214 protein-coding genes, 1 tRNA gene, 1 other RNA gene and 9 pseudogenes (2 of these 225 only partly in view) are annotated in these 226,969 nt (G+C 67.8%); 130 read left to right on the forward strand and 95 right to left on the reverse strand.

Annotation, left to right across the window (positions count from 1 at the left end):
- Positions 1-205: the 5' end (the start) of a class I SAM-dependent methyltransferase gene (locus BN2156_RS02630; protein WP_090509926.1), read on the reverse strand. Its footprint begins 794 nt before the window's first position; only the first 205 of its 999 coding nucleotides appear in the window; its start codon is at positions 203-205; the stop codon falls past the left edge of the window.
- A 47-nt stretch (positions 206-252) separates the two neighbouring features.
- Entirely contained in the window at positions 253-492 is a 240-nt protein-coding gene (locus BN2156_RS02635; protein WP_090509929.1) for a LapA family protein, read from the reverse strand.
- A gap of 46 nt (positions 493-538) precedes the next feature.
- Between BN2156_RS02635 and BN2156_RS02640 the strand changes: the two genes are divergently transcribed.
- Positions 539-1,279, forward strand: coding sequence for an SHOCT domain-containing protein (locus tag BN2156_RS02640; RefSeq protein WP_090509931.1), 741 nt, complete (start codon positions 539-541; stop codon positions 1,277-1,279).
- A gap of 16 nt (positions 1,280-1,295) precedes the next feature.
- On the opposite strand, the gene BN2156_RS02645 is transcribed toward BN2156_RS02640, so the two are convergent.
- From BN2156_RS02645 to BN2156_RS02660, 4 genes are all read right to left on the reverse strand, one after another.
- Positions 1,296-2,669, reverse strand: coding sequence for a styrene monooxygenase/indole monooxygenase family protein (locus BN2156_RS02645; RefSeq protein ID WP_162490718.1), 1,374 nt, complete (start codon positions 2,667-2,669; stop codon positions 1,296-1,298).
- Between the two features lie 65 nt (positions 2,670-2,734).
- Positions 2,735-3,877, reverse strand: a complete 1,143-nt coding sequence (locus BN2156_RS02650; RefSeq protein ID WP_090509937.1) for a hypothetical protein — start codon at positions 3,875-3,877, stop codon at positions 2,735-2,737.
- Between the two features lie 36 nt (positions 3,878-3,913).
- A complete protein-coding gene (locus tag BN2156_RS02655) occupies positions 3,914-4,546 on the reverse strand; it encodes an MBL fold metallo-hydrolase (protein ID WP_090509939.1) in 633 nt (210 codons plus the stop codon).
- A complete protein-coding gene (locus BN2156_RS02660; RefSeq protein WP_090509942.1) occupies positions 4,543-5,634 on the reverse strand; it encodes an S-(hydroxymethyl)mycothiol dehydrogenase in 1,092 nt (363 codons plus the stop codon). The genes BN2156_RS02655 and BN2156_RS02660 overlap by 4 nt, the downstream gene beginning before the upstream one ends.
- Positions 5,635-5,737: 103 nt before the next feature.
- Between BN2156_RS02660 and BN2156_RS02665 the strand changes: the two genes are divergently transcribed.
- The 3 genes from BN2156_RS02665 (at position 5,738) to BN2156_RS02675 (ending at position 8,093) form a co-directional block, all read left to right on the forward strand.
- The gene (locus BN2156_RS02665; protein ID WP_210436564.1) at positions 5,738-6,622 is read left to right on the forward strand and encodes a chemotaxis protein CheY; all 885 of its coding nucleotides are present in this window, start codon (positions 5,738-5,740) and stop codon (positions 6,620-6,622) included.
- A gap of 10 nt (positions 6,623-6,632) precedes the next feature.
- Positions 6,633-7,466: a serine hydrolase domain-containing protein gene (locus BN2156_RS02670; protein WP_162490719.1), complete on the forward strand. Its 834-nt coding sequence runs from the start codon at positions 6,633-6,635 to the stop codon at positions 7,464-7,466.
- A 114-nt stretch (positions 7,467-7,580) separates the two neighbouring features.
- Positions 7,581-8,093, forward strand: coding sequence for a DUF3145 domain-containing protein (locus tag BN2156_RS02675; RefSeq protein ID WP_090509946.1), 513 nt, complete (start codon positions 7,581-7,583; stop codon positions 8,091-8,093).
- A 4-nt stretch (positions 8,094-8,097) separates the two neighbouring features.
- Here the strand turns inward: BN2156_RS02675 and BN2156_RS02680 are convergent, their stop codons facing one another.
- The 5 genes from BN2156_RS02680 to BN2156_RS02700 all read right to left on the reverse strand — a co-directional run bounded on the left by BN2156_RS02680 (position 8,098) and on the right by BN2156_RS02700 (position 14,167).
- On the reverse strand, positions 8,098-8,622 hold the full coding sequence (locus BN2156_RS02680) for a hypothetical protein (RefSeq protein ID WP_090509947.1): 525 nt from the start codon (positions 8,620-8,622) through the stop codon (positions 8,098-8,100).
- 3 nt (positions 8,623-8,625) lie between these two features.
- Entirely contained in the window at positions 8,626-10,812 is a 2,187-nt protein-coding gene (locus BN2156_RS02685) for a glycoside hydrolase family 183 protein (RefSeq protein ID WP_090509950.1), read from the reverse strand.
- Between the two features lie 120 nt (positions 10,813-10,932).
- Positions 10,933-12,387, reverse strand: coding sequence for a flavin-containing monooxygenase (locus BN2156_RS02690; RefSeq protein ID WP_090509952.1), 1,455 nt, complete (start codon positions 12,385-12,387; stop codon positions 10,933-10,935).
- A complete protein-coding gene (locus tag BN2156_RS02695) occupies positions 12,384-13,313 on the reverse strand; it encodes a patatin-like phospholipase family protein (RefSeq protein ID WP_090509957.1) in 930 nt (309 codons plus the stop codon). The genes BN2156_RS02690 and BN2156_RS02695 overlap by 4 nt, the downstream gene beginning before the upstream one ends.
- Positions 13,310-14,167: an SDR family oxidoreductase gene (locus tag BN2156_RS02700; protein WP_090515380.1), complete on the reverse strand. Its 858-nt coding sequence runs from the start codon at positions 14,165-14,167 to the stop codon at positions 13,310-13,312. Before BN2156_RS02700 ends, BN2156_RS02695 begins: the two co-directional genes overlap by 4 nt.
- Positions 14,168-14,299: 132 nt before the next feature.
- On the opposite strand from BN2156_RS02700, the gene BN2156_RS02705 reads away from it, so the two are divergent.
- Together BN2156_RS02705 and BN2156_RS02710 are read left to right on the forward strand one after the other, a co-directional pair.
- A complete protein-coding gene (locus BN2156_RS02705; protein ID WP_090509958.1) occupies positions 14,300-14,935 on the forward strand; it encodes a TetR/AcrR family transcriptional regulator in 636 nt (211 codons plus the stop codon).
- A 15-nt stretch (positions 14,936-14,950) separates the two neighbouring features.
- On the forward strand, positions 14,951-16,000 hold the full coding sequence (locus BN2156_RS02710; protein WP_090509961.1) for an alpha/beta hydrolase: 1,050 nt from the start codon (positions 14,951-14,953) through the stop codon (positions 15,998-16,000).
- Here the strand turns inward: BN2156_RS02710 and BN2156_RS02715 are convergent.
- A complete protein-coding gene (locus BN2156_RS02715; RefSeq protein ID WP_090509964.1) occupies positions 15,910-16,809 on the reverse strand; it encodes a diacylglycerol kinase in 900 nt (299 codons plus the stop codon). The genes BN2156_RS02710 and BN2156_RS02715 overlap by 91 nt on opposite strands.
- Entirely contained in the window at positions 16,806-18,386 is a 1,581-nt protein-coding gene (locus tag BN2156_RS02720; protein WP_090515382.1) for an FAD-binding oxidoreductase, read from the reverse strand. Before BN2156_RS02720 ends, BN2156_RS02715 begins: the two co-directional genes overlap by 4 nt.
- A 50-nt stretch (positions 18,387-18,436) precedes the next feature.
- On the opposite strand from BN2156_RS02720, the gene BN2156_RS02725 reads away from it, so the two are divergent.
- On the forward strand, positions 18,437-19,024 hold the full coding sequence (locus BN2156_RS02725) for a TetR/AcrR family transcriptional regulator (RefSeq protein WP_090509966.1): 588 nt from the start codon (positions 18,437-18,439) through the stop codon (positions 19,022-19,024).
- Complete coding sequence (locus tag BN2156_RS02730) at positions 19,021-20,568, forward strand: glycerol-3-phosphate dehydrogenase/oxidase (protein WP_090509969.1); 1,548 nt, start codon at positions 19,021-19,023, stop codon at positions 20,566-20,568. The genes BN2156_RS02725 and BN2156_RS02730 overlap by 4 nt, the downstream gene beginning before the upstream one ends.
- Positions 20,569-20,580: 12 nt before the next feature.
- Here BN2156_RS02730 and BN2156_RS02735 read toward each other — a convergent pair whose 3' ends face one another.
- Positions 20,581-21,468, reverse strand: coding sequence for a LysR family transcriptional regulator (locus BN2156_RS02735; protein ID WP_090509971.1), 888 nt, complete (start codon positions 21,466-21,468; stop codon positions 20,581-20,583).
- An 87-nt stretch (positions 21,469-21,555) separates the two neighbouring features.
- Between BN2156_RS02735 and BN2156_RS02740 the strand changes: the two genes are divergently transcribed.
- Positions 21,556-22,305, forward strand: coding sequence for an SDR family oxidoreductase (locus BN2156_RS02740; RefSeq protein WP_090515384.1), 750 nt, complete (start codon positions 21,556-21,558; stop codon positions 22,303-22,305).
- A 12-nt stretch (positions 22,306-22,317) separates the two neighbouring features.
- Here the strand turns inward: BN2156_RS02740 and BN2156_RS02745 are convergent, their stop codons facing one another.
- From BN2156_RS02745 to aceE, 7 genes are all read right to left on the reverse strand, one after another.
- Positions 22,318-23,739 (reverse strand): acyl-CoA carboxylase subunit beta, encoded by a 1,422-nt coding sequence (locus tag BN2156_RS02745; protein ID WP_090509974.1) that lies wholly within the window; start codon positions 23,737-23,739, stop codon positions 22,318-22,320.
- 48 nt (positions 23,740-23,787) lie between these two features.
- Positions 23,788-25,041, reverse strand: a complete 1,254-nt coding sequence (gene kasB, locus BN2156_RS02750) for a 3-oxoacyl-ACP synthase KasB (RefSeq protein ID WP_090509977.1) — start codon at positions 25,039-25,041, stop codon at positions 23,788-23,790.
- A gap of 78 nt (positions 25,042-25,119) precedes the next feature.
- Positions 25,120-26,370 (reverse strand): 3-oxoacyl-ACP synthase KasA, encoded by a 1,251-nt coding sequence (gene kasA / locus BN2156_RS02755; RefSeq protein ID WP_090509979.1) that lies wholly within the window; start codon positions 26,368-26,370, stop codon positions 25,120-25,122.
- Positions 26,367-26,663, reverse strand: a complete 297-nt coding sequence (acpM, locus tag BN2156_RS02760; protein ID WP_003884427.1) for a meromycolate extension acyl carrier protein AcpM — start codon at positions 26,661-26,663, stop codon at positions 26,367-26,369. Before acpM ends, kasA begins: the two co-directional genes overlap by 4 nt.
- A gap of 89 nt (positions 26,664-26,752) precedes the next feature.
- Positions 26,753-27,673 (reverse strand): ACP S-malonyltransferase, encoded by a 921-nt coding sequence (locus tag BN2156_RS02765; protein ID WP_090509981.1) that lies wholly within the window; start codon positions 27,671-27,673, stop codon positions 26,753-26,755.
- Between the two features lie 172 nt (positions 27,674-27,845).
- Positions 27,846-29,129 (reverse strand): PucR family transcriptional regulator, encoded by a 1,284-nt coding sequence (locus BN2156_RS02770; RefSeq protein ID WP_090509984.1) that lies wholly within the window; start codon positions 29,127-29,129, stop codon positions 27,846-27,848.
- Between the two features lie 99 nt (positions 29,130-29,228).
- Entirely contained in the window at positions 29,229-32,018 is a 2,790-nt protein-coding gene (gene aceE / locus BN2156_RS02775; RefSeq protein ID WP_090509985.1) for a pyruvate dehydrogenase (acetyl-transferring), homodimeric type, read from the reverse strand.
- Positions 32,019-32,163: 145 nt separating this feature from the next.
- On the opposite strand from aceE, the gene BN2156_RS02780 reads away from it, so the two are divergent.
- From BN2156_RS02780 to BN2156_RS02810, 7 genes and pseudogenes are all read left to right on the forward strand, one after another.
- On the forward strand, positions 32,164-32,736 hold the full coding sequence (locus tag BN2156_RS02780; RefSeq protein WP_210436565.1) for an Rv2240c family protein: 573 nt from the start codon (positions 32,164-32,166) through the stop codon (positions 32,734-32,736).
- 113 nt (positions 32,737-32,849) lie between these two features.
- Positions 32,850-33,287 (forward strand): DUF3052 domain-containing protein, encoded by a 438-nt coding sequence (locus BN2156_RS02785; protein ID WP_090509988.1) that lies wholly within the window; start codon positions 32,850-32,852, stop codon positions 33,285-33,287.
- Positions 33,287-33,571: pseudogene (locus BN2156_RS02790) on the forward strand (redoxin domain-containing protein); the annotation flags it as partial. The gene BN2156_RS02785 and the pseudogene BN2156_RS02790, both read left to right, overlap by 1 nt.
- Before the next feature lie 20 nt (positions 33,572-33,591).
- Positions 33,592-33,858, forward strand: a pseudogene (locus BN2156_RS02795) (aminotransferase class I/II-fold pyridoxal phosphate-dependent enzyme); the annotation flags it as partial.
- Positions 33,855-34,988, forward strand: coding sequence for a Nif3-like dinuclear metal center hexameric protein (locus BN2156_RS02800; protein ID WP_090509990.1), 1,134 nt, complete (start codon positions 33,855-33,857; stop codon positions 34,986-34,988). The pseudogene BN2156_RS02795 and the gene BN2156_RS02800, both read left to right, overlap by 4 nt.
- Positions 34,989-35,016: 28 nt before the next feature.
- Positions 35,017-35,745 carry a zinc ribbon domain-containing protein gene (locus tag BN2156_RS02805; protein ID WP_090509993.1) on the forward strand — a complete coding sequence of 243 codons (729 nt, stop codon included), beginning with the start codon at positions 35,017-35,019 and terminating at the stop codon, positions 35,743-35,745.
- Complete coding sequence (locus tag BN2156_RS02810; protein ID WP_090509996.1) at positions 35,742-36,839, forward strand: bifunctional RNase H/acid phosphatase; 1,098 nt, start codon at positions 35,742-35,744, stop codon at positions 36,837-36,839. Before BN2156_RS02805 ends, BN2156_RS02810 begins: the two co-directional genes overlap by 4 nt.
- Before the next feature lies 1 nt (position 36,840).
- Here BN2156_RS02810 and BN2156_RS02815 read toward each other — a convergent pair whose 3' ends face one another.
- Positions 36,841-37,422: a type II toxin-antitoxin system RelB family anti-toxin gene (locus BN2156_RS02815; RefSeq protein ID WP_090509998.1), complete on the reverse strand. Its 582-nt coding sequence runs from the start codon at positions 37,420-37,422 to the stop codon at positions 36,841-36,843.
- Between the two features lie 48 nt (positions 37,423-37,470).
- Here BN2156_RS02815 and BN2156_RS02820 point away from each other — a divergent pair.
- Both BN2156_RS02820 and BN2156_RS31080 read left to right on the forward strand, forming a co-directional pair.
- A pseudogene (locus BN2156_RS02820) lies at positions 37,471-38,112 on the forward strand (NAD(P)/FAD-dependent oxidoreductase); the annotation flags it as partial.
- The gene (locus BN2156_RS31080; protein ID WP_407661716.1) at positions 38,085-39,317 is read left to right on the forward strand and encodes a DUF222 domain-containing protein; all 1,233 of its coding nucleotides are present in this window, start codon (positions 38,085-38,087) and stop codon (positions 39,315-39,317) included. The pseudogene BN2156_RS02820 and the gene BN2156_RS31080, both read left to right, overlap by 28 nt.
- A gap of 8 nt (positions 39,318-39,325) precedes the next feature.
- On the opposite strand, the gene BN2156_RS02830 is transcribed toward BN2156_RS31080, so the two are convergent.
- Positions 39,326-39,745 (reverse strand): VOC family protein, encoded by a 420-nt coding sequence (locus tag BN2156_RS02830; RefSeq protein WP_090510003.1) that lies wholly within the window; start codon positions 39,743-39,745, stop codon positions 39,326-39,328.
- Between the two features lie 9 nt (positions 39,746-39,754).
- Entirely contained in the window at positions 39,755-40,207 is a 453-nt protein-coding gene (locus tag BN2156_RS02835) for a helix-turn-helix transcriptional regulator (protein WP_090510005.1), read from the reverse strand.
- A gap of 29 nt (positions 40,208-40,236) precedes the next feature.
- Between BN2156_RS02835 and rnpB the strand changes: the two genes are divergently transcribed.
- Positions 40,237-40,628: RNase P RNA component class A (gene rnpB, locus BN2156_RS02840), an RNA gene on the forward strand.
- Positions 40,629-40,639: 11 nt separating this feature from the next.
- Here rnpB and BN2156_RS02845 read toward each other — a convergent pair.
- Positions 40,640-42,136: a CYTH and CHAD domain-containing protein gene (locus BN2156_RS02845; RefSeq protein WP_090510008.1), complete on the reverse strand. Its 1,497-nt coding sequence runs from the start codon at positions 42,134-42,136 to the stop codon at positions 40,640-40,642.
- Positions 42,137-42,296: 160 nt separating this feature from the next.
- On the opposite strand from BN2156_RS02845, the gene BN2156_RS02850 reads away from it, so the two are divergent.
- Positions 42,297-42,995: a TetR/AcrR family transcriptional regulator gene (locus BN2156_RS02850; RefSeq protein WP_090510010.1), complete on the forward strand. Its 699-nt coding sequence runs from the start codon at positions 42,297-42,299 to the stop codon at positions 42,993-42,995.
- A gap of 10 nt (positions 42,996-43,005) precedes the next feature.
- Entirely contained in the window at positions 43,006-43,791 is a 786-nt protein-coding gene (locus tag BN2156_RS02855) for an enoyl-CoA hydratase/isomerase family protein (RefSeq protein ID WP_090510013.1), read from the forward strand.
- Positions 43,792-43,882: 91 nt separating this feature from the next.
- Here the strand turns inward: BN2156_RS02855 and panB are convergent, their stop codons facing one another.
- Positions 43,883-44,740, reverse strand: coding sequence for a 3-methyl-2-oxobutanoate hydroxymethyltransferase (panB, locus tag BN2156_RS02860; RefSeq protein ID WP_090510016.1), 858 nt, complete (start codon positions 44,738-44,740; stop codon positions 43,883-43,885).
- A gap of 157 nt (positions 44,741-44,897) precedes the next feature.
- On the opposite strand from panB, the gene BN2156_RS02865 reads away from it, so the two are divergent.
- The 7 genes from BN2156_RS02865 (at position 44,898) to BN2156_RS02895 (ending at position 55,473) form a co-directional block, all read left to right on the forward strand.
- On the forward strand, positions 44,898-46,289 hold the full coding sequence (locus BN2156_RS02865; protein WP_090510019.1) for a WS/DGAT/MGAT family O-acyltransferase: 1,392 nt from the start codon (positions 44,898-44,900) through the stop codon (positions 46,287-46,289).
- 65 nt (positions 46,290-46,354) lie between these two features.
- Entirely contained in the window at positions 46,355-47,869 is a 1,515-nt protein-coding gene (locus tag BN2156_RS02870) for an alpha/beta hydrolase (protein ID WP_235625191.1), read from the forward strand.
- A gap of 89 nt (positions 47,870-47,958) precedes the next feature.
- A complete protein-coding gene (locus BN2156_RS02875) occupies positions 47,959-49,485 on the forward strand; it encodes an alpha/beta fold hydrolase (RefSeq protein WP_162839204.1) in 1,527 nt (508 codons plus the stop codon).
- Positions 49,486-49,536: 51 nt separating this feature from the next.
- Complete coding sequence (gene glnA / locus BN2156_RS02880; RefSeq protein WP_090510024.1) at positions 49,537-50,877, forward strand: type I glutamate--ammonia ligase; 1,341 nt, start codon at positions 49,537-49,539, stop codon at positions 50,875-50,877.
- 37 nt (positions 50,878-50,914) lie between these two features.
- On the forward strand, positions 50,915-53,917 hold the full coding sequence (locus tag BN2156_RS02885; RefSeq protein ID WP_090510027.1) for a bifunctional [glutamine synthetase] adenylyltransferase/[glutamine synthetase]-adenylyl-L-tyrosine phosphorylase: 3,003 nt from the start codon (positions 50,915-50,917) through the stop codon (positions 53,915-53,917).
- Between the two features lie 72 nt (positions 53,918-53,989).
- Complete coding sequence (locus BN2156_RS02890; protein WP_090510029.1) at positions 53,990-54,619, forward strand: PaaI family thioesterase; 630 nt, start codon at positions 53,990-53,992, stop codon at positions 54,617-54,619.
- On the forward strand, positions 54,616-55,473 hold the full coding sequence (locus tag BN2156_RS02895) for a TIGR03619 family F420-dependent LLM class oxidoreductase (RefSeq protein ID WP_090515389.1): 858 nt from the start codon (positions 54,616-54,618) through the stop codon (positions 55,471-55,473). The genes BN2156_RS02890 and BN2156_RS02895 overlap by 4 nt, the downstream gene beginning before the upstream one ends.
- Here BN2156_RS02895 and BN2156_RS02900 read toward each other — a convergent pair.
- The 4 genes from BN2156_RS02900 to glnA (BN2156_RS02915) form a co-directional block, all read right to left on the reverse strand.
- Entirely contained in the window at positions 55,470-55,886 is a 417-nt protein-coding gene (locus tag BN2156_RS02900; protein ID WP_090510032.1) for a DoxX family protein, read from the reverse strand. The genes BN2156_RS02895 and BN2156_RS02900 overlap by 4 nt on opposite strands.
- Positions 55,887-55,917: 31 nt before the next feature.
- On the reverse strand, positions 55,918-56,349 hold the full coding sequence (gene dtd / locus BN2156_RS02905; protein WP_090510034.1) for a D-aminoacyl-tRNA deacylase: 432 nt from the start codon (positions 56,347-56,349) through the stop codon (positions 55,918-55,920).
- A gap of 45 nt (positions 56,350-56,394) precedes the next feature.
- Positions 56,395-56,721, reverse strand: a complete 327-nt coding sequence (locus tag BN2156_RS02910) for a darcynin family protein (protein WP_090510037.1) — start codon at positions 56,719-56,721, stop codon at positions 56,395-56,397.
- Positions 56,722-56,909: 188 nt separating this feature from the next.
- Positions 56,910-58,346, reverse strand: coding sequence for a type I glutamate--ammonia ligase (gene glnA, locus BN2156_RS02915; protein ID WP_090510040.1), 1,437 nt, complete (start codon positions 58,344-58,346; stop codon positions 56,910-56,912).
- Between the two features lie 155 nt (positions 58,347-58,501).
- Here glnA (BN2156_RS02915) and BN2156_RS02920 point away from each other — a divergent pair, with 155 nt between their 5' ends.
- Complete coding sequence (locus BN2156_RS02920; protein ID WP_162839205.1) at positions 58,502-58,987, forward strand: RDD family protein; 486 nt, start codon at positions 58,502-58,504, stop codon at positions 58,985-58,987.
- A gap of 92 nt (positions 58,988-59,079) precedes the next feature.
- Here the strand turns inward: BN2156_RS02920 and BN2156_RS02925 are convergent, their stop codons facing one another.
- The 5 genes and pseudogenes from BN2156_RS02925 to sucB form a co-directional block, all read right to left on the reverse strand.
- Positions 59,080-59,832, reverse strand: a complete 753-nt coding sequence (locus tag BN2156_RS02925) for a DUF4191 domain-containing protein (protein WP_090510042.1) — start codon at positions 59,830-59,832, stop codon at positions 59,080-59,082.
- 4 nt (positions 59,833-59,836) lie between these two features.
- Positions 59,837-60,781: a lipoyl synthase gene (gene lipA, locus BN2156_RS02930; protein WP_090510045.1), complete on the reverse strand. Its 945-nt coding sequence runs from the start codon at positions 60,779-60,781 to the stop codon at positions 59,837-59,839.
- A gap of 4 nt (positions 60,782-60,785) precedes the next feature.
- Positions 60,786-61,460 carry a lipoyl(octanoyl) transferase LipB gene (lipB, locus tag BN2156_RS02935; protein ID WP_090510048.1) on the reverse strand — a complete coding sequence of 225 codons (675 nt, stop codon included), beginning with the start codon at positions 61,458-61,460 and terminating at the stop codon, positions 60,786-60,788.
- 38 nt (positions 61,461-61,498) lie between these two features.
- Positions 61,499-62,407 carry a TIGR01777 family oxidoreductase gene (locus tag BN2156_RS02940; RefSeq protein WP_090510050.1) on the reverse strand — a complete coding sequence of 303 codons (909 nt, stop codon included), beginning with the start codon at positions 62,405-62,407 and terminating at the stop codon, positions 61,499-61,501.
- A gap of 25 nt (positions 62,408-62,432) precedes the next feature.
- Positions 62,433-63,672, reverse strand: a pseudogene (gene sucB / locus BN2156_RS02945) (2-oxoglutarate dehydrogenase, E2 component, dihydrolipoamide succinyltransferase); the annotation flags it as partial.
- Positions 63,673-63,900: 228 nt separating this feature from the next.
- On the opposite strand from sucB, the gene BN2156_RS02950 reads away from it, so the two are divergent.
- Both BN2156_RS02950 and BN2156_RS02955 read left to right on the forward strand, forming a co-directional pair.
- On the forward strand, positions 63,901-64,254 hold the full coding sequence (locus BN2156_RS02950; protein ID WP_090510053.1) for an oxidoreductase: 354 nt from the start codon (positions 63,901-63,903) through the stop codon (positions 64,252-64,254).
- Between the two features lie 69 nt (positions 64,255-64,323).
- Entirely contained in the window at positions 64,324-66,060 is a 1,737-nt protein-coding gene (locus tag BN2156_RS02955) for an SDR family oxidoreductase (protein WP_090510055.1), read from the forward strand.
- Between the two features lie 3 nt (positions 66,061-66,063).
- Here BN2156_RS02955 and BN2156_RS02960 read toward each other — a convergent pair whose 3' ends face one another.
- The 3 genes from BN2156_RS02960 to BN2156_RS02970 are packed head-to-tail and all read right to left on the reverse strand — an operon-like array spanning position 66,064 to position 69,693.
- Positions 66,064-67,008 carry a lytic transglycosylase domain-containing protein gene (locus BN2156_RS02960; RefSeq protein WP_090510058.1) on the reverse strand — a complete coding sequence of 315 codons (945 nt, stop codon included), beginning with the start codon at positions 67,006-67,008 and terminating at the stop codon, positions 66,064-66,066.
- A 2-nt stretch (positions 67,009-67,010) separates the two neighbouring features.
- Entirely contained in the window at positions 67,011-68,540 is a 1,530-nt protein-coding gene (locus tag BN2156_RS02965) for a leucyl aminopeptidase (protein WP_090510060.1), read from the reverse strand.
- A gap of 1 nt (position 68,541) precedes the next feature.
- Positions 68,542-69,693 carry an adenylate/guanylate cyclase domain-containing protein gene (locus BN2156_RS02970; RefSeq protein WP_235625192.1) on the reverse strand — a complete coding sequence of 384 codons (1,152 nt, stop codon included), beginning with the start codon at positions 69,691-69,693 and terminating at the stop codon, positions 68,542-68,544.
- Between the two features lie 54 nt (positions 69,694-69,747).
- Here BN2156_RS02970 and gcvT point away from each other — a divergent pair, with 54 nt between their 5' ends.
- Both gcvT and BN2156_RS02980 read left to right on the forward strand, forming a co-directional pair.
- On the forward strand, positions 69,748-70,845 hold the full coding sequence (gene gcvT / locus BN2156_RS02975) for a glycine cleavage system aminomethyltransferase GcvT (RefSeq protein ID WP_090510066.1): 1,098 nt from the start codon (positions 69,748-69,750) through the stop codon (positions 70,843-70,845).
- Between the two features lie 22 nt (positions 70,846-70,867).
- Positions 70,868-71,974: a branched-chain amino acid aminotransferase gene (locus BN2156_RS02980; RefSeq protein ID WP_090510069.1), complete on the forward strand. Its 1,107-nt coding sequence runs from the start codon at positions 70,868-70,870 to the stop codon at positions 71,972-71,974.
- Here BN2156_RS02980 and BN2156_RS02985 read toward each other — a convergent pair.
- The 4 genes and pseudogenes from BN2156_RS02985 to BN2156_RS03000 all read right to left on the reverse strand — a co-directional run bounded on the left by BN2156_RS02985 (position 71,971) and on the right by BN2156_RS03000 (position 75,007).
- Entirely contained in the window at positions 71,971-72,696 is a 726-nt protein-coding gene (locus BN2156_RS02985; RefSeq protein WP_090510071.1) for an adenosylcobinamide-GDP ribazoletransferase, read from the reverse strand. The genes BN2156_RS02980 and BN2156_RS02985 overlap by 4 nt on opposite strands.
- Entirely contained in the window at positions 72,693-73,754 is a 1,062-nt protein-coding gene (cobT, locus tag BN2156_RS02990) for a nicotinate-nucleotide--dimethylbenzimidazole phosphoribosyltransferase (protein WP_090510073.1), read from the reverse strand. Before cobT ends, BN2156_RS02985 begins: the two co-directional genes overlap by 4 nt.
- Positions 73,751-74,293: a bifunctional adenosylcobinamide kinase/adenosylcobinamide-phosphate guanylyltransferase gene (gene cobU, locus BN2156_RS02995; protein ID WP_090510076.1), complete on the reverse strand. Its 543-nt coding sequence runs from the start codon at positions 74,291-74,293 to the stop codon at positions 73,751-73,753. Before cobU ends, cobT begins: the two co-directional genes overlap by 4 nt.
- A gap of 22 nt (positions 74,294-74,315) precedes the next feature.
- Positions 74,316-75,007: pseudogene (locus BN2156_RS03000) on the reverse strand (DUF3043 domain-containing protein).
- Between the two features lie 152 nt (positions 75,008-75,159).
- Between BN2156_RS03000 and BN2156_RS03005 the strand changes: the two are divergent.
- Positions 75,160-75,516: a HesB/IscA family protein gene (locus tag BN2156_RS03005; RefSeq protein WP_003885524.1), complete on the forward strand. Its 357-nt coding sequence runs from the start codon at positions 75,160-75,162 to the stop codon at positions 75,514-75,516.
- Positions 75,517-75,546: 30 nt separating this feature from the next.
- On the opposite strand, the gene BN2156_RS03010 is transcribed toward BN2156_RS03005, so the two are convergent.
- The gene (locus tag BN2156_RS03010) at positions 75,547-76,173 is read right to left on the reverse strand and encodes an Rv0361 family membrane protein (protein WP_090510078.1); all 627 of its coding nucleotides are present in this window, start codon (positions 76,171-76,173) and stop codon (positions 75,547-75,549) included.
- Positions 76,174-76,345: 172 nt separating this feature from the next.
- Between BN2156_RS03010 and BN2156_RS03015 the strand changes: the two genes are divergently transcribed.
- Positions 76,346-77,320: a carbohydrate kinase family protein gene (locus BN2156_RS03015; RefSeq protein ID WP_090510081.1), complete on the forward strand. Its 975-nt coding sequence runs from the start codon at positions 76,346-76,348 to the stop codon at positions 77,318-77,320.
- Between the two features lie 43 nt (positions 77,321-77,363).
- Here BN2156_RS03015 and asnB read toward each other — a convergent pair whose 3' ends face one another.
- Positions 77,364-79,352 carry an asparagine synthase (glutamine-hydrolyzing) gene (gene asnB, locus BN2156_RS03020; RefSeq protein WP_090510083.1) on the reverse strand — a complete coding sequence of 663 codons (1,989 nt, stop codon included), beginning with the start codon at positions 79,350-79,352 and terminating at the stop codon, positions 77,364-77,366.
- Between the two features lie 190 nt (positions 79,353-79,542).
- Between asnB and ctaC the strand changes: the two genes are divergently transcribed.
- The 4 genes and pseudogenes from ctaC (at position 79,543) to BN2156_RS03040 (ending at position 82,655) form a co-directional block, all read left to right on the forward strand.
- Entirely contained in the window at positions 79,543-80,580 is a 1,038-nt protein-coding gene (gene ctaC / locus BN2156_RS03025; RefSeq protein ID WP_090510085.1) for an aa3-type cytochrome oxidase subunit II, read from the forward strand.
- A 12-nt stretch (positions 80,581-80,592) separates the two neighbouring features.
- On the forward strand, positions 80,593-81,012 hold the full coding sequence (locus BN2156_RS03030; protein ID WP_090510087.1) for a cytochrome c oxidase subunit 4: 420 nt from the start codon (positions 80,593-80,595) through the stop codon (positions 81,010-81,012).
- A gap of 182 nt (positions 81,013-81,194) precedes the next feature.
- Positions 81,195-82,077, forward strand: a pseudogene (locus tag BN2156_RS03035) (MmpS family transport accessory protein).
- Positions 82,077-82,655: a DUF2561 family protein gene (locus BN2156_RS03040; protein WP_090510090.1), complete on the forward strand. Its 579-nt coding sequence runs from the start codon at positions 82,077-82,079 to the stop codon at positions 82,653-82,655. Before BN2156_RS03035 ends, BN2156_RS03040 begins: the two are co-directional and overlap by 1 nt.
- Positions 82,656-82,863: 208 nt before the next feature.
- On the opposite strand, the gene qcrB is transcribed toward BN2156_RS03040, so the two are convergent.
- From qcrB to ctaE, 4 genes are read right to left on the reverse strand one after another with little or no spacing between them, the layout of a single operon-like run.
- A complete protein-coding gene (gene qcrB / locus BN2156_RS03045) occupies positions 82,864-84,501 on the reverse strand; it encodes a cytochrome bc1 complex cytochrome b subunit (protein WP_090510093.1) in 1,638 nt (545 codons plus the stop codon).
- On the reverse strand, positions 84,498-85,664 hold the full coding sequence (qcrA, locus tag BN2156_RS03050) for a cytochrome bc1 complex Rieske iron-sulfur subunit (protein ID WP_162490722.1): 1,167 nt from the start codon (positions 85,662-85,664) through the stop codon (positions 84,498-84,500). The genes qcrB and qcrA overlap by 4 nt, the downstream gene beginning before the upstream one ends.
- Entirely contained in the window at positions 85,661-86,467 is an 807-nt protein-coding gene (qcrC, locus tag BN2156_RS03055) for a cytochrome bc1 complex diheme cytochrome c subunit (RefSeq protein WP_090515393.1), read from the reverse strand. Before qcrC ends, qcrA begins: the two co-directional genes overlap by 4 nt.
- 38 nt (positions 86,468-86,505) lie before the next feature.
- The gene (gene ctaE / locus BN2156_RS03060; RefSeq protein ID WP_003885537.1) at positions 86,506-87,117 is read right to left on the reverse strand and encodes an aa3-type cytochrome oxidase subunit III; all 612 of its coding nucleotides are present in this window, start codon (positions 87,115-87,117) and stop codon (positions 86,506-86,508) included.
- Positions 87,118-87,252: 135 nt separating this feature from the next.
- On the opposite strand from ctaE, the gene trpD reads away from it, so the two are divergent.
- Positions 87,253-88,347 (forward strand): anthranilate phosphoribosyltransferase, encoded by a 1,095-nt coding sequence (trpD, locus tag BN2156_RS03065; protein ID WP_235625193.1) that lies wholly within the window; start codon positions 87,253-87,255, stop codon positions 88,345-88,347.
- Here trpD and BN2156_RS03070 read toward each other — a convergent pair.
- On the reverse strand, positions 88,331-90,052 hold the full coding sequence (locus BN2156_RS03070) for a DEDD exonuclease domain-containing protein (protein ID WP_235625194.1): 1,722 nt from the start codon (positions 90,050-90,052) through the stop codon (positions 88,331-88,333). The two genes, trpD and BN2156_RS03070, sit on opposite strands and share 17 nt — an antisense overlap.
- A 113-nt stretch (positions 90,053-90,165) precedes the next feature.
- Between BN2156_RS03070 and BN2156_RS03075 the strand changes: the two genes are divergently transcribed.
- The 4 genes from BN2156_RS03075 (at position 90,166) to pimB (ending at position 93,780) form a co-directional block, all read left to right on the forward strand.
- Entirely contained in the window at positions 90,166-90,432 is a 267-nt protein-coding gene (locus tag BN2156_RS03075; RefSeq protein WP_235625195.1) for a hypothetical protein, read from the forward strand.
- 152 nt (positions 90,433-90,584) lie between these two features.
- Positions 90,585-91,721 carry a peptidoglycan hydrolase RipC gene (ripC, locus tag BN2156_RS03080; RefSeq protein WP_090510102.1) on the forward strand — a complete coding sequence of 379 codons (1,137 nt, stop codon included), beginning with the start codon at positions 90,585-90,587 and terminating at the stop codon, positions 91,719-91,721.
- Positions 91,690-92,586 carry a peptidase gene (locus BN2156_RS03085; RefSeq protein ID WP_210436566.1) on the forward strand — a complete coding sequence of 299 codons (897 nt, stop codon included), beginning with the start codon at positions 91,690-91,692 and terminating at the stop codon, positions 92,584-92,586. Before ripC ends, BN2156_RS03085 begins: the two co-directional genes overlap by 32 nt.
- A gap of 60 nt (positions 92,587-92,646) precedes the next feature.
- Positions 92,647-93,780, forward strand: coding sequence for a GDP-mannose-dependent alpha-(1-6)-phosphatidylinositol monomannoside mannosyltransferase (pimB, locus tag BN2156_RS03090; protein WP_090510105.1), 1,134 nt, complete (start codon positions 92,647-92,649; stop codon positions 93,778-93,780).
- A 10-nt stretch (positions 93,781-93,790) separates the two neighbouring features.
- Here pimB and BN2156_RS03095 read toward each other — a convergent pair whose 3' ends face one another.
- The gene (locus BN2156_RS03095; protein ID WP_090510107.1) at positions 93,791-95,587 is read right to left on the reverse strand and encodes an AMP-dependent synthetase/ligase; all 1,797 of its coding nucleotides are present in this window, start codon (positions 95,585-95,587) and stop codon (positions 93,791-93,793) included.
- Between the two features lie 106 nt (positions 95,588-95,693).
- On the opposite strand from BN2156_RS03095, the gene BN2156_RS03100 reads away from it, so the two are divergent.
- The 5 genes from BN2156_RS03100 (at position 95,694) to BN2156_RS03120 (ending at position 99,170) form a co-directional block, all read left to right on the forward strand.
- Complete coding sequence (locus BN2156_RS03100) at positions 95,694-96,083, forward strand: polyketide cyclase / dehydrase and lipid transport (protein ID WP_090510108.1); 390 nt, start codon at positions 95,694-95,696, stop codon at positions 96,081-96,083.
- Between the two features lie 103 nt (positions 96,084-96,186).
- On the forward strand, positions 96,187-96,621 hold the full coding sequence (locus BN2156_RS03105) for an SRPBCC family protein (protein ID WP_090510110.1): 435 nt from the start codon (positions 96,187-96,189) through the stop codon (positions 96,619-96,621).
- Entirely contained in the window at positions 96,622-97,896 is a 1,275-nt protein-coding gene (locus BN2156_RS03110; protein ID WP_090510112.1) for an ArsA family ATPase, read from the forward strand.
- Entirely contained in the window at positions 97,893-98,309 is a 417-nt protein-coding gene (locus tag BN2156_RS03115) for a hypothetical protein (RefSeq protein ID WP_090515399.1), read from the forward strand. Before BN2156_RS03110 ends, BN2156_RS03115 begins: the two co-directional genes overlap by 4 nt.
- Positions 98,310-98,426: 117 nt before the next feature.
- Positions 98,427-99,170 (forward strand): lysophospholipid acyltransferase family protein, encoded by a 744-nt coding sequence (locus BN2156_RS03120; RefSeq protein ID WP_090510113.1) that lies wholly within the window; start codon positions 98,427-98,429, stop codon positions 99,168-99,170.
- Here the strand turns inward: BN2156_RS03120 and BN2156_RS03125 are convergent.
- Complete coding sequence (locus tag BN2156_RS03125; protein ID WP_090510116.1) at positions 99,167-100,480, reverse strand: glycosyltransferase 87 family protein; 1,314 nt, start codon at positions 100,478-100,480, stop codon at positions 99,167-99,169. The genes BN2156_RS03120 and BN2156_RS03125 overlap by 4 nt on opposite strands.
- A gap of 81 nt (positions 100,481-100,561) precedes the next feature.
- On the opposite strand from BN2156_RS03125, the gene BN2156_RS03130 reads away from it, so the two are divergent.
- The 3 genes from BN2156_RS03130 to BN2156_RS03140 are packed head-to-tail and all read left to right on the forward strand — an operon-like array spanning position 100,562 to position 103,362.
- Positions 100,562-101,413, forward strand: coding sequence for a hypothetical protein (locus BN2156_RS03130; RefSeq protein WP_090510119.1), 852 nt, complete (start codon positions 100,562-100,564; stop codon positions 101,411-101,413).
- A complete protein-coding gene (locus BN2156_RS03135) occupies positions 101,413-101,931 on the forward strand; it encodes a polyadenylate-specific 3'-exoribonuclease AS (protein WP_090510121.1) in 519 nt (172 codons plus the stop codon). The genes BN2156_RS03130 and BN2156_RS03135 overlap by 1 nt, the downstream gene beginning before the upstream one ends.
- Before the next feature lie 33 nt (positions 101,932-101,964).
- Positions 101,965-103,362: a class II 3-deoxy-7-phosphoheptulonate synthase gene (locus BN2156_RS03140; protein ID WP_090510124.1), complete on the forward strand. Its 1,398-nt coding sequence runs from the start codon at positions 101,965-101,967 to the stop codon at positions 103,360-103,362.
- On the opposite strand, the gene BN2156_RS03145 is transcribed toward BN2156_RS03140, so the two are convergent.
- Positions 103,359-104,621 carry a protein kinase domain-containing protein gene (locus BN2156_RS03145; RefSeq protein WP_162490723.1) on the reverse strand — a complete coding sequence of 421 codons (1,263 nt, stop codon included), beginning with the start codon at positions 104,619-104,621 and terminating at the stop codon, positions 103,359-103,361. The two genes, BN2156_RS03140 and BN2156_RS03145, sit on opposite strands and share 4 nt — an antisense overlap.
- Before the next feature lie 36 nt (positions 104,622-104,657).
- Between BN2156_RS03145 and BN2156_RS03150 the strand changes: the two genes are divergently transcribed.
- Positions 104,658-105,062, forward strand: coding sequence for an Rv2175c family DNA-binding protein (locus BN2156_RS03150; protein WP_090510125.1), 405 nt, complete (start codon positions 104,658-104,660; stop codon positions 105,060-105,062).
- Here the strand turns inward: BN2156_RS03150 and BN2156_RS03155 are convergent.
- The 4 genes from BN2156_RS03155 to BN2156_RS03170 all read right to left on the reverse strand — a co-directional run bounded on the left by BN2156_RS03155 (position 105,051) and on the right by BN2156_RS03170 (position 109,146).
- Complete coding sequence (locus BN2156_RS03155) at positions 105,051-106,577, reverse strand: alpha-(1->6)-mannopyranosyltransferase A (protein WP_090510128.1); 1,527 nt, start codon at positions 106,575-106,577, stop codon at positions 105,051-105,053. The two genes, BN2156_RS03150 and BN2156_RS03155, sit on opposite strands and share 12 nt — an antisense overlap.
- An 18-nt stretch (positions 106,578-106,595) precedes the next feature.
- Positions 106,596-107,684 carry a bifunctional (2E,6E)-farnesyl/geranyl diphosphate synthase gene (gene idsA2 / locus BN2156_RS03160; RefSeq protein WP_090510131.1) on the reverse strand — a complete coding sequence of 363 codons (1,089 nt, stop codon included), beginning with the start codon at positions 107,682-107,684 and terminating at the stop codon, positions 106,596-106,598.
- A gap of 131 nt (positions 107,685-107,815) precedes the next feature.
- Positions 107,816-108,520: an LppM family (lipo)protein gene (locus BN2156_RS03165; RefSeq protein ID WP_162490724.1), complete on the reverse strand. Its 705-nt coding sequence runs from the start codon at positions 108,518-108,520 to the stop codon at positions 107,816-107,818.
- An 11-nt stretch (positions 108,521-108,531) separates the two neighbouring features.
- The gene (locus BN2156_RS03170; protein WP_162490725.1) at positions 108,532-109,146 is read right to left on the reverse strand and encodes a GNAT family N-acetyltransferase; all 615 of its coding nucleotides are present in this window, start codon (positions 109,144-109,146) and stop codon (positions 108,532-108,534) included.
- 228 nt (positions 109,147-109,374) lie between these two features.
- On the opposite strand from BN2156_RS03170, the gene BN2156_RS03175 reads away from it, so the two are divergent.
- The 20 genes and pseudogenes from BN2156_RS03175 to BN2156_RS03275 all read left to right on the forward strand — a co-directional run bounded on the left by BN2156_RS03175 (position 109,375) and on the right by BN2156_RS03275 (position 131,117).
- Positions 109,375-109,773 carry an SCO2097 family morphological protein gene (locus BN2156_RS03175; protein ID WP_090510133.1) on the forward strand — a complete coding sequence of 133 codons (399 nt, stop codon included), beginning with the start codon at positions 109,375-109,377 and terminating at the stop codon, positions 109,771-109,773.
- A 396-nt stretch (positions 109,774-110,169) separates the two neighbouring features.
- Complete coding sequence (gene mraZ / locus BN2156_RS03180) at positions 110,170-110,601, forward strand: division/cell wall cluster transcriptional repressor MraZ (RefSeq protein WP_090510136.1); 432 nt, start codon at positions 110,170-110,172, stop codon at positions 110,599-110,601.
- On the forward strand, positions 110,576-111,748 hold the full coding sequence (rsmH, locus tag BN2156_RS03185) for a 16S rRNA (cytosine(1402)-N(4))-methyltransferase RsmH (protein ID WP_235625196.1): 1,173 nt from the start codon (positions 110,576-110,578) through the stop codon (positions 111,746-111,748). The genes mraZ and rsmH overlap by 26 nt, the downstream gene beginning before the upstream one ends.
- Positions 111,745-112,839 carry a cell division protein FtsL gene (locus tag BN2156_RS03190; protein ID WP_235625197.1) on the forward strand — a complete coding sequence of 365 codons (1,095 nt, stop codon included), beginning with the start codon at positions 111,745-111,747 and terminating at the stop codon, positions 112,837-112,839. Before rsmH ends, BN2156_RS03190 begins: the two co-directional genes overlap by 4 nt.
- Positions 112,836-114,761, forward strand: a complete 1,926-nt coding sequence (locus BN2156_RS03195; protein ID WP_159402814.1) for a peptidoglycan D,D-transpeptidase FtsI family protein — start codon at positions 112,836-112,838, stop codon at positions 114,759-114,761. The genes BN2156_RS03190 and BN2156_RS03195 overlap by 4 nt, the downstream gene beginning before the upstream one ends.
- Before the next feature lie 52 nt (positions 114,762-114,813).
- Positions 114,814-116,355, forward strand: a complete 1,542-nt coding sequence (locus BN2156_RS03200; RefSeq protein WP_090510143.1) for a UDP-N-acetylmuramoyl-L-alanyl-D-glutamate--2,6-diaminopimelate ligase — start codon at positions 114,814-114,816, stop codon at positions 116,353-116,355.
- Positions 116,352-117,830: a UDP-N-acetylmuramoyl-tripeptide--D-alanyl-D-alanine ligase gene (locus BN2156_RS03205; protein ID WP_090510146.1), complete on the forward strand. Its 1,479-nt coding sequence runs from the start codon at positions 116,352-116,354 to the stop codon at positions 117,828-117,830. Before BN2156_RS03200 ends, BN2156_RS03205 begins: the two co-directional genes overlap by 4 nt.
- Complete coding sequence (gene mraY, locus BN2156_RS03210; protein WP_090510149.1) at positions 117,827-118,906, forward strand: phospho-N-acetylmuramoyl-pentapeptide-transferase; 1,080 nt, start codon at positions 117,827-117,829, stop codon at positions 118,904-118,906. The genes BN2156_RS03205 and mraY overlap by 4 nt, the downstream gene beginning before the upstream one ends.
- Positions 118,906-120,399, forward strand: coding sequence for a UDP-N-acetylmuramoyl-L-alanine--D-glutamate ligase (gene murD, locus BN2156_RS03215; RefSeq protein WP_090515406.1), 1,494 nt, complete (start codon positions 118,906-118,908; stop codon positions 120,397-120,399). The genes mraY and murD overlap by 1 nt, the downstream gene beginning before the upstream one ends.
- 5 nt (positions 120,400-120,404) lie before the next feature.
- The gene (gene ftsW, locus BN2156_RS03220) at positions 120,405-122,033 is read left to right on the forward strand and encodes a putative lipid II flippase FtsW (RefSeq protein WP_090510152.1); all 1,629 of its coding nucleotides are present in this window, start codon (positions 120,405-120,407) and stop codon (positions 122,031-122,033) included.
- Positions 122,030-123,220 carry an undecaprenyldiphospho-muramoylpentapeptide beta-N-acetylglucosaminyltransferase gene (gene murG, locus BN2156_RS03225; RefSeq protein WP_090510154.1) on the forward strand — a complete coding sequence of 397 codons (1,191 nt, stop codon included), beginning with the start codon at positions 122,030-122,032 and terminating at the stop codon, positions 123,218-123,220. Before ftsW ends, murG begins: the two co-directional genes overlap by 4 nt.
- Entirely contained in the window at positions 123,217-124,677 is a 1,461-nt protein-coding gene (gene murC, locus BN2156_RS03230) for a UDP-N-acetylmuramate--L-alanine ligase (protein ID WP_090510156.1), read from the forward strand. Before murG ends, murC begins: the two co-directional genes overlap by 4 nt.
- Entirely contained in the window at positions 124,674-125,627 is a 954-nt protein-coding gene (locus BN2156_RS03235; RefSeq protein ID WP_090510158.1) for a cell division protein FtsQ/DivIB, read from the forward strand. Before murC ends, BN2156_RS03235 begins: the two co-directional genes overlap by 4 nt.
- Positions 125,628-125,808: 181 nt before the next feature.
- Entirely contained in the window at positions 125,809-126,969 is a 1,161-nt protein-coding gene (gene ftsZ, locus BN2156_RS03245) for a cell division protein FtsZ (RefSeq protein WP_090510160.1), read from the forward strand.
- Positions 126,970-127,003: 34 nt separating this feature from the next.
- On the forward strand, positions 127,004-127,714 hold the full coding sequence (gene pgeF, locus BN2156_RS03250) for a peptidoglycan editing factor PgeF (protein WP_090510162.1): 711 nt from the start codon (positions 127,004-127,006) through the stop codon (positions 127,712-127,714).
- Positions 127,715-127,748: 34 nt separating this feature from the next.
- Positions 127,749-128,582, forward strand: a complete 834-nt coding sequence (locus BN2156_RS03255; protein ID WP_090510165.1) for a YggS family pyridoxal phosphate-dependent enzyme — start codon at positions 127,749-127,751, stop codon at positions 128,580-128,582.
- Positions 128,579-129,217: a cell division protein SepF gene (locus BN2156_RS03260; RefSeq protein ID WP_090510166.1), complete on the forward strand. Its 639-nt coding sequence runs from the start codon at positions 128,579-128,581 to the stop codon at positions 129,215-129,217. Before BN2156_RS03255 ends, BN2156_RS03260 begins: the two co-directional genes overlap by 4 nt.
- A 180-nt stretch (positions 129,218-129,397) precedes the next feature.
- A complete protein-coding gene (locus BN2156_RS03265; protein ID WP_036449468.1) occupies positions 129,398-129,688 on the forward strand; it encodes a YggT family protein in 291 nt (96 codons plus the stop codon).
- Between the two features lie 206 nt (positions 129,689-129,894).
- Positions 129,895-130,681: pseudogene (gene wag31, locus BN2156_RS03270) on the forward strand (DivIVA-like cell division protein Wag31).
- Positions 130,682-130,754: 73 nt separating this feature from the next.
- On the forward strand, positions 130,755-131,117 hold the full coding sequence (locus tag BN2156_RS03275; protein ID WP_090510169.1) for a hypothetical protein: 363 nt from the start codon (positions 130,755-130,757) through the stop codon (positions 131,115-131,117).
- Here the strand turns inward: BN2156_RS03275 and BN2156_RS03280 are convergent.
- The 4 genes from BN2156_RS03280 to BN2156_RS03295 form a co-directional block, all read right to left on the reverse strand.
- Positions 131,114-131,794 carry a phosphoribosyltransferase gene (locus BN2156_RS03280; RefSeq protein WP_090510171.1) on the reverse strand — a complete coding sequence of 227 codons (681 nt, stop codon included), beginning with the start codon at positions 131,792-131,794 and terminating at the stop codon, positions 131,114-131,116. The genes BN2156_RS03275 and BN2156_RS03280 overlap by 4 nt on opposite strands.
- Before the next feature lie 43 nt (positions 131,795-131,837).
- Positions 131,838-132,560: a type 1 glutamine amidotransferase gene (locus BN2156_RS03285; protein ID WP_090510173.1), complete on the reverse strand. Its 723-nt coding sequence runs from the start codon at positions 132,558-132,560 to the stop codon at positions 131,838-131,840.
- Between the two features lie 117 nt (positions 132,561-132,677).
- Complete coding sequence (locus BN2156_RS03290) at positions 132,678-133,328, reverse strand: response regulator (RefSeq protein WP_090510175.1); 651 nt, start codon at positions 133,326-133,328, stop codon at positions 132,678-132,680.
- A complete protein-coding gene (locus tag BN2156_RS03295; RefSeq protein ID WP_210436628.1) occupies positions 133,321-134,898 on the reverse strand; it encodes a sensor histidine kinase in 1,578 nt (525 codons plus the stop codon). Before BN2156_RS03295 ends, BN2156_RS03290 begins: the two co-directional genes overlap by 8 nt.
- Before the next feature lie 127 nt (positions 134,899-135,025).
- Here BN2156_RS03295 and BN2156_RS03300 point away from each other — a divergent pair, with 127 nt between their 5' ends.
- From BN2156_RS03300 to BN2156_RS03320, 5 genes are all read left to right on the forward strand, one after another.
- Positions 135,026-136,009: a Bug family tripartite tricarboxylate transporter substrate binding protein gene (locus BN2156_RS03300; RefSeq protein ID WP_090510178.1), complete on the forward strand. Its 984-nt coding sequence runs from the start codon at positions 135,026-135,028 to the stop codon at positions 136,007-136,009.
- Positions 136,006-136,491: a tripartite tricarboxylate transporter TctB family protein gene (locus BN2156_RS03305; RefSeq protein ID WP_210436567.1), complete on the forward strand. Its 486-nt coding sequence runs from the start codon at positions 136,006-136,008 to the stop codon at positions 136,489-136,491. The genes BN2156_RS03300 and BN2156_RS03305 overlap by 4 nt, the downstream gene beginning before the upstream one ends.
- Positions 136,492-138,033, forward strand: coding sequence for a tripartite tricarboxylate transporter permease (locus BN2156_RS03310; protein ID WP_090510183.1), 1,542 nt, complete (start codon positions 136,492-136,494; stop codon positions 138,031-138,033).
- Positions 138,030-138,422 carry a universal stress protein gene (locus tag BN2156_RS03315; protein WP_090510186.1) on the forward strand — a complete coding sequence of 131 codons (393 nt, stop codon included), beginning with the start codon at positions 138,030-138,032 and terminating at the stop codon, positions 138,420-138,422. Before BN2156_RS03310 ends, BN2156_RS03315 begins: the two co-directional genes overlap by 4 nt.
- Positions 138,423-138,541: 119 nt before the next feature.
- Complete coding sequence (locus tag BN2156_RS03320; protein ID WP_090510188.1) at positions 138,542-142,603, forward strand: bifunctional nitrate reductase/sulfite reductase flavoprotein subunit alpha; 4,062 nt, start codon at positions 138,542-138,544, stop codon at positions 142,601-142,603.
- Here the strand turns inward: BN2156_RS03320 and BN2156_RS03325 are convergent.
- The 3 genes from BN2156_RS03325 to BN2156_RS03335 all read right to left on the reverse strand — a co-directional run bounded on the left by BN2156_RS03325 (position 142,597) and on the right by BN2156_RS03335 (position 148,319).
- Positions 142,597-145,197 carry a LuxR C-terminal-related transcriptional regulator gene (locus tag BN2156_RS03325; protein ID WP_090515410.1) on the reverse strand — a complete coding sequence of 867 codons (2,601 nt, stop codon included), beginning with the start codon at positions 145,195-145,197 and terminating at the stop codon, positions 142,597-142,599. The genes BN2156_RS03320 and BN2156_RS03325 overlap by 7 nt on opposite strands.
- Positions 145,198-145,317: 120 nt before the next feature.
- Positions 145,318-146,445, reverse strand: a complete 1,128-nt coding sequence (locus BN2156_RS03330) for a catalase family protein (protein WP_235625198.1) — start codon at positions 146,443-146,445, stop codon at positions 145,318-145,320.
- Complete coding sequence (locus tag BN2156_RS03335) at positions 146,442-148,319, reverse strand: peroxidase family protein (RefSeq protein ID WP_090510191.1); 1,878 nt, start codon at positions 148,317-148,319, stop codon at positions 146,442-146,444. Before BN2156_RS03335 ends, BN2156_RS03330 begins: the two co-directional genes overlap by 4 nt.
- Before the next feature lie 220 nt (positions 148,320-148,539).
- Between BN2156_RS03335 and BN2156_RS03340 the strand changes: the two genes are divergently transcribed.
- Entirely contained in the window at positions 148,540-150,348 is a 1,809-nt protein-coding gene (locus BN2156_RS03340) for a S8 family peptidase (protein ID WP_235625199.1), read from the forward strand.
- Positions 150,349-150,363: 15 nt separating this feature from the next.
- On the forward strand, positions 150,364-151,707 hold the full coding sequence (locus BN2156_RS03345; protein ID WP_090510195.1) for an alpha/beta fold hydrolase: 1,344 nt from the start codon (positions 150,364-150,366) through the stop codon (positions 151,705-151,707).
- A 4-nt stretch (positions 151,708-151,711) separates the two neighbouring features.
- On the opposite strand, the gene BN2156_RS03350 is transcribed toward BN2156_RS03345, so the two are convergent.
- Positions 151,712-151,797: transfer RNA gene (locus tag BN2156_RS03350), tRNA-Leu, on the reverse strand.
- 88 nt (positions 151,798-151,885) lie between these two features.
- Here BN2156_RS03350 and BN2156_RS03355 point away from each other — a divergent pair.
- Together BN2156_RS03355 and BN2156_RS03360 are read left to right on the forward strand one after the other, a co-directional pair.
- On the forward strand, positions 151,886-153,229 hold the full coding sequence (locus tag BN2156_RS03355; protein WP_162490726.1) for a M20/M25/M40 family metallo-hydrolase: 1,344 nt from the start codon (positions 151,886-151,888) through the stop codon (positions 153,227-153,229).
- 27 nt (positions 153,230-153,256) lie between these two features.
- Positions 153,257-153,781, forward strand: a complete 525-nt coding sequence (locus BN2156_RS03360; RefSeq protein ID WP_090510197.1) for a YbhB/YbcL family Raf kinase inhibitor-like protein — start codon at positions 153,257-153,259, stop codon at positions 153,779-153,781.
- A gap of 87 nt (positions 153,782-153,868) precedes the next feature.
- On the opposite strand, the gene BN2156_RS03365 is transcribed toward BN2156_RS03360, so the two are convergent.
- From BN2156_RS03365 to BN2156_RS03375, 3 genes are read right to left on the reverse strand one after another with little or no spacing between them, the layout of a single operon-like run.
- Positions 153,869-154,930: a quinone-dependent dihydroorotate dehydrogenase gene (locus tag BN2156_RS03365; protein WP_162490812.1), complete on the reverse strand. Its 1,062-nt coding sequence runs from the start codon at positions 154,928-154,930 to the stop codon at positions 153,869-153,871.
- Positions 154,930-155,199 carry a DUF5703 family protein gene (locus tag BN2156_RS03370; protein WP_090510203.1) on the reverse strand — a complete coding sequence of 90 codons (270 nt, stop codon included), beginning with the start codon at positions 155,197-155,199 and terminating at the stop codon, positions 154,930-154,932. The genes BN2156_RS03365 and BN2156_RS03370 overlap by 1 nt, the downstream gene beginning before the upstream one ends.
- On the reverse strand, positions 155,196-156,224 hold the full coding sequence (locus BN2156_RS03375; protein WP_090510205.1) for a YncE family protein: 1,029 nt from the start codon (positions 156,222-156,224) through the stop codon (positions 155,196-155,198). The genes BN2156_RS03370 and BN2156_RS03375 overlap by 4 nt, the downstream gene beginning before the upstream one ends.
- Positions 156,225-156,346: 122 nt before the next feature.
- Here BN2156_RS03375 and BN2156_RS03380 point away from each other — a divergent pair, with 122 nt between their 5' ends.
- Genes BN2156_RS03380 through BN2156_RS03400 form a run of 5 tightly spaced genes read left to right on the forward strand, consistent with a single transcriptional unit; the run spans position 156,347 to position 159,669 of the window.
- Complete coding sequence (locus tag BN2156_RS03380) at positions 156,347-156,658, forward strand: hypothetical protein (RefSeq protein WP_090510208.1); 312 nt, start codon at positions 156,347-156,349, stop codon at positions 156,656-156,658.
- Between the two features lie 55 nt (positions 156,659-156,713).
- Complete coding sequence (locus BN2156_RS03385; RefSeq protein ID WP_090515415.1) at positions 156,714-157,544, forward strand: undecaprenyl-diphosphate phosphatase; 831 nt, start codon at positions 156,714-156,716, stop codon at positions 157,542-157,544.
- Positions 157,545-157,566: 22 nt separating this feature from the next.
- Positions 157,567-158,238 carry a histidine phosphatase family protein gene (locus BN2156_RS03390; RefSeq protein ID WP_090510211.1) on the forward strand — a complete coding sequence of 224 codons (672 nt, stop codon included), beginning with the start codon at positions 157,567-157,569 and terminating at the stop codon, positions 158,236-158,238.
- Between the two features lie 35 nt (positions 158,239-158,273).
- On the forward strand, positions 158,274-158,861 hold the full coding sequence (locus tag BN2156_RS03395) for an Rv2134c family protein (protein ID WP_090510214.1): 588 nt from the start codon (positions 158,274-158,276) through the stop codon (positions 158,859-158,861).
- Entirely contained in the window at positions 158,845-159,669 is an 825-nt protein-coding gene (locus BN2156_RS03400; RefSeq protein WP_090510216.1) for an Rv2133c family protein, read from the forward strand. The genes BN2156_RS03395 and BN2156_RS03400 overlap by 17 nt, the downstream gene beginning before the upstream one ends.
- Here BN2156_RS03400 and BN2156_RS03405 read toward each other — a convergent pair.
- Both BN2156_RS03405 and BN2156_RS03410 read right to left on the reverse strand, forming a co-directional pair.
- Positions 159,666-160,073: a DUF2628 domain-containing protein gene (locus BN2156_RS03405; RefSeq protein ID WP_090510219.1), complete on the reverse strand. Its 408-nt coding sequence runs from the start codon at positions 160,071-160,073 to the stop codon at positions 159,666-159,668. The genes BN2156_RS03400 and BN2156_RS03405 overlap by 4 nt on opposite strands.
- Positions 160,074-160,163: 90 nt before the next feature.
- Positions 160,164-161,066, reverse strand: a complete 903-nt coding sequence (locus BN2156_RS03410) for an alpha/beta fold hydrolase (RefSeq protein ID WP_131725123.1) — start codon at positions 161,064-161,066, stop codon at positions 160,164-160,166.
- Between the two features lie 205 nt (positions 161,067-161,271).
- On the opposite strand from BN2156_RS03410, the gene BN2156_RS03415 reads away from it, so the two are divergent.
- From BN2156_RS03415 to BN2156_RS03425, 3 genes are all read left to right on the forward strand, one after another.
- Positions 161,272-162,033 (forward strand): 3'(2'),5'-bisphosphate nucleotidase CysQ, encoded by a 762-nt coding sequence (locus BN2156_RS03415; RefSeq protein ID WP_090510224.1) that lies wholly within the window; start codon positions 161,272-161,274, stop codon positions 162,031-162,033.
- Between the two features lie 125 nt (positions 162,034-162,158).
- Positions 162,159-163,397, forward strand: coding sequence for a cysteine--1-D-myo-inosityl 2-amino-2-deoxy-alpha-D-glucopyranoside ligase (mshC, locus tag BN2156_RS03420; RefSeq protein ID WP_090515417.1), 1,239 nt, complete (start codon positions 162,159-162,161; stop codon positions 163,395-163,397).
- 38 nt (positions 163,398-163,435) lie between these two features.
- Positions 163,436-164,314 (forward strand): SDR family oxidoreductase, encoded by an 879-nt coding sequence (locus BN2156_RS03425; protein WP_090510225.1) that lies wholly within the window; start codon positions 163,436-163,438, stop codon positions 164,312-164,314.
- 48 nt (positions 164,315-164,362) lie between these two features.
- Here the strand turns inward: BN2156_RS03425 and BN2156_RS03430 are convergent, their stop codons facing one another.
- Positions 164,363-165,208 carry a PAC2 family protein gene (locus BN2156_RS03430; RefSeq protein ID WP_276020899.1) on the reverse strand — a complete coding sequence of 282 codons (846 nt, stop codon included), beginning with the start codon at positions 165,206-165,208 and terminating at the stop codon, positions 164,363-164,365.
- A gap of 483 nt (positions 165,209-165,691) precedes the next feature.
- Here BN2156_RS03430 and metH point away from each other — a divergent pair, with 483 nt between their 5' ends.
- On the forward strand, positions 165,692-169,441 hold the full coding sequence (metH, locus tag BN2156_RS03435; RefSeq protein WP_090510230.1) for a methionine synthase: 3,750 nt from the start codon (positions 165,692-165,694) through the stop codon (positions 169,439-169,441).
- A 3-nt stretch (positions 169,442-169,444) separates the two neighbouring features.
- Here the strand turns inward: metH and BN2156_RS03440 are convergent, their stop codons facing one another.
- Positions 169,445-170,254 (reverse strand): NAD(P)H-binding protein, encoded by an 810-nt coding sequence (locus tag BN2156_RS03440; protein WP_090510233.1) that lies wholly within the window; start codon positions 170,252-170,254, stop codon positions 169,445-169,447.
- Positions 170,255-170,299: 45 nt separating this feature from the next.
- Between BN2156_RS03440 and BN2156_RS03445 the strand changes: the two genes are divergently transcribed.
- Positions 170,300-170,983 (forward strand): HAD family hydrolase, encoded by a 684-nt coding sequence (locus tag BN2156_RS03445; RefSeq protein WP_090510236.1) that lies wholly within the window; start codon positions 170,300-170,302, stop codon positions 170,981-170,983.
- A 57-nt stretch (positions 170,984-171,040) separates the two neighbouring features.
- Positions 171,041-172,633 carry a sugar porter family MFS transporter gene (locus BN2156_RS03450; protein WP_090510238.1) on the forward strand — a complete coding sequence of 531 codons (1,593 nt, stop codon included), beginning with the start codon at positions 171,041-171,043 and terminating at the stop codon, positions 172,631-172,633.
- Here the strand turns inward: BN2156_RS03450 and BN2156_RS03455 are convergent.
- Positions 172,630-173,106: a DUF7956 family protein gene (locus BN2156_RS03455; protein ID WP_090510241.1), complete on the reverse strand. Its 477-nt coding sequence runs from the start codon at positions 173,104-173,106 to the stop codon at positions 172,630-172,632. The genes BN2156_RS03450 and BN2156_RS03455 overlap by 4 nt on opposite strands.
- 37 nt (positions 173,107-173,143) lie before the next feature.
- On the opposite strand from BN2156_RS03455, the gene BN2156_RS03460 reads away from it, so the two are divergent.
- The 4 genes from BN2156_RS03460 (at position 173,144) to BN2156_RS03475 (ending at position 176,225) form a co-directional block, all read left to right on the forward strand.
- Positions 173,144-173,425, forward strand: a complete 282-nt coding sequence (locus BN2156_RS03460) for a phosphoribosyl-ATP diphosphatase (protein WP_090510244.1) — start codon at positions 173,144-173,146, stop codon at positions 173,423-173,425.
- 15 nt (positions 173,426-173,440) lie between these two features.
- Positions 173,441-174,295, forward strand: coding sequence for an ATP phosphoribosyltransferase (hisG, locus tag BN2156_RS03465; RefSeq protein WP_090515419.1), 855 nt, complete (start codon positions 173,441-173,443; stop codon positions 174,293-174,295).
- 67 nt (positions 174,296-174,362) lie between these two features.
- The gene (locus BN2156_RS03470) at positions 174,363-174,845 is read left to right on the forward strand and encodes a DUF4126 family protein (protein ID WP_090510246.1); all 483 of its coding nucleotides are present in this window, start codon (positions 174,363-174,365) and stop codon (positions 174,843-174,845) included.
- A gap of 3 nt (positions 174,846-174,848) precedes the next feature.
- Complete coding sequence (locus tag BN2156_RS03475) at positions 174,849-176,225, forward strand: FAD-containing oxidoreductase (RefSeq protein WP_090510249.1); 1,377 nt, start codon at positions 174,849-174,851, stop codon at positions 176,223-176,225.
- On the opposite strand, the gene BN2156_RS03480 is transcribed toward BN2156_RS03475, so the two are convergent.
- The 6 genes from BN2156_RS03480 to BN2156_RS03505 all read right to left on the reverse strand — a co-directional run bounded on the left by BN2156_RS03480 (position 176,191) and on the right by BN2156_RS03505 (position 179,876).
- Complete coding sequence (locus tag BN2156_RS03480) at positions 176,191-176,823, reverse strand: flavodoxin family protein (RefSeq protein WP_210436568.1); 633 nt, start codon at positions 176,821-176,823, stop codon at positions 176,191-176,193. The genes BN2156_RS03475 and BN2156_RS03480 overlap by 35 nt on opposite strands.
- A gap of 9 nt (positions 176,824-176,832) precedes the next feature.
- On the reverse strand, positions 176,833-177,348 hold the full coding sequence (locus BN2156_RS03485) for an SRPBCC family protein (RefSeq protein ID WP_090510252.1): 516 nt from the start codon (positions 177,346-177,348) through the stop codon (positions 176,833-176,835).
- Positions 177,345-177,662 (reverse strand): ArsR/SmtB family transcription factor, encoded by a 318-nt coding sequence (locus BN2156_RS03490; protein ID WP_090510255.1) that lies wholly within the window; start codon positions 177,660-177,662, stop codon positions 177,345-177,347. The genes BN2156_RS03485 and BN2156_RS03490 overlap by 4 nt, the downstream gene beginning before the upstream one ends.
- Before the next feature lie 89 nt (positions 177,663-177,751).
- Positions 177,752-178,258 (reverse strand): DinB family protein, encoded by a 507-nt coding sequence (locus BN2156_RS03495; RefSeq protein WP_090510257.1) that lies wholly within the window; start codon positions 178,256-178,258, stop codon positions 177,752-177,754.
- The gene (locus BN2156_RS03500) at positions 178,255-179,052 is read right to left on the reverse strand and encodes a thioesterase family protein (protein ID WP_090510260.1); all 798 of its coding nucleotides are present in this window, start codon (positions 179,050-179,052) and stop codon (positions 178,255-178,257) included. The genes BN2156_RS03495 and BN2156_RS03500 overlap by 4 nt, the downstream gene beginning before the upstream one ends.
- Positions 179,049-179,876, reverse strand: coding sequence for a RecB family exonuclease (locus BN2156_RS03505; protein WP_090510262.1), 828 nt, complete (start codon positions 179,874-179,876; stop codon positions 179,049-179,051). Before BN2156_RS03505 ends, BN2156_RS03500 begins: the two co-directional genes overlap by 4 nt.
- A gap of 86 nt (positions 179,877-179,962) precedes the next feature.
- On the opposite strand from BN2156_RS03505, the gene BN2156_RS03510 reads away from it, so the two are divergent.
- Positions 179,963-180,841 carry a tRNA (adenine-N1)-methyltransferase gene (locus BN2156_RS03510; protein WP_090510266.1) on the forward strand — a complete coding sequence of 293 codons (879 nt, stop codon included), beginning with the start codon at positions 179,963-179,965 and terminating at the stop codon, positions 180,839-180,841.
- A gap of 4 nt (positions 180,842-180,845) precedes the next feature.
- Here the strand turns inward: BN2156_RS03510 and BN2156_RS03515 are convergent, their stop codons facing one another.
- From BN2156_RS03515 to BN2156_RS03525, 3 genes are read right to left on the reverse strand one after another with little or no spacing between them, the layout of a single operon-like run.
- Complete coding sequence (locus BN2156_RS03515; protein WP_090510268.1) at positions 180,846-181,139, reverse strand: DUF503 domain-containing protein; 294 nt, start codon at positions 181,137-181,139, stop codon at positions 180,846-180,848.
- 6 nt (positions 181,140-181,145) lie between these two features.
- Positions 181,146-181,685, reverse strand: coding sequence for a lipoprotein LppK (locus BN2156_RS03520; RefSeq protein ID WP_090510271.1), 540 nt, complete (start codon positions 181,683-181,685; stop codon positions 181,146-181,148).
- 8 nt (positions 181,686-181,693) lie between these two features.
- Positions 181,694-182,197 carry an MTB12 family secreted protein gene (locus tag BN2156_RS03525; RefSeq protein ID WP_090510273.1) on the reverse strand — a complete coding sequence of 168 codons (504 nt, stop codon included), beginning with the start codon at positions 182,195-182,197 and terminating at the stop codon, positions 181,694-181,696.
- A gap of 145 nt (positions 182,198-182,342) precedes the next feature.
- On the opposite strand from BN2156_RS03525, the gene arc reads away from it, so the two are divergent.
- Both arc and BN2156_RS03535 read left to right on the forward strand, forming a co-directional pair.
- Complete coding sequence (gene arc, locus BN2156_RS03530; RefSeq protein WP_090510275.1) at positions 182,343-184,184, forward strand: proteasome ATPase; 1,842 nt, start codon at positions 182,343-182,345, stop codon at positions 184,182-184,184.
- Between the two features lie 53 nt (positions 184,185-184,237).
- A complete protein-coding gene (locus BN2156_RS03535) occupies positions 184,238-184,735 on the forward strand; it encodes an adenosine-specific kinase (protein WP_090510278.1) in 498 nt (165 codons plus the stop codon).
- On the opposite strand, the gene BN2156_RS03540 is transcribed toward BN2156_RS03535, so the two are convergent.
- Positions 184,723-185,907, reverse strand: coding sequence for a DUF418 domain-containing protein (locus BN2156_RS03540; RefSeq protein WP_090510280.1), 1,185 nt, complete (start codon positions 185,905-185,907; stop codon positions 184,723-184,725). The genes BN2156_RS03535 and BN2156_RS03540 overlap by 13 nt on opposite strands.
- A gap of 48 nt (positions 185,908-185,955) precedes the next feature.
- Here BN2156_RS03540 and BN2156_RS03545 point away from each other — a divergent pair, with 48 nt between their 5' ends.
- On the forward strand, positions 185,956-186,513 hold the full coding sequence (locus BN2156_RS03545; RefSeq protein WP_235625200.1) for a TetR/AcrR family transcriptional regulator: 558 nt from the start codon (positions 185,956-185,958) through the stop codon (positions 186,511-186,513).
- Here BN2156_RS03545 and BN2156_RS03550 read toward each other — a convergent pair.
- The gene (locus BN2156_RS03550) at positions 186,494-187,396 is read right to left on the reverse strand and encodes a LysR family transcriptional regulator (RefSeq protein WP_090510282.1); all 903 of its coding nucleotides are present in this window, start codon (positions 187,394-187,396) and stop codon (positions 186,494-186,496) included. The genes BN2156_RS03545 and BN2156_RS03550 overlap by 20 nt on opposite strands.
- Before the next feature lie 117 nt (positions 187,397-187,513).
- Between BN2156_RS03550 and BN2156_RS31085 the strand changes: the two are divergent.
- Positions 187,514-187,795 (forward strand): annotated as a pseudogene (locus BN2156_RS31085) (DMT family transporter); the annotation flags it as partial.
- A gap of 20 nt (positions 187,796-187,815) precedes the next feature.
- Here BN2156_RS31085 and BN2156_RS31350 read toward each other — a convergent pair.
- Positions 187,816-187,947, reverse strand: coding sequence for a hypothetical protein (locus BN2156_RS31350; RefSeq protein ID WP_264035348.1), 132 nt, complete (start codon positions 187,945-187,947; stop codon positions 187,816-187,818).
- A gap of 1 nt (position 187,948) precedes the next feature.
- Here BN2156_RS31350 and BN2156_RS31090 point away from each other — a divergent pair.
- Positions 187,949-188,239, forward strand: a pseudogene (locus tag BN2156_RS31090) (EamA family transporter); the annotation flags it as partial.
- A gap of 93 nt (positions 188,240-188,332) precedes the next feature.
- On the opposite strand, the gene BN2156_RS03560 reads toward BN2156_RS31090, so the two are convergent.
- Complete coding sequence (locus BN2156_RS03560) at positions 188,333-189,490, reverse strand: hypothetical protein (RefSeq protein ID WP_090515424.1); 1,158 nt, start codon at positions 189,488-189,490, stop codon at positions 188,333-188,335.
- 513 nt (positions 189,491-190,003) lie between these two features.
- On the opposite strand from BN2156_RS03560, the gene ectA reads away from it, so the two are divergent.
- From ectA to BN2156_RS03605, 9 genes are all read left to right on the forward strand, one after another.
- Entirely contained in the window at positions 190,004-190,549 is a 546-nt protein-coding gene (ectA, locus tag BN2156_RS03565) for a diaminobutyrate acetyltransferase (protein ID WP_090510284.1), read from the forward strand.
- 47 nt (positions 190,550-190,596) lie between these two features.
- Positions 190,597-191,883 (forward strand): diaminobutyrate--2-oxoglutarate transaminase, encoded by a 1,287-nt coding sequence (gene ectB / locus BN2156_RS03570; protein ID WP_090510286.1) that lies wholly within the window; start codon positions 190,597-190,599, stop codon positions 191,881-191,883.
- A gap of 13 nt (positions 191,884-191,896) precedes the next feature.
- The gene (locus BN2156_RS03575; RefSeq protein ID WP_090510288.1) at positions 191,897-192,289 is read left to right on the forward strand and encodes an ectoine synthase; all 393 of its coding nucleotides are present in this window, start codon (positions 191,897-191,899) and stop codon (positions 192,287-192,289) included.
- Entirely contained in the window at positions 192,286-193,215 is a 930-nt protein-coding gene (gene thpD, locus BN2156_RS03580) for an ectoine hydroxylase (RefSeq protein ID WP_235625201.1), read from the forward strand. Before BN2156_RS03575 ends, thpD begins: the two co-directional genes overlap by 4 nt.
- 9 nt (positions 193,216-193,224) lie before the next feature.
- The gene (gene dop / locus BN2156_RS03585) at positions 193,225-194,733 is read left to right on the forward strand and encodes a depupylase/deamidase Dop (protein ID WP_090510290.1); all 1,509 of its coding nucleotides are present in this window, start codon (positions 193,225-193,227) and stop codon (positions 194,731-194,733) included.
- 104 nt (positions 194,734-194,837) lie between these two features.
- On the forward strand, positions 194,838-195,032 hold the full coding sequence (locus BN2156_RS03590) for a ubiquitin-like protein Pup (RefSeq protein ID WP_003880265.1): 195 nt from the start codon (positions 194,838-194,840) through the stop codon (positions 195,030-195,032).
- 56 nt (positions 195,033-195,088) lie between these two features.
- On the forward strand, positions 195,089-195,886 hold the full coding sequence (gene prcB / locus BN2156_RS03595) for a proteasome subunit beta (RefSeq protein WP_090510292.1): 798 nt from the start codon (positions 195,089-195,091) through the stop codon (positions 195,884-195,886).
- On the forward strand, positions 195,887-196,612 hold the full coding sequence (prcA, locus tag BN2156_RS03600) for a proteasome subunit alpha (RefSeq protein WP_090510294.1): 726 nt from the start codon (positions 195,887-195,889) through the stop codon (positions 196,610-196,612).
- Between the two features lie 5 nt (positions 196,613-196,617).
- Positions 196,618-197,355 carry a YqjF family protein gene (locus BN2156_RS03605; protein ID WP_210436570.1) on the forward strand — a complete coding sequence of 246 codons (738 nt, stop codon included), beginning with the start codon at positions 196,618-196,620 and terminating at the stop codon, positions 197,353-197,355.
- On the opposite strand, the gene BN2156_RS03610 is transcribed toward BN2156_RS03605, so the two are convergent.
- Positions 197,345-198,064, reverse strand: a complete 720-nt coding sequence (locus tag BN2156_RS03610) for an SDR family NAD(P)-dependent oxidoreductase (protein ID WP_090510299.1) — start codon at positions 198,062-198,064, stop codon at positions 197,345-197,347. The genes BN2156_RS03605 and BN2156_RS03610 overlap by 11 nt on opposite strands.
- Positions 198,065-198,127: 63 nt before the next feature.
- Here BN2156_RS03610 and BN2156_RS03615 point away from each other — a divergent pair, with 63 nt between their 5' ends.
- The gene (locus BN2156_RS03615; protein WP_090510301.1) at positions 198,128-198,718 is read left to right on the forward strand and encodes a TetR/AcrR family transcriptional regulator; all 591 of its coding nucleotides are present in this window, start codon (positions 198,128-198,130) and stop codon (positions 198,716-198,718) included.
- On the opposite strand, the gene BN2156_RS03620 is transcribed toward BN2156_RS03615, so the two are convergent.
- Together BN2156_RS03620 and BN2156_RS31095 are read right to left on the reverse strand one after the other, a co-directional pair.
- A complete protein-coding gene (locus BN2156_RS03620; protein ID WP_090510304.1) occupies positions 198,698-199,822 on the reverse strand; it encodes a baeRF11 domain-containing protein in 1,125 nt (374 codons plus the stop codon). The two genes, BN2156_RS03615 and BN2156_RS03620, sit on opposite strands and share 21 nt — an antisense overlap.
- A gap of 110 nt (positions 199,823-199,932) precedes the next feature.
- On the reverse strand, positions 199,933-200,079 hold the full coding sequence (locus tag BN2156_RS31095; RefSeq protein ID WP_308208086.1) for a hypothetical protein: 147 nt from the start codon (positions 200,077-200,079) through the stop codon (positions 199,933-199,935).
- A 144-nt stretch (positions 200,080-200,223) separates the two neighbouring features.
- On the opposite strand from BN2156_RS31095, the gene BN2156_RS03630 reads away from it, so the two are divergent.
- Positions 200,224-201,216, forward strand: coding sequence for a nitrilase-related carbon-nitrogen hydrolase (locus tag BN2156_RS03630; RefSeq protein WP_090510307.1), 993 nt, complete (start codon positions 200,224-200,226; stop codon positions 201,214-201,216).
- Positions 201,213-202,244: an agmatine deiminase family protein gene (locus tag BN2156_RS03635; protein WP_090510309.1), complete on the forward strand. Its 1,032-nt coding sequence runs from the start codon at positions 201,213-201,215 to the stop codon at positions 202,242-202,244. Before BN2156_RS03630 ends, BN2156_RS03635 begins: the two co-directional genes overlap by 4 nt.
- Before the next feature lie 26 nt (positions 202,245-202,270).
- On the opposite strand, the gene BN2156_RS03640 is transcribed toward BN2156_RS03635, so the two are convergent.
- The 3 genes from BN2156_RS03640 to BN2156_RS03650 form a co-directional block, all read right to left on the reverse strand.
- Positions 202,271-204,847, reverse strand: coding sequence for an NAD-glutamate dehydrogenase domain-containing protein (locus tag BN2156_RS03640; RefSeq protein ID WP_090515428.1), 2,577 nt, complete (start codon positions 204,845-204,847; stop codon positions 202,271-202,273).
- A gap of 186 nt (positions 204,848-205,033) precedes the next feature.
- Positions 205,034-206,575 (reverse strand): APC family permease, encoded by a 1,542-nt coding sequence (locus BN2156_RS03645; protein ID WP_090515430.1) that lies wholly within the window; start codon positions 206,573-206,575, stop codon positions 205,034-205,036.
- Complete coding sequence (locus tag BN2156_RS03650) at positions 206,568-207,419, reverse strand: universal stress protein (RefSeq protein WP_090515432.1); 852 nt, start codon at positions 207,417-207,419, stop codon at positions 206,568-206,570. Before BN2156_RS03650 ends, BN2156_RS03645 begins: the two co-directional genes overlap by 8 nt.
- Before the next feature lie 153 nt (positions 207,420-207,572).
- On the opposite strand from BN2156_RS03650, the gene BN2156_RS03655 reads away from it, so the two are divergent.
- Positions 207,573-209,087 carry a PucR family transcriptional regulator gene (locus BN2156_RS03655; RefSeq protein ID WP_090515434.1) on the forward strand — a complete coding sequence of 505 codons (1,515 nt, stop codon included), beginning with the start codon at positions 207,573-207,575 and terminating at the stop codon, positions 209,085-209,087.
- A gap of 11 nt (positions 209,088-209,098) precedes the next feature.
- Here BN2156_RS03655 and BN2156_RS03660 read toward each other — a convergent pair whose 3' ends face one another.
- Positions 209,099-209,551 (reverse strand): hypothetical protein, encoded by a 453-nt coding sequence (locus BN2156_RS03660; protein ID WP_090510312.1) that lies wholly within the window; start codon positions 209,549-209,551, stop codon positions 209,099-209,101.
- An 83-nt stretch (positions 209,552-209,634) separates the two neighbouring features.
- Between BN2156_RS03660 and BN2156_RS03665 the strand changes: the two genes are divergently transcribed.
- The 8 genes from BN2156_RS03665 to BN2156_RS03700 all read left to right on the forward strand — a co-directional run bounded on the left by BN2156_RS03665 (position 209,635) and on the right by BN2156_RS03700 (position 218,626).
- Positions 209,635-210,357: a TetR/AcrR family transcriptional regulator gene (locus BN2156_RS03665; protein ID WP_090510315.1), complete on the forward strand. Its 723-nt coding sequence runs from the start codon at positions 209,635-209,637 to the stop codon at positions 210,355-210,357.
- Positions 210,358-210,379: 22 nt separating this feature from the next.
- A complete protein-coding gene (pafA, locus tag BN2156_RS03670; RefSeq protein ID WP_090510317.1) occupies positions 210,380-211,738 on the forward strand; it encodes a Pup--protein ligase in 1,359 nt (452 codons plus the stop codon).
- Between the two features lie 18 nt (positions 211,739-211,756).
- A complete protein-coding gene (locus tag BN2156_RS03675) occupies positions 211,757-212,752 on the forward strand; it encodes a helix-turn-helix transcriptional regulator (RefSeq protein ID WP_090510320.1) in 996 nt (331 codons plus the stop codon).
- Positions 212,745-213,728, forward strand: a complete 984-nt coding sequence (locus BN2156_RS03680; protein WP_090510323.1) for a helix-turn-helix transcriptional regulator — start codon at positions 212,745-212,747, stop codon at positions 213,726-213,728. Before BN2156_RS03675 ends, BN2156_RS03680 begins: the two co-directional genes overlap by 8 nt.
- Positions 213,729-213,758: 30 nt before the next feature.
- The gene (gene tatA, locus BN2156_RS03685; protein WP_090510326.1) at positions 213,759-214,007 is read left to right on the forward strand and encodes a Sec-independent protein translocase subunit TatA; all 249 of its coding nucleotides are present in this window, start codon (positions 213,759-213,761) and stop codon (positions 214,005-214,007) included.
- Positions 214,008-214,083: 76 nt separating this feature from the next.
- A complete protein-coding gene (tatC, locus tag BN2156_RS03690) occupies positions 214,084-215,040 on the forward strand; it encodes a twin-arginine translocase subunit TatC (RefSeq protein ID WP_090510328.1) in 957 nt (318 codons plus the stop codon).
- A complete protein-coding gene (locus tag BN2156_RS03695) occupies positions 215,024-217,780 on the forward strand; it encodes a DEAD/DEAH box helicase (RefSeq protein ID WP_407661598.1) in 2,757 nt (918 codons plus the stop codon). The genes tatC and BN2156_RS03695 overlap by 17 nt, the downstream gene beginning before the upstream one ends.
- A 36-nt stretch (positions 217,781-217,816) precedes the next feature.
- Entirely contained in the window at positions 217,817-218,626 is an 810-nt protein-coding gene (locus BN2156_RS03700; protein ID WP_090510331.1) for a DUF4333 domain-containing protein, read from the forward strand.
- Positions 218,627-218,636: 10 nt separating this feature from the next.
- Here the strand turns inward: BN2156_RS03700 and BN2156_RS03705 are convergent, their stop codons facing one another.
- Both BN2156_RS03705 and BN2156_RS03710 read right to left on the reverse strand, forming a co-directional pair.
- Positions 218,637-219,596, reverse strand: coding sequence for a 5'-3' exonuclease (locus BN2156_RS03705; protein WP_090510333.1), 960 nt, complete (start codon positions 219,594-219,596; stop codon positions 218,637-218,639).
- Complete coding sequence (locus BN2156_RS03710) at positions 219,593-220,444, reverse strand: hypothetical protein (RefSeq protein WP_090510335.1); 852 nt, start codon at positions 220,442-220,444, stop codon at positions 219,593-219,595. The genes BN2156_RS03705 and BN2156_RS03710 overlap by 4 nt, the downstream gene beginning before the upstream one ends.
- 73 nt (positions 220,445-220,517) lie before the next feature.
- On the opposite strand from BN2156_RS03710, the gene BN2156_RS03715 reads away from it, so the two are divergent.
- A complete protein-coding gene (locus BN2156_RS03715) occupies positions 220,518-221,645 on the forward strand; it encodes a M24 family metallopeptidase (RefSeq protein ID WP_090510338.1) in 1,128 nt (375 codons plus the stop codon).
- Between the two features lie 7 nt (positions 221,646-221,652).
- On the opposite strand, the gene BN2156_RS03720 is transcribed toward BN2156_RS03715, so the two are convergent.
- The gene (locus tag BN2156_RS03720; RefSeq protein WP_090510339.1) at positions 221,653-222,078 is read right to left on the reverse strand and encodes a F420-dependent biliverdin reductase; all 426 of its coding nucleotides are present in this window, start codon (positions 222,076-222,078) and stop codon (positions 221,653-221,655) included.
- A 35-nt stretch (positions 222,079-222,113) separates the two neighbouring features.
- Here BN2156_RS03720 and BN2156_RS03725 point away from each other — a divergent pair, with 35 nt between their 5' ends.
- The 5 genes in view from BN2156_RS03725 to BN2156_RS03745 are tightly spaced (at most 28 nt apart) and all read left to right on the forward strand, a layout consistent with a single transcriptional unit that may run on beyond the window.
- Positions 222,114-222,863 carry a decaprenylphospho-beta-D-erythro-pentofuranosid-2-ulose 2-reductase gene (locus tag BN2156_RS03725; protein WP_090510342.1) on the forward strand — a complete coding sequence of 250 codons (750 nt, stop codon included), beginning with the start codon at positions 222,114-222,116 and terminating at the stop codon, positions 222,861-222,863.
- A 28-nt stretch (positions 222,864-222,891) separates the two neighbouring features.
- Complete coding sequence (cbiE, locus tag BN2156_RS03730) at positions 222,892-224,064, forward strand: precorrin-6y C5,15-methyltransferase (decarboxylating) subunit CbiE (protein ID WP_090510344.1); 1,173 nt, start codon at positions 222,892-222,894, stop codon at positions 224,062-224,064.
- Entirely contained in the window at positions 224,061-224,816 is a 756-nt protein-coding gene (gene cobM, locus BN2156_RS03735; RefSeq protein WP_090510347.1) for a precorrin-4 C(11)-methyltransferase, read from the forward strand. The genes cbiE and cobM overlap by 4 nt, the downstream gene beginning before the upstream one ends.
- Positions 224,816-225,547 carry a cobalt-precorrin-6A reductase gene (locus tag BN2156_RS03740; protein WP_090510350.1) on the forward strand — a complete coding sequence of 244 codons (732 nt, stop codon included), beginning with the start codon at positions 224,816-224,818 and terminating at the stop codon, positions 225,545-225,547. The genes cobM and BN2156_RS03740 overlap by 1 nt, the downstream gene beginning before the upstream one ends.
- 28 nt (positions 225,548-225,575) lie before the next feature.
- Positions 225,576-226,969 carry the 5' portion of an adenylate/guanylate cyclase domain-containing protein gene (locus tag BN2156_RS03745; RefSeq protein ID WP_090510352.1) on the forward strand. The gene runs 151 nt beyond the window's last position, so only the first 1,394 of its 1,545 coding nucleotides appear in the window; the start codon lies at positions 225,576-225,578; its stop codon lies beyond the right edge, outside the window.

The raw sequence follows: 226,969 nt of genomic DNA on the forward strand, positions 1-226,969 counted from the left end.
CATTGTCGGCGGTATCGGTGTGCGTCACCAGGATCGAATGTTCGGGCCGCGTACGGCCGCGCACGGCGGCGATCGCGGCATTGATCGGCTGCATCGAATTCTGGGCGGTGCCTGCCCCGTAATCGGCGATGACGACGGGCTGTGGCGCGGCGGGGATCGGCACGGTGCGCGCAGCCAGCTCGAGGAGCTTGATCGCCGAACTCATTCCGGCGGTGTGTGGGCGGGGTGTGGTTCGGCGCGGCGCGGGCATGGCTAGCTTCGCCGCCGGCGCAGCAGCAATCCGATCAGAAGGCCCATGACGAAAATGATGACCAAGATGAACCACATCGGCGACTCGACGGTCACCCAGAGCACGTGCACATTCACCCGATCACGGTTCTGCGCGACGAAGATCGCAGCGAGGGCGACCAGGATCAGGGCCACCCAGTAGCGCAGCGCAACCCGCCGAGCCGGTCCGGTGGTCGCGGGTGCGTCGGTCTCGTCGCCAGCCATATCCCGACCGTAGCTCTCGAGTCGTCGGCCGTGACAAACTTCGGCCATGAACAGCCGTCGGTCTGCCCCGCGCGCCGCGATCGTGACATCGATCTGCACCCTCGCCATCGGCGCTGTCGGCCTGTTCGTGATGATCTTCCTGAACGCGTTCGTCCTGGACGAGTACGACGCCTACGGAGAGGTGCCGATCCCTGGAACTGCCATCCTGAACCTGCCGCAGGGCGAGGTGACCGTCAGCCTTCACACCATGGTCACCGGCTCCGGAAGCGGCCTGCCGGTTCCGCCGCTGCGGTTGAACGTGTCCGCACCCGATGGGGCGGCGGATCCGGTGGTGACCGAAAGCATCGGCGGGACAACCACGGTCAACAGTGACGCCCGGGTCAGGGTATGGGTCATGCAGGTGCCCACTGCCCGCGCCTACGAGATCAGCGTCGACGGCCAGGTCCACGGCTACATCAACCCACGGCTGGCTTTCGGGCACGGCAGTCGATACGGCTGGTTGGCCTGGCTGTTCGGTGGACTGACCGCAGTGGGTGCGCTGGGGTTGATCGCCGGCGTGTTGTGGTCGGCGCGGCAGAGCAAGCGGGCGCGCCCCATCTCAGGTGTGGGACTGGGAATGATCCCGCCGCAATCCCAGGTGACCACCGGCTACCTGCCCGGCAGCTATCAGCCGACGGACCAGGCGATCAGGCTCGAGCAACTCAAAACGATTGCCGCGTTGCGTGATACCGGAGCACTGACCGAGGCGGAGTTCGAGGCGGAGAAGCGCCGGATCCTGGACAGCTGAAGCCGTCGGGAGTCGGCTAGGCAGCCTGGGTCGCCCAGCCCGACCGTCGGAAGGACCCGGCCGGAATGAATCGCTCCAAGAGCGCGTCGGCGGGCTCACCGGCGAACTCGGTGATCAGCTGCTTGGCGGCGGACGCCGAGGTGAGAGACTCGACCGGCCGGGGATCGTCCAGCAGGCCAAACAGTTTCGAGGCGAATCGGGAGCTGCCCTGCGCAGCGGCGAAGAAAAGGTTGCCGTATTCGGCCAGCTCCGGATCGGCCAGGAACAACCGGGTCACCAATTGTGCGGACCGCACCCGATGCGCATAGAACTCCTCGAAGGTGGCGCGCAGCCAGGCCTCGTCGAACCGGCCGTCGTGTGCGGCGGCCTTGCGGACCAGACTGGCGGCATGGACCAACCCGCCCTGAGCGCCCTGGCCGGCGATCGGGTCGAACGACACCGCGGTATCGCCGAGCGCGGCCACGGGATGACCGCTCGCGGTACGGCCCACCCCGGACCGGACCACCTGGGTGACCGCACCTTTCAGCCAGGAGTGCGGATCGCCCTCGACAGGCCTGAGCGCACTTACCTCGGGTAGATCCCAGTCGATGTAGTCGCGATGCAATGCGGTGACGACGTCGAGTGCTGCCTGTGCGCTGTCGGCGGCGGCGAAGCGGCGTTCCCAATCACTGCCCGGCCGTGCCCAGCCCAGGAACGTCCACGTGGGGCCGGCGTCCTTGTGCAGGTATCCGCCCCACCATGACTCACCCTGATCGGTCACCACCGTGAACGCGTTGTGGCGCCCTCCGGCATCGCCGCGGTGAGCGAAAACATCTGGACCGTAAGGCAATCCGGAAAGGGTCACGGTCAGCAGGCTGCGCTGGGGACGGTCGTAGGCGGAGCGCTCGACATCGACCGGGAACAAGGACGACAGCCCGCCGCGGCCGGTGGCCACCAGCGTCAAGTCGGCGCCGGCGGCGATGGTGTCGAGTCGCGCCGGGTCAACCGCCTCGACCACGAACCGTCCCCCGCGCTGCCTGAACAGGTTCAGCCGGTCGTCGGCCTTGAGGCGGGTGTCCACCGCCACCCCGACAAAACCGTCGAAGTCGGCGTCGAAAGCGATCTCCTCCGCACGGTCCGGACCAGATCCGGCGACCACCCGCACGCTCTGCCCGGTCGAGGTCGGGGCGGTGGCCAGGTAGGTGTTGAGCCCGAGGGACTCCTCGGCCCGCTGGGCCTCGCCGAAGATCAGGGCGGTGCCCGTGGCCGGAACGTCGTCGCGCAAGCTGCGCTGATCGCGGTCACTGTAAAGGGTGACGTCGAATCCGTTGTCCAACAACCCGAGTGCTGCCGTCACGCCGGTCTGCCCAGCACCGATCACCGCCGCAGTACGTCCATCCGAACTCGTCATGGCTGTCACTATGGGCGCGCCGCGCGTGTGCGTTAAGGAACTGACTCAGCGTGATCGCAATGTCGCTAGACGGGTGTGGCGCCGATCATCGACATCAACGGGTCGGCGGGGCCGATGTCGAGGGTGCACTCGGTGGGGCGTGGATCCGGCACGAAGGCCCAGAACATCGCACCCGCGGCGCCCATTGTGCGCATCCTGGCGATGGCATCGCCGAGGACCTGCTTTCGGTCACCCAGCGATACGCAGAAACCGGCCTGCATGCCGATCTCGGCGGCGAACAACGGCTTGCCCACCGCACGTGTTTGGGCGACGCGCCGCTGCAGCCCGTCGTACGGGTCTCCGGGCAGATAATCCGTGTGTTCGTAGTAGTGGTACTCGAGCACGTCCACGCCGGGGGATGCGGCCACCATCTCGAACTCGTGTCCCGCCGACCCGCACTGCCCGCCGCCGGCGTGACCGCTGAAAATAACGGTGCCAGGGTCCAACTCGCGGATCCGGGCGCCGGAGACGTCCAGGAACGCGCGCAGTGTCTCCGGCGCGGCGGCGTGGCAGCTGCGCTTGGTCCAGTGGCAGGTGTGGTCCAAGCAGTAGGACGGCTCGGGTTCGCCCACCGCAGTCCACCCGGCAAGCGAAGGGGAGCCGCCCCATCGTTTGACGGCGGTGTCCAGCCACGCGGCGAAGGTCATCGGAAGACCGTGCGACACCTCGGTGCGCCAGCCGCCCGCATACCAGTCGTAGTCCTTGAAATAGTCGTTCTCGCAACCGCCGTCGTCACTGGTGAGCACCGCGATCAGGAGCTGCCCGTGGCGTTCGGCGGCCCCGAACACCGCATCGAGCGAGGTGAAATCGAGCTGACCGGTGAACTTGTTCACCGCGAAGCTGGAATAGGCGTTGAAACGCGTCACCGAATGTGGTGGCAGGCTGCCGAAATACGAGTCGAGATCGACTTGCGCGCCACATCCCGCATTGATGGACCAGTTGGTGGCCAGCTGGTAAGCGTTGATGCCGATCGGCCACACCGGTTTGCCGTCGAGCGTGAGCGAGGTTCCAGAGACTCCCAGCCGGGGGATCGGCGCCTGGCCGCCTGTCGGCGGAGCGGTCAGGCTGGGCAGCGGAGGCATCGGCTCGGGCGCCGAAGGCGAGCAGGCCATCGCGACCAGCAGTGCCACGCAGAGCAACACCGCGGTACGAAATGGCCTGTCGACCATTGACTCAGGCTATCGACTCACGTGCCGTTGCACGCGTCAATGCCCCCGCGCAACCCATTCGTCGTAGTGGACGATCTCGTCACCGATGGTGGTGGTGTCACCATGGCCGGTGTAGACGACGGTCTCCCCGGGCAGCATCCCCAGCCGCTTGGAGATGGAGTCCAGGATGGTTGGGAAGTCCGAGAACGACCGTCCGGTGGCACCCGGGCCGCCCTGGAACAGGGTGTCGCCCGAGATCACCGCGCCCAGTTCGGGGATCGACCAGCAGACCGAGCCGGGGGAGTGACCCGGGGTGTGCAGGGCGTGCAGTTCGATGCCGCCGGCGCGCAGCACCTGGCCCTCCTCGACCGTGCGGAAGTCGTTGTCGGGGTGCACGACTCGCCACAGCATCTCGTCGGCGGGGTGCAGCAGCACCGGTGCGTCCAGTGCCTTGCCCAGTTCGGGGGCGACGGTGATGTGGTCGTTGTGGCCGTGGGTGCAGACCACTGCGACGACGTTGCGGCCGCCTACGGCCTCGATGATGGGAGCGGCGGTGTGGGCGGCGTCGAACACGATGACGTCACTGTCATCCCCGACGAGCCAGATGTTGTTGTCGACGTCCCAACTGCCGCCGTCGAGTTCGAACTTGCCGCTGGTGACTACCCGCTGGATCTGCGAAGGTCCGCTCATTTCTTCAACACCACCACCGAGCGCAGTACCTCGCCGGAGTGCATCTTGTGGAACGCATCCTCGATCGCATCCAGCCCGATGCGCTCGGAGACGAACTTCTCCAACGGCAGCCGGCCCTGCAGGTACAGGGAGATCAGGGTGGGGAAGTCGCGTTCGGGCAGGCAGTCGCCATACCAGGAGGACTTCAAAGATCCACCGCGGGAGAAGAAGTCGACCAGCGGCATCTCCAGCGTCATGTCCGGGGTCGGCACACCGACCAGCACCACGGTGCCGGCCAGATCACGCGCATAGAACGCCTGCTTCCAGGTCTCGGGGCGGCCGACCGCGTCGATCACCACGTCGGCGCCGAAGCCGTCGGTCAGATCCTGGATGGTCGTTACCGCGTCGAGCTCACGGGCGTTGATGGTGTGGGTGGCCCCGAAATCGCGGGCCCAGTCCAGCTTCTTGTTGTCGGTGTCGACGGCGATGATCTTCTTGGCGCCGACCAGTGCGGCACCGGCGATCGCGGCATCGCCCACCCCGCCACAGCCGATCACCGCGACGGTGTCGTCACGGGTCACCGCGCCGGTGTTGATCGCCGCGCCGATGCCGGCCATCACGCCGCAGCCCAGCAGGCCGGCCACGGCCGGGTCGGCCTCGGAATCGACCTTGGTGCACTGACCTTCGTGGACCAGGGTCTTGTCGGCGAACGCGCCGATGCCCAGCGCCGGGGTGAGTTCCGTTCCGTCGGTCAGCGTCATCTTCTGGGCGGCGTTGTGAGTGTCGAAGCACAGATGCGGGCGGCCGCGTTTACAGGCGCGGCATTCGCCACACACCGCACGCCAGTTGAGGATGACGAAGTCGCCGGGTTCGACGTGGGTGACTCCCTCGCCGACCGATTCGACCGTGCCTGCGGCCTCGTGGCCGAGCAGGAACGGGTATTCGTCGTTGATACCGCCCTCGCGATAGGTCAGGTCGGTATGGCACACGCCGCAGGCGATGATGTCGACCACCACCTCACCGGGCCCCGGATCGGGGATGACGATGTCGACCAGTTCGACCGGCTGACCTTTGGACCGAGAAATCACACCACGCACCGTCTGGCTCATGCCTATAACCTAATGCAAACCGGACAGGTGTCCAATTAGTGGCCGGATCTTCGTCGCCCACTGAATCTCGGCCTGGTGGAGCGTCCGCGCGTTACCGTGGGTTGTGGTCGACGATCGAACCCAATTGCTGGTGGTCGCACGCTCGGCGTATCGGCGAAATGACTGGCGCACCAGCTATGAATCCTTCAGCCGCGTCGACGGGGTGCAGACCCTCGACACCGATGATCTTGCCGTATACGCGTCGGCAGCCTGGCGTCAGGGGCACGGCCGCGAATCCGTGCGGATCAACGAACAGGTGCACACCCGCCTATTGCGTACCGACCCCGTGCAGGCGGCGATGAAGGCCGCCGAACTCGGCCTGGCCTGGCTGGCCCGCGGTCACCTTGCGCTGGCCCGCAGTTGGGGGCAAAGAGCGCAGGTTCTGCTCGACGGCGTTCCCGAGACCACCGCGCACGGTTACCTGGCGTACCTGCTCGCGGTGATCGCGGCCGACGCCGGCGAGCCCGAACACTTCGATACTGCGACACGCCAATTGGCGGTCATCGCGAAGAACTTGGACGATGCCGCCCTGCGCACGCTGGCGCAGGCGCTCACCGGCACGGCCGCCGTGGCCGCAGGCGATCCTGCCGGCTCCCGGGCCCTCGATCAGGTGCTGCTGCCGGTGCTGGACGAGCCGGTGCCGGTGGAATGGGCCGCCGATGTCTACCGGCGCGCGCTGACCCTGGCGCACCGGCAGGGCGCAGGTGACCGCGTCGCCTCCTGGGCGCAATCCATGCAGCGCTGGTGTGACGCCACCGAGCCGGAATCGACCCAGTCGGCATATCGTGCGGTGTGCGACGTGCACCGCCTGTCGGTAGTCGCCGATCCGGACCCGCGGGATCTGGTTCGGCGGGTGGTCGGTCTGCGCCGGCTCGTGGCCGATGTGGATGCCGTGGCCGCGAGCATGGTCGAGGAACTGCTTTCCCGGAACCTGGGGGACCACCGATAGATTGGGCGCGATGAGCGCTGCCGATGTCCTCAAGCTGATCGACGATTGGCCGGTCGACGCGGCGGCCGCAGCGGTGGTCGGCCCGTCCGGTGTGCTGGCCGGCCATGGTGACCTGAGCAAGGCCTTCACGCTGGCCTCGGTGACCAAACCACTGGTGGCCCGTGCCGTTCAGGTCGCGATCGAAGAGGGCGCCGTCGAACTCGACACCCCGGCCGGCCCGCCCGGTTCGACGATCCGTCATCTGTTGGCGCACGCATCGGGGGTGGCCATGCGGTCGGCCGAGGTGCTGGCCCAACCCGGACAGCGACGCATCTATTCGAACTACGGATTCGAACTGCTGGCGCGTGCGGTCGAGGCCGCCGCCGACATCGAGTTCGGCAACTATCTGACCGAGGCGGTGTTCGAGCCGCTGCAGATGTCGGCTTCCACGTTGCTGGGTGGGGCCGAGGCGGCCGGGTTCGGCGGAGTGTCGACGGTGGCCGACCTGGCGATGTTCGCCCGGGAGCTGTTGCGGCCGGGTTTGGTGTCCCAGCAATTGCACGATGAGGCGGTGACCGTGCAGTTCGGCGGCCTTGACGGGGTGCTGCCGGGGTTCGGTGTGCAGCGGCCCAACGACTGGGGGCTGGGCTTCGAGCTCCGGGACGACAAATCGCCGCACTGGACCGGCTCGGCAAACTCGCCACGTACGTTCGGGCACTTCGGCCAGTCGGGGACGTTCCTGTGGGTCGATCCGGCCGCTGACCTGGCCTTGGTGGTACTGACCGACCGCGATTTCGGGGACTGGAGCTACCCGCTGTGGCCCGCGATATCTGATGGAGTGCTGAGAGAAAACGGCACAGACTAGCGCAACACTGGCCACACAAGGCACAATAGACACGCGCGACACACACAACTGGATGCTCGATCGGAATACCAGGCCGTTGGGGAAGACGTCCCTCGTATCCCGAAGGAGTAGCAGATGCGTGCGTCGAACCAGTTCGCCGACGCGGCGACGGGCGTGGTGTATGTCCATGCCTCACCCGCGGCGGTTTGCCCGCATGTTGAGTGGGCGTTGTCGTCGACCCTGTCGGCGCGGGCGAACCTGAAGTGGACCCCGCAACCGGCCATGCCTGGCCAGTTGCGCGCGGTGACCAACTGGATCGGGCCCGTCGGCACCGGGGCGCAGCTGGCAAATGCCCTGCGCTCCTGGTCAGTGCTGCGCTTCGAGGTGACCGAGGACCCCAGCGCCGGCGTGGACGGGCACCGCTGGTGCCATACCCCGCAGCTGGGCCTGTGGAGCGGCGCGATGAGCGCCAACGGCGACGTTATGGTCGGCGAGATGCGACTGCGTTCGCTGATGGCCGGCGGCGCTGACATGCTGGCCGCCGAACTCGACACCGTGCTGGGCACCGCGTGGGACGAGGCCCTCGAGCCCTACCGCAACGGCGGTGATGGCGCTGAGGTCTCCTGGCTGAGCCGGGGCGTGGGGTAGCGCGTCAGCTACGAGCCCAGAGGCAGTAGCCGCTGAGCTTCACCGTGAACATGTGATCGCTGACCTCGACGGTCAGCGGTTGGCCCGGGGCCGCCGTCGAGGTTTTGGGGCCTGATGTACGGCCCGCCGCGACTACGTCGACCACCTCGGCACTGCAGTGGGCCTCGGCGGTCTGCGGCGTCGCCGTCCAGGTTCCTCCCTGGGCCTCCGGATTCCGGCGGCCCTGCCCGTGCAGGATGAGTTCGGGCCCGGTGGTCAGCCACCGATCCGACGAAGGATAGGGGCTCCCGAACGCCTGCCACCTGCCGTCCGCGCACTGCAGCAGCCGCCGGTCGTTACCGATCTGCCCCGGATCGGTCGGAGTCAGCGCGCCGGCAAGACTTCCGGCACACGACGCCTCCGGCTGAGGAGCCGTGGTTTCGGGTGGGCCGGGTGGCACCGGCTCCGGATCGGCGTGTGCACAGGCACTCGTGGACAGTCCGGCGACCACGGTCAGGGCTGCCGCACCCAGCGCCAACGCTCGACACATCGTCTACACCGAGACGGTCTTCATCGTGGACACGTCGGTCTGCATCAACTGCACGTTGTACGCACCCCAGTAGGAAAGGTTGTAGTACAGGTACTGCGAGTTGTCCTCCACGACATTGCCGTTGGCGTCGACCTTGTTGAAGTAATCGGTGCCCGACATCGGGTGGACCATGGGCGCGTACATGCCGGTGTTGGACGTCAGGTTGTTGTTCACCAGCGTCGTGGTATCCGACCATTCACCCTGCGGTGAATCGGATACCCGCATCACCACATTGTTGCCGCCATCGGTGTAGAGCACCACGTACTTGCCCAGGTACTCGTTGTACTGCACCGACATCTCGCTGACGTTGCCGCCCGTGGGCAGGCCGCCGACCCAGATACCGTTCGCGATCTTGGTGAACAGCCCGAACGTGAAGAAATCCGCGACCCGGTACACCGTCGGCAGGAAATCGGTTCTGCTGGAACCGAACACCGGCACCGCCGCCGATGGATCACCGGAGACCCACTGCCCGGCACCGCTGGAATCCTCACCCGCCCAGTACTCATACGCATCCAGGTTGGTGATCTGATCCTTCTCGACCCGGGCCACATACGCCGAACCCTGCCTGCCCGACGGTGTCCCGTACACATAGACATAGGGATCGGTCGGGTCGTCCGACATCACCAGGGCGTTCTGCTGGAAGTGTTCGTCACCGGGGACATAGGCCGGGCCCGCGCGGAACCAGCCCGACGAACGGATGGTGTCCGGGTCGACCGTCCAGGTTTTGCCGCCGTCCGTGGAGTAGGCGATTCCGGAGTAGTTGGTGGTCCAGCTGCCCGGGTTGTCCCAGGTGCGGATCGACATCACGGTGGCGTACTGCGTGTAGCCGCCTTCGGCAGTGGGGTCATCCTTGATCGCGATCGCCGAGGTCGGGATCATCGTGTAAGTCCGGCCGAAGAGCCCGTCTTGCCCCGGGTCGTAGATGATCTGGGCGGCTCCCGCCGGGGCGCCGCCGGTGCCGTACCACGTCGGTGTGCCCGGGACGCCGGGTCCCGCGCCCGCGTGGATCAGCGCGTCGCTGAACTGAAGACCGTTGGACAGATCGGTGTCGATGGAGCGGAACAACACGTTGTTGCGCCAGTCGCCGGTCATTCCCGGCCCGCTGTAAGTGTCGCCGAACAGCGTGTAGATGATTGCTTTTCCGGTCGCGGGATCGGTGTAGCCGCTGTTCCACATGATGCCCAGATCCGTGCCCGCGACGTACCAGTGGTCCGTGTAGCCGGGCCCGGTGACCCAACCGAGCTTTTCGGTGTAATTCGCCAGCGACGCCGGAACCTGAGGCTTGGGGGTCAGGTCATCGGTCTGTGCGGCCGTATCAGGGCTGACCGCGGCCATCGGCTGGATCTCTCCCTCGGCGACCACCGAGGCGGCGTCGTTGGCCGAGATGACGCGGGAACTCAACGGGTTCATCGACCGCTCGAATTCCCTACGCGTCCAGGCCATCATGGCCCACAGGGCGGGGGACTGAGCGGGTGCCACGGGGCTGGTCCCGGCACCGAACGGGGACAGGCCGGCGGCGCTCAGCAGCGCCGTGACCACTGGCGGAGCGGTGATCTTCGGAACGGCGGGCTCGGGCGCGGAGATGGGCACGACGGTCTTGTCCGGTGACGCGGCCGGGACGTCGAGTGTGGTCACCGGTGTGCGCAGCGTCGAGAACGCGTCGCGGCTGCGCTCGGTGATGTCCTCGGTGGTCTCCTGCAGCCGTACGTCCACGGTGTCGGCAGGTTCGGTGCGCTTCAGCCGTGGCCCGGTGGCGGGGGTGTCGGTGATGGTGCCCTGAATCTTGCTCCGGACCTTGCTCGTCCGGCTCCGCTGCGGAGTGCGCGTGGAGTCCAGCCGGCTCTGTGTCTTCTTGATGGCGTCACCGATGTCGTCCAGGCCGGACTCGACCTCCTTGCGGACCCGCTCGCCGATCCTCGACAGCGTGTCGGAAGGTGTGGCACCGGGTTTCTTGGTCTTCGAGGGTTTGCTCGGAGTCTTCTTCTCCGCCGAACTCGAGGTGGTGCCGTCGGAGCTCCCCGCGCTCGATTTGCCAGGATCGCCCGATCCGCCTTCGGCCCAGGCGATTCCGGTCCCGGAGGTCAGTGCCGTTCCGATGCCGAGAGCAACGGCCAGCGCACCGACGCGGCCGATGTATTTGGTCGATTCCATGACGCTCCGTACCAGTCCACTCACTCAAACCCCGGCCCAAACGAAAACGTACCGTGTGCCGTTCATTGCATCGGGCAAACACGCCGATTCGCAGCATGTGGCCTGAACTGCCAAGGAATGTCACCTGATCCGGTAGTGAGCGGGATCAGGCTCGGACAGCATGCGGGTGAGGGTGGACCGGTCGAACGGCCACAGGTCGATGGTTCCGGCGTCGGTGATGTACCAGGAATTGCACCCGGTGTTCCATACCGTCGGCCCGAGCCCGTCGGCGACCGCGGCGTTGAATTCGTCGGTGGCCTGTTCGGTGACCTCGACTTCGGAGACCTCGCCGTTCTCGAACCGCTTGAGCCAGGCCACGATGTAGCCGGCGGTGAGCTCGGCCGAGTACTGCAGCGGGATCGACCCGGTCGGCGAGTTCGGGCCCAGCACGGTGAACAGGTTCGGGAACCCAGGGATTGCGGTCATGCGGTACGCCCGGGGGCCCTTGACCCAGGCATCATCGAGCGTGATGCCGTCGCGGCCCACGACCGTCATGGGCCGCATGTAGTTGTGCGCCTGAAATCCGGTGGCCAGCACCACGACATCCACATCGTGGTGAGTGCCGTCGGCAGTGCGGATACCGGTAGCGGTGAACTCCGCGATGGGATCGTCGATCAGGCTGGCGTTGGGCCGCTTGATGGCGCGGTAGTACGAGCCCGAGACCACCTGCCGTTTACACAGCGGCTCGTAGTCCGGGGTCAGCTTCGCGCGCAGCGCACGGTCGCGGACCTGGGCGGCCAGACTCCACCGGGCGTAGGCCTGCACCAACTTGCGCCGCCACGACGGCGTGGTGACGACATCGGCGAGGATCCCCGCTCCCCATTGCAGCCGCCGGAACAGGAAGTCATGCCATCCAGGGCGCCGGCGCAACACCTTCGCCAGTACCGACGACTGCCGCAGCGACATCGGTGCCCACAGGATCCACTGCGGTGACCGAGCGAAGTGCAGCAGTGCCCGGGCCTTCGGCTGCAAAGCCGAAACCACCTGCACACCGGTGGATCCCGTGCCGATCACGGCGATGCGCCGACCGTCGGTCGCCACATCCGGATCCCACCGTGCCGTGTGCACGATCGGTCCGCCGAAGGTCTCCATGCCGGGAATCTCGGGTACCGACGGGTGATGCAACACCCCGGTGGCGCAGATGACGAAATCGGCGGTCAGGGTGTCCCCGTCACGTGTGGTGAGCGTCCACGACGTCGTGGTGCTGTCGTATCGGGCCTCGGTGACTTCGGTATTGCACCGCAGATGGGCGTCGAGCCCGAATCGTTCCACGACGTCGCGGTGATAGCGCTGGATGTCACCGCCGTTGGCCCAGATGTGGCTCCAGTCCGGTTTGGGTGCGAACGAGAACTGGTAGATCTGCGACGGGACGTCGCAAGTCAGTCCGGGGTAGCGGTTCCAGTGCCAGACGCCACCGACGTCCGAACCCTTTTCCAGGATCGTGAAATTGGTGAATCCGGCCTGTTTGAGCGTGTAGGCCGTGGCGATGCCTGCCATCCCGGCGCCGATGATGACGACGCGGGCCTCGCGACTCATCGGGCCTCCTCGCCGACGACGAGCGCCCGCCGGACCGTTGCAGGTGCGGTGCGCATCGACGCCTCGAATGCCGACCGTCGTCGGCCGCGCCGCATGAAATGTGAACCGAGCCCGGCCAGATCCGCCGCATCGGGCCGGATGACGACGACCTGCGTGCCACGCGCCCGCACCGCGGCCACTTCGCGGTCCAGCCCGGCCGACATCGGTCGGCGCAGCAGTGCATGCTCCAGCCTTCCGCCGAATCCCGGTGCCCGCATACCCGGTTCGGAGGCCATGGGAGTGATGACGTAGATGACGTCTGCCTCGTCGCGGCCGATCAGATCGACCGACGCGGTCGACGCGGCGCCGCCGTCGACGAAGTGCCTGCCGCCGATGGTGACCGGTGGCATCCATCCCGGCACCGCCCAGGACGCGCGTAGCGCTTCGCCCACGGTGGCCACAGGTGCGCCGGGCGCCCCGAATGCGACGCGCTCGCCACGCTGGTAGTCGAAGGCGACCATCCGGACACCGGCGTGGGGCAGCCACCCCGAGGCGCCCGAGAACCCGTCGGCCAGGCGCTGCAACCAGTCTGGATTGGCACGCCCCACGGGAGCGATGCCGGTGGCGGCGGCGAGACCTCGTTGACTGCCGAGCAGTCGCGGGTTGAGCAGGCGGGGTGCCGGGACGGGCGGCAGGCCGGCTGGAGTGTCCGCGACATGCCGGCGCAGACGCTCGTCGGCGGAGGTGCCGCGCTGCATGGCGACAAGGTCGCTCACCGTGGCGCCGCCGCCCAGCATCGTGATGAGCTCGGCTCCGGCCGACGTGCCCTGCATTATCGCGGCCTCGCGCGGATCCCACCCCGTCTGTTCGGCAAGGGCGTGCAGTGCCGCGACCGTCCAGGCACCGCCGATGGTGCCACCACAGCCGATCACCAGTGCCGTGGTCATGGTGTCGCCTCGGAATCACGCTGTGTCGCATGAGATTTCGACTGCCGTTCGAGACGCTGGACATAGGTAAAGCGGCCGTGCTCGTCGACGGCGGTCAGGGCGCGGCGGTCGTCGACCTTGCCTCGTACCGCGCGTTGAAGAAATTCGGGCACCAGGGCATCGACGAGGGCCCACCCGGGAGCGACCCAACCCGGCACCGAGGTCCGGGCGGCGTGGGTGCGGACAGTCTTGAGGATCGCCCGCGCGACGTCATCGGGATCCACTGTGGGCAGACCGTTTCCGAGTGGCACACCCGAGGCGAGTTCGGTGCGGACCGCTGACGGCAGTACGGCCGACACCGAGACCCCCGTGCCTGCGTACTCACGTCGGGCAGCCAGCGAAGCGCCCAGTGCGGCGAACTTGCTGGCGTTGTAGGTCACCATGCCCGGGATCGGGATCATGCCTGCCATCGACGCCACATTGACCACGTGACCGTGACCGCGCGCCACCATCGACGGGACGACGGTGCGCATGCCGTTGAGGACCCCTCGCACGTTGACGTCGAGGATGAGATCGGTCGTCGCCTCGGATTCGGCGTCGAACGCACCAAGTGGCATGACCCCGGCGTTGTTGACCAAGATGTCGACACTGCCCGATTCCCGGACAGCGTCGGCCACGAAGCGCTCCCACGACGACCGCGACGTGACATCGAGGTAGGCCGCCCGGCAGCGGGGGAGACCGGCTGCGGTCGTGGCCGCCACATCGGCGTCGACATCGCCGATCCATACTGTGGCACCACGGGCGGAGAACAGCTCCGCCGTCTTGGCGCCAATGCCGCGTGCCCCGCCGGTGACGATCACCACCGCCCCGGTCATCGGCGTCTGCCGCTGTGAAAACCGCACGTCATGCCTCCCCTGAGGTCTCTCGCGACCATTCGAATACTCACGGTATCTGAATACTTTGAGTTAAATCAATACCCAAAGTCCGCTCCGAACTATCATCAGCGCATGCCGCGGCTGACCAGGGCTCAACGCCAGGAACAGACGCGGGCTGAACTCCTGCAGGCCGCCAAGCGGCGCTTCCTGAGCCACGGTTATGCCGCCACGAGCCTCGAAGACATCGCCGACGACGCGGGCTTTTCCAAAGGTGCGGTGTACTCCAACTTCGGCAGCAAGCCGAACCTCTGCCGCGATGTCCTCGAGCTGATCCACCGCGAGAAGTTCGCCGAGATGGCCGAACTCGCGATCTCCGATGCCGAGCTGGACAGCCGCGTGGCGGCCCTGAGCGCCTGGCTGGAGCGCACCGCGGGTGATGTCGGCTGGACCATGCTCGAGCTCGAATTCGCGGTGCTGTCTCGGAACAATCCCGAACTCGCCGAAATGATCACGGCATTGCGCAACGAGGCCGCACAGATGGTCATCGACGTACTGCAGTCGATGTCAGCCGAACTCGGCCTCACCGAAGCGCAATTGGAGCACAGTGAGGTCGCGGCGAGCCTGGAGGATCTCGGCAACCTGCTGCTCAGCGCTGGGATCGGCCTCGGCATCCAGCGGGCCATCGACCCATCGGTGCCGGCCCGGCCGTTCACCGACGCATTCGGGCATCTGGTGAAACTGCTTGCCGCCCTGGGATCGCCGAAGTAACCCAAAGGAGTTCGAATGGTATTACCGGCCGCCGCGCTGTCGACACGACGCCCCAGTCGCAGATCCCGAGCGTGCTACGCCATCGCCCGCCGAACGCTGCTGGTGCAGGTACGTAGATCAGTTGCCTACCAAGGGGATCGGGCCGTCGAGGATCGCCTGGCCTCGATCGGGCGTCGCATCGACGCGCTCGCGCGGTTGCAGCGCCTCCGTCCGCGGCGCGGGCTGCGGACCAGCCGCATCACGCTCGGCCGGGTCACCGTCGAGACCGTCCGTACCGCGGAATCGGCTCACCGTGCGCTCTCGGACGGCGTCATCCTCTACCTGCACGGCGGAGGATTCTTCCTCGGCGGCTTCGACACCCACTCGCATGTCGTCGTCGCGCTTGCCCGCCGGACACAACTGCCCGTGGTGCATGTCGAATACCGCCAGCACCCCGATGTGACCGTCGACGAGTCCGTCGCGGACTGCCTGCGCGTATACCGCTGGTTGATGGATCAGGGTGCGGACCCGGCCACCACGGTCGTGGCCGGTGACTCGGCCGGCGGATTCCTGTCATTCGCAACTGTTCTCGCCGCTGCGGCGCAGGGGATGGGCACACCGGCCGGCGTCATCGGAGTCAGCCCACTGCTCGAACTCGACGGGGAACGCCGCTCCGGCCATCCCAACTTCGCCGAGGACCGGATGGGGATCGGCCTTGCCCTTCCGATGATCGTCGAATGCGTGGGCCCGAAGAACTCGGACGGGCATGCCCTGTCACCGGTCAACGGGGTACTCACCGATTTCCCGCCGAGTCTGATCATCGCGGCGGAATCCGAGGCGCTGCGTTGTGACGCCGAACGCATGCATGAGGTGCTGACCGATGCGGGGCGGTCGTGCACCCTCAAGGTCTGGCCCGGTCAGCTCCACGCCTTCCCGGCGTTCCTGCCGTTTCTGCCGGAGAGCCGTGAGGCCCGCGACTGCATGGTCGAGTTCATTCAGGACTGCTTGGGCACCAGCAAGCGCAGCGCACCCGCCACCGCGGACACCGTGACGGGCAGCGGGAGCGCGAAATCCCCGTCGGCGTAGGCGTTGATGCCTGGGCATTCCACGTGGATTGTCTTGGCGCGCTTGGTGGTCACCTCGTCGAGATCGACATGAGTGCCCTTGAAAACGGTGGGGAACAGGCGGACCAATCTCGTGCGGGACGCCGATGTGATCATCGTGACGTCGAGCAGCCCGTCCGAGTGGTCGGCGCCGGGACAGATCAACATGCCGCCGCCATAGCTGCGGGTGTTGCCGAACGCGGCCAGGGTGAGGTCGGTGCGGATCTCCGGGCCGTCGTCGAAAGTCAGCCGGAACGGCAGCAGCCGTAGCTTCGAGATCTCGGCGAGCATCGCGACGTTGTAGCGCATTCGCCCGTGGGGCCAGCGCATCCGGTTGGTCCGGTCGCTGACCAGGGAATCGAACCCGGCGGCCATCACGGTGCCGAACCACTTGACCGCGCCAGAGGTATCCACGATGCGGCCGAGGTCGACCGTCTCGGTGTGACCGTCGGCGACGATGTCGGCTGCGGCCTCGGGATCGCCTGTCGGTAACCGGTATTCGCGGGCATGGTCGTTGCCGGTGCCGGCGGGCACGATGCCCAGCGGGACGTCTCCGGTGGCCAGCGCCTGCAGGGCGAGCGAGATCACCCCGTCGCCGCCGACCACCACCAGGGCGTCGGTGCCGCGGTCGAGCGCCTCGTCGACCAGGCGGCGGGCATGGGCGGCGTCGGTCCCGACGATCGCGCACACATCGATACCGCGCCGCTGGAACTGCGCGACAGCCCGTTCGGCCGCGTGCGGCGCATTCCCGTGCCCCGACATGGGATTGGTCAGGACCGTGACCTGCTTCACGGAATCAGCTTGCCCGGGTTGAGGATTCCGGCCGGATCCAGGGTGGCCTTGACGGCGCGCAGTACCTCGACGCCGAGGTCGCCGATCTCCGCACGCATCCAGGGACGGTGATCCGCGCCGACTGCGTGGTGGTGGGTGATGGTGCCGCCGCCTCGAACCATGGCATCGGACGCGGCCTTCTTCGCGGCCTGCCACTGCTCGATCGTATTGCCGCGCTGGGCCGCGACGACGGTGAAGTAAAGCGAGGCACCGGTGGGGTACACATGCGAAATGTGACACATCACCAGGGCCGGCGTGCCGGATTCGGCGAGTGAGGTGGTCAGCGCCTCGGTCACCGCGGCCTTCAGTCCGGCCAGGTTGGACCACGTGGTCGCGGTCTCCAGGGTTTCGCACAGCGCACCGACGGCCAGCAGCGAATCGCGCAGATACGGCGCATTGAACCGGCCGTGTTCCCAGGCCCGGGCCGGCGCGTCACCGAGCGACGTGCCACCGTGGGCTTCGAGCACGGCGCGGGTCTCCGCGTGGCGGCTCTCGGTGTGCGCCTCGGTTCCCTCGAACAACGTGACGGCCAGGCAGCCACCCGTAATGCTCTGCTCACCAATGCTTTCCGTGGTCGCCAGGTTCACCCCGGTCTCGGCCTCGTCGGACAACCGGATCACCGTCGGGCCGGTCCCGGTCTGGGTGACGGCCCGCAGCGCTTCGGCGCCCGTCGCGAAATCGGGGAAAGACCACGCTTCGTAGCGGGTGGTCGCCGGCACCGGATGTACCCGGACCCGGACCCGGGTGATGACCCCGAACACCCCTTCGGACCCGAGCAGCAGTTGCCGCAGATCCGGTCCGGCGGCCGAGGCCGGGGCGCGGCCGAGGTCGAGCGTGCCGGCCGGGGTGACCGCGCGCAGGCCACGGACCATGTCGTCGAAACGACCGTATCCGGCCGAATCCTGCCCTGAGGAACGGGTGGCGGCGAACCCGCCGATCGTGGCGAACTGGAAGCTCTGCGGAAAGTGTCCCAGCGAGAAGCCCTGTGCGCCAAGCAGTGCTTCGGCCTGTGGTCCGGTGACGCCGGCACCGAGCTCGGCCTCACCGGCGACCTCGTCGAGGCTGTGCAGGGAGTCGAACCGGCGCAGGTCGAGTGTGACGACGGCAGCGAATTCACCGCGCAGCGGATCCAGCCCACCCACGACGCTCGTCCCGCCGCCGAACGGGACGACCGCGATCCGTTGCTCGGCGCAGTGCGCCAGGATCGCGGCGACCTCATCATCCGAACCCGGGAGCAACACCGCGTCGGGCGCATCCTGCACCCCGGAGTCGTTGCGGCGCAGCAGATCCAACGTCGACTTCCCGCCGGCGTGCAACAGCCGTGACATGGAGTCGGTACCGCAGTGCTGGGGGCCGACGATCGCGGCGAGGGCGTCTCGGTCGCCGTCGGACAGTGCCGATGGCCGCAATTGCACCTGCGCGGGCGCCAGCTCGGCCGCCGGTGCGGCATCGACGCCCAGGGCCTGCTGCAGCAGGGACCGGATCCCGTCGGAGAGCGGCTTGGCTGCCTGCGGGTCGCCCCAGGCATTCCACTTCATCGGAGGCAGAAACTGTTCAGCCGGCTGAGTCATGCGTTACAGTATTACACATGATGTCAATCAGTAACGATAGATCGCTGAGCGACCAGATCTTGGAAGCCGCCGCCAGCTGCGTGCTGGCCTTCGGTGTTGACCGCGTGACGCTGGCCGAGATCGCCCGGCGGGCAGGTGTCAGCCGCCCGACCGTGTATCGGCGGTTCCCCGACACCCAGTCGATCCTCGCCGCGCTGCTCACCGCGCGGGTGGTCGGTGTCCTCGATACGACCGAGGTAGGTGGTCCGGGCCGTGCGGCGCTGGTCGATCGCATCGTGACCGTGGCCGCGCGGCTGCGCCACGACGAGGTGATCATGGCGGTCCTGCACTCGGCGCCGGAAGTGGCGATGGTCTACATCGCCGAGCGACTGGGCACCAGTCAGCAGATCCTGATCGATGCACTGGCCGGCGAACTCAAGCTCGCACAGGAGGCCGGTCGCGGGGACGACCGCGTCCGGGCCGGGGATCCCCGCCAACTGGCCACCATGTGCCTGCTCATCACACAATCGGCGATCCAGTCCGCACAGATGGTCGAGCCCATCCTCGATGCCGAGACCCTGGCCGGCGAACTCGCCCACGCCCTGAACGGATACCTGGCATCGTGACCGGCCCGACAGCACTCAACCGCGCCAGGCGCACAACCGAATTGGCCGCCCTGGCCGACGGAGAACAGCTCGACGTGATCGTCATCGGCGGCGGCATCACCGGGGCCGGCATCGCGCTGGACGCCGCCACCCGGGGCCTGCGGGTGGCCCTGGTGGAGAAACACGATCTGGCTTTCGGGACCAGCCGGTGGAGTTCGAAACTGGTCCACGGCGGTCTGCGCTACCTGGCCACGGGCAATGTCGGGATCGCCCGCCGCAGCGCGATCGAACGCGGAATCCTGATGACCCGCAACGCGCCTCACCTCGTCAAGGCCATGCCGCAACTGGTGCCGCTACTGCCGTCGATGAGACGCGCGTCGCGCGCGTTGGTGCGCACCGGATTCATCGCAGGCGACGGTTTGCGCAGGCTCGCCGGAACCAGCCCGGCGACCTTGCCGCGCTCGCGCCGGGTGGACGCACGTCGCGCGGTCGAGCTGGCCCCGACCGTTCGCACCGAGGGACTCGACGGGGCCTACCTGGCCTACGACGGCCAGCTGATCGATGACGCCCGGCTGGTGGCCGCCGTCGCCCGAACCGCGGCCCAGCACGGGGCCCGCATTCTCACCCGGGTCTCGGCCGCCGCGGCCGGTGCCACCTCGGTCCGACTGACCGACGAACTCAGCGGCGATTCCTTCGACGCGACGGCGCGGGTGGTCATCAACGCCGCCGGGGTGTGGGCCGGCGACCTCGACCCGGCGCTCACACTACGGCCCAGCCGCGGTACGCATCTGGTGTTCGATTCCGCGGCATTCGGCAATCCCACTGCGGCCCTGACAATTCCGATACCGGGGGAGTTGAACCGGTTTGTCTTCGCGATGCCCGAGCAGCTCGGCCGCGTCTACCTCGGCCTGACCGACGAAGACGCCCCTGGGCCGATTCCCGATGTGCCGGAACCGACTCCGGCCGAGATCGCGTTTCTGCTCGACACCGTCAACACCGCGCTGGCCACAGACCTGACCACCGCGGATGTGCGCGGCACCTACGCGGGGCTGCGTCCACTGATCGACACCGGAGAGGGCAACACGGCCGACGTGTCCCGCGAACACGCGGTGGTGGAATCGGCCGGCGGCGTGATCAGCATCATCGGCGGGAAGCTCACCGAATACCGGTACATGGCCCAGGATGTCCTGGACCGGGCGCTGGCCCTGCGCGGGCTGTCCGCGGCGGGCTGTCGCACGGCGAACCTGCCGCTCGTCGGTGCGCCGGCCAATCCGGTGTCCACGTTGCGCTCCGAGCACGCCCTCCCGTCCTCGCTGGTGGCCCGGTACGGCGCCGAGGCCCCCAACGTCATTGCCCGGGCCCGGTGTGCTCGCCCCACGGACCCTGTGGCCGACGGAATCGACGTCATACGTGCGGAATTCGAGTACGCCGTCACCCACGAAGGGGCCCTGTGTGTCGATGACGTCCTCGACCGGCGCACGCGCATCGGTTTGGTGGCGGCCGACCGGGATCTCGCGAGCGCGGCGGCCGCCGAGATGGTCGCCGAGTTCGGGCAAGGCGAGTAGTCCACCGGAGCCTCACGTCTGCCCACCCTGGGACAGAAGCGCGTCGCGCACGGCTGAACTGGTGTGCCGCTGCCACAGTGCCTGGGCCCCCACCAGCAATGGGGGTTCCAGTTCGGTGACCGTCACGCGGCCGTCCATGGCCGGACCAGGGACAGTGGTGACGAATGCGATCGCTCCGGTGGTGAGCGGGGCGGCGACGGTCGCCGCACCCTGGACCCGGCTGACGACATACTCGGGTTCGAATCCGGCCCGCCGGCACGCACCCATCAGAAAGTCGCTGTAGTACGAGGTCCCCGGGGGAGCCCATAGCGCGATGCGCTCACCGGCGAGCTCGTGAATGTCGACGACCGAGCGGCCGGCCAGCCGGTGTTCGCCGGGCATCGCCAGCCGCACCCGGTCGTAACCCAAGATGGCCGTGGCCAATTCGTTGGTGGGAACCACGCCTCGGCGCAGGCCCAGGTGCACGCTGCCGTCGAGCACCGCACCGGCAAGCTGATCGGGGTAGAGCTGACGGAAGGTGAAGGACGTGGCAGGGAAGGCGAGGATGGCCGGTTCGACGCGGGCGTAGGCTTCGCTACCGCTGAGTGCCGGGGTGTGGCCGACGACGAATACCTCAGCGGCACCTCCGGCAGTCTGTTCCACCCGTGCGGCCACGGTCTGTGCTGCTGCCAGCAGTGTTCGGCCCTCGCCCAGAAGAAACTCGCCCGCCCGCGTGAGTGTCAGGCCACGCCCCTCCCGCTGGAACAGCGTGGCGTTGAGATCTTTCTCGAATTGCTGCATGGAGCTGCTCAGGGCTTGTTGGCTAATGTGCAGCGCGGTGGCAGCGGCGGTAACGCTGCCGCATTCCGCTATCGCAACGAATTGACGTAAACGCCGTAGATCAGGGACTTTTGCTGACACACTCCTACTCTATCTACAACCAGACCTTGTGGATACTTCGGTTTTTTGCGTTATCTATCTGTGGACGACGAAACTACGCTGCTCACCATGAGCAAACTTGAAGGTAAGTCCGCAGTCGTTGCTGCTGGTGCGAAGAACCTTGGTGGCCTGATCAGCACCACGTTGGCCGCCAAGGGTGTCAACGTCGCTGTCCACTACAACAGCGCCTCCACCGAGGCCGATGCCGACAAGACCGTGGCTGCCGTGCAGGCCGCGGGCGTCAAGGCCGTCAAAGTGCAAGGCGACCTGACGGTTCCGGCCAACGTCGAGAAACTCTTCGACACGGCCGTCGACGCATTCGGCGGCGTCGACATCGCGATCAACACCGTGGGCAAGGTGTTGCGCAAGCCGTTCGTCGAAACCACTGAGGCCGAGTACGACTCGATGTTCGACATCAACGCCAAGGCGGCCTACTTCTTCCTGCAACAAGCGGGCAAGCGCCTGGCCGACAACGGCTCGGTGGTCACCATCGTGACCGCGCTGCTGGCGGCCTACACCGACGGCTACTCGACGTATGCGGGCTCGAAGAGCCCCGTCGAACACTTCACCCGGGCCGCCTCCAAGGAATTCGGCGTCCGCGGCATCAACGTCAACAACGTCGCCCCCGGCCCGATGGACACGCCGTTCTTCTATCCGCAGGAAACTCCGGAGCGGGTCGAGTTCCACAAGTCGCAGGCGATGGGCAACCGGCTGACCGAGATCACCGACATCGCGCCGCTGGTGGTGTTCCTCGCCGACGAGGGGCACTGGATCAACGGGCAGACCATCTTCGCCAACGGCGGTTACACCACCCGTTAGCGCGCTGAAGAGTTACAGCGGGATGTTCTTGTGGCGACCGCGCCGGTGCGGGGCCTCGGCCAGCGCCTGCGTCAGCTTGCTGCGGGTGTGGGCCGGATCGATTTTCTCGTCGACCACGCCGATCTCGATCGCGGAATCCACACCACCGGCGATCCGCTCGTGCTCCAGCGCGAGTTCCTCGTGCAGGGCCTCACGCTCGTGATCCGGGGCGGCGGCCAGCTTGCGCTTGTGCAGGATGCCGACGGCGGCCTTGGCGCCCATCACGGCGACCTCGGCGTCCGGCCAGGCGAAAACCTTGGTGGCGTTGAGCGAACGCGAGTTCATCGCGATGTAGGCGCCGCCGTAGATCTTGCGGGTCACCAGGGTCACGCGGGGGACCGAGGACTCACCGAAGGCGTGCAGCAGCTTGGCGCCGCGGCGCACCACGCCGCCCCACTCCTGGTCCACGCCGGGCAGGTAACCCGGGACGTCCACCACAACCACCAGCGGGATGCCGAACGCATCGCACAGCCGCACGAAACGAGCTGACTTCTCCGCGCTTTCGGAGTTCAGGCAGCCGCCGAGGCGCAGCGGGTTGTTGGCGATCACGCCGACCGTGCGACCGGCGAGCCGGCCCAGGCCGACCACGATCGACGGGGCCCACTTGGCCTGGAACTCCTCGAACGGCACACCCTCGTCGAGCAGTGCCTCCACGATCGGGTGCACGTCGTAGGCGCGACGGGCCGACTCGGGCATCAGCGCGGCCAGGTCGGTGTCGCCGGCCTCGGCCTTGCTGCGATCGAAATGACCCTGCTGGCTGAACAATCCGACGAGGCGACGGCCACGCTCGTAAGCGTCGAGCTCGTCATCGGCGACGATGTGGCACACACCCGACTTCTTGTGGTGGGCGTCGGGGCCGCCGAGCGACACCATGTCGACGTCCTCACCGGTGACGCTGCGCACCACGTCCGGACCGGTGACGAAGACCTTGCTGTCCGGGGCCATGATGATGACGTCGGTCAGGGCCGGGCCGTAAGCGGCACCGCCGGCGGCGAAGCCGACGACCACCGAGATCTGCGGGATGTAGCCCGACGCGCGGATCATGGCCTCGAAGACCAGGCCGACCGCATGCAGCGCCTTGACGCCCTCGGCCAGCCGGGCACCGCCCGAGTGCCAGATGCCCACGATGGGACTCTGCTCCTCGATCGCGGTGTCGTAGGCGTTGACGATGTGGGCACAGCCCTCGATGCCCATGGCACCGCCCATCACGGTGCCGTCGGTGCAGAACGCAACCGTACGAACACCGTTGACCGTGCCGGCGGCGGCCAGCACGCCGGAGCGGTCCCGCTCGTGCAGCAGCTCGACGCTGCCGTCGTCGAAGAACGTCTGCAGACGCAGCAGCGGGTCACGTGGATCGAGTGATTCGGCGGCTGCCTCGGGGGCCATGATCGTCATAAAGGTCTCCTTTAAGGGAAAGCGCTGGGTCGCCGTAGTTGTGGATTCTCAGTACTTTCCGAAGGCGAGCGCGACGTTGTGCCCACCGAATCCGAACGAATTGTTGATGGCGTACTTGTAGTCGCCTTGCCGCGGCTCACCGGCCACCACGTCCAGATCGATTTCCGGATCGAGGTTACGCAGGTTGAGCGTCGGAGGAATGACGCCGTCTTTGAGCGCCATGATCGTGAGGATGGACTCCACCGCACCGACCGCGCCGACCGAGTGGCCGAGCGCAGACTTGGGCGCGTAGACCGCGGGCGCGTGGCCGCCCATCGCATTGTTGATTGCTTTCCCCTCGGCCACATCGCCGACGCTGGTGCCGGTGGCGTGCGCGTTGATGTGATCGATGTCGGTGGGCTGCAGGCCTGCCAATTGGATGGCGCGGGTCATGGCATAGCCGGCCTGTTCGCCGTTGGGGTCCGGCGCCACGATGTGGTAGCCGTCGGAGGTGACGCTCGCACCCATCAGACGGCCCAGGATGTTGGCGCCGCGCGCCTTGGCGTGCTCCTCGGTCTCGATGACCATCAGGGCACCGGCCTCGCCGAACACGAAGCCGTTGCGATCCTTGTCGAAGGGCCGACAGGCACCTTGCGGATCGTCATTGCTGTTGGAGAGCACGATGCGCATCTGCGCGAAGCCGGCGATCGGCACGGCTTCGATCTTGGTTTCCACGCCACCGCAGATCGCGATGTCGGCCTCGCCCAGCACGATCTGACGCCAGGCGTTGGCGATGGCCTCGGAACCCGAGGCGCAGGCCGAGATCGAGGTACACACCCCGGCCTTGGCCTTGCGCTCGAGTCCGATGGCAGCTGCCGCGCCGTTGGGCATGTACATCTGCACCACCAGCGGCGACACGGCACGCAGACCTTTGGCCCGCATGCCGTCGTAGGCAAACACGAGTTCTTCGGTCGAACCCAGACCGGTGCCGATCGACACCATGAGACGGCGGGCATCGACCTCGGGGGAGCCGGCATTGGCCCACACCCGGCGGCCGATGACCGTCGACATCTTCTGCAAATATGACAGCCGGCGCAGTTCGACCCGCGTCAGCTCGGAGTCGAAATCCTCCAGGAGATGGCCGCCGATGCGAACCGGCAGGTCGTACTCCTCGACGAACGAGTCGGTGAGCTTCCGAATGCCGCTCTGACCGTCGAGCAGCTTCTTCCAGGTGTTCTCAGCATCGGTTGCCAGCGCCGTTGACATCGCTACGCCGGTGACAACCACATTGGGAAGACCATTCCCAGTGGACAATCCCGCCATATTTACGGAGTTCTTCCTTCCGTGCGTTCCCTCGGTGTTTACCTTCCGGGGTTACTTAAGGGACCGGTCTGCCAGGCCTCAGTACTTGCCGAAGGCCAGGGCCACATTGTGGCCGCCGAATCCGAACGAGTTGTTGATGGCGTACTTGTAGTCGCCATAACGAGGCTCGCCCGCAACCACATCGAGATCGATCTCAGGATCCGGTGTCTCGTAGTTGAGCGTCGGGGGGATGACCCCGTCACGCAACGCGAGCACCGTCAACACCGACTCCAGCGCACCGACCGCACCGATCGAGTGACCCAGAGCCGACTTCGGTGCGTACACCGCGGCGTTCTGGCATCCGGCAACCCGAATGGCATTGGCCTCGGCGGTGTCACCGATCGGGGTGGCCGTGCCGTGGGCATTGACATGGTCGATGTCCTTGGCGTCCAGCCCGGCGGTTTCCAGAGCCCGCTTCATCGCGGCACCGGCCCGTACGCCGTTGTCCGCCGGAGCCACCATGTGGAACGCATCCGAGGTGATACCGGCACCCATCAACCGAGCCAGCGGCTTGGCGCCACGGGCCAAGGCGTGCTCCTCGGTCTCGATGATCATCATCGCGCCGGCCTCGCCGAACACGAATCCGTCACGGTCCTTGTCAAACGGCCGAGACGCACCCGCGGGATCGTCGTTGCGGGTCGACATGGCGCGCATCATCGAGAACGCCGCGATCGGCAATGCCTCGATACCGCCCTCCACGCCGCCGACGACGGCGAAGTCCGCGTCACCCATCACGATCTGGCGCCAACCGTGGGCGATGGCCTCAGATCCCGACGAACACGCCGACACCGGGGTGATGACCCCGGCGCGGGCGCCGAGCTCAAGTCCGGCGACCGCGGCCGCACCGTTGGGCATGATCATCTGAACGGCGAGCGGGCTGACCTTGCGGATGCCGCCCTCGTTCATCGCGTCGTAGGTCTCGACGATCTTCTCGCCGCCGCCGAGGCCCGTGCCGATCACGACCGCGAAGCGATCGGGATCGACCTCGGGCGCACCGGCGTTCTTCCACAGCCGGCGGGCCAGCACCAGTGACATGCGCTGCACGTAGGAGTTACGGCGCAGCTCGATGCGGGTCAGATGACTGTCGATGTCGTCGACCAGGTGACCACCGATACGCACCGGAAGGTCCCACTTGGTGACGAAGTCGTCGGTCAACTCATGGATGCCGCTTTCTCCGGCCAGGAGGCCCTTCCACGTGCTCTCGATGTCAGCAGCGAGCGCCGTGGTGGCCTCCACGGCGGTCACCACGACGTTCGGGAAGCCTCCGTTAGCAGTGGAAGGTTTGCTCATTCCGAGCCAAACTTCTCGCGCAGGGCGGCGGCAGCCTCGGGGTTCTCTTCCTCGAGCTTCTGGATGTAGGACACGACGTCACCAACGGTGCGCAGGCCGGCCAGATCCTCATCGGGGATCTTCACGCCGTACTTGTCCTCGGTCTGAACCGCGATCTCCACCATCGACAGCGAGTCGATGTCCAGGTCGTCGACGAACGACTTCTCCGGGGTCACCTCAGACGGCTCGATGCCGGTGACCTCTTCGATGATCTCGGCGAGACCGGCGATGATTTCTTCCTGACTGGCGGCCACAATGGCTCCTTCTTGTTGTTGAAAGCGCCCTCCGGGTGCGGAGGACAATTCGGGACGTTCGGTTGTTCGATATTCAGTTGTCGCTGGACTCAGAGCTCGTCCAAGCCGTCCAGATCTGCGGGGGCCTTCACCGCACGCGTCGGTGTGCCCTTCAATTCACGTTTGGCGATGCCGACCAGGGTGCCTGCCGGCGGGAACTCGACGATCCCGGCGCGCTCGGCGCCGTCGAACCGGCTCCGCAGGGTGGCCGTGCACAGGTCCCAGCGCACCGGCTTGGTCAGCTGCGACACCAACTTCTCCATCGCATCGGCGGCCGAGGCGACCGGCTGACCGTCCGCATTCGACAGAAGTGTCGCCGTGGGCTCAGCGGTCGTTACAGACCCGGCGGCCGCGGCGTAACCGTCCAGCGCGGAAGCCATGTAGTGGGTGTGGAACGCGCCTGCGGTGGCCAGCTGGCGGACCCGTGCCTTGGCCGGCGGATCCTCGGCGAGCTTCTCCAGTGCGGCGATCGCGCCGGCAGCCACGATCTGGCCGGCGGCGTTGCGGTTGGCGGGGACCAGGTCCAGTGACTCCAGCCGGGCCAGCACCTCGGCCTCGTCGCCGCCGAGCACCGCCGACATCCCGGTCGGCTCGACGGCGCAGGCCTTGGCCATCTCGGCGCCGCGGGTGGCAGCCAGCTTGACCGCGTCGTCGGCGGTGATGACGCCGGCGATGGCGTATGCGGCGATCTCACCGACGGAATGGCCGGCGACGATGGTCTCGGCAGTCTCGGGGACGCCGCGCTTGGTCAGTTCCTCGTAGGCCAGCAGGGTGGCGGCCACCACCAGCGGTTGCGTCACCGCGGTGTCGGTGATCTCCTCGGCGGTGGCGGTGGTTCCCAGCCGCGCCAGATCCAGGCCGCTGATCTGCGACCACGTGGCGAGGCGATCAGCCGCACCGGGCAGCTCCAGCCAGGGGGAGAGCATGCCGGGCGTCTGCGATCCCTGTCCGGGAGCAAGCAATGCGAGCACGGGTTGAGGCACGTCATTAAGAGAACACTGTGAAGATGGTTTTGTGGGGTGTAAGAGATTATGAACCTTGTCTTATGTTTTTGTAGGTTCCCCACAAAAGTGCACGTGATGCGACTCTGCCTTCATCGGAGCGAAATATCTCACGGCCCCTCGGACGTCCCGCCGGCCTGATTCAGGCTCGTGGTCCGGCCGAAGGCACCGGGCGAATCGCCGGGATCACCATGGTTCCGGCATTTGACGTGCTCGGCTGGTATGCCTGTTTGCTCAATCTGCCGACGGTGGACGCAACGCGCAGCACATAGGCGTCCCTCGGCACGGCTGGATCGCGCCCGGTGAAGTCGCCGATCCGTTTCAGCCGGTAGCGCACCGTGTTTGGATGAACGAACAATTTGCGTGCACAAGCTTCTATGGCACCCCCGGAATCGAGGAAGGCGTCGAGCGTCTCGGTGAGTGCCGGGCCGGCATCGGCCAGGGGCCGCATGACCTCGGTCTCCAGTGCCGCAATCGCCGTGGTATCGCCCAGCAGGGCCCGCTCGGGCAACAGCTCGCGCGCCGACACCGGGCGGGGCGCACCGGGCCAGCCGGCGACCGCGTTCATCCCCGAGATCGCCTCGGTGGCGCTGCGATGCGCGGCAGTCAGGGTCGGGGACGTCGGCCCGACCACCACCGGACCTTCGGCGAACACCGACAGCAGGTCGACCAGGAACCGGTCGGTTGCTGACAGCGAGCCCGACACAATCGTCACGAGCCAGGTTCCGTGCACATCCGACAGCGCCGCCCGGTCGTTGCGCTTCACGACGTCGTGGATGTCGTCGCGGGCCAGATCCAGTCGGTCCGGACGCGGCAGGCCGACGATCACGGTGGCCGGCGCGGTGGCGTCCCAGTTCAGGGCCGCGGCCTGGGACTGCAGCTCGGGTCCGGTGTCGCCGCGCACGACGGCGTCGACGACGTTGGCCTCCATCCGCAGATCCCAGGCTCCGCGGGCCTCGGCCTGGTCGGCGTAGGCGCTGGCCGCCGCGAACGCCAGATCCCGGCTGTAGCGCAAGATGCCCGCGGTCAGCGCGTTGAGGTGCTCTTCGGACCGGGCCAGCAGCGGCACCACCTCTTCGAAGAACTCCATCGAGGTCCGCACCATCTCGACCGACTGGCGCAGCGCGATACGACGGCGCAGGTCCTGGGGCACCACCTCGAAGGCCTGGGCGGTATAGCTGACGTCGCTGGTCGGATCCCGCATCCACTCGACGAAGTTGACGACGGCGGTCTGAACCACCAGCTGCACGCTGGCCCGCTGCGACGCGTCGAGGTCGGAGAAGAAGTCCAGGCGTTCGGCCATGGCGTGCACGGCCTCGGTGGCCAGCCGGCCGGAATACTGCTTCAGCCGGCGCAGCACCGAGTCGGGCACGCTCTCCAAGACCTCGACGGTCGATTTCGGCGGCACGAACCGCTTGTCCGGCATCCCTAAAAGCTACGCCAATTTTCTGGTGGATTCCTCCAAGCGCCCACCGGCGGGCGGTCACCCTTTTATAAGAGCGACCGCCCGTTCGAAGAAATGTGGTCAGGCGCTTCCGGTGTCGACGTAGGACACCGCGGCGGCGAACACGTCGTCGATCTTGTACTGCTTGGCCGCCGCGACGGCCACCGACGGATCGATCTCGCCGTCGCGGGCCAGCCCCTGCAGCACCGCCACCACGACCGACTCGGCGTCGGTGTTGAAGAAGCGCCGCGCCGCCGGACGGGTGTCGGAGAAGCCGAAGCCGTCGGCGCCCAGCGTGATGTAGGTGCCCGGGACCCATGGCCGGATCTGCTCTGGCACCGCACGCATCCAGTCCGACACCGCCACCACCGGCCCGGCCGCGTCGGCCAGCGCGCTGGTCACGTGCGGCGTACGGGCGGGCTGGTCGGGATGGCGCAGCCGGTGCCGCTCGATCTCCACCCCCTCACGGTTGAGCTCGCCCCAGCTGGTCACCGACCACACGTCGGCGGCCACGTCCCATTCCTCGGCCAGCATGTCCGCCGCGCGCAGCGCCTCGGGCATCGACACTCCCGACGCCAGGATCTGGGCGGTGTTCGTACGCTTTTCGGCCGACCGCCGGTAGCGGTACATGCCGCGCAACAGGGCGTCGGTGTCCAGATCGGCCGGCTCGGCGGGCTGGACGTAGGGCTCGTTGTAGATGGTGATGTAGAAGAACACGTTCTCGGCGTGCTCGCCGTACATCCGCTGCAGTCCGCTCTCGATGATGTGCGCGATCTCGTACGCGAAGGCGGGGTCGTAGGTCACCGCGGCCGGGTTGGTCGACGCCAGCAGCAACGAATGGCCGTCGGCGTGCTGCAGGCCCTCACCGGTCAGCGTGGTGCGACCGGCGGTCGCCCCGAGCACGAATCCCTTGGCCATCTGATCTGCAGCTGCCCACAGTCCGTCGCCGGTGCGCTGGAACCCGAACATCGAATAGAAGATGTAGATCGGGATCATCGGTTCGTTGTGGGTGGAGTACGACGTGCCCACCGCGGTGAACGATGCCGTCGACCCGGCCTCGTTGATGCCCTCGTGCAGGATCTGACCGATCTCGGATTCCTTGTACGCCAGCATCAATGCCGAGTCCACCGACGTGTACAGCTGCCCGTTGCGGTTGTAGATCTTCAGGCTCGGGAACCACGAGTCCATACCGAAGGTGCGTGCCTCGTCCGGGATGATCGGTACCAGGCGCGGCCCGATGTTCTTGTCCCGCAACAGTTCCTTGAACGTGCGCACCGTCGCCATCGTGGTGGCCACGGCCTGGTTGCCTGACCCCTTCTTCAAAGCGGCATAGGCGTCGGACGCCGGCAGCGCCAACGGCGTGGTCTTGTTCCGTCGGGACGGCACGAACCCGCCCAGGGCGCGGCGACGGTCCAGCAGGTACCGGATCTCGGGGGTTTCCGGTCCCGGGTGGTAGTACGGCGGCAGGTACGGGTCCTGCTCGAGCTGCTCGTCGGTGATCGGCACCCGGGTGACGTCACGGAAATCCTTGAGGTCTTGCAGCGCAAGCTTTTTCATCTGGTGCGTGGCGTTGCGGCCCTCGAAGTGGCTGCCCAGCGTGTAGCCCTTGATGGTCTTGGCGAGGATGACCGTCGGCTGGCCCTTGTGCTCCATGGCGGCGCGGTAGGCGGCGTACACCTTGCGGTAGTCGTGACCGCCGCGCTTGAGATTCCAGATCTCCTGGTCGGTCATCGGCTGGACCAGGGCCTTGGTGCGCGGATCGCGGCCGAAGAAGTGATCGCGCACGTAGGCGCCGTCGTTGGCCTTGTACGTCTGGTAGTCGCCGTCGGGCGTCGTGTTCATCAGGTTGACCAGAGCACCGTCGCGGTCGGCGTGCAGCAGGGCGTCCCACTCGCGGCCCCAGACCACCTTGATGACGTTCCAGCCCGCGCCGCGGAAGAACGACTCCAGTTCCTGGATGATCTTGCCGTTGCCGCGCACCGGACCGTCCAGACGCTGCAGGTTGCAGTTCACCACGAAGGTCAGGTTGTCGAGCGCCTCGTTGGCGGCCACCTGGATCAGGCCGCGGCTCTCCGGCTCGTCCATCTCGCCGTCGCCGAGGAAGGCCCACACGTGCTGATCGCTGGTGTCCTTGATGCCGCGGTCATGCAGGTAGTGGTTGAACCGGGCCTGGTAGATCGCGTTCATCGGGCCCAGGCCCATCGACACCGTGGGGAACTCCCAGAAGTCGGGCATCAGGCGCGGGTGCGGGTAGGACGGCAGGCCGCCGCCCGGATGGCTGTGTTCCTGGCGGAAACCATCCAGTTGGTCGGTCGTCAGCCGGCCCTCGAGGAAGGCGCGCGCGTAGATGCCGGGGGAGGCGTGTCCCTGGATGAAAACCTGGTCGCCGCCGCCCGGGTGGGATTTGCCGCGGAAAAAGTGGTTGAACCCGACCTCATACAGCGAGGCCGACGACGCGTACGTCGAAATATGGCCGCCCACACCGACTCCCGGGCGCTGGGCACGGTGCACCATGATGGCCGCGTTCCACCGGATCCAGGCGCGGTAGCGTCGCTCGACGTCCTCGTCACCGGGGAACCAGGGCTCCAGCTCGGTGGGGATGGTGTTGACGTAGTCGGTCGAGGTGAGTGCCGGGATGGCGACGCGCTTCTCCCGCGAGCGTTCCAGCAGTCTCAGCATCAGATACCGGGCGCGTGCCGGACCGGATCGCTCCAGCAATTCGTCGAACGACTCCAGCCATTCCGCGGTCTCGTCGGTGTCGATGTCGGGAAGGTAGGAGGCAACTCCCTCACGGATGACCCGTACCCGGTCGGGTTCGGCTGCGGTAGAGGAGTTTTGGGCCAGATCCTGGCGCACGAACTCGGTGGTCAACTTCCGCTCCTTGTTAGGCGGTCACTACTGACAGTGCTTGTGGCACCTTCTATCGTCCACCTATCTTGCCGCCTCGATGCCGCTGGGGGTGGCGGTGCGTAAGTTACCCATCAGTTGCTTTGTGAACCGGTAACGTCTGCAGATCGTGCCGGTTGATGGGCGGTTTGGGGCAAAGGCGCGGATCGTCGCGTGCGCACTCGGTGGCGCCGCGGTGATCGCGATGGTCGTGGTGGGGTGTTCGGCTGTTACCGGCGGTACCGCACAGGTCGATTCGGCGGCTGCGCCCGAGTATCGGGCGTCGGTGAAGGCCTCGATCGAGGAGTCCTCGGCGAGCTCGGTGGCGCGTGAGTCCGAACGCCAGGCCTCGCTGACCACCCGCGCCGTGCACACCGTGTGCGAGGACCTCAGCACCTCCGCCGTCGACGCGGTGAACGCGGTCAACGGGTACGTCGAGGCGGTGAACAGCGGCGGGGACACCGCGGCCAAGGCCGGCCCCGCGATCGACGGGCTGAACCGCAGCGCCGATCTGGTCAGCTCGGGTCTGTCGGATGCGTTGTCACCGGATCTGCACGCCGCGCTGACCGAGTGGATCGACTCGGCGAGAGCCCTCGTCACCGCCATATCCGGCCATGTCGGCCCGGATCAGTTCAACGCGGCATCGAACCGATCGAACACCGCCCGAGAGAACGCACTGACCCGATGCGACAAGGCTTACTGACCGGCGGGCCGACAAACTCGCCCGCCAGACGCCCGCGCAAGTGCGTCGCCGTGCGACGATAGGTCGATACTCAGTCTTGAGACAGGCTCGAAGAAAGGTTAGGAGGACCGACGGTGGTCGCGGCGGCGGGGACGGACTCAGGCCCGAACTACGCCCACATCCTGGGGATCCACAAGGATCAGATCGTCCAGGAACTGGGTTGGGACGAGGATAGCGACGACGACATCCGGGCCGACATCGAGGAAGCGTGCGGTTCCGAGCTGCTCGATGAGGATTCGGACGAAGTCGTCGACGTCGTATTGCTCTGGTGGAGGGACGACGACGGGGATCTTGTCGACCGGCTCATGGACGCCATCACCCCACTCGCCGAGGACGGCGTGATCTGGGTGGTGACTCCCAAGACCGGTAAGGCTGGGCACGTGCTGCCCGCCGAGATCGCCGAATCGGCGCCGACGGCCGGTCTGATGCAGACCTCGTCGGCCAAATTGGGGGACTGGACGGCGAGCCGGTTGGTGCAGCCGAAATCGAAGGCCGCCGGAAAGCGGACCTGATGCTGGCCGTCGGTGCCCCGGCGCCCGATTTCACGCTCCGGGACCAGAACGGCAGGCCGATCACCCTCAGCGCGTACCGCGGTGCCAAGGACGTGCTGCTGGTGTTCTTCCCGTTGGCGTTCACCGGTGTGTGTGAAGGCGAACTCGGCGAGATTCGCGACAAGCTGCCGCAGTACGAGAACGACGACACCGCGACCCTGGCGATCTCGGTCGGTCCGCCTCCGACGCACAAGATCTGGTCCATCGAAAGCGGATTCACCTTCCCGGTGCTGGCCGATTTCTTTTAAACACATCTAGATGTGTAAAAGAGACAGCCCGCCGGCTGGCCGAGCTGCGGGCGGCGATGGCTACCGGGCTCGAGAGGCTCGGACTGGACGTGGTGGCCGGCGCGGCGCCATTTGTGCTGTTCACCGTGCCCGACGCGGAGCTGATGCGAAAACATCTGGAAAGCAAAGGCATTGCGGTACGGCGTTGCGATACGTTCGTGGGCCTGCCGGAGAATTACCTGCGTGCCGCGGTGCGGCCGGAATGGCCCGCACTGATCGACGCCATGACGGAGGTGCTGAAATGACCGCGCGAGGCGCCGGGGTGCCGTTGGCAGAGGTGATCGCCGCGCTGGACGCGGCGTACCCGCCGCACCTGGCCCACGACTGGGATTCGGTGGGTCTGGTGTGTGGGGATCCCGGCGAACCGGTCGAATCGGTGACGATCGCGGTGGACGCGACCGAGGCCGTGATCGAGGAGGTTCCCGAGCGCGGTCTGCTGCTCGCGCACCACCCGCTGCTGCTGCGCGGTGTGGACACCGTGGCGGCCGACACCGCCAAGGGCGCGCTGATCCACCGGCTGATCCGCACCGGGCGGGCCCTGTTCACCGCGCACACCAACGCCGATGCGGCCTCACCCGGCGTGTCCGACGCGCTGGCCGAGGCGCTGGGCCTGACCGTCGACGCGGTGCTGTCCCCGGCTGCGCCGGGCCCCGATCTGGACAAGTGGGTGGTGTTCGTACCGGCCGCGGACGCCACCACGGTGCGAGAGGCGCTGTTCGACGCCGGTGCCGGGCGCATCGGCGACTACTCGCACTGCAGTTGGAGTGTGGCCGGAACCGGGCAGTTCCTGCCGCACGCCGGCGCGGCCCCGGCCATCGGCGAGGTGGGCACCGTCGAGCAGGTGGCCGAGGACCGGGTGGAGGTGATCGCGCCCGCGCGGCTGCGTGCGGCCATCCTGTCCGCACTGCGCTCCGCACATCCGTATGAGGAACCGGCCTTCGACATCTTCGCGCTGGCACCGATCCCCGGTGAGGTCGGAATCGGCCGGATCGGCGAGCTGGACCGACCGGTTCGGTTGTCGGAGTTCGCTTCCCGGGTACGCGCCGCGCTTCCGGCCACCTCGTGGGGAGTGCGAACCTCAGGTGATCCCGACGCCATGGTGTCGCGGGTCGCGGTGTGCGGGGGAGCCGGCGATTCCCTGCTGGGCACGGTGGCCCGGGCCGGCGTAGAGGCTTACGTCACATCGGATTTGCGGCACCACCCGGCCGACGAGCACCGCCGGGCCTCACCGGTCGCGCTGATCGACGTGGCGCACTGGGCCACCGAATTCCCCTGGTGCGGCCAAGCTGCCGAAGTGCTGCGCGGGCAGTTCGGTGACGCCCTGAAGGTGCGGGTGTCGTCGGTACGCACCGACCCGTGGAACGTCGAGTGCTGATCGTTACCAACTACATGAAAGTCAGGGCATGAAAGCCGAAGTAAAACAACAACGTTCGCTTCTCGCGCTGACCGAGGTCGATGCCGAACTCGGGCGTCTCGCGCACCGCGCCAAGAACCTGGCCGAACAGAAGAAGGTGGACGAGGCGCAGGCTGAGCACGCCGCGGCCAGCGACGGGGTGGGTGTCCTGGGCATCGCATTGGAAGACCTGGACGCCCAGGTGACCAAGCTCGAGAGCGAGATCGACTCGGTGCGTCAGCGCGAGGACCGCGACCGTGGGTTGATCGACGGCGGCACGGTGGGCGCCAAACAGGTCGCCGAGATCCAGCACGAACTGGAAACGTTGGAGCGCAGGCAAGCCAGCCTGGAGGACTCGCTGCTTGAGCTCATGGAACGGCGTGAGGAACTGTCCGGCCAGCAGGCCGAGGCGCTGCAACGCATCGATGACCTGCAGACCACCCTGTCGGCGGCGCAGCAGGCGCGCGATGCCGCACTGGTGGAGATCGACCAGGCCAAGCATCAAGCGGTGACCCGTCGCGACGGACTGGTGAGCGTCATCGATCCCGAACTCGTCGCCCTGTACGAACGGCTGCGGGCCCGCGGGGGTGCCGGCGCCGGGTTGCTGCAGGGCCGGCGCTGCGGTGCCTGCCGGATCGAGATCGACCGCGGCGAGAGCGCCCGCATCGCCGCCGCCGCCGAGGACGAGGTGTTGCGCTGCCCCGAGTGCGGGGCGATCCTCTTGCGGATCAAGCAGTGAAGGTTCTGGTCGAAGCCGATGGCGGTTCCCGGGGCAACCCCGGACCGGCGGGCTACGGCGCGGTCGTGTTCGATGCCGAGCACGCCGCCGTGCTGGCCGAACGCAAAGAGGCGATCGGCCGGACCACCAACAACGTCGCCGAATACCGGGGCCTGATCGCGGGTCTGGAGGCAGCCGCCGACCTGGGCGCCGACGAGGTGGCGGTGTCGATGGATTCCAAGCTCGTGACCGAACAGATGGCGGGACGCTGGAAGGTCAAACATCCCGACCTGATCGAACTGCAGCGCCGGGCCGCTGATCTGGCCGCGGGGTTCGACCGGGTGAGCTACACCTGGATTCCGCGCGCCCGCAACAGTCAAGCCGACCGGCTGGCCAACGAGGCCATGGACGCGGCCGCGGGCATCGTCAGCGGGGACCCCGCCGCGGAACCCGTCGAAGCCGAGAAGCCCACGCTGTCGGCACCCGGCTGGACCGGTGCCACCGGAGCTCCCACCAGGCTGCTGCTGTTGCGTCACGGCCAGACCGAATTGTCCGTGGCGCGGCGGTATTCGGGCCGCGGGAACCCCGCGCTCACCGAGGAGGGCCGCAAGCAGGCCGACGCCGCCGCACGGTATCTGGGGGCGCGCGGCGGTATCGCCGCGGTGGTCACCTCGCCGCTGGAGCGGGCATACGAGACGGCCACGGCGGCAGCCAAGACGCTCGGTGTCGACGTCCGTGTCGACGATGACCTGATCGAGACAGACTTCGGTCAGTGGGAGGGGCTGACGTTCGCCGAAGCCGCGCAACGGGATCCGGAACTGCACCGGCGCTGGCTGCGCGACACCAGCGTCGAGCCGCCCGGCGGGGAGAGCTTCGATGCGGTGGCCCACCGGGTCCTTCGCGCGCGTGACCGGATCATCGACGAGTACGGTGCGGCAACGGTTCTGGTGGTCTCACACGTCACCCCGATCAAGACCATCCTGCGGCTGGCGCTCGATGCCGGCGAGGGCATCCTGTACCGGCTGCATCTGGATTTGGCATCCCTGTCCATCGCCGAGTTCTACGCCGACGGCGGGTCTTCGGTGCGGCTGGTGAACCAGACCGCCTACCTGTAGGTCACGCGTGCAGATGCAACTGTTCGCCGTGCGGGCCGAAGATGGTGATGGCCTCGACGGCTTTGTCGACGACGCCGAACCAGTGCGGTGTCCAGGTTGAGAACTCCACGGCCTCACCGGGATTGACCACGAAGTCCTGCTCACCCAGGATCAGGCGCAGTTGTCCGGACAGCACGTACATCCAGTCACGTCCCTCGTGCACGGGGAATTCGGCGGGCGGCTTGCGTCGCTTCGGGCTGATCCGGATCTTGTAGGCATGCAGCCCCGCCGCCGGACCCTGGCGGGTCAGCGGCCAGTACGTGATGTCGTGGTGGGTATGTGAGGCGCCGGTGACCCTGGGGTCCTCGGCCTGCGGCGCGCGCAAGAGCTCGTCGGTGGTCACCGATAGTGCGGCGGCCAGCCGGGGAAGGTGATCCAGGGCCAGCCGGCGCTTGCCCGATTCCAGCCGGCTCAACGTCGAGACATCGATCTGTGCGCGGCGGGCGACGTCTTCGAGGGTGAGCCCACGTTGGGCCCGTAACTCACGCAGGCGGCTCCGGACCAGGGCGTCGATGTCGGCGGGCTCCTCTGCTTTTGCCTCCATGGCAAATTAGCTTGGCACTTTGCCATGGGATTGGGCAAGCTCGAAGGCATGGAAAATGTTTGGGATTGCGTCATCGTGGGTGGCGGCGCGGCCGGCCTGAGTGCGGCGCTGGTACTGGGCCGGGCCCGTCGGCGCGTACTTGTCGTCGACGCGGGGAATCAGAGCAACCTGGCCGCACACGGAATCGGCGGCCTGCTGGGCAGTGACGGTCGTCCACCTGCCGAGCTCTATGCGGCAGGCCGTGCGGAGCTGGCCGCATACCCGACGGTCGAGGTGCGCACCGGTGAAGTGGTTCGCGGGGAGCCGGGATTCAGCCTCGAGCTGGCCGACGGTACCCGTGAGCGGGCCAGGACAGTGCTGCTGGCAACCGGGATGCAATACCGGGCGCCGGACATCGCCGGGCTCGAAGAACTCTGGGGCGCTTCGGTTTTCCACTGCCCCTTCTGCCACGGCTGGGAGTTGCGCGATGCGCCGGTCGCTGTGATCGCCCAAGGCGACCGTGCGGTGCACTCGGCGTTGATGATGCGCGGCTGGACCGAGGATCTGGTGGTACTCACCAACGGTGACGGCGGGCTCGACGACACACAGGTCAAGCAGTTGGACGCGGCCGGAATCGGTGTCGACGCGCGATCGATCGCCCGGTTCGTCTCCGGCGACGGAGAATTGGAGGCCGTCGAATTCACCGACGGCACCCGGCTGGCCCGGCGCGGTGCGCTCGTCGCTGCCACGCTGCACCAGCGCTCACCGCTGGCGGCGCAACTCGGCGCCGTGTCGGCGCCCGGGCAAAGCGGGGCCGTGGGGTGGCGTCGGAGGTCGCGCTGGCCCGCCATGATTCGCCCACGTGCGGCAACCGGCATCTCGGGTTCGCCAAGGCGCTGGTCCATGAGATGCCGCATACGTTGTCGGCGCTCGAATCCGGTGTGTTGTCGGAATGGCGGGCGACCTTGATCGTGAAGGAGTCGGCGTGCCTGACGGTCGAGGATCGGCGCGCGCTGGATGCCGAGATGTGCGCCGACGTGACGAAGCTCGACGGCATGGGAAACAAGCGGATTGAGGCTGAAGCCAAGAAGATCGCCTACCGCCTGGATCCGCAAGCCGTCGTCGAACGGGCAGCGAAGGCGGCAGAGGATCGCGACGTCTGGATCCGGCCGGCACCGGACTGCATGGCCCGGCTGACAGTGTTGTTGCCGATGCCGAAGGGCGTCGGCGTGTACGCGGCGCTGAAGCGGACTGCTGATACGACGTTCGACGGCCGGACCCGCGGCCAGGTAATGGCCGATACCGTGGCGGAGCGGGTGACCGGCCGCCCCGCCGACGTGCCCGAGCCGGTGGCAGTCAACTTGCTGATGTCCGACCAGACCCTGTTGGCCGACGATGAGAATCCGGCCGTGGTCGAAGGATACGGACCGGTGCCCGCGGCGGTGGCCCGCAACCTGGTGAGTGACGCAGTCGCCGACGAGCGGTCGCGGGCGACGTTGCGGCGGCTTTACCGGCATCCGGTATCGGGCGCATTGGCGGCGATGGAGTCGCGGTCGCGACTGTTCCCCAAGGCGCTGGCCTTGTTCATCGGATTGCGGGACCAGACCTGCCGGACCCCGTACTGCGATGCGCCGATCCGGCATCACGAGCACGCGCGGCCTCATGCCGGCGGCGGCCCGACCAGTGCGCTCAACGGCCTAGGGGAGTGCGAACGCTGCAATTACGTCAAAGAATCACCTGGGTGGGCGGTGACGGCGAGTGACGAAAATGGTGTCCACACGGCCGAGTTCGTCACTCCGACTGGGGCGATCTACCGCTCTACCGCCCCGCCGCCACCCGGCTCCATCGAGAAATACGAGAGCGTGACCGAGCTGCAGGTCGCGATCGAGTTCGCCCGATGCGCGCCCGCGGCTTAGTGGGTGGCTCAGTCGGTGCGCTGGGTCAACCGGATGCTGTTGCCCGACGGGTCACGAAAACCCGAGTCGATGCCGTAGGGCATCTGGTTCGGCGGCTCGGTGAACTCCACGCCCCGGGCGCTGAGCTCCTCGTAACTCTTCTGGCAATCGTCGGTGGTCAGAAACACCGTGCCCGCGAAGCCTTTTGCGGTCAGATCCAGCACCTGCCCGCGGGTCTGCTCATCCATCACGGGCTCGCCCGGCACGGCCATCAACACGATGCCCACGTCGTCCTGCCCCGGCGGGCCGACCGTCACCCACCGGAACGCGCCCATCTCCTCCGGGAACGAAACATCCTCGCGCACTTCCATTCCCACCTTCTCGGTCCAGAACTTCAGCGCGACTTCCTGGTCGTGAACCCACAGGTGGGTGTATGCGATTTTCATCATGAGTCGACGCTACGTCCGGTCCGGGCCGGACGTCTTCTCCGTTTGTGCTGTCTTGGTTCGTCCCGAAAGGGGACGTCGGGTGTCGCGCGCCAGAATGCAGCTGGGCACCGGCGCGCGCAGCACGGCCGGCGGCAGGCTCGCCCGGTAGGCCGCCGGTGGCTTGCCGTACACCCGGGCGAAGTTCGTGGTGAACGAACCGACGCTGTGCAGGCCCACCATCACGCAGATGTCGGCGACCGAGCGGTCGGTGTTGCGCAGCAGGGCCGCGGCCCGCTCGAGGCGCCGGCTCTGCAGGTACGCCCGAGGCGACTCACCGAACGTGCGGGTGAACATCCGGCTGAAGTGGGCCCGCGACAATCCGGCGGCATCCGCCAGGTCGTCCACGGTGATCGGATCCGCGTAACGGGCGTCCGCGAGGTCCTTCGCGCGGAGCAAATATCGTGCCGGTGGCACCTGTGCCATGGAAATGAGAGTACGGTGATCAGCGCGAACGAGTTGGCCGGGCGGCCGCGGCATCGGTGGAAACCGAGGTCGAGGAAAGTCCGGACTTCACAGAGCGGGGTGATTGCTAACGGCAATCCGAGGTGACTCGCGGGAAAGTGCCACAGAAAACAGACCGCCAGAAATGGTAAGGGTGAAACGGTGCGGTAAGAGCGCACCAGCATCCCGGGTGACCGGGGTGGCTAGGCAAACCCCACCCGAAGCAAGGCCAAGAAGGCCGCAACCTGGTTGCGGTCGCGCAGGCGCCTGAGGGCTGCTCGCCCGAGCCTGCGGGTAGGCCGCTTGAGGCACCCGGCGACGGTGTGTCCAGATGGATGGTCGCCGCTTCGGCGCCAGCGATGGCGCCGAAGGACAGAATCCGGCTTACAGGCCAACTCGTTCGCCCCAGCCCGCCTAGTGGGCCTTGCGGACCGCCTTGTCCAGCTTCTTGAGCGCATCCTGCAGCAGTGCCCGCGACTGCTGGGCAGTGTCGTGCTCCTGTTGATACAGCAGCCCGTAGGTGAAGGTGTCCTCGCCGGCGGCATGCGCGGCGTCAGCCTGGGTGCTCAGATGCGCCTTGCTCACCACGCTGTCCTGGTGTTCGCCCAGCAGCGTCTGGATGTACTTGGCGCGATCGGACACCTTGTCTGCCCCGGTGGCCGCGGCCGTATAACGAAGCCGCTTGGCGCCCTTACGGATTCGATGCAACGCCTCATCCTTCTCCTCGGCGCTGGCCTCGGCATCGGTGTCGGCCGCCGCAGCCGTCTTGGCCGCCTTGCGAACCCGCTTGTACGCGGAGTCGATGCTCACCGAAGACTTTGCACCGTCCGCGGATTCGGGCTGCTCGGCCTTGACCAACTCCTCGAGCGCATCCAGCAGCCGGAAGTAGCGCTGCGAGCGCATCGCCAACAGGGACCGCCGCCAGCCCGCCGTATAGCGGCGGTTGGCGCCCTCGACCAGTCGCTGGCGCACCGGGCCGCGGATCAGCTCGGCAGGCATCTCGTCGAGCGCGTGCTGATAGCGCTCGGCCAGCACCTCGGCATCACGCGCCACACCCAGTACCGCGGCCAGCGCGCGCAATTCGTCGAGCACCCAGCCGTCGTCGTCGAGCCCGAAGGCGCCCTTCGACTCCTGCAGCAGACTGCGGATCTTGCGGGTGGTCACCCGCATCTGATGCACCGAGTCGTAGGCGTCGGCGCGCACCGCACGGTCCCACACCAGCAACGCCTCGATCTGCTCGGCGATCGCCCGATGCACCGGATCGGCCGGGGGAGTCGGCGCCGGCGCCTCATCGGTGCCGAGCACCTTGGCCAGCTTCGAACCGTGCCCGGCCGGGGCCGCGCCGGCATCGGCGAGCCGGTTCGACAACCGATCCAGCAGATCGTCGGGCACGTCGGCGGTGAGCAGCTCCAGCTCCCACTCCCGCCAGCTCTGCTCGGCATCCTGACCGGTGGCCGATGCGGTGACCCGGTCATCGCAGAACTCGGCGAGGGCGTCGCCGTCGGCCCCCTGCAGCACCGCCACGCTGCGCTGCGTGCTGATCCGGGCCACCGGGGACAGCGGACGGTCCCGGACGATCGCCAGCACGACGTCCTTCAGATCCTCGGGGACGGTGTCGGTAGCCGAGCCCAGCGGGGTGCGGACCTCGGTGCGGGTATCGACCCCGGCCGGAAGCTTGAGGTGCCAACCCGCGTCGCTGCCGCCGGTGCGGCGCCGCAACGTGATGCGGTGCGCGGCAAGGTCACGATCCGGGGTGTCGAAATACACCGCGTCCAGATGCTGGGTTTCCGTACGCGCCACCTCGGCGACGGCCGACAATCCCTCGAACGACGGTGAGACGGTGGCTTCGGTGACCGCGAACTTTCGTTCGATTTCGGTGTACCTCGCGGTTTTGGATTTGCCGGGGGCCATAGTCACCTTCGCTGTGCACCGGAGGCGGATCGGATGGCACCAGCGTGCCATATCCGGATGGATGCCACGACCGGTGTCATGGTCACAGCAGCATCAAGACTTGGTGCTCGCGTCACCGCGCTGCCGGTCACCTCGACCCGCGTCTCCTAGTGTTGCTGACATGGGGCCTGACAGGACGCCGGCGAGCGCCACCGCCGGGCGCGGACGTCCGCGGCTGGAGCGGCCGCGCCGGCCGGGCACGACCGCCCGTGAGCAGATCCTCGACGCGGCCGCCGAGCTGTTCACCACCCACGGGTACGCCAGCACCTCGACCCGGCGCATCGCCGACGAGGTCGGGGTGCGACAGGCCTCGCTGTATCACCATTTCGGCACCAAGGACGACATTCTCGACGCGTTGCTGGCCGACACCGTCGACGATGCGCTGCGGCTGGGCGCCGAGCTGATCGACAGCGCGGGGCCGGCGGCACAGCACTTGCACACGCTCGTCGTCGCCGATGCGCACCAACTGTGCGCGGGCCGCTGGAATCTGGGGGCCCTGTACCTGTTACCCGAGCTGCGCACCGACCGGTTCGAACCGTTCCGGCGCCGACGCGCCGAGCTTCGCGAGGTGTATCGGAAGCTGTCGGAGGCGGTGATCGCCGAATGTGCCGGCCAGCCCGATGCCGCCGACCTGCCGTTCCGGTTGGTGGAGTCGGTGGTCAACAGCCGCTCCGACGATGTCGAGGGCTCGCCGGCGCAGCCATGGGTGATCGGGGAGGGTGCGCTGCGGATCCTCGGATTCCATGGTGACTTCGCTCCACTGGTGACAGCCACCGCGGCCCGGCTGGGGGTTCGACCACCGAAAACCCCGGCCCGCTAGAGTTCGGGCCGTGACCGAGCCCACCTATGAAGCCATCTCGTTCGAGCAGTCCGGCGCCGTCGCGCGGATCACGCTGAACCGTCCGGACGCCGCCAACGGCATGAACGACACCATGACTCGCGAACTGGCCGACGCCGCCCGGCGCTGCGACACCCCGGGGATCAAGGCCGTGGTGCTGACCGGTGCGGGCCGGTTCTTCTGCGCGGGCGGGGATCTGAAGTCCTTCGCCACCGCACCCGACCGTGGCCGCTTCATCAAGGGCGTCGCCGACGACCTGCATCAGGCCATCTCGTCGTTCGCCCGGATGGACGCCGTGCTGATCACCGCCGTCAACGGCACCGCGGCCGGTGCGGGATTCAGCCTCGCAGTGGCAGGAGATCTGGCGCTGGCCGCCGAATCGGCCACCTTCACCATGGCCTACACCAAAGTGGGGCTGAGCCCCGACGGCAGCGCCTCCTACCATCTGCCCCGCCTGGTCGGGCTGCGCCGGGCACAGGAGCTCATCCTGACCAACCGCACCCTCTCGGCCGCCGAGGCACTCGACTGGGGCCTGCTCACCGACGTCGTCGCCGGTGACGACCTGGCCGCCCGGGCCACCAAACTGGCCGAGGACGTCGCGGCCGGCTCCGGCGGATCCAACGGTGCGGTCAAGTCACTTCTCGTGTCCTCGTTCAAGAACAGCCTCGAAGAGCAGATGGCGGCCGAGGGCCGGTTCATCGCCGAGCGGGCCAACTCCGCCGACGGCCGCGAAGGCGTCGACGCGTTCCTGGCCAAGCGCAAGCCCGACTTCGCTTGAGCGGACGGTCGCGTCCGCGCCGCCAGATCAACAAAAACGTCGCTGCATCCGTTCGGCAGCGACGTTTTCGTTGATCTCGGCGGCGGGAAGATCAGTACGAGTGCTCTTCGGCCGGGAACACCCCGGTCGCCACATCATGGGCGTATTGCGTTGCCGCTCGGTGCAGTTCGCCACCGACATCACCGAAACGCCTGACGAACTTGGCGGTCTTGCCGCTGGTGAGCCCGGCCATGTCCTGCCAGACCAGCACCTGGGCATCGCAATTGGGCCCGGCGCCGATGCCGACGGTGGGGATCGTCAGCTTGCCGGTGATCTGGGTGGCCAATTCGGCGGGCACCATCTCTAGCACCACCGCGATCGCGCCGGCCTCCTGCACAGCGATCGCGTCGTGGATCGTCTGCTCGGCGGCGTCACCGCGGCCCTGGACCCGGAACCCGCCCAGCCCGTTCACACTCTGCGGGGTGAAGCCGATGTGCGCCACCACCGGGATGCCGGCAGCCGACAGCGTGGCGATCTGATCGGCCATCCGCTCACCGCCCTCGAGCTTGACCGCCTGCGCGCCGGTCTCCTTCATGAAGCGCGTGGCCGTCGCGAGGGCCTGCTGGGGGCTGGACTCGTAGCTGCCGAACGGCAGGTCGGCGATGACCAACGCATGCGGGGCGCCCTTGACGACGGCGCGGGCCAGGGGGATCAGCTCATCGATCGTGATCGGCACGGTGGTGTCGTAGCCGTAGACGACGTTGGCTGCCGAGTCGCCGACCAGCAGCACCGGAATCTCGGCCTCGTCGAACACTCGCGCACTGGAGTAGTCGTAACAGGTGAGCATCGCCCACTTGTGGCCTTCGGACTTCCATTTCTGCAGCGTGAGCGTGCGGACCTTGGTACGCGGCTTGGCTGCCACGGATTCCGCGGCAGCATCGGAAGCACCATAAACAGACTGTTCAGACATCTTTGTCCCTTGTGATGGTCGGTTCGATCCTCGAGGCCGCTCTGCGGTCCCCGGGTTCGGCTGACACGTCAAGTCTGCCACTGTGGCCAACACGGGCCAAAGAAACGTTCGAGTGGATTTCCTCACAGTTCGTGCGGGGAGCCCTAACATCAGCGGCATGCAACGGCTCAGCGGACTCGACGCCAGCTTCCTCTACCTCGAAACCGCCGCACAGCCCATGCACGTGTGCTCGGTGCTAGAGCTGGACACCTCGACCATGCCCGGCGGCTACACCTTCGACCGGATGCGTGACGCACTTTCGTTGACCATCAAGGCGATGCCGCAATTCCGGGAGAAGCTGGCCGACAGCCGGTTCAATCTCGACCATCCGGTGCGGGTGGAGGACAAGGACTTTGACGTCAACCGGCACTTGCACCGGATCGGGCTGCCGGCTCCGGGTGGGCGCGCCGAGCTGTCCGAGATCTGCGGCCACATCGCCTCGTTGCCGCTGGACCGGACCCGGCCGCTCTGGGAGATGTGGGTCATCGAGAACGTGGCGGGCACCGACGCCCAGTCGGGCGGCCGCCTGGCACTGATGACCAAGATCCACCACTCCGGGGTCGACGGGGTCACCGGTGCCAACCTGATGTCTCAGTTGTGCACCACCGTGGCAGACGCGCCGCCGCCCGATCCGGTGGACGGGGTGGGCACCGCCACCGGTGCCGAGATCGCCATCAGCGGGGCGCTCAGGTTCGCGACCCGCCCGCTGAAACTTGCCAATGTGCTGCCGACCACTGCCAGCACCGTCATCGACACCGTGCGGCGGGCCTTCAACGGCCAGGCGATGGCCGCCCCGTTCAACGCCCCGAAAACCGCGTTCAACACCAACATCACCGGTCAGCGCAGCGTCGCGTTCGCCCAACTGGACCTCGAAGACATCAAGACCGTCAAAAACCACTTCAACGTCAAGGTCAACGACGTGGTGATGGCGCTGGTGTCAGGAGTGTTGCGCACGTTCCTGCACGACCGCGGCGAACTGCCCGAGAACTCGCTGGTCGCGATGGTGCCGGTGTCGGTGCACGACCGCTCCGACCGGCCGGGGCGCAACCAGGTGTCGGGGATGTTCTCCAAGCTCGAAACCAACATCGCGGATCCGGCCGAGCGGCTGCGGGCCATCGCCGCGTCGAATTCCGTTGCCAAGCAACACAGTTCTGCCATCGGTGCGACGCTGCTTCAGGACTGGACGCAGTTCGCCGCGCCGGCCGTGTTCGGCGCCGCGATGCGGGTGTACGCGGCCAGCCGGCTGTCCGGGGCCAAACCCGTCCACAATCTCGTCATCTCCAACGTGCCCGGGCCGCAGCAGCCGCTGTACCTGCTGGGCTGCGAGGTCAAGGCGATGTACCCGCTTGGCCCGATCTTCCACGGTTCGGGGCTGAACATCACCGTCATGTCGCTGACCGGGATGCTCGACGTCGGCATCATGTCCTGCCCGGATCTGCTGCCTGACCTGTGGGATATGGCCGACGATTTCCACGTCGCGCTCGGCGAACTGCTCGCCGCTACCCGATAGTGCCACCGCGCCTCGACACCAGGCCCGGCCTGCGGCGACGTCGCGCCATGGCAGCATGGTCAGCCATGACGTTCAGGATGAGGTTCGGCGCGCTGCTGGCGGTGACGGCGGTGGCCGCGGCGGGCTGCACCCAGATGGTCGACGGCGAAGCCAAGATCGCCGTCCCGCGGCCCGGCACGCCGGTGCAATGGCTGCCGTGCGACGCCGGTTCCGGCGACCACGTACAGATACCCGACAACGCCGAATGCGGGATGCTGTCGGTGCCCGTCGACTACTCCAAGCCTGACGGCGAAGTGGCCCGCCTGGCGATGATTCGCTTCCCGGCGGCCGGCCAGAAGATCGGCTCGCTGGTGATCAATCCCGGCGGCCCGGGCGAATCCGGTGTCGACTCGGCCGTCTCCCTGCTGTCCGGACTGCCGCAGACGGTCAAGGACCGCTTCGACATCGTCGGGTTCGACCCGCGTGGTGTCGGATCCTCGACCCCGGCGGTGTGGTGCAACTCCGATGACGACAACGACCGGCTGCGCGCCGACCCCACGGTGGAATACACCCCCGAAGGCGTCGAGCACCTGGAGAACGAGACCAAAGCCTTCGTCCAGCGCTGCGTCGACAAGATGGGCACCGAGTTCCTGGAGAACGTGGGCACCGAGAACGTCGCCAAGGACCTGGATGCCATCCGGGCCGCGCTCGGCGACGACAAGCTCACCTATCTGGGTTACTCCTACGGCACCCGGATCGGCGCGACCTACGCCGAGCAGTTCCCGGAGAAGGTCCGCGCGATGATCCTCGACGGTGCCGTCGACCCCAACGCGGATCCGGTGGAGGAAGACATCCGTCAGGCCGCGGCATTCCAGAAGGCCTTCGACGACTACGCCGCCGACTGCGCCAAGAACCCCGACTGCCCGCTGGGCACCGATCCGGCCAAGGCCGTCGAGGTGTACAAGAGCCTGATCGATCCGCTGGTGGAACATCCGGCCAAGACCCGGGATTCGCGGGGGCTGAGCTACAGCGACGCCACCGTGGGCACCATCCTGCCGCTGTATTCGCCGAACCTGTGGCGGCACCTCACCGACGGCCTGACCGGCCTGAAAAACGGCAACGGTGACGTGATGCTGGCGCTGGCCGACCTCTACATGGGCCGAGATGCCCAGGGCCACTACAACAATTCGACCGATGTGCGCGTCGCGGTCAACTGCGTGGACAAGCCCGCGATCACCGACCGGGCCACCGTCGTCGAAGAGGACAAGCGGGCCCGTGAGGTGGCGCCGTTCATGAGCTACGGCGAGTTCACCGGTCACGCACCGCTGGGCACCTGCGCGTTCTGGCCGGTGCCGCCGACCAGTGAGCCGCATGAGATCTCGGTCAAGGGGCTGCCGCCGACGCTGGTGGTCTCGACCACCAACGATCCGGCGACCCCGTACCAGGCCGGTGTCGACCTGGCCCGCCAGCTCGGCGGCACGCTGGTGACCTTCGAGGGCACCCAGCACACCGTGGTGTTCCAGGGCAACAAGTGCATCGACGACATCGCAGCCACGTACCTCGTCGACGTGACGGTGCCGCCACCCGGCACCCGTTGCTGACCGGCCCGGGCCGGTCAGGTCACCGGATGGTCTCCGGCCGATCTCTGGTCGGCCTCAGGCACAGACCCGATGTGGGCCGCCGTGCGACCATGACTGCCGTGTGGTTGGCGGGCGGGAAAGCGGTCAGGGCTCTGGCGGCGACGCTGCTCGGCGCTACCGCCGTGGTGAGTCCGGTCTCGGCGCCCGTTGCGCAGGCTGCTCCGGAATCGGGGCCGGAATGGGGAAGTTGCGCCCAGTGGGTGCAGGATCCGGCCGCGATCCCGACCGCACAGTGCAGCACCATCCCGGTACCGCTGGACTGGAACTCACCGGATCCCCAAGGCGCACAAGCGCAATTGGCGGTGATCCGAATTCCGGCCAGCGGCAACCGGATCGGCGCCCTGTTCATCAATCCGGGCGGCCCCGGCGCCTCGGCGGTGGACACCGTCGCGGGCATGGGCGCCGCGCTGGCAGGCTCGCCACTGACCGATCGTTTCGATCTGGTCGGCTTCGACCCGCGCGGCGTCGGGCATTCCACGCCGGAGTTGCGCTGCCGCACCGACGCCGAGATCGACGCCTACCGGCGTGAGTCGCTGACCGACTACAGCCCGGCCGGGGTCGCCCACATCGAAGACGTCTACCGCCAGTTCGCCCAGCAGTGCCTGGACCGCATGGGCGCCCCGTTCCTGGCCAATGTCGGAACCGCCTCAGCGGTGCGGGACATGGACGCGGTGCGGGCCGCGCTGGGGGAGGAGCAGATCAACTATCTGGGCTTCTCCTACGGCACCGAGCTGGGCGGCGCGTACGCCGAACAGTTCGGCGACCGGGTGCGCACCATGGTGCTCGACGGGGCCATCGATCCGAGCCAGGATCCGATCACCAAGAACATCCGCCAGCTCGCCGGCTTCCAGAGGGCTTTCGACACCTACGCCGCCGACTGCGCGAAATCGGCGGACTGCCCCCTGGGCACCGATCCCGCCCAGTTCGTCGGCCGGTTCCAGGGCCTGGTGGACCCTTTGGTGACGACGCCGGGCGCGACCTCGGATCCGCGCGGGCTCGGCTACGCCGATGCCATCACCGGTACCGGCAACGCGTTGTACTCGGCGCGGTACTGGCCCTACCTGACCAGTGGGCTGCTCGGCCTGACGCGCGGTGGCGACGCCGGTGACCTGTTGTTGCTCGCCGACGACTACTGGCACCGCGACGAGGCGGGGCACTACAAGAACCTGCAAGACGCGTTCACCGCGATCCGGTGCGTCGACTCACCGTTCCCGACCGATCCGGCGGTGTGGGCCGACGCCGATCAGCGGCTCCGCGCCGCGGCCCCGTTCATGGCCTACGGCGAGTTCACCGGGTATGCGCCCCGTGACATCTGCGCGCTGTGGCCGGTGCCCGCGACGTCGGTGCCGCACCCCATCACCGGGCCTGGGCCGGGCAAGGTCGTGGTGGTGTCCACCACCGGCGACCCCGCCACGCCGTATCAGGCCGGGGTGGACCTGGCCCGGCAAATGGGCGCGGCGCTGATCTCCTTCACCGGCACCCAACACACCGTGGTGTTCAACGGGGACGCCTGCGTGGACTCCGCGGTACTCAATTTCTTCGTCGACCAGACCTCGCCGGGCAACCTCTCCTGCTAACTCTTCCAGGCTCGTAACACAGAATTAACAGCCGATGCCTACGCTGCGCTCATGGACCGCCAGAAGGAATTCGTGCTGCGCACCCTGGAGGAACGCGATATCCGGTTCGTTCGGTTGTGGTTCACCGACGTCCTCGGCTACCTCAAGTCGGTAGCGATCGCGCCCGCCGAACTCGAAGGCGCCTTCGAGGAGGGCATCGGTTTCGACGGATCGTCGATCGAAGGCTTCGCCCGCGTCTCGGAATCGGACACCGTGGCGCGGCCCGACCCGTCCACGTTCCAGGTGCTGCCCTGGACCACCAGCGCCGGCAAGCACTACTCGGCGCGCATGTTCTGCGACATCACCATGCCCGACGGCTCACCGTCGTGGGCGGACTCCCGGCATGTGCTGCGACGGCAGTTGGCCAAGGCCAGCGACCTGGGCTTCACCTGCTACGTGCACCCCGAAATCGAGTTCTTCCTGCTGCAGCCCGGCCCCGACGACGGCTCGGTGCCCGTGCCGGCCGACAACAGCGGCTATTTCGACCAGGCCGTGCATGATTCGGCCCCGAACTTCCGCAGGCACGCCATCGAAGCCCTGGAGCAGATGGGCATCTCGGTGGAGTTCAGCCACCACGAGGGCGCTCCCGGCCAGCAGGAGATCGACCTGCGCTACGCCGACGCCCTGTCGATGGCCGACAACGTGATGACCTTCCGCTATCTGGTCAAGGAAGTCGCCCTGGCCGACGGCGTCCGCGCCTCGTTCATGCCCAAGCCGTTCGCCGAGCACCCGGGCTCGGCCATGCACACCCATATGAGCCTGTTCGAGGGCGACACCAACGCCTTCCACAGCCCCGACGACCCGCTGCAGCTGTCGGACGTGGCCAAGTCGTTCATCGCCGGCATCCTGGAGCACGCCAGCGAGATCAGTGCTGTCACGAACCAGTGGGTGAACTCCTACAAGCGCCTGGTGCACGGCGGCGAGGCACCCACTGCGGCCTCCTGGGGCGCGGCCAACCGCTCGGCGCTGGTGCGGGTTCCGATGTACACCCCGCGCAAGGCATCGTCGCGGCGCGTCGAGGTCCGCAGCCCGGATTCGGCATGCAACCCGTACCTGACCTTCGCGGTGCTGCTGGCCGCCGGTCTGCGCGGCGTGGAGAAGGGTTACGTGCTGGGCCCGCAGGCCGAGGACAACGTCTGGAGCCTGACGCCCGAGGAGCGGCGTGCCATGGGTTACCGCGAGCTGCCGTCCAGCCTGGGCAACGCGCTGGAGGCGATGGAGAACTCCGAACTCGTCGCGGAAGCGTTGGGGGAGCACGTATTCGACTACTTCCTGCGCAACAAGCGCGCGGAGTGGGAGAACTACCGCAGCCACGTCACACCCTACGAGCTGAAGAACTACCTGTCGCTCTAGAGTCGGCGGCGCTGCTTGAGGTTCGTGCGCTACCGTCGTGAACGTGCCCAAGCCTGCAACCGATCGCCCGAAACTGCCCAGCGTCGGTCGGCTCGGTCTGGTGCATCCGCAGGCGTCGGCCCACCTGGAGCAGCTCGGCTGGGGCACCGAGGCCCACGTCGAGCTGTTGTGGTCGTTGTCGCGCGCACCGGACCCCGACATCGCGCTGCTGACCATGGTGCGGCTGGCCGATGCGCTCGGCGCCGGCGCCGACGAACTCAACCGCCAACTGCTGACCGACCGCGCCCTGCGGGGCCGGCTGTTCGGCGTGCTGGGATCCTCCCTGGCCCTGGGCGATCACCTGGTCGCCCATCCGGAGTCGTGGCGGTTGCTGTCCGGCAACGTCGGCCTCCCCGATGCCGACGAGCTCCGCGGTACCTTCACCGCCGCCGCCCGCGGCGCCGAGATCGACAGGGGCGCAAGCAGTGCCGTGCCCGGGCTGCGCGATCTCTACCGCGACCGGCTGCTGGTCCTGGGCGCCCTCGACGTTGCCTCCACCGTCGAGAACGAGCCGGTGCTGCCCTTCGTCGAGGTGGCCGCCCACCTCTCCGACCTGGCCGACGCCGCGCTGGGCGCGGCACTGACCGTCGCCACGCGGGTGGTGTGCGAGGACGGGGTCGAGCCCCGGCTGGCCGTCATCGCCATGGGCAAATGCGGTGCGCGCGAACTGAATTACGTCAGCGACGTCGACGTCATCTTCGTGGGGGAGCCCGTCGCGGACGGGGGCAGCGACGACAACCTGGCCACCGCAACCCGCATCGCCGGCGAGATGATGCAGTTCGCCGGTGATGCCTTCTTCGAGGTGGACGCCGCGCTGCGGCCGGAAGGCAAACGGGGCCAACTGGTCCGGACCCTGGAATCGCACATCGCCTACTACCAGCGCTGGGCGAAAACCTGGGAATTCCAGGCACTCCTGAAGGCGCGCCCGGCGGCGGGCGATGCCAAGCTCGGACAGGCTTATGTCGACGCCCTGATGCCCATGGTGTGGACCGCCTGTGAGCGTGAGGATTTCGTCCCCGAGGTCCAGGCCATGCGTCGCCGGGTCGAGGAACTCGTCCCGGCCGGGGTGCGGGCCCGCGAGCTCAAGCTGGGCACCGGCGGCCTGCGCGATGTCGAATTCGCCGTCCAGCTCCTGCAATTGGTGCACGGACGCAACGACGACTCGCTGCATGTGGCGTCCACGGTCGATGCGCTGGCGGCCCTGGGGGAGGGCGGCTACATCGGGCGCGACGACACCGCCAACATGACCGCCTCCTACGAGTTCCTGCGGCTGCTCGAACACCGGCTCCAGCTGCAGCGGCTCAAGCGCACCCACATGCTGCCCGACGACAGCGACGACGAGGCCTACCGTTGGCTGGCCCGGGCCGCGCACGTTCGGCCCGACGGCCGTCACGACGCGGCGGGCGTGCTGCGCGAGGAACTCAAACGGCAGAGCATGCGGGTGTCGCGGCTGCACGCCAAGCTGTTCTATCAGCCGCTCCTGGAATCGGTGGGCCAGCCGGCGGTCGGTATCGGCGCCGGGATGAGCACCGAGGCGGCCGAACGTCAGCTCAAGGCGCTGGGTTACGAGGGGCCGCAGAGCGCCCTGACCCACCTCGCCGCGCTCACCGGGCACGGCGGACGCCGCGGCACCGTCCAGCAGGTGCTCCTGCCGACACTGCTGGACTGGTTGTCGGACACCCCCGATCCCGACGCAGGCCTGCTGGCCTACCGCCGGATCAGCGAGGAGCTCGCCGAGCAGCGCTGGTACCTGTCGACCCTGCGGGACGAGGGCGCGGTGGCCAAGCGGTTGATGCGCATCCTCGGTACCTCGGCCTACATCCCCGAACTGCTGATGCGGGCCCCCGAGGTGATCCAGCTGTACGCCGACGGCCCCAGCGGACCCAAACTGCTCGACGGTGATCCCGACAGCGTGGCCCGTGCCCTGGTGGCCTCCGCCGGACGGCACCCGGACCCGGTGCGCGGCATCGCCGCCGCGCGCACGCTGCGCCGTCGGGAACTGGCCCGCATCGCCTCGGCCGACGTGCTGGGCCTGCTCGACGTCACCGACGTCTGCAAGGCGCTCACCTCGGTCTGGGTCGCGGTGCTGCAGGCCGCACTGGACGCGGTGATCCGGGCCAACACGCCCGAATCCGGTGTGCCCGCGCGCATCGCGGTCATCGGCATGGGCCGCCTCGGCGGTGGCGAACTGGGATACGGCTCCGACGCCGACGTCATGTTCGTCTGTGAACCCGTCTCCGGCGTCGAGGATTCGGTGGCGGTGCGCTGGTCGGTGAGCGTCGCCGAACAGGTCAGGGCCCTGCTGGGGACACCGAGTGCGGACCCGCCCCTGGAGGTCGACACCGGGCTGCGCCCCGAGGGGCGCAACGGGCCGCTGGTGCGCACGCTGGCCTCCTATGAGGCCTACTACGCACAGTGGGCCCAGCCGTGGGAGATCCAGGCCCTGTTGCGGGCCCACCGGGTGGCCGGCGATCTGGAGCTCGGCGAACGCTTCCTGCTCATGGCAGACCAGACCCGTTATCCGGCCGGCGGGGTGTCGGCCGAGGCCGTCCAGGAGATCCGCCGCATCAAGGCCCGTGTGGACGCCGAACGCCTACCGCGCGGGGCAGATCCCAACACCCACACCAAGCTGGGCCGTGGCGGGCTGGCGGACATCGAGTGGACCGTGCAGCTGCTGCAACTGCGTTACGCGCACAACGTGCCTGCGCTGCACAACACCTCGACCCTGCAGGCTCTCGACGCGATCGGCGCGGCCGAACTCGTGGCCGAGGCCGACGTCGAGTTGTTGCGCGACGCGTGGCTGACGGCCACCCGTGCCCGCAACGCCCTGGTGCTGGTGCGCGGCAAGCCCACCGATCAGCTGCCCGGACCCGGTCGCCAGCTCAATGCGGTCGCCCTGGCGGCCGGCTGGGGCAGCGACGACGGCGGGGAGTTCCTGGACAACTACCTGCGGGTGACGCGGCGGGCGAAGGGTGTGGTCCGCAAGATTTTCGGCGGCTGAGCCGCCCCGCGTGCAGGACGTCGCAGTGGGTGATGTTAATAAGGGCGTATAACCAATTCACTGGGAGTCCGGATGCAGCACACGTTCGACGTCATCACCGCGGCCGAGCACGATCGGCTCGAAGCACTCTATGAGCCGTTCGCCCGGGCAATGCGCGAACTCGTGGACGCCGGCGTGCGTACTCAGGTGGACCCACAGACCATCGCCGAGGCAACCTCGGCCGTCGAGGCCGTCACCGCCTCGCTGCGCCGCGAACAGCGCGACGGGCCGCACGCCATGCTGCACGCCGAGACGAACCGGCCGGTGGTGTGGGCGAATCCGGTCGTCGGATTGCGCAACGCGCTGGCCCCGCCATTGGTGATCGAGCACTCCGAGGACGGCAGCTGCTGGAGTGAATTCGTGCTGGGCGCCGCCTATGAGGGGCCGCTGGGCTGGGTGCACGGCGGCATCTGCGCGTTGGTGCTCGACCACATCCTGGGCGAGGTGGCCAGTGGGGGACTGAACGAGCCGCGCTACACCGGGACCATCACCTGCCGGTACCGCCGCGGCACGCCGCTGGGACCGTTGCGCGCCGAGGCCTACATCGACCGGACCGAAGGCGTCAAAACCTTTGCGCGGGGCCATATCAGCGACGCCGACGGGATCACCGTCGAAGCCGAGGGCGTCTTCATCACGCCGGCGTGGGCGCGGGACGCCGGATGAAGATCTACGTGAGCATGGCCTTCATGGACACCCGCGAGGCCGTCGAAGTAGCCAGGGCGGCAGACGATCTCGGCTACGACGGGATGGGAATCCCGGACCACGTGGTGAACCTGGAGACACTGCGGACGCCGTATCCCTACACCAAGGACGGCAAGCGACGCTGGGAGGCATTCACCGACTGGCCGGACCCGTGGGTGATGATCGGGGCGCTGGCGCTGGTCACCACCCGGCTGAAATTCGTCACCACGGTGTACCTGCCCGCAATGCGTGACCCGTACTCGGCTGCGAAAGCCATTGGCACCGCTGCCTATCTGGCCGAAGGGCGGCTGGAACTCGGCATCGGCGTGGGCTGGTGCGAGGAGGAGTTCGACCTGCTGGGGCAGCAGTTCGCGCGACGCGGCAAGCGCACCGACGAGATGCTCGCCCTGATGAAGAAGCTGTGGGAGCCCGGCTGGACCGAGTTCTCCGGCGAGTTCTACACCGCGCCGCGCCTGGAGATGGAGCCCACGCCGCCGCCCATCCCGATCTACGTCGGCGGTCTGTCCGATATCGCGTTGCGCCGGGCGGCGCGGCACGACGGCTGGATCGGCGACCTGATCTCCACCGAGGCCGCCCTGCAGCGCGTCGACCGGCTACGCGACCTGCGCGCCGAAAACGGTTTGACGATGGACGATTTCACGATCATCACGCCGCTGACCGATGCCTTCACCCCCGAGCACTACGCCCGCGCGGAGGCCGGAGGGATCCAGGGCATCATCACCATGCCCTGGATGTTCTACTCCGGCCCCGGCGCCACGCTGGCCGAGAAGATCGACGGACTCAAGCGGTTCCGCAAGGACCTCGCGCTGGACTAAACCTTGCCCCTGCTGCGCACCGCGTCCAACGCGTAAGCGCCACCGCCGATCGCGGCCAGCAGCAGGAAACCGAAGCAGAACAGCACCGCCGGCTCGCCACCGTTCTCGATGGGCAGCAACCCCTTGGGCTGATGCTGCGTGAAGTACGCGAACGCCATCTGACCCGAGGCGATGAACGCGGCGATGCGGGTGAACAGCCCCACCATGATGAGCAGGCCGAGCACCAGCTCCAGAACGCCGGCGTACCAGTACGGCCAGGTACCCACCGGCACTGCGCCGCTTCCCGAATCGACCGGCCAGGCGAAGAGTTTCGACGCTCCATGGATGGTGAACAGGAAGCCGAACACAACACGGAACAAACTGATGACGGCCGGCGACAGTGTGCCGAGCCGGGTGTCCAGATTGGTCGTCATGGGCAGAGAATACGCCCAGACGACCAAGAACTCACAGCTCGAGCAACACCGTTACCGGTCCGTCATTGACCAGTTCCACCTGCATATCCGCACCGAAAACCCCCGTTTGCACAACGGCGCCCAATTGTCTGAGCGCATCGGCAAACTCGGCCACCAGCGGCTCGGCGACCGGACCGGGCGCCGCCGCGTTCCACGACGGCCGCCTGCCCTTGTCGGTGTTGGCGTACAACGTGAACTGACTGATCACCAGGATGGGCGCGGCGACGTCGGACGCGGATTTCTCGCCGTCGAGAATCCGCAACTGCCAGAGCTTCTCGGCCATCCGGCGGGCCTTGGCGGCGTCGTCGTCATGGGTTGCGCCGACCAGGGCGAGCAGCCCCTGCGGGTTCGGCTCGATGGCACCGACGATTTCGCCGTCGACCGCAACGCTCGCCGATGTCACCCGCTGCACCAGAACACGCATCGGTCCATTGTGCTTTCGGCGCCGAGCCGGCCGCCGGTCGGGTGCCTACCCGAGGGCGGATCTGCCGTAGTTGTCCGCGTAGGCGTTCGCCACCCCCGGGAGGATCTCGACGATGGTGAAATAGCGGTCCCACAGTGGTGTTTCACGGAGCTCCTCGATCGCGAGCTCATACTCGTGCGGATCGGCGGCCTCCCACAGCAAGACGTCGGTGACCCTGGCGGTGTAGAACTCCGTGTCGTACCAACGAAAACTCACGGCGGGGTGCCGATCGAGTATCGGTTGCAGGTGCCGCGCCAGCTCATCGAAGCGTTTGGCCACGGGGAAGCCGAGCCATTCCGGATTGGTCTTGACCAGCATGAAAACCGTGAACATGGTGAACCTCGTTCTCTCACTTGTGAATACGACTGGAGAGAAACGAAAAGGCCAACGAATCTCTCCGTTGACCTGTGAGGTTGTCAGCACCGCAAGCGGTTGAGCTCGCGTTAGTTAGGTTAGCCTAAGACTGTGGCCCCCGGCAAGGCCGGGGGCCACAATCCGAGCCATACGTCGACTCAGACGACTTAGACGTCGTAGTACAGGCTGAACTCGTACGGGTGAGGCCGGATCTGGATCGGCATGATCTCGTTCTCCCGCTTGTAGGAGATCCAGGTCTCGATCAGATCCTCGGTGAACACGCCACCCTCGGTGAGGTACTCGTGGTCCTCTTCGAGGCGGTCGATCACCGCGGCCAGCGAGGTCGGGGCCTGCGGGATGTTGGCGGCCTCGTCCGGCGGCAGCTCGTAGAGGTCCTTGTCGACCGGGGCCAGCGGCTCGATCTTCTTCTTGATGCCGTCGATACCGGCCATCAGCATTGCCGAGAAGGCCAGGTACGGGTTACCCGAGCTGTCCGGGCAGCGGAACTCGAGGCGCTTGGCCTTCGGGTTGTTGCCGGTGATCGGGATACGGACGCAAGCCGAACGGTTGCGCTGGCTGTACACCAGGTTGATCGGGGCCTCGTAGCCCGGCACCAGACGCTTGTAGGAGTTCACCGTCGGGTTGGTGAAGGCCAGCAGCGACGGGGCGTGGTGCAGGATGCCGCCGATGTAGTGGCGCGCCATGTCGGACAGGCCCGCGTAGCCGGACTCGTCGTGGAACAGCGGCTTGCCGTCCTTCCACAGCGACTGGTGGGCGTGCATGCCCGAGCCGTTGTCGCCGAACAGCGGCTTCGGCATGAACGTGACGGTCTTGCCGTTCGCCCATGCGGTGTTCTTGATGATGTATTTGAACAGCAGCACGTCATCGGCCGCGGCCAGCAGCGTGTTGAACTTGTAGTTGATCTCGGCCTGGCCGGCGGTGCCCACCTCGTGGTGGCCGCGCTCCAGGGTGAAGCCCGCGTTGATCAGGTTGGTCGACATCTCGTCGCGCAGGTCGACGTAGTGGTCGTACGGCGCCACCGGGAAGTAGCCACCCTTGGGGCGGACCTTGTAGCCACGGTTGGCCGAGCCGTCGGCCTCGAAGGGCTCGCCGGTGTTCCACCAGCCGGACTCGGAGTCGACCTCGTAGAAGGTGCCGTTGATCTTCGAGTCGAAGCTCACCGAGTCGAAGATGTAGAACTCGGCCTCGGCGCCGAAGTAACAGGTGTCGGCGATACCGGTGCTGGCAAGGTAGTTCTCCGCCTTGCGGGCCACGTTGCGCGGGTCGCGGGAGTACGCCTCACGGGTGAACGGGTCGTGCACGAAGAAGTTCAGGTTCAGCGTCTTGGCGGCGCGGAACGGGTCGATGCGCGCGGTGTCGGGGTCCGGCAGCAGCATCATGTCGGATTCGTGGATCGACTGGAAGCCGCGGACCGACGAGCCGTCGAACGCGAGGCCGTCCTCGAAGACGCTCTGGTCGAACGCCGACGCCGGGATCGAGAAGTGCTGGACGACGCCGGGCAGATCGCAGAAGCGAATGTCGACGTACTCGACGTTCTCGTCCTTGATCAGCTTGAAGATGTCGTCGGACGTCTTTTCTGCCACTGAGTGTTCTCCTTTACTGGTAACCCGCGGGTTGACGCTAAGGACACGATGTTGCGCAGTCGTCAACCATATGTTGCGCGCAAGTTACGCGATCACCGTTCTTTGTGACGTGAGCTACTGACCGTCACTCGATCGGTCCCGCCTATTCTGGCCCTATGGCGCGCACGATGGGAACTTGGCTGTCCGGACCCGGACCTTTCGACGCCGGCGACGGCGAGGACGCCCAGGACGGCCGGGGTAAATACCCTGGTGAGCGCCTCGGCTTGCCCGAGTCGGGGTCCGGCTCGCTGGCCCGGATGGGCCGCCGGCTCGGTGCGCTCCTGATCGATTGGCTGGTCGCCTACGGGCTGGCCGGTCTGGTGATGGCCCTTGGTCTGATCTCGTTGCCCATGCTGTCCACGGCCGTGCTGGTGATCTGGATGGTGCTGGGCACGGTCGCGGTGCGGTTGTTCTCGTTCACACCGGGGCAGCTGGCCGTAGGCCTGGCCGTGGTGCCGGCCGACGGGCGGGACCGGATCGGCATCGTGCGGGCGTTCCTGCGGGTGGTGCTGATCGCATTGGTGATCCCGCCGCTGGTCTCCGACAGCGATCTGCGGGGTCTGCACGACCGGCTGACGTTCACCGCCGTGGTGCGCCGCTAGGCGCGTTCAGTCGAACCGCGTGCGTAACGCCAGGGCGAAAAAACAGTCGTCAGATCGCCGTGGCGTTACGAACGAGGGGTCGGCAGCTGAGATCAGCGCCGGCGCACGGTGCGCTGCACCCCGCGCATCTTCGCGCCGGCGGGCATCGGGCCCTTGGGCATACCGGCGGGGCCGGTCTTGGTGCCCAGTGCGGCGAGCCGCGATTCGATCGAATCCATCTGCTTGACGGTGATGTTGGCCGGCAGCTTGTTCAGGTGGCGCTCCAGCTTGGACAGCGGCACCTCGCCCTCGCCGTTGCCGACCACGATGTCGTAGATCGGAACCTCGCCGACCAGGCGGGCGGTGCGCTTCTTCTCCTGGGCCAGCAGCGGCTTGACCCGGTTGGCCGAACCCTCGCCAACAAAGATCACGCCGGGCCGGCCGATCACGCGGTGCACTGCGTCGAAGTGACCGGTCGCCGCCACGCCGGGGGTGACGCGCCACTTGCCGCGGAGGTTGTCCAGCGCCCAGGCCGCGGCACCGGTCTGGCCTTCGGCCTTGAGGTACACCGACTTCTGGGCCCGCCGGCCGAAGATGATGAAGGCGACGAGCGCACCCAGCACCACACCCAGCGGGATGAGCGTGTACATGGTGAACCCGCCGATGAGCACCCCGGCGACCACGGCGGCAGCGACGATCAGCACGAACGCGCCGATCATGTACGGCAGCAGACGCTTGTCCTCTTTGCGCTGGATCTGGAATGCCTGCCACAGCTGACTGCGCCGCTGCTTGGAGGCCGCCTTGCGGGCAGCCTTCGCCTCGGCCTTTGCCGCCTTGGTTTCTGCGGCATTGCGCGTTTTCGCCATTACATCAGGATACGGGGGGCTGATCTGCGAACCGAACCCGTGCGGCCTGCGCATAGAGCCTGCCCGCCCGGTAGGACGACCGCACCAGTGGTCCGGCCAGCACGCCGGCGAATCCGAGGCCCTCGGCATAGCTCGACAGCTCGACGAACTCATCGGGGTGTACCCAGCGCTCCACTGGATGGTGCCGGGGCGACGGCCGCAGGTACTGGGTGATGGTGACGATGTCGCAGCCCGCATCGTGCAGGTCCCGCAGGGCGGTCTGCACCTCGTCGATGGTCTCGCCCATCCCGAGGATCAGGTTCGACTTGGTGACCAGGCCGAAGTTGCGGGCGGCGGTGATCACCGCCAGGCTGCGGTCGTACCGGAAGGCCGGACGGATCCGCTTGAAGATGCGCGGTACCGTTTCGACGTTGTGCGCGAACACTTCTGGGCGCGACTCGAACACTTCGGCCAACTGGTCCGGGTTGCCGTTGAAGTCCGGCGCCAACAACTCGACACCGGTGTTCGGATTCAGCGCATGGATCTGACGGACCGTCTCGGCGTACAGCCAGGCTCCGCCGTCGGGCAGGTCATCACGGGCCACCCCGGTCACCGTCGAGTACTTCAGCCCCATCGCCTGCACACTCTCGGCGACCCGGCGCGGTTCGTCGCGGTCCAGTTCGGCCGGCTTGCCGGTGTCGATCTGGCAGAAATCACACCGGCGGGTGCACTGCTCGCCGCCGATCAGGAACGTGGCTTCCCGGTCCTCCCAGCATTCGAAGATGTTGGGGCAACCGGCCTCCTCGCACACCGTGTGCAGACCCTCACGGCGCACCAGGCCTTTGAGCGCGGTGTACTCCGGACCCATCTTGGCCCGGGTCTTGATCCACGGTGGCTTGCGTTCGATGGGGGTCTGCGCATTCCGGACTTCCAGACGCAACAGCTTCCGACCTTCAGGAACCACAGTCACCGCTTCATCCTACTTTCAGAGCTACTTCCAGCCGTCCGTCCAGCGCGTCGCTCACGGCGGTGGCGACCCGGTCGGTGACGTCCCCGACGGTGACGCGGCGGCCCAGTTCGGCCGTGAGTGACGTCACCCCGGCGTCGGCGATTCCGCACGGCACGATCGACGAGTACGCGGACAGGTCACAATCACAGTTCAGCGCGAATCCGTGCAGCGTCGTCGCCCGGGACACCCGGATGCCGATCGCCCCGACCTTGCGCGCCGGCCGCAACCCGTCGCCTGGTACCCACACCCCGGAGCGTCCCTCGACCCGCTCGGTCTCCAGGCCGAGATCCGCGCACACGCTGATGAGTGCTTGCTCAAGGCGCCGAACGAAATTCACCACATCCAACGGCTCGGCCAGCCCGATGATCGGATAGCCCACCAGCTGCCCGGGGCCGTGCCAGGTGATCTTGCCGCCCCGGTCGGTGTCGACGACGGGGGTGCCGTCCAGCGGACGTTCATGCGGCTCGGTCCGCTTGCCCGCGGTGTAGACGGCCGGGTGTTCCAGCAGCAACAGGGTGTCGGGCCCACCGGCCACCCGGGCGTCGGCGATCTCGCGCTGCAGCTCCCAGGCGGCTTCGTAATCGAGTGTGCCCAGGCGCCGCACCTCAAGGGGAGCGGCGGCCGAGCGGATGGATGTCACAGCGTCGACGGTACGCCCCGGCTGCGCGGAGTCCGGGCTCACAGGTCTTTGGGCGCGGTGGCGTAGGCCAGCGCCTCACCGATGGTCTTGTGGTGAAAGACGAAGCCGGCACGTTCCAGTGCGGCAGGGATGGCACGCTGACCCACGAGCAGCGCTTCGTCGGCGAACTCGCCCAGCAGTGTGCGCAGCGCGAACCCCGGAACCATCGCCGGGGTGGGCCGGTTGAGGGCCCGGCCCAGGGCGGCGGTGAACTCGGCGTTGGTCACCGGAGCCGGACCGGTGAGATTGACCGGACCCGAAAGGCTTTCGTTCTCCATCGCGAACAGCACCGCGCGGATCTCGTCCTCCAGGCTGATCCACGGGATGTACTGCCTGCCGTTGCCCAACCGGGCCCCCAGGCCCAGCGAGAACAACGGCTTGAGCCGGTTCACCATGCCCCCCGACGGGGCCATCACAAGCCCGGTGCGCAACAGCGCCACCCGGGACCCGGCTGCGATGGCGGGCGCGGTGGCCGCTTCCCAGTCCGCGCACAGCCCCGCCAGAAAACCGTGGCCCTGTGGCGCCGACTCCTCGGTCACCCGGTCCCTGGTGTCGCCGTAGTAGCCGACTGCGCTCGCGTTGATCAGCACCGGCACCCCGGCGTCGGCCACGGCGCCGGCGAGCACCTCGGTGGGGCCGATCCGGCTGTCGCGCAGACTCTGCTTGAAGGCGCCGGACCAACGTTTGTCGCCGACGCCGACGCCGCAGAGATTCACTACCGCGTCCACGCCGTGCAGTGCGCCGGCGTCGAACTCCCCGGTGTCGGGGTTCCAGAACAGCTCGTCGCCGTTCGATGGTGCCCTGCGTACGATCCGGAGCACCCGGCGATCGGCGGCGCGCAGCGTTGACACCAGCGCCGAGCCGATCAGACCGGATGATCCCGCTATCGCGATGACGGCATCCGCCACAGTGGGGAGCCCCTCCTAACGGCCCTTACAGCCCGAGGTCGGCCTCGAACGCGCCTTCTTCGAGCCTGCGCTTGATGGTGGTCACGAACCGGCCGGCGTCGGCGCCGTCGATCAGTCGGTGGTCGTAGGTCAGCGGCAGGTAGCAGACCGAGCGCACGCCGATCGATTCATTGCCGTAGTCGTCGGAGATGACCCGCGGCCGCTTGACGATCGCCCCGGTACCCAGCATCGCCGCCTGCGGCGGCACCAGGATCGGGGTGTCGAACAGCGCCCCCTGGCTGCCGATGTTGGTGATGGTGAACGTGCCACCGGACAACTCGTCGGGCTTGAGGTTGCCCGACCGGGCCCGCGCCGCGATATCGGAGATGGCCCGCGCCAACCCGCCCAACGACAGATCGCCGGCGTTGTGGATCACGGGGGAGAGCAGACCCTGGTCGGTATCGACCGCGAAGCCGAGGTGCTCGGCGTCGTAGTAGGTGATCTCCTTGGTGTCCTCGTTGTAGCTGGCGTTGATGTTCGGGTGGATCTTCAACGCATCGATGACGGCACGGGCGATGAACGGCAGGTAGGTGAGGTTGACACCCTCGCGCTCGGCGAAGTCGGACTTCGCCCGGGCCCGCAACGCCACGATCTTGGTCATGTCGACCTCGTGGGTCTGGGTCAGCTGCGCGGTCGCCTGCAGCGATTCGCGTGTCTTCTTCGCGGTGATCTGGCGAATCCGGTTGGCCTTCTGCGTGGTTCCGCGCAGGTGGGCCAGGGCCGGAGCCGGCGCCGCCGAGGCAGCGGGGGCGGCGGCCTTGGGGGCCGCAGAGGCGGCCGGTGCCGGTGCCGGAGGTGCCTTCTTGGCCTCGGCCGCGGCGAGCACATCCTGTTTGCGGATGCGACCGCCGACGCCGGTGCCCTTGACCTCCGCGAGGTCAACGCCGTTCTCGGCAGCCAGCTTTCGCACCAGCGGGGTGACGTAGGGCGAACCGTCGCCGGCCGCGGCGGTCTCCGCCGCGGGTGCCCTCCGGGGCCGGTGCCGCCGCGGGAGCCTCGCCCGCGTCGCCGATGACCGCGAGCTCGCCACCGATCTCGACGGTGTCGTCCTCCTGGGCGACGATCTTCGTCAGCACACCCGCGGCGGGCGACGGGATCTCGGTGTCGACCTTGTCCGTGGACACCTCCAGCAGCGGCTCGTCGAGTTCGACGGTGTCGCCCTCCTGTTTAAGCCAGCGGGTGACGGTCCCCTCGGTGACGCTCTCACCTAGCGCGGGCATCTGGACGGAGATGGCCATGTGTATTGACTCCTCGGACGGTCACTTGTGACGACTCGAACTCTGGCTTACCACAGCTAGGTGCACTGGGTACGGCACCTAGGTGGATTGTCGGAACCATCCTGTCACTGCAGCACCATTCGCACGCACTCAGGGTTGCTCCGGGCTCTGGCACTATCGAGTGAGGGTTTGCAGGGCAGTTCGCTGAACTTCCCCAGAGCTGAGGAGACCGTTCCGTTGGGGTTGTTCGATGCGTTTCGCCGGGGCCGCTCGGCGCGCGGATCCGGCGGCGATGCGCTCGAGGATCTGCGGTATCTGCAGCGCTGGGTGGCCGAGCACGTCGGCGTCGAGGCCTTCGTGGAGCCCCGCACCACCGTCACCGACGTGACCGTCGTGTTGGTAGCTGCCGACGGGGAATGGACCCGGCGCCGCGCCGGCGGTGAGGCCGGGGCACGCCGGCTCAGCGACCGGCTGCAGATTCCGGTGTACGACGTCCAGAAGGTGGGATATCCGCAACGGATGCGGGACTTCGATGCGCGCCGGCGCATCGAACGGGAGCGCGCCGTGCGGCGCGAGCTGGACGACCGCTAGAGTCGGGGGCAACCGATACCTCCGGTATTGGATACTGTTCGTTACAGGTACCTCGTGGAGGGGTGGACTATGCAGCGCTTCGTCGTCAGCTCGGACGGAACCCGCATCGCGGTTTACGAACAAGGGGACCGGCAGCGTCCCACGCTGGTGATGGCGCACGGCTGGCCGGACTCGCACGTGTTGTGGAACGGCGTCACCGGCGAGCTGGGGGACCGCTTCCACATCGTGCGGTACGACAACCGCGGCGCCGGCGCCTCGGACGTTCCCAAGCCCGTCGCCGCCTACCGCATGGACCGGTTCGCCGACGACCTGTCCGCGGTGATCGAGGCTGTCAGCCCCGGGCGCCCCGTCCACGTGCTGGCCCACGACTGGGGCTCGGTGGGTGTGTGGGAGTACCTGAGCCGGCCGGAGGCCGCCGAGCGGGTGGCGTCCTTCACGTCGGTATCCGGACCCAGCACCGATCACTACGGCTCCTTCGTGCGCGGCCGGCTGGCCCGCCCCTACCGGCCCATCCGGTTCGCCAAGGCGGTGAACCTCGCCTCGCGGTTCAGCTACTGGATCCCGTTCTCGGTTCCCGTCATCGCGCCCGCGCTGATGCGCCGTGGGGCCGCACGCCGGCTGCAGGCCATCGACACCGCGGGCCCCAAATTCCAGTCCGAGACGCTCGACATCGATGCTGCGAACGGGCTGAAGATCTACCGCGCCAACGCGATTCGCTCTTTCACCACGCTGCGCAGTGACCACTACGTGACCGTGCCGGTGCAGCTGATCTGCAACGACCACGATCCCGTGGTGCGTGGGCACGGCTACGACGAAGCGTCCAAATGGGTGCCGCTGCTGTGGCGCCGCGACCTCAAGGCCGGGCACTGGGCCCCGTTCTCGCACTGGCGGGCGATCGCCAACGCGACGGCCGAGTTGATCGATCACATCGAGGGCGCCCCGGCATCGCGGGCGCTGCGGCGGGCACAGGTCGGCCGATCGCGCGAATATTTCGGCGACACACTGGTTTCGGTGACCGGCGCGGGCAGTGGCATCGGCCGCGCCACCGCGCTGGCATTCGCAGCCCAAGGCGCTGAAGTCGTCGTCAGCGACATCGATGAGGCCAGCGCCAAATCCACCGCCAACGAGATCGCCGCGCGTGGCGGGGTGGCACATGCCTACGGGCTCGACGTTTCCGACGCCGAGGCGGTCGAGAGCTTCGTCGAGGACGTGTGCAGCACGCACGGCGTACCCGACGTCGTGGTCAACAACGCCGGAATCGGCCACGGCGGCAAGTTCCTCGACACCCCGCCCGAGCAGTACGACCGCGTGCTCGACGTGAACTTCGGGGGAGTCGTCAACTGCTGCAGGTCATTTGCCCGGCGTCTGGTCGACCGCGGCACCGGCGGCCACATCGTCAACGTGGCCTCGATGGCCGCCTATTCGCCTTCGGCGTCGATGAACGCCTACTCCACCAGCAAGGCCGCGGTCTTCATGTTCTCCGACTGCCTGCGCGCCGAATTGAGCTCGGCGGGGGTCGGTTTGACCACGATCTGCCCGGGCGTGATCGACACGAACATCATCGACACCACTCGCTTCGACGTACCCACCGAGAAGCAGGGCGAGGTCGAGCAGCTGCGCGCCCAGACCAAGAAGGTCTTCGCCGCCCGACGCTACGGCCCGGACAAGGTGGCCAAGGCGATCGTCGATGCCGTCCGCACGGGCAAGGCTGTCCGCCCGGTCACGCCGGAGGCCTATGCGGCCTACGGGGCGTCGCGCCTGGTGCCCTCGGCGTTGCGCCGGGCGGCGCGTTCGGGCTCCTTCTAGCCGCTACTGCGGATGCGACGCGAGGTACTCGCGGACCGGTATCGGTGCCGCAGCGGCGTAACCGATGGGCAGCAGCACATCACCCGCGGTTGAGACGTAGTAGACATCCCAGCGGTAGAACGCGTCGAACGCCGCCGGATCGGCGGCCAGCGCGGCGGCATAGTCACTGACCGCCCGCACGTACTCGTCGGCGTTGTTGTACCGGAACAGGGCAAGGTCGGGGTCGTTGGCAAAACCGTTGGCGGCCAGGTAATAACCGGCCGCCATGATGCTGTCCCGGGGTGAGTGGATGTCGCCGCCCCTGCCGTAGGCGGCAAACGTCGACGGCATGAACTGCATCGGGCCCTGGGCACCGGCCGTGCTGTCGCCCCTCACGCTGCCGAAGTGCGTCTCGATCAGATTGATCGCGGCGAGGTAGTTCCAGCCCACGCCGGAGGCGGCCTCGGCATCGCGGTAGGCGGCCAGCAGCACCTCGGCCGGGACCGGCGGGTTGATGTGCCATGCGGGCAGGGTGTCTTTGGGACGGGACAGCGCGGCCACCTGCCGTCGCGCATCGACGTTGAGGTCGTAGAACGCGACGAGCTCGGGTGGGATGCGGGGCCGGATGATCGCGTCCCACTCGGGATGACGGCCGATCGCACGATAGGCCACCTGCTGGCGGCGGGCCGCCTGCGTGCGCGCGGCATCCGGTGTCGACCGGTCGCGCAGTGCCCGCTCGTCGGCGACGAGATCCTCGGCCAGCCGGCCAGGGTCGGGGGCCAGGCGCGGTTGCGCGCCGGCCGGGGTGGCCGTCGCGGTGTTCGGGTGCGTCGGCGAGGCCGTCACACTCGGTGAAGCCGGCGGCGGGTCCGATGATTCCGAGCAGGCGACGAGCCCGGTGCCCAACGTGAAGCAGATCGCGAGATCGTGCAGGAATCTCGCCGACTTCTTCACGTTGGGCGGGAACATGATCAGCCGTTCACGGCTATGTCCTCCAGGACCGCGAACATCGTGCGCGTCGGCACACCCGTGCCGCCCTTGGGGGTGTAACCCCATGGGCCGCCGGTGTTGTAGGCCGGGGCGGCGATGTCGATGTGGGTCCACTCGACCCCGTCGGCGACGAACTCGCGCAGGTAGGTGCCCGCCACGAGCATCCCGGCATAGCGGGACCCGCTGACATTGGCCAGATCGGCCACCGTCGACTTCAGATCGTCCTTGAGCTCCTCGGGAAGCGGCATGGCCCAAGCGTTTTCACCGACCTCCTGCGACAGCGTCGCCACCCGGTCGCGGAACTCGTCGCTGCCCATCACTCCTGGGGTGCGCGCGCCGAGCGCAACCGTCTGCGCACCCGTCAGCGTCGAGGTCTCGATCAGGTAGTCGGGCTCGTCCTCGCAGGCGCGCACGATCGCGTCGGCCAGGATCAACCGGCCCTCGGCATCGGTGTTCAGCACCTCGACGGTGATGCCGCCGTACTGGGTCAGCACGTCACCCGGCCGCTGCGCCGTCGACGACGGCATGTTCTCGGCCATCGGCACCGTCGCGATCACGTCGATCGGCAGCTTCTGCTTGGCGGCCAGCACCACGGTCGCGATGACCGCGGCCGCGCCACCCATGTCCGAGGTCATGTGGTGCATGTTGGCGGCCGGCTTGATCGAGATGCCGCCGGTGTCGAACGTGATGCCCTTGCCGACCAGGGCGACGGTCTTGGCCTTCTTTCCGCCGCCGCGGTGGATCAGGCGCACCAGGCGCGGCGGACGCGAGGAGCCCTTGCCGACCCCCACGATGCCGCCGTAGCCGGCCTTGGTCAGGGCCTTGTCGTCGAGCACCTCCACCTGCAGCCCGGCCGCCTCACCCAAAGCCTTTGCCCGCTTGGCGAATTCGTCGGGGAACAGGTGGCTGGGCGGGGTGTTCACAAAGTCCCGAGCGGTCGCGACCGCCGAAGCGATGTCCACCGCGCGCTGGGCCTGTGCCTTGGAGGCGGCCTTTGTGTCGGCGGTCAGCGCGGTGATCGCGGTCAGGCCGGCATCTTTGGGCGCGGTCTTGGCGCTGCGGAAGTCGCTGAAGCGGTAGGCACCCAGGATCAGGCCCTCGACGGCGGCTTCCAGATCGATGTCGGACAACGTGGTGATGACCTTCTCGGTGCCGTTCAGTGACCGCGCGGCGGTACCGGCCGCCCGGCGGATCACGTCGGCCGGCCACTCGTCGCGCGGCTTGCCCAGGCCGACGGCCAGCACGCTGGCAACCGGCAGTGACGGAGCTACCACCCTGGTGACCTGGTCGGTGCCACCCTTGGCGCCGAGTGCCTCGAGCGCGACCTCGATCTCGCCGACCGCCTCGGCGTCGAGGAACGGGTTGCCGACGACAGCGGCGGTTGCGTCGTCACCGTCCCCGCTGACGACGGGAACGATCAGCACGGCGTCGCTCTTGCGTTTGGGGAGCGAGGCGCTGACGGTGACGGTAGGGGCCTGGTAACCGGGATTTGCGGGACTCACCCCGCCCACCCTAGTCAGACGGCGGGGGGCTCACCGGGTATGTGGTTGCCGGGTCGCGCAGCTCTTCGACGATCCGCCAGGGCGGCAGGTCCATCGGATACGCGGTGACCGGCGCGGCGAAACCCTTCAGCGTCAGAGAGCGAGCCGCGGCGAACGCCCGGCCCGCGAGCAGCTCGGACAGCGGCTCGGAAACCAGGATCTGGCTGGGGTCGGCGGCGGCGACCAGACGGGCCGCCCGGTTCACCGCATTGCCGAAGTAGTCGCCGCCGATGGCCAGCACCTCGCCGAAATCGAGTCCGGCACGGACCTGCAGATTGGTCTCGGCGGCCCGGGGGTGGGTCACCAGATCGACCGCGACCTGCAGCAGCTCCTCGGGTTCGGAGCCGACCCACATGATGGCGTCCCCGATGAACTTCACCACGCGGCAGCCGGCGGCGTGCACGATCTCGGTGCTGGTGGCGCTGAACTCATTGAGCAGTGCCGACAGTTCGGTGCTGCTCAGCATCTGGGTGAGCGCGGTGAACCCCGACAGATCGGCAAAACCGATGCCGCACACCACGTTCGATGAGCCGTCGCGGACCACATGTTCGAAGTAGCTGCGCGCGCTCATCACGTGGTGGCGGTGCACGGCATCGATCATCGAGCCGATCCGCGGGATGAAGCCGGCCGCGGCTCGGTATGCCTTGGCCGTGGTGAGCTCGTCGTGGGAGACGTTGAGCTGGATGTCGGGCGTGCTGGCCCGGCTCATCGACGACAGCGCTTCGGCCAGCCGAGCCATCCCCGAACCGATCACGCGCAGCAGGCCGGTGGCCTCGACATCACCGACCACCACCCGCAGCTCCGCCCAGGTGCGCAAGGTCTCCACATCCGCCCGGCTGAGGGTCTTCACATCGCAGCCGGCCACCGTCAGGCCCAGCGCGGCCCATGCCCGCTGAACATCTTCCAGCGGAACACCGATTTCGGCGGCCACGTCGGCCAGACAGTATTCCGGCGGGCCCGACCACTGCAGGACATCTCCGGCCAGTCCGAACAACCGGCCGCGGGACTCCGCTTCGATCATCTGCTCAGCGGTGAAACCGAGCCCGTCGAGGTACTCGATGAGCGGCGCGCGCTGCCGCGCATCGGGGATCCCGCCGGCGGCCAGTGCATCGAAATCGACCACGAGACCAGTGTGCAGTTCGATGGTGCGGTCAGGAGTGCGGTTTAGGGTGAACTCGTGAGTGACGACCTGCTGCACGGACCGCTGGAAGACCGCCATCGCGAACTGGGGGCCAGTTTCGCCGAATTCGGTGGCTGGCTGATGCCGGTGTCCTATGCCGGGACCGTCTCCGAGCACAACGCCACCCGCGACACCGTCGGCCTCTTCGACGTCAGCCACCTCGGAAAGGCACTCGTCAAAGGTCCGGGCGCGGCTGCCTACGTCAACTCGGCCCTCACCAACGACCTGAACCGGATCGGCCCGGGCAAGGCCCAGTACACGCTGTGCTGCACCGAGTCGGGCGGAGTCATCGATGACCTGATCGCCTACTACGTCTCAGACGACGAGATCTTCCTGGTGCCCAACGCCGCCAACACCGCGGCCGTGGTCGCCGAACTGCAGAAGAATGCCCCCGACGGGCTGACCATCACCGACGAGCACCGCTCATACGCGGTTCTTGCGGTGCAGGGCCCGAAATCGGCCGACGTGCTCGGCGCGCTGGGCCTGCCCACCGACATGGACTACATGGGTTACGCGGACGCCGAGTACGACGGCGTGTTCGTCCGGGTGTGCCGCACCGGCTACACCGGCGAGCACGGCTACGAGCTGCTGCCGGCCTGGAACCGCGCCGGTGTGGTGTTCGACGCCCTGGTGGCGGCCGTACGTGAGGCCGGCGGGGAACCCGCGGGTCTGGGCGCCCGCGACACCCTGCGCACCGAGATGGGCTACCCGCTGCACGGCCACGAGTTGTCGCTGGACATCTCGCCCCTGCAGGCCCGCTGCGGCTGGGCCATCGGGTGGAAGAAGGACGCGTTCTGGGGACGTGACGCGCTGCTGGCCGAGAAGGAGGCCGGCCCGGCCCGGGTGCTGCGCGGCCTCAAAGCCGTCGGCCGCGGCGTGCTGCGCGCCGACCTGGCGGTGCTCGACGGGGAAACCCGGGTCGGCACCACGACGTCCGGCACGTTCTCGCCGTCGCTGAAAGTCGGTATCGCACTGGCCCTCATCGACACCGCCGCCGATGTCGCCGACGGGCAGCGGGTGAACGTGGACGTGCGTGGCCGCACCGTCGAATGTGAAGTGGTCAAGCCACCCTTCGTGGCCCCGAAAACACGCTAGCCTCGGACGATACAATCGCTGCATGACTAGCGGCCATCTCGAGTTCACGGTTTCAGCCAACACGAATCCGGCGACCGATGCGGTACGCGAATCCATTCTGGCCAACCCCGGTTTCGGCAAGTACCACACCGACCACATGGTGGCCATCGACTACACCGAAGGTCAGGGCTGGCACGACGCGCGGGTGATCCCGTACGGGCCGATCGAGCTCGATCCGTCGGCCATCGTCCTGCACTACGCGCAGGAAGTCTTCGAAGGACTCAAGGCCTACCGGTGGGCGGACGGCTCGATCGTGTCGTTCCGCCCAGAGTCCAACGCGACGCGGTTGCGTGCCTCGTCGCGACGGCTGGCCATCCCGGAACTTCCCGACGACGTGTTCATCGAATCGCTGCGCCGGCTCATCGCGGCCGACGAGAAGTGGGTGCCCGCGGCCGGCGGCGAGGAGTCGCTGTACCTGCGGCCGTTCGTGATCGCGACCGAGCCGGGGCTGGGCGTGCGCCCGGCCAACGAATACCGCTACCTGGTGATCGGTTCACCGGCCGGGGCGTACTTCAAGGGCGGAATCAAGCCGGTCAGCGTGTGGCTGTCCCACGAGTACGTGCGCGCCTCACCCGGCGGCACCGGTGCGGCCAAGTTCGGCGGCAACTACGCGGCCTCGTTGCTCGCGCAGGCACAGGCCGCCGATAACGGCTGCGACCAGGTGGTGTGGCTGGACGCGATCGAGCGTCGCTATGTCGAGGAGATGGGCGGGATGAACCTGTTCTTCGTCTTCGGCAGCGGCGGTTCGGCCCGCCTGGTGACTCCTGAGCTGTCCGGCTCGCTTTTGCCGGGGATCACCCGAGATTCCTTGCTGCAGTTGGCCACCGATGCCGGCTTCGCGGTCGAGGAACGCAAGATCGACGTCGCCGAGTGGCAGAAGAAGGCCGCGGCCGGCGAGATCACCGAGGTGTTCGCCTGCGGCACGGCCGCGGTGATCACCCCCGTTTCGCACGTGAAATACGCCGACGGCGAGTTCACCATCGCCGACGGGCAACCCGGCGAGATCACCATGGCGCTGCGCGACACCCTGACCGGGATTCAGCGGGGCACCTTCGCCGATACGCACGGCTGGATGGCCCGGCTGAACTAGCCGATCGCCAGGCCCAGCGCGGTCAGCATCGTCGTCACCTCGACGGCCGCGCCGAGCACGTCGCCGGTGATACCGCCGAACCGCCGCACGCAGTGGGCGACCAGCAGTACCGAAGCGCCCACCGCGACCAGCACCGCGACCGGGCCCTGCCACACCCGGGGCCCGGCCCATGCGGCCAGCGCGGCGACGGCGATCAGCCAGGCCACCACCACGGCGGTGGGCTGCGTGGCCGCCACCGCGCCGCCCAGCGAGCTACCCGCGGCGGCGGGCACCGAACGCCGGCAGGCGACCACCGCCGCGACGCGGCCGGCGGTCACCGCAACGACGATGGCCACCGCATTCAGCTGATCGAAAGCCAATGTCTGGCAACCGATCACCACGATCACCGCGGCAACGCCGAACGGTCCGGCCGAGCCGTCACGCATGACGGCCAGCGCCCGCTCCGGCGGGCCGTAACAGCCCAGACCGTCGACCGTGTCGCAGAACCCGTCGATGTGCAGCCCGCGCGTGGTCAGCAGAAGTACGGCCACCGCCAGCAGCCCGGGCAGCACACTGCCCGTACCGAACGCCCACTGGCCACCGGCCACCACTGCGGCCGCCAGCGCGCCGAGCGCCAGGCCCACCACCGGCAGCGCCGTCAGTGCGCCCCGGCCGACGCCGGCCGAGGAACGGACCGGCAGCACGGTGCCGAACGCGAACGCCCCGCCGAGCGCGGCAATCATGGTGTCTCTTCGGAGATTCCGGCTTCAACGAAAGTGGCCATCGAGGCCAGCGTGGCGATGGCGGCCCGCACGATCGGCAACGCCACCGCGGCGCCGGTGCCCTCGCCCAGCCGCATACCGAGGTCGACGATCGGCTCCAGCCCCAGGTGCGACAGCGCCAGGCTGTGGGCCGGCTCGGGCGACCGGTGACCGGCCTGCCACCAGGCGCGTGCGCCCGGGGCCAACTCCTCGGCCACCAGGGCCGCGGCCGTCACCACCAGGCCGTCCAGCAGCACCGGGGTACGGCGCAGCGCGGCCTGCGCGCAGAACCCGGCCATGGCGGCCAGGTCGGCGCCGCCACACACCCGCAACAGGCCCAGCGGATCACGGGTCACGTCACGGGCCCGGTACAGCGCGTCGCGGACGGCGCCGGCCTTGCGCATCCAGCCGAGGTCGTCGATGCCGGTGCCGCGACCCACCACCACGACAGGTTCTGCCCCGGTCAGCGCCGCCACCAAAGTGGTTGCCGCCGTGGTGTTCCCGATCCCCATGTCACCGGCGATCAGCAGGTCGGCGCCGGCGTCGACTTCGTCGTCGGCGATCTGTCGCCCGGCCGAGATCGCAGCTGCCACTTCCTCTTCGCTCAGGGCGTCCTCGACCGCGATGTTGCCCGAGCTGCGCCGCACCTTGTGGGCGCCGATGGCGGGGGAGAACGGATCGTCGCAGTCGACGGCGATGTCGGCCACCCGCACACTGGCCCCGGCCACCTCGGCGATCACGTTGATCGCGGCACCACCGTTGTCGAAGTTGGCCACCATCTGACCGGTCACCGCGGACGGGAACGCTGATACCCCCGCCGCCGTGACGCCGTGGTCGGCGGCGAACACCACCACCCGCGCCCGGCTGAGCGGCCGCGGCGGGCACACGCCCTGACACGAGGCTGCCCAGATCGAGAGTTCCTCGAGGCGGCCGAGGGAACCTGGCGGCTTGGTCAGCTGGGCCTGCCGGGCCCGTGCCGCCGCGGCGACTTCGGCATCCGGTGCGGTGACCGGGGCGAACGCCGCATCGAATTCGGTCATGACGGCTCCTTCACCGTGAGCGGCTGGCCGGCCACCACCAGCACCACCTGGTCGCACACCGCGGCCAGGCGTTGGTTGACGGTGCCCAGTTCGTCGGCGAATCGCCGTCCCGCCTCGGTGGCGGGAACCACGGTCAGCCCGACCTCGGGGCTGACCAGCACCAGGGGAGCGGTGAACGCGTCCACTGCCTGCACGAGTGCGTCGACCTCGCCGTTCACGGATGTTCCGGTCCAGGCGCCGAGACGGTCCATGGTCGCGGTCAGCCAGCCACCGATGTCGTCGACCAGAGTTGCGGTGTCCGGTGCGTGCGGGTCCGCGGTCAGGACGGCCACCAGGTCGCCGGTCTCCACGGTGCGCCAGTGCGCGGGACGACGGCCCTGATGCGCATCCACGCGCCGAGCCCAGTCCGGATCGCTGTCGGCGGCGGGGCCGGTGGCCACGTACCGCACCGGGGCGCCATCCCCGGCGGCGCGTGCCACGGCCGCTTCGGCCCACTGGGATTTACCTGAGCGGATGCCGCCGAGCACCAGTGTGCGCACTCTCAGACCGCCTGGAACGGCATCAAGAGATCTTGTCGCCGCGGTTGACCACCGGCCGCGGTGCGCGCATCCGGCGCAGCTGCGAGGCCCGGCTGGCCGCGTAAAGTCCCAGTTTCCAACCACTTTCGGTGTTCCCGGGGAACTTCTCATCCACCATGTGGTTCACCTTGCGGCCGACGATGAACCCGTCGATCAGCATGATGACCACCAGGATCAGCATCGCGTAGGACAACATCTGCTGGAACTTCAGCGACGGCAGCGCCAGCATGAAGAAGATCATCGCCAGGGCGGCGGGCATGAACAGGCCCAGCACGTTGCGACGAGAGTCGACGATGTCGCGCACATAGCGGCGCACCGGACCCTTGTCGCGGGGGAGCAGGTAGGACTCCTCGCCGGCCATCATCTTCTCGCGGCGGTCGGCCATGTCGGCGCGGCGGGTGAGCCGCTCGATCTTGCGCTCTTCCTTCGACAGCTTCGGCCCGCGCAGCTCCTTGCGGCGCTGACGTGCCTCGGCGGCGGTGAGCGGCGCGGGTGCGACCGGGTGGCGGCCTCGCTGCGTTTGGGGGTCGGCCTGCCCTTGGGGGCGGTGCCCGGGGCGCCGCCGGCCGTGGTCGATTCAGCGGAAGTCGATCCGGCGGCTCCGTCGACGTTCTTGACCTCGTCGGCTCCGGCGGGTTCGCCTTCGTTGTCCTTCTTACGGCCCAGCAGCTTCACGCCAGCCAGGTTACTGCCCGCCGCACCTGCCCTGGCCACATGCCCCGGCCTGTGGATAAGTCGGGAATAGCGTCGGAACAAGGTACCGTTGAGGTAGTAGACGCGCGGTACGTCCCACGCGTCTTGATGCCCAGGGATGCTTAGGGAGAGCTATGACTGTTCAGGACGCCACCTCCACCGAAACCCACGGTGTGACCCTGTCCGACGCTGCGGCGACGAAGGCGAAGGCGCTGCTGGACCAGGAAGGCCGCGACGACCTCGCGCTGCGTATCGCGGTGCAGCCGGGCGGCTGCGCCGGCCTGCGCTACAACCTGTTCTTCGACGACCGCGCGCTCGATGGTGACCTCACCGCCGAGTTCGGCGGCGTCAAGCTGGTCGTGGACCGGATGAGCGCGCCGTATGTCCAGGGCGCCACCATCGACTTCGTCGATTCCATCGAGAAGCAGGGCTTCACCATCGACAACCCGAACGCCACCGGCTCCTGCGCCTGCGGCGACTCGTTCAACTGATTCGACTGACGTGAGCTGACGGCCGGCGGGTCAGTACAGACCGCCGGTACGCAGCACGTACGAGCACACCAGAACCTGCTCGTCTTTCCCGTTTTTCTTCACCAGCAGCTGTGCCACGCCCTGCTGGTTCTCGTCGAGTGCGCGCTGTCCGCGCGCGGTGCCTCCGGCCGGTGCCACCCGCATGCTGAACAACACCTGCGCCTGCGTGGTCGACCACGGCACGTTCGCGTCGATGCCGGTCACCTCGACCTGGCTGAACTGCTTGCGGAATGCGTCGCTGGCCAGGCCGGCCACCGCGAGATCCGACTTGCGGTCCTTGACCCCGTCATACAGCCCGCACAACGTGTGCCGGGCGACGGTTTCGTCATCCCCGTCGAGCAGCGCGTTCAGGTACTCCTGGATCGCGGCCTGCGCCCGGGCGTCGGAAACCACGACCGGAGCGGCCGGACCGCGACGGCCCGCCACCAGCACCGCGGTCAACACTCCGGCGAGCGCCACCACGACCAGCAGGCCCGCCAAAATCTTGGGCCACCGCCGCCGCGTCGGGTATGGCACCGGCGGTGGCAGAGTCCCGGGATAAGCCGAAGGCGCGGACGGCACCTGCTCGGGATACTGCTGAGGCGGAGTCTGCTCGGGGTACTGGTAAGAACCAGTCATTAATTGGCGCTCCCCGCGTGATCTGTTGGTTGGTCAGCCGTCTACCGTGACCGGGAATACGGTTATACGCAGGTTAGCGCAACCCGGGAGGGGCGACCGTGTGCGCAGATCGCCGACAGGCCGCGCGGGTACTGTTATGTAGCCGACTTAACGAAATGAGGGGTGACACCACGTGACCATCGCAGTTACCGGATCCATCGCAACCGACCACCTGATGCGGTTCCCGGGCAAATTCTCCGAGCAACTGCTGGCCGATCACCTCCAGAAGGTGTCGCTGAGCTTCCTGGTCGACGATCTGGTGATCCACCGCGGGGGCGTCGCGGGCAACATGGCCTTCGCGATCGGCATCCTCGGCGGCGACGTCGCGCTGGTCGGCGCCGCGGGTCAGGATTTCAGCGAATACCGGGCCTGGCTTGAGGGCGCCAACGTCGACTGCGACAGCGTGCTGATCTCCGAGAGCGCCTACACCGCGCGGTTCGTCTGCACCACCGACGAGGACATGGCCCAGATCGCCTCGTTCTACCCCGGCGCCATGTCCGAGGCCCGCAACATCTCCCTGGCCGACCTGGTGGCCCGGATCGGCAAGCCCGAGCTCGTGATCATCGGCGCCAACGACCCCGAGGCGATGTTCCTGCACACCGAGGAGTGCCGCAAGCTCGGCCTGGCCTTCGCCGCCGACCCGTCCCAGCAGCTCGCCCGGCTCTCCGGCGAGGAGATCCGCAAGCTCATCAACGGCGCCGCCTACCTGTTCACCAACGACTACGAGTGGGATCTGCTGCTGCAGAAGTCGGGGTGGAGCGAGGCTCAGGTGATGAGCCAGATCGGCATGCGGGTCACCACTTTGGGTGCCAAGGGCGTCGACCTGGTCAGCTCGGACGGCACCTTCGTCCACGTCGACGTGGTGCCCGAGAAGCATCAGGCCGACCCGACCGGCATCGGCGACGCGTTCCGTGCCGGCTTCCTGACCGGGCGCAGCGCGGGCTTGGGCCTGGAGCGTTCGGCCCAGCTGGCCTCACTGGTCGCGGTGCTGGTCCTGGAGGCGACGGGTCCGCAGGAGTGGACCTGGGACGCGGCCGAGGCAGTGCAGCGCCTGTCCGACGCCTACGGCGCCGAGGCCGGCGCCGAGATCGGCAAGGCGCTGGCCTGACCCGTCGGCCTGACACTCCGGCGCCGGCTCTGGGCCGATGGGCTCAGAGCTGGACCGGGTAGTGCGGCTCCTTGATCTGCGGCGTCACGCTGTGCTCCACGAAGATGGCATGCCACAGCATGAAGATCAGCACGGTCCACAGCCGGCGGCTGTGATCGCCGGCGCCGTTGCGGTGCTCGTCGAGCATGGTGCGGACCGTCGACCGATCGATCAGGTCGTCCGTTTGCGACGAGGCCGACATCGCGTACGCCCAGTCCATCAGCTCGCCGGCCCGCAGCCAGTGCCGGATCGGCACCGGGAAGCCCAGCTTCGGCCGGTTCAGCACATGGGCCGGGACGATCGGCTCCAGCGCGCGGCGCAGCGCGTACTTGGTCGTGGACCGGGTGATCTTCTGATCCACCGGCAGCCGTGAGGCCACCTTGAACACTTCGGGATCCAGGAACGGCACCCGCAGCTCCAGCGAGTTGGCCATCGTCATCTTGTCGGCCTTGACCAGGATGTCGCCGCGCAGCCAGGTGAACAGGTCGATGTGCTGCATGCGTGCCACCGGATCCAGCCCCTGCGATGCCGCGTACACCGGCGCCGTGACGTCGGTGTGCGTCCACTCCGGCCGGAAGCCCGGCAGCACCGCCCGCAGCTGCTCGTCGGAGAAGCTGCGGGCATTGCCGTAATAACGCTCCTCGAGCGTCAGCGAACCGCGGTGCAGCAGGCTCTTGCCGCGCATGCCCTCCGGCAACGGCTTCGACGCCTTGCCCAGTGACTTGCGCACCGGCCTCGGCAGATAGTCGAAAGGCCGCAGCGACAACGGCTCCCGGTAGATCGTGTAGCCGCCGAACAGCTCGTCGGCGCCCTCACCGGACAGCACCACCTTGACGTGCTTGCGTGCCTCTCGGGCGATGAAGAATAGCGGCACCAGGGCCGGGTCGGCCACCGGCTCGTCCAGATACCAGACGATTTCGGGCAGCGCCTCGACGAACTCGGCCGGACTGACCACCTTGGCGACGTGCCGGGCACCGATGGCTTCGGCGGACGCGACGGCCACATCCACTTCCGAGAAACCCTCGCGCTCGAAGCCGGTGGTGAACGTGATCAGCCGGGGGTTGTGACGCATCGCCAGTGCGGCGATCGCCGTCGAGTCGATGCCGCCGGACAGGAACGCGCCGACCGTCACGTCGGCACGCATGTGCTTGGCGACCGAATCCTCGAGCGCGGCGGTGATCTCGTCATAGCGGGACTGTTCGGCCCCCTTGACGAACGGCACCGCGTTGAACTTCGGGACGAAGTAGCGCGTCACCTCGGGCCGGCCGCCTGGCCGCCACCGCGCGTAACTGCCCGACTCCAGCCTGCGGATACCGCGGTGCAGCGTCTCGGGCTCGGGCACGTACTGCAGCACCGTGTAGTGCTGCACCGCGCGCTCGTCGATGCTCAGATCCAGGCCCAGCGGTTCGGCCAGATCCAGCAGGCACTTCTTTTCGCTTCCCACCGCGGTGCCGCCCGGCCCGGTGGCCATGAACAGCGGCTTGATGCCGAACGGGTCCCTGGCGCAGAACATCTCGCGCGCGACGGTGTCCCATAACGCGAACGCGAACATGCCCCGCAGCCGGTTCAGCGCGTCCGTGCCCCAGTAGTGGTAGGCCGCGACGATGGCCTCGCCGTCACCGTCGGTGTGAAATTCCGCACCGAATTCGGCCCGGAGCGCCTCACGCAGTTCGAGGTAGTTGTAGATCTCGCCGTTGAACACCAGCACGTACCGGTCCGGCGCGTCGGCAGGTCCCCAGCGCAACGGCTGATGGCTGTGCGCGATGTCGATGATCGACAGCCGGTTGAAGCCGAGCACCACGGTGCCGTCCTGCCCGTCGCCGGTGGTGTCGGCCCAGGTGCCGGGCTCGTCGGGGCCCCGGTGACGCATCAGGTGGGAAGCGTTCGCCACCGCGTCGGCCAGCCACGATCCGGCTTCGGGGGAGAGGTCACCCCGGGTGGATTCGGAGTCGGTTTCGGAAGGGACAGTTACCAGGGCGAGCAGTCCGCACACCGCGCCAGTATGTCTGATCCGGCGAGTCTCCGAGACCACCACCCGGGCCGTTGCGCGGGTCGTTCGGCCCCTGTCGGGACGCCATTCCCGAGTCGCTTCGCTCCCGTGGACCGGCGTGGTCTACGCTGCGTAGTATTCGCAAAACAACGACCGGTCGCGGTCGCGAAATACCGATCTAGGAGGCGCCAACGTGACACCTCGCGGGCTTAAGAAGGTGGCCCGAGCGGCGTTGTTGACCATTGTCCTGGGTGGCTCAGCCCTCTTGCTGAGCGGCTGCAGCTGGCAGGATGCACTCGCGCTCGGTTGGCCGACCGGAATCACCCCGGAGGGCAAACTCAACCGTGAGCTGTGGATCGGCTCCGTGATTGCGTCCTTCGTGGTGGGCGCCATCGTGTGGGCCCTGATCTTCTGGTCGAGTGCATTCCACCGGAAGAAGAAGGGCGACACTGAGCTGCCGCGCCAGTTCGGCTACAACATGCCGCTGGAGCTGGTGCTGACGGTGATCCCGTTCCTCATCATCTCGGTGCTGTTCTACTTCACCGTGGTGGTCCAGGAGCGCATGCTGCACAAGGATCCCAACCCTGAGGTGGTCATCGACGTGACCGCCTTCCAGTGGAACTGGAAGTTCGGCTACCAGAAGATCGATTACGTCGACGGCTCATTCGATTACGACGGAGCCGACCCCGAGCGCAAGGCCGCGATGACCTCCAAGCCCGAGGGCAAGGATGCGCACGGCGAGGAGCGGATCGGCGCGGTGCGTGGCATGAACCCCGAGGACCGCACCTACCTGAACTTCGACAAGATCGAGACGCTGGGCAGCTCCACCGAGATCCCGGTGCTGGTGCTCCCGGCCGGCAAGCGCATCGAGTTCCAGCTGAACTCCGCGGACGTGATCCACGGGTTCTGGGTGCCGGAGTTCCTCTTCAAGCGCGACGTGATGCCCGAGCCGGTGGCAAACAACTCGGACCACATCTTCCAGGTCAGCAAGATCGAGCAGACCGGCGCCTTCGTGGGCCGCTGCACCGAGATGTGCGGCACCTACCACTCGATGATGAACTTCGAGGTCCGGGTCGTCGAGCCCAACGACTTCAAGGCCTACATCGATCAGCGCACCGCGGGCAAGACCAATGCCGAGGCGCTGGCCGCGATCAACCAGGAGCCGTTGGCCATCACCACTCACCCGTTCGACACCCGACGCGGTGAGCAGGCACCGCAGGCGAGCAAGTAGGGGCTACACGCAATGCATATTGAAGCTCGACTGTTCGAGATCCTCACGGCGTTCTTCGCCTTGTCGGCGGTGGTGTACGGCGTGCTGACGGCGATGTTCGCCACCGGTGGCGTCGAGTGGGCCGGTACCACCGCGCTCGTCCTCACCACCGGTCTGACCCTGATCACCGGAACCTTCTTCCGCTTCGTGGCGCGTCGTCTCGACACGCGCCCCGAGGACTACGAAGACGCCGAGATCAGTGACGGCGCAGGCGAACTGGGCTTCTACTCGCCGCACAGCTGGTGGCCGATCCTGATCGCGCTGTCCTTCTCGATCGCCGCCGTGGGCGCCGCCCTGTGGCTTCCCTGGCTGATCGTGGCAGGCGTCTGCTTCGTGCTGACCGCTGTCGGCGGCCTGGTCTTCGAGTACTACTGGGGACCCGAGAAGCACTGACCCGTCCGGACGTCCCGGTTGCGGCCTGATCAGGTCACAATCGGGACGTCACTTCATCCGCCACCGGCAGCGCCGGACTCGCCGGCTTCGTCCCGTTCGGTAATGTTGCCGGGGCACTGTCACCAGCGAACGGTTCCGTTCGTTCCGCGTGGCAGTGAAGTTGTCGAGAAGGATAGGCGTAGATGAGCGGGCCGAATCCCCCGGAGCCGGATGTCCCCGGTTCTGATCTGCCGGATCAACCCGGAAAGCACTCCGCACCCGAGGAACCGACTCAGGTGACGGGCGCCGACGCGGATGGCGGCGAGACGGAGTTCTACTCACAGGCGTACTCCGCGCCCGAGTCGGAGCAGTTCACCAGCGGGCCCTACGTGCCCGCCGACGTGGCGCTCTACGACTACGACGATTACGACGCGGCGACCGAACTCGTCGACACCTCCCCGCCGCCGCGCTGGCCATGGGTGGTCGGCGTCACCGCCATCGTCGCGGCGATCGCGCTGGTGGCCTCGGTCGCGGTCCTGGTGACCCGGGACGACGACACCAGCAATCTGGCCACCCCGAAGCCGAGCACCACCACATCGGCGCCGCCGGTGCAGGACGAGATCACCACGACGACTCCGCCGCCACCCCCTCCGCCGCCTCCGACCTCGGAGGAGCTGCCGCCTCCGCCGCCCCCGGAGACCGTGACGGTCACCGAGCCGCCGCCGCCCGCGCCCACGAGTGAGGCGCCCCCGCCGGCCCCCGCCGGCCCCGAGCACCACGTCGGCGCCGCCGACCACCACCACGACGCACGCCGGACCGCGTCAGGTCACCTATTCGGTGACAGGTACCAAGGCGCCGGGCGACATCATCACCATCACCTACGTCGACGGCAACGGAAATCGGCGCACGCTGCGCAACGTCTACATCCCGTGGACCTTCACGATGACGCCGATCTCCAACTCGGATGTGGGTTCGGTCGAGGCGTCCAGCCTGTTCCTGGTCAGCCGGTTGAACTGCTCGATCACCGCCAGCGACGGAACCGTGCTGTCGTCCAACGCCAACAACTCCGCGCAGACCGCCTGCTGATGTCCGGGCCGATCAGCGAACTCGACAGCACCGACCGGGTTTTGCTGGGCGCGTGCGCCGCGGTGTGGCTCGCGGCGTTGGGCGCCGGGGTTGCTGCCGTCGTCGCCCTCGTCGACCTGGGTCGCAGCCATCCGCAGGGCTCCGAGAGTGCCGATACTCCCTGGCTGCTCTACACCGTGATCGGCCTGTCCGTCTTGGTGATCGCCGGGGCGGTGCCGTTACTGCTGCGGGCCCGTGCCCAGGCCGACAACCGCCAACCTGGACGTCGCCCGCAGCCGCCGGCCCGGTCACCGCGCCCGATCGGAGGCAGCTACCGGGCCGCTCCGGTCGCGATGAGTCGCTACACCACCGGCAACGGTGCCGCCACCGCCGCGGAGGCGGTGTGGTTGCGGTTCACCCTGGCGGTCGTGTGCGCGATCGGAGCCGGAACCGCCGCCGTCGGACTGGCCACCTATCTCATGGCCACCGGGAGCAATGTGGCGGCCTGGTGCCTCTACGGGCTGACCGGGATTCTGACCGCCGGCCTCGTCGCGCTGCTGATCATCGCGCTGCGCCAGCTGGACACTCCGCCGTCCTGAATCCGGGCTCTGCCCCTTCGGCTGCTCAGGTGTTGAGGCAGTACCGGTTCAGGTTCCACCACGGCCACGGGAGCCAGGTGCCTTCCCGGCCGGCCGGCCGCTCGCGTACGTAGTGCAGTTTCCAGACCGGGGCCGCTACCCCGCACATAAAACAATCGCCGCACTTCTCCGGAGAGAGGTGCGGCGATCGTTCGAGCTAGGGGAGTGGTCAGTGGTGACCGTTGGTCTCCCCGTCGCTGTTTCGCTCCTGGTGCTCGCGCAGAGCGGTGAGCGCCTTGTGCTCGGAGGCGTGGGCCGCCTCGGTGAGCGCATCGTGCTCGACCGCCGGATCGGCGAACAGGAAGCTGCCGGTGCCGGGTGCGCCACCCGAACCGAGCTTGTTCATCCGCTTCGGCAGGGCAGCACCCTGGTACTCCAGCGGGATCGGGTGACCGTGGTCGTCGACCGGTCCCAGCGGCTGGTGCAGCTCGACGTAGGCACCGTGCGGCAGGCGCTTGATGATGCCGGTCTCGATGCCGTGCTCCAGCACGGCACGGTCGCTGCGCTGCAAGGAGATTGCCCACCGGTACGCGACGAAGTACACGATCGCGGGCAGCACCACCATGCCGATGCGGCCGATCCAGGTGGTCGCGTTCAGCGAGATGTGGAACTTGAGCGCGATGATGTCGTTCATCGCGGCCAGGGTCAGCACCATGTAGAACGCGATCGCCATGGCACCGATCGCGGTACGCACCGGCACGTCACGCGGACGCTGCAGCAGGTTGTGGTGAGCGTCGTCGCCGGTCACCTTCTTCTCGATGAACGGGTAGGCGATCAGGAGGCCGAAGACACCGCCCATGATCAACGCGACCCAGACCACCGCGGGGATGGTGTGGCCGAAGGGGTAGAACTCCCAGGCCGGCCAGATACGCGCCAGGCCTTCCGTCCACATCATGTAGAAGTCCGGCTGGCTACCCGCCGAGATCTGAGACGGCTTGTAGGGGCCCAGATTCCAGATCGGGTTGATCGTCAGCAGCCCGCCCATGAGGCCGAGCACACCGGTGATCATCGCGAAGAACGCGCCCGACTTCACCGCGAACACCGGCATGACGCGCACGCCGACCACGTTGTGCTCGGTACGGCCGGGACCGGGGAACTGGGTGTGCTTCTGGAACCACACCAGCGCCATGTGCGCGCCGATCAGGGCCAGGATGATGCCCGGGATCAGCAGGATGTGCAGGGCGTACAGGCGCGGGATCAGGATCTCGCCGGGGAAGTCCCCGCCGAACAGCGCCCAGTGCAGCCAAGTGCCGATGATCGGCATGCCCAGGGTGATCGAGGAGAGCGCTGCGCGCAGGCCGATACCGGACAGCAGGTCGTCGGGCAGCGAGTAACCGAAGTAACCCTCGAACATCGCCAGGATGAGCAGCAGCGAGCCGATCACCCAGTTGGCCTCACGCGGGCGGCGGAACGCACCGGTGAAGAAGATGCGCGCCATGTGCACCATGATCGACGCGGCGAACATCAGTGCGGCCCAGTGGTGGATCTGGCGGACGAACAGACCGCCGCGCACCTCGAAGCTGATGTCGAGTGCGGACTCGTAGGCCCGCGACATCTGCACACCGCGAAGCGGTTGGTACACACCGTCGTAGGTGACGTGTGCCATCGACGGATCGAAGAACAGCGTCAGCCAGACACCGGTGATCAGCAGCACGATGAAGCTGTACAGCGCGATCTCACCCAGCAGGAAGGACCAGTGGGTGGGGAACACCTTGTTCAGCTGCCGGCGCACCGCCGCCGAAGGGTGATAACGGGAATCGATCGCATCGCCTTGTGCGGCAGCGATCTTGGCAAGGTCAGGGCTCATGATTTGCGCTCCCAGAATGCCGGTCCGACGGGCTCGACGAAGTCGCCGTTGGCGACCAGGTAGCCGTCTTTATCGATGGTGATGGGCAGCTGCGCCAACGCGCGCGCAGCCGGACCGAATACGGGCTTTGCGAAGTGCAACGCGTCGAACTGCGACTGGTGGCACGGGCAAAGAATGCGGTAGGTCTGCTGCTCGTACAGCGACGAGGGGCAGCCCAGGTGCGAGCAGACCTTGGTGTAGGCGAACAGCTCACCAAAGTTGAAGCTCTCCTGGCCTTTCCGCTTGACCACACGCGGCATGTCGGCCGGCTTGATGCGGATCAACATGACCGGGTTGCGGACACCCATGGCGATCTCGGTCAGGTGGTGTTCGGACTCGACGGTGGTTCCGTCGCCGTCGGACTCCCGCCAGGGGAAGACGGTCTCCATGCCACCGGCGTCGAGGTCCTCGGGCCGCATCTTCACGAACGGCGAGGAGCCGGGCCGCCCGGTCGCGCGGGCCAGGTAGATGGTCTCGCCGTGGAAGCGGGGCGTCCACCCCGAGGTCCACAACACGGCCTTCTTGCCCTCGGCGGTGGGCACCACGGGCTTCCACGGGTTCTTGATCAGGCCGCCGATGAAGGCCACCAGGGTGCCGGCCCCGAAGGCGCCGAGACCGATGCCCAGCGACAAGCCGATCATCTTGCGGCGCTTGACGGTCGAGCCCTCGAGGGCGTCGGTCAGGTTGGCCGCGATGGTCTTGCGGGCCAACTCGGTGGAGCGGCCGTCGTGGCGTTCCTGAACCGAGATCTCCTCGGGGATGAACTTCTTCTGGAACAGCACCGCACCGATGCCGATCGCCAGGATCGACAGGCCGAAGGTCAGGCCGTACAGCGGGGTCGCCAGTGAGTAGAGGAACTCACCCTCCGAACCGAAGGGCTGGTACTCCCACGGCCAGAACAAGAACACCAGCAGCAGCGCCAGGCCCGAAAGCCCGCCGAGCAGAAGCCAGTACGCGACCAGCCGTTCGGAGCGCTTCTCGGCCTTCGTGCCGGGAACCGGCCAGCGCGGCTCCTTGAAGATGGTCTCGACGCCGTCGATCTTGCCGCCGAGTTCAACGAGGTCCTCACGCGACATCGAGGCAAGCTCGTCGTCGTTGGGAATCTTCGGGCTGTTGTCGGTCATGCTCGTGCCCCGATCCACATTGCCAAGCCGATAGCGGCGACCATTCCGATAATCCACATCGCCATGCCCTCGGGCGCGGGGCCGAAGCCGCCGAGGCCGTAGCCGCCGTAGCTGGGCGTCTGAGCCGACTCGCGGACGTAGGCGACGATGTCGCGCTTCTCTTCGGGCGACAGCTGGCGGTCGGAGAACTTGGGCATGTTCTGCGGACCGGTCTGCATGGCGGTGTAGATCTGCGCCGGCTTGGCGTCACCGAGGTCGGGCGCGTACTTACCGGAGGACAGGGCGCCGCCCTTGCCGGTGAAGTTGTGGCAGGACGCGCAGTTCAGCCGGAACAGGTCGGCACCGCGGGCCACGTCCGACCCGATCAGCGACTCCTGTGCCACGGCACCGTGCTCATCGCGGATCAGGGTCGGGCCGCCACCGTTGGCCTGAACGAACGCGCCGAGGGCGTCGATCTGGTTCTCGTCGAAGTGCTCAGGCTTGGCTGGTGCCTGGGCTTCGCCGCGCATCGCGGGCATACGACCGGTCGACACCTGGAAGTACACCGCTGCCTCGCCGGTGCCGATCAGGCTGGGCCCACGGTCGGGCACACCCTGCAGGTTGGCGCCGTGGCAGGAGACGCACGACGTGTCGAACAGTTGCTTACCCGTGCGCAGCAGTGCCGACTGCGATTCGTCGGCGACTGCGACCTGCGGCGTGGGTGTCAGCGTGGCCGCAACACCACCTGCGACTGACAGGCCGACCAACAGCAGGAGACCTGCTGACAGTCGTCGGCGCAGTCGTCGGCGCGACTTGCTGGTCATCGAACCCCTTCTCATCGAGTCGATCATCGGCCGGCCGATCATCGGACAAAGTAGATGGTGGCGAACAGCGCAATCCAGACGATGTCGACGAAGTGCCAGTAGTACGAGACGACGATCGCCGCGGTGGCCTGCGCGGGCGTGAACTTACTCATCTTGGTGCGGGCCAGCAGCAAGATGAACGCAACCAGTCCGCCGATCACGTGCAGGCCGTGGAAACCGGTCGCCAGATAGAAGACCGATCCATAGGCACTGCCCGGGATGGTGGTGCCGTGCTCGACCAGGTGGATGTACTCGTATCCCTGGCCCAGTACGAAGAACAGGCCCATCAGGAACGTGATCACATACCACCGGCGCAGCCCGAACACGTCGCCGCGCTCAGCGGCGAACACGCCCATCTGGCAGGTGAAGGATGACGCGATCAGGACCAACGTCACCGGAACAGCAAGGGCCAAATTGAGTTCGGTCGGCTCGGGCGGCCAATCGCCACCGGCTTGCGCGCGCGCCGTGAAATACATCGCGAAGAGTCCAGCAAAGAACATGAGTTCACTGGAAAGCCACACGATGGTGCCGACACTGACCATGTTCGGCCGGTTCAGCGAATGAACGCGCGACGTGATTGCCGTTCCCGAGGTACCTACAGCGCTCGTCACATCCGCAAGTATGACGCTTTGTAGTTGTCGAACTCCACCCGGGTCGAGCAATTGATCCGAAACGTGTCGTCTTCGGGTCGGCTGCGCGGTGCCGGGGGCTCCGTCGCCAGGACCGCGCGGAGATAGCATTCGGCGGTGGCTCCTGCATCTTCCTCTCAGTTCCCGCCAGCGTCCGGCTCTGTGGCGGCGCCGACGTGGCCGCTCATTCTCGGGCGCCTGACCACCGAGCAGAGCCTGCCCAACGGTTATGCCGCGTGGGCCATGGACCAGATCATGACCGGGGCGGCGACACCGGCTCAGATCGCCGGCTTCGCGGTGGCGATGAAGATGAAGCGCCCGACTTCGGCCGAGGTGGGGGAACTTGCCGACATCATGCTGTCGCACGCCCGCCGGGTGCCGACCGAGCAGATCGGTCACGAGACCGTCGACATCGTCGGTACCGGCGGCGACGGGGCCAATACGGTGAACCTGTCGACCATGGCCTCCATCGTGGTGGCGGCCTGTGGTGTGCCGGTGATCAAGCACGGCAACCGGGCGGCGTCCTCGCTGTCGGGTGGTGCCGACACCCTGGAGGCCCTCGGGGTGCGTATCGACCTGGGGCCTGACGAGGTGGCTCGCAGCGTCGCCGAGGTGGGCATCGGGTTCGCGTTCGCGCCGCAGTTCCACCCGTCGTATCGGCACGCCTCGGTGGTGCGCCGGGAGATCGGGGTGCCGACGGTGTTCAATCTGCTTGGGCCGCTGACAAATCCGGCCGCGCCCCGGGCCGGGCTGATCGGCTGTGCCTTCGACGACCTGGCCGAGGTGATGGCCGGGGTGTACGCCGCCCGGGGGTCCAGCGTGTTGGTCGTCCACGGTGACGACGGCCTCGACGAACTCACCACCACGACCACGAGCACCATCTGGCGGGTGCAGGCCGGCACCGTGGACCGGTTGAAGTTCGACCCCGCGGCCTTCGGCTTCAAGCGCGCTGACATCAGCGAGCTGGTCGGCGGTGACGCCACGGCCAATGCGGCATCGGCGCGCGCCGTGCTCGGTGGGGCCAAGGGGCCGGTGCGTGATGCGGTGGTGCTCAACGCGGCGGGCGCGATGGTCGCCCATGCCGGGCTAGCCAGCGACGCCAAGTGGGTGCCGGCGTGGGAGGCCGGTCTGGCGCGGGCCACCGAGGCCATCGACTCGGGCGCGGCCGAACAACTGCTCGCGCGTTGGGTGCGGTTCAGCCTGCAGTTCTGAGTTCTGCTGCTGGGCGGCGGCCACCCGGGCCGATCGGGCCGTGGCCGCCCAGACGGCGTAGCGGCACCCCGGGTGCGGCCAGCCAGCGGGCGACGAGCGCGGTCTCCTCCACCAACGCGCCACCCAAAGGTGTTGCGGTGGGCAGGATTACCTGGGCTGCCGCACAGATCGTGTCGACCACGGGCATCGGCGGCACGCCGCGGGCGGCGCTGCCTGCACCGGCCAGCTGGCCGTGGCGGATCACCGCGAAGTGCCACCCGCCGTTGCCGTCACTGCGCGCGGCCACCAGTTCGGGGAGCTCGGCCAGGGCGCGCAACCGCTGCCCGCGCCACAGCGTCTCGATGGCCACGGTGGCGTGATCGCGCAGCCGGGCGGCGGTCTCGTACCGCCGGGCCGCCGCCACTTCGCCGATGTGGGCCACGGTGGCCGCCAGCGCGCTGTGGTCGGTGCCGTTGATCAGCGCGACGACGCGCTGTACCGCGGCGGCGTACTGCGTGGCGCCGACGTCCTGCGGGGCCGGGCAGGGGGACAGTTCGACCTCCGGGCAACGGTGTGAGCCGGCCGCGCCGAAGCGGGCCGTGCAGGTGCGCACCCCGGTGAACCGGGCCAGCAGGAGGGCTGACTGTACGGCGTCGGATCGGGCCGAGAACGGCCCGAAAGCGGTGCGCTGTCCCGGGTTTCGCACTGCCGACAACCTCGGGAAGGCTTCGTCGGTCAGGGCCACCCACCACCATCGCTGCGGGAACTTGGAGCGACGGTTGTACGGCGGCGCGTGGGCGGCGAGCAGCCGCAGCTCGCGGACCCCGGCCTCCAGATCGTGTGCGCACTCGACGTGGTCGACGGCACACGCCAGGGAGGCCATCTCCTTCATTCGGGTCCGCGGGTCGGCGCCGGTGAAGTACTGCCGGACCCGCCGTCGCAGGTCGACCGCGGTGCCCACATAGAGCACCTCGCCCGAGGGGCCGCGGAACAGGTAGACGCCCGGGCGGTTGGGCAGCCGGTCGGCCAGCGAGCGGTTGCGGCGCTGGGCCGGGGTGACGTCGGGCAGGTAGTTCTTGAGGTCGGCGAAGGTGTGGATGCCCTGGTTGCCGACTCGCTCGATCAGCCCGTGCAGGACGTCGACGGTGGCGCGGGCGTCATCGAGGGCGCGGTGGGTGGGCGTGGTCGTCGCACCGAACAGCCGGGCCAGTGCCGACAGCTTCACACTGGGTGCCTCGTCCCGGGTCAGTACCCGGCGGGCGAGTTTCACCGTGCACAGCACCGGCGGCCGGGGCCAGCCGAGCTCGGCCCGCTGGGCTGCCGCGCGCAGGAACCCGATGTCGAATCCGGCGTTGTGGGCGACCAGCACCGCGCCCCGGGAGAATTCGAGAAACGCGGGTAGGACGCTGTCGATCTTCGGCGCGTCGCGCACCATCGCCGTGGTGATCCCGGTCAGCTCGACGATCTGCGGCGGGATGGCGCGGCCGGGATCGACCAGGGTGGCCAGCTCGCCGAGCACCTCGCCGCCGCGAATCTTGACCGCGCCGATCTCGGTGATGGCATCGAAGCTGTCGCCCGGCGCCTTCGCGGTGGCCCGTCCACCGGTGGTCTCCAGATCGACCACCACGAAGGTGGTGTCGGCGAGGGAGAGGGTGTCCATGGCACCGTCGGGCCCGCCGAAGCCGAAGGCCAGCTGCTCCGCATCGGCGATGTTGCGCTGGCCCATGGCGATGACGGTAGGCACTGCCCCCGACAAACACCGGCAAGCTCGCCGGGCGCCGCTACTTGTCGGTACCCGGCGATAGCGTGCGCCCAACACCGATCGAGAGGACGGTCAAGATGAGCGGAGTGCGGCGGGACAACTGGTCCTATGCCGATGTGCCCTGCCCCGACCAGCCGGACGCCGGCAGCGTGACCATCGACTGTGACGATTGCGCGGTACGCGGGCCCGGTTGTCAGGACTGCGTCGTCAGTGTGCTGCTCGGAGTCCCTGAGACTTTGCTGGATGACGAGCGTCAAGCCCTGGAAGTGCTCGCTGACGTGGGCCTTGCGCCGCGGCTGCGGTTGGTGCCGATTCACCGAAGCGGCCGATCCGGCGTCGCCTGACGACACGCACCGGTGCGTGCACAGGAAAATATTCCGGGTGGGCTGTTAAATTTGCAGCTTCTGTTGGACAAGCCCGATGCCGTTTCGTAACCTATCTGAGACCTAAGAGCAGTTCGAGGCGGCTCGGTATTCCCAGTTGTGAGGACGAAAACTTGAGGCACGAGCGCGCGCACCGGCCCACAAGTCGTGTCAAGCGACCCATTGCAGGTGCAATAGCGGGCTTGACCGTGATATCCGGAATACTGGCCGCCAGTTCGCAGGCCGATCCCAGTGATGACGCCCTGGCAAAACTCAACGAGCTGTCGCGCCAAGCTGAGCAGACCACCGAGGCGATGCACTCCGCGCAGCTCGACCTGAACAACAAGCTTGCCGCGCAGGAGACTGCGGAAAAGAAGCATGCCGACGACACCGCGGCCGTGGATACGGCCAAGTCGCAGCTGGCAATCTTTCAGACTTCGGTCAACAAAGTAGCTGCAGCCCAGTACATGGGGGGCCGCACCTCGGGTGTGGATGCCATCCTGACCGCTGGCTCGCCGCAGCAGCTGATCGAGCAGCTCGCGGTGCAGCGGGTGATGGCGACCGAGATGTCGGCGCAGATGAAGAACTTCCGTTCGGTCGGTGAGAAAGCCGCTCGCGCCGAGCAGGAGTCGGCGAAATCGGCTGCCGAGGCCAAGACCGCCGCCGAGCAGGCCGCCGCAGTGCGCGCCGAGCTGCAATCCAAGCAAAGTCAGCTGCAGGTGCAGATCGCGATCGTCAAGTCGCAGTACCAGGCGCTGACCCCGGCCCAGCGGGAAGCGATGACGGCCTTGCCGCCCACCCCGCCGGTGCCGGCACCCGAAGCGTTGCCGCCGGCGCAGGATCCCGCCGTATTGGCTGACCCGCCGAACGGGATTCCGCCCGGCGACGTCGCCCCGCCGGAGGGCGCGCTGCCTGGTGTAGACGGCGGCCATTCCGGCACCGTCATCCAGGCGGCGCTGAGCCGGATCGGTTCGCCGTACTCCTGGGGGGCGGCCGGACCCAGCTCCTTCGACTGTTCAGGTCTGGTGATGTGGGCGTTCCAGCACGCCGGCATCTCGCTGCCACATTCGAGCCAGGCCATGGCCCGCGGAGGCCAGCCGGTCTCTACGGATTCGATGCAGCCCGGCGACGTGGTGACCTATTACTCCGACGCCTCCCACGTGGGCATCTACATCGGTGACGGAATGATGGTGCACGCGTCGACCTACGGCACCCCGGTTCGGGTCGCCCCGGTCAACAATGCGCCGATCTACAACGTCCGTCGTTACTGAGAACTCCGTCGGTACCGGGCGTCTCCACAACGGCGTCACCCTGACCGCTCGCCGGCCCCTGCTGGCGGCGGCACTCCTGGCGGAACTGGCGCTGGCGACGGTGCTGCTCTGGAGGCCCGCATCCCCGCCGCCGGAGTCGCCGGCCACGCCGACGCGCGTCACCGCCCCTCCGGCCGTGCCGATACCGCCCGACCCCGTCACCTCGGTGGCGTTACCCGACGGGCGCACCGCCCGGCTGCTCGCCCTCGGCGGCTCGCAATCCCCGGCCCTGCTGGGCCGGCTGGCCGCCGAACTGCCTGACGCGGCCGCCGCGGTCACCGCCTTCTGGGGCCCGGATTGGCCGCGCGACATCGAGATCGCGGTCGCGGGCTCCGATCAGCAGTTCCGGATCCTGGCCGGCGGAGCCCCGGACATCGCCGCCACCACCACCGCGCAGCGCATCATGTTCGCCCCGGGCGCCGCCGGGATGAGCCCCGCCGCATTACGAATTGTCTTGCGCCACGAGCTTTTCCATTACGCCGCCCGGGCGGCGACCGCGGCCGACGCGCCACGCTGGCTCACCGAAGGCGTGGCCGACTATGTCGGCCGGCCACCCACGGCGGCGCCCTCACAGGCCGAGACGCTCGCCCAACTGCCCACCGATGACGACCTCGACACACCCGGCGCGGCCCGCAGTCTGGCCTACGACCGGGCGTGGTGGTTCAGCCGCTACGTGGCCGACGCCTACGGCGTGCCGAAGTTGCGTGAGCTGTACCTACGCGCGTGCGGCCGCGGTCACCCCGATGTGGCCACCGCGATCCGGGAGACGCTGGGCGCCGACCTCGACGCCGTGGTTGCCGGTTGGCGCCGCTGGCTGACCGGATAGCCTTTCGCCGATGGAAAGCAGATGGGCAGCAGACGGGCCGCAACCGGGCAGTCGACCGCGATGACGCGGGTTTTGTTGGTCACCAACGACTTTCCACCGCGCCGCGGCGGTATCCAGTCATACCTGGAGGCGTTCGTCGGTGAATTGGTCCGCGATGGCTCACACGAGCTGACGGTGTACGCGCCGAAATGGAAGGGTGCCGCGGAGTTCGACGCCGCAGCCGGCTACCGCGTCGTCCGGCACCCGACCACCCTGATGGTGCCCGAGCCGACCGTGGCGATCCGCATGCAGCGATTGATCGCCGAGCACGATATCGAGACGGTGTGGTTCGGGGCGGCCGCGCCGCTGGCGCTGCTTGGCCCGCTGGCCCGCCGGGCCGGAGCCCAGCGCGTGGTGGCCAGCACCCACGGCCACGAGGTCGGCTGGTCGATGCTGCCGGTGGCACGGAGCGCTCTGCGCCGCATCGGGGACGACGCCGACGTCGTGACATTCATCAGCCGCTACACCCGCGGCAGGTTCGCCTCGGCGTTCGGGCCCCATGCGGCGCTGGAACGGCTGTCGCCCGGCGTCGACACCGACCGCTTCGTGCCCGACCCGGTGGCCCGGGCCGAGTTGCGGGCCCGCTACGGGCTGGGGCAGCGCCCGGTGGTGGTGTGCCTGTCTCGGCTGGTGCCCCGCAAGGGCCAGGACATGCTGATCCGGGCCTGGCCCGCCATCCGGCGCCGCGTCCCCGGTGCGGCGTTGGTCATCGTCGGTGGGGGACCGTATCTGCAGACCCTGCAGCAGCTCGCCGACACAAACGATGTCGCGGCCGACATCGTCTTCACCGGTGCGGTGCCGGGCGCCGAACTGCCCGCCCACCATGCGATGGCCGACGTGTTCGCCATGCCGTGCCGGACCCGCGGGGCGGGCCTGGACGTCGAGGGACTCGGCATCGTCTACCTGGAGGCATCAGCCTGCGGGGTACCGGTGATCGCCGGAACCTCTGGCGGGGCACCGGAAACCGTGCTCGACGGTCAGACCGGCACCGTGGTGGACGGCACCGATGTGGCGGCGGTGGCGACGGCGGTGGGCGACATGCTGGCCGACCCGGGCCGTGCCGCCGCGATGGGCGTGGCAGGACGGCAATGGGCGGTCGACCACTGGCAGTGGCGCTCCCAGGGCGCCCGGCTGACCGGGCTCCTGTCGGGCTGAGCCCGCGGGCTCAGCCGTACAGTGCCGCGATGTCGGTGGCGAACTTCTCGGCCACCACCTTGCGCTTGACCTTCAGTGTCGGGGTCAGCTCACCGGTGTCCTCGGTGAAGTCCACCGGCAGGATCCGGAACTTGCGGATCGACTCGGCATGCGACACCGCCTGATTGGCCTCCTTGACCGCCAGGTCGATCTCGGCCAGCAGGTCCGGGTCGTCGGCCAGGTCGCCGACCGAGGCGCCGGAGTCCTTACCGTTGCGCTGCTTCCAGCCCGGGAACGCTTCCGGGTCGATGGTGATGAGCGCGGCGATGAACGGCTGCTGATCGCCGACGGCCATCGCCTGGCTGATCAACGGGTGGGCCCGCAGCCGATCCTCGAGCAGCGCGGGGGCGACGTTCTTGCCGCCCGCGGTGACGATGATCTCCTTCTTGCGGCCGACGATGGTCAGGAAGCCGTCGTCGTCGATCGCACCCAGATCGCCGGTGTGGAACCAGCCGTCGGTGAACACCGCATTGGTCTCGGACTCGTTGCCCCAGTAGCCGCTGAACACCACGCCGCCCTTGACGAGCAGCTCACCATCCTCGGCGATGCGCATGCTGTTGCCGGGCATCAGCTTGCCGACCGAGCCGACCTTGAGGTCGTTGACCCGGTTCACGGTGATGGCGGCGCTGGTCTCGGTGAGCCCGTAACCCTCGTAGATGCTCAGCCCCACACCGCGATAGAAGTGGCCCAGCCGTGCGCCCAGCGGTGCGCCGCCGGAGATCGCGGCGTGGCAGTCACCGCCGAGGGCGGCGCGCAGCTTGCCGTAGACCAGCTTGTCGAACAATGCGTGCTTGGCCCGTAGGACCAGGCCCGCTCCGCCGGTGTCCTGGGCTTCGCTCCACTTGATGGCGGTGTCCGCGGCGATCGAGAAGATCTTGCCCTTGCCGTCGTTGCGCGCGTTCTGCTCGGCGGTGTTGTAGACCTTCTCGAACACGCGCGGGACCGAGACCACGAGGGTCGGCTTGAAGATGCCGAAGGTCGGGACCAGATTCTTGATGTCACTGGTGAACCCGAGGGTGACCTTGTTGGCGAAGGCCGCGATGGTGATGGCCCGGGCCAGCACGTGAGCCAGCGGCAGGAACACCAGCATCCGCTCGCCCTCGGCCAGCTCGGTGGGGAAGCAGGCCTTGGCGCCCCGGATCTCGTAGAGCAGGTTCGAGTGGGTCAGCTGGCAGCCCTTGGGCTGTCCGGTGGTGCCGGAGGTGTAGATCAAGGTGGCCGGGTCGGCTGAACGGATCCCTGACAGTCGCTTGTCGAGTTCGGCGGCGTCGGCCGACTTGCCGGCTTCGGCCATGGCCTCCAGCGCGGGGGTGTCGCTACCGTCGATCCGCAGCACCTTGCGCAGTTCGGGCAGCTGGCCGCGGAGCTGCTCCACGGTCTCGGCGTGCGCATCGGTCTCGGCGAAGATGATCTTCGCCGCGGAGTTGTCCAGGACGAACCGCACCTGTTCGGCCGAGGAGGTCTCGTAGATCGGCACGGTCACCGCGCCGACCGACAGGATCGCGAAATCGATGATCGGCCACTCGTAGCGGGTGGCAGACACGATCGCCACCCGATCGCCGGGCTGGATCCCCTCGGCGATCAGGCCAAGGGCGACCGAACGAATCTGGTCGGCCGCTTCGGCACAGGTCACGTCGGTCCAGGCGCCGTCGACCAGGCGCCGGAAGATGACGTGGTCAGGGCTGTCGGCCGCGTGCGCGGATACCGAACTGACGATGTTGTCGTGCTCGCCGACGGCAAACGACGCGGGGACGCTGTACTCCCGCATTGACTCACGCACGATCTTGCCCTCCAGGCTTGTGGTACCGGCTTTGCGCGTCAGCCTAGTCGGCCGCGGTAGGCAGGTGATCAGGCATATGTGAAGCTAGTCGGCGATGAACAGCATTCAGATCGCCGACGAGACGTTCGTCTGCGCCGATCCGGTCGCCGTGGGCGCCGCGGTCGCCGATCCCGCCGGCTGGCGGCGGTGGTGGCCCGACCTGGTGCTCAAGGTTGTCGAGGACCGTGCCGAGAAGGGCCACCGCTGGACCGTGACCGGTGCGTTGACCGGCACGATGGAGGTCTGGCTGGAGGAGGTGATGGACGGTGTGGTGCTGCATTACTTCCTGCACGCCGAACCGTCCGGCGCCACGGCCAAGCAGTTGGCCGACATGGATCTGCCGAAGATGAACCATCAACGCCGGGTGGCGGGCAAGGTGATGGCCTTCGGGATCAAGCAGCGGCTGGAGTCGGCTCGCCCGGTCGGGGTGTCCCGACTGGCCTGACCGGGTTTCCCGACGGGAGGGTAGATTTCTCTCCCGAGAGCCAGGGCAACCCCGCGGGGCGGGGGGAGCAGGGGACCCCTCGGGCGGGGAGAAGGGCGACGCGGTGGCCGACAAGACGACACAGACCATCTACATCGACGCTGATCCGGTGACGGTGATGGATGTCATCGCCGATATCGGCTCGTACCCCCAGTGGGTCGCCGAATACAAGGAAGCCGAGGTCCTCGAGACCGACGCGCAGGGCAATCCGAAGACCGCCAGGCTGGTGCTCGACGCCGCGGTTCTCAAGGACACCATGGTGCTGACCTACGTATGGCCGGCCGATCGGACGTCGGTGACCTGGTCGCTGGTGTCCAGTTCGCTGCTGCGGTCCCTGGAGGGCGCATACCGCTTGGCGCCCAAGGGATCCGGCACCGAGGTGACCTACGAGCTGTCGGTCGACCTGATGATTCCGATGATCGGGTTGCTCAAGCGCAAGGCTGAGCGGCGGCTCACCGATACCGCGCTCAAAGACCTGAAGAAACGAGCAGAGGGCTGAGTGACGTCGCCGGACGGGAGCGCACGGACCCCTGCGCGGATCAGCCTGTTCGTCGGCAAGGGCGGGGTAGGTAAGTCGACGCTGGCGACGGCCACCGCGGTGCGTGACGCGACGTCCGGTCAGCGCGTGCTGATCGTGTCCACGGATCAAGCACATTCCACGGGCGATGTCCTGGGCATCACGCTCGCCCCCACGGGGCAACGGGCCCCCACCCGGGTGCTCAGCGATCTGGACCTCGGATCGACCGGTGCCGGTGGTGTGCTGGACGCGCTGGCGCTGGACACACTGGCCCTGCTGGGTGCGCGCTGGGTCGAGACGGCCGGTCCGCTGGCAGCTCGCTTCCCGGAATCGGATCTGGGAGACGTTGCCCCGGAAGAACTTTCAGCCCTGCCGGGAATCCAGGAAGTGCTCGGGCTGCATGAGGTGGGTGAGCTCGCCGAATCCGGGCACTGGGATCACGTGGTGGTGGACTGTGCCTCGACCGCCGACGCCCTACGGATGCTCACGCTTCCGGAGACCTTCGGCCTGTATCTGGAGCGGGCCTGGCCGCGGCACCGCCGGCTGTCGGGCTCGCCGGATGCCGTCAGCGCCGCCATCGTCACGCTGATCGAACGGGTGGACTCCGGCATCCGCCGGCTCGGGACCCTGCTCACCGACGGGTCCAGGGTGAGCGCGCATCTGGTGCTCACCCCGGAGCGGGTGGTGGCCGCGGAGGCCTCGCGGACGTTGGGGTCGCTTGCCCTGATGGGCGTCGAGGTGGCCGAGATCATCGTCAATCAGATTTTGGTGCAGGATGATTCGTTCGAGTACCAGAACCTTCCCGCGCATCCGGCGTTCGACTGGTACACCGAGCGGATCGCCGAGCAGCAGACGGTGCTCGACGAGCTGGACACCACGATCGGTGATGTGCAGCTGGTGCTCGTGCCGCACGTACCGGGGGAGCCGATCGGTGCCAAGGCGCTGGGGGAGCTGATCGACAGTGCGCGCCGGCGCGACGGGTCGCCGCCGCCGGGCCCGCTGCGGCCCATCGTCGACCGCGAGTCGGGAGCTGGACTCGAAGCGGTGTACCGGTTGCGGCTAGAGTTGCCGCAGATCGATTCGGCCGGCCTCACGCTCGGCCGGGTCGATGACGACTTGATCATCGGTGTCGCGGGCATGCGGCGCCGGGTACGGTTGGCCTCTGTCCTGCGTCGGTGCATCGTGACAGATGCGCAATTACGGGGTAGCGAGCTGACGGTACGTTTTCGTCCGAATCCGGAGGTGTGGCCGGCATGACGGGGTCTCATCCCGAGCTGGGTTCGGAGCTGCGGCAATTGGCGCAGGAGATCCTCGACCGGCTGGATCCGGCGGTGCGGTTGGCCGCGGCCAATTTCGCGGCGTCGGCCGACAACGCCCCGGGCAAGTGCCAGCAGGTGTGGTGCCCGGTGTGTGCACTGGCCGCGGTGGTCAACGGCGAGCAGCATCCGCTGCTGTCGGTGATCGCCGAGCACAGCGTGGCGCTGCTGACGGTGATCCGCGCGGTTCTCGACGACGGGAGCGACGGCTCCGGTGGCGACGGGCCGGATAGCGGCCCCGGCGGAGATAGCCCGCCGCCTGACGGCGGTCCGGACGCACCGCCGCCCGACGATTTCCCGCCCCCGCCGCCTCCCGGCCGCTACCAGCACATCCCGGTAACCGTAGAAGATTGAGCCAGCTGAGACATCGCTGAGACACAGCGGGCATCCAGGGCTTGCTGTGGTAGCCACAACATGGCCTGGGTACAGTTGTCGCAGAGCATTGCGCGGTGCGCACAAGGTGGAGGGTCCATGTGGTATTGGCTGTTCAAGTACGTCCTGTTGGGCCCCTTGCTGGCCGTCCTCGGCCGGCCCAAAATCACTGGGCTGGAACATGTTCCGTCCGATGGGCCGGCCATCCTGGCCAGTAACCACCTGGCGGTGATGGACAGCTTCTACCTGCCGCTGGTGGTCAGCCGGCGGATCACATTCCTGGCCAAGCAGGAGTACTTCACCGGCACCGGGATCAAGGGCAAGTTCCTGGCCTGGTTCTACACCGTTGTCGGGCAGGTGCCGATCGACCGCACGGACGCGGATTCGGCGCAGGCCGCGCTGACCACCGCCAAGCGCATCCTCGGCGAGGGCAAGCTGCTCGGCATGTATCCGGAGGGCACCCGCTCACCGGACGGCCGCCTCTACAAGGGCAAGACCGGGTTGGCCAGGCTGGCCCTGGAGACCGGGGTACCGGTGATCCCGGTGGCCATGGTCGGCACCGACGTGGTGAATCCACCGGGATCCAAGGGGCTGCGGTTCGGCCGGGTCGAGGTCCGGTTCGGCAAGCCCATGGACTTCAGCCGGTTCGACGGCCTGGCCGGTAACCGGTTCATCGAGCGCGCCGTGATCGACGAGGTGATGTACGATCTGATGGACCTGTCGGGTCAGGAGTACGTCGACATCTACGCGGCCGCCATCAAGGAGAACGCGCAGAAGTCCAACGGTCAGCAGGTCGATACGAGCAAGCCCGCGGCCCGGCTGCCGCACGCCGCGGCGGGTTAGGGCGCTTCGCCGCCGCTGAGCTGGACCAGCGGCGCTGGGGTCACCGCAGCCGTCTTGCCGGCCTTGGTCGCGGACACCGCCCCGAACACCACGATGACGGCGAGCGCCCACCACAGGTAGGAATCAGCGGCCAGTTGCCGCAGCACCGAGGCCGCGGTCTCCTGATGCGGGGTCAGCAGCGCGATGGGTGTCCACACCATCAAGGCGAAGCCGATCACCGTCACCAGGGCCAGGTACAGCGACGCCAGGTGCACCTCGCGCATCCGGTAGGCGAGCACGCCGGTCACCAAGAGGGTGGGCAGCGACCAGACCCAGTGATGCGACCACGACACCGGCGACACCACCAGGCCGAACATCGCCACGCAGATGAGGGCGACCACCGGTGCCTCATCGGCACCGCCGCGCAGCACCCGCCGGACCGCCCAGACCGTCAGCGCCAACACCGCGAAGCAGGCGACGACCCACAGCGCGAAGCGCGGCCCTTCGGACAGGCCGAGCCGGGCCAGCGTGCCGGCGATGTTCTGGTTGGTGTTGAGCGTGGCCGTACCGATCCGGTCGGTGTTGCGCACCGTCTCGGTCCAATATTCGATCGAGTCCGTCCAGGCCAGCACGAATCCGGCCAGGGTCGCGACGACGGCGGCGGCCGCGGTCCGCAGCAGGGTGTGGATGTCGCGTCGCAGCAGGAAATACAGGAGGAACACCGCGGGGGTGAGCTTGAGTGCGATCGCCAGCCCCAGCAGCATGCCGCGCGGCCACGGCGTGCGGCGCGGCACACAATCGGCGACCACCAGAGTCATCAGCACCACGTTGATCTGACCGAACTCGAAGTTCGACCGGATCGGTTCCAGCCAGATGACCGCGGGCACCACGAGCGCGATCGCCAGCCAGCAGCGGCGCAGCCAGGCCGGCTCCGAGGTGATCGTGGTGTCCGGCCAGACGTTGAGCCGGGTCAGCACGATGACCATCGAGACGATCAAGAGCGTCAGCGTGGTGGCGGTGATCGCCACACTGGCCGCGGGCAACGAGAGCCAGGCGAACGGCGCGAACATGATCGCCGCCAGCGGGGGATAGGTGAACGGCAGATCCAGGCCGCCCTGGGTGTGGAAGATGGCGCCGTCGGCGTAGAGCGGTTGGTTGTCCAACCAGGCCCGCCCGCCCATCCGGTACACGTCGATGTCGATGCGATAGGGCACGTGCCCCAGTAGCCGCCAGCCGACCAGGATCAACCCGGCCACTGTGAGCAACTGAAAAAGCCGCCACCCGATCGTCGGTGCCCAACCAGCCCCGCCGGGCGACTGCCGCTTACTCATGTCCTCAACAGACTATCGGTGGCATCACCGAGAGGGCGCATCCGCACTCGCGACGCGCGCAGGTCGGCGTAAGTTCTGTGCGTGCACGCGACCGTTCACCTCGAATTCCTCACGCGCGATCGCCTGCCGCTGCTGTGCTGCCTGGTGGCGTTCCTTCTCACGTTCTTCGTGACCCGCATCGTGGTGCGCTACATCCGCCGTAATGCCGACAGCGAACGGCCGCCCAGGTGGTGGCAGCCCCGCAACATGGGGCGCGGTTCACTGCACATCCACCACATGGTGATCGGGGTCGTGCTGGTGATGGTGTCGGGCGTGACGATGGTGACGCTCGCGGTCAACGGCGGCGTGGCGGAGTTCACCGTGGCGGCGGTGTTCTTCGGCATCGGTGCGGCCCTGGTGCTCGACGAGTTCGCGCTGATCCTTCACCTTTCGGATGTGTACTGGGCCGAGGACGGCCGCACTTCGGTGGATGCGGTGTTCGCGGCCGTGGCGGTGGCGGGGTTGTTGATCCTCGGTTTCAACCCGCTGTCATTCTTTGATATCGGTATCTGGCGCGAGGACCAGTCGCTGGCGATGCGCGCGCTCGTGGTCGGGGTGGCGGTGCTGACCCTGCTGCTGGCGGTGGTGGTTCTGCTCAAAGGCAAGGTGTGGACTGGATTGGTGGGCATGTTCATAACCCCGTTGTTGTTCGTCGGGGCGGTACGGCTGTCGCGGCCCCATGCGCCGTGGGCGCGCTGGCGTTACACCAGCCGTCCCCGCAAGATGCATCGTGCGCTGGAGCGGGAGCGCTGGCTGCGCCGGCCCGTGGTGCAGGCCAAACTGTGGCTGCAGGACGCCATCACCGGAATGCCGAAGTTCCCCGATGACGCCGCCGTCGATGCGCAGCTCGATCGGGAGATCCATGCGGCCCCCGCCCCGGGGCGGACCGCCTGATGCGCTACTTCTATGACACCGAGTTCATCGATGACGGTCGCACCATCGAGCTGATCTCGATTGGCGTCGTCGCCGAGGACGGCCGCGAGTACTACGCGATCTCCACCGAATTCAACCCGGACCGCGCCGGCCGCTGGGTGCGCAAACATGTGCTGCCCAAGTTGCCGTCGCCGTCGTCGCAGCTGTGGCGGTCGCGGCGGCAGATCCGGTCGGAGCTGGAGGATTTCTTCGACATCGACGGCGACGAGCCGATCGAGTTGTGGGCCTGGGTGGGCGCCTATGACCACGTGGTGCTCTGCCAGCTATGGGGCCCGATGACCGATCTGCCTCCGGCGATGCCGCGATTCACCCGCGAGCTGCGCCAGTTCTGGGAAGACCGTGGATCCCCGCGGATGCCACCGCGCCCGACCGAGGCGCACGACGCACTGGTCGACGCGCGGCACAACCTGCACCGGTTCCAGTTGATGACGGGTGTGGGGCTGAACGTGGCGCGTGAGCCCGGCGTCGCGCAGCCCTGAAAACGGCCGTTCACCGGCGGCTACCATGAACGGGTGAACTGGACCGTTGACATCCCCATCGACGAGCTGCCGCCACTGCCTCCGCTGAGCGACGAGCTGCGTCAGCGGCTCGATGCGGCGCTGGCCAAGCCGGCCGTGCAGCAGCCCAGCTGGGACGCGGACGCAGCCAAGTCCATGCGCACCGTGCTGGAGAGCGTGCCGCCGGTCACCGTGCCGTCGGAGATCGAGAAGCTCAAGGGCCTGCTCGCCGACGTGGCGAACGGCGAGGCGTTTCTGCTGCAGGGCGGCGACTGCGCCGAGACGTTCGTGGACAACACCGAGCCTCACATCCGGGCCAACATCCGCACCCTGCTGCAGATGGCCGTCGTACTGACCTACGGCGCCAGCATGCCGGTGGTCAAGGTGGCCCGCATCGCCGGCCAGTACGCCAAGCCGCGGTCGGCCGACCTGGATGCACTGGGCCTGAAGTCCTACCGCGGCGACATGATCAACGGCTTCGCCCCGGACGCTGCCGTGCGCGAGCACGATCCGTCACGCCTGGTGCGGGCGTACGCCAATGCCAGCGCCGCGATGAACCTGGTCCGGGCGCTCACCTCATCGGGGTTGGCGTCGTTGCACCTGGTGCACGACTGGAACCGGGAGTTCGTCCGGACCTCGCCCGCCGGAGCCCGCTACGAGGCGCTGGCCGGGGAGATCGACCGGGGCCTGAAGTTCATGTCCGCGTGCGGGGTCGCCGACCGCAATCTGCAGACCGCCGACATCTTCGCCAGTCACGAAGCGCTGGTGATCGACTACGAGCGGGCGATGCTGCGCCTGTCTGATCCGGCGGAGAACCCCGACGGACCGCCCAAGCTGTACGACCAATCCGCGCACTACCTCTGGATCGGCGAGCGCACGCGGCAGCTCGACGGTGCGCACGTGGCGCTGGCCGAGGTGATCGCCAACCCGATCGGCGTCAAGCTGGGGCCGACCACCACCCCGGATCAGGCCGTCGAATATGTCGAGCGGCTGGACCCGAACAACGAGCCAGGACGGCTCACCCTGGTGACGCGCATGGGCAACAACAAGGTGCGCGATCTGCTGCCGGCGATCATCCAGAAGGTCGAGGCCACCGGTCACAAGGTGATCTGGCAGTGCGACCCGATGCACGGCAACACCCATGAGGCGTCGACCGGCTACAAGACCCGGCATTTCGACCGCATCGTCGACGAGGTGCAGGGGTTCTTCGAGGTGCACAACGCGCTGGGCACGCACCCGGGCGGCATCCACGTCGAGATCACCGGTGAGAACGTCACCGAATGTCTCGGTGGGGCACAGGACATCTCGGATTCGGACCTGGCGGGCCGCTACGAGACGGCCTGCGACCCGCGGCTCAACACCCAGCAGAGCCTGGAGTTGGCGTTCCTCGTCGCCGAGATGCTGCGCAGTTAGAGCAGGGCGCCGATGTTGCTGCCGAGTGTCCAGGCGGCGGCGGCGACCAGGCCGGTGAACGTGAGGACCACGATCACCCAGATCGCCAGCGCGCGTTTGGCGCGTTGGCGCGCCCAGTAGAACTCGCCCATCTCGATACCGGCGAATTGCCCTGCGGCCAAGGAGTATTCAGCGGCGTCGGGATCGGTCGGGATCGGCGCCCAGTCGTGGCGGTCGCGGGTGATCTCACGGGTGGGCTGGCGCGGCGCGGGGGCAAGCGGCGGCGCCGACGGCGGTGCGGCCGTCACGACGGTCGCGGCCTCGTTGCCCTGGCCGGCAGGGTCACCGAGTTCATGGATGCGAGTCGCGGCCAGGTGCTGCGCGGAAAGCTGCGGTGCGGGCACCCGGAATGCCGGAAGGCCGAGGGCGTCGACGATCTCGTGCAGTTGGGCCCGCATCTCGTCGGCGTCGGCGAATCGCTGCCCGGCGTCGCGGGCGGTGGCCCGGCGCACGAACTGGTCGAATTGTGTTGGTACCCCTGCGATCACCGAACTGGGCGCGGGAACGTCGTTGTCCATCCGCTGGTAGGCGACGGTGAGTGCGGAATCTCCGGTGAACGGCGTGACGCCGGTGAGCAGTTCGTAGGTGAGGATGCCGACCGCGTACACGTCGCTGCGCGGGTCGGCGTCACCGGTGCTCACCTGCTCGGGGGACAGGTAGGCGGCGGTGCCCAGGATCACGCTCGTCGAGGTGATCTTGGCCTCGGCGACCGCACGCACCAGGCCGAAGTCGGCGATCTTGACCTCGCCGTCGTCCGAGATGAGCACGTTCTCGGGCTTGATGTCGCGGTGCACGAGCCCGGCTCGGTGTGCCACGGCGAGCCCGCCGAGCACCGGCTCCAGCACGGCGGCGACCGCATGCGGGGGCATCGGGCCGCGCTCGGCCAGCAGTTCGCGCAGTGTGCCGCCGTCGATCAGTTCCATCACGAGAAAGGGCGGCTGGCCCCCGGTACCGCCGCCGCCCTGGTCGTACACCGAGACCAGCCCGGGGTCCTTCAACCGGGCCACGGCCTTGGCCTCGCGGCCGAACCTGGTCAGGAAATGGCTGTCGCCGCTGTAGCGGGAGTCCATCACCTTCAGCGCGACGGGACGGTCCAGGCGCACGTCGAGGCCGCGGTAGACCGTGGACATCCCGCCGGTGGCGATGGGCATGTCCACGCGATAGCGCCCGTCCAGCATGGTGCCGACGAGTGGATCCGGTTGCTGCTCCACCGGACACATGTTACGAGTTGCGGCCGAGGACCTAGAATCAGTGCGGTGAGCAGCATTCCAGCCGCCGATGACGTTCTGGCCCCCGACGAGGCCGTCTATGACCTACCCACGGTGTCGGATTTGCTCGGCATACCCGTCACCAAAGTGCACCAACAGCTGCGCGACGGACAGCTGATCGCGGTGCGACGCGACCGGATCCTGGTGGTGCCGAAGATCTTCTTCGATGACAACGGTCACGTGGTCAAACCCCTGCCCGGCCTGCTCGTCGTCCTGCGCGACGGCGGTTACCGCGACACCGAGATCTTGCGCTGGTTGTTCACTCCGGACGAGTCGCTGACGATCACCACCGACGGCAGCACCGAGCGGATCACCAATGCCCGGCCCGTCGACGCGTTGCATTCCCACCAGGCGCGTGAGGTGCTGCGCCGCGCGCAGGCGCTAGCTTACTGACGGCTGATTCCGGGCCTCGGGCGTCGGTTCGGGTGCTCGGTAGAGCGAATACCACGCCACCACTGCGCACGCGGTGGTCAGCAGGACATGCGCCCACGAGTACATGCCGTGCGCCCCATCGGGTTTCCACATCACCATGATCCAGGTGGAGAACCCGGCCACCGCCGCGATCGCGGGCCGGGTCTGGATCAGGGCGGCAGCCACGGCCAGCGGCCAGGTGTAGTACCAGGGCAGTGCGGCCGGTACGAACAACACGACCACCACCATGGCCAGGGTGATTCCGGTGAGGGCGTCGCGGTCGGTGTGCCGGTAACGCCACCACAGCAGCGGCAGGGCGATCACGATGGTGAGGATGCCGATGATCCGGGAGACCTCGAGCACGGCGTAGAAATTGACCGGAAAGATCAGGCCGCCAATGGCATTGATGAGGTTGGCGGCCGCAGTGGGCACGGTGAGCCAGTTGATGATCTTGACCGAGCCGGCCAGCGCCGTCAGCCAGCCCAGACCGACCCCGGCCAGCCAGGACAGCACGGCGAAGACCGCGACGAAGATCAGCACGGAGGCCGCCGTGGCGGCCGCGAACGCGCGCACCGCGGGCATGTCCCGCTTGTCGCGCAGTTGGCGCATCCACACCCAGACCAGGAACGGGAGCGCAAGCCCGGCAGTGGCTTTGACGGCAACGGCGATCGCGATGAGGCTGACGCCGATCACCGGGCGGCCCGCGAAGGTCAGCGCGATCGCCGCCATCATCAGTCCGACCATCAGCATCTCGTTGTGCACGCCGCCCATCAGGTGAACGATCACCAGTGGGTTGAGTACACAGATCCACAGTGACGCGGCGCCGTTGGCGCCGACGTGGCGGGCCACCCGCGGTGCGGCCCAGATCAGCAGCAGCAGGCCGGGCAGCATGCACAGCCGCAGCAGCATGGTGCCGGCCACCACGTGATCGCCGACCAGGATCGTGACGAACTTCGCCACCAGGATGAACGCCGGCCCGTAGGGTGCGGTGGTCGTCGTCCAGATCGGACTCACGTTGTCCAGCAAGGAGTTCGGGTTCTCCACCGGGCCGACGACGTACGGATCGAACCCGTCGCGCAGCAGCGCTCCCTGGGCCAGATAGGAGTAGGTGTCGCGGCTGAACAGCGGAACGCTCAACAGCAATGGCGCCAGCCAGAAACCGGTGGTGGCCACCATGGTGTATTCGGTGGCGCTGCGGTCGATCACGCGCCGTCCCAGCCAGAGCCAGGCGATCAGCATCACCGCGACGCCGGCCCACAGCAGGATCGAGGACAGCACCAGGCCGTGCCCGAACCGCAGCCAGGACAGGTGCAGCGATTCCAGCAACGGGTCGTGCAGCCGGGTGCTGCCGGCGCCGAGCCCGCCGATGGTCAGCAGTGCCGCGCCCAGGCAGCCCAGCCGGGCCGGTCGGGCTTCGGCCGACACCGCGAAAGCGGCCAGGCGCGAGATGTGTTGTGCGACCCCGGTGCTCGGGGTCTCGGTGGGCAAGCTCGTCATGTTGTGCCGGCCGTGCTCCTATGCCGACCGGTTCGCCGCGAATCGGGCGATCTCGGCCAGGCCGGTCTTGGCCTGTTCGTGGATCGGTGCCGCCGCGAGGGTGTCCAGGGCACGGTGGGTGAGCAGCTCGATGTGCGTCTCGACCGCGGCCAGGGCGCCGACGGACTCGATGGCCCGGCACAGGTCGCCCACCTGGGCGTCCGACAGCTCGGTGCCCACGGAGCCGCGCAGCAGCTCGGCGGCGGTCGGGTCGGACTTGTCGGCCAGCTCGAGTGCCTCGGCCAGCAACACGGTGCGCTTGCCGGATCGCAGGTCGTCACCGGAGGGCTTTCCGGTGACCGCCGGGTCACCGAAGACGCCGAGGACGTCATCGCGGAGCTGGAAGGCGACGCCGAGATCGTTGCCGACCTGGTGGAAGATCTGCTGCACGTCGGGCCGGTCGGCGGCCGCGGCGGCGCCCAGCTGCAGCGGCCGGGCCACGGTGTAGGACGCCGTCTTGTAGGTGTTGACGTTCATCGCCGAGGCCACCGATTCGGCGCGGCTGGACTCCGCGACGATGTCGAGGTACTGGCCGCCGAGCACTTCGGTGCGGATGTGACGCCAGACCTGCTGGACCCGCTGTTGGGCGTCGGCGGGGATCGGGGCGGAGGCGACGATGTCGTCGGCCCAGGACAGCGCCAGGTCGCCGGCCAGGATGGCCGCGGACAGACCGAACTGTCGCGACGAACCGTGCCAGTTGCGGTCGCGGTGCCGGTCGGCGAAGACCCGGTGCACGGTGGGCAGGCCGCGACGGGTGGCTGACTCGTCGATGACGTCGTCATGGACCAGGGCACAGGCCTGCAGCAACTCCAGCGCGGCGAACAACAGCAGCACGTCGGGCTCGGCCGGGGAATCGGCCGGTTCGATCACCGCGCGCCAGCCCCAGTAGGCGAAGGCGGGCCGCATCCGTTTGCCGCCGCGGAGCACGAACTCCTCGAGAGCCTCGGTCAGCTCGGCGTAGTCGGTTCCGATGTATTCGCAGTCGCGGCGGCGCTCACGCAGGTAGTCGCGCAATTGGTCGGTGACGGCTCCGGCCAGCTCGACGGTTGACGGTGCCGATGTTTGCACGCTCAGCGCCCGCCCCTTTCTGTCGTCAACGGTGTCCGGTGAGTGCATTCAGCGTAAAGCGTGCCACGCGTTTTGTACCAAGCGAGTGCGGCCCGGCGATGAGCTCGGCCCAGGGGCCCGGGCGTGTGCGCTCAGTCGCTGCCGGCGACCGGGTCGCCAGGCTTGGGCGAGGTGTCGCGGCTCACCCACGCCAGGGCCCCGACGGCGCCGGCCACCAGGAACGCACCGACGATGAGCCAGATCGCCGCGGTGGTGAACGACCGGGCGCTCGGGTCGGTGTAGCGGGCCTGGGCGTTCATCGTGCTGACGATGCCCGGCCGCAGTTTCCATTCCACGATCGAGGAGCTGACCTGATCGCCGTTGGTCGATGTCACCTCGCCCGGGAAGGACACCGTCAGCAGGACGTCGGCCTGGGGATCGGACAGCGAGGTGAGATCGACCCGGCCCTCCAGGATGACCAGGTCACCGGCGCGGCGCAGGGAGATGTCGACACCGGCGGCGTCGCGGCTCATGCCGGCGAGTTGGGGGAGTTCGGCGAATGTGAGGTCGGAGAACACCGCCTGCGAGCCGACGTAGTCGTCGCGGCTGTACTCCGAGACCGCGACCTTCGTGGCGAACGGCAGGTTGTTCAGTAGCTGCGGGCCCCTGTCGTCGGCATCCCGCGGCTTCGCCGCCGCGATGATCTGCCCGGACACCCGGTCGTCGGGAGAGACCGTGATCGAGGTGCGGACCCGGACGCAGCCCACCGCCATGGGCAGGATCAGCAGCAACATCACCAATGTGAGCAGGCGCGTGCGGCTGCGGCGGCTCGGTGGTCGGACGTGCACGCAGGTCATCGTGCCAGATGTCACAGCGGCAGTGGGCGACCGAGGATGGCGAAGGGCCGGGGGTCGCCGGCGAAGTGGTACCCGCGGATCACGTCGGTGAAGCCGAGCCGCCGGTAGAGCCGCCAGGCCCGGTTGGCCTCTCCGTTGATCTCCGGGGTCGACAGCAACACGTGAGATTCGTCGCGGGTGGACAACAGTCGCCTGGTCAGGGCCTCACCGAGACCGTGTCCCTGGGCACGGGGCTCGATGTGCAGCTCCGTGAGCTCGAAGTAGCTGGCCATCAGGTCGGCGATCTGTCCGGGGCTGGCACCCATCCGCTGCAGGCCGGAGACGACCTGCTGTTGCCACCACTGGTCGGGTGCCCCGCTGTAGCCGTAGGCGATTCCCTGCAACGGCGCGTCGAGCAGCTCGGCAGTGGGAGGGCGGGCGTCGGATCCGGTGCCGGCCACCGGGTCGGCCACCTCGACGGCGGCCACGCATTTCCACCCTGCGCGCCGGGTGTGTTCGAGCCACAGTGCGGCGCGTTGTTCCTCGGTTCCGCGCGGGTAGCGCATGGCGTCGACGTACACGCGCAGCGCCTCGGGCAGCCGGCGCTTCATGTCGTCCGGCGACAGATCGATGAGATACGTCGCCAATGCTTTCGCCTTTCGCCTGCCCGGTCTGTGCCGAACTCATTATCTTCAGCATTATCCGGTTGCGAGACCGTCGGTCCCATCGACCCGGGCGATCTCGGAACGACCTACAATCGACAGTGAACAAGGTGGTACGGCTCGGATCGACCTCGTATCATTAGGCTTAGGTGCCCGTGATTGCGGGCATGTGAAATTTTGAAAAGCGACGGCGGCGTCGGCAAGGAGGGACGAATGCCACTCTCCGATCATGAGCAGCGCATGCTCGATCAGATCGAGAGCGCGCTCTATGCCGAGGATCCCAAGTTCGCCTCGAGCGTGCGCGGCGGGACCTTGCGTGCGCCCTCTGCGCGGCGCAGGCTGCAGGGCGCGCTGCTTTTCGTGGTGGGCTTGGCACTGCTGGTCGTCGGTGTGGCTGTGAAGGCCACCATGATCGGTGGTTTCCCGATCCTGTCTGTGGTGGGTTTCGTGGTGATGTTCGGCGGCGTGGTGTTCGCCATCACCGGCCCGCGCATCACCGGCCGCGACCGTGCGGCACAGGGTTCCGGTAACGCACCGCGTCAGCGTCGTCAGCGTGGTGGGTCGTTCACGACCCGGATGGAAGACCGATTCCGCCGCCGCTTCGACGACTGAGCCGGCCAACGGTTTCAGGGGGTAGCCCGTAACGGGCTGCCCCCTTTTTTGTCGCCCAGCGACACGCCGGTCAGACCGCCCGCGCAGGCGCGTGGGGCGGTGTGGGGGAGCCCGGCGGATTCTCAGGGATTTTCGCCCCACAATTCCCCACCTTCTCGCCGCAGGTCCCTACCTGCGGTTTTTCGCTTTCTGGGTGCGCTGCGGCGCCGTGTGGTGGCGGGATGTGGGTCGATTTGGGGGGTCTGGGTGGGGAGAAGCCCCCAACTTGAGCGACTAAATGGAGCAAAGTGGGGGATCGTGGGGTAAAGTGGCGGTCGACGGGGAAATCGGAGCCCCGTTCGGAGGGCAGAAGGCGAAGCGACTCGGGATCCGATCCGGGTGGCGGGAGGTGTCCAGATGTTTCTGGGTACCTACACGCCCAAGCTCGACGACAAGGGGCGGCTCACGCTGCCCGCCAAGTTCCGCGACGCACTGGCAGGAGGGTTGATGGTCACCAAGGGCCAAGATCACAGCCTCGCCGTGTATCCGCGGGACGAGTTCGAAAAGGTCGCCCGGCGTGCTGCCGACGCATCGCGCAGGAACCCCGAGGCCCGGGCGTTTCTGCGCAACCTGGCGGCCGCCACCGACGAGCAGCATCCCGATGCGCAGGGCCGGATCACCCTGTCGGCGGATCACCGTCGCTACGCAAGCCTGTCCAAGGAGTGCGTGGTGATCGGATCGGTCGACTACCTGGAGATCTGGGACGCCGAAGCCTGGCAGGAGTACCAGCAGAACCACGAAGAAAACTTCTCCGCGGCCACCGATGAAGCCCTGCGCGACATCCTCTGATGCGGCCCATCGACCGGCGGCTGGCCTGGACCTAGCCCGTGCAACGAGGCCTCTGCCCGAATTGGCCCTGGCGTACTTCCCCAACGCCAGGTCCGTGAATTCGGACAGAGACCCCGGTGCAGGGGCCATTCCGAGCGGAGGTGTTTCAGCGGTGCCCGATTCCCCAGATCACTCAGACTCCCACGGTCACATCCCGGTTCTGCTCGATCGCTGCGTCGAGCTGCTGGCCCCCGCACTCACCCGCAGGCACGACGATGGGACGGGCGCGGTCCTCGTGGACGCCACCCTCGGCGCGGGCGGCCATTCCGAACGCTTTCTGACCGACTTTCCCGGTCTGCAGGTCATCGGCCTGGACCGTGACCCCAACGCCCTCGGCATCGCCGGTGCCCGGCTGGCGCCGTTCGGTGACCGGATGCGGTTTGTACGCACCCGCTATGACGGAATCGCCGGGGCGATCGCCGAATCCGGCTTCCGCCAGATCGACGGCGTGCTGTTCGACCTCGGCGTGTCCTCGATGCAGCTCGACCAGACCGAGCGCGGCTTCTCCTACTCCGCGGACGCACCGCTGGACATGCGGATGGACCCCGACGCTCCGCTGACCGCCGCGGACATCCTCAACACCTACGACGCCAAGTCGATCGCCCGGATCCTGCGTGATTTCGGTGAGGAGCGTTTCGCCGGCCGAATCGCCGACAAGGTCGTCAAACGACGTGCGCAGCAACCGTTTTCCACCACCGGTGAGTTGGTCGAGCTGCTCTACGAGGCGATCCCGGCACCGGCACGGCGCACCGGCGGGCATCCGGGCAAGCGCACATTCCAGGCGCTGCGGGTCGCGGTCAACGGCGAACTGGATTCGCTGCGCGCTGCGCTGCCCGCGGCGCTGGCGGCATTGGTCGACGGTGGGCGGATCGTGGTGATGTCCTATCAGTCGCTCGAAGACCGGATCGTCAAGCAGGCGTTCGCCGCGGCCACCGCATCGCGGACCCCGCCCGGCCTGCCCATCGAGTTGCCCGGGCATGAACCGGAATTCGTCACGCTGACCCGCGGTGCCGAGAAGGCCCGCCAAGCTGAGATCGATCGCAATCCGCGTAGCGCTCCGGTGCGGCTGCGGGCACTGGAAAAGGTTGGGGAAGGGGGCAACTCATGAAGGCCAAGCGACCCGAACAGTTGCGCGAGGCAGACCGCAGGCGTCCCGTGCGTCAACCCGCGCGAGGCGGCGGCCGGCGCACCGAGGCCAATGACACGCCTGCCGGCCAGGGTACCGCACCGGGTACCGGACCGATTCAGCGACCGGGCACCCGGCCGGCCCGGCCCAAGACCGCCAGTCAGGCCAAGGCCCGGGCGAAGGCGCGTAAGGCCAAGGCCCCCAAGGTCGTCCGCCCGCCGCTGCGCGTCCGGCTGCGGGAGCGGCTTCTGGTCCGGCTCGCGTCGATCGAGCTCGATCCGCGGGTTCTGATCTCCCGGGTGCCGTTCGTCGTACTCGTGATAGGCGCACTGGGCATCGGCCTCGCGCTGACCCTCTGGTTGTCCACCAGGTCAGCCGAGCGGTCCTACCAGCTGGGTCACGCGCGACAGGTCAACGAAGGCCTGATGCAGCAGAAGGAAGCGCTGGAACGGGATGTGCTCGAGGCGCAGGCCGCTCCGGCCCTGGCCGAGGCGGCCCGCAACCTCGGGATGATCCCGTCGCGCGACACCGCCCATCTGGTGCAGGACGCGACCGGTAACTGGACCGTCGTCGGCACTCCCAAGCCCGCCGAAGGTGTGCCGCCGCCTCCGCTGAACACGCCTCTGCCCGAAGAGGCCCCGCCGCCCCCGCCCGCGCCTCCGGCGCCGCGGGTCCTCGATCCGCGTGAGCTGACGGTGCGGACGCCACGCGCGGGTTCCCCTGCGGCACCTGGACTTCCGCTTCCCGACGCGACGCACGGCTTGCCGGGTGCGGTGGCACCGGCGCCCGGGCCCCTACCGGCGGCGCCGCCGGTCACTCCGGACGCGCTCGCGGCACCTGCGCCGGCCGTTGACCCGGCGCAACCACTGGCCGCGCCGATGCATGTGCCCGGTGTGCCGACCGCGCCCGGTCCGGCGGCACAAGCGCAGCCGGCTCAGCCGGAACCCGTGGCTCCCGCTCCGGCTCCGGTCGCGCCAGGCCCGGTAACTCCGCTGGAACAGTTCAGTCGGCCCACGGCTCCGACGGCACATGTCCCTGCCGTTGCCGTCAACGTCCCGGCTCCGGCGGCATGAGCCGCCGCCCGGGCCGCCAGGGTCAGTCGCCGAAGCCAAAGCGGGCCAAGAAGGCCGCGCCGGGGCAAGGGCATGAGGCCGGCATTCGACGTACCCGCGTTGCTGCCGAAACCGGGTTACACAGCTCGTCTTTCGTGTTCCGGCATCGTGTCGGCAACCTGGTCATGCTGTCGGTTCTGGTGATTGCGGCGGTGCAGCTGTTCACCCTTCAGGTACCAAGGGCGGCCGGACTGCGTGCGGAGGCGGCCAGTCAGCTCAAGGTGACCGACGTGACCCCGGCCATGCGGGGCAGCATCGTCGACCGCAACGACGACAAGCTGGCGTTCACCATCGAGGCCAAGGCGCTGACGTTCCAGCCGGTCCGGGTCCGCAAGCAACTTGCCGAGGCGAAGGCCAAGTCCAGTGAGGCGCCCGATCCGGATACTCGGCTGACCGAGATCGCCAAGGACATCGCCACCCGGCTGGACAACCGGCCCGATGCCAAGACCGTTCTCAAGAAGCTGCGGAGCAACGAGACTTTCGTCTATCTGGCGCGCGCGGTCGATCCGGCGATCGCCGGCGCGATCACCGACAAATTCCCCGAGGTCGGTGCCGAGCGGCAGGATCTGCGGCAGTATCCGGGTGGGTCCCTGGCGGCCAACATCGTCGGCGGGATCGACTGGGACGGCCACGGTCTGCTGGGGCTTGAGGATTCGCTGGACGCGGTGTTGGCCGGCTCCGACGGATCGGTCACCTACGACCGCGGTTCGGACGGCGTGGTGATCCCCAACAGCTACCGCAACCGGCACGACGCGGTCAACGGGTCCACGGTCCAGCTGACCCTCGACGACGACATCCAGTACTACGTTCAGCAGCAGGTGCAGCAGGCTAAGGACGCCTCGGGTGCCAAGAACGTCTCGGCGGTGGTGCTCGACGCGAAAACCGGTGAGGTGCTGGCGATGTCGAACGACAACACGTTCGACCCGAGTCAGGACCTCGGCCGGCAGGAGAACCGGCAGATGGGCAACCTGCCGGTGTCCTCGCCGTTCGAGCCGGGTTCGGTGAACAAGATCATCACGGCCTCCGCCGCGATCGAGTACGGACTGGCCAACCCGGACGAGGTGCTGCAGGTCCCCGGCTCGATCGACATGGGCGGCGTCACGGTCCGCGACGCGTGGAACCACGGTGTGATGCCGTACACGATGACCGGTGTATTCGGGAAGTCGTCGAACGTCGGCACCCTGATGCTGGCCCAGCGGGTCGGTCCGGATCGTTTCTACGACATGGTCCGTCAGTTCGGGCTCGGTCAGCGCACCGGGGTGGGCCTGCCCGGTGAGAGCTCGGGGCTGGTGCCGCCCATCGATCAGTGGTCGGGCAGCTCGTTCTCCAACCTGCCTATCGGACAGGGCCTTTCGATGACGCTGCTGCAGATGGCCGGCATGTACCAGACCATCGCCAACGACGGCGTGCGCATGCCGCCGCGGATCATCAAGTCCACCATCGCGCCGGACGGCAGCCGGACCGATGAGCCGCGGCCAGAAGGGGTCCGGGTGGTGTCGCCGGAGACGGCCCGCACGGTGCGCAACATGTTCCGTGCCATCGTGCAGCGCGACCCGATGGGTGCGCAGCAGGGCACCGGCCCGCAGGCCGCGGTGGAGGGCTACCAGATCGCCGGCAAGACCGGCACCGCCCAGCAGATCAATCCGGCATGCGGCTGCTACTACGACGATGTCTACTGGATCACCTTCGCCGGCATGGCGCCCGCGGATGACCCGCGCTACGTCGTCGGCATCATGATGGACGCACCGCACCGGGCTGCGGACGGGTCACCGGGATCCTCGGCGGCGCCGCTGTTCCACAACATCGCCTCGTGGCTGCTGCAACGTCACAACGTTCCGTTGTCGGCCGATCCGGGGCCTCGCCTGACCCTGCAGGCGACCTGACCGCGATCACCGTGGGTGGTGCGGTCGGCGGACCGCAGATGGGTACTGTGGCATGGCCATGAAGCTGCGTCCCAGCCGTCCCGCCGGCCAATACCTCGTGCCGCTCGCCGAACAGGTCCAAGCGGTATCTGCCACCGGAAATCCGCTGCCGGAACTCCGGGTGACCGGGGTGACCCTGCGCGGCCAGGATGCCCGGCAGGGGGACCTGTTCGCCGCGCTCCCGGGTTCGGCGGTGCACGGCGCGCGCTATGCGGCCGAGGCGGTCGGCGCGGGTGCGGTGGCGGTGCTCACCGACGCGGCAGGCGCCACTGAACTGAGTGGCCTGGATGTTCCGGTCCTGGTTCACCCCGACCCGCGTTCGGTGCTCGGTGCGGTGGCGGCCGAGGTGTACGGGCGTCCCTCCGAGCGGCTGACCGTCATCGGGGTGACCGGCACCTCGGGTAAGACCACCACGACGTATCTGGTCGAGGCAGGGTTGCGGGCGGCGGGCCGGGTGGCCGGACTGATCGGCACGGTGGGGGTGCGCATCGCCGGTCGCGATCTGCCGAGTGCGTTGACCACGCCCGAGGCGCCCGATCTGCAGGCGCTGCTGGCCCTGATGGTCGAAAGCGGCGTCGACACCGTGGTGATGGAGGTGTCGAGCCACGCGCTCACACTCGGCCGTGTCGACGGGATCGGTTTCGCGCTGGGCGGGTTCACCAACCTGTCGCGCGACCACCTGGATTTCCATCCGACGATGGAGGACTACTTCGAGGCCAAGGCCCGCCTCTTCGATCCCGCGTCGCCCAACCACGCCGCGGCCGCGGTGGTCTGCGTCGATGACGAAGCGGGGGCCGCGATGGCCCGCCGGGCCGCGAAGGTGACGACGGTCAGCGCCACCGGCGCCCCGGCCGACTGGCAGGCACGCAATGTCACGGCGGTCGGCGCCGGATCCCAGGAATTCACCCTCGTCGACGCGGCCGGAGTGCCCCACGAGCTGCGGATCGGGCTGACCGGCGGCTACAACATCGCCAACGCCGCGCTGGCGGTCGCGCTGCTGGACGGGGCCGGGGTGTCGCCCGAGCAGGCCGCCCCGGGACTGCGTACGGCCACCGTGCCGGGTCGGCTGCAGCCGATCGACCGCGGGCAGCCGTTCCTGGCGCTGGTCGACTATGCGCACAAGCCCGGTGCCTTGCAGGCGGTGCTGGAAACGCTGCGCGGATCGGGCCCGCGTCGCATCGCAGTGGTTTTCGGGGCCGGGGGCAACCGGGATACGGGTAAGCGCGCGCCGATGGGGCGGGTCGCGGCCGAACTGGCCGATCTCGTCGTCATCACCGATGACAACCCACGCGACGAGGATCCCGCACTGATCCGGGCGGCGATCGTGGCCGGCGCGGCAGAAGCGTCCGGACGCGCCGAAGTCGTGGAGGTCGCCGACCGGCGCGCGGCGATCGACCATGCGGTGGCCTGGGCCGGGCCCGGCGACATCGTGCTGATCGCCGGGAAGGGGCACGAGAGCGGGCAGACCGGTGGCGGCCGCACCCGGCCGTTCGACGACCGGGACGAGTTGGCAGCGGCGTTGGAGGCACTCAAGTCAGGGGAGTCGGGCACGTGATCGAGATGACCATCGCCAGGATCGCTGAGATCGTCGGTGGTGAGTTGGCCGGCATCACGGCCGAAGAGGCCGCCGCCACCCGCGTCACCGGCACTGTCGAGTTCGACTCTCGCGCGATCGGCCCGGGCGGACTGTTCCTGGCCCTGCCCGGTGCGCGCTCCGACGGCCACGACTTCGTGGGCGTGCCCGCAATCATCGTCACGCCCGAACCGGGGGCGGCCGACGCTGCTTCTGGCGCTTTGGAATTCGACACCGACGGGTCCGGTGCGGCGGTGCTGGCCGCGCTGGCGAAGTTGGCGGCGGCGGTGGCCGCCGAACTGGTGACCGGTGGGCTGACGATCATCGGGGTGACCGGATCGTCGGGGAAGACCTCGACGAAGGATCTGCTGGCCGCGGTGCTGGAGCCGCTCGGCCAGGTGATCGCGCCACCGGGGTCGTTCAACAACGAGCTGGGTCATCCCTGGACGGTGTTGCGCGCCACGCCGGACACCGATTACCTGATCCTGGAGATGTCGGCCCGGCATCCGGGCAATATCGCCGCCCTGGCCGCGATCGCTCCGCCGCAGATCGCCGTGGTGCTCAACGTGGGCACCGCCCATCTCGGCGAGTTCGGTTCTCGCGAGGCCATCGCGAATACCAAAGCCGAGTTGCCGCAAGCTGTTCCGGCCTCGGGGGTGGTGATCCTCAATGTCGACGACACCGCGGTGGCGGCGATGGCCGGCAAGACCGCGGCCCGGGTGGTGCGCGTGTCGCGTGAGCCCGGTTCCGAGGTCGACGTGTGGGCCGGCCCGGTCGCCCTCGATGATCTGGCCCGCCCGCGGTTCACTCTGCACGCGGCCGGCGATGAGGCCGCGGTGGCGCTTGCGGTGCACGGCGATCATCAGGTGGGCAATGCGCTGTGTGCCGCGGCGGTCGCGCTGGAGTGCGGGGCCGGCCTGGATCAGGTGGCCGCCGCGCTGGCGGGAGCCGGCCCGGTCTCGCGGCACCGGATGCAGGTCGCGTCCCGCGCCGACGGTGTGACGGTGATCAACGACGCCTACAACGCGAACCCGGATTCGATGCGCGCCGGGCTGAAGGCGCTGGCCTGGATGGCCCGGCAGAATCCTGGTGAACCCGCATTTGACCAGGGTGGAAAGCGCCGCAGCTGGGCCGTGTTGGGCGAGATGGCCGAACTCGGTGACGACGCGATAACCGAGCACGACGCCATCGGACGGTTCGCGGTGCGCTTAGATGTGTCTCGGTTAATCGTCGTCGGAACCGGGAGGGCTATGAACGCCATGCACCATGGCGCGGTGATGGAGGGTTCGTGGGGATCTGAGTCCACGATGGTCGACGACGCCGATGCCGCACTGGCCCTGTTGCAGGCTGAGCTGCAGCCGGGGGACGTGGTGCTGGTGAAGGCATCCAACTCGGTGGGGCTGGGCGCCCTGGCCGATGCGCTGGTTGCCGGACAAGATCGGAATGCCGACCGATGAAACTGATCCTGATCGCCGTCGGAATCGCGCTGACGGTTTCCATTCTGCTGACCCCCGCGTTGATCCGGCTGTTCACCAAACGTGGCCTCGGCCATGAGATCCGTGAGGACGGCCCGGCCAGCCACGCCAAGAAGCGTGGCACCCCGTCGATGGGTGGTGTGGCGATCGTGGCCGGGATCTGGGCCGGCTACCTGGGCACCCATCTGGTCGGGGTCGCACTCGGCGGTGAGGGCCCCTCGGCATCGGGTCTGTTGGTGTTGGGCCTGGCCACGATGCTCGGCCTGGTCGGATTCGTCGATGACCTGATCAAGCTCCGCCGGTCGCGCAATCTGGGCCTGAACAAGACCGCCAAGACCGTCGGCCAGCTGACCGCGGCGGTGTTGTTCGGTGTGCTGGCGCTGCAGTTCCGCAACGGGGACGGGCTCACCCCGGGCAGCCCCGAACTGTCCTATGTCCGCGAGATCGCCACGGTGACGCTGGCGTCGTGGGTTTTCGTGCTGTTCTGCGTGGTGGTTGTCAGCGCCTGGTCCAATGCCGTGAACTTCACCGACGGCCTGGACGGGCTGGCGGCCGGCGCGATGGCGATGGTGAGCGCGGCCTATGTCCTGATCACGTTCTGGCAGTACCGCAATGCCTGTGCCACGGCACCGGGTCTGGGCTGCTACAACGTCCGCGACCCACTGGACCTGGCCATCGTGGCGGCCGCGACGGCGGGCGCGTGTATCGGTTTCCTGTGGTGGAATGCCGCGCCGGCCAAGATCTTCATGGGTGACACCGGCTCACTGGCCCTCGGTGGCATCATCGCCGGGTTGTCGGTGACGAGCCGCACCGAGATCCTCGCCGTTGTCCTGGGCGCACTGTTCGTGGCCGAGGTGACCTCGGTGGTGGTGCAGATCCTGGCGTTCCGCACCACGGGCCGGCGGGTCTTCCGGATGGCTCCCTTCCATCATCATTTCGAGCTGGTGGGTTGGGCCGAGACGACGGTCATCATCCGGTTCTGGCTGCTGACGGCGATCGCCTGTGGTCTGGGTGTGGCCTTGTTCTACAGCGAGTGGCTCACCGCAGTCGGGGCCTGATGGTGGCGGGCCCATCCGGCGGGCGCGGCGGCGGCGACGATCTCTCGCTGCTGACCCCCGGTGCCCCGGTGCTGGTGGCAGGCGCGGGGGTGACCGGACGGGCCGTGCTGGCGGCCCTGGCGCCCCTCGGCGTGGCTGCGACGCTGTGCGACGACCGTGCCGACGCGCTGCAGGCCTATGCCGAGCAGGGCACCGCTGTGATCGATCCGGCCGGGGCCATCTCCGGCATCGCCGACTACGCGCTGGTGATCACGAGCCCGGGATTCCCGCCGACGGCTCCTGTCCTGGCCGCCGCGGCCGAGGCCGGCGTGCCGATCTGGGGGGATGTGGAGCTGGCCTGGCGGCTGGATGCGGCGGGCCGCTATGGGCCGCCCCGCCGCTGGCTGGTGGTCACCGGTACCAACGGCAAGACCACCACCACCTCGATGCTGCACGAGATGCTTTTGGCCGATGGGCGCCGAAGCCTGTTGTGCGGCAACATCGGTGACCCGGTGCTGGCGGTCCTCGATCAGTCCGCGGAGTTGCTGGCGGTCGAGCTGTCGAGCTTCCAGTTGCATTGGGCACCCTCGCTGCGCCCGGATGCGGGCGTGGTGCTCAACGTCGCCGAGGACCATCTGGACTGGCACGGTTCGATGGCCGCCTACGCCGCCGACAAGGCCAGGGCGCTGGCCGGCCGGGTGGCGGTGGTGGGTCTCGACGATCCGGTGGCGGCGGGCCTGCTGCCCACCGCTGGGGCTGGGGTTCGGGTGGGATTTCGGCTGGGCGAACCGGCCGCCGGAGAGCTCGGTGTCCGCGCCGGCAAGCTCGTCGACCGTGCTTTCGGCGCCGATGTCGAGTTGGCTGATGCCGCGACGATCAGTGTGGCCGGGCCCGTCGGTGTGCTCGACGCGCTGGCGGCTGCGGCACTGGCCCGGGCCGTGGGGGTGGCCCCTGAGTCGATCGCGGCCGCGTTGGCGTCGTTCCAGGTCGGCAGGCACCGCGCCGAGCTGGTCGGGGAGGCCGATGGCGTGCGCTATGTCGACGATTCCAAGGCCACCAACCCGCATGCCGCGCAAGCCTCGATCACCGCGTTCGATCGGGTGGTCTGGATCGCCGGGGGCTTGCTGAAGGGCGCTTCGGTCGATGAGCTGGTGCGCCAGGTGGCGAATCGGCTGGTCGCGGTCGTGCTGATCGGGCGGGATCGGCAGATGGTTGCCGATGCGTTATCGCGACACGCCCCGGATGTCCCCGTCGTCGCGGTTGTGACGGGGGAGGATTCTGGGGTGCTTGAGACAAATGAGTCTATTGGTGATCATGTGACTCGTGTGATCGAAGTCGGGGACCGACCGGTCTCTGACGCGGTCATGACGGCGGTCGTCGATGTCGCCCGCGGCCTCGCCGCGTCGGGCGACACCGTGTTGCTGGCCCCGGCAGGCGCGTCCTTCGATCAGTTCAGCGGCTACGGCCAGCGTGGCGATGCGTTCGCCGGCGCCGTCCGCGCCGCGATCGGGTAGGCGAGGTGGCCAGCATCCTGGCCCGGTTGCGTCGCGGTGGCGATGACGTAACCGGCGACACCGCCGCATCCGGGGACGGGTCCGCAGAGGCCGCCCCGTCGACAGCCGCCGCGCCGCGGACCCGGTTCGGCGCCTGGCTGGGCCGGCCGATGACATCGTTCCACCTGATCATCGCCGTCACCGCGTTGCTCACGACGCTGGGCCTGATCATGGTCCTCTCGGCGTCGGGGGTGTACTCCTACGACTTCGACGGATCGCCGTGGGCCGTGTTCGGCCGCCAGGTGATGTGGACCGTCGTCGGACTGATCGCCTTCTACCTGGCCCTGCGGATATCGGTGCGGACCCTGCGCCGGCTGGCGTTCCCCGGATTCGCCTTCACGATCGTGCTGCTGATCCTGGTGCTCATCCCCGGAATCGGCAAGGTGGCCAACGGTTCCCGCGGCTGGTTCGTCGTCGCCGGGTTCTCGATGCAGCCCTCGGAGCTGGCCAAGATCGCCTTCGCCATCTGGGGCGCGCACCTACTGGCGGCACGGCGCATGGAACGGGCCTCCCTGCGCGAGATGCTCATCCCGCTGGTGCCCGCCGCGGTGATCGCGCTGGCGTTGATCGTCGCCCAGCCCGACCTCGGTCAGACCGTCTCGCTGAGCATCATCCTGCTCGGCCTGCTCTGGTACGCGGGCCTCCCGCTGCGCGTGTTCCTGTCCTCACTGGCCGCCGCGGTCCTGGCGGCCGGGGTGCTGGCCCTGTCCGCGGGCTACCGCTCCGACCGGGTGCAGTCCTGGCTCGATCCGGCGGCCGACTCGCAGGGGATCGGCTACCAGTCCAGGCAGGCCCGGTTCGCCCTGGCCAACGGCGGCATCTTCGGTGACGGGCTGGGCCAGGGCACCGCCAAGTGGAACTACCTGCCCAACGCGCACAACGACTTCATCTTCGCGATCATCGGCGAGGAGTTGGGCTTCGTCGGAGCCGTGGGCCTGCTGGCGCTGTTCGGGTTGTTCGCCTACACCGGTATGCGCATCGCGCGGCGTTCGGCCGATCCGTTCCTGCGACTGCTGGCGGCGACCACCACACTGTGGGTGGTGGGCCAGATGTTCATCAACGTGGGCTACGTGGTGGGGCTGCTTCCGGTCACTGGCCTGCAGCTGCCGCTGATCTCGGCCGGTGGATCCTCGCAGGCCACAACGCTACTGATGATGGGGCTGATCACCAACGCGGCCCGGCACGAACCGGAGGCGGTGGCGGCGCTGCGGGCCGGGCGTGACGACCGGATGAACCGGCTGCTGCGGCTGCCGCTGCCCGAGCCGTACGTCCCGACCCGGCTGGAGGTGGCCCGCAACCGGCTGCACGACCGCCGCAAGACACCGTCGCGCGGCGTCGGCAAGCCCAGCGGCAAGGCCGGTGCGAAACCCGCCGCCAAGCAGGCCGGTAAGCAGTCCAGGGCCAAGCAGTCCGGCGCCAAACCGGCCCGGGCCGCCCGTCGTGCGCCGCACAGCGCGGACCGGCCGGTACGCCGGTCGGGGCGCGCTACCGGCCAGCAGCCGGCCGGGGGTGCTAGGTCTTCGGTCCGATATCCTGCAGGCCAGCGGAAACAGGGTCAACGGGCCCGGACTTTGGAAGGTCAGCGTTACGGGTGAGCGAGGGTAAGACGGACCGCGGGGTAACTGGTCCTCGGGGGCAGGAACGCAGTGACCGGGGGATATCCGTCGTTCTCGCCGGTGGCGGCACGGCGGGCCACGTCGAGCCGGCCATGGCGGTGGCGGACGCGCTGCGCGAACTCGATCCGCACGTGCGCATCACCGCGCTGGGAACCGCGCGGGGGCTGGAGACCCGGCTGGTGCCGCAGCGTGGCTACGACCTGGAACTGATCACCCCGGTGCCGCTTCCGCGCAAGCCGTCGGGGGACCTGGTGCGGTTGCCGCTGCGGGTGCGTACCGCGATTCGCCAGACCCGTTCCGTCCTGGCCGGCGTCGAGGCCGATGTGGTGATCGGGTTCGGCGGCTACGTCGCGTTGCCCGCCTACCTTGCCGCCCGCGGCGGTTTCGGCCTGCGCGGGCGTCGGCGCGCCGTCCCGGTGGTGGTGCACGAGGCCAACGCCAGCGCCGGCCTTGCCAACCGGGTCGGTGCGGTATCGGCGCGACGCGTGCTCTCGGCGGTACCCGAGCCTGGGCTGCGCAAGGTCGAGGTGGTCGGAGTGCCGGTGCGCGCGGCGATCACGTCGTTGGACCGCGCCGCCTTGCGGGCCGAGGCCAGGGCCTTCTTCGGCTTCGCCCCCGACGCCAAGGTGCTGCTGGTGTTCGGCGGTTCGCAGGGGGCACAGTCGATCAACCGCGCGGTGGCCTCGGCTGCCGAAGCCCTTGCTGCTGCCGGTGTTTCGGTTCTGCATGCGCACGGGCCGAAGAACACCCTGGACTTGCCGCCGGCCGCGGCGGGCGCACCGCCGTATGTCGCGGTGCCGTATCTGGACCGGATGGACCTGGCCTATGCCGCAGCGGATCTGGCGATCTGCCGTTCCGGGGCGATGACGGTTGCCGAGGTGACCGCCGTCGGCCTGCCCGCGGTGTACGTCCCGCTGCCGATCGGCAACGGTGAGCAGCGGCTCAACGCGCTTCCGGTGGTGTCGGCCGGCGGCGGCATGGTCGTCGACGATGCCCAGCTCACCGGTGAATTCGTGGCCGATACGGTGGCACGCCTGATGACCGACGACGCGCGGTTGGCGGCGATGACGGCCGCCGCCTCGTTGTCGGGTCACCCCGATGCCGCCAGGCGGGTGGCGCAGGTCGCCCTCGACGTTGCCCGCGACCGACGAAAGAAGCTGCAGTGAACGGTAATTCACTTCCGCCTGAGCTTCAGCGGGTGCACATGGTCGGGATCGGGGGAGCCGGGATGTCGGGCGTGGCCCGGATCCTGCTGGACCGCGGCGGCCTGGTGTCGGGCTCGGACGCCAAGGAGTCCCGTGGCGTGGTGGCGCTACGGGCCCGCGGTGCCGAGATCCGGATCGGGCACGACGCGTCGTCGCTGGATCTGCTGCCGGGTGGGCCGACCGCCGTCGTCACCACCCACGCCGCGATCCCCAAGACCAACCCGGAGCTTGTCGAGGCCCGGCGCCGCGGCATCCCGGTGATCCTGCGCCCCGCGGTGCTCGCCAAGCTGATGGTCGGCGATACCACGTTGATGGTGACGGGTACTGCCGGCAAGACGACGACGACATCGATGCTCATCGTGGCCTTGCAGCACAGCGGTTTCGACCCGTCGTTCGCTGTTGGTGGTGACCTCGGCGAGCCCGGTACCAACGCGCATCACGGCAGCGGCGCCTACTTCGTCGCCGAGGCCGACGAGAGTGACGGGTCACTGGTGGAGTACCGACCCGATATCGCGGTCGTCACCAACATCGAAGCCGACCACCTCGATTTCTTCGGGACCGAGCAGGCTTACGTCGATGTATTCGACGCGTTCATGGAGCGTCTGCGCCCAGGTGGCGTGGTGGTGGTGTGCGTCGATGATCCGGGCGCAGCGGCTTTCGCCGAACGGACTGCCGCACGGGGAATCCGGGTGCTCCGCTACGGCAGCGGTGATCGCCCGGATCTGGCGGCCGCACTGCTGGACTGGCAGCAGCGAGGCACCACCGCGGTCGCGACGGTGCAGTTGGCGGCGGAGAGTCAGCCACGGACTATGCGGCTTTCGGTGCCGGGCCGTCACATGGCACTCAACGCCGTGGCGGCACTGCTCGCGGCGGTCCAGGCCGGCGCGGATCCAGACGACGTGCTCGATGCGTTGGCAGGATTCGAGGGCGTGCGGCGCCGGTTCGAGTTGGTGGGTACCACAGCCGGCGTCCGGGTATTCGACGACTATGCCCATCACCCTACGAAGGTCACCGCGGCACTGACCGCTGTACGCGCGTTGGCCAAGGAGTCCGGTGGCCGGTCCATCGTGGTGTTCCAGCCCCATTTGTATTCCCGCACAGCAGATTTCGCAGAAGAGTTCGGAAAGGCGCTCAGCATCGCCGACCAGGTCTTCGTGCTTGACGTGTACGCCGCGCGGGAACAGCCGCTACCTGGGATCAGCGGTGCGACGGTCGCGGACGCCGTGACGGTTCCGGTGACGTACGTGCCCGATTTCTCCGCCGTGGCGGCGCTGGTGGCGGCTGACGCACGGCCGGGTGATGTCGTCGTCACCATGGGCGCCGGTGACGTGACCATGCTGGGCAAGGAGATCATCACCGAGCTCGGTATCAAGGAGAATCGCACGACCCCGGGCCGTCCTTCGACGGGTGCGCCGTGACCGAGACGGGTGCTGAGGGTCCCGAGGGCGGGGCCGAAGTTCCCGGCGAGGCCGGTTCCGCAGCGACTGAGTCACCCGCGACCGATGTGCCGCCCGCGGCAGGGTCCGATGTGCCCGCGGCGGCAGCCGCCGATTACGAGGGCCCGCGTCGCCGCGCCCGCCGTGAACGTGAGGAACGCCGGATCGCGCGGGACCGGGCGGTGGCGATCGAACAGGCTCGGCGCGAAGCGAAGCGCCGGGTGGTCGGGCAGTCCGCAGATGCCCCGAACACTGTGGCCCGCAGCACTATTCGCAGCCTGAAGGTGCTCTTGTGGTCTGCGCTGGCCAGCGTTGTCGCGGTGGCGTTGGGTCTGGTTCTGTATTTCACGCCGGTGATGTCGGTGCGCAATGTGGCGGTCAGCGGTGCGGCCGCGGTGCCGCAGGAGCAGGTGCTGGCCGCCGCTGCGGTGGTGCCGGGCACCCCGCTGCTGCAGGTCAACACGGACGCGGTCGCCGAGCGGGTGGCCACGATCCGGCGTATCGCCACGGCGCGCGTTCAGCGGGAGTATCCCTCGACGCTTCGGATCACGGTCGTCGAGCGGGTGCCGGTGGTGGTCAAGGACTATCCCGACGGCCCGCATCTGTTCGACCGCGATGGGGTGGATTTCGCCACCGAGCCGCCACCGCCGACGCTGCCGTACCTGGACGCCGAGAATCCGGGCCCGGCCGATCCGGCCACCAAGGCCGCGCTCGAGGTGATGTTGGCCCTGCCGCCGGACGTCGTCGCACAGGTGGGCCGGATCGCCGCACCGTCGGTGGCCTCGATCGCGCTGACGCTGGCCGACGGCCGGGTGGTGGTGTGGGGGACCAACGACCGGACCGAGGAGAAGGCGCTGAAACTGGCGGCGCTGCTGACCCAGCCGGGTCGTACCTACGACGTGTCCAGTCCGGATCTGCCTACCGTCAAGTAGATCCGGTCCGAAATTGCCGCGCGACGCGTCGGCGCGCCTGCCGCGATCACCGGCGTTGTCCCCCTACCGTTCTGTTTGCGCGGAACTACTTGACATAACTCTAAGCCTATGGTTGAGGTTGAGGGTTTGCAGGAGGAGGGTTCGGCGGCCATGAACACCCGACTTGGGAGGAAGACGATCCATGACCCCCCCGCATAACTACCTCGCGGTAATCAAGGTGGTTGGTATCGGCGGCGGCGGTGTCAACGCCGTCAACCGGATGATCGAACAGGGCCTCAAGGGCGTCGAGTTCATCGCCATCAACACCGACGCACAGGCACTGCTGATGAGCGACGCTGACGTCAAGCTCGACGTCGGCCGTGACTCGACCCGTGGACTCGGCGCAGGAGCGGACCCCGAAGTGGGGCGCAAGGCGGCCGAGGATGCCAAGGACGACATCGAGGAGCTGCTGCGCGGCGCCGACATGGTGTTCGTCACCGCCGGTGAGGGCGGCGGCACCGGAACCGGTGGCGCACCCGTCGTCGCGTCGATCGCACGCAAGCTCGGCGCGCTCACCGTCGGTGTGGTGACGCGGCCGTTCTCGTTCGAGGGCAAGCGCCGGAGCAATCAGGCCGAGAACGGTATCCAGACGCTGCGCGAGAGCTGCGACACCCTCATCGTCATCCCCAACGACCGCCTGTTGCAGATGGGCGACGCCGCGGTGTCGCTGATGGACGCGTTCCGCAGTGCCGACGAGGTGCTGCTCAACGGCGTTCAGGGCATCACCGACCTGATCACCACACCCGGCCTGATCAACGTCGACTTCGCCGACGTCAAGGGTGTGATGAGCGGGGCGGGGACGGCGCTGATGGGCATCGGTTCGGCCCGCGGTGACGGCCGTGCGCTCAAGGCGGCGGAGATCGCGATCAACTCGCCGCTGCTGGAGGCCTCGATGGAGGGCGCGCAGGGCGTGCTCCTGTCGGTGGCCGGCGGTAGCGACCTGGGGCTGTTCGAGATCAACGAGGCCGCCTCGCTGGTGCAGGACGCGGCCCATCCCGAGGCCAACATCATCTTCGGCACGGTGATCGACGACTCGCTCGGTGACGAGGTCCGGGTCACGGTGATCGCGGCAGGCTTCGACATGGCCGGGCCCAGCCGCAAGCCGGTGGTCAGCCCGAGTGCGGCCCAGACCCAGCCGATCGCCTCGGCCCGTTCCGGCAAGGTGACCACGTCGCTGTTCGAACCGACGGACGCGGTGAGCGTCCCGGCACCCACGAATGGCGCCACCGTCAGTGTCGGTGGCGACGGAGACGGCGGGATCGCCGACGACGATGTCGACGTGCCGCCCTTCATGCGGCACTGAGCCGGGCCCGGCGGCGGGTTCGGATACTGGGATCGTGAGTGTTCGTATTCGGCGGGTGACGACAACCCGCGCCGGCGGCGTCTCGGCACCGCCCTTCGATTCCTTCAACCTCGGCGACCATGTCGGCGACGACCCGAAAGCGGTGGCCCAGAACCGGCGGAGGCTGGCGGCCGCCGTCGGGGCCGATGCGCTGGTCTGGATGAATCAGGTACACAGCGATCACGTCGTCACCGTGGACGGCCCGCGTGACACCGCGGTCGATAATGCCGACGCATTGGTGACCACCACCCCGCGTTTGGCATTGGTCGTGGTGACCGCCGATTGCGTCCCGGTATTAATGGGCGACGCACGCGCAGGGGTCGTCGCCGCCGTGCACGCCGGCCGGGTCGGGGCTCAGAAGGGCATCGTCGCCCGGACCGTGGAGGCGATGGTGGCGGCCGGTGCCCACGCCGAGGACATCTCGGTGCTGCTCGGCCCCGCGGTCAGCGGTGCCAACTACGAGGTGCCCGAACAGATGGCGGCCGAGGTCGAGGCGGTCCTGCCCGGCTCGCGCACCACCACCTCGCGCGGCACGCCCGGCCTGGACCTGAGGGCCGGAATAGCCCGGCAGTTAACGGCTTTGGGTGTCACGGCGATCGACGTGGACCCACGGTGCACAGTGGCCGACCGCGCGCTGTTCAGCCATCGCCGCGACGCACCGACCGGGCGCCTGGCGAGTGTGGTGTGGATGGAGCAGTCGCGGTGAACGACCCGGAGAACGAGCCTGGAGTGAGAGTGAGATGAGCACCGTGCAGCGCGCGCGTGATGCCGATCGGACGGCCGAGTTGACCGCCGCGCTCGGTGCGGCGCGGGCGCGCCTGGCACGTGCCGCAGAATCGGTCGGGCGAAATGTCAATGAAATTGAATTACTTCCGATCACCAAATACTTTCCGGCCACCGATGTCATTATTCTCAATCAATTAGGGTGCCTCGCATTTGGTGAATCCCGCGAACAAGAGGCCGCCGATAAAGTCGCTTCCGTTCGCGCGGAATTGCCGGAGGCGCCGATTCGCTGGCACATGGTGGGGCGTATCCAGCGGAACAAGGCGCGGGCCGTTGCCGGCTGGGCGCACACCGCGCACTCTGTCGACAGCACGCGCCTGCTGACCGCGCTGGACCGGGCCGCGGGCGAGGCGCTGGCGGCCGGGGCGCGCCCGGAGCCGTTGCGCGTCTACATCCAGATCAGTCTCGACGGTGACACCGCGCGGGGCGGGGTCGATGTGGATGCCCCTGATCTCGTCGACGAAATCTGTGGGTCAGCGAACACCGCCGAGGCGCTGGAGTTCGCCGGTCTGATGGGAATCCCTCCACTGGAATGGGATCCCGACGACGCTTTTGCGCGGCTTGCGGCCGAGCGGGACCGGGTGCAGCGCGACTACCAGCACCGGCTCGAACTGTCGGCGGGGATGTCTGGAGATCTCGAAAGCGCGGTCAAACACGGATCGACATGTGTGCGTGTCGGTACCGCGCTCATGGGGCAACGCCCGCTAACGTCACCCGCAGTAGTCACTCCAGTCACATCTTCATCACAGACACCACCACCCCCACCGTCCGCAGAAGGGTCGCCGAGATGAGCACACTGCACAAAGTCAAGGCCTACTTCGGCATGGCGCCGATGGAGGACTACGACGACGAGTACTACGAGGACGATGACCGCGGAGGTGCCCGCAGCTACGCCCGGCGTCCCCGCGACGAGCGTTTCGAAGAGGACGGCTACGGCTACGAGGGGCCCGAATACGACGACGGGCCGGCCTACCGGGGCGGCTACGCGGGTGGTTTCGCCGACGAGCAGCGGTTCGAGCCGCGAGTCCGCGCCCCGCGCGAATTCGACCGTCCCGCACCGCGTCTCGGCGCCCTGTCGGGATCTACCCGGGGTGCGCTGGCCATGGATCCGCGCCGGATGGCCGAGCTCTTCGAGGCGGGCAGCCCGCTGGCGAAGATCACCACGCTGCGGCCCAAGGACTACAGCGAGGCCCGCACCATCGGTGAGCGTTTCCGCGACGGCACCCCGGTGATCATGGACCTGGTCTCGATGGACAACGCCGACGCCAAGCGTCTGGTGGACTTCGCGGCCGGTCTGGCATTCGCACTGCGCGGTTCGTTCGACAAGGTGGCCACCAAGGTCTTCCTGCTGTCACCGGCTGACGTCGACGTCAGCGCCGAGCAGCGTCGCCGGATCGCCGAGGCCGGCTTCTACGCCTATCAGTAGTGCGCGACCTCCGTCGCAGCACAGCGGCGCCGCCGTGCGCAGGCCCGAAACCCTGAAGGGGCCCGGGTAGGCTGGCGGCGTCGCACTATCGGTTGACCACGTCTTCTGTGTGAGATGTGTCCGACCTACGGCGACCTGTATCCAATGTCACACATCCTGTAGGTAGTGAGGTCGGCTCAGTTGTCGCTGTTCTTCGAAATTCTCGGTTTCGCGCTGTTCATCTTCTGGCTGCTGCTCATCGCGCGCGTCGTCGTCGAGTTCATCCGGTCGTTCAGCCGCGACTGGCACCCCAAGGGTCTGACCGTCGTGGTGCTGGAGCTCATCATGACCGTGACCGATCCGCCGGTGAAACTGCTGCGGCGGCTCATTCCCCAGCTCACGATAGGCGCCGTGCGGTTCGACCTGTCGATCATGGTGCTGCTTCTCGCGGCGTTCATCGGGATGCAGCTGGCGTTCAACGCGGCCATGTAGGCGCCCGATCCGATCGGGTGTTCAGCCTCGATCTCGGCGTTTGCCGAATGGTCCACAAATGCGTAAGAAGATTGAAATTCGTTCTTAAAAATAGGCCTCCACTGCAACCGCCGGGTCTGGTGTGACAGGATGGACTCCAGTTGCGATCAAGCGAGGCTTTACACTTTGAGATCGGTTGACGGTCCAAGACTTCAAGGGGGCAGACAATGCCGCTCACACCAGCGGACGTCCATAACGTCGCGTTCAGCAAGCCGCCCATCGGCAAACGTGGCTACAACGAGGACGAGGTCGATGCCTTTCTCGATCTGGTTGAGAACGAGCTGACTCGGCTCATCGAGGAAAACGCCGATCTCCGGCAGCGGGTGTCCGAGCTCGATCAGGAGCTCGCCTCGGCCCGGGCCGGCGGTGGCGCTCAGTCCACCCAGTCCATCCCGCTCTACGAGCCGGAGCCCGAGCCGGCCCCGGCCCCCCAGCCGGTGTACGAGGCCCCGCCGGCGCCCTGTCCGTGCCGCCCGGGTGCTCAGCCTGGCGCAGGACACCGCCGACCGCCTGACCTCCACGGCCAAGGCCGAGTCGGAGAAGTTGCTCTCGGACGCCCGCGCCCAGGCCGACGCCATGGTCAGCGACGCCCGTAAGACCGCCGAGACCACCGTCTCGGAGGCTCGCACGCGTGCCGACGCCATGCTGGCCGACGCGCAGACCCGGTCGGAGACCCAGCTGCGTCAGGCTCAGGAGAAGGCCGACGCCCTGCAGGCCGACGCCGAGCGCAAGCACTCCGAGATCATGGGCACGATCAACCAGCAGCGCACGGTCCTGGAGGGCCGCCTGGAGCAGCTGCGGACCTTCGAGCGCGAGTACCGGACCCGACTGAAGACGTACCTGGAGTCTCAGCTGGAAGAGCTGGGCCAGCGCGGTTCGGCCGCGCCGGTGGATTCCAGTGCCAACAACGACTCGGCTGGCGGCTTCAGCCAGTTCAACCGCGGCAACAACTGACCGGCCAAGACCGGCTTCCTCGCACTGTCGTGAACCGGCCCGATCGTGGGGCCACCACACTTAGGGTTGAACGATGTTGATCATTGCGCTCGTGCTTGCCGTCATCGGCCTGGCTGCGTTGGTGACCGCCGTGGTCACCAGCAATGAGTTGATCGCCTGGGTCTGTATCGGTGCCAGCGTGATCGGTGTGCTGCTGCTGATCGTGGACGCCTTGCGGGAACGCTCGCGCGGGACGAACACCGGTGCCGAAGACGCGGCCGCGGCCGCCGACGAGGCCAACGCCACCGAGACGACCGAGACCTTCGACGCGGTCGAGGCCCCCGTGGACTATCCCGACGAGTTGGTCGCCGAGCCCGAATCCGATGTCACGGTCGAGCCCGACGCCGCCGACGTGGATGTCGAGGCCGACGATTCCACCGAGAAGTACAAGAACTAACTCTCAGCCGCCCGGGTGGTGGGCGCGGCCAGCAGACGGCGGACCTCGTCGTCGCTGACCTGGTGGAAGTCCACGAACGCCTGGCCCACGGCTTCGAACAGGGGCGGTGTGCTGGTGCACACCACCTCGTCGGCCTCATCCCGCAGTTGGCTGCTCACCGTGGGCGGACCGACCGGGACCGCCACCACGACCCGTCGTGCCGCCCGGACCGCACGGACCGCGGCCAGCATGGTGGCCCCGGTGGCGATACCGTCGTCGACCAGGATCACCGTCCGGCCGCGGAGGTCGGGGGTGGGACGTCCGCCACGGTAGGCCTGTTCCCGTCGCTGGATTTCGGCGGTCTCGCGCGTGATGGTCTCGGCGATGGTGTCCTGGTCGATGCCGAGGCGGTCCACCAGATCCTCGTTGATCACCAGGCCACCGCCGGAGGCCACGGCACCCATCGCGAGTTCCTGCCACTGGGGCACGCCCAGCTTGCGGACCACGAAGACGTCCAGCGGCGCGTTCAGGTGGGTGGCGACTTCCCAAGCGATCGGCACTCCGCCCCGGGCCAGACCCAGGACGAGGACATCGGACCGGTCCCGATAGGAAACCAGTTGTTCGGCCAGGACCTGGCCCGCTTCGCGGCGGTCCTGATAGATGCGATCTCTGCTCGCTCGCAGACCCCAGGCGTTCATAAGCTGCCGCCGGCTCTTCGACACTGCGCCGACTGATGTCAGCCTACGTCGATGGCCGCGCCCGGACCACCTCGTTCAGGAACCCGCGCACCAGCAGGCGTAGCCGCGCAGCCGCATCGTCGGTGAATTCCTTTGTTTGCAAGCGCAATTCGTCGTGGCTGCTTCCGATCCCGGCCACCTCGCCGTCGCGGTCGTGGGCCAGCCAGAGTTCCAGCAGCTCGGAATCGAGTTCTGGGTGGAACTGCAGGGCCAGCGCCGTGCCCAGCACGAAGGCCTGTGAGGCGGCGGGCGTCCGGGCGATCTCGATGGCCCCGGGCGGAAGTGTCCAGCGGTCGAAATGCCACTGGAACCATCGGCCACCCGGAACCACCTGGTCGTCGTCGGCGGCTACGTCGTACCAGCCGACCTCCGGGGCCGGTGACCTGCTGACCGATCCGCCGAAGGCCTGCGCGATGAGTTGTCCGCCGAAGCAGACCCCGAGCACGCCGACCCCGGCGTCGACGGCGCGGCGCACCATGTCCATCTCGGCGCCGACCCAGCTGTTGCGCAGGGCTTCGTCGTAGACCGGCCAGCGGGCGCCAAGCGGAACGATCACGTCGTAGTCGGTGGGGTCGGGGAAGATCACGTCCCCGGCGGGGGCGTCGTCCCGGTCGGGCCTGACGACGTCGAAGGTGTCGATGTCGAATCCGAACTCGGTGAAGACGTCGGCCAGCATGGCCTCGGTCGCCGTGGGGTCGTTGCGCAGGAACAGAACCTTCGATGTCACACCGCCATTATTTCGGTAGTCGGCGGCGGCCGCATTTCAGGTCTAGTTTGTGGACCTTCTCGCCGCCTCGAAGGTCACCGGATCGAGGCGGGACCCGTGATCCCCGGCCGTCGGCGCTCACTTCGCGCGGTAACGCCGTTCAGGCCGGCCCGCGCCGTATTGCAATCGCAGCTCGAGCGCGCCGGTGCTCAGGTAGTGCTCCAGGTAACGCCGCGCGCTGACCCGTGAAATGCCTACCAGCTCAGCGCATTCGGTTGCCGAGACCTCGCCGGCGGTGCGAACCGCGTCCATGACGAGTCGGCCGGTTTCGGCGCCGAGCCCCTTGGGCAGGACGGCGGCACGCCCACCGAACAGCGCGTCGATGGTCGATTGATCCGCGCCGCCGGCCGCCGCCAGCGCCTCGGCCCGCGCCGCGAAAGCCGCCAGTTTGGCTTGCAGTTGATCGAAGTCGAACGGCTTGATCAGGTAGTCGGCGGCCCCGCCGTCCAGCGCGCCGCGCACCGTGTCGAGTTCGCGGGCGGCGGTGACCATGATGACGCCGACAGGATTCCCCTCGGCGCGCAGCCGTCGCAGCACCTCCAACCCGGTCATGTCCGGCAGGTACACGTCGAGCAGGATCAGGTCGGGACGGATGTCGGCTGCCGCGGCGAGCGCCTCGGTTCCGTTGCGTGCCACCGCTACCGTGCGATATCCGTCGACGCGGTCGACGAAGCGGCGGTGGATCTCGGCGACCATGAAGTCGTCGTCGACGACGAGCACGTCACGCATGGAGCCGCACCATGAACACCGCACCGCCACCGGGTGCGTCGGCGACTTCGACCCCGCCGCCGTGCTGCGCGGTCACCAGGCGGACCAGGGCCAGACCGATGCCCCTGCCGCCGGGCACGTCGGCCTTGGACGTGACACCGCGGGAGAAGATGGTCTCCCGAAGATGTTCGGGCACGCCGGGTCCCGAATCCGAGACCGACAGGAACAGCCCGGACGAGTCGTCGATCCGCACCTTCACCTGTGCGGCGGCCGAGCCGACGGACACGTCGACGGCGTTGTCGATGAGATTGCCCAGCAAGGTGATGACATCGGTGGCCAGGGCCGGGTCCAGCGCACTCAGATGGCTGTCGTCGGTCAGGGCCAGGGTGACTCCGCTCTCGGCGGCCAGCGATGTCTTCGCGATCAGCAGCGCCGCCACAGCGGGATCGGAAACATGTTGGGTGACAGCCTGGTTGATCTCGGCGCGCCGCCGGGTCAGGGTCCCGATCAGATCCCGCACCGCGTCGAATTCGCCCAGCTGCACCAGGCCGGAGATGGTGTGCAGCTGGTTGGAGAACTCGTGGGTCTGAGCCCGCAGCGTGTCGGTCACGCTACGGTGCGAGGACAGTTGTGCCTGCAGTGCGGCGAGCTCGGTGCTGTCGCGCATGGTGGTCACCGTACCGATGCTCCTGCCCTGGCTGCGGGCCGCGCGGCGATTCAGCGCCAGGACACGGGTGCGGGTGGTGATCACCACGTCGGAGTCGTCGGCGCGAGTACCCCCGCCGGACAACAGGAATGCCACCACCGCCGGCTCCAGGCCGACCGCATCGGCGCGGCGGCCCACCGCGTCTGCGCTGATCCCGAGCAGATCGGATGCGCTGTCGTTGATCACCGTGATGACGCCGTCGTTGTTGACCGCCACCACGCCCTCACGGATGCTGTGCAGCAGCGCTTCCCGGTGATCGGCCAGGCTGGCGATCTCGGCGATGTCCAGGCCGCGGGTGTCTCGGTTGATCCGGCGCGACAACAGCCACGACGCGAGCATGCCGAGTGTCGCGCCCAGTCCGAGGTAGATCACCAGCCGCTCACCGGCTCCGCCCAACAACTCCCACAGCGACGGGTAGCGCTCACTGACCGAGACGATGGCCAGCACCACGCCGTCGGCGGCCAGGATGGGGACCTGCCCCGCCAGCCGGTGCGTACCGTCGACGTCGGTGTCGCCGGACCAGGCGCGGCCCTCGTCGGCCCGGGTGGTGCTCAGGTCGAGTCGCTGCCCGACCCGCGCCGGGTCGGACGACACCCGCACATATCCGGCCGGATCGGTGATCTCGGCCAGCTCGGCACCGGAGAGGGCCACGGCCCGGTCGACCTCGGGTGCCAGCACCTGGGCGGCGAACGGATCGTCGTAGCGGTCCCGGACGATCGGGGTGGAGGCCACGTTCTCGGCGACGGCGATCATCCGCTGTCCGCGCACATCACGGAACTCCCGGGTGGATTGGGCCACCGACACCGCGGCCACCGCGATCAGCACCACCGCGACCACCAGTAGCTGGAACACCAGGAAACGCCCGGCCAGGCTGCCGCCCCGCAACAACCGCGTCCGCGCCGTCGGTGACGGCGCAACCAGTGAGCGCCCGGCCGATGAACTCAACGAACAAAACTTCCTTTGCGTCCGAATAGGTGACCTGCGTCACGTCGTGGGTCCAGTATTGCTGAACATGAGGTTTCGACGACTAGGTGCCGGCCTGATGGTGGCCGTGGTCGCGCTGATGGCGGTGACGGCGTGCGGGGTGACCCGCGGTGACGAGTCTCGCGGTCTGCATCGGCTGCGGATGATGGTGCCCAACAGCCCCGGCGGCGGTTATGACCTGACCGCGCGCACCGCGGTGAAGATCATGGAGGACACCGACATCACCGGGCGCATCGAGGTATTCAACGTCATCGGTGCCGGCGGCACCGTCGCGATGGCCCGGCTGATGAACGAAAAGGGCAACGACGACCTCATGATGATGATGGGGCTCGGCGTGGTGGGCGCGGTGTACACCAACGGTTCTTCGGCGCGTGCCTCCGATGCCACCGCGCTGGCCAAGATGGTCGAGGAGCAGGAAGGCATTCTGGTGCCGGGCGATTCGCCGTTCCGCACCATCGGTGATCTGGTCACGGCGTGGAAGGCCGATCCGGCCAAGGTCACCATCGGTGGCGGATCCTCACCGGGCGGGCCCGATCATCTGTTCCCGATGGAAACCGCACGCGCGGTCGGCATCGACCCACGCAAGGTCAACTACATCACCTACGACGGCGGCGGTGACCTGCTGACGGCCCTGCTGGGCAAGAAGATCGCGGCCGGCACCACCGGCCTCGGCGAGTTCGTCGACCAGATCGAGGCCGGACAGGTCCGGGTGCTGGCGGTCTCGGGAGCCAACCGCGTCGAGGGCATCGATGCGCCCACGCTGACCGAGGCCGGGATCGGCCTCACATTCACCAACTGGCGCGGGATACTCGCGCCGCCAGGCATTTCCGGTGAGGCCAAGGATGCGATGGTGCAGGCCCTGACCGATCTGCACGGCACCCAGCAGTGGCGTGACGCACTGGTCAAGAACGGCTGGAGCGATGCGTTCAGCACCGGTGCCGAGTTCGAGCAGTTTCTGCGTGATCAGGACAACCGCGTCTCGACGACGCTGAACGAATTGGGGTTGTTGTGAAGGTCGACAGGGCCCAGTATCTGGTCTGCCTGGTCCTGGTGGCCGTGGGTGGATTCCTGATCTACGACGCGCTCACCTTGACCGGCGGCTTCGCCAAGGTCGACCCCGTCGGTCCGCGGGCCTTCCCGCTGTGGATCGGGATCATCCTGATCGCGCTCGCGATCATCCTGGCTATCGCGATCCCGCGCGGGTCGGTCGGTGAGGCCGACGCCGGTGAGGACGTCGACCCGAACATGCCGGGGGACTGGCGCACGGTGGGTCTGCTGGTCGGACTGTTCGTGCTGGTGATCCTGTTGGTCAAGCCGTTGGGCTGGGCCATCACCGGTGCACTGTTGTTCGCCGGGGCGGCAACGATTCTCGGCAACCGCCACTACGTCCGCAACCTCGCCATCGGCGCGGTGCTGTCGGTGGCGAGCTTCTACGCGTTCTACTCCGGGCTCGGAATCCCGCTGCCCGCAGGCATTCTGGACGGGATTCTGTAAATGGGTAACTTCGAATGGTTGCTTCAGGGGTTCGCCGAGGCCGCGACCCCGATGAACCTGCTCTACGCCGTGATCGGGGTGCTGCTGGGTACCGCGGTCGGCGTGCTGCCCGGCATCGGGCCGGCCATGACGGTGGCCCTGCTGCTACCGGTGACCTACAACGTCAGCCCGAGCGCCGCATTCATCATGTTCGCCGGGATCTTCTACGGCGGGATGTACGGCGGGTCGACCACCTCGATCCTGTTGAACACCCCGGGTGAGTCCTCATCGGTGATCACCGCGATCGAGGGCAACAAGATGGCCAAGGCTGGGCGGGCCGCCCAGGCCCTGGCCACCGCCGCCATCGGCTCCTTCGTCGCAGGCGCCATCGGCACGGCGCTGCTGGCCGCCTTCGCGCCGCTGATCTCACGGTTCGCGGTGACCCTGGGCGCGCCCTCCTACCTGGCGATCATGCTGTTCGCCCTGGTCGCGGTCACCGCCGTGCTCGGCTCGTCCAAGTTGCGCGGCGCGATCTCGCTGTTCCTCGGTCTGGCCATCGGGGTGGTCGGCATCGACTTCCTGACCGGCCAGCCCCGCGCCACCTTCGGCCTGCCCCAGCTGTCCGACGGCATCGACATCGTGGTGATAGCGGTGGCGATCTTCGCACTCGGCGAGGCGCTGTGGGTGGCCGCGCACCTGCGCCGCCGGCCGGCCGACGTGATCCCGGTGGGGCGGCCGTGGATGAGCCGCCAGGATTTCTCCCGGTCCTGGAAGCCCTGGCTACGCGGCACCGCCTACGGTTTCCCGTTCGGCGCGTTGCCTGCCGGTGGAGCCGAGCTGCCGACGTTCCTGTCCTACATCACCGAGAAGCGGCTCTCGAAGCATCCCGAGGAGTTCGGCAAGGGCGCCATCGAGGGCGTCGCCGGGCCGGAGGCGGCCAACAACGCCTCGGCGGCAGGCACCCTGGTGCCGATGCTGTCGCTGGGGCTGCCCACCAACGCCACCGCCGCGGTGATGCTGACCGCGTTCGTGTCCTACGGAATTCAGCCCGGACCAACGCTTTTCGAGAAGGAACCGCTGCTGATCTGGACGCTGATCGCCAGCCTGTTCATCGGTAACTTCCTGCTGCTGGTGCTCAACCTGCCGCTGGCGCCGCTGTGGGCCAAGCTGCTGCGCACGCCGCGGCCGTACCTGTACGCCGGCATCCTGTTCTTCGCCACCCTCGGTGCGCTCGCGGTCAACGTGCAACCACTGGATCTGGCCCTGCTGCTGGTGTTCGGCCTGCTCGGTCTGATGATGCGGCGGTTCGGGCTTCCGGTGTTGCCGTTGATCATCGGGGTGATCCTCGGCCCGCGCATCGAACGGCAACTGCGCCAGAGCCTGCAGCTCGGCGGTGGTGACTGGACGAGCCTGTTCACCGAGCCGGTCGCGATCGTCACCTACGTCCTCATGGCGATCCTGTTGTTGATGCCGTTGGTACTCAAGCTCATGCACCGCAGTGAGGAGACGTTGTTGATCGTCGAGGATGATGCGGATCAGCAGCAGAAGGCGGCCCAACAATGATTGTCATCGGTTACTCCGCGGACGCCTTCGGCATCGCCGCAGTCGAGCACGGCATCGCCGAGGCTGCGCTGCGGGGCACCAGCGTGCTGGTGATCAACGCGACCGCGGGTGAGGCCTATGTGGATGCCCGGTTCGCCCGTTCCGGTCAGATCCACGATGTCGAGGAGCGGTTGCGGGAGAGTGGCGTGTCGTTCGAGTTGCGTCAGCCGGTGGGGGTGGACGCCGCCACCGAGCTGCTCGACGCGATGGACGCCGACGATGCGGAGTTGCTGGTGATCGGTATCCGGCACCGCAGCCCGGTGGGCAAGCTTTTGCTGGGCAGTGTGTCGCAACAATTGCTGCTGGAGTGCCCGAAACCGGTGCTGGCGGTCAAGCCTGAACATCACTGACATGCTCTGAGCTGGCATTATCGACCTCACAGGGGCGATCTTCACCCGGTGAGGATCAGTTTTCGTGCCGATAACGTCGCCGGAAAGATCCGACAACACCCTCACCACACGATGGGGGCATGGCGGATGGCGCGGCCCCGGGTCCGGACCGGGACACGACCCAGCGGACTGCGTGTTCGTACTGTGGTGTCGGCTGCGGTATCGAGGTCACTACCAGGATCGATGACGGCCGGAGAGTGATCGCCCGGGTCCGCGGCGACAAGCTGCATCCGACGAACTTCGGTCGGTTGTGCACCAAGGGGGCCATGCATGCCGAGATGATGGCGGCCGACGACGACCGGCTCACCTCCGCTTTGCTGCGCCCGAGCCGTGCCGATGAGCTGCTGCCCACTCCGGTCGACGATGCGGTTGCCGAGGCCGGACGCCGGCTGCGGGCCATCGTCGACGAGCACGGCCCCGATGCCGTCGCGCTCTATGTGTCCGGCCAGATGACGCTGGAGGCGCAGTACCTGGCCACCAAACTCGCGAAGGGTTTCCTGCGTACCGCGCACATCGAATCGAACTCCCGGCTGTGTATGGCCAGTGCGGGCACCGGTTTCAAGCAATCGCTCGGTGCCGACGGGCCGCCGGGGTCCTACACCGACTTCGACCGGGCCGACCTGTTCTTCGTCACCGGTGCGAACATGGCCGACTGCCATCCGATTCTGTTCCTGCGCATGGCAGACCGGCTCAAGGCCGGCGCCAAGCTGATCGTGGTGGATCCGCGCCGCACCGCCACGGCCGAACGCGCCGATCTGTTCCTGCAGATCAAGCCGGGCACCGACCTGGCCCTGCTCAACGGCCTGCTGCACCTGTTGGTGGCCAACGGCGACATCGACCACGAGTTCATCGCCGAGCACACCACGGGCTGGGAGGCGATGCCGGAATTCCTGGCCGACTACCCGCCGGCGCGCGTCGCCGAGATCACCGGGATCCCGGAGGGCGACATCCGCACCGCCGCGGCGATGATCGCCGAGGCCGGGGAGTGGATGAGCTGCTGGACCATGGGGCTCAATCAGAGCACCCACGGAACCTGGAACACCAACGCCATCTGCAACCTGCATCTGGCCACCGGCGCCATCTGCCGGCCCGGCAGCGGACCGATGTCGCTGACCGGTCAGCCCAACGCCATGGGCGGCCGCGAAATGGGTTACATGGGACCGGGTCTGCCCGGCCAGCGGTCGGCCCTCGTGGCCGATGACCGGGCGTTCGTCGAGACGCAGTGGGGCGTGGGTCCCGGCACCATCCGTTCCGAGGCCGGCCAGGGAACCATCGGCATGTTCGAGCAGATGGAGCAGGGCACGATCAAGGCGTGTTGGATCATCTGCACGAATCCCGTTGCCAGCGTGGCCAACCGGAAGACCGTGATCAACGGCCTGGAGGCCGCGGAGCTGGTGATCGTGCAGGATGCCTACCGGTCCACCGCCACCAATCACTACGCCGACATCCTGCTGCCCGCCGCGCTGTGGGCGGAATCCGAAGGTGTCATGGTCAATTCGGAGCGCAACCTGACGCTGCTGTCCCCGTCGCTCGCCCCGCTCGGGCAGGCCCGGCCGGATTGGCAACTGATCTGCCAGGTGGCCGCACATCTGGGTTTTGCCGAGCATTTCGACTACCAGTCCGCGGAGGAAATCTTCGACGAGATCCGCCGGTTCGCCAACCCCAGGACCGGCTACGACCTGCGCGGCGCCAGCTATGAGCGGTTGCGCCAGACCCCGTTGCAGTGGCCCGTTCCGCCGCTCGACGCCTCGGGTGACGGCGACGACCGGAACCCGATCCGCTACCTCAACGACGGCGTCAGCCAGGACCTGTTCGCCGGCGCCGACGGTCACCGGCCCAGGCTCGCGTTCGCCACCCCTTCGCGGCGGGCCGTCTTCCACCCCCGGCCGCACATGGATGCGGCGGAGTTGCCGGACGACGACTATCCGATGGTGCTCAACACCGGTCGGCTGCAACACCAATGGCACACCATGACCAAGACCGGCAAGGTGGACAAGCTCAACAAGCTCAATCCGGCGCCGTTCGTGGAAATCCATCCGCTGGACGCACTCGAGCTCGACATCGTCGAGGGGCAGCCGGTCGAGTTGACGTCCCGCCGCGGCCGCGCGGTCCTACCGGCGAAGGTGTCCGACCGGGTGCGGCCCGGCAACTGCTTTGCGCCGTTTCACTGGAACGACGAGCATGGGGAATACCTCACCGTCAACGCCGTGACCAACGATGCCGTCGACCCGGACTCGTTGCAGCCGGAGTTCAAGGCGTGCGCAGTCAGCCTGCGCCCGGTCCGGTCGGTCGACGGCACCCCGGCTCTGCACCCGCTGGCGGCTGAGATCGGGATGACCGCCACCCACAAGCCGACGCTGAGCCAGGACGAAAAGATCTATCTGGCGGGGTTTTTCACCGGCCTGCCGGATGAACCGGTGGGAGTGCCGGTGCTTCCGGCGACCGCACCGCTCAGTGCCAGGGTGCGGCTGTGGGTGGACGGGGTGCTGGCCGGGCGATATTCGCGGGTCGGCGACTTCGGGCCGGGAGACCGGTCGGTGCCGGATGGACCGCTGGTGTTGTGGGCCTCGCAGACCGGCACCGCCGAGGAGTTCGCCGCCGGGCTGGCCGGCCGCATCGCCGGGGCTTCGTTGGTCAACATGGACGAACTGGAGCTGACCGACCTGGCTGCCGCACGCGACATCCTGGTCGTCACGAGCACATTCGGAGACGGCGGGCCTCCGGACAACGGCGCCGACTTCTGGAGCCGGCTGCAGGCCGCGGATGCCCCGCAGTTGCACGGACTCCGGTACGCGGTGCTCGGCATCGGCGACAAGTCCTACGACAACTTCTGCGGGCACGCCCGCTCCCTGGACCGGCGGCTGGCCGATCTGGGTGCCACCAAGCTCGTGGAGCGCGCCGAGTGCGAGGCCTACGACGACGAGCCGCTGCGGCGCTGGGCCGACACGGTCACGACGGTGCTCACCGGGGCGACGCCCGTCCCGGCTGTCGTCGGCGGCGGTATCCGCACCGTCATCCCCACCGAACCCGACGAATTCACCAGGGCCAAGCCGATTCTGGCCATCATGGCGCGCAACGAGCTGCTGACGACGCCGACCGCCGCCAAGGAGGTGCGCCAGTTCGGCTTCGACATCTCCGAGTACGACGTGAGTTACGCGGTGGGTGACTCGCTGGGGGTCTACGCCAGCAACGATCCGGTCGTGGTGGACTCCTGGCTGGCGGCTACCGCACTCGACCCGGGCTCGGTGATCGAGGTCGACGGTGTCGAGCAGTCGCTGCGCGACGCGCTCATCTCGTCGTACGACATCTGCCGGGTGACACCGGATCTGTTGCGGTTCGTCGCCGATTCCAGCAGCGACCGGTCGGCGGCCAAGATCCTGCGCAGTTCGGGTGAACGGCGCAACAATTGGCTGCGCCACCGCAACGGCCTCGACATCGTGACCGAGTTCGCGGTGCGCGCCGAACCCGAACAGTGGCAGGAAGTGCTGGTGCGGCTCACCCCGCGTCAATACTCGATCTCGTCGAGCCCGCTGGTCAGTCCGCACGAGGTGCAGCTGACGGTGTCGGTGGTGCGCTACCGCGGGGCCGGCGGTACGGCCCGTGGCGGGGTGTGTTCGACGTTCCTGGCCGACCGCGCCGCGGCCGCACCGGTATTCCTGCAACGCTCACCGCATTTCCGGCCGCCCGAGGATGCCGATACCCCGATGATCATGGTCGGCCCCGGCACCGGCGTGGCGCCCTTCCGGGGATTCCTGCAGGAGCGGCGCGCGCTGGGGCACGGTGGCCGGAACTGGTTGTTCTTCGGCGATCAGCACCGCCGCGAAAACTTCTACTATCGCGACGACTTGGAGGACATGGTCCGTGACGGGTTCCTGACCCGGCTGGACCTGGCGTTCTCCCGCGATCAGGCCGACCGGGTGTATGTGCAGCACAAGATGCTGGACCACGGGGCCGACCTGTGGCGCTGGCTGGACGACGGCGCCCACTTCTATGTCTGCGGTGACGCCACCCGGATGGCCAAGGACGTCGACGCCACGCTCACCACGATCCTGCGCACCCATGGCGGGATGTCCGAGGACGCCGCGCGCGACTACAAGCGGGAACTGGTCGCCCAGAAGCGGTACGTGCGCGACGTCTACTGAGCCAGGTCGTTCCAGACGATCTTGGCCAGCTCATCCCGGTCGGCCACGCCGAGCTTGATGCAGGCGCGGTAGATGTGGCCCTCCACGGTGCGGACCGAGACGGTCAGCCGCTCGGCGATGTCGCGGTTCGACAATCCCTGTGCCACCAGTCCGGCCACCTCGCGCTCGCGCGCGGTCACCGGCAGGGGGCGGGCGGCCGACCGGATCGCCGGGGTGGCGGCGCCACCGCACTTGGACGCCAATTGCAGGGCATGCGCGGCGGATTCGGTGCTGTTGCGCCGGTGCCCGGCCTTGTCGTGCAGGGGCACCGCCTGGGCGGCGGAGTCGGCCGCCGACAGCAGCAGGCCCGCTTCCTCGAACGCGGTGGCCACCTTGTCCAGTTCGCTCGGGTCGGCGGCGGCCACTGCTGCGGCGTGGCGCGCGAACAGGGCAGGCAGCGGGCCGTCCACCCGGTCGACAAGGTCCTGCAGGCGCCGGGTCACGCTGCGGTCGCCGAAGCGTGCGGCGCTGTGCAGCGCCTCGGCTTCGACGGCGTACTGGCCGGTGGAATGTGCCGCGTCGGCGGCAGCCCGGGCCAGATCGATCGCCGAACGGTGCCCGCCCTTGGCGGCGGCCAACCAGGCCTTGGCGAGCATCCGCAGGGGCTCGTGCAGCGCCATGAATTCGCCCGAGTGCTCCTTGGCGTCGTCGAGTACCCGTTCGGCCTCGGCGGGATTGCCCATCCCGGCGTAGGCGCGGGCCAGGAGCAACCGGCCGGGAAGCTGCCAAGGCAATGAACTCTCGGCGTTCAGGGCGGCCAGCGCCTGCTCGATCGACGAGACGGCATCGCGGAACCGGCCGCTGTGGGTGGCGGCCACGCCGTCCATGATCTTGGCGATCGCCCAGCCGGCGAACTGGCCGGACGAAGAGAACTCGGTGTACTCGTTGGCCCGCTGCTGTGCGAGCTCCAATTGGCCGGTGTAGGCCAGGGCCAGCACCTCGCCGTAGAACACCATGATCCGGACCATGCCGTCGGTGGTCTTGCGTTCGGTGCGGCACCGCGCCGCGATCGGCAGGAAGGCGTTGCCGCGCCCGATCAACGGCATCGACAGGCCGGCGGCGAATGCCGCGAAATCCACCGCCTGCCGGGGCGCCTCAGGATTCGCCAGTACCCGTTCGGCGATCTCCAGCCCTTCACCGATCTTGTTCCGGTGCACGGCCATGCCGGAGCCGGTCGCGTCGATGATCAGCCTCAGGATGGGATGGGTCACCCGCTCCCGCAGGAGGGCGAGCACCTGATCGGCCCGTGCCACGTCGCCCATGGACCAGAACAGGATGGACAACCGCGGGATGCCCCACTGCACCAGCTCCATCTCGTTGAGATCGGCGGGGGCGAACTGCTCGAGGATGCTGTCGGCCTGCACCGGATGGCCCTGCCACAACAGCGCGCGGGACAGCAGCGCGGCGGCGCTGAGACCGCCTCCATGGTCGAACGCGGCACGGGCCAACTTCTCGCCGAGCGGAAGGTTGGACAGGAACACCGCATCCTTCGCGGCGGTGATCAGCAGCTCGATATCCGTGCCCTGGTCACTCTCGATGGCCAACTCCGCCAGCTTGATTCGGCTGGCAGCGGTGTCGAGGTTGCGCTCGTGCAGGACCTTGGCGATGCGGCCGCGCAGCTTGCGGGCCGAGGCGGTGCCGACCCGCCGGCGCACCGCCTCACCGAACAGCGGATGGCTGAAGCGGACGTTGATCTGCCCGTCGTCGGAGACGATCCGGATCAGGCCGCGCATCTCGGCCGCGTCGACGGCTTCTTCGCCAGCGAGTTCGGCCAGCGCATCGATGTCGAGTGGCTCGCACAGCGCCAGCAGTTTCAGTGCGTGCAGGACGTCTTCGCCGGCGTGTGCCAGCCGTTCGTCGAGCAGTTCGACGAGCCCGGAGGGGATGACGGTGGGGCCGCGGAACTGCCACACTCCGTTGACCTTGGTCAGCGTCCCGGCGTCGACCGCACCCTCGACCATGTTGCGCAGGAACAGCGGGTTACCCCCTGAGGTCTCCCACATCACGTCTGCACTGAGGCCCTCCAAGGTGCCGCCCAGCACGGTCTCGATGAGCGCGATGCTCTGCTGCTTGGTGAACGGGCTCAGCTCGAACCGTTGGAGGTAGCCGTCCTTCCACAGCGAGGTGACGGCGTCGGGCACGGGTTCGCCGCTGCGGACGGTGGCCACCACGTGTCCGGACCGTTCGACTGCGATCTGGTGCAACAGGGTCGCTGACAGCTGGTCCAGCAAATGCGCATCGTCGATGCCGACGATGGTGTCGCCCTCGGCCACCAGCGATTCGCGCGCCGAGCCGATCAGGGCGATCGGGTCGCGGGATCCCGATGACGACACCCAGTGGGCGAATGCGCCGAGCGGGATGCTCCGGGACGACTCGGTGCACGCGGTCCAGTGCACCTTCCGGCTCAGTGATGCGGTCACGGTGCGTGCCAACGTGGTCTTGCCCACTCCGGCGGCTCCGACTAGGACGACTCCGCAGCTTTCCGTCCCGCTGAGGGCGGACCGAATGGCCTCGTGCTCGGCGGGCCGGTCCAAAAGCTGCCACTGACCAGGCATGAATCCTGAGTCTAGGGGCACCGGGCCCGGAACGCTGCCGAACAAGGGGTCGACGGGGCGGTGTTTGTCGGCGGCGGCGGCGAATGTTCTTCCCATTGAAAGTATTTCCGTTCGCTGACGTCAGTCCGGGAGCTCGGAGATGTCGCACGGCTCGTGCCGCTCGATCTTGTTCTTGTCGTGCCGGAAGTCGCTCGATGCCTCGTACACCTTGCGCTTCAGCCGGTTGATCGATCCCAGGGGCCGGTGCGCCTCGAGGCCACGCCACGAGTTGAAGGAGAGCACGTCGTCGCCGTAGGCGCGCCGCAGCGCGCTGTACGGATTCTGCTTGGGGTACACCACCTTGGCCACCGGCAGATACGGGGAGTCCCAGGGCTTGGTGGCGTCTTCGATCGGCATCTTGTCCTTGTCCAGACACAGTTGCACGCTGAATGTGTACTCCGCGGAGTGCTTTTCGAAGAACGCCATGATCAGATCGCGGTGCTCATCCTGACCGGGATTGCGCGGAAGAGTCTGGTCGGCAAGCGCTTTCACCTCAGGTGAGGTGGGCTCGTACTTGAACCGCGCCACATAGTCGCCGTAGCGGATCGGGGCGGAGGAGAAGAATGTCTCGCCCAGGATCGGCCGGTTGGGTGCGACGAACACCGCCAGATTCGGCGGTATCGGCAGGCCGATCTTCTTGAGCGCGCCGAGCAGTTCGCTGCCCGCCCACAGGGTGTTGTCGGACAACCTGGCCAGCAGCCTGGCGCTGAGCATTCCCAGCCCGCGGTAGGCGTGAGCGTCGGCGAACAGGAATTCCTCGTGGGTGACGAGCACGAAGTCCTGCGTGACGTTCGGGTCGTCCTGCGGATCCTTCATCGCACGCTCGCCGTGCACTCCGATGGCCTTGATGCCGAGGCCACGCACGCCGCGGTTCTTGTCGCTGCGCAGCACCCCCGAGGTCGTCGATATGCGGGCGATCACCGGGTAACTGCGCTCGTCGGCGAACATTCCCTGGGCGAGCACGTCCGGCAGGTCCGGATTGACGATGAGTTCACCGCGCAGGATTGCGTGGCTCTTGGCATGTGCGTCACGCAGGCCGTGCTTGAACTTCTTGTAGGCCCGTTCGTTGTTCTTGCGCAGTGACTTGATGATCTTCTCGATGTCCTCGGCCTCGCCCGCCTTGGGCTGCTCGAGATTGTCGTGGTAGCGAACCGGGTCGAGGCTCTCGGTGATGCGACGTACGTCGGCGGGGGCCATCGCTTCGGTCATGTGGGGGCCTTTCTGGTGGGGGCGGTGTCGGGGTGGGCGGAGACGGTGTTCCAGGGGGCGAACGGGTTGGCCACGCCGGCCAGGGCCGGGGCCAGTTCGGGGAAGTGGCGCAACAACACCGAGCGCATGTCGTTGTCCCGAACCCACTTCATGCCCGCGACGGTGTAGGTCTCGTCGCGGAAGTCGGTGGTGAAGAAGCGGTCGCTTTCCAGCCGGCGGGTGGCCATCAGGATGAACACCCGGAATGCGGTGTCGCTGAAGCCGAATCCGGGTGGTTTGGGCTCGGCGTACAGGCCGATCATCAGGTCGACGAGGTTCACGTCGTCGTAGATCTCGCGCAGCTCGGCGGCCAGGGCGGTCTCGCCGGTCAGTTCCTCGAACGTCTTGACCGGCTTGAGCCGGAACAATTTCCGGAACTGGTTGTAGCGCGGCACACCTCGCTCCCGGCACCGGATCAAATCGATCGTGGCCAGATCCATCAGGGTGCCGTCGACGCGATGCATGTGCTGCAGGTGCCGCGGGAAGTTGTGCAGGGACAGCGCCCCGGGATGGGCGCGCCCGAAGGAGTACAGCAGATCGGCCATCGGGCTTTCGGCCAGCCGGTCACGCACATTGAGCACCGACAGCTCCGGAAGCTCGTGCTGTGCGGTGACGTGGTCGTCGGCCAGTGAGCGGAAGGTGAACTCGTCGGGGATCAGCGGGTGCATCCGGTACACCGCGACGAACTCCTCGGTCAGCGAATAGGGCACGCCGTGATGTGTGGTGGGCGACCCGGGGATGCCGTGCAGCAGCGGGCTGCCGTTGATGCGCCCCAAGCTTCGCCGGAACACGGGGCCGAGCTTTTCACCCAGCAGCCCGAACCAGTTCACCCGCATGGCTGTCACCGTCGTCGGGTGGGCGATGATGGCCGGCGTCCAGTCCACGGTGTGGATCTTGGCCATCAGGGCGGAATTGACCAGGCGGGCCTTGTCGTAGAGCTGTTGGCCGGTCAGGTGGGGATACGCCCGGGCGAGGTGGTCGCAGATGGCGTTGTGCTCGCGCATGAACAGCGAGTGCAGCAGGGCCAGGCCCACCCAGAAGTTTCCCGCGGTGCCGGTCAGGTCTGCCGTGGCCTCGACCTCGGGCGGCGGCAGGCCGGAGTCGTCGATGCGCAGCTTGCCCTGCTCCGGTGCGCGCAGGGCACTGGCGAAAGCCGGTGTGGTCCCGTAGATCTGGGAGGCGTCCCACCAGTGCGACTCCTGGGTGGTGAAGGTGGGCGGCCCGACCGGGCTCGGGTAGGGGTCGGGCGGGGTGCGCTCGACCCGCATCGGCCGCTGAGGCCAGGGGTCGTCGTCGAGGAGCGGCACCACCCAGGGCTGCGTGGGGACCGAGCCGTGGGCGAACCAGTCGTGCACCTCGAACTGAATCCACGCCGCGGCCAGGAGATTCAACGTGGTCGCGGGCTGAAAACTGTCGCGGGTCAGCAGGGCGCGGCTGATCAGCCGCGGATTCGGGTCGAGCAGCTGGTGGGGGGATTCGGGATACGAGTGTTCGGGTGGGACATTGCGGCCGAACCGGCAGCCCACCGCGCCCATCCTCGGGTCGCTGAGGTCGTTGTAGGAACCGTCGCGGGTGCGGGCGCTCAGATAGTTGCCGGCATCGACGGGCCCGGTCGGGGGGATCGGGGCCGGTTCGGCGGCATACAGATTCGACGTTCGCAGCTGGTGGCGCAGTCCGATCAGCACAGCCAGGCCGATCGCCCTGGGAAGACGCGGCCAGCCCACCGACTGATCGATCAGCTGCGCGACCCGGGCTCCGAACGTCGCTAGCCGAGACCTGGCCCGGGACCAGGCGGCAGCGACGACCGCCGGGGCCTGCCTCGCCGTGGTCACCATTCGTCGTTTCCCTCCGGGCCGGAATGTGGCGCCTGCCTCCCAAGACACGATTGTTGTTCAGAAAGCCGGAAATGACATGAGTAGTGGGCTACTCGATCCGGCATTGCTGATCCAGGTGTGTTTCAAGTAGTCGAATACGCGTGTGCGCGCGGCGCGGCTGAGCGACGATCTCAGACGACGCAGGAAAACCTGGGGTGGGCCGAGGATGCCGAGGAGCACGGTGAGTTCGACTGGGGATGTCTGGGCCGATCGGGTGCTCAGTGCGCTGGGGGATCTGGAAGCGTCGCGACAAGGCGTGGACATGGCCGCGCTGACGGAGACCGTCGCGGCGAAGTACGCGTCGAAGTTCAGCGAGCGCGACCGGCAGTACCAGAACGACCAACCCTATTGGCACAACCGGGTTCAGGACGCTGTCGCGTTGTTGCGCAGGCGGAAGCTGGTCGCCCCGAAGGCACCGAAGAGCGCGGCCGTGCGGTTGACCAAGGCGGGCGACGACGCTGTCGCCGGAGCGCGGGAACGGGCCGAGACGGCGGTCGAGCCCGTCGAGCGGGTCGCCCGGGCCGCCCCACCCGAACCGTCCAAACGCGACCCCGTTCTGGCTGGTGTCGTCACACCACCGCTGCGCGCCGCGATGGCCGAGGAGAGCAACGACACCCCGCTGGCGATCATGATCGAGCTCAACCTGACCTTCCAGCCGTCGGTGGCCGCCGCGATCGAGCGGGTCGGGCATCTGTGGGGGCTGATCGGTGGGCCGGGAACTCCCGTGCCGTTGGCCGACCAGTTCGTGGCCGGGGAGCTCACGCCCGACCAGATCAAGTCGCTGGTGTCCGCCGATGCCGTCCCACAGGACTGGGCGCAGCGCGCGGTCTACCGGATCTGGCCGGACTTCGAGGTGCACCCGCAGATCGACGCCTCCTCCACCACCATCAAGGCCGTCGCCGCTCAGCGGTCGTTCGGCAGCTTCGGCGAGGGAATCGTCTGGGCCGTGGTGGATTCCGGTATCGATGAGACACACCCGCATTTCGATGCCCATCAGAACCTGCACGATCCCGCGGTGGCCGACCTGCACCACGACTTCACCGGGGGCAACGCTCCGCTGACCGACACCGACGGGCACGGCACACATGTGGCCGCGATCATCGCCGGGGGTTTGGTGGGCCGTCAGTCCGCCGACGTCGTGGTGGTCGAGAAGCGGCTCAATGACCCTGAGCACGGCGGCGATCCGATCACCGCACCGCGCACGGTCGCCGATCCGGACCGGTTGGCGGGTATGGCTCCCAAGGCCAAGCTGGTGAGTCTGAAGGTTCTCGGTCCCGGAGACCGGGCCTCCCGCGTGAGCCGCGTGATGCAGGCGTTGGCCTACGTCCGGAAGCTCAACGCCGGGAGTGAGCGGGTGCCGCGGATCCACGGCGTGAACCTCAGCCTGGGATACGAATTCGACGCCGAGTGGTACGCCTGCGGGCAGAGCCCGATGTGCATCGAGGTCGACAAGACCGTGCGCTCGGGTGTGGTGGTGGTCGTGGCCGCGGGCAATTCCGGCTACGTGTCACTGAATACGGCGTTCAGCAAGGATTCGGTGAAGTTCACCGCCGACATGACGATCAACGATCCGGGCAACACCGAGAGCGCGATCACCGTGGGCTCCACCCACCGGAGTTCGCCGCACACCTTCGGCGTCTCGTACTTCTCCTCGCGCGGTCCCACCGGGGACGGGCGGCGCAAGCCCGATCTGGTGGCCCCCGGCGAACGCATCACCTCGGCGGCGGCCGGCGACCGCCGGGCGAAGGTCACCAATCAAATCGACGTCGGACCCGATGTGCCGGTGTACGTCGAGGAAAGCGGCACCAGCATGGCCGCGCCCCATGTGTCCGGCGCGATCGCGGCGTTCCTGTCGGTGCAGCGGGAGTTCGTCAGCGAGCCGGAGGCCGTCAAACGCATCTTCGTCGATTCGGCCACGTCGCTGAATCGGGATCCGGCATTCCAGGGCAGCGGCCTGGTCGATCTCATGCGTGCTCTGCAATCCGTTTGACCTGAAAGGAATCCGATGACCAACAATGTGGCGGACCGGATCTGGCGGCTGGTGTTCGATGCGCAGGGCGATCCCGATCCGGCCGTGCTGGCCGATCTCAAGAGCCGGATCGGTGCGGCCGGGCTGACCGATCTGATCATCTTCTCCCACGGCTGGAACAACGACGAGGCGGCCGCGACGTCGTTGTACGAGCGGTGGTTCGAAAAGCTGGCACCGCAACTGGACCCGGCGCGCACGGTCGGCTTCGTCGGGCTGCGGTGGCCGTCCCAGCTCTGGCGCGACGAGCCGATCCCGGATTTCGGCGAACCGGTGGCACGTGACGGCGGCGGTGCGGCCGCACTGGGCGAGGAGGCGGCCGTGCCGGCCGGGCCGGTGACCATCGATCCGGAGCAGCTCGCCGAACTCAAGGACATGTTTCCCGGCGGCGAGGACGAGCTGGACACCATCGCCGGCCTGCTGGCCGCCCCGCCCAGCACCGAACGGGTACCGGAACTGCTCGATGCGCTGCGGGCGTTCAGCGCGGCCACCCAGACCGGTTTCAACGACGGCGAGGGCGATGCTCCCGACGCCGGGCCCGGGATGCTCGCGGCAGATCAGGACCCGGAGAAGCTGTTCACCACGTTCGCCGACGAATTGGCCTCGGCTGGTGTGGAATTCGACGAAGTCGGCGGGGGAGCGGCCGGCCTGGGCGATTTCGTGGGCCGGTTGTGGCACGGGGCCAAGGAGGCGCTGCGCCAGCTCAGCTACTGGAAGATGAAGAACCGGGCCGGCGTGGTGGGCCGGCGCGGGCTGGGTCCCGTCATCGACCAGCTGCACGCCGAATTTCCCGAGCTGCGGATCCATCTGGTCGGACACAGCTTCGGCGCCCGGGTGGTGTCGTACGCCCTGGCCGGGATGAGCGATGTCCAACCGTCACCGGTCAAAGCCGTCACCCTGCTGCAGGGGGCGTACTCCCGGTTCACCTTCACCGAGCGGCTGCCGTTCCGGCAGGGGGCCGGTGAGCTGGCCGGGCTGCTCAGCCGGATCGACGGTCCGCTCACGGTCTGTTTCTCCAGCCACGACCGGGCGCTTGGCACGTTCTATCCGCTGGCCTCGGCCGCGGCGGGCGAGGATGCGGCCGCGGCCGAAGATCCGTTGTTCCGCTGGCGGGCCATGGGCTCGCACGGGGCGTATCAGTCGCAAACCCAGAGCCTGGGCGCGGTGAATACCACGTATCCGTTCCAGCCCGGTCAGATCCTGAACCTGAATTCGTCGGATATCGTCATCGAGGACAAAAGTCCCTCGGGAGCGCACAGCGACATCTTCCACGAGGAATTGACCTGGGTTGTCGCCGCTGCCGGGAAATTGAACCCGGCTTGAATTGTGTCCGAGGGGGGACTTGAACCCCCACGCCCGTTAATAGGGCACTAGCACCTCAAGCTAGCGCGTCTGCCATTCCGCCACTCGGACTCGCCAGCCTCGCGGGCTGGGCGCCTAAGGTTATCGGATCGGGTGCCCAAGACCCAAACCGGCGTCTCAGAGCGAATCGGTGGTACCAATGGACTCTGTGACGGTCCCCGCCTCCAGCGCGGACGAGGTAGTCGATCTCGTCAGTGCGCTCATCCGATTCGACACCTCCAACACCGGTGACCCGGACACCACCAAGGGTGAGGCCGAGTGTGCCCACTGGGTGGCCGAGCAGCTGCAAGAGGTCGGCTACGAGACCGAATACGTCGAGGCCGGCGCACCCGGCCGGGGCAATGTGTTCGCCCGGTTGCCCGGTGCAGATCCGGCCCGCGGCGCACTGATGATCCACGGGCATCTCGACGTCGTGCCCGCCGAGCCGGCCGACTGGAGCGTGCACCCGTTCTCGGGTGCGGTCAAGGACGGCTATGTCTGGGGCCGGGGCGCGGTCGACATGAAGGACATGGTCGGGATGGCCATCGCGGTGGCCCGGCATTTCAAGCGGTCCGGGATCGTCCCGCCGCGTGACCTGGTGTTCGCGTTCGTCTCCGACGAGGAGCACGGCGGAACCTATGGTGCGAACTGGCTGGTGGACAACCGGCCCGACCTGTTCGAGGGCGTGACCGAGGCGATCGGCGAGGTGGGCGGCTTCTCCCTGACCGTGCCCCGCAAGGATGGCGGGGAGCGGCGGCTCTACCTGATCGAGACCGCAGAAAAGGGGCTGTCCTGGATGCGGCTGACGGCGCGGGGCCGGGCCGGGCACGGCTCGATGCTGCACGACGACAACGCCGTGACGGCCATTGCCGGCGCGGTGGACCGGCTGGGCCGGCACCAGTTCCCGCTGGTGCTCAACCCGGCCGTCGAGCAGTTCCTCACCGCGGTGGCCGAGGAGACCGGTTACGACTTCGACGTGAACTCGCCGGATCTGGACGGCACCATCGCCAAACTCGGTGGCGTGGCCCGGATCGTCTCGGCCACCCTGCGCGACACCGCCAACCCGACCATGCTCAAGGCCGGCTACAAGGCCAACGTCATTCCCGCGTCAGCGGAGGCCGTGATCGACTGCCGGGTGCTGCCCGGCCGCAAGGAGGCGTTCGAGCGCGAAGTCGACGCGCTGATCGGGCCCGACGTCACCCGCAGCTGGGAGCGTGACCTGCCGTCGTACGAGACCACGTTCGACGGGGACCTGGTGGACGCGATGAACGCGGCGATCCTCGCCCTGGACCCCGAAGCGCGCACGGTGCCCTACATGCTGTCGGGCGGAACCGATGCGAAGTCGTTCCAGCGGTTGGGGATTCGCTGCTTCGGGTTCGCGCCGCTGCGCCTGCCGCCGGACCTGGATTTCGCTGCGCTGTTCCACGGCGTCGATGAGCGGGTACCCGTGGACGCACTGCAGTTCGGGGCCGGCGTTCTGGAACACTTTCTGCGGAACTGCTGAGCACACGACGCACGACGAGAGGGAACCATGAGCACATCTCCGTACGACAGCCTGCCGAAGCTGCCGACGTTCACCCTGACCTCCGAATCGGTCACCGACGGACAGCCGCTGGCCAATGACCAGGTCAGCGGGATCATGGGAGCCGGCGGTTCAGACGTCTCGCCGCAGCTGAGCTGGTCGGGCTTCCCGGAGGAGACCAAGAGTTTCGCCGTCACGGTCTACGACCCCGATGCCCCGACCGCGTCAGGTTTCTGGCACTGGGCGGTGGCCGATCTGCCCGCCTCGGTGACCGAGCTGCCCGCCGGCGCCGGTGACGGCGGCGAGCTCCCCGGTGGGGCAGTCACCCTGACCAATGACGCCGGCCTCAAGCGCTACCTGGGCGCGGCCCCGCCGGCCGGTCACGGCCCGCACCGCTACTACATCGCGGTGCACGCGCTGCCCGTGGAGTCGCTGGAACTGCCCGAGGGCGCCACGCCGGCCTACCTGGGCTTCAATCTGTTCGGCCAGGCCATCGCCCGCGCCGTCATCCACGGCACCTACGAGCAGAACTAGCTCACCTGTCACTTGGCACCGCGAGCGTGCGTGTCTGCTGCCGACACGCCGCTCGCGGGCAGCAGTTCCTGCACGCTCGTGGCCGGGTCAGCGTGCGGCTGAGCCGATCGCGTCTGTCAGCGAGGCGAACCCGCCGGCGTGCAGCCGTTCGGCGATGCCGTCGTGAATATGCTTGGCCCACAAGCCGCCGCCGTAGATGAACCCTGTATAGCCCTGCAACAGCGTGGCGCCGGAAATGATCCGCTCCCACGCGTCGTCGGCGGTTTCGATACCGCCGGCGCTGATCAGCACGAGCTTGCCGCCCACGCGGGAGTGCAGCCGGCGCAGCACCTGCAGGGACCGGTGCGCCACCGGGCGCCCCGAGATACCGCCGGCGCCCAGGTCGCCGATGCCGGGGGTGGCCAGGCCGTCACGCGACACGGTGGTGTTGGTGGCGACGATGCCTGCCAACTCCAATTCGACTGCCAGGTCGGCGATTTCGTCGATATCGGCGTCGGAGAGATCGGGGGCGATCTTGACCAGCACGGGCTTGCTGGTCTCGGCCTTGACCGCGGCCAGGATCGGCCGCAGGGATTCCACGGCCTGCAGATCCCGCAGACCAGGGGTGTTCGGGGAGCTGACGTTGACGACCACGTAGGCGGCCAGGGCGCTCACCAGGCGGGTGCTCTCGGCGTAATCGGCCACCGCGTCCTCGGGGGGTGTCACCTTGGTCTTGCCGATGTTCACCCCGATCGGTACGTCGGGGGTGTGGCGGGCCAGCCGGATGGCCAGTGCGCCCGCGCCCTCGTTGTTGAACCCCATCCGGTTGAGCAGCGCGTGATCCTCGGGCAGCCGGAACAGCCGCGGCTCGGGGTTACCCGGCTGCGGTTGTGCGGTCACCGTGCCGACCTCGGCGTATCCGAAGCCGAGCGCGCCCCAGGTGTCCAGCCCGCGGCCGTCCTTGTCGAACCCGGCGGCCAGGCCCATCGGGCCGGGGAAGCGCACCCCGAAGACCGTGCTGGCCAGTACCGGGTCGGTGGGTGCCAACCGGCGCGCCAAGGCCCGGCGCAGGATCGCCGGGCCGGTGACGGCGCGCAGAAGGGCGAAGACCCACAGGTGAATCCGTTCCGGGGGCACCAGGAACAGTGCCCGCCGCAGAGCCGCGTAGATCACAGCGCAGGCGCCTGGGGTGTGCCCGGCATGGATGACGCGGTCTTCTTGCGGCGCAACAGCACCCGTCGGCTCCCATCTGTATAGGCCCGCACCCGGGTCAGTTCCCAGCCGCGGTACTCGGCCTCGATCGACAGGCGGATCGAGGCGCTGATCCTGGTGACATCAGGCGGTAGCCGCAGCGGTATCCAGTCGTATTCCTCGGACCGGTCCTCGGCGACGACCTTGTCCCATCCCGGCGGCATGCGGCCCTGCTGGATTGTGGTCATGGGCGACCCGACGCGGCGGGGATCACCTGCACACCGGCTCCCGAGCCGGACACCACGTAGAGGGTGTCCGTCCTGTCGTCGTAGGCCAGGGAGTTCGGTTGCTGCACGGTTCGATAACGCACCTTTTCCACCGGTATGCCGGTGGACAGATCGTAACCAATCACGGTATTGGCCGCGGTTTGCGACACCCAGGCCAGCTCGGCGGATCCGGCCAGTCCGTACGGGGCGGCGGGCACCGGGTAGCGCTGCCGCATGATCAACGGGTCGGTGCCGAACACCAGTAGCTCGTCGCCACGGGTATCGGCGACCAGCACCCGTCCCTGCGGATCGGCGGCCAAGGTGGTGGCGCCCTCGCCGGCCCGCAATGCCTGCGCGGCGTTGGTCCCTTCGGCGTTGACGGCCGTCACCGAGGTTTGACCGCGATCCAGAACCACCGCGGTATTGCCCTGTGTGACAAGCGAATCCACCCGGGCGAAGATCTTCAGCCGGGCAGCCACGGTGTGGTCGTCACCGAGTGTGTAGACCGCTCCGTCGGCACTGCCCAGGACCGGCTTGCCGTCGGCGCGCAAGGCGATCGCGGTGAACTCGACGTTCTGCTGGCCGTCCACATCGACTTTGCTGGCCTTGGTCTCGGCCAGGTTCACCCGGAAGTACCCGCCTCGGGTGGACGCGAGGACATCGCCCTTGCCGTCGACGGTCAGCGCCGTGGCCGCGGGCAGCAGTGTCACGTCGCGCCGCGGCCGGTTGCCGGTCAGCAGGCTCAGGGTCGACTGGCCTTCGGGGCCGGGGGTCAGCACGGCCAGCGTGCCGGTAGCTGGGTCGAACACGGCGCCGACGGCGTGCCCGCGCAATTCCCGGATCTCGCCGTCCGGGGCGGCCGCGACAGGGGGCGAAACAGCGGCCTGAGCGGGCTCGATGGTGGGCGGCGGGGCATCTGCGGGGTTGGACGTGCAGCCCGCGGTGAGCAGCAGGGCCAGCGCAACGAGGCCGGCGCGAACTGGCTGACCTGCAAGGATTGGGCGCAACGGATGGCTCTCGATCGAAATGGACGGTCGGTGACGTGCAGGAATCCAGTTTAGGCATGGCCGTCGGCCGGAAATGGTCGCGTCTGCAACCAACGCAGCATAAGTAGAGGTATGGTTCGACCATGACCCTCGCCGCAGACCGGGAACTGGGTAACCGAGAGTTTGCTATGGAGGATATTTCCACTGGTGTACACGCCAGTGGGTTTGGCCAAGTTGGCGATGGCCGGAGTTTTTCTTTCCACATCGAACGTCAGCAGCTGATGATCGAGATCTACCGTCCGCGGCTGTCCGGCCCGGTTCCGCTCGAGGACGACGTGGTGGCCGTGGCCACCCGCAAACTGACCGATATCGACCTGACTGATGAGCGCAGTCTGTCGGCAACCGTGCGTGACGCGGTCGCCGATGCGCAACCGGTTCCGCGCGCCTCTCGCTGACGCGGCGCAGCCCGGTCGTCACGGTACGGTCTTCGTCGTGACTGACGTCGGTGCCATGTCCTGGCTGCAAGTGATTGTGTTGTCGATTGTCCAGGGGCTCACCGAGTTTCTGCCGGTCTCGTCCTCGGGACACCTGGCGATCACCTCTCGGGTGTTCTTCGCCGACGACGCCGGCGCCTCGTTCACAGCGGTTACCCAGCTGGGAACCGAGCTCGCGGTGCTGGTGTACTTCGCCCGCGACATCGCCCGCATCATCAAGGCCTGGTTCAGCGGGCTGTTCGATGCGGCGCACCGGTCGGCCGACTACTGGCTGGGCTGGTGGGTGATCATCGGCAGCATTCCGATCGGCGTGTTCGGTCTGCTGTTCAAGGATGAAATCCGTACCGGCGCACGCAATCTGTGGCTGGTGGCCACGGCGCTGATCGTGTTCTCGGCCGTGATCGCCGCAGCCGAGTACTACGGCAGGCAGGTCCGCCGCGTCGAGCAGCTGACCTGGCGGGACAGCATCATCGTCGGCCTGGCCCAGTGCCTGGCGTTGGTGCCGGGAGTGTCGCGCTCCGGTGCGACCATCAGCGCCGGACTTTTCCTGGGCATGGAACGTGAGGTGGCCGCCCGCTTCGGTTTCCTGCTGGCGATTCCGGCGGTGTTCGCGTCGGGATTGTTTTCCCTGCCCGATGCGTTCCATCCGGTCGGGGAGGGGATGAGCGCCACCGGCGTCCAGCTCTTGGTGTCCACCGTGATCGCTTTCGTCGTCGGTTTCGCCGCGGTTGCCTGGTTCCTGAAATTCCTGGTGACGCACAGCATGTACTGGTTCGTCGGCTACCGGGTGGTGCTGGGCGTGGTAGTGCTGGCCCTGCTGGGTACCGGGGTGGTGGCGGCGCAATGATCGAGAACTGGAGGGCTGATCTGTGACGGTGATCCTGCTGCGGCACGGGCGTTCCACGTCGAACACCGCGCACACGCTGGCCGGCCGCAGCGAGGGCGTCGACCTCGACGAGCGGGGTGTCGAGCAGGCGGCCGGCCTGGTCGGGCGCATCGGGGAGCTACCGGTGACCGCGATCGTGCACTCGCCGCTGTTGCGCTGCGAGCGAACGGTGGCGCCGCTGGCCCAGGCCCTGGCACTGGCGCCGATCGTCGACGACCGGCTCACCGAGGTGGACTACGGCAGCTGGACCGGCCGTGCCATCGGCGAGCTCGTCAAGGAACCGCTGTGGTCGGTCGTGCAGCAGCAGCCAAGCGCGGCGGTGTTCCCCGAGGGCGAGGGCCTGGCCCAGGTGCAGGCCCGTGCGGTCGCCGCGGTGCGGGAACGTGACCGCGCGCTGGCCGAGCAGCACGGCGCCGACGTGCTGTGGGTGGCCTGCACACACGGCGACGTGATCAAGGCGGTGCTGGCCGATGCGCTGGGCGTGCATCTTGACGGCTTCCAGCGCATCACCGCCGACCCGGCGTCGATGAGCGTCATCCGTTACACCGAGCTCCGTCCGTTCGTGATGCACATCAACCACACCGGCACGCAGTTGAGTGCCGGACTGGCGGCCAAACCCGCCACCGACGCCGTAGTGGGTGGGTCCACCAACTGACCCGCGGTACCGCTAACGGTATTTTGGAAGGTGCCATGGCCCGCGCAATTCATGTTTTCCGCACTCCCGACCGCTTTGTGGCCGGGACCGTCGGCCAACCCGGTAATCGGACGTTCTATCTGCAGGCTGTCCACGACAAACGCGTGATCTCGGTGATCCTGGAAAAGCAGCAGGTCGCGGTCCTGGCCGAGCGGATCGCGGCCCTGTTGACCGAGATCAACCGTCGCTTCGGCACGCCGATCCCGCCGGACACCGGCGAGGTGAGTGACCTGCTGCCGCTGGTCACCCCGGTCGATGCCGAGTTCCGGGTCGGGACGATGGGGCTGGGCTGGGACTCGGAGGCGCAGACCGTCGTGGTGGAGTTGCTCGCGGTTTCTGAAGGCGAGTTCGACGCCTCGGTGGTGCTCGACGACGCCGAGGACGGGCCCGACGCCGTGCGGGTGTTCCTCACCCCGGAGTCGGCGCGGGAATTCGCCACCCGATCCAACCGGGTGATCTCGGCCGGACGCCCGCCCTGCCCGCTGTGCGACGAGCCGCTGGACCCCGATGGCCACATCTGCGTGCGTACCAACGGCTATCGGCGCGGTGAGGTGGCCGGGTCCGAAGATGACACCGACGCCTAGCACCGGCCCCGACGACGGCGCGGTACTGGCCGGTGGTGAGTTGACGGTGATCGGCCGGATCCGGTCGGCCAGCAACGCCACGTTCCTGTGCGAGGCGACCCTTCGCGAACGGCAGGTGCACTGCGTGTACAAGCCGATCCGGGGCGAGGCGCCGCTGTGGGATTTTCCCGACGGCACACTGGCCGGCCGCGAGCTGAGCGCCTATCTGGTGTCGGCGGCCCTGGGCTGGAACATCGTGCCGCGCACCATTATTCGCGACGGTCCGGCCGGCCCGGGCATGTTGCAGCTGTGGGTGGACCAGCCCGGGGACCAGGTTGGGGACCAGCCCGATGCCGGTCCGGACTTGGTGGATCTGCTGCCGGCCGGCCACCTGCCGCCGGGATTCCTGCCGATCCTGCAGGCTTACGACTACGCCGGTGACGAGGTGACGCTCGTGCACGCAGACGATCCGCGGCTGTTCCGGATGGCGGTGTTCGACGTGCTGATCAACAACGCCGACCGCAAGGGCGGGCACATCCTGGCCGGGATCGACGGTGGCGTGTACGGCGTCGACCACGGGGTGAGCCTGCATGTCGAGGACAAGCTGCGGACCGTGTTGTGGGGCTGGTCAGGCAAGCCCGTCGACGACGAAACCCTGGCCGACGTCGCGGCGCTACGGGACGGGTTCGGCGGGGTGGCCGAGCAGCTGTGCGCACACATCACCGACGCCGAGATCGCCGCGTTGCGGTCCAGAATCGTTGGATTACTGGACAACCCGGTGATGCCGACGCCCGATCGGCACCGGCCGATCCCGTGGCCGGCCTTCTAGCGGGCCCGGCCGAACCCCTCGAACGGATTCCAGGACTGGCTACCGCGCACCACGTGCAGGTAGTAGGCGTAGTTCGCCGTCGACATCGCCAGTGCCGCGATGCCCATGCCGACGGCCCGGCCGATCATGTCGCTGACGCCGAGCATGACCAGGACCGCGGCCACCGCGATCGTCAGTCCCAACAGCGTCAATCCCTTGCGCCACATGCCTTTGACCACGAAATAGAGCGGGCCGAACAGGAACGCCAGGATGTTGGAGGTCAGGCGCAGCTTGGCCATGAAGCTGAGGTTGCGGTAGGCGGCCTTGGCCTCGGGTGAGGCGCTGGGCAGGCCGTAGGTGTCGAAGAAGTCGAACTTCCAGCGCCACGAGTCGGACAGGTTGTCGACAGGGGTCTGCTCGGTCATGGAACTCCTACTGTGGCAGTGGCTTTCGCCATTGGGGGGACATTGTATCGCTTCGCGCTACCCGGTCAGCGCACCAATGCGGCCGTCCGGCTACCGCGTCGGACCGGCATTCCGTGCGCGCACCTGCGACACCACCGTGCGGATCGCATCGACGACTGCGTCAGGCCTCTCGAGCTGAATGACGTGACTGGAGTCGTCGAGCTTGCGGTGTGTGCTTTGGCTCGACCAGCTCGCTTCCTCCACTTGCATCTCCCACCAGGCCTGCTGCATTCGGTCGAACTGGTCAAGGGTCATGCCGGTGGCTGCCCGCTCGGAATCGCTGTATGCGCTCCAAGGCTTGCCCCGGGACAGCACTGCCAACGGCCGGTCGCCCAGTTCGCGGAAGGTCCCTGCCTCCCGCAACGTGCTCTCCATCGCTTCGGCTTCGTCGAACGAGGCGGCCAGCGAGATGGGTTGATAGGCACCGATCGCGCGCACGACGTCAGGGGGAAGCTCAGCGACCGTCGGCTCGGGAATGAGCAGCCGAGGCATGCCCGTCCAGGCCAGATACCGCAGGACTTTGAACACCGCCGGGATGCCTTCTTCCGGGCGGCCGGTCGCGGCGGCCAGCCGACCGGTCTGATCCGGGTGGGCTGCATCGACGAAGACCAGCCCGGCGACTTCGCTGCCGTGGTACTTGGTGAAGATCATCGTGAGAGGGCCGCCGAGCGATGCCCCAACCATGACGTAGGAAGGCGATTCGTTCGCCGCACGTAACGTTCGCTGAAGATCGGCGACCACGGCGACGGGGTCACGTGGCCCGTCACCAGCAGGCTCGCTCCACATCAGCCCCGCCCGATCGTACGAACACACCCGGGTGAAGGCGGCCACCTGTCGGTGCACCGGGAACCACAAAGCAGAACCGCTCGTGTCGGCACCGGATTCGAGCACCACTGTCGGCGAGCCCTGACCGCGGCAATCGAGATGAATGGCACGCCCACCGATATCGATCATCTTGCCCGGCGCCGGAAACTCCGCGGTGGCGCGGTTTCGTTCGATCTGTTCCCATGCCGCGCCCGATCCGACCGCCGCGACCGCACCGGCCAGCGCACACAGCAGGATTACTTTGACCAGTCGCCTCACGCTGCCAAGTTACTGGCGCACCAGCACAACAGGACCCGCCACCGCACCAATTCGGCGCGCCACCGATACTTGGTCGGTGCACGCGACCGACGCCGACCTGGCTGCCGCAGTGGCCAAGGAGGCCGGTGAGCTGTTGCTGTCCGTACGCGAGGAGATCGGCTTCTACGACCCGTACTACCTCGGCGACGAGGGAGACCGGCGATCCAATGCCCTGATCCTGGACCGGTTGGCCCAGGCCCGCCCCGGTGATTCGGTGCTCAGCGAGGAGGCGGTCGACGACCTGGCCCGCGTCGAGGCCGACCGGGTTTGGATCGTCGACCCGGTGGACGGCACCCACGAATTCTCGTTGCCGGGCCGAGAGGACTGGGCGGTGCACATCGCCCTGTGGCAGCGCTCGGTCGGCATCGACGGTGGCCTGTCGGACGCCGTGGTGGCCCTGCCCGCCCGGGGGGAGGTGTACCGCAGCGATACGGTCACCCCGCCCGGACCGCGCCGCGACGGGCCACTGCTGATCACCGCGAGCTCGAATCGACCACCCGCGGTGCTGTGGCGGATGCGTGAGCAGCTCGACTTCCGGATGGTGCGCATCGGCTCGGCCGGGGCCAAGGCGATGGCCGTGGTGCGCGGTGACGTCGACGCCTACATCCACGCCGGCGGGCAGTGGGAGTGGGACTCGGCCGCACCGGCGGGGGTGGTGCTGGCCGCGGGCCTGCACGCCTCCCGGCTGGACGGCTCGGAGCTGCGCTACAACCGCGCCGACCCGTATCTGCCGGATTTCGTCATGTGCCGCAAAGAGCTGGCACCGATGCTGCTGGCCGCGATCGGGGTGGCCCGGTGAGCGTTCTGCGCAGCGACGCCGGTGATGCGGGAATGAAACTGTCCGCGCCGTTGTCTGACTTGGGAGAATTGTGCGGGACCGACCGGCGGGAGGCCGTCCTGAGCGAGCACCTTAGAGTCGAGACCATGCGATCGTGGGCGGCGCCGTCAGTTCCGGTGCTGGAGGGGCGTGGTCCGCAGCTGCGGCTGTACGACAGCGCCGACCGGCAGGTACGTCCGGTGACTCCCGGGCCGACGGCCACCATGTACGTGTGTGGCATCACCCCGTATGACGCGACCCATCTGGGTCACGCCGCGACCTATCTGACCTTCGATCTGGTGCACCGGTTGTGGCTGGACGCCGGGCACACCGTGCATTACGTGCAGAACGTCACCGATGTGGACGATCCGCTGTTCGAGCGGGCCGAGCGTGACGGTATCGACTGGCGCGAGCTCGGCGACCGGGAGACCGAGCTGTTCCGCGAGGACATGGCCGCCCTGCGGGTGCTGCCGCCGCACGACTACGTCGCCGCCACCGAGGCGATCGCCGAGGTGGTCGAGCTGGTGGAGAAGATGCTGGCCTCGGGTGCGGCCTATGTGGTCGACGATGCCGAATATCCCGATGTGTACTACCGTGCCGACGCCACGGTGCAGTTCGGTTACGAGTCGGGCTACGACCGCGACACCATGCTGCGGCTGTTCGCCGAGCGGGGCGGTGACCCCGACCGCGCCGGCAAGGGCGACGAACTCGATGCCCTGCTGTGGCGGGCCCAGCGGCCCGGTGAGCCCAGCTGGCCGTCTCCCTTCGGTGCGGGCCGGCCCGGCTGGCACGTCGAGTGTTCGGCGATCGCGCTGACCCGCATCGGCTCGGGCCTGGACATCCAGGGCGGTGGCAGCGACCTGATCTTCCCGCACCACGAGTTCTCCGCCGCGCACGCCGAATCGGTCACGGGGGAGCGGCGTTTCGCCCGCCACTACGTGCACGGCGGCATGATTGGCTGGGACGGGCACAAGATGAGCAAGAGCCGCGGCAACCTGGTCCTGGTGTCGCGGCTGCGCGCCCAGGGTGTGGACCCGTCGGCCGTGCGGCTCGGATTGTTCGCCGGGCACTACCGCAGCGACCGGTTCTGGAGCGATGCGGTGCTCGAGGAGGCCGCCGCCCGGCTCAAGCACTGGCGCAGTGCCGCCGCGCTACCGGCCGGGCCGGATGCCACCGATGTGGTGGCCCGGGTGCGCCAGTATCTCGCCGACGATTTGGACACCCCGAAAGTGCTTGCCGCACTAGATGGTTGGTGTACCGACGCGCTGGCCTACGGCGGTCACGACCCGGCCGCACCCCGTCAGGTCGCCGACACGGTGGACGCGCTGCTGGGCGTCGAGCTCTAGGTCTCGTCGGCGCCGCCCCGGTGGGGTACGTTGCGGCCATGGGTTCTGTGAACGGGAAAGTCGTCTTCATCACCGGCGGTGCACGCGGTATCGGTGCCGAGGTGGCCCGCCGGCTGCGGCGCAGGGGCGCCAAGCTGGTGCTCACCGACCTCGATGAGGCGCCGCTGAGCGCGCTGTCCGCCGAGCTCGGCGAAGAGCATGTGCTGACCGCGCTGGCCGACGTGCGGGATCTGGCCGCCATGCAGAAGGCCGCCGACGCCGCCGTCGAGCGTTTCGGCGGCATCGACATCGTGATGGCCAACGCCGGTATCGCCAGCTTCGGTTCGGTCCTGCAGGTCGATCCCGAGGCTTTCAAGCGGGTCATCGACATCAACGTGACCGGAGTGTTCAACACCGTGCGCGCCACGCTGGGGTCCGTCATCGAGCGCCGCGGTTACGTGCTGGTGGTGTCCTCGCTGGCGGCGTTCACCTCGGCACCCGGGCTGGCCGCGTATCACGCGTCCAAGGCCGGCGCCGAGTACTTCGCCAACACGCTGCGACTCGAGGTGGCCCACCGCGGCGTCGACGTCGGCTCGGCGCACATGAGCTGGATCGACACCCCGCTGGTGCAGGACGCCAAGTCGGATCTGTCGGCGTTCCGGGAGATGCTGTCCAAGCTGCCGCCGCCACTGAACCGGACCACCACCGTCGACGCCTGTGGCGCCGCCTTCGTCAAGGGCATCGAGGGGCGCAAGAAGCGCATCTACAGCCCCGAGTGGGTGGGGGCGTTCCGCTGGATCCGGCCGTTCGTCACCACCCCGCTGGCCGAGCGCGACATCCGCAAGTTCACCCCGACGCTGCTGCCGAAACTCGACGCCGAAGCCGCCGCTCTCGGCCGCTCGACGAGTGCGCGCATCGAGGCCCTGGAGAAGGACTAACGGCTCCGGCTGAATTGGCTGCTCAGCGGCTCCGGCTGAATTGGCCGCTCAGCGGCCGCGACGCCGCAGGTAGCGCTCGAACTCCGCGGCCAGCGCGTCGCCGTCGATCTTGCCGAGCGCCTCGTTCATGTCGACCTCGGCGTCGCCGCGCTGTTCCAACGAGGTGACGTACTCCGCGATCTCCTCGTCCTCGGCGGTCATCTCGGTGACGGCCTGCTCCCACTCCTCGGCGGCAGCGGGCAGATCGGCCAGAGGCACCTCGACGTCCAGCACGTCCTCGACCCGGCGCAGCAGGGCCACGGTCGCCTTCGGGCTGGGCGGCTGGGAGACGTAATGCGGAACCGCGGCCCAGAAGGTCACGGCCGGGATGCCGGCCTGCACGCAGGCGTCCTGGAACACCCCGGCGATCCCGGTCGGCCCTTCGTAGCGGGTCTCCTCCAGCCCGAAGAACTTCGCCGATTCGGCCGAATACGCCGAGCCCGACACCGGTACGGGCCGGGTGTGCGGGGTATCGGCCAGCAGCGCGCCCAGGATCACCACGGTCTGCACGTTGAGCTTGTCGGCGATGGCCAGCAACTCGGCGCAGAAGGTGCGCCAGCGCATGTTGGGTTCGACGCCGTGCATCAACACCACGTCACGGTTGCTGCCCGGGGGACGGCAGTGCGAGATCCGCATCGACGGCCAGACCAGTTCCCGCGTAACGCCGTCGACCTGGCGAATCACCGGCCGGTTCACCTGGTAGTCGTAGTACGACTCGTCGTCGATCTCGACGATCGGCTGGGCCTCCCAGATCGCATCCAGATGGTCCAGCGCGTCACTGGCCGCGTCGCCTGCGTCATTCCAGCCCTCGAAGGCGGCCACGATGGTGGCGTCCTTCAATTCGGGCAGGTTCATACGCCGGCCGGCGTTCGGATACGACGGTGTCACACCTCAAGCGTAAGCCTTGGACCGTGGCCGTGAGCCCGTTGTGCGCGTGGGTCGCCCCCGTGCCGAACAGCGGTGTTCGATAGACCGACTACCCTGTTGATGTGACTGCCGTTGACAAATCTGCCTACGACACCGACCTGGTGAACACCCGGTCGAGGTGCGTAGTGGTGGGCGACGGTGCGGTCGAGACCAAAAACGTTCGGCTGCAATCTGGTTAACCCTGGTGCCTACGACATTGCTGGCAGGATCGGTGAGCTGTCGGACGGAGGCACCGCGATCGCCGCGCGGGTCGGGGTCGATCGCGACGACGACGAGTTGGGCGTCCACACGTCACTCAGGTGACGACGTAGACTCTTCTGGTCGAGAGGCGTTGCAACGGTTCCGGGTTCTCGCCCGTATCCGCCACGCTCGGCAGAGTCAAGGACGCCTTCCGTTACGGAAGGAACGTACGTGAACATCGCCAAGCCGAACACCTTCGCGCCGAACATCCGCCCGGACTGCACCGACGAACTGACGGCTGCGCTGGGCCGGCGGATCATGGTGATCGACGGCGCGATGGGCACCGCCATCCAGCGGGACCGGCCGGACGAGGCGGGCTATCGCGGCGAGCGGTTCAAGGACTGGCCGAGCCCGGTTCAGGGCAACAACGACCTGCTCAACCTGACGCAGCCGCAGATCATCGAGGGGATCCACCGCGAGTACCTCGAAGCGGGCGCCGACATCCTGGAGACCAACACGTTCAACGCGAACGCGGTCTCCCTCTCCGACTACGGCATGCAGGAGCTGAGCTATGAGCTCAACTATGCCGGTGCCGCCCTGGCCCGTAAGGCCTGCGACGAGTTCAGCACCCCGGAGAAGCCCCGTTACGTCGCCGGCGCGCTGGGCCCGACGACGCGGACCGCGTCGATCTCGCCGGACGTCAACGATCCCGGAGCGCGCAACGTCTCCTACGACCAGTTGGTGGCCGCGTACCTCGAGGCTGCCAACGGCCTGGTCGACGGTGGCGCCGACCTCCTCATCGTCGAGACCATCTTCGACACGCTGAACGCCAAGGCCGCGGTGTTCGCCATGGAGACACTGTTCGAGGAGCGCGGACGCCGCTGGCCGGTGATCATCTCGGGCACCATCACCGATGCTTCCGGGCGGACACTGTCCGGTCAGGTCACCGAAGCGTTCTGGAACTCGATCCGGCACGCCAAGCCGATCGCGGTGGGCCTCAACTGCGCCCTGGGCGCGCCGGAGATGAGGCCCTACATCGCCGAGATGGCGCGGATCGCGGACACCTTCGTCTCCTGCTACCCGAACGCGGGCCTGCCCAACGCCTTCGGCGAGTACGACGAGACCCCCAAGCGACAGGCCGGGTATGTGGCCGACTTCGCCCAGGCGGGTCTGGTCAACCTGGTCGGTGGTTGCTGCGGAACGGCGCCGGCGCACATCGCCGAGATCGCCAAGGTCGTCGAGGGCGTGCCGCCGCGCGAGGTGCCGCAGATCCCGGTGGCGACCCGGCTGGCGGGCCTGGAGCCGCTCAACATCACCGAGGACTCCCTGTTCGTCAACATCGGTGAGCGCACCAACATCACCGGCTCCGCGCGGTTCCGCAACCTCATCAAGGCCGAGGACTACGACACCGCGCTGTCGGTGGCCCTGCAGCAGGTCGAGGTCGGTGCGCAGGTCATCGACATCAACATGGACGAGGGCATGATCGACGGCGTCGCCGCGATGGACCGGTTCACCAAGCTGATCGCGGCCGAGCCCGACATCAGCCGGGTCCCGGTGATGATCGACTCCTCCAAGTGGGAGGTCATCGAGGCGGGCCTGAAGAACGTGCAGGGCAAGCCGATCGTCAACTCGATCTCCATGAAGGAGGGCGAGGAGAAGTTCATCCGCGAGGCACGGCTGTGCCGCAAGTTCGGCGCCGCCGTCGTCGTCATGGCCTTCGACGAACAGGGGCAGGCCGACAACCTGCAGCGCCGCAAGGAGATCTGCGGGCGTGCCTACCGGATCCTGACCGAGGAGGTCGGCTTCCCGGCCGAGGACATCATCTTCGACCCGAACTGCTTCGCGCTGGCCACGGGTATCGAGGAGCACGCGACATACGGCATCGACTTCATCGACGCCTGCGCCTGGATCAAGGAGAACCTGCCCGGAGTGCACATCTCGGGCGGCATCTCCAACGTGTCGTTCTCGTTCCGCGGCAACAACCCGGTCCGCGAGGCGATCCACGCGGTGTTCCTGTTCCACGCCATCAAGGCCGGCCTGGACATGGGCATCGTCAACGCCGGTGCGCTGGTGCCCTACGACTCGATCGACCCCGAACTGCGGGAGCGTATCGAGGACGTCGTCCTGAACCGTCGCGAGGATGCCGCCGAGCGGCTCTTGGAGATCGCCGAGCGGTTCAACACCAAGGGCAAGGAAGAGGATCCCGTCGCGGCTCAATGGCGATCTCTGCCGGTCCGCGCGCGGATCACGCACGCCCTGGTCAAGGGCATCGACGCCCACGTGGACGACGACACCGAGGAGTTGCGGGCCGAGATCGCCGCGGCAGGTGGTCGACCGATCGAGGTGATCGAGGGTCCGCTGATGGACGGCATGAACGTCGTCGGCGACCTGTTCGGCTCGGGCAAGATGTTCCTGCCGCAGGTGGTGAAGTCGGCCCGGGTGATGAAGAAGGCTGTTGCCTACCTGCTTCCGTTCATCGAGGCGGAGAAGGCGGAGAACGGGACGGCCGATTCCAAGGACACCAATGGCACGATCATCATGGCGACGGTCAAGGGCGACGTCCACGACATCGGCAAGAACATCGTCGGGGTTGTGCTGCAGTGCAACAACTTCGAAGTGATCGACCTCGGTGTGATGGTGCCCGCCCAGAAGATTCTGGACGCGGCCAAGGAACACGACGCCGACATCATCGGACTGTCCGGCCTGATCACCCCGTCCCTGGACGAGATGGTCAACTTCGCCGTCGAGATGGAACGCGAAGGGCTGGAGATCCCGCTGCTGATCGGCGGCGCGACCACGTCGCGGGCCCACACGGCCGTGAAGGTGGCACCGCGTCGTAGCGGTCCGGTGGTCTGGGTCAAAGATGCGTCCCGCTCGGTGCCGGTCGCGGCCGCACTCCTCGACGACAAGCAGAGGCCGGCCCTGCTGGAAGCCACCCAGAAGGATTACGCGTCCTTGCGGGAGCGGCACGCCCAGAAGAACGAGCGGCCGATGCTGACGCTGGAGAAGGCCCGCGCGAACCGGACGCCGATCGACTGGGACGGCTACACGCCGCCGGTACCCGTCCAGGGTCTCGGCGTGCGGGAGTTCGAGAACTACGACCTCGCCGAACTGCGCGAGTACATCGACTGGCAGCCGTTCTTCAACGCGTGGGAGATGAAGGGCCGCTTCCCCGACATCCTCAACAACCCGGCATCCGGCGAGGCTGCCCGGAAGTTGTACGACGATGCCCAGCAGATGCTCGACACGCTGATCAAGGAGAAGTGGCTGCGCGCCAACGGGGTGATCGGGTTCTTCCCGGCGAACGCCGTCGGTGACGACATCGAGGTGTACACCGACGAGACCCGGACCGAGGTGCTGACCACGTTGCACAACCTGCGCCAGCAGGGCGAGCACCGGGACGGCATCCCGAACCGGAGCCTCGGCGACTTCATCGCGCCCAGAGAAACCGGGGTCCCGGACTACGTCGGCGCCTTCGCCGTCACGGCGGGCCTCGGCAGCCAGGACAAGATCATGGAGTTCAAGGCGGCCCTGGACGACTACAGCGCCATCCTGCTGGAGTCGCTTGCCGACCGGCTGGCAGAGGCCTTCGCCGAGCGGATGCACCAGCGGGTCCGGGAGGAGTTCTGGGGATACCAGCCCGACGAGCACCTCGACAACGAGGAGCTGATCGGGGAGAAGTACGTCGGAATCCGCCCGGCCCCCGGCTACCCGGCCTGCCCCGAGCACACCGAGAAGGTGACGCTGTGGAAGCTGATGGATGTCCAGGAGCGCACCGGTATCGAGCTGACCGAGTCGATGGCGATGTGGCCCGGTGCCGCGGTCAGCGGCTGGTACTTCTCGCATCCGCAGTCGCAGTACTTCGTGGTCGGCCGGATGGCGCAGGACCAGGTCGCCGACTACGCGAAGCGTAAGGGCTGGACGTTGCAGGAGGCCGAACGCTGGCTGGCACCCAACCTCGGCTACAACCCGGAGGATTGAGCGCTACGCCGGGGGCCAGCTGAACAGCGCCCGGTTGCGGGTTGCCCACTGCGCCATCGATTCAGCGGGTGTGCCCGTCAACCGCTCGACGTTGTCGTTGGCGGCCTGAGGTTCCGGTTCACCGTCGAACAGGTCGAGATACCACTGAGCGCCGTCGCCCATGACGGGGCGCAGCAGTTCTTCGGCCTCGGCGCGGCTGCACCGCTGCACGTCCACGGGTGTGCCGAGGCCCGCGCCGATCTGGACGGCGATGTCGGCGCGTGACAAGGCCACCGGGCCGGTCAGTTCGTACATCGCGCCGAGGTGCGCATCCTGCGGCGCGGCCAGCAGATGCGCCGCCACTCGGGCGATGTCGTCCATCGAGACCGGGGATTCGACGTAGTCCGGGGCCACGTCGCGGACGGTGCCGGTCTTGATCTGCGGGGCCCACATCGCGAAGTTCTCGCAGAATTCGCCGGGCCCCAGCTGGGTGTGCGCCAGGCCGGAGGCTGCGACCGCATCGGCGTGGTCGGTCCAGTGCGCGCCACCGGACAGCGCCACGACGTACTGCACACCGGCCTGTGCCATCAGCTCGAGCGTGGGCCCGACGGTCGCGGGGAACGGGGCCAGATAGACGCGGTCGACGCCCTCGAACGCGGCCGGCAAGGTCTCCGGTTTTCCCAGGTAGCCGGTGATTGCTGTCACAGATTCGGGCAGCGCGGCCTTTGCCGGGTTGGCCGTCAATGCGCGAATGTCTCCGGCGCCCAACGTGATCAGATGATCCACGACGAGCCTGCCGATGTTTCCTGTGGCTCCCGTCACCAATACCGTCATGCTCCCACGCTATAGGTGGGCTCGGACAATGCCAGAATGGTTGCCATGCGTGCGGTGTTGTGGGACATGGACGGCACGCTCGTCGACTCCGAAAAGCTTTGGGACATCGCCATGCACGCGTTGTACGCGCGGATGGGCGGGGTGCTGACCGCGGAGGTGCGGGAATCGACGGTCGGCGGTTCGTCCGAGACCGTGATGAGAATCGTGTACGACGACCTGGGGCTGGAACCTGATCCTGCCGCGATGGCCGCGTCGGCCGACTGGCTGCACGACTACACGGGTGAGCTTTTCGAGCAGGGGTTGCCGTGGCGCCCGGGTGCGCAGGAGATGCTCGACGGTCTCACCGCCGCTGGGATCCCCATGGCGCTGGTGACCAACACCCGTCGGGATCTTGCCGAGCGGGCGTTGAACAGCATTGGACGCCATTACTTTTCGGTGACCGTCTGCGGCGACGAGGTCCCCAGCGGAAAGCCGGCACCCGACCCGTACCTGCGGGCCGCCGACCTTCTCGGCATCGCCACCGCATCGTGCCTGGCGGTCGAGGATTCGGTCACCGGCACAGCCTCCGCCGAGGCCGCGGGCTGCCCGGTGCTGGTGGTACCCAACGACGTGGAAGTCCCCGGCGGTCCGTGGCGCCGACACGTTTCTTCGCTGACGAAACTGGACGTGGCCGGCCTCCGCGCGGTGTATCACGAGCTGAATTCCCAAGCCGGAGAACGCACCGCCTGATCAGGCCCGTGTGATTCAATGTGAGCCTGATCACGCATTGCTGCGGAAGGGCGTCCCATGACTCACGGACCGGTCGGCGATCCTGCATCAGACCTGGATTACGAGGAATCCGAGCACAGCGGCAAGGTGGTCCGGATCGCTTCGGTGGCAGCGTTGGGCGGCTTGCTTTTCGGTTATGACAGTGCCGTGATCAACGGGGCGGTCGCCGCCCTGCAGGACGAATTCCAGATCAACAACGTCGTTCTGGGTTCCGCGGTGGCCTCGGCGTTGCTGGGAGCCGCGGTGGGCGCGTTGACGGCAGGGCAGCTGGCCGACCGGATCGGCCGGCGGTCGGTCATGAAGCTCGCGGCGTTGCTGTTCTTCATCAGCGCGATCGGTACCGCCGTTGCCACACATATCTGGCTGGTGGTGATCTTCCGCATCATCGGAGGCCTTGGCGTCGGGGTGGCCTCCGTCATCGCGCCCACTTACATTGCCGAGACTGCACCGCCGCGCATCCGCGGGCGACTCGGCTCACTACAGCAGTTGGCGATCGTGACCGGAATCTTCCTGTCCCTGTCGGTCGACTATCTGCTTGCTCATCTGGCCGGTGGCTCCCGCGAAGAACTGTGGTTCGGGCTTGCTGCCTGGCGGTGGATGTTCCTGGTGATGGCCATACCGGCCCTGGTGTACGGCCTGCTGGCCTACACCATCCCGGAGTCGCCCCGGTACCTGGTCGCCAAGTTCCGTATTCCGGAGGCACGCAAGGTTCTCTCCATGCTGCTCGGTGAGAAGAACCTCGAGATCACCATCCACCGGATCGAGGACTCGCTGAAGTCCGAGAAGCCACCGTCGTGGCAGGACCTGCTCAAGCCACGCGACCTCACCGGCGGGTTCACCGCGTGGGTACGCCGCTATGTCTGGTGGCTGCTGCTGCTGTTCATCATCCTGGCCGTCGGATCGGTCTCGCTCGGATGGTGGCTGCTGGCTGTCGTCTTCGCCGCACTCGGTATCGGGGCGGCCTTGGTCAGCGGGCTGTACGGCATCGTCTGGGTTGGCTTGGGGCTGTCCATATTCCAGCAGTTCGTCGGCATCAACGTGATCTTCTACTACTCGAATGTGTTGTGGGAGGCCGTCGGATTCGAGGAGAGTCAGGCGTTCACCATCACCGTGATCACATCGGTGACCAACATCGTCACCACGCTGATCGCGATCGCGCTGATCGACAGGATCGGGCGCAAGCCGCTGCTGCTCATCGGCTCCACCGGCATGGCGCTCACCCTGGGGACCATGGCCGTGATCTTCGGAACCGCCCCGCAGGTCGACGGTCAGCCCCAACTGAACGGTGTGGCCGGGCCGATCGCGCTGGTCGCGGCCAACCTGTTCGTGGTGGCGTTCGGCATGTCGTGGGGCCCGGTGGTGTGGGTGCTACTGGGGGAGATGTTCCCCAACCGGATCCGGGCCGCGGCGTTGGGCCTGGCGGCGGCAGGGCAGTGGGTGGCCAACTGGCTGATCACCGTGTCGTTCCCCGAATTGCGGAACGTGTTGGGTGTGGCGTACGGCTTCTACGCACTGTGCGCGCTGCTGTCGTTGATCTTCGTCTGGAAGTGGGTCCAGGAAACCAAGGGCAAACACCTCGAGGACATGCACGCCGAGGCGATGAGCGCCTAGCGCGGCTCCGGCGGGGGTTCGTAGTCGTCGCGATACGGGGCCGCGCCGATGCTGCGGGCGATGTCGACGGCTGCCTCGACCAGTTTCTCCGGCTCGATGTCCCGGTGGGCCAGATAGACCTCACAGTGCCCCACGACCACCCACACGCTGGACAGTTGCACCTGTACAAGGGCGAACTCGCCGGGTTGGGAGCGGTTGAGCTCGTAGGTTCCCCGCGTGAGGTCGGCGCCGTAGCGCAGCTCCTCGACCTCGGCGGCGAAGTCGTCGACCGGGTGGATCGACACGGTGAGGGTCGGGGACGAGGCCGCGTCGGCGCCCCACGACGCGGACAGGCAATCGAGCGGACGGATCGGGTTGGCCACGCGGTTGTTCTGGACCAGGCCGTCCATGGTCAGGTGTCGGGACAGGATCGCGCGGATCGCCGTGACCCGGGCAGTGTAGGTCCGCAGCTCGTCGCCGACAGGTTCGCTCACCCTCCTATTGCACCCCACATTTGGCCCTCCACCGAGCATGAAACAATTCATGCCTGTGAAGACCTTCGAGGCCCTGTTCGCCGAACTCAGCGACAAAGCGCGCACCAGACCTGCCGGTAGCGGCACGGTCGCCGCCCTTGACGCCGGCATCCATGGGCTCGGCAAGAAGATCCTTGAGGAAGCCGGCGAGGTGTGGCTGGCGGCCGAGCACGAAAGCGACGAGTCGCTGGCCGAGGAGGTCAGCCAGTTGCTGTACTGGACCCAGGTGCTGTTGATCTCCCGGGGACTCACCCTCGATGACGTCTACCGGAAGTTGTGAGCCGTGGCTGATCAGATGTTGCGCGTCGCGGTGCCCAACAAGGGCTCGCTCAGCGAATCGGCCGCCGAGATCCTGGCCGAGGCCGGCTACCGGCGTCGGCGCGACCCCAAGGACCTGACCGTCGTCGATCCGGTCAACAACGTCGAATTCTTCTTCCTGCGGCCCAAGGACATCGCGATCTACGTGGGTTCGGGTCAGCTCGACCTCGGTATCACCGGACGTGATCTGGCCGCCGATTCCGACGCCCCGGTGCGGGAGCGCCTGTCGCTGGGCTTCGGCAACTCCACCTTCCGTTACGCCGGTCCGGCCGGCCGGGACTGGAGCCCGCAGGACCTGGCCGGCAAGCGCATCGCCACCTCGTTCCCCAACCTGGTTCGCAAGGACCTTGCGGCACAGGGCATCGAGGCTTCGGTGATCCGGCTCGACGGCGCCGTCGAGATCTCCATTCAGCTCGGGGTTGCCGACGTGATCGCCGACGTGGTCGGCTCGGGCCGCACCCTGGGACTGCACGGCCTGGTGGCATTCGGTGCGCCGCTGTGCGACTCGGAGGCGGTGCTGATCGAACGTGACGGAGCCGAGGGCGACGGCAATGCCTCCGCGCGTGATCAGCTCACGGCGCGCGTGCAGGGCGTGGTGTTCGGCCAGCAGTACCTGATGCTGGATTACGATTGCCCGCGTGCGGTTTTGGATCAGGCCACCGCGGTGACTCCGGGCCTGGAGTCGCCGACCATCGCACCGCTGGCGGATCCGGACTGGGTCGCGGTACGGGCCTTGGTGCCGCGCCGCGACGTCAACGCCATCATGGATGAGATCGCCGCGATCGGCGCGAAAGCGATACTCGCATCGGATATTCGGTTCTGCCGTTTCTGATCAGCGGGTGCCGCGGCATCTTGCGTGTTAGCGTCCGGGGGACAATTCCAGGCCCCCGGAGGTTGCCGTGACGCATTTTCTGGTTCTGTTGTTGGCTCTGCTCATCGGCGTGGTCGCCGGACTGCGAGCGTTCACCGCTCCGGCCGCGGTGGCCTGGGCCGCCGCACTGAACTGGATCAACCTCGACGGCACCTGGGTGCAGTGGTTGGCGCATCCGGTCACGGTCACCGTGCTGACCATTCTCGCTGTGGTGGAGTTGGTTACCGACCAGCTGCCGAAGACCCCCAGCCGCAAGACGCCGGTGCAGTTCATCGCCCGCCTGATCACCGGAGCCTTCGCCGGTGCGGTGATCGGCACCGCATGGGGCTTCACCTTCACCGCGCTCGGTGCCGGTCTCGTCGGTGCGGTGCTCGGAACGCTCGGCGGTTACGAGGCGCGCAAGCGTCTGGTCAGCCGCAACGACGGTCATGACCTCCCGGTCGCATTGTTCGAGGACGCGGTCGCCGTACTCGGCGGTTTCGCTGTCGCTGCCCTGACCGCCGTTCTGTAGCCCATGGCGCCCGCGCAGAGTTTCGACGCAATCGTCATCGGCGCGGGACAGGCCGGGCCGCCGCTGGCGGGCCGGTTGACCGCGGCGGGGCAGACCGTCGCGGTGATCGAACGCAAGCTGGTCGGCGGCACGTGCGTCAACTACGGCTGCATCCCGACGAAAACCCTTGTGGCCAGTGCGCATGCCGCCCATCTCGCGCGGCGCGGCGCCGATTTCGGCATCGGCACAGGCGACATCGACATCGACATGGCCAAGGTCAAGGCCCGCAAGGACTCGATCATGCTGGCCGACCGCCGCGGCGTGGAGGATTGGCTTGAGGCGATGAACGGCGCGGTGCTCATCCGTGGCCACGCCCGGTTCATCGATCCGCACACGGTCGACGTCGACGGCCAACTGCTGCGGGCCGAGCGGATCTTCCTCAATGTCGGTGGGCGGGCCGTGGTTCCGGATTTTCCCGGACTGGACGGGATCGACTATCTGACCAACGTCGGCATCCTCGACCTCGACCGGCTACCCGAACACCTGGTGATCGTGGGCGGTAGCTACATCGCGCTGGAGTTCGCGCAGATGTACCGGCGCTTCGGTGCCCGTGTCACGGTGATCGAGAAGGGACCCCGCCTGACTTCCCGTGAGGACGAGGACGTCTCGGCGACCATCAAGGACATCCTGGAGGCAGAGGGCATCGACGTGGTGCTCAATGCCACCGCTATCCGGTTTTCCAAGCGGGACAGTGGTTTCGAGGTGACACCCCGCGACGGCGCGGATCCAATCGAGGGTACGCACCTGCTGCTCGCGGTGGGGCGCGCCCCCAACACCGACGATCTCGGCCTGGAGCAGGCCGGCGTGCAGACCGACAAGCGCGGCTACATCGTCGTCGACGATCAGCTGCGCACCACCGTCGACCACATCTGGGCGATGGGGGACTGCAACGGCAAGGGCGCGTTCACCCACACGTCCTACAACGACTTCGAGATCGTCGCCGCCAATCTGCTCGACGACGACCCCCGCCGGGTGAGTGACCGGGTCACGTCCTACGCGCTCTACATCGATCCGCCGCTGGGCCGCGCCGGGATGACCGTCGATCAGGTACGGGCATCCGGCCGAAAAGCGTTGGTGGGCAAGCGTCCGATGACCCGGGTCGGCCGCGCGGTCGAGAAGGGTGAGACCCAGGGTTTCATGAAGGTGGTGGTGGATGCCGAGACCGAGGAGATTCTCGGGGTGGCGATCCTGGGAGTCGGCGGCGACGAGGTGGTGCACGCCGTCATCGACGTGATGACGGCCAAGCTGCCCTACACCGCGATCTCGCGCACCATGCACATCCACCCCACCGTCAGTGAGTTGGTGCCTACGATGCTGCAGGAGCTGAAACCGCTGGACTGACGGTGCGGCCGATGTTGAGCTGACGTGTCACCAGCGCGACGCGATGCCCGAGGTGGCGGCACGTGCTCACATCGGCAGGGTGCACCTGGTCGGGGTTGGCGTCCACGTTGGTCTGGGCGCCGGCCCCCAGGAAGAAGCCGAGCCGGTTGAGGTCGTCCTCGCTGCTGAACGAGCTGTTCCAGCCGGTGCTCAAACCCAGGTTCACCCAATGCATATGGTGCTGGGCGGCGAAGACCGCCAATGAACTCAGCGTGTTGAGCTTGTCGCCGCTCTTCCCGCCGGAGTTCGTGAACCCGGCCGCCACCTTGTCGCGCCAGGTGCCTTCCATACACCGTCGGCCGGTCTTCTCGGCGAAGGCCTGAAATCCCGCCGACACGTTGCCCATGTAGGTGGGACTGCCGAAGATCATGGCGTCGACGTGGTCCAGCAGGTTCCAGTCGTCATCGGTCATGGTCTCGACGTGCATCACGGTGACATCGGCGCCGGCGTCACCGGCTCCGGCCGCGACCGCCTCGGCCAGGGATGCCGTGTGGCCGAACCCGGAGTGGTAAACCACCGCGACGGTGGGGGCGGCGACGTCAATTCCGTTGTGGGACATGTCTTCCTCCTAGGGGGTCCACTGGGTGCCGAGGGTTTGGGCGACTTCCTTGTAACGCTGGGCCCAGTCGGGCAGGGGCTGTCCGCCGAGATGTGCTTCCAGCCGGTCCAGGTAGGCGTGGGTGCCGGGTTGGAAGCCCTGGCCGTCGGAGACCGTCAGGCCGCGGTGGGTGAACCGGAGCAGGGTGCCGTCACCGTCTGGGATGAGTTCGTAACGTACGACGCCGGCTTCGGGCGCGGACAGGACCGCCTGGTTCCACTCGTGCTCGAATACCCGCGGCGGGTCCCACACCCGGATCCGTCCGGTCATCTTCTTCTGTTGCGCCGGGATCGGCGGAGAGTGCGGGATCATCTCGATCGTTCCGCCTTCGCGGGCCTCGATCGTCGTTTCGCCCATCCACTGATTGCGCTGTGCGGGGTCGGTGATGGCGACCCACACGGCGTCGACGGGATAGGGAAGGCGCCGCTCGAAGTTCAGCGCGGCCCGGTCACCCTCGACCGTGAGTTTTCCTTCGCGGCTGGTCATTTCGTCTCCTTGTGGGTCGCTTTGAGATGGCGTTCCAGGGCGTCGAGGTGATCTGTCCAGTAGCGGCGGTACCGCTCGATCCACTCGTCGATCTGCATCAGGCCGTCGGCGCGCAACGCGTAGATGCGGCGCTGCGCGTCGGGCCGTACCTCGACCAGGCCGACCTCTCGCAGTACCCGCAGGTGCCGTGACACCGTGGGCTGGGTGAGTCCCGGCAAGGTGGCGACCAGTTCGCCTGCGGTGCGCTCACCGTCGACGAGGGCATCGAGCAATGCGCGGCGACTGGGTTCGGCGACTGCCTCGAACACGTCCATGCCTTGAGTATTGCACCACGTCTATATAGACGCAAGTGCATATACGAGCGCTGGCGGACGGGGCCATCGGAAGATGCCGGGCGAAGAGATCAGCGTGCAGCGCGCAGCAGGCGCAATTGCCCGATCTCGGCGGCGTTCTTCGTCAGTTCGACGTTGAGCCACAACACCATGTCGGCCAGTGACCGGCCGGAGTCCGGCCCCCACGGAAACGTCGCGGGGGCAACAAGATCGGTGTCGGTCAACGACTGCAGCAACCCACTCCAGCGGGCGCCGAGGATCCTGATCCGCTGCACCGCGCCGGCGGGACCGGGCCAGTCGACATCGGTCGGTTCCGGTGGCGTCTGACCGTCGACGTGCGCCAGGGCGCTCGACCACCAGAAGATCATGTGCCAGGTGAGCCAGCCGATGGTCGGAACCGGAATCGGGTCGGGTTCGGTGTCAGCCCAGTCCGGCCGCCATCGACCCGTTGCGTCCTGGCGCACCGTCCAGACCAACGGTCCGGGCTCCCACAGGTGATCCTCGTCCGACAGCGCTGACAGATGCAGATCGGTCAGCGTCCAGGCCAGCTCGAATTGGCGGCGTAGCTCGGCGATCACGGCACCCGCATCACCAGCAGCGTCTGGGCAGAGGTGCCGATAAACCCTTTGCGGTCAAAGATTTCCGCGGTCGTCGCACCCACGCCGTCAGGTCCGATGGAGCCGCGGGCCCGCACCGCGAAGTCCGAGCCTTCCGGCAACCGGTGCAGATGCACGGCGGTGTCGGTGTTCATGAAGATGAACTTCTCGGGATCCAGCGCCGCACCGATACCGTTGGCCGAATCCACCACGAGCGCCAGGCGCTGCAGCGCCGTCGTCTCCTCGTCATCGACCACCGGCGTCAACGGACTCATCCACGCTACGGCGGCCTCACCCTCGGCGGTACGTTGCCGGCGCCAGGACACGCTTTCCAGATAGCCCGGTGCGCCCTCCCAGTTGTGTGCCACGTCGGCGGCCTCACCCTCCACCAAGGGGGCGAAGCGGTCGGTGGCCACATCGCTGGTGTCGCTGGGGGCCAGCAGCCAGGCCGTCACCCGCGCCACCGCACGCCAGGAACCGTCGGGGCGCGCGGCCTCCATTTCGGAGGCGACCATCGAGATGCGTGACCCGGGCCGGTCCACCCAGGCCCGAACTCGCACCGGGGCAACGGGAATCGCGCCCAGGATGTCGAGCGTCAGCCGGCCGACCCGCAGGCCGGAGTCGGCGGTCAAGTCCTCGATCGCCTTGGTCAGCAGCGCCAGCGGCGGCGAACCGTGCTGAATCGCCGGATCCCAGTTGCTCCGGGTATCGGCAGTGGATTCGAACAGCTGGTACTCACCATCGGAACCGAGCCGATGGTAGTGACACCCGATCATGCAGCTCCTGTTTCTGGCCACCCGGGATACGGCGGCGGGGTGCCACCGAACGCCGGACACAAACTCTGATGTGCGCACCACGAGCACAATTTCGACGGATTGGGACGGAAGTCTCCTGTCGCCCCGGCCACCTGGATGGCCTTCCAGATCGCCATCAGGGTGCGCTCGAACCGCAGCAACTCGTCATGGGTGGGGGAGTAGTCGAGCACCTGCCCGTCGGCCAGGTACAACAGCCGAAGCCGCGACGGCATCACCTCACGCGAGCGCAGCAGCGCCACGGCATAGAACTTCATCTGGAACATCGCCTTGAACTCGGCCTGTGCCCGCGCCTCGGGCGGGGCCTTGCCGGTCTTGTAGTCGACGACGCGCAGTTCGCCCGTCGGGGCGACGTCGATCCGGTCGACGAAGCCACGCAGCAGCGTGCCGTCGGCCAGCTCGACCTCGAGGCGGTGCTCGCAGCACTCCGGATCGAACCGCGTCGGATCTTCCAGGCGGTAGTACCCCGACAACAGTGCGCGGGCCTCGGCGAGCAACCTGGCCGGGAATTCGGTCTCGGCCAGCTCCGGCTCGGCGGCCACCACCTGCTCCCACGCCGGCTCGACGAGCGTCAGCGCGGTGTCATGCACCCGTTCGGCCGCGGGCAGGCCGTAGAGCTGCTCCAACGCGGCGTGCACCAGAGAACCACGCAGCTGGGCAGTGGACCGCGGTTCGGGGAGCCGGTCGATGGCGCGGAACCGGTAGAGCAGCGGGCATTGCTTGAAATCACCGGCTCGCGACGGCGACAGCGCCGGGCGGCGCGGCGTCGGGGCCGGTTCTTCGCTCACACCCGTAAGCCTAGGACCGGGCTCCGACAAAACTTGCGGAACCCCGGGCACCAGCCTTGGCGCGGGTACTGGCAGGCTGGACGTCCGTGGCAGGGAAGAGACCGACCGGACCGTTTGCCGTTGGCGACCGAGTGCAACTCACCGACGCCAAGGGCCGGCGCTACACGATGGTGCTCAATCCCGGCGGTGAGTTCCACACCCATCGCGGGATCATCGCCTTCGACAACGTGATCGGACTGCCCGAAGGCAGCGTGATCAAATCCACCAACGGCGACCAGTTCCTGGTGCTGCGGCCGCTGCTGGTCGATTACGTGATGTCGATGCCGCGCGGCGCCCAGGTGATCTACCCCAAGGACGCCGCCCAGATCGTGCACGAGGGCGACATCTTTCCCGGTGCCCGGGTGCTGGAGGCCGGCGCCGGCTCCGGTGCGCTGACCTGCTCGCTGCTGCGCGCGGTCGGCCCGGAGGGACGCGTCACGTCCTACGAGATCCGCGACGACCACGCCCCGACCGCGGAGAAGAACGTCATCACGTTCTTCGGTGAGCGCCCGCAGAATTGGGACCTGGTGATCGGCGACCTCGCCGACTACGACGGGCCCGAGATGGACCGCGTGGTGCTGGACATGCTGTCGCCCTGGGACGTGCTGCCCGCGGTCTCTCGGGCGCTGGTCGCCGGTGGTGTGCTGATGGTCTATGTCGCCACCGTCACGCAGCTGTCGCGGGTCGTGGAGGCGCTTCGCGAGCAGCAGTGCTGGACCGAGCCGCGGGCTTGGGAGAGCATGCAGCGCGGCTGGCACGTGGTGGGTCTGGCGGTACGCCCGGAACACAACATGCGCGGTCACACCGCCTTCCTGGTCAGTGCGCGCAAATTGGCTCCCGGTGCGGTGGCGCCGGTCCCGCTGCGCAAGAAGCGGCAGATCGCCGTCGAGTCTCAGAAGGCCGTCGAGCCCGAGTCGGGCGCCTGAGGTCCTAATCGTCGCTGCGGTGTAGGCCCCTTCGGGCCGAGAGCAGTTCGATTTCGGGGCGGTTCGCGACCAACCGTTCGGCGGCGTCGAGCACCTGGACGACGTGGGCCCGGTCGGCGCCCACCAGAGCCACGCCGAGGCCGGCGCGGCGGTGCAGATCCTGGGTGCCGGTCTCGGCCGCCGACACCGCGAGCCTGCGGTGCAGCTCGGCGATGACCGGGCGGATCACGGAGCGCTTCTGCTTGAGCGAGTGCACATCACCGAGCAGCACGTCGAACTCCAGCCAGCCGATCCACATGGCGGCTCAGCGGGGTGGCGTCGGGGCATTCGATGAACCCGCCGCCGATCCCATGACGAGCAGCAGATCGGCGGTGTGCCGGGTCAGCTGCCAGCCGTCGCCCTGCGGGGTGAATTCCATCGGGAAGCTGAAGTTGCGGGCCGACTCCTCGCCGCCAGCGGTGACCTTGATGGTCGCCACGACGTTGGTCGGCTCGTTCTGGGCCCAAGCCAGATCGGTGGCCTCGAAGGCCAGCGGGGTGAATCCGTTGTCGACCAGGGCGCGGCCGAACTTGTCCAGCGCGGCCGCGTCATCGGCGGTGCCCTGTTCGACCAGGCCCACCTTGTCCGCACCGGGAACGTTGACGTCGGCCAGGCGGTCCAGCACGCCGGTCAGCGCTTCGGGGGCGGGCAGCGGCGCGGCCGGTGGTGTCTCCGGCGCCGTGGTCAGCGCGCTCGTGGTCGGGTGCGCGGTCTTCGCCGGGTGATCCGCGCTGCTACACCCACAGAGCCCAAGTGCCGCCACGATCGTGGCGGCACCCAGGACTGCGATACGGCTGCGGTTCAATTACCTACTCAGCCGACAGAGGACAGCAAGGCCATGGCCGATCCCTTGGAGATCTGCCAGCCGGTCGGGCTCGGGCCCGCCACGAACTGGATGTTCTGGGTGGCGGTGCCGCCGGTGGCCGAGGTGGCGGTGACATCGGCATACGCCACGCCGCCCTGGTCGTCGATGTTGGCGATGTTGAAGGTGAGCGGGAACTTCCCTTCAGCCGCGGCCCGGTTGTAGGCGCGGTCCGCCGCGATGCTCTCGATGCGACCGATACCGCCCTGGATGTAGGGGGCCTTGCCGCTGAACGAGCCACCACTGGCGAGTGCCTGCAGCGTCTGCACCAGCGGCGTCGCCAGGTCCGGTGCAGGCGTGGCCGGCATCGGCGCGCCGAACACAACCGGCTGGATGGCCGGGGTGGCCGACATGCCGCTGGATGCAATAGAAGTCACACCCGCCGCTGCTCCGCCCACCACGGCGGCGGCTGCAGCTGCGGTGATAAAGCCGGTAACGAGGGTTTTCGGGGTCACGACTGTCCTTTCGATCGGACCAACTGAACTTAGAGGCTAACAGTGGTGCTGGTGTGTCTAGTTCCTAGAGCGCACACAATGGCTGAATCGCCGGTAGCGTTGAAGTTGTTACTGCACCAACTTGCGGTGCGGGAGGGAGCGCAATATGAGTGAGTCAGAGCGTTCGGAGGGCCATGCCGAGAGTTTCTCGGCGGGGTTCTCGCAGCCCATGTCCAGCGATGATGCCGCCGAGCTGGAATCGCTGCGCCGGGAGGCTGCGGTTCTGCGTGAGCAACTGGAAAACGCGGTAGGGCCCCAGAGCGGACTGCGCAGTGCGCGCGACGTCCACCAGCTCGAAGCGCGGATCGACTCGCTCGCGTCGCGCAATGCCAAGCTCATGGACACCCTCAAAGAAGCCCGTCAGCAGCTGCTCGCCCTGCGCGAGGAGGTCGACCGGCTGGGCCAGCCGCCCAGCGGCTACGGCGTCCTGCTGGGCACCCACGAGGACGACACCGTCGACGTGTTCACCTCGGGCCGCAAGATGCGACTCACCTGCTCGCCCAACATCGAGACCGCCACGCTCAAGCAGGGCCAGACGGTCCGCCTCAACGAGGCGCTCACCGTGGTCGAGGCAGGCAACTTCGAATCGGTCGGCGAGATCAGCACGTTGCGTGAAATCCTGGCCGACGGTCACCGGGCCCTGGTGGTCGGGCATGCCGACGAGGAGCGCATCGTCTGGCTGGCCGAGCCGCTGATCGCGGCCGCCGACCTGCCCGAGGGCTACGAGGGCGCGCTCGACGACAACCGGCCGCGCAAGCTGCGCCCCGGCGATTCGCTGCTGGTCGACACCAAGGCCGGCTACGCCTTCGAGCGCATCCCCAAGGCCGAGGTCGAGGACCTGGTGCTCGAAGAGGTGCCCGATGTCAGCTACAACGACATCGGTGGCCTAGGCCGCCAGATCGAGCAGATCCGCGATGCCGTTGAGCTGCCCTTCCTGCACAAGGAGCTCTACCGCGAGTACTCGCTGCGTCCGCCCAAGGGCGTGCTGCTCTACGGTCCGCCCGGTTGCGGTAAGACGCTGATCGCCAAGGCGGTGGCGAACTCGCTGGCCAAGAAGATGGCCGAGGTTCGTGGCGACGACGCCCGCGAGGCGAAGAGCTACTTCCTCAACATCAAGGGCCCCGAGCTGCTCAACAAATTCGTCGGTGAGACCGAGCGTCACATCCGGCTGATCTTCCAGCGCGCCCGTGAGAAGGCGTCCGAGGGCACCCCGGTGATCGTGTTCTTCGACGAGATGGACTCGATCTTCCGCACCCGCGGCACCGGCGTCAGCTCCGACGTCGAGACAACCGTTGTGCCGCAGTTGCTTTCGGAGATCGACGGTGTGGAAGGGCTCGAGAACGTCATCGTCATCGGCGCCTCCAACCGCGAGGACATGATCGACCCGGCGATCCTGCGGCCCGGCCGCCTGGACGTCAAGATCAAGATCGAGCGGCCAGACGCCGAGTCGGCACAGGACATCTTCAGCAAGTACCTGACCGAGGACCTGCCGGTCCACGCCGACGATCTCGCCGAGTTCGGCGACGACCGCGCCTTGACGATCAAGACGATGATCGAGAAGGTCGTGGACCGCATGTACGCCGAGATCGACGACAACCGGTTCCTGGAAGTCACCTACGCCAACGGTGACAAAGAAGTCATGTACTTCAAGGACTTCAACTCCGGCGCCATGATCCAGAACGTCGTCGACCGGGCGAAGAAGAACGCCATCAAGAGCGTGCTGGAGACCGGTCAGCCCGGTCTGCGCATCCAGCACCTGTTGGATTCGATCGTCGACGAGTTCGCCGAGAACGAGGACCTGCCCAACACCACCAATCCCGATGACTGGGCCCGTATCTCGGGCAAGAAGGGCGAACGGATCGTCTACATCCGCACGCTCGTCACCGGCAAGAGTTCGTCGGCCAGCCGTGCGATCGACACCGAGTCGAACCTGGGCCAGTACCTCTAGGCGCGTAGCCGAATCGGCACCCGCCCAGGCGGCGTCGGTGGCAGCATGGAGCTGTGACCACACCGGCGCTGTCCTGGGACGTGGTGTCCGTCGACAAGCCCGACGACCTCAACGTCGTCATCGGGCAGGCGCACTTCATCAAGACGGTGGAGGACCTGCACGAGGCCATGGTCGGCGTCAGCCCATCGTTGCGGTTCGGGCTGGCCTTCTGCGAGGCGTCCGGTCCGCGCCTGGTGCGCCGCAGCGGCAACGACCCCGAGCTGGTCGAGTTGGCCGTCGGCAATGCGCTGGCGATCGGTGCCGGGCACGTCTTCGTGATCTTCCTGCGTGACGGGTTCCCGGTGAACGTCCTCAACCCGGTCAAGGGCGTGCCCGAGGTCTGCTCGATCTACTGCGCGACCGCCAATCCGGTCGACGTCGTCGTCGCCGTCACGCCACTGGGCCGCGGCATCGCCGGTGTGATCGACGGGGAGTCGCCGCTGGGTGTCGAATCCGAGGATGACGTCACGGCACGACGGGATCTGTTGCGCGCGATCGGTTACAAACTCTGACGCGTCAGGCCTCGGCCGTGTGGCGCCGGATGCGGGCCACGGGTGCGGTCGGCCAACGCCCGGTAGCTGGAGTTCCACAGCCACTCAACCGGGCCCCGGCGGAACCGGCGTAGCCACAGGTGCGCGAAACACATCACGACCGCGACCACGACCAGGTAGACCGCCACCGTGACCGGTACGCGTTCTGCCGTCGGCGTGGCGGCTGCCAGCCCGAAACCCCAGCCGTAGCAGATCGCCGATGCCAGCACGTTCTGTAACACGTAGCTGGACAACGCCATCCGGCCGACCTCGGCCAACCGGCGTCCAGTCCATCCGGGTGTTGGGCGCTGAGCATAGAACTCGGCCACCACTGCCAGGATGCCCATCGAGACGAACGGCGCCACGCCGTAGCGGGCCAGGATCAATCCCGGGCCGCCGCCTGCGACCTCCAGCGCGATGTCGAGGGGTGCGGCCACCGCGAACCCCACCCACATCAGCCGTCGCCGCAACACGGCGCCATGTGCCTCCAGTACACCGGCGTGAAACAGTCTGGCTCCCAGCAGGAACAAGGCGATCGACATCGGGAAGATGAGTAGTGTCTCCAGCCGGAACAACAACACGTGGTCGAGCCGGAACGCCACCAGGTCCCAGAACGAGCCATCCGCATAGGGATTGGGGTCGAGTGGCCGGGACGAACCGGTGTCACCGGCCGCGCTGAGCAGGATGACGGTGATAGCGCTCAGCATCGCGATGTGCACGACCGCGGCGCACGCGATGATCCGGCGCTGTGCGCGCGGGCTGGTCACCAGCAGGTAGGACACAATCCAGCCGGTGATGGCATAGCCCGTCAGAACGTCGAACTCGGTGAACAACACGAAATGCACGATGCCGTCGACGAGCAGCAACATCGCCCGCCACGGGTAGCTGCCGGGCCACCGCAGGCCGGCGCGTAGCGCTGAACGTTGTTGCAGGGCAAGGCCGATCCCGAACATCACGGTGAGCAGGCCGAGGAACTTGCCCTGGGCGAGGACCTGCAGCGCGATCTCGACGGGTCGCCACGGTGAGTCCGGCGGGCCGTTGACGTAGCCGATCAGGCCCTCGGGATTGGTGAAGATCCAGATGTTGGTGCCGAGCGTGCCGAGGATCGCGATACCGCGCAGGACGTCCAGAGACTGCAGCCGGGTCGAGGACATGCTCGCGGACGCTACCATACGAACGTATTGGTCGCCTATGCTGAAGCCGTGAGCACGCCCTACGAGCGGATGGCCGATGCGGTGCTGCGTGTCCTGGTGGCCGAAGGCTTCGAAGGTGTCTCGGTCCGAAAAGTCGCCGCCCTGGCCGAGGTTTCGATTGGTGCGGTGCAACACCACTTTCCGACCAAGGACGCGATGCTGGCCGGTGCGATGGATCGCGCCTCGGCCCGGTTCCTGGCCCGGTTGGCGGAGTGCCTGACCGCGGAGATGACCGCGGCGCAGCGGCTCGAGACAATGGCCGTGGCCCTGGTGTGCCCGGACCCCGGTGATCGCGACATCAGTGTGGCCTGGCTCCTGCGGCTGGCCCGCGCCGCGGTCGACGAGCAGACCGCGATCCGGCACCGGCAGGACTGGATCCGGATGTCGCAATGGCTGGCCGAACTGATCGCTGCCGCCGCCCCTGGAGTAGATGCGCGGCAGGCCGCCGTCGAACTGCTGGCGCTGCTGGACGGGCTGGCCTGTTCGGTGGCCGTCGAGCCGGACCGGGTCAGTCCCGCGCTGGCCGAGCGGATCGCCCGGGAACATGTCAGGCGGTTGCTGAACTGATGTCCGCCGCGATCGTGCGCAACTCCTCCAGAACGGCAGCAACCGCGGGCCGGGTGGCTGCACCGGTGCGGGTGACGGCCTCAACCCGCCGTGCCACCGTGATGTCGGTGATCGGCAACCGCGCCAGATCGCGGGCCGGCCTCACGTAGCGGGGCATCAGGGCGATGCCGGCGCCGGCATGGACCAGCTCCTCCACCACGCGGAAGTCGTTGATCCGCTGGGTGATTCGCGGATGGACACCGGACAGGATCGCAAGCGAGCTCAGCACGTCGTCGACCATCAACCCGCCTTCGACGCCAATCCAGGGTTCGTCGGCCAGATCGGCCAGACGCACGTGATCGCGGCGCGCGAGTCGGTGCCCGGGCGGCAGGACGACGTCCAGTGGCTCCCTCAGCAGTTCGGTGGATTCGAACCGCGGGCCCCAGGAGGATGTGTCGCGCTCGTCGCGATGCACCACCACCACGTCGAAGTCCGCGAGTTGTGCCGGTGCCTGAGCGGCCGGAACGTCGATGTCGCGCCCGAGCACCTGAACCCCGTGCTCAGCCGCCCGGAGAAGCAACGGGGCCAGCAACATTGCCGCCCCGGACGGAAAGAATGACACGCTGACGGTGCCCCGTGGTGTGCTGCGGTAGGCGTCCATCTCGGCGCGGGCGCGGTCCAGGGCAGCCAACACGGCGTCGGCGTGGCCGACCAGCACCTGCCCGGCGTCGGTCAGGCGCACTCGTCTGCCGTCGGGTTCGATCAGTGTGACGCCGGCCTCGCGTTGCAGGATCTTCAGCTGCTGGGAAACGGCGGAGGGGGTCATGGACAGCACCTGGGCCACCGCGGCGACCGTGCCGTGGTCGGCCAGTTCACGCAGCATCCGCAAGCGACCGGCATCCATGAAGTAATCCTACATATAATATGTAAAAACATTAGCTTGACTGAAAGATCGGAGGACAACAACGCTGGTCGTATGACCCCACGCTCCACGGACCTGTGCCTACTCGCGGTTGCCGTGATGTGGGGCTCGAGCTATCTGGCCACCAAGGAGATCGCCACGCCCGAAACGGTTTTCGGGCTTCTGGTGGTGCGGTTTGCCCTTGCCGCTGTGGTGCTGGTCGCTATGCTGTGCCGGCGGTTGACGGGATTGACCCGCGCCGAGGTGGCCTCGGGGGTGGTCGGCGGCATATTGCTGGCGGCCGTCTGTGTCTCGGAAACCTATGGCGTGACAATGACATCGGCGTCCAACGCCGGTCTGATCATGGCGCTCACGATCGTGGTCACGCCCATGATCCAACGCCACCGGGTCGGTGGTCGTTTCTATCTTGCGGCGATGCTCGCGGTGATCGGTTGTGCGTTGCTGACCCAGTCCGGCGGGCTGAGTGCTCCGCGGATGGGCGACATGGTGATCATGGTCGCCGCGCTGCTGCGCGCGGTGCATGTCACGGTCATGGCGCGGTTGTCGGCAGGGCATGAGAACGACTCGGCGCGAACCACTTTGGTGCAGCTGGCCACTGTGGCTGCGGTGGCGCTCGTCCTGTGTGCGATGACGGGTCAATCGGTACCTGCGATGACGGCAACCTACGACACGTCCGACTGGATCGTCATCGGGTATCTGGCGTTGGCCTGCACGGTGTTCGCGTTCCTGGTCCAGTTGCGGGCACTGACCACGACCAGCCCGGCCCGGGTCAGTCTGCTGGTGGGCACCGAACCGTTGTGGGCGGCCATCATCGGTGTCACCGTGGCCGGCGATCCCGTCACCGCCGCCGGAATCACCGGGGCCGCTCTGGTGATCGCCGGCACGACCTGGGGACGGGCGGTGCTGACGCCACCGGCTTCAGCGTCGCTCCAACTCCAGGTATGCGTCCCGCCCGGCCAGGCTGACCGCGACGTCGGCGACAAGTGGGTCGAAGAACCGTTCGCGGTACAGCGGATCGACGCTCGTGCTCACGGTGAAGTACAGCCCGGAGAGCACCGCCACGAACAACGACATGTGCACCATGGTCTGGGGAACGGGAATCGAGATGCCGAACCAGGTTCCGGCGCAGGGCGGTTCGCCGGTTTGACACCCGGTCTCGGCCGCCCACAGCACGATGACGTCGTCCGGGATGGCGATGATGCCCAGCGCCAGGAAGAACGCGAACAGTCCGGTGGTGAACAACACCACCTGAATAGCCTGGGACACCACCATCACCGCCACCACGTTGAACTGTTCGGCGCGTGACAGCGGGGTGCGGTGCGGACGGTGGCCGGCGTGCACCGACAGCGGCGTGCCGGCCAGCAACACGGCCGGCTCGCTGGGCCCGGCACGATCCTCGCGCAAGGCCCGCACCTCGTCTCGGATCGTGGCCACCATGAAGGCGATCGCGATCACGGCCAGGAAGCCGATCGTCTGCCACAGCCGTTGCCGGGGCATCCGCGCCGAGAGCTGCCACAGCTCTCCGGTGAAATACACCACCACCGTCAGCATCAGCAGGGGCAGCGCGCGACTCATCAAGGTGCCCAGCGCTCCCAACTGCAGCCAGGCGAACCGGAACGCCCACAACGCGATCGAGCCGAAACCGACGTAGGTCAACCACACCACGAGCAACGCGACGAGAGCGAACGCAGCGGCCTCGGCGGCGGCGATACCCGAGAAGCCACTGTCGGCGAATGGCAGGCCGAAGACGAACACGGCCATCACCAAGAGTGCTGCCGAGCGCCGGCCGGCCTCACCGCGCGTCGTGTCCGCCCGGTGCAGCAATTCGAGCACGAACGGGGCGACGAACAACAACAGCGCCAACACCCCGAGTTTGATTGCTGTTCCGATGCGTACGGCCGGCCCGGTGAGTTCGGCCAACAGCATGATCGATGCGATGAGCCCGCCCGCGGCGGCGACCATCGGCGCCGAGCGCTCAACTAGCGCGCGTGAGCGCACCCTGCGCGTGAGCACCAGCGGAAGCCCGCGCTGAAGGAACCAGTCGTGCACACGGCGCATGTCGGCCACGGCGGTCATTGTGCTCGATCCCGAGGCGTGTGCGGTGATTTCCGGCGGAGTCGACTCGTCGCTGCGGATCACGTGGCGTTGCCCAGACTGCGGTGGCCGTGACCGCCCGAGGGGAGGAGTCGGGTGAAAAATCTACGACCGTATTCGACGCCCTATTGAAATGCGGCTGCCAGCGATTATTAGACTTTTATTGGAATTTCGGGGCCCGGAGTGGCCGGCGAAATCTCGGCGGCGTGCGTTCGGTTTTGCTGTCGCCAGGCGCGTGGTGATGGGACGGGACGGCAGCCCTGAGGGTGGTACCGCCGCACCAATGTAACGTTTAGATAACGACGCTAACACTTTTCTGAGATTGACGATTGGCGCGGTTATCGCAGGTAGAACGCAGTGCACGTTGACGGATTGCCACTCCTGGGGCGGTGTCGGAGCTTGATCCGGGCTTGGCGGTGTGCTTACGTCGAGGGCGCCGATGGCTTGAAACTGACGATGATCGCTGAGAAGTTCGGTGGTGACTTTTAACTCGATATGCGTGTTTTAGAAAGCGTCCCGGGACGCCATTCCCGGGAAGAATTCCTGCGCCCACCACGAGGTACCGATGCGATTGGTATCCGTGACCTCGCGGAAGCGACCGGGGTGCTCGATCTGAATTCCACCTATGCCTATCTGTTGCTGGCAACAGATTTTGCTGCCACGTCAATAGTGGCCGAGCGTGACGGTGACCTGCACGGATTCATCACGGGTTACCACCCACCGCCGCGGCCGGACGTGCTGTTCGTGTGGCAGGTGGCCGTGGCGCCGTCGGCACAGGGCGGGGGGCTGGCCAGCACCATGCTCGACGCGCTCGTGCACCGGGTGCGGACGCGGCGCGACGGACGCCCAGTCACCGTGGAGGCCACGGTCTCGCCCGGCAACGCCGCCTCCCGCGCATTCTTCGGCGCCTTCGCGCGCCGCCACGGCGTCCCGCTCGTCGAGGATCCGCACTTCGGGTGCGAGCTGCTCGACGCCGACGGGGCGCACGAGGATGAGCCGATTCTGCGGATGGGCCCCATCGCCACACCGCTTTCTCGCTGAAATCAGTTATCTGATAACCAGTTTGATTTATCTGGAAGGATTGTCCCTTGCTGCTCGCAACGACAGCGCCGTTGTCCGAATCTGACCTCCCCGACGTGTTCAGCTCGGTCGAGTCCGAGGTCCGCAGCTATTGCCGCGGCTGGCCCACCGTCATGAACCGCGCCGCGGGCTCCTGGGTGACCGACACCGCGGGACGCACCTACATCGACTTCTTCGCCGGCGCGGGCGCGCTGAACTACGGCCACAACAACGCCGCGCTGAAGGAGCCGTTGCTGGAATACCTTGTCTCCGACGGGATCGTGCACTCGCTGGACATGGCCACCGCGGCCAAGCAGCGTTTCCTGGAGAGCTTCGAGCGGCTCATCCTGCGGCCGCGTGGTCTGGACTACAAGGTGCAGTTCCCCGGGCCGACCGGTGCCAACTCGGTCGAATCCGCGCTCAAGCTGGCCAGGAAAGTGACTGGACGCGAGTCGGTTATCAGCTTTACCAACGCATTTCACGGCATGACACTGGGGGCGCTGTCGGTCACCGGCAACTCGATGAAGCGGGCCGGTGCGGGTATCCCGCTGGTGCACGCCACCCCGATGCCGTACGACAACTACTTCGGCGGGGTCACCGAGGACTTCCAGTGGTTCGAGCGCGTGCTCGACGATTCGGGCAGCGGGCTCAACCGCCCGGCCGCGGTGATCGTCGAAACCGTCCAGGGGGAGGGCGGTCTCAACGTCGCGCGCATCGAATGGCTGCGGGCGCTGGCCGAGTTGTGCCGCAAGCGCGACATCCTCCTGATCGTCGACGACGTCCAGATGGGGTGTGGCCGGACCGGGCCGTTCTTCAGCTTCGAGGCCGCCGGCATCGTGCCCGATATCGTCACGATATCCAAGTCGGTCAGTGGCTACGGCCTGCCGATGGCGCTCACTCTCTTCCGCCGCGACCTCGACATGTGGACGCCGGGGGAGCACAACGGCACGTTCCGTGGTCACAACCCAGCGTTCATCACCGCCACCGCGGCTATCGAGACCTATTGGGAGAACGGCCAATTCAGTGCCGAGACGGTCACCAAGGGGGAACTGCTCCGTGAGCGGCTGGAGGAGATCGCCGCGGCCCACGACGGCGTGAGTGCCCGTGGCCGCGGAATGGCGCAGGGCCTCAAGTTCGACGAGGCCGATCTGGCGGGACAGGTCTGCCGGGCCGCCTTCGACCGCGGTGCGCTGATGGAGACCAGCGGTCCGTCCGACGAGGTGGTCAAACTGCTGCCGCCGCTGACCATTCTCTCCACTGAATTGTCCGAGGGCCTCGACATTCTCGCCGAGTCCGTTGCCGTCACCCTGGCCTGAGGGAGCTTGAAACATGATTGTCCGCACCACAGCTGAGATCACCGGAACCGACCGCGACGTCGCCGACGGCACCTGGCGCTCCAAGCGCATCATCCTGGCCGGCGACGGGGTGGGCTTCTCGTTCCACGAGACCACCATCGAGGCCGGATCGGTCAACGAATTCCATTACCAGCACCACGTCGAGGCCGTCTGGGTGATCGAGGGCACCGGCACTCTGACGGATCTGGAGACCGGGCAGCAGTACCCACTGGCCGACGGAACGATGTACCTGCTCAACGACAATGACCACCATCGGGTCACCTGCGACGAGCAGTTGCGCATGCTGTGTGTGTTCAACCCGCCCGTGACCGGCCGGGAAGTGCACGACGAGAACGGTGTCTACCCGGCGCCACAGTCGGTCGCATGAGCGAAGTCGTCCAGCACGGAATCGGCGGCGGATCGCGCCCGGACTCGGCTGCGGTCGAGGACCGGTACCCGACACGGCTCGACCATGCGATCGAGCCGATACCCCGTCACGAGCCCGTGGTGTGGGGCACCGTGGCCGACGGGCCGCTGAGCCAGCACCATCTGGACGGCTTCTCGGAGTACGGCTATCTGGTCGCGCCCGAGACGGTGTCCGATGACTGGCTTCCGCTGCTTCGGCACGAAATCGACCGGCTGGCAGCGGATCTGGACGATGACGACCCGCGGCTGATCCGCGAGCCGGGCGGCACGATCCGGTCGATCTTCGAACCGCATCTGTTGAGCGACCTGGTGGCCCAGCTGGTCCGGCTGGACACGGTGTTGCCGGTCGCGCGGCAGTTGCTCGGCGGCGATGTCTACATCCACCAGGCGCGGATCAACCTCATGCCCGGGTTCACCGGGACTGGGTTCTACTGGCATTCGGACTTCGAGACGTGGCATGCCGAGGACGGCATGCCGGCCATCCGCGCCGTCTCGTGCTCGATCGCCCTGACCGAGAACTATCCCTACAACGGGTCGCTCATGGTCATCCCCGGGTCGCACCAGACGTTCTATCCGTGCGTCGGCGCCACACCCGAGGACAACCACGACACCTCACTGGTGGCGCAGAACGTCGGGGTGCCCGATCAGACGACGCTGACCAAGGCCGTCGACGCCCATGACATCCACCAGTTCACCGGCCCGCCGGGGACCGCGCTGTGGTTCGACGCGAACCTGCTGCACGGTTCTGGGTCCAACATCACACCGCTGCCGCGGTCGAATGTCTTCCTGGTGTTCAACTCGGTCGACAACGCGCTGACCGACCCGTTCGCCGCGCCGCGGCCGCGACCCGAATACCTGGCGGCCCGGGGTGCACAGGCCGTCACCTAGGCTGGCCACATGCAACGGATTATCGGAACAGAGGTCGAATACGGCATTTCCTCGCCCTCCGATCCGACCGCCAATCCGATCCTGACCTCGACTCAGGCGGTGCTGGCGTATGCGGCTGCCGCCGGCATCCAGCGTGGGAAGCGCACCCGGTGGGACTACGAGGTCGAGAGCCCGCTGCGCGACGCTCGCGGCTTCGACCTGTCCCGGGCCTCCGGACCGGCCCCGATCGTGGATGCCGACGAGGTCGGCGCGGCCAACATGATCCTCACCAACGGTGCCCGGCTGTACGTGGACCACGCTCATCCCGAGTACTCGGCCCCCGAGTGCACCGATCCGATGGACGCGGTGATCTGGGACAAGGCCGGCGAGCGCGTGATGGAGGCCGCCGCCCGCCACGTGGCCAGCGTGCCCGGGGCCGCCAAGCTGCAGCTCTACAAGAACAACGTGGACGGCAAGGGCGCCTCCTACGGGTCGCACGAGAACTACCTGATGAGTCGCCAGACCCCGTTCTCGGCGGTGATCGCCGGGTTCACACCGTTCCTGGTGTCCCGGCAGGTGGTGACCGGTTCCGGCCGGGTCGGCATCGGGCCCTCGGGGGACGATCCCGGCTTCCAGCTCTCCCAGCGGGCGGACTACATCGAGGTCGAGGTCGGCCTGGAGACCACGCTCAAGCGCGGCATCATCAACACCCGCGACGAGCCGCACGCCGACGCCGACAAGTACCGGCGCCTGCACGTCATCATCGGCGACGCCAACCTGGCCGAGACGTCGACCTACCTCAAGCTCGGAACCAGCTCCCTGGTGCTCGATCTGATCGAGGAGGGGCCGCAGTTCGGCCTGGATCTGTCCGATCTGGCATTGGCCCGGCCGGTGCACGCGGTCCACGTGATCAGCCGCGATCCCTCGCTGCGGGCCACGGTCGCGCTGGCCGACGGTCGTGAGATGACCGCCCTGGCGCTGCAGCGGGTGTATCTGGACCGGGTGGCCAAACTGGTCGACATCCGGGACCACGACCCCCGGGCCGCCCACGTCGTCGAGACCTGGGCCCATGTCCTGGACCTGCTCGAGCGCGACCCCATGGAATGCGCCGAGATCCTCGACTGGCCGGCCAAGCTGCGGTTGCTGGAGGGTTTCCGCCAGCGTGAGAACCTCGGCTGGCAGGCGCCGCGGCTGCACCTCGTCGATCTGCAGTACTCCGACGTCCGGCTGGACAAGGGCCTGTACAACCGGCTGGTCGCCCGCGGGTCGATGAAGCGCCTGGTCACCGAACAGCAGGTGATCGACGCCGTCGACAACCCGCCGACCGACACCCGCGCCTATTTCCGTGGTGAATGCCTGCGCCGCTTCGGTTCGGACATCGCCGCGGCCAGCTGGGACTCGGTGATCTTCGACCTCGGCGGCGATTCGCTCGTCCGGATTCCGACGCTGGAGCCGCTGCGCGGCAGCAAGGCCCATGTCGGCGCCCTGCTGGACTCGGTGGACAGCGCCGCCGAACTCGTCGAACAACTCACGAACTGACCATTTCCGGCGGTGAGCTACCCGGGCAATCCGGGTGCCGACCGGTACTGTGGAAGGACCGGTTGGGCGGTTAGCCCGACCGATGACAATTGCAGGAGGCAGCGATGGCTCAAGAGCAGACCAAGCGTGGCGGTGGCGGCGGCGAGGATGACGACCTCCCGGGCGCATCTGCCGCCGGCCAGGAGCGTCGCGAGAAGCTGGCCGAGGAGACCGACGATCTGCTCGATGAGATCGACGACGTGCTGGAAGAAAACGCGGAAGACTTCGTGCGCGCATACGTCCAAAAGGGCGGCCAGTGACCTGGCGCGAGAACTCTTCTTTGCCCCAGCCCCTCTCCACCAACCCCTCTGTAGCCATGGATCTGTCGTCGTTCTCTGAACTGCTGCGTCGACAGGCCCCCGAACTGCTCCCGGTCAACCGCGTCACCGACGGCACGATCAACCCGACCAACGCGGTGCCGCACGGGACGACCATCGTCGCGATCAAGTACCCGGGCGGCGTGCTGATCGCCGGTGACCGCCGCTCCACCCAGGGCAACATGATCGCCGGCCGCGACGTGCAGAAGGTGTACATCACCGACGACTACACCGCGACCGGCATCGCGGGCACCGCGGCCATCGCCGTCGAGTTCGCCCGGCTGTACGCCGTGGAGCTGGAGCACTACGAGAAGCTCGAAGGCGTCGCCCTGACCTTCCGCGGAAAGGTCAACCGGCTGGCCATCATGGTGCGCGGCAACCTCGGTGCGGCATTGCAGGGTTTCGTGGCGCTCCCGCTGTTGGTCGGCTTCGACGTCGATGCCGCCGATGCCGAGAACGCCGGCCGGATAGTGTCGTTCGACGCCGCAGGTGGCTGGAACATCGAGGAAGAGGGCTACCAGTCGGTGGGGTCCGGCTCGATCTTCGCCAAATCTTCGATCAAGAAGCTCTATCCGAACGTGGTCGACGCGGAATCGGCGCTGCAGGTGGCCATCGAGTCGCTCTACGACGCCGCCGACGACGACTCCGCAACCGGAGGACCCGATCTGGTGCGCGGCATCTATCCGACCGCGGTGACCATCGGTGCCGAGGGCGCCGTGGAGATCTCTGAGGAACGCATCGCTGAGCTGGCCCGCGAGGTCATCGCGCGCCGGACCCGGTTGGGCGGTGAGGGGTAAATGAGTTTCCCGTACTTCATCTCGCCTGAACAGGCGATGCGTGAGCGTTCCGAGCTGGCGCGCAAGGGCATCGCCCGCGGGCGCAGCGTGGTGGCGCTGGCGTATGACAGCGGTGTGCTGTTCGTGGCGGAGAATCCGTCGCGGTCGCTGCAGAAGGTCAGCGAGCTCTACGACCGGGTCGGTTTCGCCGCCGTCGGTCGCTTCAACGAGTTCGACAACCTGCGGCGCGGTGGCATCCAGTTCGCCGACACCCGTGGCTACGCCTACGACCGCCGCGACGTGACGGGCCGTCAGCTGGCCAACGTCTACGCCCAGACCCTCGGCACGATCTTCACCGAGCAGGCCAAGCCGTACGAGGTGGAGCTGTGCGTGGCCGAAGTGGCGCACTACGGGGAGACGAAGGCGCCGGAGCTGTACCGCATCACCTATGACGGGTCGATCGCCGACGAGCCGCACTTTGTCGTGATGGGCGGCACCACCGAGCCGATCATCGCCGCGCTCAACGACTCGTACGCCGAGAACGCAGATCTGGCCGCCGCGGTCAAGATCGCGGTGAAGGCACTGAGCGCGAGCGGCAACGGTTCCGAGCCGCGCACACTCGGGCCGGCGACCTTGGAGGTGGCAGTGCTCGACGCCACCCGACCGCGTCGCTGCTTCCGCCGGATCACCGGCACCGCGCTGGAAGCCCTTCTGCCCGAACCGGAGCCACCGGCCTCGTCCGAGTAGCCGCAGTGGTCGAGCCGGTCAGTCCCGAAGCGCCAATGCTGACCGGTGCCCGGATCCTTCATCAGAACTGGGTCGACGTCGCTTTTCTGCACTGGTCGGTCGATCCCCGGCGCATCGCCCACCTATATCCGGAGGGCACCGAGCCGGATACATTCGACGGTCTCGGCTACATCGGCCTGGTGGCCTTCCGGATGACCGGCACCGGATTCGGTTACGGCCCGGGCGTGCTGGGCAGTTTTCTCGAGACCAACGTGAGGTTGTATTCGGCCGACCGCACCGGGCGTCGCGGCGTCGTGTTCCTGAGCCTGGACACCCCCAGGCTCGACGTCGTGCTCGGCGCCCGCGCGGCGCTGGGGGTCCGTTACCGCTGGGCCGGCATGTCGTATCGCCGCGCCGGAGACCGTCATACCTATACCTCTGAGGTGCGCTGGCCGCGCACCCGGGCTTCCAGCCACCTCGAGATCGAAGCCGGAGCTGTCCTGATACCCGGACCGTTCGATCATTTCCTCACCGCGAGGTGGGGGTTGCATGTCGCCCACGGCGGGCGCACCTGGTATGTGCCCAACGAGCATCCGGCGTGGTCGTTGCGCTCCGCGGAGGTGCTCGGGTTCGAGCAGTCGGGGCTGTTCGCCTCGGTCGGCCTCGGTGCACTGTGCGATGGGCCGCCGGTGCACGTCGCGTTCAGCGACGGGGTGCCCGCCCGGTTCGGGATGCCGGTGCGGGCCCGCACTCCTAGGCGGTGACCACGGCTTCGGCGTCGCTGCGGTTGGTGTACAGCTGCCAGATCTGCCCGGCCAGATCGTCGGGGTTGAGCGTGTGGATGGCGACGCCGGCGAACTCGTCGGAACCGGACATCGCCCGGTGGATGTCGCCGCGATCGATCAGACCGCCGATGGTGAGGGTCCCGGCGTAGATTCCGGCGGGCGCCAGTGCGGCGTGCAGGGTGACTGCGTAGTTGCGCAGCGCTGCCGCGGCCAATGCCAGCCCGCCGAGCTGGGGCATCGGCATGACGCTGCTGAGGCCGCCGGCGAACAGCAACCCTCCGCTGCCGCGTTTGCGCAGTTCCGGAAGCAACAGGCCGGCGAAGTCGACCGCGGGTATGACGCTGTCGAGCGCCGCCCTCGCCCCTGGGACGTCCAGTTCGGTGATGTCGTCGGAGGGTGCCGTTTCGAAAGCGGCCGGACCGTAGTAGCCGACATCGATCCGGCCGAACCGGGCGCGGGCCGCGTCGACCGCGGCACGCAGCTGATCGGGTTCGGAGGCGTCGGCGGCATAAGCGGCCGCCTCGATGCCGTTGGCGGCCAGCGCGGCCAGATAGGCCGGATGCCGTTGTGATGAACGCGAGATCAGAGCCACGCGGTACCCCTCGGCGCCGAACCGTTGGGCGACGGACATGCCGAGGCCGGGGCCCGCGCCCAGAACGACGACGGCGGGAGAAGAAGTTGAGGTCATGCTCAACTTAGTAGCATAAGTTGAGTGTTCCCTCAACTTCGCTATGCTGGCCAGGTGTCGGCAATGAGGGCGGATGCGGTCCGGAATCGAGACCGCCTGGTGGCTGCCGCCGCCGAACTTTTCTGCGAGCACGGCGTCGACGTTCCACTCGACGAGATTGCGCGTCGGGCCGGCGTGAGCATCGGGACGCTCTACAACCACTTCCCGAACCGCGGGGCACTCCTGGATGTGGTGCTGTCCGATCGGTTGGCGGTGATCGACCGCTTGGCCCAGCAGGCGCTCGGCGATGCCGACTCGTGGCGGGGGTTCACCGGATTTCTCAACAGCCTGTTCGCGATGCAGGCATCCGATCGCGGCATCAACGACGCGGTGGCGCGCAATCCGGTCGGTGCCGTCGATGTCGCGGGGGAATGTGGCCGCGCCGGGGGACTGCTGGAGGCTGTCGTGGGGCGGGCCAGGGATGCCGGAGTGTTACGCGCCGACTTCGGCGCCGATGACCTGGCGACGTTGATGTGGGCGATGTCGAAGGTGATCGCGATGGCCGACGGCGACGATGACGTGTGGCGGCGTCACCTGGGCTTCGTGCTGGACGGACTGAAGAGTCCGGACGGCGGCGCGAACCAGACCCGACGGTCAGGCCAGGGCGAACCGTAGTTTCGCGGCTGCTGTCTGGTTCCAGATGTCGGCGGTGATCTCATCGGGGCGCACGGCGTATGTGCTGCCGCCGCGGTCGAGGACCATCACCGCGATGCGGGACAGCAGATCGTAGCCGGAGTCGTCGTAGTGCAGCGCTCCGGTGTCGGCCTCGATGCGGCCGAGAACGTCGACGGTGAAGTTGTACACCAGCGTGTCGACCGCCCCGGCTGCCGCCGCCCGCGCGATGTCGCCCAGGTCGGTGGCCACCAGTCCCTTGCTGACTTCGTCGCCCAATTCGTCGACCCACGCGCTGGCCTGCTCGGAGTTCAGGGCAGGCAGCGACTCGCGGATGGCGCCGTCGATCTGATCGGGCCGCAGTTGGTCGGCCGCACCGGGCACCGGCACGATCCGGCGCTTGTGATCGAGTCCGCGGTACATATCGAGAAGCGGGTTGGTCGCGAACAGATACAGCGGCCGTTCCGCGGCGGGGTCCAACCGGCCCAGTTCGGCGTCGACCGCGTCGGCGACCCGCTTGGCGTACTGATCCAGCAGCACTTTCTTGCCCTCGTCGCCTACCAGGCGGCGTACGTGGCCGCGGTCGCGCACAGTGGCGCGATTGGTCGCGTCGGCCACGTCGACGGCATACTCGCCGGTGAGCTCCAGTTCCTCGACTCGCGTGCTTGCGGTGGCCCGCCACAGGTTCCAGCCATCGGCCGAGAGGGTAAGGGCGTAGGCCTCCTGCGGTGTGGTGACCGCGCGGACCAACTGGCCGATGTCGAAGTACCTGCCCACCTGTAGCTGTTTCTCGAGCGCGTTGGGCAGTACGTAGACCTCGTGGAAGTCGTCGCTGATGAAGATGGCCACCGAACGGGAAAGGCTCAGCCACAGGTCTGATGCGGCGATCTCTGTCCAGCGGGACCGCAATTGTTGCTCGACGGCATGCCGCGCCCCGGACTCGCGGATCGTGCGCAGGGCCTGGTCCACCGCGCTCTTCGCGGTCAACAGACTCTTTTCCCGCTCGTCCGGCCCTGGTGCGGTTTCCGCGTACACGGTGATGGCGTGCTCGTGGGGCTCGCCAAGGCGGATCAGGTCGGAAACATCAGGCAACTCGTAGCGGGTCATCGCCCCTCCTTCGTGCGGACTGTTTTCCAACCATATGCCTGTGATGGCCGCTGACCAGGGCAAAAAGACGCAGAAAATGGCATGGTGAACGAATCGGGTTGACCGACACCTCAATTCCGGTCGGCGCCGGCCGGCCAGGGTTCGTCGGGCGCCGCGACGTCGAGGGCCGAGCCCGGCACGAACGAATCGACCAGGGTGATCCTGCGAAGAGTGCCGGCCGGGTCGAACCCGACGATGAATCCGCCGGTTGTGGTCACCAAACCCATTGCCGCACTTGCTATGCGGTCGGTCGGCAGCAGAGGTACCGGCGGTCGTCCCATTGCACCTTTCCGCTACCCCTTTACAACGAGTGTTGACCAGGTCACAATAAAACGAATCAGATTCGTTTTAGGAGACGACCGATGATCACCCTCACCGCCGCCGCACCCGAGTCGCTGTCGCGCAGTACCGAGTCGACGCGCCCGCCGCTGCGGGTCGGGCTGGTGCAGCACCGGTGGCGACCCGATGCGACCGAACTGCTCAGGGTGCTGCGCGACGGTATCGACCGCGCGGCCGGTGCCGGTGCGGCGCTGGTCTGCCTTCCAGAGATCACCCTCCTGCGCTATCCCGCGGACACCCCGGCCGGACCCAACCCGGGCGGGTCCGCCGAGGATCTCACCGGTGGCCCCACCTATGCCCTCGCGGCCGAGGCGGCCCGGGCCAATGACGTCTTCGTGCACGCCTCGCTGTACGAAAAGGCGCCGGCAGCTGATGGATTGGGTTTCAACACAGCAATCCTGGTGGCCCCGTCGGGGGAGTTGGCCGGCTACACCCGCAAGCTGCACATCCCGATTTCGGCGGGTTACTACGAAGACACCTACTTCCGTCCGGGTCCGGGACCGACCGCCGAGGGCAACCCGTACCCCGTGTACCACCCGGACGGGCTGGGAGCCCGCGTCGGATTGCCGACCTGCTGGGACGAGTGGTTCCCCGAGGTGGCGCGCAGCTACTCACTCGGCGGGGCCGAGATCGTGGTCTACCCGACGGCGATCGGTTCGGAACCGGTATTCCCGGCTTTCGACACCCAACCACTGTGGCAGCAGGTCATCGTCGCCAACGGCATCAACAGCGGACTGTTCATGGTGGTGCCCAACCGAATCGGAGACGAGGGCAAGGTCAGTTTCTACGGCTCGTCGTTCATCTCCGATCCATTCGGCCGGGTGCTGGTGCAGGCGCCTCGTGACGAAGAAGCCGTGCTGGTCGCCGACCTGGATCTGGACCAGCGTCGGGACTGGCTCGAGCTCTTCCCGTTCCTGCTGACCCGTCGGCCGGACACCTACGCCGCGCTCACCGCGCCGGTCGATGAAGCGCATCCCTACGGCGTCGGCCACGAAGCCACGGCAGTGGTGAAATGACCACGTACCGCATGCCCGCCGAAGGGGCGCCGCAGGACCGCGTGTGGATGGCCTTCCCATCCGCCGGCTATTCGCTGGGTGACACCGAAGCCGAACACCACGAAGCGCGCAGCACCTGGGCGGCGGTGGCGCACGCGGTGCTGGAGTTCGAGCCGGTGACGATGGTGGTCGACTCCGCCGAAATGCCCGCGGCCCGGCGCTATCTGTCCGCCGCCGTCGACATCGTCGAAGCACCGTTGAACGACGCCTGGATGCGGGACATCGGCCCCACCTTCGTGCACGCCGAGGACGGCTCGGTGGCCGCGGTGGACTGGGTGTTCAACGGCTGGGGTGCCCAGGATTGGGCGGTCTGGGATCGCGACTCGAAGATCGGTGCGGCCGTCGCTGATTGGTCGGATGTGCCGGTCGTCCACTCGGGCCTGGTGAACGAGGGCGGCGGCATTCAGGTCGACGGGCTGGGCACCGTTCTGGTCACCGAGACCGTGCAGCTGGATCCCAGCCGTAACCCCGGCGCCACCAAGGCCGACGTAGAAGCCGAGTTGGCCCGCACCATCGGTGCCGATCACACGATCTGGCTGCCGCGCGGCCTGACCCGTGACTCGCAACGGTTCGGCACCCGCGGGCACGTCGACATCGTGGCGGCGATACCGTCGCCCGGCCGGCTGCTGCTGCATTCGCAGCCCGCCGACGCTCATCCGGATCACTTGGTGTGCAAAGAAATCCGGGCATCGCTGGAAAAGACCCACGATGTCACCGGACGGCCCTGGGAGGTCGTGGAGCTACCCGCGCCCGATCAGTTGACCGACGCCGACGGCTTCGTCGACTACAGCTACATCAATCACCTGGTCGTCAACGGCGGCGTGATCGCCTGTGCTTTCGGCGATCCGAAGGATGCGGACGCGGCGGCGATCCTGGCCGAACAGTATCCAGGCCGCCGTGTCCTGAGAGTCGATGCCCGCCCGCTGTTCGAGCGTGGCGGCGGCATCCACTGCATCACCCAGCAGCAGCCCGCGGCCCGCCGGCGGTGATCAGATTGCCGGCCCGCCGGCGGTGATCAGATTGCCGGCCCGCCGGCGGTGATCATCCGGCCGATCGCCGCGCTCACCTGGGCACGGTTTCCGGTCCCGTTGCGCAGCACCCAGGATGTCAGGTGCTCGACGAGCTCGCGAACCTGTAGCAACGCCTGGATGCGCTGACTCTCATCGCTGTTGCCTTCCAGCTCTGCCGCCCACAACGCATCCAGATCGAGAATCTCGCGCACCGTGGCATAGGCCAGGGCCACCTCGGCGGTGCTCACGGCCAGCCGCTCCTGCATCCGGTAGATGGTGCCGGGGCCGACGCGGTTGATCAGCTCGCCGGCGACCGAGGTCGCGACGATCTCACGGCGCAACGGATGACCGCCGATCTCGGCGCGGGCATGCTCGGCGACAGCGCCGGGGAAGTAGTCAACGAGGCGGTGCGCGAACGCTTCCCGGTCCGGAACGTCGGAGGCAAGCAACTCCTGTGCCACCAGATTCTTGGATTGTGCCAGCAGGACCGCGATCTCGGGACGGGTGAGTCCGAGTCCCATGGCACGACGGCGCGCCAGCTCCGGCCCGGCCGGCAACCCCTCCACCTGAGGGTCGACACCCGCCTTGTCACGCAGGTTACCGATCAGCCGGATGTGGCGGTCCAGGAGCGAATCGGCCTCGGCGGCAGCCATGCTGATCGCCAGGATCGCCTCGGCGTTGTCGGCCAGCACCCGAGCGGCCACATCGTCGGTGGCATCGGCGAGCAGGGCATTGCGTTGTGCGGTACCGATGTTGCCGGCATCCAGGGCGATCTTGATGTTGACCTCGAGGTCTGAGGTCGCGACACCGGCCGCGTTGTCGATGAAATCGGCGTTGATCCGGCCACCGTTGAGCGCGAACCCGATACGTGCCTGTTGGGTCAGCCCGAGGTTGCCGCCTTCGCCGATCACCTTGCAGCGCAACTGCGATGCCGTCACCCGCACCCGGTCGTTGGCCTTGTCCCGGGCATCGGAGTCGGCTTCGGTGTCGGCCCGGACGTAGGTGCCGATACCGCCGTTCCACAGCAGGTCGACGGGCGCGCGCAGCACCGCGGCGACCAATTCGTCCGGGGTGCACTCAGCTGCCTCAATGCCCAGCGCGGCCTGGGCCTGCGATGACAGCGGTATCGACTTGGCGGTGCGGGGCCACACCCCGCCACCGGCCGAGATCAGCGTCGGATCGTAATCCTGCCAGCTCGATGTGGGCAGATCGAACAGGCGGGCGCGCTCCTCGAAGGACGCCTGAGGGTTCGGGTCGGGATCGACGAAGATGTGCCGATGGTCGAATGCGGCGACCAGTTTGATGTTGTCGGACAGCAGCATTCCGTTACCGAACACATCACCGGACATGTCACCGATGCCGGCCACCGTGAACGGCTCGGCCTCGATGTCATGGCCGGCCTCGGCGAAATGGCGCTGCACCGAGAGCCACGCGCCGCGGGCGGTGATGCCCATGGCCTTGTGGTCGTAACCGGCCGAGCCGCCGGAGGCAAAGGCATCCCCGAGCCAGAAGCCGTATTCGGCGGCAATGGAATTGGCCAGGTCGGAGAATCTCGCGGTGCCCTTGTCGGCGGCCACCACCAGATAGGCGTCGGCACCGTCAGGGCACACCGTCCGCTGCGGATGCCGGATGGTGCCGTCGACGATGTTGTCGGTGATGTCGAGCATTCCACGGATGAACGTGCGGTAACCGTCGGCCGGCGCGATGTCCGCATTGCGCAGCACGAACGCGCCTTTGGCGCCGGTCGGCACGATGGGCGCGTTCTTCACCGCCTGTGTCTTCATCAGGCCGAGCACCTCGGTGCGGAAGTCCTCGGGACGATTCGACCAGCGCAGTCCCCCTCGGGCGATGGCCCCGCTGCGCAGGTGGATGCCCTCGACAGTGTCGGAGCAGACGTAGATCTCGCGGTGCGGAACCACCGGGCCGGTCCCGGCCAGCCGGGCCGAGTCGAGCTTGAAAGACAGGTAGTCCTTGGGTTGGCCGTCCGGTCCGATCTGGAACCAGTTGGTACGCAAGGTCGCCCGGACGAAGCTGTGCAATGCGTGCCGAATGCGCTCGTCATCGAGCGAGGCTGCGGCGTCCACCAGGGCCGCCACGTCGCGATCGGCTTGGTCGGCGTCGACGCGGTCGGCGCCGTCGGGGTTGAAGCGGGCATCGAAGAGCGTCAGCAGCGCGTTGACGAAATCCGGTGCGGCGACCAGCGAATCGACGATGTAGTCGGCCGAGAATCCCAATCCGGTCTGCCAGATGAATCGCCCGGCCGCGCGGATCAGAACTGCCCGGCGCCAGTCGATGCCGGCTGACGGGATCAGCGCGGCATAGCGGTCCACCTGCCAGTGCCCGGCGGTCGCGGCCTGGTATGCGCGGCCGATGAGATCGAGGGTGGCGGCCGGCAGGGTCAGGCGGCCGAATTCGTAGCAGTGGCCCGCGTCGGCGACCCGATAGGAGGCGACACGCAAGCCGAAGTGTTCGAACGTGGCGCAGACCTCGGCGAGCAGTGGCGGGCTTCCGGGCCACTGCACCTCGGCGCGTGTGCCGGCTTCTTCGACGGCAAAAGACACTCGGGCAGAAGGGGTTTCCACAGCATGAGTCTCGGCCATGACCGGTCGAACAACCATCGACATTTTGGTGATCCGGGCGCGAGGACAAGCGCCATTCTGTCGAAGGATCTGAATACCGTCCGTGCCACGGTATTCCGAGTTCGCGCTCGGGAAATGCAAACGGGCGTCACCGGCTTGTGCCGATGACGCCCGGGACAGACAGGGAGGTCAGGGGAGCGGTGGCGTGTCCATCGCGAGGGTCTCGCCCCGGAAGAACGCCGGCTGGATGACGCGCAGCACCAGCATCACGACGGCACCGAGCAGCAGGATGCCGAAGCCGAGGTAGAACACCAGGCCGATCCCGCCGATCGATGCGCCGCTGCCGCTGGCCTCCGGGTCCATGCTCACCAGAACCGACTTGACGAACACCGACAGCAGCATGGCCCCGCCGAGCGTCGGGAAGACCAGCTTGTAGATGATGTTCCGCGGATTGAGGAACAGTTCCTTGCGGAAGAACCACACGCAGGCGAACGCGGTGATGCCGTAGTACCAGCAGATCATGATGCCAAGGGCGGCAATGGTATCCAGCAGTGTCCGCTCGGAAAGCAGTGTCACGATGGTGTAGAAGGCGGCGGTGACGACACCGGCGACCACGGTGCTGAACACCGGCGACAGCGATCGCGGGTGGACACTGGCGAACCGCTTGGGGAACGCACCGTAGGCACCCATCGCCAACATGGTGCGAGCCGCAGGCAGGACAGTGGTCTGCAAGCTGGCGATAGAGGAGGCGAACACCGCCAGGAGCAGCAGCGGCCCGCCCCAGTCGCCCAGCACCGGATAGGCCAGCGCCCCGAAGACGTTCTCGGCGATGTCCTCATTACCCAGGCCCAGTCCGGTGTCGCCCACTCCGGCGTACATCATCACCGCGACCGCCACCAGCAGGTAGGTCAGCAGGATCGACAGCACACACAACAATCCGGCACGGCCGGGCACCTTGGTGGGGTCCTTGCTCTCCTCGCCCAACGTCAGGCAGGTGTCCCAGCCCCAGAAGGCGAAGATGGAGCCGACGAGTCCGATGACGAAGGCGCTCATCGTGAGTCCGGTGAACGGGTCGAACCATTGGATGTCGAATTTCAAATGCCCCTCGACGCTGCCGGACCGCGCGATGGCGACCACCGCGAACGTCAACAGGACGATCATCTGGAATCCGACCAGCACATACTGCACCTTCTCGCTGGTCGTGATGCCGCGACAGGAGATGTAGGTGGCGATGGCAAGCAGTGCGACCGTGGAAACGATGTTGACGGTGACGTTCTCGGCCGGGAGCATGGCGAGCGTTTCGTTGTGCAGCACCTTGCCCAGGAACTCGTAGCCGAAAAGGACGCCGATCGAGGCCAGGTTGGACAGCACGATGATGGTGGCGACCACCATGCCCCATCCGCACATCCAGCCGACGTACGGTCCGAAGGCTTTGGTGGACCACGTGAACGACGCGCCGCAGTCGGGTGCCCGTGAGTTCAGCTCGCGGTAGGCGTAGGCGGTCAGGAACATCGGGATGAAGCCGGCGATCAAGATGGCGGGCATCTTCAGCCCGACCGCCGCGACGATGAGCCCGATACTGGCGGTCAGGGTGTAGCCCGGCGCCACCGTCGAGATGCCGAGGACGGCACCGGTGAAGGTGCCGATGCGTCCCGCTGCCAGGCCTTTGGCGACCAAGCCCTCCTCGCGCTCGGCCTGCACCAGCTCACGGCCGGCAAGTTGGTCAGTCACGTTCTGCCCCTTCATCGTTGGGTACAACAAACATCGGGACCTGCAGAACCCGCAGCATCTTCGCCGCAGTTGACCCGAGGAAAAGGCGGCGCGGCTGAGCCAGCCGGCTCGAACCGACCATGATCATGTCGCCGTCATGCCAGCCCAGCTCGTTGACCGCCTCCTCGACGGTCGGCCCGGTGGCGACCCGCGAGGAGACCGGGACATCGTCCGGCAGAAAGTCTTTCGCTTGATCCAGGGCGTGTTGTGCGTGCTGTTGAGCGGCAGCCAGCCGGCGGGCGTCGTCGACGGCGACCAGCGACACCAGGCGAAGAGGTGTCTCGGTGGCCCGGCAGAACCGCAATGCGGTGTTGAGCAACGGGGTGGCTCCGGGGCGCGTGCCGATTGCGCAGGTGACCTCACGGATTCGCGCACTGCGCTGCAGCCGGGCGGCGCGCGGTGCGATGACCACCGGTAGCGGGCAGGCGTGCACCAGACCGTTGACCACCGAGCCGAGAGACAACGGGCCGGCCATCCCGCCGCCGGCTCCACCGACCACGAGCGCCTCGGCGCCCAGCTTCTCGGCTGCTGCGATGAGGCCCATGGTGCTCGACTCGTCGTAGCTCAGGTGGGTGGTCACGGCCACGTCGTCGCGCACCGCCGCCGCGGCCGCGGCCAGCCAGCCGCCGGCTTCCCGGTGCAGCACATCGCCGGGAGTGGGGGCGAGCGCCGAGCGGTCGCTGGGCAGCACCATGCACAGGTCGAGGTCGGCACCCAGCGTGCGGGCGATCTGTTCCCCGACCGCGACGGCGTCATCGCCTCCCGGTGTGGCGAGGTAGGCGACAGCGATTCGTGGAGTGTTCATCGACGAGTTCTGCACCGTCCGTCTCTTGTTGGAAGCGATCAGGTTTCTGGCCGGCCAAGTGTGTCGCGGAGCACATCCTCGGTCACCCGACGATCTGGAGATTCTTGGTGGAATTTTTCGACATTCTGTACATTTCTGTTCGTGGCGGTTCCGGTGCGGTGGGTGATCGAGCAGTCGGACCTGCATCTGCGTCTGTTGGCCGGCTCGTCCGGCGCCGGCCGTGAGGTGAGCCTGGTGCTGACCACCGAGCTGGCCAACCCGGCCGAATGGCTCTCCGGCGGCGAGCTGGTGCTGACCACCGGGATCAGCTTGCCGGCCAGTGATCGCGGCCGGCGTCGCTATCTACAACTGCTGGCCGAAAGTGGTGTCGCCGCAGTGGGATTCGGTACCGGTCTGACGTTCGATGCGGTTCCCGGCGAGTTGGTGGCGGCTGCCGAGGAACTCGGGTTGGCGCTGATCGAGGTGCCGCTTCGGACTCCGTTCGCGGCGGTGGTGCAGCGGGTCGGTGCACGCCTGGCCGAGCTGGAGTACGACGCTGTGCTGCGCGCTTCCCGGGCGCAGCCGCGGATCACCCGGGCGGTGGTGAGCGACGGCCCGCGTGGCGTCGCGGCCGAACTGGGCCGCGCGCTGAAGGCTGCCGTGGTGGTGCTGGATCCGAGCGGGACGGTGATCGCATCGCATCCGACCAACCTCGGCGTCACGACGGTGAACCTGGTGCGCGACTCGATCGAGCCGGGTGCCGCGTCGGGCGTGCGCGTGTTGTCCGATGGCACCACGGTGGCCCAGCAGGACATCCGGGTCGGGGGCCGCTCGCACGGCGCGCTCGCGGTGGTCGGCCCGGTCGCGCTGAGTCCGGTCGACCAGGTGCTGTTGGGACATGCCACCTCTTTGCTGGCCTTGGACTTCGAGAAACCGGCCCGGTTGCAGGAGGTCCAGCGGGTGCTCAACCAACAGGCGTTGGGACTGCTGCTGACCGGTGAGCTCGACCTCGAACCGGTGTATGCACAGCTGGCGCCGGTCGCTGATGCCCAGGGCCGGATTCGGGTACTGGTCGTCGAGTCCGACGCCGAGGCGAAGTCAGCGAGTCACCGGCAGCGGATGATCGCGGCGGTGGTCGGTGAGCTGGAGGCGGCCGGACATCCGGTGTTCGTGCACGGTGCCGATCGCCGGCTGACGGTGCTGCTGCCCGGCACCGAGACGGTTGAGACCGCCGCCGGTCTGCTGGTCGGGCTGGACCCGGCGGCGCGCAAATCGAGCCGCAGTGGGCTCAGCGGAATTCAGCCGCTGCGGCGGTTGATGCAGGCCGTCGACGATGCCCGGCTGGCCGCATCGGTGGCCGAACGGGGCTGTCACCCATTGGAATTCGCGGCGCTGGCGGGCAGTGCATTGCTGTCCTCCGGGCCGAGCCGTGAGGTGCTGGTCGCGCTCGGGGCCGCAGTGCTGACGCCGGTGGCCGACCACGACGCGCAGCACGGATCCGGGCTGATGACGGCGCTGCGGGCTTTCCTGGAGGCCAACGGCCAGTGGGAGGCCGCCGCGGCGGCCATCGGTGTGCACCGGCACACGATGCGCAAGCGGATCGAAACCGCGGAGGCGCTGTTGGGCTGTGATCTCGGGGTGGCCCGAGTGCGGGCCGAACTGCTGCTGGCGATCTTGGCGCGCGGGTAAACCGCTGCGGCTCAGACGGTGACCGCGCTGTCGTCCGGCGTGCGGTCCCGGCGCCAGCCGACGTAGGTCAGCCACAGCCCCATCGCGGTCAGCAGCAGAAAGAAGATCCGCGCCGCAAGCAGCGGGCCCGGGCTCGTCACCGTGGCGTTTGCGCCGGAGTCGATCGCCGAGGGGATGGCCATCATCGCCAGTCCGCGCAGCGCCACGAACCAGCCGAACAGAGAGATGAGCACGGCCGTCACGCTGTACCAGTACTGGTGAAACGCGATCACGACCAGGCCCATCATCAGCATCGCCGCACCGAGGATCCAGGGCAGGACCGCATTGTCGAACAGGCCGCCGAGCAGCCCGGTGAGGTCGGGAAGGCGAATCGCGATGATCACCGTCGCCGCGGCGACGAACGGGCCGAGCACGCGGGCGAACGCCCGGGTGCGACGGCGGGCTTCGGGGGTGGCCTGCGGCATCGCCTGCTCCAATCAATAAACCGACTGACGGTCTATTTTTAGCCTAAGCTCGGAAAGAAGTAGTCGTCAATGGGAGGTTGGCCATGGCCCGTCGGGTCAAACCGGAGGAGTACGCCGCCCGGCGGCGCGAGATCCTCGTGGCCGCCCTGCAATTACTGCACGACAAGGGCTACGCCGCGATGACCATCGAGGATCTGTTGGCCGCCGTGCAGATCTCCAAGGGCGCGCTGTATCACTATTTCCGGTCCAAGCAGGAGTTGCTCGAGGGCGTCGTGGAGCACCTGGGCGAGAGCCCCACCGTCGAACTGCAGCGCATCGTCGATGCTCCCGACCGCACCGCGCTGGACAAACTTCACGCCTACTTTGCGGCGTCGCACACCTGGAAAACGGAGAATCCGATCGCGGTGGCCACCCTGGCCCGGCTGTGGCACGACGAGAACAACGCGCTGCTCCGCCAGAAGATGACCCAGGGCTCGCTGCGCACCACCGCGCCACTGCTGGAAGCGATCATCCGCCAGGGCTGCGCCGAAGGCGTGTTCGACACCGGTTTTCCGCACGAGGCCGCCGGAATCATCACCGCGATGGGCATGCACCTGGCCGACGCGTTCATCGAGGCCCTGCAGGCCGACGGCGCCGACGGCGTCGACATCTCAGGCCCACATGCCCGCCGGGCGGTGGCGGCGTATCAACAGGCGATCGAACGCATCCTCGGGTTGGCCGACGGCTCGCTGGCATCCGTTGCCGCGACAACACCCATTTCAGATTTTGCCGCACCGTCAGCGCGAGCTTGCCCACCGTTACCGTGACCCACCCCGTAAGCTCGATAGCGTGCAGCGACGAATCATGGGGATCGAGACGGAATTCGGTGTGACCTGCACCTTCCACGGCCATCGCCGGCTCAGCCCCGACGAGGTTGCCCGCTATCTGTTCCGGCGGGTGGTGTCGTGGGGCCGCAGTTCCAACGTCTTCCTTCGCAATGGCGCCCGGTTATACCTCGACGTGGGCAGCCACCCCGAGTACGCAACCGCCGAGTGTGACAACCTGACCCAGCTGGTCACCCACGACCGCGCCGGCGAGCGCGTCCTTGAGGACCTGCTGATCGATGCCGAACAGCGGCTCGCCGACGAGGGCATCGGTGGTGACATCTACCTGTTCAAGAACAACACCGACTCGGCGGGCAACTCCTACGGCTGCCACGAGAACTACCTGATCGTGCGGGCCGGTGAGTTCTCCCGGATCTCCGACGTGCTGCTGCCGTTCCTGGTCACGCGCCAGCTCATCTGCGGTGCGGGCAAGGTTTTGCAGACACCGAAGGCCGCCACCTACTGCCTGAGCCAGCGCGCCGAGCACATCTGGGAGGGCGTCTCCAGCGCGACCACGCGGTCGCGTCCGATCATCAACACCCGCGACGAGCCGCACGCCGACGCCGAGAAGTACCGCCGCCTGCACGTCATCGTCGGGGACTCCAACATGTGCGAGTCCACCACGATGCTCAAGGTTGGCACCGCATCGCTGGTGCTGGAGATGATCGAGGCCGGCGTCCCGTTCCGGGATTTCTCCCTCGACAACCCGATCCGTGCCATCCGCGAGGTGAGTCACGACCTGACCGGGCGGCGTCCGGTGCGGCTGGCCGGCGGCCGGCAGGCCAGCGCGCTGGACATCCAGCGCGAGTACTACAGCCGCGCCGTGGAGTACCTGCAGACTCGTGAGCCCAGCACCCAGATCGAGCAGGTGGTCGATCTGTGGGGCCGCCAGCTCGACGCGGTCGAGAGCCAGGACTTCGCGAAGGTCGACACCGAGATCGACTGGGTGATCAAGCGCAAGCTGTTCCAGCGCTACCAGGATCGCTACAACATGGAGCTGTCCGATCCGAAGATCAGCCAGCTCGACCTCGCCTACCACGACATCAAGCGTGGGCGTGGAGTGTTCGACCTGTTGCAGCGCAAGGGCCTGGCCGCCCGGATCACCACCGACGAGGAGATCGACGCCGCGGTCAACACCCCGCCGCAGACCACGCGGGCCAAGCTGCGTGGCGAGTTCATCAGCGCCGCACAGGAAGCCGGGCGCGACTTCACCGTCGATTGGGTGCATCTCAAGCTCAACGACCAGGCCCAGCGCACCGTGCTCTGCAAGGATCCGTTCCGGTCGGTGGATGAGCGAGTCAAGCGCCTGATCGCCAGCATGTGAGCTCTAAGCTTTCCTCTCGTGGCGGTATCCAAAGTCGAGCGGTTGATGAACCTTGTCATCGCCCTGCTGTCCACCCGGTCGTTCCTGCCTGCCGACAAGATCCGCGCCAGCGTCGCCGGATACGCCGACAGTCCCAGTGACGAAGCGTTCTCCCGGATGTTCGAGCGTGACAAGAACGAGTTGCGTGACCTGGGCATCCCACTGGAGACGGGCCGGGTGTCCAAATTCGATCCAACCGAGGGCTACCGGATCAACCGGGATTCCTACGCGCTGCCGCCGGTGCAGCTGAATGCCGATGAGGCCGCGGCGGTGGCCGTGGCCACCCAGTTGTGGGAGTCCCCGGAGCTGGTCACCGCGACGCAGGGCGCGCTGTTGAAGCTGCGCGCGGCGGGTGTGGACGTCGACGCCGACGGGGCCGGTGTGGCCATCGCGTCGACCGCGACGCTGCCCGGATTGCGCGGTTCCGAAGAGGTGTTGCGAATCCTGCTGTCCGCGATCGATTCCGGGCATGCCGTGCAGTTCCGGCACCGCGCATCGCGCAATGCCGAGTTCACCAGCCGCACCGTGGAGCCCTGGGGCGTCGTCACCCATCGCGGCCGGTGGTACCTGGTCGGCCACGATCGCGACCGCGACGACACGCGTACCTTCCGGCTGTCGCGCATCGACCCCGACGTGAGCACGGTCGGGCCGGCCGCTGCGGTGGCCAAGCCCGAAGACGTGAATCTGCGTGAGATCGTCGCCCGTGCGGTGGCCGAACTACCCACGGGCGAACAGGCCCGGGTCTGGATCGCCGGCGGACGCGCCACCGCCCTGCGCCGCCAGGCCATCGAGACCGTTCCGCGCACGCTGGGCGGGCGCGCGGGGGAGGAGATCACCGTCGACATCGGGATGTCGGACCGGCTGGCCCGTGAGATCGCCAGCCACGGCGCCGACGCCGTCGCGCTGGAACCGCAGTCGTTGCGCGAGGACGTGGTGAGCCGGCTGCGGGCACAGGCGGGGGCATCGCATGAGTAGCCAGGTGTCGACCCGGCTGGTCCGGATGCTGAACATGGTCCCGTATTTCCAGGCGAACCCGAAGGTGACCCGTGACGAGGCCGCGGCCGCGCTGGGGGTGTCGCGCAAGCAGCTCGACTCCGATCTCGAGCAACTCTGGATGTGCGGTCTTCCCGGCTACAGTCCGGGAGATCTCATCGACTTCGACTTCGAAGGGGACACGGTCGAGGTCACGTTCAGCGCCGGTGTCGATCGCCCGTTGCGCCTGACGTCCACGGAAGCCACCGGCATCCTGGTGGCCCTGCGGTCCCTGGTCGACGTGCCGGGGATGGTCGACCCCAAGGCTGCCCGCAGTGCCATCGCCAAGATCGAGTCCGCGGCCGGCACCCAACGCGCTGCCCTCGAGGAACCTGGATCCGAGGAGGCCGTCCCGCAGGAGACCGGTGCGGCTGCGGCGGTACGTGCGGCCGTGCGCGACGCGCGGGCGCTCACCCTGGAGTACTACTCGGCCTCGCGCGACTCGCTCACCTCACGCACCGTCGACCCGATCCGCGTCGTGCTGATCGGGGACAACAGCTACCTGGAGGCGTGGTGCCGAAGCGCCGAGGCGGTGCGGATGTTCCGGTTCGACCGGATCGTCGCGGCGGAGCTCCTCGCCGATCCCTCGGCGCCGCCCTCACCGGCGGTGCAGGCCGGCACGGACACATCGCTGTTCGATCCCGACACCGCGGATCCGTCGTTGCCGGTGGCCACCCTGCTGATCGACCGTTCGGCGTCGTGGATGTTCGACTATTACCCGCTGCGGGTCGTCAACGAGCTGCCCGACGGGGCCTGTGAAGCGGTCATGACCTATGCCTCACAGGAGTGGATGGCACGGTTCCTGCTCGGATTCGGCTCGGCGGTGCGGGTGTTGGCCCCACAGGCGCTGGCGCAGCGGGTACGGGAGTCGGCGACCGAGGCCCTGCACGCCTACGACGCCGACGACACGCGCGGGTAGACTCAGCACGGACGTCTGGAGGTAACCAAATTGGGTGGTCTACAACCCTGGCACTGGGTCATTGTCATCGCGGTGTTCGTGCTGCTTTTCGGCGCCAAGAAGCTGCCGGATGCCGCGCGCTCACTCGGCAAGTCGATGCGGATCTTCAAGTCCGAGATCAAGGAGATGCAGTCGGATTCCGCGGCGTCCTCCGCGGAGGCCCCGCCGGCCAAGCCGATCGCCTCCGAGCGGGTCGAGGCTCCTGCTCCCGAGCAGTCCCCGGACCGCCACACGGCCTGACCCGTACGGCGCCCCGATCGCGGTCATCGCCCGCGGTGACCGGTCGCGCCTACAGCCAGGCCGCTAGAACACGCCCGTGACCTCCGGATTCATCAAGAAGCTCGACCCCCGCCGCCGCCGCTCGCGGGTCAACCCCGACGGCACGATGTCGTTGGTCGACCACCTGCACGAGCTCCGCAATCGTCTGCTGATTGCAGTGCTCGCCGTGCTGCTGACGACGATCTTCGGCTTCCTCTGGTACACCCACGGTTTCTTCGGCCTGCACAGCCTGGGGGAATGGCTGCGCGGGCCGTACTGCGCGCTGCCGGAGTCGGCACGCGCCACGATCGCCCCGGACGGCGAGTGCCGGCTGCTGGCCACCGGGCCGTTCGACCAGTTCATGCTGCGCCTGAAGGTGGCGCTGGCCGCCGGGCTGGTGATGGCCTGCCCGGTGTGGCTCTACCAGCTGTGGGCGTTCATCACGCCGGGTCTGTACAAGAAGGAACGCCGCTTCGCGATGGCGTTCGTCGGCGTGGGCGCTGTGCTGTTCATCGCCGGCGCGATCCTGGCCTACGTGGTGCTGGCCACCGCCCTGGGCTTCCTGCTCACCGTCGGCAGCGACGTGCAGGTCACCGCGCTGTCGGGTGAGCAGTACTTCGGCTTCCTGATCAACCTGCTGCTGGTGTTCGGCATCAGCTTCGAGTTCCCGCTGCTGATCATCATGCTCAACCTGGTCGGCATGCTCAGCTACGAGCGGCTCAAGGTCTGGCGCCGGGGGCTGATCTTCGGCCTGTTCGTGTTCGCGGCGTTCGCCACACCCGGCTCTGACCCGTTCACCATGCTGGCGCTGGCCTGCGCGCTCAGCCTGCTGCTGGAGTTCGCCATCCAGGTCGCGCGGTTCAACGACAAGCGCAAGGCCAAGCGTGAGGCGCTGGAGGTGCCCGACGATGAGGCCGCGCCGATCCCCACGGTGGAACCGGTGCCGACACCGGAACCGGTCACCGAGCCGGACGTGAGGGCGTCGCGAATCGACATCGATGACGATGCCACCTGATCCTGACGATCGATCCGGCGGCGAGCTGACCAGGTTCACCGCCGAATATCCCTTTGCGCTCGACGATTTCCAGCTCCGTGCCTGCCGCGCGCTCCAGAGCGGTCACGGCGTCCTGGTGTGTGCGCCGACCGGGGCGGGCAAGACCGTGGTCGGCGAGTTCGCCGTGCACCTGGCGCTGGCCGCGGGCGGCAAATGCTTCTACACCACCCCGATCAAGGCGCTGAGCAACCAGAAGCACAACGATCTCGTGGCGCGCTACGGCGCCGACAAGATCGGGTTGCTCACCGGCGACCAGTCGATCAACGGCGACGCCGACATCGTGGTGATGACCACCGAAGTGCTGCGCAACATGCTCTATGCGAATTCGCCTGCACTACAAGGTCTTTCGTACGTGGTAATGGACGAGGTGCACTTCCTGGCCGACCGCATGCGCGGTGCGGTGTGGGAGGAGGTGATCCTGCACCTGCCCGAGGACGTGCTGCTGGTCAGCCTGTCGGCCACGGTCAGCAATGCCGAGGAGTTCGGCGGCTGGATCCAGACCGTACGCGGCGACACCACCGTCGTGGTCGACGAACACCGGCCGGTTCCGCTGTCGCAGCACATGCTCGTCGGCAGGCGGCTCTTCGACCTGTTCGAGGGCACGAACAGCACCCTCGTCGACCCGGAACTGTTGCGCCACATCAGCCATCGGCGTGAGGCCGACCGACTGGCCGACTGGCAGCCGCGTGGGCGGGGCCGCGGCGGCGGCCGTCCCCAGCTGTACCGGCCGCCCAGCCGGCCCGACGTGATCGCCACCCTGGACGCCGCGGGGCTGCTACCCGCCATCACCTTCGTGTTCTCGCGGGCCGGCTGCGACGCCGCGGTGCAACAGTGCCTGCGCGCGCCCCTGCGGCTGACCACCGACGAGGAGCGGGCCCGGATCGCGGCCATCGTCGACCGGCGCTGCGCCGACCTGGCCGAATCCGACCTGATCGTGCTCGATTACCACCAATGGCGCGAAGGCCTGCTGCGTGGGCTGGCCGCTCACCACGCCGGGATGCTGCCGGTGTTCCGGCACACGGTCGAGGAGCTGTTCACTGCGGGCCTGGTCAAGGCGGTGTTCGCCACCGAGACCCTGGCGCTCGGCATCAACATGCCCGCCCGCACCGTGGTGCTGGAGCGGCTGGTGAAGTTCAATGGAGAACAGCACGTGCCGTTGACCCCGGGGGAGTACACGCAGCTGACCGGACGGGCCGGGCGCCGCGGCATCGACGTCGAAGGCCATGCCGTGGTGCTGTGGCGGCCCGACGACAGCAACGCCGAACCCGCGGAGGTCGCCGGGCTGGCCTCGACCCGAACCTTCCCGCTGCGCAGCTCCTTCTCGCCGAGCTACAACATGACCATCAACCTGGTGCAGCAGATGGGCCCCGAACAGGCCCACAAGCTGCTGGAGCGCTCCTTCGCCCAGTATCAGGCCGACCGGTCGGTGGTCGGACTGGTCCGCGGGGTCGCGCGCGGTGAGCGGATGATGGGCGAGCTGGCGGCCGAACTCGGCGGCAAGGACGCGCCGATCCTCGATTATGTCCGGTTGCGGACCAAGATCGGTGAGCGTGAGCGCGCGCAGTCGCGGGCGTCGCGGCTGCAACGCCGCAGGGCCGCCACCGATGCCCTGGCCGACTTGCGGCGCGGCGACATCATCACCATCACCCACGGCCGGCGCGGCGGGCTGGCGGTGGTGCTGGAACCCGCCGAACGCGGCAGCGACGACCCGAGGCCGCTGGTGCTCACCGAACACCGCTGGGCCGGCCGGATTTCGTCGGCCGACTATTCGGGTGCGTCGGCCCCGTTGGGGACGATGACGCTACCCAAGCGGGTCGAGCACCGGCAGCCACGGGTGCGCCGAGACCTGGCGTCGGCGTTGCGGTCGGCGGCAGCAGATCTGTCGGTGCCCTCCAAGCGCTCGAGTCGTGGCGCCGCAGCCCCCGAGCGGGACGTCGATCCCGAACTGGCCGGGCTGCGTGAGGAACTGCGGCATCATCCGGCACATCAACTGCCCGGCCGCGAGGCCCAGGCCCGGATCGCCGAACGTTACCTGCGTATCGAACGGGACAACGCCCAGATCCAGCAGAAGGTGAATGCGGCGACGAACTCGCTGGCGCGCACGTTCGATCGGATCGTGGCGCTGCTCAGTGAACGCGGCTTCATCGAAGCCGCTTCGGGACAGCCCAAGGTCACCGATGCCGGCCGTCTGCTCGCCCGCATCTACAGCGAGAGCGATCTGCTGGTGGCCGAATGTCTACGGGCCGGGCTGTGGGACGGTTTGCAGCCCTCAGAACTTGCCGGCGTGCTCTCGGCCGTGCTGTTCGAATCGCGCGGGGACACCGCTGGGGGCACGGTGGGCGTCGACATTCCCACCGCGGGCCTGCGTCGCGCGCTGGCCCAGACCCGGCGGGTGTCGGCGGATCTGCGTGGCGACGAACAGCGGCACCGACTCGCTCCGAGCCGCGAGCCCGACGAGGGGTTCGTCACCGCCGTCTACCGGTGGGCCACCACGGGGGATCTGGCCGCCGCGCTGGCGGCCTCCGATGTCAGCGGTTCGGGTTCGGCACTGTCGGCGGGTGATTTCGTGCGATGGTGCCGCCAGGTGCTCGATCTGCTCGACCAGGTGCGCAATGCCGCGCCCACTCCTGCCCTGCGCAATACCGCGAAACGCGCCGTGAACGACGTTCGACGCGGTGTTGTTGCTGTTGATGCGGGGTAGTGTTGCAGGCGCTACCGAACAGGATCAAGGAGAACCATGAGCGGACCGCAGGGATCTGACCAGGGACAGCAGTGGCCCGGTCAGCAGCCTGAGCCCGGGGGGGACCAGGCGCAGGGCGCCGAGGCATGGCAACCGCCCACCCCCGCTTCCGAGGATGCTGCGTCGCAGACTCCGGCCTGGCAGCCCCCGGCGTACACGCCGCAGCAGTACCCGTCGTACCAGCCGCCTTCCCAGGGCACGCAGCAGCCGGATTACTCGCAGGCGCAACAGCCGCAGTACCCCGGGCCCGAGCAGTACGGCCAGCAGGCCTACCCGCCTCCCGGTCAGCCGCAGTACGGACAGGTGCCGGGCTATGGCCAGCAGCCCCAGTACGGGCAGCCGGGTCAGCCCCCGCAGTTCGGTCAGCCCGGGCAGTTCGGTCAGCCGGGGCAATACGGCCAGCCGGGCCAGTACGGCGCACCCGGCCAGTTCGGGCAATACGGCGTTCCGGGTGCCTCTGGGGAATCCAAGCGTTCGCTGGCGATGATCGGCAGCATTGTCGGCGGGTTGGTGGCCCTGCTACTGGTCATCCTCGCCGTCACAGCGTTCTGGCTGCCGGGATGGGCCGTGACGACCAAGCTCGATATCAACAAGGCCCAGAGCGGCGTCGAGCAGATCCTGACCGACAAGACCAACGGCTACGGCGCCACCAAGGTGTCCGGCGTCAAATGCAACGACGGTGAGAACCCGACGGTCAAGAAGGATTCGACCTTCGATTGCGAGGTCACCATCGACGGCACCAAGCGCAAGGTGACGGTGACCTTCAAGGACGACAAGGGCACCTACGAGGTCGGTCGACCCAAGTAGGCCCCGCTGATCAGCCGGGCAGTCGGTCGAGGGCCGACTGCAACCGGCTGATCGAAGAGGTCACCCCGTACGCCGCGGCCAGCTCGGCGACCCGCGCGGGGTCGCCCGCGGCCAACGGCAGCTCGTCGGTAGTTGTGGACAGGTGCACAGGGGCGTCGACGGCCACCCGCACCACCGGTTCGGCCGCGGCCATGTAGTCGGCGGCGGCCAGCAGCTTGGCCCGATGTGCCTTGGACAGTGAGGATTTCGGGTCCTCGGCGGCCGCCTGAATGCCCTGCAGGGAGCCGTGCCGGGCCAGCAGCGTCGCGGCCGTCTTCTCGCCGATCCCCGCGACTCCGGGCAGCCCGTCCGACGGGTCCCCGCGCAACAGGGCCAGTTCGGCATATGCCGGCCCGGCCCGGTCGATCGGAACTCCGTACAGCTCGGCGACTTCCGCCGGGCCGTACTTCGTCGCCTTCGCCAGTCCCCGGCCGATGTAGAGCACGCGCACGGTGGGGGCCGGCTCGTCGCGCACCAGTTGAAGCAGGTCGCGATCACCGCTGACCACCACCACCGGATCGTGCTGCTCACGCATCGCCAGCGTGCCGAGTACGTCGTCGGCTTCGAACCCGGGCGCCCCGGCCGTCGCGATGCCGAATGCGTCGAGCAACTCCATGATCATGTCGACCTGCGGGGTGAGGTCGTCGGGAACCTCCTCGACGTCGGGAATGCCGTCGGGCTGCGGCTGTTCCACGCGGTGCGCCTTGTATGACGGCACCAGATCGACTCGCCACTGCGGCCGCCAGTCGTCGTCACGACAGACCACCAGGCGGCGCGGTCGCTCCCGGGTGACCAGCGTGGCGATCGAGTCCAGGAACCCGCGCACGGCGTTCACCGGCCGGCCATCGGGCGCCTTGATCGACGAGGGCACACCGAAATACGACCGGAACCACATGCTGGCACCGTCGAGGAGCAGAACTGGGTCGCTCACTGGGTCCTCCCGAAGACATATGAGGCGGCGGTGACGGCTTTGCCGCCGGCACCCTCGTCGTACAGGGTGGCTCTTACAGCGATCGTGCCGCCGGCACCGGACAGTACCTGGGTGTCGACCCGGAAGGGTCCGGCCTTGCCGCGTGCCAGGAACATCACATGCGACGAAAGTCCTTGCAGTGCATCGATTTTTGCCGTGGCAGCGGCTTGTTCCATGGCGGCGGTCTCCAGGATCACGAACTGCGGGCCGATGTGCAGGGCGGCATCCGGTGAGGCCACTTCGATCGCCAGTTCGCCGAGCGCCCAATGTCCGTCAGGTCGCTTGTGGCCGCCGAACACCTGCCACAGCGGCGGAAGATCCGGACCGTCGACGATGTCGATCGGATCGAGCGGCATCTTCTCCAGGCCCTCCGGCGGCGTGCCGATCGAGATGCCCTGTCCCTCGGTGAGCGCGATGACCCGATCCGGATCGTCGGCGTCGACGATCACCGACCGGCTGTAGGCCAGTTGCCCGCCTTGCTTGAGTACCTCGGTGTCCACCCGGATGCGCGCCACATCCACGGCCGGGTCCAGCATCTGACAGGAGTGGATGACCGGGTTGGGGACGGCTTCCAGATCACTGACGCCACCACTGTCGGGCGAGGAGATGCCCAGCACGGCGAGCAGCAAGCCGCCTGCCGGGTTGCGCATGTCGCGTCGCAAGGTCACCGTGTCGTCGACCGGACCCAGGTCCATCGAGGAATACGAACGCCCGAGGTAGCGGTAACTGAGCAGGCCGCCCCAGCGCCGGCGCAGTTCAGCGGCATATGCCTCGGGATCGTCGGTGAGATCACGGATGTCACGCAACATTCCAGCGACAGTAGCCGGTGAGACGGTGTGGCTGGACGGACACCACGCTGACGCAGCGATTAGCCTCGTTGCCATGACCGTGAGCCGATTCAGCACCGACGTCTACGCCCACCGGCTCTCCGCGGCCGCGTCAGCAGCAGCAGACGCCGGGCTGGCCGGTCTGGTCATCACCCCGGGCTATGACCTGCGGTACCTGGCGGGCTCACGCGCGCAGACCTTCGAGCGGCTGACGGCGCTGGTCTTGCCCGCCTCGGGGGCCCCGACGATCGTGGTGCCGCGCCTGGAGCTCGCTGCTCTCAAGGAGTCGGCGGTCACCGAACTCGGTGTGACGGTTCGTGATTGGGTGGACGGCCAGAACCCGTATCAAATGGTCGCTGACGCGCTCGGCGGGCCGGGTAGTGCCGTGGCGGTCACCGACTCGATGCCTGCCCTGCATCTGCTGCCGCTCGCCGACCTGCTCGGGGTGGTTCCGGTCCTGGCCACCGATGTGCTGCGGAAACTGCGGATGATCAAGGACCCCGCCGAGATCGACGCCCTGCGCAAGGCCGGTGCGGCGATCGACCGGGTGCACGCCCGGGTTCCCGAATTCCTGGTGCCTGGCCGCACCGAAGCGGACGTGGCCGCGGACATCGCCGAAGCGATTGTTGCCGAAGGACATTCGGAGGTGGCATTCATCATCGTCGGATCCGGTCCCAACGGTGCCGACCCGCACCACGAATGCTCGGACCGTGAGCTCCGTGCCGGCGACGTCGTCGTCGTCGACATCGGTGGGCCGTATGAGCCTGGCTACAATTCCGACTCCACCCGCACCTACTCGATCGGTGAGCCGGATCCCGAGGTGGCGCGGCGCTACGCGGTGCTGCAGCGCGCCCAGCAGGCGGCCGTCGCGGCCGTACGGCCCGGGGTAACCGCCGAACAGATCGATGCGGCCGCCCGCGATGTCCTGGCGGCCGAGGGCCTGGCCGAGGCGTTCGTCCACCGCACCGGACACGGCATCGGACTCTCGGTGCACGAAGAGCCCTACATCGTGGAGGGGAACGACCTGAGGCTGGAAGCCGGGATGGCGTTCAGCGTTGAGCCCGGCGTGTATTTCCCCGGACAGTGGGGCGCCCGCATCGAGGACATCGTGGTGGTCACCGAGGACGGCGCGGAGTCGGTCAACAACCAGCCGCACGATCTTGTCGTGGTGCCGGTGAACTAGCCGGAAACTAGCCTTCGCTGCGGTCCAGCAGCTCCGAGGAGCCCAGGACGCGTTCGATCCGCACCTCGATCACCACGCGATTGGGGTTGATCCGCGGGGTGCGGTAGCGCTGGGCATACCGCAGCTCGGCGTCGCGCACCGCGTCGGCCTCGCTGCTCACCGTGGACTTGCCTTCCAGCGACAACCAGCGGGCACCGTCGACCTGGCTGAGTACCGCGATGCCGCGCTCGTGCGCGTTCACCGCCTTCTGCGAGCCGCCGTTGGTGATGACCCGGGCGATGTGGGTCTTGGGATCGAAGGTGAAACCCACCGCCACCACGTGCGGGGAGTTGTCCGAGCGCAGCGTGGTGAGCATCGCCAGGTGGCGTTCGGTCAGGAACGCCAGCGCCTCGCTGGTGAGCTTGGTGGTTGCCTTGCCACGAGATGTAGCCATCGGGGTCCACGCTAGCGCAGGACATAATCGCTGCCATGGATGACACGGCTGGCACGGATCCCCGTGTCGTGGTGATTTTCGGGGGCCGCAGCGAGATCGGTGTCGAACTCGCGGTCCGGCTGGCTCCGGGGGCGGTCGTCGTGCTTGCCGCGCGCCGCACCGATCAGCTGGTCGAGCAGGTCGCGGCGGTGCGCGCCGCCGCGGTCCATGTCGCCGAGTTCGATGCCGACGACACCGCGGGCCACGCCGGTGTCGTCGACGCCATCGAAGCCGCACACGGACCGATCGACACCGCGGTGCTGGCCTTCGGTGTGCTGGGGGATCAGGATCGCGCCGAGGTCGACGCGGCCCATGCCGTGGCCGTCGTCCACACGGACTACGTGGCCCAGGTCGGCCTGCTCACGGTGCTCGCTCAACGCATGCGTACCAGGGACCGGGGCCGGCTGGTGGTGTTCTCCTCGATCGCCGGAGCCCGGGCCCGCCGCGCCAACTACGTCTACGGTTCGGCCAAATCAGGCCTGGACGCGTTCGCCTCCGGGCTGACCGATGCCCTCCACGGAACCGGCGTGCAGCTGCTGATCGTTCGGCCGGGATTCGTCATCGGCCGGATGACCGAGGGCATGGAACCGGCGCCGTTCTCCAGCACGCCGGCGCAGGTGGCCGAGGCCACGGCCAAGGCGCTGGCTCGCGGCAAACGTGCGGTGTGGGTGCCGTGGGTGATCCGGCCGATGATCTTCGTGACGCGGTTCGTGCCGCGGCCGATCTGGCGCAGGTTGCCCCGATGAGCCGCTTGCGCGAAGAGAGAAGGGCCCGGTGATCACCGTGGTCGGCATCGGCGCCGACGGGATGACCGGTTTGTCGCAGACCTCCCGCGATGAGTTGGGAAGAGCGACCGTGGTGTACGGCTCGCCGAGGCAGCTCGAATTGCTCGACGGCAGTGTGACGCCGGACCGTCGCGAATGGCCGTCGCCGATGCTGCCGGCCCTGCCGACTCTTTTCGGCGATGCTGATGTGCACGTGGTGGCCAGCGGTGATCCGATGCTGCACGGCATCGGTGCGACGTTGATCCGGTTGTTCGGCAAGCAGCGGGTGCGGGTGCTGCCGCACGTGTCGAGCGTGACGCTGGCCTGTGCGCGGATGGGCTGGACGGTGCCCGATACCGAGGTGATCAGCCTGGTCACCGCCGAACCGCACACTGCGGTGCGTCGCGGCGGCCGTGCGGTCGTGCTGTCCCGCGATGCGCAGACCCCCGTGACGCTGGCCCAGCTGTTGGACGAATCCGGCCGGGGCGACTCGGAATTGACCATCTTGGAGCAACTGGGCGGGCCGGGGGAGCGCCGTCACGACGGCACCGCCCGGGACTGGGCGTCGGCCGGGCCCATGGGTGTGGACGACCTCAACGTGGTGGCGGTGGTCTACCGTCCCGATGATCGTCGGGCCCATGCACTGCCCGACGAGGCGTTCGCCCACGACGGACAACTGACCAAGCAGTCCATCCGGGCGGTCACCCTGGCGGCACTGGGGCCGCGGCCCGGAGAACTGTTGTGGGATGTCGGCTCGGGCTCGGGAAGCATTGCGATCGAATGGTCGCGCAGCGCACCGGGATGCTCGGCGGTCGCCTTCGAACGTGACGAGCAGCGCCGCGACCGGCTCGTCGGCAACGTCACGGCCTTCGGGGTGCGCGTGGACGTGCGTGGCGGCGCCCCGGAGGCCCTCGACGGTGCGGTCGAGCCCGACGCGATCTTCATCGGCGGCGGGGTCACCCAGCCCGGATTGCTGCAGGCCTGTTTCGACCGGCTGCCCGCCGGCGGGCGGCTCGTGGTCAACGCGGTCACGCTGGAGTCTGAAGCGGTTGTGGCGCAATGGTATTCAAAGGAAGGTGGCGAGGTGCGGCGATATCAGCACTACCAGGGTGGCGCGATCGGCGGATTCACCGGCTGGCGCCCGGCACTGCCGGTCACCCAATGGGCGGTGGTGAAGCGATGACGGTGTACTTCATCGGCGCGGGTCCGGGCGCTGCTGATCTGATCACCGTGCGCGGTGCCCGGTTGCTCGGCAGTTGCCCGGTGTGCCTGTACGCCGGGTCGATCATGCCCGACGACCTGCTGGCGTTGTGCTCGGCCGATGCCAAGGTGGTGGACACCGGGCCGCTGAACCTCGACCAGATCATCGACGAGTTGGTGGCCGCGGACAAGGCGGGTGTGGATGTGGCACGGCTGCATTCGGGTGACCCGTCGATCTACAGCGCGCTGGCCGAGCAATGCCGCAGGCTCGACAAGCTGGGCATCGGCTATGAGATCGTGCCGGGCGTACCGGCGTTCGCCGCGGTGGCCGCCGCGCTGGGCCGGGAGCTCACCGTGCCCGGCGTCGCCCAGACCGTCACCCTTTCCCGGGTGGCCACTCTGTCCACGGCGATGCCCGAGGGCGAGGACCTGGGTACCCTGTCGGCGCCGGGGGCGACGCTGGTGCTGCACCTGGCCGCCGCGCAGATCGACAACATCGTCCCGCAGCTCATCGACGGCGGGTACCGCCCCGAAACCCCGTGCGCTGTGGTGGCATTCGCCAGCTGGCCGCAGGAGAGCGTGTTGCGCGGCACCCTGGCCGACATCGCCGAGAAGATGCATGCGGCCGCGGTGACCAAGACCGCGGTGATCGTCATCGGCGATGTCCTTGCCGCCGAGGGATTTTCCGACAGCTACCTGTACTCGTCAGGGCGGCGTCGTGGGGCCACCCACTGATGAAAGTGCTCCTGCTCGGCGGTACCGGCGAGGCCCGTGCCCTGGCCGCGCGTCTGCACCCCGAGGTCGAGGTGATCAGCTCGCTGGCCGGCCGGGTTCCGGATCCGGCGTTGCCGGTCGGCCCGGTGCGTATCGGTGGGTTCGGCGGAGTGGACGGGATGCGCCAGTGGCTGGTCGACGAGCATGTCGACGCGGTGGTGGATGCCACCCATCCCTTCGCGGCCACCATCACCGCGCACGCCGCGCAGGTCTGCGCTCAGCTTGAGGTGCCTCATCTGGTGCTGGCCCGGCCCGCCTGGGGGCCGGGGTCGGCGATAGTGGTGGGGTCGGACACCGAAGCAGCCGACACCGTCGCCAACAACGGCTATTCGCGGGTCTTCTTGACCACCGGCCGGTCCGGAACCGGGGCGTTCAAAGGCGTCGACGCGTGGTTCCTGATCCGTGCGGTCACCCCACCGGACGCCGACACCCTGCCGGCGGATCATGAGCTGCTGCTCTCCCGCGGCCCGTACGACTACGAGGGTGAGCTGGCTCTGTTGCGCGAGCACCGTATCGAGGCGCTGGTGACCAAGAACAGTGGCGGCGCGATGACCGAGCCGAAACTGCGCGCGGCGGCGGCCGCCGGGGTACCGGTGGTGATGGTGGACCGTCCGCCGCTGCCGCCCGGGGTGCATACGGTGACGACGGTTGAAGAGGCGGCCGCTTGGGTTCGGGCCAAAATCGCAGGCTGAAGCGGCCGGCAGCAGTAGGCTCCGAACCGTGGCGGAGACGTCATACGCACCGTGCGGCGGTCTGAGTCTCGCCTACCAGGTATTCGGAGACGGACCCGTCGAGCTCGTCTACGCCGGGTCTTTCGTCAGCCACCTCGAGCTGTTTTGGACGATGCCCGAGTTCGAGGCCTTCATGGACCGGCTCTCCAGCTTCTGCCGCGTCCTGCTGTTCGACAAGGCCGGCGTCGGGTTGTCGGACCCCGTGCCCCAGGTGCGCACGTTGGAGGATCGGGCTGCCGAGATCGAGGCGGTGATGGACGCCGCCGGTTTCGGACGGGCCGTCTTGTTCGGGGTGAGTGAAGGTGGCCCCGCCACCACCCTGTTCGCGGCGACCCGGCCCGAGCGGACCCGGGCCTTGATTCTCACCGGCACGTTCGCGTACTTCGGCATCGCCGGATGGGATGACTTCGACCGCGACCCGGCCGACCTCCATGCGCGGATGCTGACCGAGGTGGGCGCGGGGTACGCGCCGTCGGCCGCGCAGTTCGCCCGATTCCAGGAGTTCGGCCGCGCGAGCGCCTCGGGCTGGGGTACCGGCGCAGCACTGAGATGCCTGCTCCCTACGTTCGGGTCGGTCCGCCAACTCGGGATGTTCGAGCGCATGAGCGCCAGCCCCGGGATGGCCCGGGCCACGCTGGAAGCCGCGTTCCGGATCGACGTCCGGCCGATCCTGCCCACCATCGCGGTGCCCACTCTGGTAATCCATGCCACCGGCGATCTCGTCCCGGTCCAAGGCGGGCGGTACCTCGCCGAGCACATCCCGGGTGCCCGGATGCTCGAGGTCGACGGCACCGATCACGTTCCCTGGATCACCAATCCCGACGAGATCACGACCGAGATCGAGGAGTTCCTGACCGGCAGCCATGGCGCACCGTCGCAATCGCACCGGGCGCTGCGCACGGTGTTGTTCACCGACATGGTCGCCTCGACCGAGCATGCCGCGGCCACCGGCGACGAGCGGTGGCGCGCGGTGCTCCATCGCGTCGGCGACACCACCGCGGAACTGGCAACGCGATTCGGGGGCACAGTGGTGAAGAGCACCGGTGACGGCCACCTGGTCACCTTCGACGGCCCGACACAGGCGATCCGCTGCGCCGAGGCCGTGCGCGATCAGACCAAGACGGCGGGCGTAGAGATTCGCGCCGGAATCCACACCGGCGAATGTGAACTGTTCGACGGCGACATCGGCGGAATCGCGGTCCATATCGCGGCGCGCATCCTGGCACTGGCCGGTGCGGGAGAGATCCTGGTGTCCAGCACCGTCCGCGATCTGGTGGTGGGCTCGGGGACCGGCTTCGACGACCGTGGTGATGTCGAGTTGCGAGGTGTGCCCGGCACCTGGCGGCTCCTGGCGGTCGACCGCCACGGAGCACGGGCCGGATC

This window comes from Mycolicibacterium neworleansense, assembly GCF_001245615.1.
In the GTDB taxonomy this organism is placed as follows: Bacteria; Actinomycetota; Actinomycetes; order Mycobacteriales; family Mycobacteriaceae; genus Mycobacterium; species Mycobacterium neworleansense.

Coding starts and splice junctions, on each gene's coding strand:
- BN2156_RS02875 (WP_162839204.1), top strand. CDS start 47,959: ATGACTGCCGTGTGGTTGGCGGGCGGGAAAGCGGTCAGGGCTCTGGCG.
- BN2156_RS03195 (WP_159402814.1), top strand. CDS start 112,836: ATGAGCCGCCGCCCGGGCCGCCAGGGTCAGTCGCCGAAGCCAAAGCGG.
- BN2156_RS02895 (WP_090515389.1), top strand. CDS start 54,616: ATGAAGATCTACGTGAGCATGGCCTTCATGGACACCCGCGAGGCCGTC.
- dtd (WP_090510034.1), bottom strand. CDS start 56,349: ATGCGTGTTCTGGTGCAGCGGGTGACATCGGCGAGCGTTGCGGTCGAC.
- BN2156_RS03370 (WP_090510203.1), bottom strand. CDS start 155,199: ATGACCACAATCCAGCAGGGCCGCATGCCGCCGGGATGGGACAAGGTC.
- BN2156_RS03355 (WP_162490726.1), top strand. CDS start 151,886: ATGGACTCTGTGACGGTCCCCGCCTCCAGCGCGGACGAGGTAGTCGAT.
- BN2156_RS03715 (WP_090510338.1), top strand. CDS start 220,518: ATGACCGTGAGCCGATTCAGCACCGACGTCTACGCCCACCGGCTCTCC.
- BN2156_RS02900 (WP_090510032.1), bottom strand. CDS start 55,886: ATGACGACCAATCTGGACACCCGGCTCGGCACACTGTCGCCGGCCGTC.
- BN2156_RS03300 (WP_090510178.1), top strand. CDS start 135,026: ATGAGGTTTCGACGACTAGGTGCCGGCCTGATGGTGGCCGTGGTCGCG.
- BN2156_RS02740 (WP_090515384.1), top strand. CDS start 21,556: ATGAGCAAACTTGAAGGTAAGTCCGCAGTCGTTGCTGCTGGTGCGAAG.
- BN2156_RS03100 (WP_090510108.1), top strand. CDS start 95,694: ATGAACAGCATTCAGATCGCCGACGAGACGTTCGTCTGCGCCGATCCG.
- BN2156_RS03255 (WP_090510165.1), top strand. CDS start 127,749: ATGAGCACCGTGCAGCGCGCGCGTGATGCCGATCGGACGGCCGAGTTG.
- BN2156_RS02635 (WP_090509929.1), bottom strand. CDS start 492: ATGGCTGGCGACGAGACCGACGCACCCGCGACCACCGGACCGGCTCGG.
- prcB (WP_090510292.1), top strand. CDS start 195,089: ATGGATCTGTCGTCGTTCTCTGAACTGCTGCGTCGACAGGCCCCCGAA.
- BN2156_RS02845 (WP_090510008.1), bottom strand. CDS start 42,136: ATGGCCCCCGGCAAATCCAAAACCGCGAGGTACACCGAAATCGAACGA.
- mraY (WP_090510149.1), top strand. CDS start 117,827: ATGAAACTGATCCTGATCGCCGTCGGAATCGCGCTGACGGTTTCCATT.
- BN2156_RS03330 (WP_235625198.1), bottom strand. CDS start 146,445: ATGACCGAAGCGATGGCCCCCGCCGACGTACGTCGCATCACCGAGAGC.
- BN2156_RS03075 (WP_235625195.1), top strand. CDS start 90,166: ATGAGCGGAGTGCGGCGGGACAACTGGTCCTATGCCGATGTGCCCTGC.
- panB (WP_090510016.1), bottom strand. CDS start 44,740: ATGTCTGAACAGTCTGTTTATGGTGCTTCCGATGCTGCCGCGGAATCC.
- BN2156_RS03135 (WP_090510121.1), top strand. CDS start 101,413: ATGCGCTACTTCTATGACACCGAGTTCATCGATGACGGTCGCACCATC.
- BN2156_RS03740 (WP_090510350.1), top strand. CDS start 224,816: ATGAAAGTGCTCCTGCTCGGCGGTACCGGCGAGGCCCGTGCCCTGGCC.
- BN2156_RS03145 (WP_162490723.1), bottom strand. CDS start 104,621: ATGTGTCCGGTGGAGCAGCAACCGGATCCACTCGTCGGCACCATGCTG.
- BN2156_RS02910 (WP_090510037.1), bottom strand. CDS start 56,721: ATGTTCACGGTTTTCATGCTGGTCAAGACCAATCCGGAATGGCTCGGC.
- BN2156_RS03430 (WP_276020899.1), bottom strand. CDS start 165,208: ATGAACCTGCCCGAATTGAAGGACGCCACCATCGTGGCCGCCTTCGAG.
- BN2156_RS03120 (WP_090510113.1), top strand. CDS start 98,427: ATGTGGTATTGGCTGTTCAAGTACGTCCTGTTGGGCCCCTTGCTGGCC.
- BN2156_RS02890 (WP_090510029.1), top strand. CDS start 53,990: ATGCAGCACACGTTCGACGTCATCACCGCGGCCGAGCACGATCGGCTC.
- BN2156_RS03590 (WP_003880265.1), top strand. CDS start 194,838: ATGGCTCAAGAGCAGACCAAGCGTGGCGGTGGCGGCGGCGAGGATGAC.
- BN2156_RS02770 (WP_090509984.1), bottom strand. CDS start 29,129: ATGCCGGACAAGCGGTTCGTGCCGCCGAAATCGACCGTCGAGGTCTTG.
- qcrC (WP_090515393.1), bottom strand. CDS start 86,467: ATGACCAGCAAGTCGCGCCGACGACTGCGCCGACGACTGTCAGCAGGT.
- BN2156_RS03650 (WP_090515432.1), bottom strand. CDS start 207,419: ATGAACACTCCACGAATCGCTGTCGCCTACCTCGCCACACCGGGAGGC.
- BN2156_RS03480 (WP_210436568.1), bottom strand. CDS start 176,823: ATGTCCCACAACGGAATTGACGTCGCCGCCCCCACCGTCGCGGTGGTT.
- BN2156_RS03620 (WP_090510304.1), bottom strand. CDS start 199,822: ATGACCCGCTACGAGTTGCCTGATGTTTCCGACCTGATCCGCCTTGGC.
- BN2156_RS02865 (WP_090510019.1), top strand. CDS start 44,898: ATGCAACGGCTCAGCGGACTCGACGCCAGCTTCCTCTACCTCGAAACC.
- BN2156_RS03030 (WP_090510087.1), top strand. CDS start 80,593: ATGCATATTGAAGCTCGACTGTTCGAGATCCTCACGGCGTTCTTCGCC.
- BN2156_RS03695 (WP_407661598.1), top strand. CDS start 215,024: ATGACGATGCCACCTGATCCTGACGATCGATCCGGCGGCGAGCTGACC.
- BN2156_RS02680 (WP_090509947.1), bottom strand. CDS start 8,622: ATGTGTCGAGCGTTGGCGCTGGGTGCGGCAGCCCTGACCGTGGTCGCC.
- BN2156_RS02830 (WP_090510003.1), bottom strand. CDS start 39,745: ATGATGAAAATCGCATACACCCACCTGTGGGTTCACGACCAGGAAGTC.
- BN2156_RS02700 (WP_090515380.1), bottom strand. CDS start 14,167: ATGACCGGGGCGGTGGTGATCGTCACCGGCGGGGCACGCGGCATTGGC.
- BN2156_RS03610 (WP_090510299.1), bottom strand. CDS start 198,064: ATGACCTCAACTTCTTCTCCCGCCGTCGTCGTTCTGGGCGCGGGCCCC.
- BN2156_RS02720 (WP_090515382.1), bottom strand. CDS start 18,386: ATGAAGTGGAATGCCTGGGGCGACCCGCAGGCAGCCAAGCCGCTCTCC.
- BN2156_RS02670 (WP_162490719.1), top strand. CDS start 6,633: ATGAGCGCTGCCGATGTCCTCAAGCTGATCGACGATTGGCCGGTCGAC.
- BN2156_RS03335 (WP_090510191.1), bottom strand. CDS start 148,319: ATGGTGACCACGGCGAGGCAGGCCCCGGCGGTCGTCGCTGCCGCCTGG.
- BN2156_RS03710 (WP_090510335.1), bottom strand. CDS start 220,444: ATGTTGCGTGACATCCGTGATCTCACCGACGATCCCGAGGCATATGCC.
- cobM (WP_090510347.1), top strand. CDS start 224,061: ATGACGGTGTACTTCATCGGCGCGGGTCCGGGCGCTGCTGATCTGATC.
- BN2156_RS02675 (WP_090509946.1), top strand. CDS start 7,581: ATGCGTGCGTCGAACCAGTTCGCCGACGCGGCGACGGGCGTGGTGTAT.
- mraZ (WP_090510136.1), top strand. CDS start 110,170: ATGTTTCTGGGTACCTACACGCCCAAGCTCGACGACAAGGGGCGGCTC.
- BN2156_RS03460 (WP_090510244.1), top strand. CDS start 173,144: ATGAAACAATTCATGCCTGTGAAGACCTTCGAGGCCCTGTTCGCCGAA.
- BN2156_RS03540 (WP_090510280.1), bottom strand. CDS start 185,907: ATGTCCTCGACCCGGCTGCAGTCTCTGGACGTCCTGCGCGGTATCGCG.
- BN2156_RS03725 (WP_090510342.1), top strand. CDS start 222,114: ATGGATGACACGGCTGGCACGGATCCCCGTGTCGTGGTGATTTTCGGG.
- BN2156_RS03400 (WP_090510216.1), top strand. CDS start 158,845: ATGACACCGACGCCTAGCACCGGCCCCGACGACGGCGCGGTACTGGCC.
- BN2156_RS02645 (WP_162490718.1), bottom strand. CDS start 2,669: ATGACGAGTTCGGATGGACGTACTGCGGCGGTGATCGGTGCTGGGCAG.
- BN2156_RS03635 (WP_090510309.1), top strand. CDS start 201,213: ATGACCACGTACCGCATGCCCGCCGAAGGGGCGCCGCAGGACCGCGTG.
- BN2156_RS03275 (WP_090510169.1), top strand. CDS start 130,755: ATGTTGATCATTGCGCTCGTGCTTGCCGTCATCGGCCTGGCTGCGTTG.
- BN2156_RS03380 (WP_090510208.1), top strand. CDS start 156,347: ATGACCCTCGCCGCAGACCGGGAACTGGGTAACCGAGAGTTTGCTATG.
- BN2156_RS03315 (WP_090510186.1), top strand. CDS start 138,030: ATGATTGTCATCGGTTACTCCGCGGACGCCTTCGGCATCGCCGCAGTC.
- BN2156_RS03515 (WP_090510268.1), bottom strand. CDS start 181,139: ATGTGGATCGGCTGGCTGGAGTTCGACGTGCTGCTCGGTGATGTGCAC.
- BN2156_RS02655 (WP_090509939.1), bottom strand. CDS start 4,546: ATGAGCGGACCTTCGCAGATCCAGCGGGTAGTCACCAGCGGCAAGTTC.
- BN2156_RS02685 (WP_090509950.1), bottom strand. CDS start 10,812: ATGGAATCGACCAAATACATCGGCCGCGTCGGTGCGCTGGCCGTTGCT.
- BN2156_RS03040 (WP_090510090.1), top strand. CDS start 82,077: ATGTCCGGGCCGATCAGCGAACTCGACAGCACCGACCGGGTTTTGCTG.
- BN2156_RS03700 (WP_090510331.1), top strand. CDS start 217,817: ATGAGCGGACCGCAGGGATCTGACCAGGGACAGCAGTGGCCCGGTCAG.
- BN2156_RS03680 (WP_090510323.1), top strand. CDS start 212,745: ATGAGTAGCCAGGTGTCGACCCGGCTGGTCCGGATGCTGAACATGGTC.
- cobT (WP_090510073.1), bottom strand. CDS start 73,754: ATGACCGAATTCGATGCGGCGTTCGCCCCGGTCACCGCACCGGATGCC.
- BN2156_RS03615 (WP_090510301.1), top strand. CDS start 198,128: ATGAGGGCGGATGCGGTCCGGAATCGAGACCGCCTGGTGGCTGCCGCC.
- BN2156_RS02725 (WP_090509966.1), top strand. CDS start 18,437: ATGATGTCAATCAGTAACGATAGATCGCTGAGCGACCAGATCTTGGAA.
- BN2156_RS31350 (WP_264035348.1), bottom strand. CDS start 187,947: ATGACCGTGACATGCACCGCGCGCAGCAGCGCGGCGACCATGATCACC.
- BN2156_RS02960 (WP_090510058.1), bottom strand. CDS start 67,008: ATGTTCCCGCCCAACGTGAAGAAGTCGGCGAGATTCCTGCACGATCTC.
- qcrA (WP_162490722.1), bottom strand. CDS start 85,664: ATGACCGACAACAGCCCGAAGATTCCCAACGACGACGAGCTTGCCTCG.
- thpD (WP_235625201.1), top strand. CDS start 192,286: ATGAGCGAAGTCGTCCAGCACGGAATCGGCGGCGGATCGCGCCCGGAC.
- BN2156_RS03155 (WP_090510128.1), bottom strand. CDS start 106,577: ATGACGAGCTTGCCCACCGAGACCCCGAGCACCGGGGTCGCACAACAC.
- BN2156_RS02925 (WP_090510042.1), bottom strand. CDS start 59,832: ATGGCGAAAACGCGCAATGCCGCAGAAACCAAGGCGGCAAAGGCCGAG.
- BN2156_RS02805 (WP_090509993.1), top strand. CDS start 35,017: ATGAAAGCCGAAGTAAAACAACAACGTTCGCTTCTCGCGCTGACCGAG.
- BN2156_RS03290 (WP_090510175.1), bottom strand. CDS start 133,328: ATGCGTGACGTGCTCGTCGTCGACGACGACTTCATGGTCGCCGAGATC.
- BN2156_RS03070 (WP_235625194.1), bottom strand. CDS start 90,052: ATGGGCCAGCGCAACATCGCCGATGCGGAGCAGCTGGCCTTCGGCTTC.
- BN2156_RS03260 (WP_090510166.1), top strand. CDS start 128,579: ATGAGCACACTGCACAAAGTCAAGGCCTACTTCGGCATGGCGCCGATG.
- BN2156_RS02815 (WP_090509998.1), bottom strand. CDS start 37,422: ATGGAGGCAAAAGCAGAGGAGCCCGCCGACATCGACGCCCTGGTCCGG.
- BN2156_RS02710 (WP_090509961.1), top strand. CDS start 14,951: ATGGTATTACCGGCCGCCGCGCTGTCGACACGACGCCCCAGTCGCAGA.
- ftsZ (WP_090510160.1), top strand. CDS start 125,809: ATGACCCCCCCGCATAACTACCTCGCGGTAATCAAGGTGGTTGGTATC.
- BN2156_RS03280 (WP_090510171.1), bottom strand. CDS start 131,794: ATGAACGCCTGGGGTCTGCGAGCGAGCAGAGATCGCATCTATCAGGAC.
- dop (WP_090510290.1), top strand. CDS start 193,225: ATGCAACGGATTATCGGAACAGAGGTCGAATACGGCATTTCCTCGCCC.
- BN2156_RS02835 (WP_090510005.1), bottom strand. CDS start 40,207: ATGGCACAGGTGCCACCGGCACGATATTTGCTCCGCGCGAAGGACCTC.
- BN2156_RS03165 (WP_162490724.1), bottom strand. CDS start 108,520: ATGACCTGCGTGCACGTCCGACCACCGAGCCGCCGCAGCCGCACGCGC.
- BN2156_RS03310 (WP_090510183.1), top strand. CDS start 136,492: ATGGGTAACTTCGAATGGTTGCTTCAGGGGTTCGCCGAGGCCGCGACC.
- BN2156_RS02705 (WP_090509958.1), top strand. CDS start 14,300: ATGCCGCGGCTGACCAGGGCTCAACGCCAGGAACAGACGCGGGCTGAA.
- BN2156_RS02920 (WP_162839205.1), top strand. CDS start 58,502: ATGGCGCGCACGATGGGAACTTGGCTGTCCGGACCCGGACCTTTCGAC.
- BN2156_RS03410 (WP_131725123.1), bottom strand. CDS start 161,066: ATGATCGATATCGGTGGGCGTGCCATTCATCTCGATTGCCGCGGTCAG.
- BN2156_RS03660 (WP_090510312.1), bottom strand. CDS start 209,551: ATGCCGCAGGCCACCCCCGAAGCCCGCCGTCGCACCCGGGCGTTCGCC.
- BN2156_RS03485 (WP_090510252.1), bottom strand. CDS start 177,348: ATGACCAGCCGCGAAGGAAAACTCACGGTCGAGGGTGACCGGGCCGCG.
- glnA (WP_090510024.1), top strand. CDS start 49,537: ATGGACCGCCAGAAGGAATTCGTGCTGCGCACCCTGGAGGAACGCGAT.
- rsmH (WP_235625196.1), top strand. CDS start 110,576: ATGAAGCCCTGCGCGACATCCTCTGATGCGGCCCATCGACCGGCGGCT.
- BN2156_RS03405 (WP_090510219.1), bottom strand. CDS start 160,073: ATGACCGAGCAGACCCCTGTCGACAACCTGTCCGACTCGTGGCGCTGG.
- BN2156_RS03085 (WP_210436566.1), top strand. CDS start 91,690: ATGCGCCGATCTACAACGTCCGTCGTTACTGAGAACTCCGTCGGTACC.
- BN2156_RS03385 (WP_090515415.1), top strand. CDS start 156,714: ATGTCCTGGCTGCAAGTGATTGTGTTGTCGATTGTCCAGGGGCTCACC.
- BN2156_RS03550 (WP_090510282.1), bottom strand. CDS start 187,396: ATGGATGCCGGTCGCTTGCGGATGCTGCGTGAACTGGCCGACCACGGC.
- BN2156_RS03115 (WP_090515399.1), top strand. CDS start 97,893: ATGACGGGGTCTCATCCCGAGCTGGGTTCGGAGCTGCGGCAATTGGCG.
- BN2156_RS03630 (WP_090510307.1), top strand. CDS start 200,224: ATGATCACCCTCACCGCCGCCGCACCCGAGTCGCTGTCGCGCAGTACC.
- kasB (WP_090509977.1), bottom strand. CDS start 25,041: ATGGCGGGATTGTCCACTGGGAATGGTCTTCCCAATGTGGTTGTCACC.
- BN2156_RS02870 (WP_235625191.1), top strand. CDS start 46,355: ATGACGTTCAGGATGAGGTTCGGCGCGCTGCTGGCGGTGACGGCGGTG.
- BN2156_RS02650 (WP_090509937.1), bottom strand. CDS start 3,877: ATGGTCGACAGGCCATTTCGTACCGCGGTGTTGCTCTGCGTGGCACTG.
- BN2156_RS03575 (WP_090510288.1), top strand. CDS start 191,897: ATGATTGTCCGCACCACAGCTGAGATCACCGGAACCGACCGCGACGTC.
- BN2156_RS03360 (WP_090510197.1), top strand. CDS start 153,257: ATGAGCACATCTCCGTACGACAGCCTGCCGAAGCTGCCGACGTTCACC.
- BN2156_RS03190 (WP_235625197.1), top strand. CDS start 111,745: ATGAAGGCCAAGCGACCCGAACAGTTGCGCGAGGCAGACCGCAGGCGT.
- BN2156_RS03450 (WP_090510238.1), top strand. CDS start 171,041: ATGACTCACGGACCGGTCGGCGATCCTGCATCAGACCTGGATTACGAG.
- BN2156_RS03490 (WP_090510255.1), bottom strand. CDS start 177,662: ATGGACGTGTTCGAGGCAGTCGCCGAACCCAGTCGCCGCGCATTGCTC.
- BN2156_RS02980 (WP_090510069.1), top strand. CDS start 70,868: ATGACTAGCGGCCATCTCGAGTTCACGGTTTCAGCCAACACGAATCCG.
- BN2156_RS02985 (WP_090510071.1), bottom strand. CDS start 72,696: ATGATTGCCGCGCTCGGCGGGGCGTTCGCGTTCGGCACCGTGCTGCCG.
- BN2156_RS03720 (WP_090510339.1), bottom strand. CDS start 222,078: ATGGCTACATCTCGTGGCAAGGCAACCACCAAGCTCACCAGCGAGGCG.
- BN2156_RS02640 (WP_090509931.1), top strand. CDS start 539: ATGAACAGCCGTCGGTCTGCCCCGCGCGCCGCGATCGTGACATCGATC.
- BN2156_RS03005 (WP_003885524.1), top strand. CDS start 75,160: ATGACTGTTCAGGACGCCACCTCCACCGAAACCCACGGTGTGACCCTG.
- BN2156_RS03175 (WP_090510133.1), top strand. CDS start 109,375: ATGCCACTCTCCGATCATGAGCAGCGCATGCTCGATCAGATCGAGAGC.
- mshC (WP_090515417.1), top strand. CDS start 162,159: ATGCGATCGTGGGCGGCGCCGTCAGTTCCGGTGCTGGAGGGGCGTGGT.
- BN2156_RS03440 (WP_090510233.1), bottom strand. CDS start 170,254: ATGACGGTATTGGTGACGGGAGCCACAGGAAACATCGGCAGGCTCGTC.
- BN2156_RS03475 (WP_090510249.1), top strand. CDS start 174,849: ATGGCGCCCGCGCAGAGTTTCGACGCAATCGTCATCGGCGCGGGACAG.
- BN2156_RS03095 (WP_090510107.1), bottom strand. CDS start 95,587: ATGCGGGAGTACAGCGTCCCCGCGTCGTTTGCCGTCGGCGAGCACGAC.
- BN2156_RS03010 (WP_090510078.1), bottom strand. CDS start 76,173: ATGACTGGTTCTTACCAGTACCCCGAGCAGACTCCGCCTCAGCAGTAT.
- pimB (WP_090510105.1), top strand. CDS start 92,647: ATGACGCGGGTTTTGTTGGTCACCAACGACTTTCCACCGCGCCGCGGC.
- BN2156_RS03200 (WP_090510143.1), top strand. CDS start 114,814: ATGGCCATGAAGCTGCGTCCCAGCCGTCCCGCCGGCCAATACCTCGTG.
- BN2156_RS02660 (WP_090509942.1), bottom strand. CDS start 5,634: ATGAGCCAGACGGTGCGTGGTGTGATTTCTCGGTCCAAAGGTCAGCCG.
- BN2156_RS03395 (WP_090510214.1), top strand. CDS start 158,274: ATGGCCCGCGCAATTCATGTTTTCCGCACTCCCGACCGCTTTGTGGCC.
- BN2156_RS03345 (WP_090510195.1), top strand. CDS start 150,364: ATGACCAACAATGTGGCGGACCGGATCTGGCGGCTGGTGTTCGATGCG.
- hisG (WP_090515419.1), top strand. CDS start 173,441: ATGTTGCGCGTCGCGGTGCCCAACAAGGGCTCGCTCAGCGAATCGGCC.
- BN2156_RS02955 (WP_090510055.1), top strand. CDS start 64,324: ATGCAGCGCTTCGTCGTCAGCTCGGACGGAACCCGCATCGCGGTTTAC.
- BN2156_RS03500 (WP_090510260.1), bottom strand. CDS start 179,052: ATGATCGGGTGTCACTACCATCGGCTCGGTTCCGATGGTGAGTACCAG.
- qcrB (WP_090510093.1), bottom strand. CDS start 84,501: ATGAGCCCTGACCTTGCCAAGATCGCTGCCGCACAAGGCGATGCGATC.
- BN2156_RS03445 (WP_090510236.1), top strand. CDS start 170,300: ATGCGTGCGGTGTTGTGGGACATGGACGGCACGCTCGTCGACTCCGAA.
- arc (WP_090510275.1), top strand. CDS start 182,343: ATGAGTGAGTCAGAGCGTTCGGAGGGCCATGCCGAGAGTTTCTCGGCG.
- BN2156_RS03560 (WP_090515424.1), bottom strand. CDS start 189,490: ATGACCGCCGTGGCCGACATGCGCCGTGTGCACGACTGGTTCCTTCAG.
- ectA (WP_090510284.1), top strand. CDS start 190,004: ATGCGTGTTTTAGAAAGCGTCCCGGGACGCCATTCCCGGGAAGAATTC.
- BN2156_RS03325 (WP_090515410.1), bottom strand. CDS start 145,197: ATGCCTGGTCAGTGGCAGCTTTTGGACCGGCCCGCCGAGCACGAGGCC.
- BN2156_RS02800 (WP_090509990.1), top strand. CDS start 33,855: ATGACCGCGCGAGGCGCCGGGGTGCCGTTGGCAGAGGTGATCGCCGCG.
- BN2156_RS02850 (WP_090510010.1), top strand. CDS start 42,297: ATGGGGCCTGACAGGACGCCGGCGAGCGCCACCGCCGGGCGCGGACGT.
- BN2156_RS02690 (WP_090509952.1), bottom strand. CDS start 12,387: ATGAGTCGCGAGGCCCGCGTCGTCATCATCGGCGCCGGGATGGCAGGC.
- BN2156_RS03425 (WP_090510225.1), top strand. CDS start 163,436: ATGGGTTCTGTGAACGGGAAAGTCGTCTTCATCACCGGCGGTGCACGC.
- BN2156_RS03665 (WP_090510315.1), top strand. CDS start 209,635: ATGGCCCGTCGGGTCAAACCGGAGGAGTACGCCGCCCGGCGGCGCGAG.
- BN2156_RS02695 (WP_090509957.1), bottom strand. CDS start 13,313: ATGACCACGGCACTGGTGATCGGCTGTGGTGGCACCATCGGCGGTGCC.
- murD (WP_090515406.1), top strand. CDS start 118,906: ATGGTGGCGGGCCCATCCGGCGGGCGCGGCGGCGGCGACGATCTCTCG.
- prcA (WP_090510294.1), top strand. CDS start 195,887: ATGAGTTTCCCGTACTTCATCTCGCCTGAACAGGCGATGCGTGAGCGT.
- BN2156_RS03320 (WP_090510188.1), top strand. CDS start 138,542: ATGGCGGATGGCGCGGCCCCGGGTCCGGACCGGGACACGACCCAGCGG.
- BN2156_RS02745 (WP_090509974.1), bottom strand. CDS start 23,739: ATGACGATCATGGCCCCCGAGGCAGCCGCCGAATCACTCGATCCACGT.
- kasA (WP_090509979.1), bottom strand. CDS start 26,370: ATGAGCAAACCTTCCACTGCTAACGGAGGCTTCCCGAACGTCGTGGTG.
- BN2156_RS03125 (WP_090510116.1), bottom strand. CDS start 100,480: ATGAGTAAGCGGCAGTCGCCCGGCGGGGCTGGTTGGGCACCGACGATC.